Below are 228,014 nucleotides of genomic sequence, written 5' to 3'. Positions count from 1 at the left end.
ACCCGCGTCAGGCCCGGAGGATTGCGTTGGCGGTCAACCGCACCGATCTGCTAGACCGGCCGGATGGCCGGCCTGAGAAGCCGGTGCAGAGACGGCCAGGGATCGGCTTATGGACTTTCTCAACGCGATGGGCGGGACCGCCGGCGGCTTCTTCGGAGCCGTGATCCCGTTCCTGTTCGTGCTCACCGTGGTGGTCTTCGTCCACGAGATGGGCCATTTCCTGGTCGGCCGCTGGTGCGGGGTCGGCGTGCACGCCTTCTCCCTCGGCTTCGGACCGGAACTGGTCGGGTTCAACGACCGGCGTGGCACCCGCTGGAAGCTCTGCGCCATCCCGCTCGGCGGCTACGTCAAGTTCCACGGTGACGCCAACGGCGCCAGCATGCCGGATCCGGAGACGATCGCCCGGATGTCCCCGCACGAGCGGGCGATCAGCTTCCCGACCCAGCCCGTGGCCAAGCGCGCCGCGATCGTCGCCGCCGGACCCGTGGCGAATTTCATCTTGGCGATCCTGCTCTTTGCCGGCGCGATCTGGCTGGCCGGGCGCTACGAGCTGCCCGCCCGGGTCTCCTCCGTGGAACCCGGCAGCGTCGCAGCCCAGGCCGGCTTCCAGCCCGGCGACGTGATCACCGCCATCGACGGCGAGAAGATCGGCGACTTCAACGCCATGTACCGCACCGTGACCGGCAGTGCCGGCACACCGCTGACCTTCACGGTGGAGCGGGCCGAGCAACCGATCACCATCCAGGCGACGCCCGCCACCTACGAGGAGAAGACGCCCTTCGGCCGTCACCGGATCGGCCGGCTCGGCATCCGCTCGCCGGCCGGGTCGGAGGCGCGGCTGGTCCGGTACGGAGCGCTCGATTCCCTCGATCTCGGCGTGCGCGAGACCTACTTCGTGGTGGAGCGGACCTTCTCCTACCTGAGCAAGCTCGCAACCGGACGGGAATCGGCCGATCAGCTGTCGGGTCCGATCGGCATCGCCCGGGTCTCCGGCGAGGTCGCCAAGAACGGCGGCGTCGGAGGGCTTGTCGGCCTCATCGCGCTGCTCTCGGTCTCGATCGGCCTCTTGAACCTCTTTCCGGTGCCGCTTCTCGATGGCGGGCACCTGTTGTTCTACGCCTTCGAGGTCGTCCGCGGTCGTCCGCTCAGCGAGCGCGCCCAGGAGATCGGGTTCCGGATCGGCCTCGCGCTGGTCCTGATGCTGATGCTGTTCGCCGCGTGGAACGACATCCTCAACCTCGGCGCGTCCTGGCGGAACACCTGATCCGGGGATCCCGCGCGGGCACCGGTCCGGTCTCCACCGGAATCGGTGCCCTAATCCCGCCGCGATACCGCCCGGAGACTGCCCCGAAGGCGCCCCGGGCGGTGCCTAAAACAGCGTTAATGCCAGCATTGGCGGGTGCGAAAACAGGTGTGGCCTCAGAGATTTACGGGCCATTCACCATGATTGGGGCTTTGCCCGCGTGGTCCGCCCTCCGTTAAGTGGCGCGAAGGCCACGACCCCCCAAAATCCCCTGACGATGGCCTCCCGCGCGTTTGCTTGGCAGGGGAATCCCGCTAAGAGCTACGCTTGGACCTGAAGCCACGCTTGGACCAGGGTGACAGGACGACCGGTCAACGGTCGCCTGTGACGGGCTAACCCCCGCGACCAGAACAGAAACGGGCGATTGCATGATGTCGTTGACGGGGAAGCCCCGACGTAAGTCGGTGCGGAAGACCATCGTCCTAGTCGCCGCCGGTGCGGGCCTGGTCCTGAGCGGTGCCGCTCAGGCGCAGCAGATCGTCGTCCAGGGCAACCAGCGCGTCGATGCCGACACGATCCGGTCCTACGTGACCGGGACGGCGTCCGGCTCCGCCGAGGAGGCCCGGCGCAACCTGCTCGCCAGCGGCATGTTCTCGGACGTGAAGGTCGCCCAGTCCGGCGGTCGCACGGTGGTCACCGTCCGCGAGAACAACCTGATCAACCGGGTCGTGTTCGAGGGCAACAAGAAGGTCGAGAAGGCGACGCTCGAGGGCATCGTCGAGGCCAAGGCGCGGGGCCCCTACAGCGAGGCCATCGTCAACGCCGACCTCGCCCGCATCCGCGACGTCTACAAGCGCTTCGGCCGCGGCACCGCCAAGGTCACCTACCGGACCGTGGACCTGCCGAACGGCCGGGTCGACGTGATCTACCAGGTCGACGAGGGCGACAAGACCGGCATCATCTCGATCAACTTCGTCGGCAACAACGCCTACTCGGAGCGGACCCTGAAGGGGCTGATGAGCTCCTCCGAGATGAACTTCCTGTCGTTCATCAAGACCTCCGACGTCTACGATCCGGATCGCATCACCACCGACCTGGACCAGGTGCGCCGCTACTACCTGAAGAACGGCTACGCCGACTTCCAGGTGGTCAGCGCCGACGCCCGCTACGTCGAGGCCGACAGCTCGGGCTACGTCATCACCATCACGGTCAACGAGGGTGAGCAGTACAAGGTCGGCGCTGTGGCGGTGGATTCCCGCCTGCCCGGCATCGACACCGCCAAGCTCGACAGCAACATCACCGCCGCGGTGGGCGACGTCTACAACGCCGACGACGTGGAGCGGACGCTCAACAACGTCACCCGCGAGGTCAACCGCGCCGGCTATCCGTTCGCCCAGGTCCGCCCGACCGGCCAGCGCGATCCCGCGACCCACCAGGTCTCGCTGGGCTTCGTGGTCGAGGACGGCCCGCACGTCTACGTCGAGCGCATTAACATCCGCGGCAACACCCGCACCCGCGACTACGTCATCCGCCGCGAGCTGGATATCGCCGAGGGCGATGCCTACAACCGCGTGCTGACCGATCGGGCCGAGCGGCGCCTGAACGGCCTCGGCTTCTTCAAGAAGGTCCGGTTCTCCAACGAGCCCGGCTCCGCTGCCGACCGCGTGGTCATCAACATCGATGTCGAGGATCAGCCCACGGGTTCGTTCTCGGTGGCGGGCGGCTACTCCACCCAGGACGGCATCATCGGCGAGGTCTCGGTCTCCGAGTCCAACTTCCTCGGCCGCGGCCAGTATGTCCGCCTCGCCGGCACGGGCGGCCAGTACTCGCGCGGCGTCGATTTCTCGTTCACCGAGCCGTACTTCCTCGGCTACCGGCTCGCCGCCGGCTTCGACGCCTTCTACAAGTACTCCGACCTGACCCGGTACTCGCGCTACGAGACCACGGTGTATGGCGGCCAGCTGCGCCTCGGCCTGCCGATAACCGAGGAGTTCGGCATCACCCTGCGCTACTCGCTGTACAACACCGAGCTGAAGGTCCCGAATACCCTCAAGCGGCCGTACAACGACTGCTCGACGCCGATCCCGGGCTACACCGCCACCTACGCGGGCGGCACGATCGACCCGAACAGCGGCCGCAACATCGGCGGCCAGTCGGTCTACCCGAACTGCGCGTATGACGGCGAAGCGTCGATCGCCATCAAGGGCTCGCAGGGCAACACGCTGACCTCGCTGGCCGGCCTGACGCTCGCCTACTCGACCCTCGACGTGGTCGGCGCACCGCGCAACGGCCTCTACGCCGAGCTGAAGCCCGACGTGGCCGGCCTGGGCGGCGACTCGAAGTTCTTCCGCGTCACCGCGGATGCGCGCTACTACAAGGAGCTGTTCGAAGACGTGATCGGGTTCGTCCGGTTCCAGGGCGGTCACATCAACGCCATCGACGGCAAGCCGCTGCGCGTCACCGACGAGTTCTTCCTCGGCCCGTCGCTGGTCCGCGGCTTCGCGCCGAACGGCATCGGCCCGCGCGACGTCGGCATCGCCGACGCCCGCTCCAATGCCATCGGCGGTTCCACCTATATCGGCGGTACCCTCGAAGTGCAGTTCCCGCTGCCCCTCATCCCGCGGGATCTGGGCCTGAAGGGCGCGGTCTTCGCCGATGCCGGCACGCTGTTCGGCTATAGCGGACGGCGTAACTTCAACGTGAACGGCGACGGCTTCATCAACGGCATCTCGCCCCAGACCGGGAAGTGCAACTTCTCCGCATTCAACATCGGCGTCGAGCCGGAATGTGTGAACGTCCGCGACACGGCTGCGATCCGCTCCTCGATCGGCGCGTCCATCCTGTGGAACTCGCCGCTCGGCCCGATCCGGTTCGACTACGCCTACGCCCTGACGAAGGACGAGGGCCAATCGGTCTACGTGCCGCTGCTCGGCAAGGTCGGCCATATCGGCAAGGATCAGACCCAGGCGTTCCGCTTCTCCGGCGGCTCGCGGTTCTGATAAAAACCACACGCGCTGGCCGGATTTCTCCGGCCGGCGCGTTGCCCTGCATGTCAGATCCCGATTTCTTCGCCGCGACCGGCTTCCTCACCCTCGCCGATGTCGCCGCCGCCGCCGGTGCGTCCCTGCCCGAGGGTGCGGACCCGGAATACCGGCTTACCGCCGCGGCCCCGCTCGAGAGCGCTGGGCCGAACGACCTCGCCTACATGGACAATGCCCGCTACGGCGACGCGCTCACTGCGACCCGCGCCGGCGCCTGCCTGGTAAGCCCGCGCTTCGCGGCGCGCTGTCCGGCCGGGACCGTTGCGCTGGTCAGCCGCGACCCATACCGCGCCTACGCGGCCCTGCTCGGCCGCCTGCACCCGGACGCCCTGCGTCCCGGTTCTCAGTTCGGCGGCCGCAGCATCGCTCCAGGCGCCCATGTCCACCCGGAAGCGCGGCTGGAGGAGGGGGTCACGGTCGATCCCGGCGCCGTCGTCGGGCCGGGGGCGGAGATCGGGTCCGGGAGCGTCATCGGCCCGAACGCGGTGATCGGCCCCGGCGTCCGAATCGGGCGCGACTGCTCCATCGGCGCCGGCACGACCCTGAGCCACGCGTTCCTCGGCAACCGGGTGATCCTGCATCCCGGTGTCCGGCTCGGACAGGACGGTTTCGGCTTCGCCATGGGCGCCACGCACCTCAAGGTGCCGCAGATCGGCCGGGTGATCGTCCAGGACGATGTCGAGATCGGCGCCAACACCACGATCGACCGGGGCGCCTCGCGCGATACGGTGATCGGCGAGGGCACCAAGATCGATAACTTGGTCCAGATCGCCCACAACGTCGTCATCGGCCGCCATTGCGTGATCGTCTCCGGGGTCGGCATCTCGGGCTCGACCACGCTGGAGGATTACGTGGTGCTCGGCGGCCAGGTCGGCGTGGTCGGCCACCTGCGCATCGGCCGTGGCGCCCAGATCGCCGGCTCGTCCAACGTAAACCGCGACGTCCCGCCGGGCAGCCGCTGGGGCGGCACCCCGGCCAAGCCGGTGCGGGCGTGGTTCCGGGAGTTGACGACGCTGGCGCGCCTGGCCGAGCGCTCGGGCAAGGATGCGGAGAAGGATCCGCCTTCGGACGCCGTCTGATCGTAGCCCGGTGCCGGGAAACCCTTGCGCTTCCGCCGATTTCTTCCGAAGAGGGCGTCCGCCCGTCATGGCGGGCGGATATCGGTCCGCCCGATGGCGGTGACGCAAGGTACGGGATTCGATGAGCGAGGCGGCGCGCGACACCGACGAGGAGCTGGGCACAGCCGACATCCAGACGTTGCTGGAGCTGCTGCCGCACCGCTACCCGTTCCTGATGATTGACCGCATCGTCGAGATCGATCGCGATGAATCCTGCGTCGGCATCAAGAACGTCACCGCCAACGAGCCGCAATTCATGGGGCATTTCCCCGGAATGCCGGTTTTCCCCGGCGTCCTGCTGATCGAAGGCATGGCCCAGACCGCCGGCGCGATCTGCTGCCGCCACATCCGAACGGATGAGTTGCGGACCAAGCAGGTGTTCTTCATGACCATCGACAAGTGCAAGTTCCGCAAGCCGGTCACCCCCGGCGACCAGGTGCGCTTTCACATGAAGAAGATGAATCACCGCCGGACCATGTGGTGGTTCCGGGGTGAGGCCCGGGTCGACGGCGTGCTGGTGGCGGAGGCCGAGATCGGCGCCATGCTGGTGACGGAGTGAGCGACGCCTTCATCCACCCGAGCGCGGTGATCGAATCCGGCGCCGAGATCGGGGACGGCGTGCGGATCGGCCCGTTCTGCCACGTCGGCCCAGAGGTGGTGCTAGGGGAGGGGTGCGAGCTCCTCAGCCATGTGGTCCTTGCTGGCCGAACCGCGATCGGCCCCCGCACCCGGATCTTCCCGTTCGCCTCCATCGGTCACCAGCCGCAGGACCTGAAATATCGGGGCGAGGCCTCGACGCTGACGGTGGGCTCCGACTGCCTGATCCGCGAGGGCGTGACCATGAACCCCGGCACCAGCGGGGGCGGCCTCGAAACTTCGGTCGGGGATCACTGCACCTTCCTGGCCAATTCCCATGTCGGGCACGATTGCCGGGTGGGCGACCACGTCATCTTCTCCAACAACGTGATGCTGGCCGGCCATTGCAGCGTCGGCGATTACGCGATCCTGGGGGGCGGCGCCGCCGTGATCCAGTTCGCGCGGGTCGGGGCGCACGCCTTCGTGGGCGGCCTCTCCGGCCTGGAGAACGACTGCATCCCGTACGGCATGGTGCTCGGCAACCGCGCCTACCTGTCCGGGCTCAACATCATCGGCCTGCAGCGCCGGGGCTTCGCTCGGGAAGACATCCACGCGCTGCGCAGGGCTTACCGGCTGCTGTTCGCGCCGGAAGGTACGCTGATGGAGCGGGTCGAGGACGTCGCCGTGACCTTCGAGTCCCACGCCGCCGTGTCCGAGATCCTTGCCTTCATCCGGGCGGGCGGGAAGCGCTCGATCTGCACGCCCCGCGAGCTCCCGGTCCCGATCGGGGCGGCCTGAGCCCCCGTCATGGCCGATGCCGCGCCGCTGCCCGAGGGTACGCTCGTCCTGATCGCTGGCGCCGGCCGGCTGCCCGATCTGGTGGCTGAATCGCTGAACCGGGCAAACCGACCGTTCCGGCTGATCGCGCTACGCGGGTTTACCGAGCGGTCCCTGCGCGCCCGGGCCGACGCCACCGTCGACCTCCTCGATCTCGCGGCGATCCTCAAGCTGCTGCGCCGATGGGGGCCGGCCGTGATGGTCCCGGCCGGCGGCGTGTCTCGGCCGAGCCCGGCGGCGCTCCTCAATGCCGGTGCGGCCTTGCGAAATCGCGAGACCCTGCGCGCGATCGCCGGCGGCGGCGACGACCGGCTCCTGCGCGCCGCCCTGGCGCTGGTCGAGGAGGAGGGCCACCGGGTGCTCGGCGTCCACGAGGCCGCGCCGGACCTGCTCTGCCCGGTGGGCCGGCTCGGACGCCTGGGTCCCGATATGGATGCCGGCCTGTCGATCCGCACCGCGCGCAGGGTGCTCGACGCGCTCTCGCCCTACGATCTCGGGCAGGCGGTGGCGGTCTCCGGCGAGCGGGTGATCGCCGTCGAGGGGCCGGAGGGCACCGACCGCATGCTCGCCCGCGCCCGGGCGCTCGGGCGCAAGCCGTTCGGTCGGGGGCGGGCGCTGCCCGCGACCGTGCTGGTCAAGGCGCCGAAGCTCGGCCAGGACTTGCGCATCGATTTGCCGGCGATCGGCCCCCGGACCGTGCGCAACGCCGCCGCGGCCGGCTGCGTTGGCCTCGCGCTGGAAGCCGGCGGCACCCTCGTGATCGACCGGGCCGCCACTGCCGCGGAGGCCGACCGCCTCGGCCTGTTCCTGGTCGGCTACGGAACCGCGCCATGAGCGCCGCTCCCGTGTCCGCATCGAAGAAAATCTGGCTGGTGGCCGGCGAGGATTCCGGGGATCAACTCGGTGCCAAGCTGATGCGTGCGCTGCGCGCTGCGGCGCCCGGGACCGTGTTCGGCGGCGTCGGCGGCGAGGCCATGACCGAGGAGGGGTTCACCTCCCTGTTCCCCCTCGATGACGTCGCCGTCATGGGTTACCTGCCGGTGCTCGCCCGGGCTCGGACGCTGCTGCGGCGCATTCGCGAGACCGCGACCGCGGTGGTGCGGGCCCGGCCCGACGTCCTGGTGATCATCGACAGCCCGGGCTTCACCCACGCGGTCGCCCAGCGGGTCCGGAAGGCGGCGCCCGGCATCCCCATCGTCGATTACGTGTCGCCGAGTGTCTGGGCCTGGCGGCCATGGCGGGCCAAGGGCATGCGCGGCTTCATCGACCACGTGATGGCGTTGCTGCCGTTCGAGCCGGACGCGCATCTGCGCCTCGGAGGCCCGCCCTGCACCTATGTCGGCCACCCGTTGATCGAGCGGTTTCCGGACTTGCGCCCGTCCGCGACGGAGGTCCGGCGGCGGGCGGCGGTCCCCTACCGCCTCGTGGTCCTGCCGGGCTCCCGCCGGGCAGAGATCGACCGGCTGATGCCGGTGTTCGGGCGGGCGTTGGAGCTTGTCTCCCGCGTCCTCGAGGTGGAGGCTGTCCTGCCGGCCGTGACCCGCCACCGGGCCCTGATCGAGCGGCTGGCCCTGAACTGGCCGGTTCCCGTTCAGGTGCTGACCGGCGAGGCGCCGAAATATGCCGCGTTCCGAGGGGGCCGGGCGGCGCTCGCGGCCTCCGGCACCGTCACGCTGGAACTGGCGCTGGCGGGCGTCCCGATGGTTGTGGCCTACAAGGTCTCACGCGCGGAGGAGTTCATCGCCCGCCGCCTGATCCAGGTGCCCAGCATCGTGCTGCCGAACCTGATCCTGGCCGACAACGCCATGCCGGAATTCGTCCAGGCCGATTGCACGCCCGAGCACTTGGCCGAGGCCCTTCTGCCGCTGCTGGCGGGCGGCCCGGAGCGCGACGCGCAGAGCGACGCGCTCGCCCGGATCGACGGAATGATGCGGCTCTCCGGCGACGACACGCCGAGCCGGGCCGCAGCGCGGATCGTTCTGAACGCCGCCGGGGAACGGACGATCGGGCTGGCCTGACGGGTGAGTTGCTCGCTCGCTTCAGGAGCAAACCCAAGTCCTGACTTGGGGCGCATCAGCCGGAGCGGTCCGACTGCGATACGAAACGCGATAATCAGCCGCCGCGCCGCCCGCAGCGCACGTAGGCCGCTGTGCCGCGCCCGCTCGACCAGGTGAGGCGGTCGCCTTCGACCACGAGCCGCACCTGCGAGGACCAGTGCCGGCCGCGGTCGCTGCATTCGGCGGCGACCACCCAGGCGTTGCCGACGCGGTGGCCGTCGTGGAAATTGCAGATGGTGCGGCCGGCCCGGGCTCGCTCCGGCGTGATGGTGGCCGGGATGTAGCCCCTGCGTCGGGAGCGTGCCGAGCAGGCATCTGCAGTTGGCCCCCAGATGCCGGCATAGTCGGGATTGGCCGGGCTCGCTTGCCTCGGGAATACCGGTGCCGCCGGGGGAACGATCGCCGCCTGCGCGCCTGGATCCGCAGGGCTCCGAACACCGGGCGAGGCCACCGGGGGCGCGGCATCCAGGCCCTGCACCGCCGGTGCGGCCTCGTCGAGCGCGTCGAGCATCACGACCCGACGGCCCTGGGGCTTCGGGGCCGGAGCGGGCCGGGTTTCGGCCGGCTGCGTCCGGAACGGCATGTCCTCGGTGAGGTAGATCGCGCTGTAGGCGAAAAGCCCGGCCCAGCCGAGAACGAGGAACGCGGGCACGACGAAGCGGCGCTTGGAGCCGGTACGGGGTTCATCACCCAGATCGGCCAGCACGACCGCACCCATCCTCACCCCCTGATCCAGGCATCCGACGCCGATTCGGTCGCCAAGATGATGGGGAAAAGGATGCCCGAACAAAGGGCTATGGGGAACTGCCGTGTCGCTCAGCGTCCGAAGATCCCTTTCAGGAACTGGGCGGTGCGGTTGCGCTTGCGCTTGCGCTCCAGTTCCGCGGCGTCCTTGAGCCAGGCAACCTGCACCACCCGGCGCTCACCCTCGAACGGCTCGTGGCCGTGCCAGGAATTGTCGGCCCGCAGGAACGCGAACATCGTCCCCATGGTTGGGGGAACCTCCACGGCGAAGGGCGCGTAGTTGCGGCCGTCGTAGAGCACACGCAGGCGTCCGGCGGCCGGGGCGTCCCAGGCGTCGTTCATGTAGACGAGCAGCGTCAGCACCTTCGACGGGCCGTCGGTGTGGATCGAACCGTATTTCAGCTGGCTCTTCCGCATGATCGTGGTCAGCCGCGGACAGGAGACGAGATCGATGCCGAACTTCTCGCCGAGGATCTCCGAGAACGCGTCGCTCTCCAGTTCGTCGATCAGCGCCTTGAACCGGCCCTTGAGGGCGACTTCATCCACCGTGAGGTAGCCGGGCTTGGCGATGTCCGGGAAGTCGCGCCGGATTGCCTCGATGGCGTCCGGGTTCAGGACGTTGGTACCAAGCGTGTACGGGTAGGGCTCGCGGGTCACCGGGGCGGCACGCACCGCGGAAACGTCGAGGATCGAGAGGGCGGACATCTGCGGGTCCCTGGTCTCCGGCGCGCGACGGCCGGCACGCCGGCGCCAGGGGCGCGTGCCGGAGGATCATCGGGGGGGCCGGGCGCGCGCCTTGGGCGTCGGCGGTCACCAAATCTCGAGCGCTTTCCCTGATCCTCGAATCCCATAATCCGGTGATTGCGGCGGTCCAACGGCGAAAGCCGTGTGGTGGCGCATTCCGGTGACAGTCTCGGGCCGCCCGGCCGTGCAGGATGGCGCGATGCCCGAGGACTTTCTTCTCGGGTGCGTACCCGGAACCCGTCCGCGATGAGGCCGCTGGTCCTCGCCTTGCTGTGCGTTCACCTTGTCGCGATGGCGGCCGGGGTGAGCGCGTTCGCCCAATCGTCGCGGTCGTCGCGCCCCGCCGGGCCGGCGCGGATGAGCTGCGCCGAGGCGATGGCGCTCGTGAAGAGCGAGGGCGACGTGGTGATCGCCGGCGGTACCGTGCCGGAGCGTTTCGTCAGCGGCCCGGGCCAGTGCAGCGGCGGCGAGATCGCCGAACTGCGCTTCGTCCCCACCCGCGACAATCCGCAATGCCCGATCGGCTATCGCTGCCGCGAACCGGGCTTCGAGGAGTGGAACTGGTAGCGCGTGACCCGCCGTAGCGTGGCCTCGGCCGGATCGTGACGAAACTTTCACGTGACAGCGGCCGCGAAGTGCCACGTTCTCGCCATGACCCAGGGCCAAGGCCGCCGGGTTGCGTTCCCGAATGAACGCTCACGTTAGGCGGGAGACACGCGTGGCTTCACTCAGGACCGGGCTCGGGATCCAGGCCGTGCTCACGGCCGTGGCCGCGCTGATCCTGCTGGCGCTTCCGGGGATCCCCAGCCCACCGCTTTACGTCTCGCTCGCCGGCTTCGCGATGGCCGGTATCCTGATCGCCGCCAACGGCATCTCGGCCTACCTGAAGGTCTTCGTCTCGGTCTACGGGTTCGGCTACCTGCTGCTCGCCGGCCTGAAGACGAGCGCCGCCATGGGCCTGCTGCCCCCGGTGGTGGCCGCGCTGCTGCCGCCGGACTTCGCCGCCACCGGCGCGGTCGTGTTCGGCGCCATCGTGCTCGGCGTCTCGCATCTCGGTCCGATCCGCGCGATCACCGACATCGCCGACCCGTATTTCGCCAACCGCGACAAGCCGACCAAGGAGATCGGCCTGTTCCGCTGGTTCGGCAGCACCGAGGGCCGGATCGGCCGCAACCTGGTCGCGCTGTCGATCTTCGTGAACTTCGCCGACGTGGCGCTGACCCTGCGGTTCAACTTCTTTTACCGCGACATCTACAACGCGCTGCAGGAATACGACGCGACGGCGTTCTGGTACCAGTTGCTCTGGATCTTCGTCCCCCTGGCGACGCTCAACATCGCCATCGGCATGTTCGACCTATTCGTCGATTCCTCGCTGCACATCCGCTGGCGGACGTGGCTGACCCACAGCCTGTACGAGCGCTGGCTGGGCAACGGTACCCATTACCGCATCCCGTTCACCGACGAGGAAGCCGACAACCCGGATCAGCGGATCCAGGCCGACGTGAACCTGTTCATCCAGCAGACCGCGAGCCTGTCGATTCGGCTGCTGAGCCAGGCGGCGCAGCTCGTCTCGTTCATCGTGATCTTGTGGACCCTGTCGCGCGACTTCGTCGTGCCGTTCACCGATACGGTGATTCCAGGCTTCCTGGTCTGGCTGGTGATCGCCTACGCGGTGGTCGGCACCTGGCTCACCCACCTGATCGGCCGGCCCCTGATCGGGCTCAACTTCCGGCAGGAGCAGGTCGAGGCCGATTTCCGCTTCTCGCTGGCCCGCAACCGGATCTACTCGGAGCAGATTGCGCTGCTGCGCGGCGAGCGTGCGGAGGCGACGCGGCTCGGCTCGCTGTTCCATATGATCATCGACAACTACGTCGGCATCATCTTCCGGCGCATCAAGCTGATCGCCTTCACGTTCAGCTACCGGCAGGCCAGTGTGATCTTCCCGATGGTGCTGGCCGCGCCGTCGTTCTTTGCAAAGAAGATCACGCTCGGCGCTCTGCAGCAGACTTCGCAGGCGTTCTCGCAGGTGCAGAGCTCGCTGTCCTTCTTCGTGGACTCGTACACGACCCTCGCCTCGTACAAGGCCAACACCATCCGTCTCGGCTCCTTCCGCCGGGCGATGAGCAAGGCCGAGGCGCTGGAGACGGCGGGCTACGGTTTGATTCAGGGCAATGAGACCGCCAACGGCGTCACCGCCCGCGGGCTGGTACTCGCCCTGCCGGACGGCCGCGAGATCGTCTCGGCTCCGGAGCTGACCCTGCCGCAGGGCGGCGCCACCCTGGTCACCGGCCCCTCCGGCTCCGGCAAGTCGACGCTATTCCGGGCGATCGCGGGCATCTGGCCGTTCGGCAAGGGCCGGGTGGACGTGCCGGCCGGGCAATCGACGCTGCTGTTGCCGCAACGGCCCTACATCCCGCAGGGGACGCTGCGCGGCGCCGTGGTCTACCCGAACACCGTCGATCAGTTCTCGGACGACGCGATCCGCGATGCCCTGACTGCGGCCCAGCTGCCGCACTTGATCGACCGCCTCGACGAGACCGACACCTGGGAGCGGCGACTGTCCGGCGGCGAGCAGCAGCGCCTCGCCATCGCCCGGGCGATCCTGGCCAAGCCCGCCTGGCTGTTCCTCGACGAGTCGACCGCGTCGCTCGACGAGCCGTCCGAGGCCAAAATCTACCGGATGCTGCGCGAGCGGCTGCCCGATACCACCATCGTATCGATCGGCCACCGCTCGACCCTCGACGCGTTCCACGACAAGCGTATCGTGCTGGAGCCGCAGGGCAACCTGTTCACGCCCCGGGAACGCCGGGAGCCGCAGCCGGCAGAATAAGTGCCATTTATCCCGGAAGCCCGGGGAAAATGCCCCGCAGAAGTTGCGCCTTGGAAATATTAAGGAACCTGTGACTGCGGGGTCCGTTTGTCATGCGATAAATAAATCGGAGGAACGCATGACCATGATCAAGACCCTCGCGGGCGCCGGCGCTCTCATCTTGATGTCGACTGCTGCTTTCGCGGCGCCTTGCGCGACCGGGACCACCGTGACGCGCGACAAGGAAGCCAGCAAGGCCTCGACCGTGGATCCGAGCGTGAAGACCCCGACCACCCCCGGCGCCAAGGCCGAGTCGCCCGGCACCGTCGGCGCCATGACCAATGCCGGCACCGCGACCTCGCCGTCGGATGTGCAGGCCCAGTCGCAGGGCAAGCCGACCGCTGCGCAGGCCGGCAAGGGCGGCGACGACTGCTGATCTGCTGTTGATCTGACGTGACGACGAACGCCCGCCCGGCCCTGCCGCGGCGGGCGTTCTCTTGAACGAAGACGCTTACGCGGTCCGGCGTAGCTTGGAGGCTGTCCGGGCCGCGCGGGTGACGGCGTCGCGATCCAGGGCTCCGGGTTTCACGACCCAGCTGCCGCCGACGCACAACACCGACGGAACGGCCAGCCAATCCGGAGCGGTCGCCTCGGTGATGCCGCCGGTCGGGCAGAACTTCACCCGGCCGAACACGGAAGTCAGCGCCTTCAGCGCCTTGATCCCGCCCGCCGCCTCGGCCGGGAAGAACTTGAACCGGTCGAGACCGTGGTCCAGGCCGCGCATGATGTCGGCGGCGGTGGCGATGCCCGGCAGGTAGGGCACGCCGTTGGCCTTTGCGGCATCGGTCAGCGGGTTCGTAAGCCCCGGCGAGACGATGAACTCCGCCCCGGCCGCCAGGGCGCTGTCGAGATCGCCGGGGTTCAGGACCGTGCCGGCCCCGACCACCGCCCCCTCGACCTGGGCCATCTCGCGGATCACCTCCAGCGCCGCGGGCGTCCGTAGGGTGACCTCGAGGGCCGTCAGCCCGCCCGCCACCAGCGCCTCGGCGATCGGCCGGGCCTGTGCGACATCCTCGATGACGAGGACCGGGATGACGGGCACGGAGCGCATCAGAGCGTCGATGCTGGTCAGATCGTTCATGATCGGCTTCTCCGGTTCGACGTTCAGAGGCCGGCCGCGGCGAGCATGGCGGAGGCGCCCCGCTCGGCGGTGTCGGCCCCTTGGCGCATGAAAGCGAACAGCTCCCGGCCGGTTCCGGCCTCGGGAACCGGCTGAACGGCCTCCTCGCGGGCGGCCAACTCGGCGTCGTCGACGAGGACCTCCAGGAGGCCCTCGGCGGCGCTGAGGCGGACGATGTCGCCGTCGCGGATCCGCCCGATGGCCCCACCGCCGAGCGCTTCCGGGCTCAAATGGATGGCCGCCGGCACCTTGCCGGAGGCGCCGGACATGCGCCCGTCCGTCACAAGGGCGACCTTATGGCCGCGATCCTGGAGCACGCCGAGCGGTGGCGTCAGCTTGTGCAGCTCGGGCATGCCGTTCGCACGGGGGCCCTGGAATCGGACCACAACGACCACGTCGCGCTCCAATTCGCCGGCCTTGAACGCCTTAAGCACGTCGTCCTGGTCCGAGAACACCCGGGCCGGGGCCTCGATAGTCCGGCGGCTCTCTTCAACGGCGCTGGTCTTGAACGTCGCCCGGCCGAGGTTGCCGGTCACCAGCCGCATGCCGCCATCCGCCTGGAACGGGTTGCCCGGCCGGCGGATCATGGTGTCGTCCAGGCTCTCCGGCACGGCATCCTGGAAGGCGAGTTCGTCGCCGTCGAGCTTCGGGTCGCGGGCGTGGTCGCGCAGGGACTGGCCGGCCACCGTCAGGATGTCGTCGTGCAGCAGCCCGGCATCGAGCAGGGCCGCCATGACGAAGCTCATGCCGCCGGCGGCGTGGAAGTGGTTCACGTCGCCCGCGCCGTTCGGGTAGACCCGGGCGATCAGCGGCACGGCGTTGGACAGCCGGTCGATATCCTCCCAGTCGATTACGATGCCGGCGGCGCGCGCGATGGCCGGCAGGTGGATCGCGTGGTTGGTCGAGCCGCCGGTGGCGAGCAGGCCGACCGCGGCGTTCACGATCGCCTTCTCGTCCACGCACAGGCCGAGCGGCCGGTAATCGTTGCCGGCGGCGCCGATCTCGGTGAGCCGATGGATCGCCGCCCGGGTCACCGCCTGGCGCAGCTTCGTGCCCGGATTGATGAACGAGGCGCCCGGCATGTGCAGGCCCATCATGTCCATCATCATCTGGTTCGAGTTGGCGGTGCCGTAGAACGTGCAGGTGCCGGCGCCGTGATAGGAGGCGGATTCGGATTCGAGCAGCTCCGCCCGGCCGACCTTGCCCTCGGCGTAGAGCTGGCGGATCCGCTGCTTCTCCTTGTTGGCGAGCCCAGAGGGCATCGGCCCCGCCGGGATCAGGATCGTCGGCAGGTGGCCGAAACGCAGCGCCCCGATCAGCAGGCCGGGCACGATCTTGTCGCAGATGCCCAGCAGCGCGGCGCCGTCGAACATGCCGTGGCTCAGCCCCACCGCGGTGGAGAGCGCGATCGTGTCGCGCGAGAACAGCGACAGCTCCATCCCTCGCTGCCCCTGGGTGACCCCGTCGCACATCGCCGGTGTGCCGCCCGCGACCTGCGCGGTGGCGCCGCGCTCCCGGGCGAACACCTTGATCTGATCGGGATAGCGCCCGTAGGGCTGATGCGCCGACAGCATGTCGTTGTAGGCGGTGACGATGCCGATGTTCATCACCGTCCGGCCGTCGCGAAGCGCCGGCTTGTCCTCGCCGGAGGCGGCGAAGCCGTGGGCGAGGTTGCCGCAGGCGAGCGTCGGCCGGTGCACGCCCGAATCGCGCTCCCGGGCGATCAGATCGAGATAGGTCCGCCGGGACTCGCGGGAGCGCGCCACGACGCGCTCGGTGACCGCCGCGACCTCGGGATGAAGCTCGGTCATGCTCGTTCCTCCGTCAGGGTGCCGGCGGATCGCAGGGCCGGCACTGATCCCGGCCGCGACCGCGTCGCACCGGGCTATCTAGGCGGTGCCCGGGACGATGTAACCCGGTTGCGGCGCAGGGCGGCCGAGCGCGGCTGCCGACGATGGCCGTCCCAATCACACCCTCATCCAGAGGCGCGAGCGCAGCGAGCCTCGAAGGATGTCTCCAGGGAGCGCGTCTGACTGGAGGGCTTCTTCGAGGGCGACGCTATGCGCCGCGACCTCCCGATGAGGTCGCGGGTGGGAAGCTTGGGAATGACGGGTGTTCAATACTCCCAGAAGATGCGCTGCAGCTCCTTGGTGTCCTGCGTCTTGGTCAGTGCCACGGCGGCCAGGATCTTGGCCTTGGCCGGGTTGAGGTCGTGGGCGACCACCCAGTCGTATGTGTCGTCGGGCTGCTCGGCGTTGCGCAGGACCAGGCCGTCCGGCACCCGCGAGGAACGGATCACGATCGTGCCCTTGGAGCGGATGTCCTTCAGCTTGTCCACGAGGTAGCCCGCCACCGAGCCGTTGCCGGTCCCGGCGTTGACGATCGCCTTAGCGCCGGCCTGGACCTCCGCGTCGTAGACGCCCGGGATCATGTTGCCCGAGCCGTACACGATACCCACCAGCGGCAGGCTGTCGATCTGGTCGATGTCGAATTCCGAACTCTTGTTGTGGCGCTTCGACAGGGAGCGGAAGAAGTAGGTCTTGCCCTCGATGACCATGCCGAGCGGCCCCCACTGGCTGTAGAAGGCGCTGGGGACGACGTTGGTCCGCTTATTCACGTCGCGGCCGGACTGGATCGTGTCGTTCATCGTGACGGTGACGCCCTGGCCGATCGCCTCCTTGCTGGCCGCGACCGTGACTGCATCGAGGAGATTGAGGGCGCCGTCGGCCGAGATCGCCGTGCCCGGCCGCATCGAGCCGACGACGACGATCGGCTTGTCGCTCTTCACTACGAGGTCGAGGAAGAACGACGTCTCCTCGAGAGTGTCGGTGCCGTGGGTCACGACCACGCCATCGACGTCGTCCTGCTTCAGCAGGGCGGAGACCCACTTGGCGAGCTGGACGAGCTGCGCGTCGGTAAAGCTTTCCGACGCAATCTGGAAGACCTGCTCGCCGCGCACGTTGGCGATGGTGTTCACCTGCGGCACCGCGGCAATCAGCTTGTCCACCGGCACCTTGGCGGCCGTGTACGTGGCGCTGTTGGCCGCGTCCGCCCCGGCGCCCGCGATCGTGCCACCGGTGGCCAGGATGACCACGTTCGGCTTCTTGACGGCCGCAGCGGTGCTGGAGTCGGTCATCTCGCGGGCGCCGGACGGGGTGGCCCCGATCGTGCCGGCCAACAACAGAGCCAGGGTCGCTCCGCGCAGGGAACAGGCCGCGCCGCTTCGGCAGGAGATCATCGGGGATCCTTGACGTCTGAAGAAGAATCGCGAGTCGGGCTCGCGTCCGGGATCGTAGACCCCGCTCGCCGGGAGGCAAGTTTCATGCAGCGACGACGCTGGCCGATGGATCTATTTCGTAAGCTTGGGCGTTCCACTGCGACGCTGTTCGTTCGGAGGTAGACCCCAATGCTGCATCTCGCCGGACTGCTCGACGAACTCGAGCGGAGCGAGCCCGCGCGGGCCGCGATGGCGATCCTCGAATCGGCGCTGGCCCGGCGGTCGGTCGAGGAGCAGACAGCGTTCTGGCGGGCCGTCGATCTCTATTACGTCTCGCGCAAAGCACCGCCGGATCCCGTGGGGGGCGCCTTGGGGGTCGACCTGGGGACCGCGCCGCAGATGGCTATCGCCCTCTGAATTGACGCCGCGCGCTGCCCGGTTGGGCTCGATCGCCTCAAGGCGTCGCCAAGCGGTTCACGTCGCCAGCGCGCGGAACTGCCGACCTTCGGTCGAGCAGGCGGTTGAGATAGCGCCGCGCCGGCTGCTCGATCAGGAACAGACTCACGAGCCCCATGGCGATCGCGGGCAGGACCAGGGCCTTGCTGGCCGTCCCGCCGAGCCGATCGTGGAGCACGTAGAAGGGCTGCTGCCACAGGTAGATCGCGTACGACCACGCGCCGAACAGCAGCAGCGGTTTCGCACTCAGGCCCCGGCGCAGGAGGGCCGGTGCGCTCGGCAACGAGGCCACCGCCAAGGCCAGGAGCGCGGAGCCCAGACTGTACTTGATCGGATCGGGCACGGCCGCGACGTTCAGGGCGAGGCCGGCCAGCGCCAGGAATGCCGGCCGCCACGACGTCCGCGGCGCGCTCCGGCCGACCGTCAGGTAGGCGGCAGCCCCGAACAGTATCGACGCCACCCGAACATCGCTGCGCCAGTAGACCGCTGTGTAATCGCCGCCCAGCGCAGTCGAGACCGCGCCGTTGAGGCTGGCGAGGGCTGCCAGGGCGGCGAGAACCGGGGCCACGGGAAACGCGTGCCGGCGGCTGAGGAGCGCGATCATCCCGAGCAGGATGTAGCCGTGCTCCTCGATGCAGAGCGACCAGATGTGGTCGACATTCGGCACCTCCGGAAACCACAAGTGGTAATAGTTGTAGGTCAGCGTCAGGGCTGCGACGCAGCCGTAGAACTGCTGGTCGTGGCCCGTGGCGAGGACGAGCCCGGTCATCGCCAGCACGAAGCAGATCAGCGCCGGATAGATCCGGGCGGCCCGGCGGAGGAAGAACGTCTTCAACGGCGTGCCGCGTTCGAACAGGATCTCGGCCATCAGGCGGCCGCTGAGCACGAAGAAGAACTCCACCCCGAAACGGCCGAGATTGATGCCGCGGGTCGTGCCGAAGTGGCCGACGAGCACGAGCAGGATCGCGCAGCCGCGCCACCCGTCGAGGAAAGGCCAATGACGCGGGGGCATGGTGCGCCTCTCGAACCTCAGGTTCGACAGTCTGGCGGCGCGCTGCCTTGGCTTTGCGAGATGACCTTAGGGGGTAGGTTCTTGAGGCGCGTGCCACCGGCGGTTCGAAAGGCGTAGGGTCATTGCGAGGCCCGATCCTGGACCGGTGCCGGTCCCGACCCACGCGGGTGGGGCCGGGCTTCCGCTGGGCGACCTCGCAAGACGTTGAACGGTCATCGGTTCCGCGTTCGGCGTCGCGGCCCGGGAGGCCGTAGCGGCGGCCCGGGCCCCTGCGGAAGTCGAGCTTTCCGGCGCTCGGGTCAATCCGCGGCCGTTGCTCCGCGCGCGATCAAAACACCGAGATTAGCACGATGCCGGCTGCCATCAGCAAGCCGCCGATCAGCCGACCGATCCCGGCGCGGACGCGCTTCATGCCGAGCCAACCGAAATGGTCGATGGCGATGGAGGTGAACAGGTTGGCGGTGATCAGCAGACCGTTGAAGGCGCCGGCTCCGACCTTGTCAACGAACAGCAGGCCGGCGAACACCGCCACCGCCCCGGCGATGCCGCCCAGCGCGCCCCACCACGGCACCCGGGCTACGTCCGCCCGGGTCGGCAGCGGGGTCGGGCGGAGCAGGAACACGAACAGGAAGACCAACGCGACCGGGATGAACGACACGGTGGCGGCGAGCCAGGGATTCACCAGGGCGCCGCGCAGCTGCGCGTTGAGCACCACGCCGACGGCCTGGAGCGAGCCCGCGACCAGGATGAACGGGTAGAGCAACCGTGCCATCAGGCCGCCCTTGCCCGACTCGGCCTGCTCGTCGTCCGATTTCGGGCCGGTGCCGCGGGCGATGAACACGATGCCGACCACCATCAGCAGCCCGCCGAGCCACGGCATCGCCTTGAAGCCCCCGGCCTTCAGGCCGAACAGGCCGAGGCTGTCGAGCGCCAGGGAGGTCAGGATGTTGGCCGTGATGGTCAGGCCGTTGAACGGGCCGGCCCCGACCTTGTCGACGAAGGCGAGCCCGCCGAACACCGCCACCGCGCCGGCCACCCCGCCGAGCGGCGCGTACCAGGGCATCATGCCGAGGGTCTGCAGCGTCGGCAGCGGCGTCGGCATGGTGAAGAACAGGATCGTGAACACGATCACGATCGGCATGAACGAGTAGGTCGCCGCGAGCCACGGGTTAACGAGCGCGTCGCGCAGGCGCGCGTTCATGGAATTGCCGAGCGCCTGCAAGGCGCCGGCGACCAGGATGAAGGGATAGAGCAGGGCGGCGTTCAAGATCGGGGTCTCCGGTCGTGGGAGGGCGAGGCGGTTTGGTGCGGCGTCGTCCTCGGAACCGGAGACCGGTCTCTCAGACGAGCAGCAGGGCGGCGAGGGCCAGCACGAGGGCGGGCGGCATCACCAGCAGGCCGAGCTTCAGGAACTGCCAAGCCGACACGTCCTCGCCCTCGCGGCGGATCGCGGTGAGCCAGAGGATCGTGGCGAGCGAGCCGGTGACCGACAGGTTCGGCCCGAGATCGACGCCGATCAGGATCGCGCCCGCGACCTTGTGAGAAACCTCGGCGGCCTGGACCGCAGCCCCGGCGAGCAGCCCGGCCGGCAAATTGTTCACGAGGTTGGTGCCGAAGGCGACGAGGGCGCCGCCCGCCCAGGCGGTGGCGGTGGGATCGCCCTGGGCGTAGCTCTTCAGGGTGTCGGCCAGCAGGGTCAGCACACCGGTCTTCTCCAGCGCCTCCACCAGCACGAACAGGCCCGCCACCAACGGCAGGACCGCCCAGGACACGTCCTTCACCACCTCGACCAGACCGCCGCGGTTGAGCGCCACCACCAGCAGGGTCGTGGCGAGGCCGGCCACAAAGGTCGGCAGGCCGAGTTCGATGCCGGCGGCCGAGGCGCCGATCAGCGCGCCCGCGGTGGCGATAATGCCCAGGCCCGCGACCTTGCCGCCGAGGCCGAGCTGTACGGCCTCGACATCGGTCTTGATGGTCTGGCCCTTGAGCCGGCTGTTCTGGGTCAGCCGCAGCACCGCGTAGGTGGCGACGATCGCCAGCGCCGAGGGCAGTGCGAACGTGGCGAGCCACTGGCCGAGAGGCGGCATGTCGGTGGCGAACACCACCAGGTTGGCCGGGTTCGAGATCGGCAGCACAAAGCTCGCCGCGTTGGCGATGAAGGCGCAGATGAACAGGTAGGGCAGGGGCTCCGCGTCGGCGGCCTTGGCGGCGGCGTAGACCGCGGGCGTCAGCACCACCGCGCAGGCATCGTTGGACAGGAACACCGTCACCACGGTGCCGACGAGGTAGATCAACAGGAACAGCCGGGTCGGCGAGCCCTTGGCGGCCCGCACGGCGAGGCCGGCGAGCCAATCGAACAGCCCCTCCTTCCGGGCGATCTCGGCCAGCAGCATCATGCCGACCAGGAACAGGTAGACGTCGGTGCCCTTCAAGACGCCGTCGAGGGCGACATGCCAGGGCAGGAGGCCGAGCACGACCAGAAGGGCGGCGCCGAGCACCGCCCAGATCGCCTCCGGCCACGAGAACGGGCGCACGATCACGCCCAGGGTGGCGAGCGCGGCGATGCCCCAGGTCGCCAAATTCGGTGTCAGGCTTAATCCAGCGAACACGTCTAACGATCTCCCCCCGGAGGCGTGGCGAGGCTCACCACTTGGTCACGATCACCACTTGCGGCCGTAGCGGTTGGGTCCGAGCTGGTCGCCGCGGATACCCTTCCCGACCCAGCTCTGGATCCGGCCAGCGTCGCTACCCGGATTTTCCGGCATCGGCGGCGCGGCCGCATGGTCCGAAAAAGCGATTACCGGCTCGATCACGTCGGTGTCGACGTAGTCCGGGCCGTGCCCGGGCCAGCATTCATGCACCGCCTCGACCTGGATGCTGCGTCCGCCTCCGTCCCAGGACAGCGCCGCCGCATAGCAGCGCGCCCCCTCCGCCCGGTGCATCAGGATCCACGGGCCTGTATCGACCCGGCAATGGACGTAGCGCGGCGGTGCGTCCGAGAGCACGACGGCCCGGACGGCGATCCGCCCGTCGGCGTCGAGCGCCATGCCGCACGTCACATCCGTCGTCGGTAGCGTGGCGACGCGGCGGTCGGCCGGGCTTGTGATCAGCACGAACGGCGCGGTCCGGTCGAGGGCGCGGAACCGCCAGCTCGTCACCGGCCCATCGATCGCCGCGACCGCGTAACCGACCGAGCCGTCCTCGTTCTGCCCGACCGAGCGGGCGGCGGCGTAGAGGGTCCGGCCATCGGGTGCGAGCTCATTGTAGTGGGTGTGGCCCATCTCCACGAGGCGGACCCGGGTCGCCCAGACCAGACCTCCGATATCGAGACGGTCATCGGGCTCGCGCAGGTCGTCCGGATAGGCATGCATGAACACGGCACACGGTATTTTCTTGTCGGCCGCGTCGGTGAGCTGATCGCTCAGCCACTGGGTCTGGCAACCGCCGAGCCGAAAATCGAGGCCGATGCCTTTCCGGCTGAAACCGGGGCTGATCATGTCGACGAACAGGCAGCGCACGCCCTGGATATCGGCGCTGGCGCAGTAATGCGGGATCAGCAGGACCGGCCAGGTCTCGGGACAGCCGGACGGCGGCTGTTCCAGCTCCCAGGTGATCGGTTCCGGCAACCGGGCCCCCAGGCTCGCCGCGAAGGCGTGGAACGCGTCCATCCGCCCGTGCTGGCGGTCGTGGTCGCCCGGGATCAATCGCAGCGGCAGGTGCGGATGCCGGTCGAGCGCGTCCTTCAGGATGCGGTATTCCGCGGCATAGCCGTTCTCGGCCAAATCGCCTGGCAGGTAGACGAAGTCGAACAGGTCCTGGGGGGCGATCGTCGCGATCTGATCGAGGATCGCGGCGAGGTCGCGGGCATTCTGCGCATCGGGATCCTGCAGGTGCAGGTCGCCGACATGCAGGAAGACGAGCGGCTCGCGCGCAGGCGAGGACTGGTGGTCGGGGGCGGACATCGGAGGTTCCCGTCGGCGGTTCAGACGGCCGCCGGTACGGCCGGCGGAAGGCCGGAGCCGCTATCCGGTGTGCCGCTCGCGGCTTCCCCGCCCCGTGTCTCGGGCATCAGCGTCAGGTAGAGGACGAAGCCGAGCCCGGCGATCGCGGCCAGCGCCAGGAAGGCGGTGGAATAGCCGGCCGACACGATGATCAGTCCGGCCAGCGTCGCGCTCACCGAGGCGCCGACCCCCTGGGCCGTGGCCACCGCCCCCTGGGCTGCGTTGAACCGCCCGGCGCCCCGGGTCAGGTCGGCGACGACGATCGGGAACAGGGCGCCGTAGATGCCGGCCCCGACCCCGTCGAGGAGTTGGACGCCGACCAGCCAGAACGGGTTGTCCGAGAACGTGTAGAGCACGCCGCGCAACGCCAGCACGCCGAAGGCCGCCAGGAAGATCGGTTTGCGGCCGATGATGTCGGCCCGGGCGCCGACGAACACCGCCACCGGCACCATCACGCATTGCGCGGCGACGATGCACACGGCGATCAGCGACGTCGCGTGGTCCTTGCCGGAGAGATGGGTCAGCGGCTGCCCGACCGAGGTCAGCATCGCGGCGTTGGACAGGTGGAAGATCGCGCAGAGGACGGCGAACAGCATCAGCGGCTTGTTCTGCAGCAGCGTCTTCAGGCCGGAGGGCTGTTCGTCCGCCTTGGCCTCCCCCTCGGTCATGCCGCGGGCGAGGTCGTCGTCGATGGCATCGGCCGGGACCAGCAGCATGGCACCGATCGAGAGCGCGGCCAGCACGCCCATCAGCCAGAACACCACGATCGGACCGAAGAAGTAGGCCAAGCCGCCGGCGATGGCCGCGGAGGCGGCGTTACCGGCATGGTTGAAGCCTTCGTTGCGGCCGATCCGCTTGGCGAACATCTTCGGGCCGACGACGCCAAGCGTGATCGCGGCCAGCGCCGGCGGGAAGATGGTGCCGGCCACGTGAGCGATCGATTGCGTGGCGGTCACGAGGTAGAAGTTCGAGATGAACGGCAGGATCAGGCAGCTCGCCGTGACCGCGATGGCACCGCCGATCACGATCGCCCGCTTGTGGTTGGTGGCATCGATCAGCGCGCCGGCCGGCGTCTGCGCCACGAGGCCCAGGATGCCCGCGATGGTCATCACCAGCCCGGTGGTCGCCTCGTTCCAGCCCTGGTCCGGCCCTCGGACTGCGATCAGGTAGATCGCCAAATAGGGCCCGAGCCCGTCGCGCACGTCGGCAAGGAAGAAGTTGAGGGCGTCGAGGCCGCGCAGGGCCTTGGTGGAGGGAGTCCGGACGGTCGCGCCGCGCGCCGCCGCTCCGGTATCGGTCCTGTCCATCCTGATCCTGGCCCCCGCCCGAATACCGCCGCGGCCGGACCCTGTCTGGGACGGCAGGTGACGAGCTTGACGCCCGCTTAATCCATCTGTTCCCTGTAATTGTTCGAGAAGACCCGTCGCGGAACGATTCTCAGGCCTGTGAGTGGTTTACCCACCCTTGGCCTCGCCGGATGCGTCGGGATTCGCGACATCAACCGTCGCTTCTGCCGACAGGTCTGTTCCCGGAGCGGCGAGCCCGTAGCGCTCGATCTTGGCGTAGAGGAGCTGGCGCTGGATTCCGAGGCGGCGAGCGGCCCGGGCCCGGTTTCCGTCCGCTTCGCGAAGCGCCACGGCGATCATGGTCCGCTCCAGGCGGGCGACGGCGCCGGGCAGGTCGCCCGCGAGCCAGTCCGCCGGCCATCCCCCCGGGGCGCCCCCATCCCCGGAAAGCGGTGCGGCACGCGCCGTCGGGAGATCGATCGCGTCGGCCGCGATCACCCCGCAGCGCACCAGCACCGCGGCACGCTCGACGATATTGCGCAATTCGCGGACATTGCCCGGCCAGCCATAGGCCAGCAGCCGGGACGCGGCGCCCGCGCTCAGCCGCTTGCCCGAGGGACCGACAAAATGCTCGGCCAGCGGCACGATGTCGGCCAGGCGCTCGCGCAGGGGCGGCAGCAGGATCGGCACGACGTTGAGGCGGTAGTAGAGGTCGGCCCGGAACCGGCCCTGGTCCACCAGCACCGGCAGGTCGCGGTGGGTCGCGGCGATCAGGCGGACATCGACGCGCTCCGACCGGCCGCCGAGCGGCGTGACCATGCGGTCCTGGATCACCCGCAGGATCTTGGCCTGCATCGGCGGGGGCATGTCGCCGATCTCGTCGAGGAACAGCGTGCCGCCTTCAGCCTGATGGAAGGCGCCGGCCCGGTCGGCGACCGCGCCCGTGAAGGCGCCGCGGACATGGCCGAACAGCTCGCTCTCCAGCAGGTCGGGTGGGATCGCGGCACAGTTGACCGGCACGAACGGCCGTCCCCGGCGGGCGGAATAGGCGTGGAGCGCGCGTGCCACCTCCTCCTTGCCGGTCCCGGTCTCGCCCTGGATCAGCACCGTGGAGTCGGTGTCGGCGACGAGACCGATCGTCTTCTGGACCCGGCGCATGCCGACACTCGAGCCGATCAGGCCACCCTCGGGATTGCCGTCGTCCGGATCCGACCTGACGCTCGACAGCATCGCATCGAGGGCGGCGGCGAGCTCGGAGCGCCCGACCGGCTTGGTCAGGTGGTCGTGGGCGCCGAGGCGCATCGCCTCGATCGTATTGGCCGGGCTCGCGAAGGCGGTGAGCACCGTCACGGGCGGCCTGGCCTTCAGGGCGCAGATCCGCGCCAGGGTCGCCATGCCGTCGAGGTCGCCCGGCATCCGCAGGTCGAGCAGCACTGCCGAAACCGGCTCCGTCTTCATAAGCGCCAGGGCCTCCGCCCCGGAGGCGGCCGGCAGGGGCCGGTGGCCGAGATCGGCCACGGTCTCGGCCAGCCCCTCGCGCAAGGCGGAATCGTCGTCGACGATCAGGATGGTCGCCATGGCAGGTCCAGCACGAAGGTGGTCTCGGGCGCGCCATCGATCAGCCTGACGGCGCCGCGATGCGCTAGAGCGATCTCACGCACGATTGCGAGACCGAGGCCGGTCCCTTCCGGCCGTCCGGTCACGAACGGCTCGAACAGCCCGGGGCGGATCGCGGGATCGATGCCGGGGCCGGTGTCGCTCACCCGCAGGTGCAGGCGCACCGCGCCCTCGACCGCCACGCGTTCGGCAGTGAGGCGGACCCGGCCCCCCGGGGGCGTGTGCTGGAGCGCGTTGAGCAGCAGGTTGTCGAGGGCGCGGGCGATCTGGACCCCGTCGATCTGCGGCCGGTCCGCTCCGCGCAACGCGTCCCCCTCGATCGCGATCCTCACGGCCCCGGCGCTCGCCAGATCCTCGTGCAGGCGCGCGCAATCGGACAGCAGCGCCGCGATGTCGGTGGGGCTGCGGGTGAGCGTGCGGGCCTGGGTGAGGTTCAGGAGGTCGCGCAGCAGGTGATCGACCCGGGCGATCTGGCCGAGCACGCTCTCCAGGGCCACGGTGGCCCGCTCCGGGGTGCCGCTGGCCAGGGCGTTCTCGGCCTTGAGCCGCATCGCCGCGATCGGATTGCGGATCTCGTGGGCGATGCTGGCCGCGAGGCGCCCGACGGCCGCCAGGCGTTCCGCGGCCACGACCCGCGCCCGCGCCTCGCGGAGGCGCCCGCCCGCGGCGTTGAGGGCATCGACCAGCCGGTCGAGCTCGCGCTCGCCGGTCCGTTGCAACCGCGGCAGGTCCTCTCCGTCCGGCGGGGGCGCGGCCAGGGCAGCCTCCAACCGGGCGATCCGGCCCGAGAACCCGTACAGGAACCATCCGAGGAAGGCGGCCGAGCCCAGCACGGTCACGGCCAGGAAGCCGAGGCCCGCCAGGAAGCGTGTGTAGGCGGGCCCGTCGTTGACGTGAGCGCGGCCCATCGTCCAGGCGGTCAGCCCGGGTTCGGGTCCGTGCAGCGGGCAACCCTGAACCAGTAGAACCTGCGTGCGGCTCGGCCGGCGGAACGCCACGGCGTGGTCCACCCGCAGGGCCTGGGCGTTCACCCCCGCGATGCTGTCGCGCTCGGCCTCGGGGAGGTCGGTCTTCGGCCCGGTGCCCTCGTAGGTCGGGTACGCGTAGGCGACCGGGCCGTCCGCGGCACTCCAGACACCGCCCTCGATGCCCGGGAAGAGTTCGAGCGCCGCCCCGACGGTGCCGCCGAGCTCGCTTCGCGGGATGGTACCCTTGGTGCGGCGGGTGAGAGCGGCGTAGCGGTCGATGATCTCCCGGCAGGCCCGCCCGACCGCGACCTCCGCCTGCGCGACCTGGACGGCCGTGGATTGGCTGTAGAAGCCGAACATCAGGTAGGCGGTGGCCGCCGCCGAGGCCAGCAGCAGGATCCACAGGGCGAGCAGCCGGGCGCGCAGGCTATAGGCCGTCACGGCGCAGGGTCCTCCGGGGCGACCGTCGCCCCCGCTCAGCCGATATCCGGGTGGGCACGCTGTGGAAACGGTGGCACATACCGGTGTGATCGGAATCGGCCGCTGGACCTCGCGGCAATAGCGCGCTTTTGTCGAAGCGTTCCGCAAATCCGCTGCCGGAGACGGATGGTGTCACAGTCCCGCGTCGATCGGTCCGCGCTCGACGAACTCGAAGGTGTCATCGGCACCGAGAAGCTCGCGCGCCTGCTCGATCGCTTCGCCACCAGCCTCGCCACGGCGTTCGACGGCGCGGACCAGGGCGAGGCCGACTACGCCCGGGAAGCCCATACCCTGGTCTCGATGTCGGGGATGCTCGGCTGCTCGGACTTGTCCCAGGCTTGCCGCACCTTCGAACAGGCCGCGAAGCTCGGCGGCGGCGACCTCGCGGGGCAACTCGCACATCTCCGAAGCCTGCGCGACGAGACCATCGCGGCCCTGCGCGATCTGCGCGAAGCAACCCCCGCGGACCGCTGACCGTCAGCCGGCCGTCACGGCGGCCAGCGGCGCCTCGAAGGTCAGCACCGCGCCGGTCGGCGGGTAGCTCAACCGCGCCGTCCCCCCGAAGCTGTGGGCCAGGCTGCGGGCGATCAGCCGCGTCCCGAACCCTGTCCGGGTCGGCGGTTCGACCAGCGGGCCGCCGACCTCCTCCCAGCGGAACCGCAGGGTGGCGCCGTCACCCGAGCCTGCGATGTCCCAGGCGATCAGCACCTGCCCGGTGGGCACCGAGAGCGCGCCGTACTTGGCGGCGTTGGTGCCGAGTTCGTGCAACATCAGCGCCAGCACCATGCCGTGGCGCGGGCCCAGGGTGAGGTCGTCGCCCTCGACCCGGAACCGGCCGGCGACGCCGTCGCCGTGCAGGGACACCGCCCCCTCGACCAGGCCGACCAGGGAGGCCGCCGCGAAGGAGCCTTGCAGCAACACGTCGTGGGCCTGGGCCAACGCCAGCAGCCGCGCGGCCAGAGCTTCCCCGGCCGCCTCCAGCGAGCCGGCGTTGCGCAGGGTCTGCGCCGCCACCGCCTGGACCATGGCCAGGGTGTTCTTCATTCGATGGGACAGTTCCTGCATCAGCAGGGTCTGGCGCGCCTCGGTGAGCTTCAGCTCTGTGATGTCCCGGGACGCGGCCAGGATCCGCTCGGGATGGCCGCGCTGGCCGCCCACGGGCGTGACCGCGATGTCCCACCACGTCACGGAACGGCTGGCCTCCAGCTTGGCCTGGAAGCGGCTCGCGCCGCCGAGGCGCGCCTTGTCCAGGGCCACTGCCACGGCCTCGCGGTCTTCCTCGCGGGTCCAGATATCGATCCAGGGACGACCGATCGTGTCCGCTGGGGTCCGGACACACAGGCAGGCCGGGCCGTTCTCGCCCGCGGTGATCACGCGCCCGTCGCGGTCGAGCACCTCGAGGACATCCGCGGCGGCCTGGAGCATCCCGGGGGCGGTCAGCTCACCGGCCCAAGACGGCGCCGACCACGCGGCGGCATCCTCCAGGGCGTGGTGGTGCAGCGATTGGCCCCCGGAGGCGTGGCGCGGCTCACGGCCGAGGCGACCGGCCTCGACGCGGCTCGCGGCCTCGATGATGCGGCCGAGGCGCCGGCTGCGCTGCCGTTCCGAATCCGCCTGGCCGGTGGCCTGCATCAGCAGGGCCCTCAGGCGGATGTTCTCCGCTTCGAGCGCGACCAGGCGTCGATCCGACCCGTCCGCGCGCGCCAGCATGAGGCCCGCATCCATCGCTCGCCCCCCATCTCAGCGTCCACCCCCGCGGCGCGCGCGCCATGGGGGACCCACCGAAGACGAGGTGCGGCGACGCGATGTCGAGGCCCGGAGGCGCCGGCGGATCGAACCGCTTCTGGTGGCGCACCCCGCTCGCAACCTCGCGAATCGAAGGGTTCTCGACGCTAGCACGAGATTCCGGATAATCAAACGAACTGTGTATTCGGTTCGGTACGACAACTAGTTTCGCCGCCCACTAAGGCGGCGAAACCGATCACTTGTTCCGCATCAGCAGAACCAGCCAGCCGATGCCGAGGATGAAGATGACAAGGCCGATCGAGACGAAGACCGGCGTGCCGAGGTCGATCAGCCGGGGCGCCAACTGGGTGGCGAAGGCCGCCACCACCAACGCGACCGCGACCCGGGCGGCGGCCCGCTCGATGCCACGGGTGACCTTGTCCAGGCCCTTGATCTCGATCTCGACGGTGACGCGGCCCTGCTTCAGACGCACCAGCATCAGGTGGATCAGGGTCGGCAGCTCCGAGGCCGCGCCATAAAGGCCGACACCCAGGGCCTCGGCCTTCTGCTTAAGGGCGCCCAGCGAGAACTGCGTCTGCATGCTCGCCTTGACGGTCGGTCCGGCCGCCGCGAACAGGTCGAAATCCGGATCGAGGTGGCGCATCACGCCGTCGGCGGTGACCAGCCCCTTGAACAGGATCGCCAGGTCGGTGGGCATGGCGAGGTCGTTCTCGCGGGCCATGTTCATGAAGTCGGTGAGCACCAGCCCGAGGTTCAGCGGGATCGAGGAGTGGCTCTCGACGAAGGACGTGGCCGAGACCTGAAGCTTCGTGAGGTCCGGATTGCTGGTGCCGGTCCAGTCGAGCAGCACGGCCATCAGGCCGTCCGCGTCCTGCTTGAGCATCGCGCCGATCAGCACCAGCAGCTGCGAGCGCCGCCGCTGCGACAGCCGGCCGATGATGCCGAAATCGATGAAGCCGATCTTGTTGCCCGGCATCGCCAGCATGTTGCCGGGGTGCGGATCGGCGTGGAACACGCCCTCGATCAGCGCCATCTGCAGGAAGGCGTCGGTGCCCTTCTGGGCGAGCAGCTTCTTGTCGAGCCCCGCCGCGCGGAGCGCCGCATCGTCGTTGGGCGGGATGCCGTGGATGAAGTCCTGGACCAGCACCCGCTCGGAGCAATACTCCCAGTGGATCTTTGGGAAGACGATGTCGTCGCGGTCCTCGAAGATCTGCGCCAGCAGCTCGCAATTGCGCGCCTCGTTGAGCAGGTCGAGCTCGCCGTTCAGGCCGTCGGCGAGGTGGCGCATCTGCTCCCGCGGCTGGTAGCGGGCCATGTCCGGCCACTCGTTCTCGACGATCCGGGCGCCGTGGGCCATCAGGCGCAGGTCCGCCTCGATGATCTTGCGCAGGTTCGGACGCAGCACCTTGACGATCACGTCCTCGCCCGTGTGCAGGCGCGCCCGGTAGACCTGCGCGATCGACGCGGAGGCGATCGGGTTGGTGTCGAACTCGGCGAACACCTCGTTGGGCGGGGCGCCGATATCCTGCTCGAGCTGCGGGCCGATCTGCTCCCAAGACACCGGCACGACCTGGCTGTGGAGCTTCTGCAGCTCCTCGGTCCAGGTCGGCGACAGCAGGTCCGGGCGGCTCGCCAGCACCTGCCCGAACTTGATGAAGGTCGGGCCGAGCGCCTCGATCGCCCGGCGCAGGCGCTCGGGCTCGGACAGCCGGGTGACGTCGACCCGCGGCCGGCGGCGCGGCAGCAGCGGCAGGTAGCGCAGGCCGAGGCGGTCCACGACGCGCGTGACGCCGAAGCCGATCAGGATCGACGCGATCTCCGACAGCCTCTGACGGTCGCGGGCGGCAACGAAGGCTGTCTTCAGCATGAAGGGGGCGATCCGGTCGGACACGATTGGGCGTCCGGACAGCACGAGCATAAGGACTTTTTTGCGGTCGCGATGCCCGGGCGCCTCCTGAAGGCGACAATAGAGCCGCCTCTGGAAACATCCCACGGGCGTCAGCCCCGGGTAACGTCAAACGGCCGGTGATCGACCGCACGTCCGTTGGAGCGGACCCCGAGGGCCGACTTTAGATAAGGGCGCGCTCCCAATCCTGCCGGCCATGAAGCACGTGAACGATCCGGATTGCTGCGCCGTCCTCGATATCGGCGATCATTCGCGCCGCGTGGGGACGAAGCCGCATGGGCGGCTTCAACGCACGCCACTCCCGGGCCATACGGGGATCGGCGGCCAGCATCCGGAACGTGTCGAACAGGCCGTTCCGATCGCGCTCGGCTTGGGTCAAGCCGAGACGCAGTGCGTCGGTCGCGCCCGCCGTCAGGTCCGGGGCGCCGCGGCCGGGATGGGCGCGACACCGGGCGACCGGCGGGCGTCGCCGAAGCGGGCGTTGACTACCAGCAGCGTCACCACCACGGCGGAGAGGGCGAGCGCGGCCAGGAAGTACAGGCCGGCCTCGAAGCTGCCGGTGGTCTCGCGGATCCATCCGACCATCGACGGTGCGACGAAGCCGCCCAGATTGCCGATGCAGTTGATCAGCGCGATTCCGCCGGCCGCCGCGCTACCGCTCAGGAACACCGACGGGAGCGCCCAGAACGGCGCCTTGGCCCCGTAAAGCCCGGCGGCGGCGAGCGCCATGAACGCCACCGCCCAGAGCGAGCCGGTGGCGAAGCCGGCGAGCGCCAGTCCAGTCGCGGTAAGTCCGAGGGCTGTGGCGAGCGTCACCCGGCGGTCGTCGTACCGGTCCGAGATCCAGCCGACGGTGAGGCCGCCGACGACGCCGAAGATATAGGGAACGGCGGTCATCAGGCCGGTCTGCATGTCGGACAGGCCGGTGCTCTTGAGGATTTGCGGCAGGAAGAACGCCAGCCCGAGATTGGCGCCGGTGTTGGCGAAGTAGATGAAGGACAGCGCAATCAGCCGCGGATCCGAGAGGGCCGTGCGCAGGCTGGTCCCGTGGGTGCCGGCGACACTGCTCTGCTCGGAATCGATCAGGGTCTGCAGGGCCGTGCGGTCGGCCGGCGCGAGCCAATGCGCGTCCTTGGGCCGGTCCGGGATCAGGGCCAGGAACACGAAGCCGAACAGGGTGGTGGGAATGCCCTCCAACAGGAACAACCATTGCCAACCCTTGAGGCCCAGGGTGCCGTCGAGCTGCATGATCGTGGTGGAGAGCGGCGCGCCGATCGCGAGCGAGACGGGGATTCCCACCGCGAAGGCACCGAAGATGCGGGCGCGATACGCCTTCGGGAACCAGTAGGTGAGGTAGAGGATCACCCCCGGGTAGAACCCGGCCTCGGCCGCGCCGAGCAGGAAGCGCAGGACCAGGAAGCTGGTCGAGCCCTGAACGAACATCATCGCGGCCGAGAGCAGGCCCCAGGTGATCATGATCCGGGCGATCCAGCGCCGGGCGCCGACCTTCTCGAGGATCAGGTTGCTCGGCACCTCGAAGATGAAATAGCCGATGAAGAAGATCCCGGCACCCAACCCGAACACCGCCGGCCCGATGCCGAGATCGGCGTTCATCCGCAGGGCCGCGAAGCCGACGTTGATCCGGTCGATATAGGCCATGACGTAGCCGATGAAGAGGAGCGGCATCAGCCTGAAGAAAACCTGCCGGACGATCCGGTCCTGTTCGCTGGCGATCATGGTTTCCTCGTTTTTGTGCTATTTTGTATTTGCACCGTCATCGCGAGGGTTGGCGAAGCGACCCGGTGCAGCGCGCGATCTTCGAGCGATGCTCGTCCCCAGTCTGCTTGACTGCGCCCGCGATGACGCTGGGCTCGTTTCGAGCCTTCTCAGAATGCCGGCTCGAGGCCGCTGGCGCGGTAGGCGTCGGCGGCCTCCGGCGTGGTCAGCCCGGCCAGGAAGCGCAGGGCGCCGGCGCGGTCGGTGGCGCCGCGCAGGAGCGCTGCCGAGAAGGTCGTGACTTCCTGAACAGGCTCCGGGAACGGCCCGACCACCTCGATGCCCGGCACGACCATCAGTTCGCTGATCTGCTGGACCGCGATGTCGGCCTCGCCCGAAACGAGCTTTTCCGCCGTGAAACCCTGGGGGATGATCGTCGCCCGGGCGTTCACCGCCTCGGCGAGTCCGAGCCGCGGCAGCAGGCCAGCGAAGTAGATGCCGCTGGCACCGGTGCGCGAATAGGCGACGGAGCGCGCCTCCAGCAGTGTCCGCTTCAGCGCGTCGACACCGCCGATATCCGGATGCGCCGCCCCGGCCTTCACGGCGATGCCGTAGCGGGAGCGCACGGCATCGACCCGGGTGTCGGGCTCGACCTGTCCTGCGGCGATCAGCAGGTCCATCGCGTCGGACAGCACGAACACCGCGTCGGCGGTCTCGCCCGCCTCCAGCGCCTTAATGATCACCGCTGTCGGCGCCCAGTCGATCGCCGCCCGGCCGCCCGCCGCCTCGAAGGCGGGGACGACATGAGCGTCGAAGGCGCCTCGCACCACCAGGGCGCATTTCAGCCGGGTCGTTTCCTGGTCGTCCGCCATGCCGGCTCCGGTCGTCTCGAGGTCTGTCATCACCGGGCCGGCGGCGCGGTGCGGGAATAATCGAGGGCGGTGAAGCCGCCGCCCTGGTAGCGCTCGATCACAGGGTCGCCGCTGATCTTGCCCTCCAGGGCCGGGGCGTAGGAATCGGCACTGTCCTGAGGCGCCCAGCCGATGGTGTCGCGCCCGTCCCGGCGCCACCACGTCATGCGGCTGTTGTTCGAGGCGCCCCAGATCACCACCGATCCTTTCGGTCCGAGGGTCGGAGCCAGGGTGGCGCGGGTGATCAGCCGGGTCAGGTCGGCGTAGGACAGCCAGGTCGCCAGCATCCGCGCGTCGGTCGGCTCCGGGAAGCAGGAGCCGATGCGCAGGAAGACACTCTCGACCCCGTGCTTGTCCCGGTACAGGCCGCCCATCATCTCGCCGTAGGCTTTCGACAGGCCGTAATAGCCGTCCGGCGCCAACGCGCAGTCGTCGTCCAGCACCTCGGTTCGCTCATGGAACCCGATCGTGTGGTTGGAGGAGGCGAACACCATGCGGGCGCGCTCCCGCCGGGCCGCCTCGTACGCGTGGTAGAGCCCGCGGATGTTCGGGCCGATCACCGTCTCGAACGGGTGCTCCACCGAGATCCCACCGAAATGCAGGATCGTGCCGCAGCCCTCCGCCAGGCGCAGGATCGCCGGGCCGTCCTCCAGGTCGGCAACCTGGAAGCGCGCGCCCTCCGGCAGCGGATCGGGAAACGGCACCCGGTCTGTCAGGCGCAGCGTCCAGCCCTGCGCGCCGAGCGCCTTCGTCAGCACCCGGCCAAGCGCACCGGAGGCGCCGGTGAGGAGGATGGGCTTTTCGGGGATCGTGTCGGTGGGGGCGCTCATCGGTTCGCTCCGGGATCAGGCGGTTTTCACCGCGTTGAGAGGCGAGGCCGCCTGCGGGTCGTGCGGGCGCTTCACGAAGACCGCCATCGCGACGACGCCGGCAGCGGCAATCACGGCGGCGATCACGAAGGCGCTGGCGTAGCCGCCGAGATACTGCACCGCGAATCCCGTGGCGGTCGGCCCGATGATGCCCGAGATGTTGCTCAGCAGGTGGACGAATCCGCTCACGCCGCCGACCCGCGCCTCCGGCACCAACTCGTGGATCGTCGCCCAGCACGATTGCACCGAACTCGTCAGCATCAGCACCGCCAGCGCGATCAGCGCGACCGCCGTCGCGGCGTTCGGTGCGGCGTTGACGGTGATCAGCGCGATGCCCGCGATGGCGAGCGGCACGATCGTGGTGATCTTCCGCGCCGCCAGCTTGTCGTCCATGCGCTTGTACAGGAGGTCGGCGACGATGCCGCCGCCGACATAGCCCACGAACCCGCAGGCCCAGGGGATCGAGGCTACGAACGCCATCTGCTGCACCGGCATGTGCAGGGCGTCGGTGAGGTAGCTCGGGAGCCACGAGAGGAAGATGTAGAGGGTGTAGTTCACCGCGAACATGCCGAGACCCAGCGACAGGGTGCTCGGCAGGAACAGGTAGCCGCGCAGCGACCGCTCGTGGTCGGAGGCGGCGAGATGCGACACGGCCCGGCTGCGCTCGACCAGTTCGATCTCCTCCGCGGAGACCCGGGGGTTGTCCCGGGGCCGGTCGGTCATGAGGATCCGCCACGCCACCACCCAGAGCAGGCCGACGGCGCCGATGGCGACGAACGCCACCCGCCAGCCGTACTGGATCGCCAGCAGGCCGACGACGGGCGCCGCAATGGCACTGCCGACGGTCTGGCCCGAGAAGGTGACCCCGATGGTGCGCGCCGTCTCCTCTCGGGGAAACCACGTGGTGATGGTGCGGTTCGTGGTCGAGTTCATCGGCCCCTCGGCGAAACCGAACAGCGCGCGGACCACGAACATCTGGGCGAACCCGGTCACCGCGCCAGTGAGCATGCACAGGACCGACCAGGAGGTCGCCGCCCAGGTGTAGACGCTGCGCGGGCCGTAGCGGTCGGCGAGCTGGCCGCCCACGAAGGCGAACAGGGCGTAGCCGAAGAAGAAGGTGCTGAAGATCACCCCCAGCTCGGAGGGCGACAGGTTGAGGTCCTGCTTGACGAAGGGCGCGGCCACGCCAAGCGCGGCGCGGTCCATGTAGTTGATGATCCCGGCGATAAACAGCAGAGCTGCGATCAGGAACCTGTATCGTTTGGAAAACATCGGGCTTCCTCCGGATTGTCCATTTTTTGTTTTGTATTTTTTACAAGAACGCGATCGTGCAGGGGCTCGAACTCTGGCGTGAGCCCGTCTGGGTGAGATCCCCGGATCCGGGGTCGATGGTGAATTCGGCCAGGCTGTCGCCCTGCTCGTTGGCGACCAGGAGGCGGACCCCGTCCGGCGCCAGCGTCATGAAGCGCGGGTCCCGGCCGCCGGATGGCGTCCAGCCGGCCGGTTCGAGGTGGGAGTCGGCCACGCGGAAGCGCGCGATCCCGTCCTGGCCACGGTTCGAGGCGTAGACGAAGCGCCCGTCGGGCGTGACCACGATCGCCGCCGCCGTGCTCGCTCCGAAGAAATCCGGCGGCAGCGTCGGGACGCACTGAAGCGGCGTGAGCGTCCCGGACGGCGCATCCCACCGGCAGGTGGCGAGGGTGGAATCCAGTTCGTTGACCAGGAAGGCGAGGGCCCCGCCGGGATGGAACGCGATGTGGCGCGATCCGGCGCCTGGGCGCAGCACGGCTTCGGAGGCGATCTCCAGGCGGTCGCCGCCGATCCTGAGGATGAAGACCCGGTCGAGACCCTTGTCGGGCACCAGAACGTGGCGCCCGTCCGGCGACAGGACCACGTGGTGCGGGTGAGCGCTGGCCTGCTCGGTCCGGTGCGGGCCGGGCGCGCCGGGCATCGGGAGAACCTGCGCGGCCGGTTCCAGCCCGCCATCGGGCCGCACCGGCATCAGCGCGACCGAGCCGCTGGCGTAGTTCGCGACGATCAGGAACCGCCCGCTCGGGTCGAGCGCTTGGTGGACGCTGTTGGTGCCGCCGGTCTCCGCGCTGCCGAGGCTCCGCAGGGTGCCGTCCGGCGTGACCGTGAAGGCGGTGGCCGCCGCGCCGTCGCCCTGGACCGTGTAGAGCACACCGCGGGTGGGATCGGTGACCAGGAAGGACGGGTTGTCCAGCCCGTCGACCCGGCCGAGATGGGTCCAATCGTCGAGCCCGGCTCCAACACGGTAGACGTCGATGCCCTGGCCACGCGCCCGGCGCCGCGCGGTGGTGAAGCAGCCGACGAAGGCGAGGCCGAGGGGGGAGCGGGGCGCGTCGTCGGTCATGCCGGTCTCCGGATCAGCTCCGCCGCGGGACGCGGCGCAGGAAGTCCGGGTTCAGCTCGGACAGGCGGTTCACCCCGATCAGCGCCATGTCGCGGTTGAGCTCCTCCTTGAGGATCCGCATGGCGTGCTCGACGCCCGCCGCACCGCCGAGCGCCGCGCCGAACATGAACGGCCGGCCGAGCAGGACGAAATCGGCGCCGAGCGCCAGGGCCTTCATCACGTCGGTGCCGCGGCGGATGCCGCTGTCGACGATGATCTTCAGGTTGCCCTTCCGGGCGGCGATCTCGGGCAGCACGTCCAGGGGTGCGATGGCGTGGTCGAGCTGGCGGCCGCCATGGGTCGACAGGATCACGCCGTCTGCGCCGCAGTCCTTCGCGATTTCAACATCCTCGGGGGCCAGGAGCCCCTTCACGACGAGGTTGCCGGACCACCGCTTGCGGATCGCCTCCAGGTTCTTCCAGGAGAGCTGGTCTCGCGCGATGGTGTTGCGCACCGCGCCCTGCGACATCATCGGGGGGCCGCGCTCGGCCTCGGTGTTCTCGAAATGCGGGGCGCCGTGCTTCAGGAATGTCCGGGCGACGGTGCCCAGCAGCCAGCGCGGATGGGTCGCGCTCTGCCACGCGACCTTGGGCGTGACCTTGATCGGCATCGAGAAGCCGCTGCGGGTGTTGTGCTCGCGGTTGCCCAGCGTCGGGGTGTCGGCCGTCACCACGAAGGTGCGATAGCCGGTGGCCGCGACCCGGTCGAGCAGGCGGTCGATCCGGGTCTGGTCCCCCGGCAGGTAGCCCTGGAACCAGGCCTGCGGGTTCTGGGCGTACACGTCCTCCAGTTTGATCAGCGAGGAGGCGCTGAGGATCATCGGCAGGTTCATCCGCCGGGCCGCCTCGGCGAGAACGATGTCGCCGCGATAGGCGATGAACGCCGCCCCGCCGAGCGGCCCGACCCCGAAGGGGGCCGCGTAGGTGTGGCCGAACAGGTCTGTGACGGTGTCGCGGCCGGAGGTGTCGCGCATCAGCCGCGGCACGAGCGCATAATCGGCGTAGGCACCGCGGCTATGGGCGAGCGCCGCCCCGGTCTCGGCCCCGCCGGCCACGTACTGGAAGATCATGTGCGGCAGCAGCCGTCGGGCCTGGCGCTCGAAATCGTCGAGTGCCAGCAGGTCGCGGAACCGATAGGGCGTGACCGCGTCGCTGCGCTTGAGGCTGGTGACGAGGGCCTGCGGGCCGGCGATGCCGGGGGCCGCGGTATCGGCCTGCCCCACCGTGGGGGCCTCGCGCTCGGGAGCCCCTAGGCCGGAAGCCGGCTGGTCGAACGTCGCCATCCCCTCCTCCCTGGTTTTCAGCGGACCCGGATGTCTGCGGGCCGGCAGTCGAGTTGAAAGCGCTTTCAGATAGCCAGCAACGTTCGGGAGTGTCAATATACTGCCGGTCCAGGCAACGCTTGGGCGCGGACGCGTACCGGGGGAGAGTCGAATTTCCGTGTTGGATGGGCCGGGTGAGATCCTCGAACCGCCGTCGCGCAGCCCGGTGGCGCGGGACGTGGCCCATCGCGCCGGGGTCTCGACCGCGACGGTCTCCCGGGTGCTCAACGGCTCGGCCGGGGTCCGGGCCGACAAGCGGGACGCCGTGATGCGCGCCGCGCAGGATCTCGGCTTCGTTGCCAACGGCGCCGCGCGGGCCCTCTCGACCCGCCGGTTCATGGCCGTCGGGGCCGTGGTCCCCAACATCGAGAACGAAGCGTTCGTGCGCGTCCTGTCGAGCTTCCAAGAGCGGCTCCGACAGGCCGACTACACCCTGGTCGCCGCCAATGCCGGCTACGACCTCGAGGACGAGCTGCGCGAGGCGACCTTCTTGCTGGAACGCGGCGTCGACGGGCTGATGCTGGTCGGCGACATCCACCACCCGGATCTCCATGCCCGCATCGCCCGGCATGGCATCCCGATGGTGCAGACCTTCAGCCTGTCGCGGGAGCGTCCCTGCGTCGGCTTCGACAACGCCGCTTCCGCAGCCCGGGCGGCGAACTACCTGATCGATTTGGGCCATCGCCGGATCGGGGTGATCTCCGGCCTGCGCAAGGACAACGACCGCGGCGGCGCCCGCGTCACCGGCATCGCGCAGGCGCTGGCGGCGCGCGGCCTGACGCTCGCCCCCGAGCACGACATCGAGATCTCCTATGGCATCGGGGGCGGCCGCGACGGCTTCCGCCAGATGCTGGCGGGCGGGCGTCCGCCCACCGCGATCATCTGCGGCACCGACCAGATCGCCTTCGGGGCGATGATCGAGGCCCGGGCAAGGGGGCTCGACGTACCCGGCGACCTTTCGGTGATCGGCCACAACGATTCCGATTTCGCACCCTTCCTCGACCCGGCGCTGACCACCATCCGGATCCATTCCGCCGAGATCGGCCACGCTGCCGGGGACCACCTGATCGCCCGGATGCAGGGCCGCCCGATGGTGCGCCTGACCCAGATCGACGCCGAGCTGATCCTGCGCGCCAGCACGGCGCCGCCGCGCAAGCAGAACCTCGATTGAAGCGGATCAGCGATATCTTGCCACCGTTTTGAAATCGCTTACAACACCGTCATCGCCAAACGGACGCCCAACCGCGCCGCATCCCGGGAGACAACATGGCCCCGCGCATCGTCCTCCTGCACGCGACACCGGTCGCGATGGCTCCGATCCAGGCGGCCTTCACGGAGCGCTGGCCCGAGGCCGAGACGGTCAACCTGCTGGATGACGGCCTGTCCCTCGACCGGGCCAAGGAACCCGGCGAGATCTCGGAAGGGATGATCGACCGGTTCGTCCGGTTTGGGCGCTACGGTCACGACATGGGCGCCGACGGCATCCTGATCACCTGCTCGGCCTTCGGACCGGCCATCGACCGGCTGATCGAGTCCGTGCCGGTGCCGGTGCTCAAGCCGAACGAGGCGATGTTCCGGGCGGCGATCGCGCAAGGCGAGCGCATCGGCATGCTGGCGACCTTCGGCCCCTCGATCGGCACCATGACCGATGAGTTCGAGGAATTCGTCGGCCAGGCCGGCCGGCCGGCGAGCCTGCGGACGATCCTGGTGGACGACGCCATGGTGCGCCTGCGCGCCGGCGACGCCGAGACCCACAACCGGCTGATCGCGGCCCGCGCTTCGGAACTGTCCGACTGCGACGCGATCATGCTGGCGCATTTCTCGACCTCCCGGGCGGCCGAGGCCGTGCGCGCGGTGGTCGATGTCCCGGTCCTGACGGCGCCCCACGCGGCGGTGGACCGGATGCGCGCGATGATCGAGACGGCTGGGAGGGCCTGATCCATGAAGCTCGGTACCTTTTCCGACCGCCTCAGTGGCCATTGCGGGTTCCTGTTCACGGAGCGGCCGCTGGCGGAGCGGTTCGCCGCCGCGGCCCGAGCCGGGTTCCGGGCGGTGGAGCACCCCAACCTGTTCGCGACCCCGGCCCGGGACGTTGCGGCCTGGCTCGATCGGGCCGGCGTGCCGCTGGTTCAGACCGGCTTTCCGGCCGGCGACGCCTCCAAGGGGGAGAAGGGCTTCGCGGCCCTGCCGGACAAGGTCGCGTATTTCCGCTCCACCATCGAGCCGACCCTGGACTATGTCGCGCAGCTCGGCTGCCGGATGGTCCACCCGATGGCGGGCGTCCGGCCGGCCGGCGCCGAGCCCGCGCGGCTGTGGGACACCTATCTCGACAACCTCGCCTTCGCGGCCGACGCCGCCAAGGCCCGCGGCATGACGGTGATCGTCGAGCCGATCGGCCCGGGCTCCATCGCCGATTACGTGATCGACGACCCGCTCAAGGCCGTGGATGCGATCCGTGCCGTGGGCCGGGACAACGTCAAGCTGCTGTTCGACGCCTATCACTGCGTCTGCCTCGGCCATGACCCGGCGGCGCTGATCCGGGCACACGCACCGCTGATCGCCCATGTCCAGATCGCCGACAATCCCGGCCGGCACGAGCCCGGCACCGGTACCATCGCGTTCGACCCGATCCTCGAAGCGCTGGAAGCCGTTGGCTATGCCGGCTTCATCGGCTGCGAATATCACCCGGCCGCGGGCACAGAGGCGGGCCTCGGCTGGATGCGCGCAGCCTCGGCGTAGGGCCGGTGGCCGTCAGAACCGCGCTGCGACGCCGCCCATGATGGTGCGCGGCTGGCCCGGGGTGGCGTAGCGGTTCTGGAAGGCGCTGTCGTAGTAGATCGCGTCGAACAGGTTGTCGACGTTGAGGTAGACCCGGACATCCGGCGTGATCTGATAATACGATATCAAGTTCACCACCGTGTAGGCGGGCATCGTGAACGTCGACACGGCCGTCCCGGCGACGCGCTGGCCGACCACGTTGAGCCCGCCCCCGAAGCCGAGCCCCTTCAGGGCGCCGCCCTGGACCTCGTAGACCGCCTGCATGGCAAAGCTGTTGGCAGGAATGTTGGCCAGTCGGGTCCCGACCGGGATCGTGTTGTCCCGCGCCACCGCCGCATCGACATAGGTGTAGGTGCCGATCACGCGCAGGCCCGGCGCCAGCTCGCCTGCCAGGGTGAGATCGAAGCCGCGGCTCTGCACCACGCCGGCGGCGACGTTGAAAGCGGAATCGACCGGGTCCGTGGTCGGGACGTTGGTGCGCCGGATGTCGAACACGGCCGCGGTGGCGTTGAGCCGCCCTTCGAGCAGGCCGACCTTCACGCCGGCCTCGTAGCCCTCGCCGCCCTCGAAGGCGAGGGGCTGGGCGCGCCGGTCGAAGCCGGTGCTGGGCTTGAACGAGCGCGCGTAGTTTCCGTAGACCGCGACCGCGTCGGACAGATCGTAGACCAAGCCGAAGCGCGGCAGCGCCTCCGTGCCGCGCAGGTTCGTCGTGCGGTTATTCCGATAGGACGTCGAGTCCTGTCCGACATCCTCGACCCGGACCCCCACCAGGGCGTGCAGCTGAGGGGTGACGTCGATCTGGTCCTGGACGTAGCCCGCGTAGCTCTCCGTGTGCTGCAGGAAGTTGGTGATGGTGGGCAGGCTGCGCGGCAGCGCCTGGCCATAGCGCGGCGCCAGCAGGTCGAGCAGGAACGGATAGGTTGCGGCGTTCGAGCGGTCGAAGATCTCCCGGTAGCGGTAGCGGTCGTATTCGAGGCCGAGCAGCAGCGTGTGGTGCAGGAAGCCGGTGTCGAACTTGCCCGCCAAGTTGACCTGCACATCGGTGTCGGACCACGTCAGGTCGCGCCGTTCCAGGTTCCGGCGCAGGTTGCGGCCGTCCGGCAGGAAGCCGTTGGCGGCCGCGCCGACGCCCCAGCTCTTCAGGGACCCGCCGAGCACCTGCGCGCCGGCCGTGAGCACCCAGTCCTGGTCGAACCGGTGCTCGATCCGCAGCTGGCCCAGGGCGTCCTGGACCACGCTCTGCGGCAGGCCAGGCTCGCCGAGGAAGCGGGAGCGCGGGACGTTGCGCAGTCGGCCCTGGAGGGGGACGATGCCGCGATCGAAGGTCGTGCCGGTGCTGACGAAGGCGCCTTCCAGGGTGATCGTCGTGTCCGCGCTGGGCTTCCAGGCAAGGACGGGGGCGACGTGGTAGCGGTCTCCGCTCACGAAATCGCGAAAACTGCCGTTGTCCTCCACCGCGCCGGTGATGCGGGCGAGCACCTGGCCGTTTTCGTCGAGCGCCCCGGTGGCGTCGAAGGTGCTGCGCTTGGCGCCGTAGCTGCCGTACTGCGTGCCGATCGCCAGCGATCGCTCGGCCAAGGGCTGCTTGGTGACGATGTTGAAGGTGCCGCCGGGATCGCCGCGTCCGTACAGGAAGGCCGACGGACCCTTGAGCACTTCGATCCGCTCGATCGCGACGATGTCCGGCGCGTTCGGGTAGCCCCGACTGATCGGGAATCCGTTGCGATAATAGTCGAACACGGAGAAGCCGCGGATCGTGACTTCGGTCAGGCCGAGGCCGCCGAAACTGTTGGCGCGGCCGACGCCGGCCAGGTCGAGGGCGGTGTCGATCCGCGTAGCGGCCGCGTCCTCCAGCACCTGCCGGGTTACCGGCACGACCGTCTGCGGGACGTCGCGCAGGGGCGTATCGGTGCGGGTGGCGCTGATCGTGGTCGCGGGGGCGTAGCCCTCCGGGGCCCGGGACGGACCGCCCTGACCGGTGACCGAGAGTTCTTCGAGCTGGACCTCGTGATTCGCCTCGAATGCAGGTTCTGCCTGAGCCCGATCCGAGCTCATCACAGCAGAGCAGCCGATGATGAGCGCCGACGCAGCGAACTTTGCGCCCCGACAAGAAGTAATCGGTCCGGATTGTTTGAAGGTTTTCGCCACGTTCTCAAGCCAAGCTGCGTTCAGGCTGCCGGTATGGTTTCTGTGAACCAAAACGGTCAAGCTTGATCGCGGGCCTGTGCCCGGCGTAAAACTTGGAATGACTTTGAACTAGCCGTGGGATATCTTACGAGCGCTCAAAACTGCCCGCAGGCAGGGCCGGCGCGTTGCTGTCGCGCAACATCGCGGGCAGGCGGTTCGCGCGTGGCTTCGACGCCGCGGTCTGGCTACGGAGCCCCGAACAGCCGCGCCCGACGCTCCAGCACGGCCGGCCAGACTTCCGGGTTCACCAGGCGGGGCGGGGTCTCACCGCGCAGAAGGCCGATGATCTGCTCGGCGCCCCAGGAGGCCACGTTCCGGCGCGCCTCGTGGGTGACGCCGGCGGTGTGGTAGGTCGCCACCACGGTGTCGAGCTGCAGCAGGCCGGAATCACGGGGCGGGGGCTCCGGTGCCCACACGTCGAGGCCGGCCCCCGCGAGATGGCCGGCCGTGAGGGCATCGGCCAAAGCCGCCTCGTCGTGAACGCCGCCCCGGGCCGTGGTGATGAACAGCGCGCCGGACTTCATGGCCGCGAAGGTCGTGGCGTCGAAGCTGCCCCGGGTCGTGTCGTCGAGCGGGCAATGCAGGGACACGATGTCGGACTCGGCGAGCAGCCGCGCGCGATCCACCGGCTCTGCGCCGCGCGCTCGGATCTCGTCGGCCGCGAGCAGCGGGTCGTAGGCCAGGACCCGCATGTCGAACCCGCGGGCGAGCTTTGCGACCTCCCGACCAGTATGGCCGATGCCGACGAGCCCGAGGGTCGCGCCGCCGATCTCGTGGCCCATCAGCGATTCCCGCGAGAAGCCCCGTTCCGTCCGCAGCAGCCGGTCCGAGACGCAGATCTTGCGCGAGACGGCGAGCATCAGGCCGATGGCAAGTTCCGCCACCGAGCGGGCATTGCCGCCGACCTGGTTGACCACGGCGACGCCCGCCCGGGTACAGGCGGCCGCGTCCACCGTGTCGAAGCCCGCCCCGCCGGACGACACCGCCAGCAGGTTCGGGCAGCCGGCCAGAAGGCCGTCGGTGACGTGCCAGCGGCGGGGCAGCTCGTCCCGTGCCGGGGAGACGTGGAAGACATGCGCCTGCGCCAGCAGGGCCTCGAGCGTTTCCGCCGGGCCCTGCAGGTCGCCGACCTGGAGGTCGATATCGGGCTCGGCCCTCAGCCGCGCATCGAAGACCGGGTTGATCCAGAGATTGAACCGGCAGACGCGCTTGAGGGCCGCCATCGGGTCAGCCCTTCACAACGGCGTCGATCGCATCGACCACGTGGTCGATGTTGTGGGTGTTGACCGCCGCCACGCAGATCCGGCCCGTCTCCAGGGCATAGACCTCGTGCTCGGTGCGCAGGCGGGTCGCCTCCTCGGGGCTCAGCCCGGTGTAGGAGAACATGCCCTTCTGCGTCTTGATCGCGTCGAAACCGCGCTCGGGGTGGCGCTGCTGCAGGCTGTCGGCCATGCGCACCCGCATGGAACGGATCCGCTCACGCATCTCGGCCAGCTCCCGCTCCCAGTCGGCGCGCAGCTCCGGATCGGTCAGCACCATCTCGACGATGGCCGCGCCGTGGGTCACCGGGTTCGAGTAGCTCGCCCGCACAAGCCGCTTGGCCAGGGACTCGACCTTGGTCTTCAAAGCCGGGGTCTCGGCGACGATCGTCAGCGCGCCGACGCGCTCGCCGTAGAGCGAGAACGACTTCGAGAACGACGAGGCGACGAAGAACTCCTGACCCGACTCGGCGAACAGGCGCACCGGCGCGGCGTCCGCATCGAGGCCGTCGCCGAAGCCCTGGTAGGCGATGTCGAGGAACGGGATCAGGCCGCGCTCCGCGAGCAAGGGTGCGAGGTCGCGCCACTCGTCGGGCGTCAGGTCGGCGCCGGTCGGGTTGTGGCAGCAGGCGTGCAGCACCACGATCGAGCCCTTGGGCAGCGTCTCGAGGTAGGCGCGCATCGCCGGGTAGTCGACGCCGCCGGTCTCGGCCGAGAAATACGGGTAGTCGACGACGGTGAAGCCGGCCTGCGTGAACAGCGCCTTGTGGTTTTCCCAGCTCGGGTTGCTCACCGCCACGGTGGCGCCGGGATTGAGCACCGCGAGCACGTCGGCGCCGGTCTTGAGGGCGCCGGTGCCGCCGATGCTCTGGAGCGTCGCGGTGCGGTTCTGCGTCAGGATCGGGGCGCCCGCACCGAACAGCAGGGCCTGGACCGCGTCGCGGAACGGCTTGGTCCCCTCGATCGGCCGGTAGGTCTTCGGCAGACCCTTCTCGATCCAGCGCTTCTCGGCGGTCTGCACGGCGCGCAGGCGCGGCACCTTGCCCTCGGCATCCGTGTAGACCCCGACCACAAGGTTGAGCTTTTTCGTGCTCGTGTCGGCGTTGAAAGCCTCGAACAGGCGCATGATCGGGTCGAGCGGCGCGTCCTGGATGCCGGCGAACAGCGAGGTCATGATCGTCAATCGTCCCAGAGGGTCTTCGATGCGGCGCGAGCGGGCGGATCTGTCCGAAGTCGCGGGTCGGCCGACGCCCTTATTTCCCACATCGCGCCTGCCCGCCAGCGCTTCCGCGCGCAGCTGCATCCCGATCCGCTCAAGGATGAATGGATTTTGAAACCGCAGGCCGCGAACGCGTTTGGGTTCGCCTTCTCTGTTCGCGAAAGCCCGTGGCCAGCTTGTCGGACCGGTGCGCGGGCCCTGCGATGCACGCTTCCCGCCCGGCGCGACTGCCCATAACGTGTGGCGATGAAGCAGATCCTCGCCCCGATCGTCGCCGTTCTCCTGGCCGCGGCACCGGCCGCCGCTCAGGCCCCGGTGCGGATCGGCCTGTCGGCGCCGCTCACCGGGCCGGATGCCGCCTTCGGCCAGGGGCTGCGGCAGGGCGCCGAGCAGGCCGTCGCCGACCTGAACCGCGCCGGCGGCGGCCGGCCGAAATTCGCCCTGGTGCCGGCCGACGATGCCGGCGATCCCAGGCAAGCCCTCGCCGCCGCGAAGAAATTCGCTGCCGACGGCGTGCGCTTCGTGGTCGGGCCACTCGAATCCGGGGCGGTCGCGGCGGCGGCCCCGGTCTACGAGGAGGCCGGCGCCGTGATGGTCGCGCCCGGCGCCACCTATACGCCCCTGACCGGCCGCGGGTTGTGGAACCTGTTCCGGCTCGGCCCGAGCGACGCGCAGCAGGGCCGGGCCGCGGGGAGCTATCTCGTCAAGGCGTTCGCCGGCCGGCGGGTCGCCATCGTCAACGATCGCTCGACCTACGGGCGCGGCCTCGCCGAGGCGGTGGCGGCGCGCCTGAAGGAGGCCGGCACCCCGGAGGTGCTGTTCGACGGCTTTCCCCGCGGCACCCGCGACCTCTCCGATCTGGTCGGACGGCTGAAGGCGGCCCGGGTCGAGGCGGTGTATTTCGGGGGGCTCGCCCCGGAGGCCGCCACTCTGGTCCGCGCCCTGCGCGAGGCGTCCATCGGTGCCCCGCTGGTCGCGGGCGACGGCATCCTCGATCCCGCGTTCGCGGCTGTCGCCGGTGCGGCCGGGGAGGGGACCGTGATGACCCTGCCGCCCGATTCCCCGCGCCTGCCCGAGCCGAAGGGCAGCAAGGCGCCGGCGCGCAGCCCCGAGGCCGAGAGCGTCGCGGCGTCGGGCTACGCGGCGGTGGAGGTGCTGGCGCAAGGCTTGGAGCGCGCCCGTGCGGCGGACCCGAAGGCCGGACGCGTTCCGGACGGCCGCAAGGTCGCCGAGGCCCTGCACGGCACCCAGCCGGCGCGCACGATCCTCGGGCCGGTCGGCTTCGACGAACGCGGCGACCGGATCACCGGACCGGTCACCCTGCGGGTCTGGCGGCGGACACCGGACGGGCGCCTGGACTACGCCGGCAACGACGTCTCCGGTCCGTGAGGGCGGGCCACTCGGGAGCGCGATCCGGGGACGTGCCGGACGTGGCATTCTGGAGATGCCCTCCGGTATTTTCGAAAAGATGAGGCCAAATCAGCGTTTGCGCGCATCATCCGGGGCTCGATATCCAGTCCGAAGCGCACGGCGTGACTTGCCGCGGGATCGTACGACGACTAAATGCGGACAGCGTCGCTGAGCAGGCGCGGACCGTCCGTCGGATCGGATCCGCGCCCTGTGGCGTTTCCCGAGCTTGATGACAGCCGTAGAAGTTTTGCCGGAACGCCTGCTGCCGGACGGTCCGACTGGAGAAGGTGCATGGCGAAAGAAGAATTGATGCAGTTCGACGGTCTCGTGATCGAGATCTTGCCGGACGCGCGCTACCGCGTACAGCTCGACCAGGGCCACGAGATCGTCGCCTACACGGCCGGCAAGATGAAGAAGAACCGCATCAAGACGCTGGCGGGTGATCGGGTCACGGTCGAGATGTCGCCCTACGACCTCGAGAAGGGCCGCCTCGTGTTTCGTCATAAGGACGAGCGCTCCGCGGGTCCGCGTCCGCAGGTGCGGGGCGGTCAGTTCCGCCGCCGCTGATGGCTGAGCGCGCGACCCGGGGTTCCTCGGTCGCGCCGGCCTATCTGCTCCTCACGCTCACGGCGCTGCTCTGGGCCGGGAATGCGGTCGGCAGCCGCTGGGCCCCCGGCCACGTCTCGCCTCAGGTGATCACGACGCTGCGCTGGGCGGTGGCCTGCACGGCGCTCGCGCCGTTCGCGGCCCGCAGGCTCGTCGCGGAATGGCCGCTCCTGCGGCCCCACTGGCTGCGCATCCTGCTGATGGGCGGCCTCGGCTACACAGCCTTCAATTGCCTGTTCTACGCCGCCGGCGTCCATACCGGCGCGGTCAACCTGGCGCTGTTCCAGGGGGCGATCCCGGTCCTGGTGATCCTGCTCAACCGCGTGGCCTACCGGGTGCCGGTCACCGCCGGCCAGATGATCGGCGTGGTCCTGACGCTGATCGGCGCCGGCATCGCCGCGACCCACGGTGACTGGTCGGTCCTGACGCGCCTCGATTTCAACCGGGGCGATGTCCTCGTGTTCGGCGCCTGCCTGCTCTACGCGGGCTACACGATCTTCTTGCCGACGCGTCCGAAGGTTACGGCGCTGGCGTTCTTCGCCGCCATGGCGATCGCCGCCTTCGTGACCTCGCTGCCGCCCCTCGCCGTCGAGTGGGCTACGGGGCACGCGGTCTGGCCAGGGCTGGCGGGCTGGGCGATGGTCGCCTTCGTTGGCCTGGGCCCATCGCTGATGGCGCAGCTTTTCTTTATGCGCGGGGTCGAGCTGATCGGCCCGAACCGGGCCGGCCTGTTCGTCAACCTCGTGCCGATCTTCGGCGCGGGTCTCGCCGTCCTGCTGGTCGGCGAGCCGTTCGGGGCGACTCAAGCCGTCGCCCTGGCCCTGGTGCTCGGGGGGATCGCCTGTGCCGAGCGCCTGAAGCCGGCGCCGGCCGCAGGGGCGACCCACGAAGCCGCCTATTCGCAGACGCGGACGCGCCGGATGTAGACGTCGCCGTAGGGGTCGATCGTGCGGCGGCGCTCGAAGTGGCAGACCGGACCGTAATCCTCTTCCACATAGACAGGCGGCGGGGCGCGGTAGACCGGCCGGCCCGGATAGTAGCCATTGTTGGCCGACGACGCGATGGCGCCGCCGACTGCGAGGCCGCCGAGCACGCCGAGGGCCGCCGCGCCGCCGGCGCCGATCCCGTCACGGGCCTGGGCGGCCGGCGAGAGGGTGGCGAGGCTCCCGACGATGAGGCTCGTCGCGAGAAGGTACTTCATGACATTCCCCCTGATGGGTGCGATTCGATCAAGCGTAGGCTGAGTACCACATCTCAGCTTTGGGGCGTTTGTTCGGCCGCACATCCCGACTTGACGTGGGGTGTTCCGACGCACCAAACCCGAGTCGGACGCATCAAAACAACAACCGGGAGCGGTGGCCGGCATGGTGACACGGGGCTTCGTCGGGCGCAGGCAACCGCCCGAGACCGGCGCGCGGATCCCGCCCGGCCAATATCTCACCGAGGATTTCCCGATCCTGCAGATCGGCCCCAACCCGACCGTGGATCCGGCCACCTGGCGGTTCACGCTGCGTGAGGGCTCTCGGCCGATCAAGACGTGGAGCTGGGAGGACTTCGAGGCTCTGCCCCGCACCACCTGGCAGGGGGATATTCACTGCGTCACCAAGTGGTCGAAGTTCGACACCGCCTGGGAGGGCGTGAGCTTCGACGACCTGCTGGCCGATGCCGGCATCGCGGCGCCGACCGGGTATCTCCTGGCGGAATCCTACGACGACTACACCACCAACGTGCCGGTGGCCGACCTCGTGAACGGCCAAGCCATGGTGGCGACGCGCTATGCCGGCCAGCCGATCCACCCAGATCACGGCGGCCCGGCGCGGCTGCTCGTGCCGCACCTCTATTTCTGGAAGAGCGCCAAATGGGTGAAGGGCCTTCGCTTCACTCAGACCGATACCGCCGGCTTCTGGGAGTTGCGCGGGTATCACATGTACGGGGATCCCTGGCGTGAGCAGCGCTACACCGGTGACTGAGCCGATCGTCTTCCGCTGGCACCAGGCCGAGATCACCGCGATCGCGCCCGTCACCTCGCAGGTGAAGAGCTTTCGGCTGCGCTGTGACATCGCTCAGGCCTACCGGGCCGGCCAGCACGTGGATGTCCGCCTGACCGCCGAGGACGGCTACCAGGCCCAGCGCAGCTACTCGATCGCCTCGGCGCCCGACGGCAGCGGCACCCTCGAGCTGATGGTCGAGGCGCTGCCTGACGGCGAGGTCTCGGGCTGGTTCTCGGAGGCCGCCGAAGTCGGCGACCGGGTCGAGTTGCGCGGGCCGATCGGCGGCTCGTTCTCCTGGGACGGTCCGGACGGCGGCCCGCTGCTGCTGGGGGCCGGCGGATCCGGCGTGGTGCCACTGCTGGCGATGCTGCGCCAGCGTGCGCTGGTCGCTCCGCAGATCCCGGCGGCCCTGATCTACTCTGCCCACACCCGCGCGGGGGCGATCGCGCTGCCCGAGCTGGAGCGCCTTGCCGGCGACGGAACCGGATTCTCCCTGCACATCACCACCACCCGGGATGCCGGTGGCCGGCGGATCGACGCCGCCCTCGTGGCCGGCGCCCTGACGCGGCTCGGACGACCCGAAAAGGTCTTCCTCTGCGGTTCGAACCGATTCGTCGGCGCGGCCTCCGACTTGATCCTGGCGGCGGGCGTCCCTGCGGGCGTGATCCGGACCGAGCGGTTCGGGAGCTGATCAGGGGCTGAAGATCAGGACGAGGTAGACGAAGAACACAACGAGGTGCACGGCGCCCTCCAGGACCGTCGTTCGTAGGCCCGAGAAAGTCTGCGTGCTTAGGATCAGCGTGACCGCCAGCAGCGTCATCTCGGTCGGCTTGAGGCCGAGCACCACGGTCTGGCCAGTCAGCAGGCCGATCGTCAGGATCGCCGGCACCGTGAGGCCGACCGTCGAGGTCGCCGCGCCCAGGCACAGGTTGATCGCTCGCTGCAACTCGTTGCGGGCGATGGCCTTCAGCGCCGAGATCGCCTCCGGGGTGAACACGATGGCGGCGATCAGCACGCCGCCGAGCGCGGAGGGCGCACCGAGCGCCGCGATGCCGTGGTCGAGGATCACCGCGAGACTTTTGGCCAGCAGCACGATCGGAACGACGTTGGCGAGCAGCAGGACGACGTGCTTCGCCATCGCGCCGCGCGAGGTCGAGCCCGAGGCGGACCCGCTGTCCGCCTTCTCTTCCGCATCCTGGAAGAAATCGCTGTGCCGGCTGGTCTGGATCAGCAGGAACACCCCGTAGAGCGCCAGCGTGAACACCGAGAAGGTCACGGCCTGCAGGGTGGTCAGGGTGCCGTCGGCGGTCGAGCTGGTGAAGTTCGGGATGATCAGCGCGACAGTCGTCAGCGGGATGATCACCGACAGGAAGGCCGATGCTCCCTGCAGGTTGTAGCTCTGCTGGTGGTGGCGCAGGCCGCCCATCAGCAGCCCGAGGCCGACCACGCCGTTCAGCACGATCATCAGCACGGCGAACATCGTGTCGCGACCGAGCGTCGGCGCATCCTTGGCCGAGAGCATCACGGCGGAGATCAGCGCCACCTCGATGATCACGATCGACAGCGTCAGCACCAGGGTGCCGAGCGGCTCGCCGAGGCGATGCGCCAGCTCCTCGGCCTCGTGCACCACCCCGAAGGCCGCCCAGACGATGACCGCGAGCAGCCAGGCGAACAGGCCGCCCGCGAACCAGGGCTGCGACAGGTCCCCGAGCCAGGCCTTCCCGAACCACGCGAAGGCGAGAACCGTCGCCCACGCCACAGCCAGCCGCAGGGCTCCCGTCATGATCTTGGTGGTCCCCGGCCGGATCGTTTTGGTGGTGTCGCGCAAGGTGTTAGACTACCTCATAGGCGATTCCTGTGACGTGACCAGCGGTGGCGTCGAGATAGGGGAACGCGATGCGCATGTCCGTGACAGATGCCAACGCGCAGCTCACGGAACTCGTCCGGCGCGCGGAGACCGGCGACGCGGTGATCCTGACCTGCCATGGCCGGCCGGTCGTCCGCATGGTGGCCGTGGAGCCGAAGCCGGATCGGACGGTGCGCCGGGCGCTCATCGAAGCGATTCAGGTCGCCGCTTCCGCCAAGCTCACCCCTGGCCCGCGCGCCGCCCGCAGCCAGGATTTCCTTTACGACCCGGACGGCCTGCCCGGATGATCGCGAATGACACCTCCGCGCTCATGGCGATCCTCCAGAACGAGCCGGAGGCGGAGCGTTGCATCGCCCTCATCGAGCGCGAGAACAGGCTCGTGATGTCGGCGGCGACGGTCGCCGAAGCGTTGATCGTGTCGGAGCGCCGGAACGTCGGCGACGAGATGGGCCGCCTGATCGACGGGCTCGCCATCGAGATTGTGTCGGTCACCGCAGCCTCGGCCGGACGCGTCGCGGCATGCTATCGGCGCTGGGGCAAGGGCCTGCATCCGCCCGGTCTGATCTTCGGAGATTACTTCGCCTACGATGTCGCCAAGGAACACGGCTGCCCACCGCTGTATGTCGGTGCGGATTTCAGCCGGACCGACATCACCGCACCGGTCTGCTGACGCGCAACCGGCCCATGCCGTGGTGGGAGTGGTCATCGGGCCCCGTAGGCGCTACCTTGTCGGGACCCGAATAAAGTCCGGTGCCTGATTCCTCCGCCGCGCGATGGCGCGCTGCCGGGCGCGGCGCGGCCGTTGAGAGTTTCCGAAACTTGCCCTTCCCGACCCTGCCCGCCCCCCTCGCGCGGGCCCTGTCCGAGCGCGGCTACGCCGATCCCACCCCGGTCCAGGCCGCGGTGCTGGAAGCGGCGGCCGGCGCCCGCGACCTCCTCGTCTCCGCCCAGACCGGCTCCGGCAAGACCGTGGCCTACGGTCTCGCCATGGCCGACATGCTCTTCGGCCGAGGGGCGGATGAGGAGGCCGGCGCGTCCGAGATGCTGCCGCCCGCGGGCGCGCCGCTCGCCCTGGTGATCGCCCCGACGCGCGAATTGGCGCTCCAGGTCCAGCGCGAGCTGCTTTGGCTCTACGCCCCGGCCGGCGGTCGCGTCACCGCCTGCGTCGGCGGCATGGATCCCCGCCGTGAGGCCCGGATGATGGCCGACGGCACCCATATCGTGGTCGGCACCCCGGGCCGGCTGCGCGACCACCTCGAGCGCCGCAACCTCGACCCGACCAACCTGCGCGCCGTCGTGCTCGACGAGGCCGACGAGATGCTCGACCTCGGCTTCCGCGAGGATATCGAGTTCATCCTCTCGGCCACCCCGCCGGAGCGCGCGACCTACCTGTTCTCCGCGACCCTGCCGAAGGCGATCGAGGCCCTGGCCGAGCGCTACCAGCGCAATGCCCTGCGGCTGGCGATCAAGGGCGAGAGCAAGGGCCACGCCGACATCGCCTACCGGGCGGTGCGGATCATGCCGCGCGAGACCGAGCACGTGGTGCTCAACCTCCTGCGCGAGGCGGACGCGCCGACCGCGATCGTGTTCTGCAACACCCGCAACGCGGTGCGCCATCTCCAGGCGAGCCTCACCGAGCGCGGCTTCTCGGTGGTCGCGCTCTCGGGCGAACTCGGCCAGGGCGAGCGCAACGCCGCCCTCCAGGCCCTGCGCGACGGCCGCGCCCGGGTCTGCGTCGCCACCGACGTGGCGGCCCGCGGTATCGATCTGCCGTCGCTGAGCCTGGTGATCCACGCCGACCTGCCGCATGACGCCGAGGTGCTGCAGCACCGCAGCGGGCGCACCGGCCGGGCCGGGCGCAAGGGCACCTCGGTGCTGCTGATCCCGAACTCCCGCCGCCGCCGCGCCGAGCAGATGTTCGCCACCGCCAAGGTCAGCCCGGAATGGTCGGGGCCGCCCTCGGCCGACGACATTCGCAAGCTCGACGGCGAGCGCATGCTGTCCGACCCGCTCTTCTCCGAGCCGCCGGCCGAGGAGGATGTCGCGCTCGCCGGCGCCCTGCTCGCCGGCAAGACGCCAGAGGAACTCGCCGCCCTGCTGGCGCGGGTCTACCGCACCCGCCTGCCGGCGCCCGAAGAGGTCAGCGATCCCGGCGAGGGCCGTGCGCCGCGCGGCGTCAGCGAGCGCCCGCCCTACGACCCGATGAACCCCGAGCAGATCGCCGCCCTGGGTCCGGCGGTGTGGTTCCGGCTCAATCTCGGCCGGCGCGACAACGCCGACCCGCGCAGGCTGCTTCCGATGCTGACCCGCCGCGGCGGTATTGGCCGCCAGGAGATCGGCGCGATCCGGATCTTCGACCGGGAGACCAAGTTCGAGATCCGCGGCAACGCCGCCGCGCGCTTCGCGGAGGCGTTCGCCCGCAACGGCTCGCCGGAGATTCAGGTCGAGGCCTTGGCTGGGGATGCCGGCCCGGCCGAGCGCAAGACCAGCCCGAGTGGCCCGAAGGGGTTTGCCAGCCCGCGCGCCGGCAAGCACCAGCGCCAGGCCGAGCGGTCCGGTCCCCGGCCCGATCACAAGCCGGGCCGGAACACCGGCCGGAGCTGATCCGGTCGAAAACCTGAACGGGGGCGACGCTGCGCCCCCGGACGGCCTTGGAGCGCCGCCCCGAACGCCACCCGCCCCGCGATCCGCAAAGACGATGCGGATCGCGGGGCGGGCGTATCGATCCGGTCCGGTACCGGGCTTGAGGCGCTAGAACACCTTCTTCATCGCATCGCCGAGTGCGTCGACGCTCTCCTTCAGCTTCCGGCCGGCAGGCGCCAGGGACGGAAGCTTGATGCCGAGCACCTCGGTCTCCTCGTCGGCCGGCTCGGCCTGCGCGACGGTCGCGGCGCCGGGCTTGATCGCATCGGCGGTCTTCTTCGCCACGGGCGGCTTGCTCACGGCCACCGCCTTGCGGGCAGGCTTCTCGGGTGAGGCCGGGATTGGCGTCGCCGCAACCGGCTTCGGCGCGGGCGTCGCGGCGGGTACGACCGCATCGCGGGCCCGGACGGTCTCGGACGCCCGCGGCTGCTGCAGCGCGGCGGTGCGGGTCGGCGGCAGAGGCACGACCTGCCGGGCGGCGGTGATCGGCGCGATCGGCGTCGGCGTCGGGATCCGCTTGGTCGGCGCCTCAGGCGCGGCGACGCTTTTCACGGGCGGTGGGGCGCTCGGTGTGCTTCTGGCCGGCACGGACATGGGCGGGCTCGCGACGACCGGCGCGGGCGCCAAGGCCTCCGGCAGGACGGCCATGCGCAGAGCCGGCTTCTCGGGCTCAGCCGGCTTCGGGGCGTTGGGAGCGGTGGAAGCCATTCCGGCCACGGCCGGAAGACCGTCCTTCAATTCGGGCCAGTCCGCAGCCCGGCTCGGCGGTCCCAGCTTAACGGGTGTCGGGGCTGCGAGCCCTGCCATCAGGGTCGAGGCGGCGACCCCGAAGCCCGCCAGCGCGCTCACGCCGACCAGCCCGGCTAGGACCAGTCGCAGGCTGGGCTTGCGTCCGGGACGGAGCGCCGGCGACCGATGCGGCCGGGTGTCGGACGGGTCCAGGGCGAGGTCCATCATGGTCCGGGGTCTCTGACACGGTGCACGACGCGCGCGACCGGGCCCCCCACGACCGGCCGCCGTTCTCCATCAATTTGGAGATGGGTCGACTCTGCCGTCGATAGAGAAACCGCAATACGGCGCAAAGATGTCGCGCCGTATTGGGTGCCCGGCCAATCGAGGCTCGGCTATCCACAAGATAAGCTGAAGCCGCTTAAGAATCCGTAGTCGCTTCCATTGCCCCGGTTCGGCTTCGACGGCGGCGATGCGCCACCCATCCGCGGGGCCGGTCCGTCATCGTCCGATGCGACTCGCGGGTCCGGGCGGCAGAGGCTTCGCCGCCGGGTCAGCGCGAGCGCGGTTCCCGAAGGCGGCCGCTGACGTCAGGGGAAAAGACGAAGCGAATCAAAAAGCTAGCGCATCGTACCGGTTCCGGTCATCGGGACGATGCGCTATGCGTCTCGCCGTGGATACGACCCCGACCCAGCCTCTCATCTCGGCGGCACCGCCCGACAGGCGTCGTGCCGGCTTCTGGTCCTGGACCGACTGGTCGACCCGGGCCCGGCTGGTCGCGGTCGTTCTGTTCATCGACGCGCTGGCTGCCCTGATCTCCTGCGGGGTGATCGTGCTCAACGCGCGCAACGCGGTGCGGGTCGAGACCCGCGCCTCGCTGGCCACGGTCGAGTCCCTGGTCGCCGACACGATCCGCCTGTCCGACACCGCCTCTCCGGACACGCTGCTGCAAACCCTGGACCTCCGCTTCAAGGTCCTGCGCCACGTCCGGGTCGCGGTCCTGGAAGCGGACGGCGACCAGGTCGGCAAACCGATGCCGCCGCACCGGTCCGAGCGCGAGGCGCCCCGTTGGTTCGCCGACCTGATCATGCCGCCGATCGAGCGCCACACCCTGCCGATCGTGGCGAATGGACAGACCCTCGGAACCGCGCAGATCACCACCCAGCCGATGGACGAGATCGACGAGATCTGGGGTTATGCCCGGGCGCTCTCGATGACCACCTTGGCCATCAATGCCGCGATGCTGATCGCGCTCTACCTGGCCCTCGGGCGCATCCTGGCGCCGCTGCAGCGGCTGGGTGCCGGCCTGACGAAGCTGGAGCACCACGATTACACCGCGCGCTTGGAGCCCCCCGGCGCCCGGGAGCTGGCGGTGATCGCCGAGCGGTTCAACAAGGTCGCCGCCGCGCTGAGCGAGGTCCGCGCCGCCAACGGCCGGCTCAACCGGCAATTGCTCACCGCGCAGGACGACGAGCGCCGCCGCACCGCGCTCGAACTGCACGACGAGTTCGGCCCCTGCCTATTCGCCCTGGAGGCCAACGCCGCGTCGATCGCCCGGATCGCCTCGGGCGCGGCCGAGCCCAATCGTGAAAAGCTCGCCACCCGGGCGGCCGAGATCAGCGCCATCGTCGGGCAGGTCCAGACCGTCAACCGGGAATTGCTGAACCGCCTGCGCCCGCACGGGCTCGGGCAGGCGCCGCTCGCCACCTGCCTCGACCTGATGCTGCGCGGCTTCGGTCAGCGCCATCCCGCCACCGTCTTCGTCGGCCGGTTCGACAGCCTGGCCCGCGGCTATGGCGACCTCGTGGACCTCACGGTGTTCCGCTGCGTGCAGGAGAGTGCGACCAATGCCGTGCGGCACGGCGCCGCCACCCTGGTCGAGGCCGAGGCCGTGGAAGCGGACGGCCAATTGCGCGTCACGATCCGCGACGACGGGACGGGAATCCCGCTCGAACACCGCACCGGGCTCGGTCTGTCGGGGATGCGCGAGCGAGTCGAGGCGTTGGATGGTACCTTCGCCCTTGACAATGCCGGCCCCGGAGCAATCGTCAAGATCACGATCCCCGTTCCGCCGGAGCGGGTCGACGAGAACAACAACGCGCCGAGCGCATGAACGCCATCGCCTCCCAGATCGACGCCGCCGCCACACGCTTACCGGTCCTCGTGATCGACGATCATCCGATCGTCCTGCAGGGCTGTCGCCGGGTCCTCGAGGATTCCGGGGTCGAGACCATCGCGGAGGCGACCACGGTGGTCGGCGGCTACCGGATCTTCCACCGGCTGCGGCCGCCGGTGGTGATCTGCGACCTGACCTTCCAGGGCAGCGGCATGGCCGGGCTCGGCCTGATCCGCCGTATCCGCGCGGTCGCCCCGGAGACGCGCATCCTGGTGTTCAGCATGCACAACGATCCGGTGATCGTGGCGCGGGCGCTCGAGGCCGGCGCGTTGGGCTACGTGCTGAAGGACCACGCTTCGGCGGAGCTGTTCGAGGCGTTCGGCAAGGTCAGGGTCGGCGAGGTCTACCTCGACCGCCGGCTCGCCACCGAGGTCGCCATGCTGAGGGCCGACGCGCGCCGGACGCCGGAATCCCAGCTCACGCCCCGCGAGCAGCAGATCCTGGCGCGGCTGGCGCAGGGCCGGTCTTACGGCGCCATCGCGGCCGACCTGTCGGTGAGCTATAAGACCGTCACCAACGCCTGCTCGCAGATGCGCCAGAAGCTCGGCGTCCGGACGCTGGCCGAGCTGATCCACGTGGCCGTCACGCACGCCCAGCGGCAGGGCTGACGCCCAAACAGAAACCGGGCAGGAGTTGCCTGCAGGAGCTGCCTTTTGACCGACGGTGACACCGGCCCGAACGCGTTCTCCCGCGACGCGTGGGCGCGCAACGCGGCGGCCTACGAGACGATCCGTTCGATGCCGTTCAACGCCGAGCTCGCCGCCGGCACGCTGCGGCAGGATCGCTTCCGCCACTACATCGTGCAGGACGCGCATTACCTGATCGGCTTCGGCCGTGCGCTGAGCCTCGCCGCCGCGAAGGCGCCGGACCCGGACGGGATCGTGCAATTCTCGCGCGCCGCGCAGGACGCCATCGTAGTGGAGCGCGCGCTCCACGGCGGTTTCTTCCGGGATTACGCGATCGGCCCTGAGACCTTCGCGGCGACCGCGCTGACGCCGGCCTGCCACCACTACGTCTCGTACCTGCTCGCCGCGGCCTATGCCGAGCCGTTCGAGGTCCTCTGCGCGGCCCTGCTGCCGTGCTTCTGGATCTACAAGGCGGTGGGCGACGACATCCTCGCCCGCGCCGCCGCCGACAATCCGTACCAGGCCTGGATCGACACCTACGCGGGCGACGAGTTCGCCGCTTCCGTGGCCGGGATGATCGCCGCCACCGACCGGGCCGCCGAGCAGGCGTCGCCGGTGGTGCGCGTGCGGATGCACGAGGCCTTCACGCAGGCCACCCGGCTCGAATGGCTATTCTGGGACAGCGCCTATCGGGATGCGGCGTGGCCATTGTGACGATCCCGGGCCGGGCGTGACGCCACCGGACCTCAGTCGCCGGGCGATCCTGGCGGCGACGGCGGCCGCGGCCGCGTTCGGGCCCGTCCGGACCGGAGCCGCCGACGCGCCGGGTCCGATGGCCCAGGATCGCCCGGTCCGGATCGCCATGATCCTTTACCCGGGCATGACCGCCCTCGACGTGGTCGGCCCCCAGGCGCTGCTCGCCGGCCTCGCCCCCAACAGCCTGCACTGCGTGGCGCAATCCGCGGGGCCGGTCGCCAGCGACACGGGCTTGAGCCTGGTCGCGACCCACACGTTCGAGACCTGCCCGCCCGATCTCGACGTCCTGCTGGTCCCGGGCGGTGACGGCACCCCCGGGCAGATGTGCGACGCGGCCCTGCTGGGCTTCCTGCGGGCACGCGCCCCCGGCACGGCCTGGGTGACGAGCGTCTGTACCGGCTCGCTGATCCTCGGGGCGGCCGGCCTGCTCAGGGGCTACCGCGCCACCTCGCACTGGTGCGTACGCGACGCGGTGCTGCCGCTGCTCCGCGCCGTGCCGGTGGCCGAGCGGGTGGTGTTCGACCGCAACCGGGTCACCGCGTCCGGCGTCTCGGCCGGGCTCGATCTCGGGCTGGCACTCGCCGCCCGCCTGCGCGGACCCGACTATGCCCGCACTGCCCAGCTGGTCGCCGAATATGCCCCGGAGCCGCCGTTCCGGGCCGGGACGCCTGCTCAGGCCGGTCCTACGATCGTCCGGGCGGCGGACGCGATCCTCGCCCCGTTGGTGGCGGGGTCGATCCGGGCGGCCCGGGGGGACTGAACGCCCGAAAGCGATGCAGCCGCGCCACGCTTCGCGCCGACGTTGTGCGGCGTCCTTGACGGGGCGCCCTGCGAACCGAACTGTGCCGTCAGGAACCGCCGGAGCCGCCATGTCCCTGATCGCACGCCTGCGCGCCTACGCGACCGAGGCTCTCGGGGTCGGCGCCTCCGAGCCGGTGGACGACACGCATCTGGCCGCGACCGCGCTGCTCGTACATGTGGCCCGGGTCGACGGGATCCTGGCGCCCGCCGAGAGCGACCGCCTGTCCCGGATCGTGCAGGGCCGCTACGCCGACGGGCCGGACGCGGCCCGGGCGCTGATCGAGCGCGCCGCGGCGATCGATGCCGAGACGCGCGACGTGGCGAGCCTCGTCGAGATGATCCCGCACGAGGCCAACACCACGGAGCGCCAGGAATTGCTGACCATGGCGTGGTCGGTGGCCGCCGCGGACGGCATCGTGGACGAGTTCGAGGAGGCGCTGGTCGAGCGCCTCGGCCGGTTGCTCGGCTTCGACGAGGCGGCGGTCACCGCGGCCCGGCGGACCGGGCAGCAGGGCGTCGGCGCCGTCTGACCGCGCGGGCCGGCCGATGATCGCCAGCCTCGCGCTGATCCTCCTCGCCCAGCTCGTCGGCGAGGTCCTGGCCCGGGGCGCCGGGGTGCCGGTGCCGGGTCCGGTGATCGGCATGGGGCTGATGTTCGCTTTCCTGCTGCTGCGCGACAGCCGCCTCGGCCTGCCCCGGATCCTGCCGCAGCCGCTGACCGACGGCACCCTCGAATCGACGGCGCGGGGGCTCCTGATGAACCTGTCGCTGATGTTCGTTCCGGCCGGCGTCGGCGTGGTCGGGCGGCTCGACCTGCTGCGGGCCCAGGGGCTCAAGCTCGCGATCGTGCTGGTGATCTCGACCGCCCTGTCGCTGCTGGTGACCGTGCTGGTGTTCCGCGCGGTCGCGTCCCGGGTCGAGCGGCGGCGACCGGACGGCGAGGCCTGAGCGGTGGCCGGCGATTTCTCGCTCTGGGTCTACCTCGCCGGCACGCCGCTGTTGTGGCTGACCGTGACGCTGACCTCCTACGTCCTGGCCGACCGGCTCGCCGCCGCCACCGGGCGCCACCCGATCGCCAACCCCGTGCTGATCACGGTGGTGCTGGTCGGCAGCGTCCTGGCGGTGACCGGCACGCCCTATCCGACCTACTTCGAGGGCGCCCAGTTCGTGCACTTCCTGCTCGGACCCGCCACGGTGGTGCTGGCGATGCCGCTCTACGAGCGCCGTGCCACGGTCCTGCGCGCCCTCGTGCCGATGCTGGCCGCCTTGGTGGCCGGCGCCGCCACGACCCTCGCGGTCGTGATCGCGCTGGCGCGCCTGCTCGACATCCCGCAACCGATCCTGATCTCGCTGGCGCCGAAATCCGTGACCTCGGGGGTGGCCATGGGCATCGCCGAAGCGCTGGGCGGCGACCCGACGCTGACCGCGATCCTGGTGATCCTCACCGGCATCATCGGTGCGATCCTGGTGACGCCGCTGATGAACGTCCTGCGGATCCGGGACATGCGCGCCCGGGGCTTTGCGGCGGGACTCGCCGCCCACGGCATCGGCACCGCCCGGGCCTTCCAGGTGAGCGAGACGGCCGGCACTTTCGCGGGCATCGCCATGGGACTCAACGCGTTCCTGACCGCGATCCTCGCGCCCCTGGCGCTGCACCTGCTGTTCTGAGTGTCAGCCGTCGAGCTGCCCGACGACCGCCTCCGCGAGCGACAGGCTCGACGTCAGGCCCGGGCTCTCGATCCCGAACAGGTGTACGATCCCGGGCAGCCCGTGCTCGGCCGGCCCATCGATCCGGAAGTCGGCCGCGGGCTCGCCGGGGCCGGTGAGCTTCGGGCGCAGGCCGGCATAGTCCGGGTACAGCACCCCGTCCGGCAGGCCCGGCCAGTAACGGCGGATCGCACCATAGAAGCTGTCCGCCCGCCGCGGATCCACCCGATAGTCGACCGTGTCCACCCATTCCACGTCGGGACCGAACCGGGTGCGGCCGGCCAGATCGAGGGTGAGGTGGATGCCCAGCCCGCCGTCGATCCGCGGCGCCGGATAGATCAGTCGCGAGAACGCCGGCTTGCCGGTGCACCCGAAGTAATTGCCCCGCGCCAGGCGCAGCACCGGCACCCGGTCGGCCGGGTAGCCCTCCGTGCCCGAAGCGAGCACCGGAGCCCCGAAGCTTGCGGCATTGATGACCGCGTCGAAGGCCATCTCGCCCGGCTCGCTGCCCCCGAACGCCGCGTGCCACTGGCCGTCCCGCCGGGATAGGCGCTCCACCGGCGTACGCAGCGCGAGGACGCCGCCGTGATCCTCGATGACGCCGAGCAGTGCCAGCATCAGCGCGTGGCTGTCGACGATGCCGGTCCGGGGCGCATGCAGCGCCAGGGTGCAGGCGAGCGCCGGCTCCAGCCGCCTCGCGGCTGCGGCGTCGAGAAGCTCCAGACCGGGGACGCCGTTCTCCTCGCCCTGCTTGCGGATCGCCGCGATCGCCTCGGCCTCCGCGGCGTCGGCCGCGACGATCAACTTGCCGCAGGCGCGATGCGGCACTCCGTGACTCGCGCAGAAGTTGTACAACCGTTCGGCACCGTCGACGCAGTGGCGGGCGCGCGCGGAACCGGCAGGATAATACATGCCGCCATGGATCACCTCGGAACTACGGGCCGAGACTCCAGTCCCGAAGGCATCCTCCGCTTCCGCCAGGATGACGGAGTGCCCGCGGATCGCGAAGGCCTGCCCCACGGCAAGTCCGACGACGCCGGCGCCAACGACAAGAACCTGCATCCGCAACCCTCTCGGCTGTCGCCCCGACCAAGCCGGTGAGTCCTCAATACCGCACCCAAGCGCGGATGAGGGCCCGCATCTTGATTCGGCGTTGACCCTAATTATCAATTCTAAGTAGAAACAGCGCCGCAATAGACACGCGCAGTGGTTGTAAGCGCGGTGAGTGGGCGCATAATGCAATGACGCGCTGCCCCAGGGCAGACCGGATTTCGTCCCCGGCGGCCATCTCGGGCACCCGGCAGTACAGCACCTCTAGCGACCCGACAAAGCCGCATCTTCGGACAGGAAACCTTAGGAGATGACCATGCTGACGACCTCCCCGAGCGTCGAACTCGCTGCCAAGATCCTCAGCGCTTACGTGACCAAGAACAATGTGCCGGCCGGCGCTCTCCCAAGCCTCCTGTCCGAAGTCCATCGTTCGATCACTGCCCTCGACGTTCCGATGGAGCAGCCGGTCAAGCGGCCGACCGAGGCGCAGATCCGGGCCTCGATCCGGCCCGACACCATCATGAGCTTCGAGGACGGCAAGTCCTACAAGGCCCTGCGCCGGCACCTGACCCTGCGCGGCCTCACCCCCGAGGCCTACAAGGCGAAATGGGGCCTGCCGGTGGATTACCCGCTGGTCTCCGCGGCCTACAGCGCCCGGCGTTCAAAGATCTCGCGTGAGATCGGCCTCGGTCAGAAGCTGCGGATGCAGCAGGCGGCCGAGTAGTAGCGGCCCATCACCGAATGTCGGGGCCGGCCGTACGTGTCATGGCCGGCCTTCTGCCGCGGAGACCTCCTGGATCAGCAGGGCCACGAGACCGGACCAGCCGGTCTGGTGCGCCGCGCCGACGCCCCGGCCGGTATCGCCGTGGTAATACTCGTAGAACAGCACGAGATCGCGGAAATGCGGGTCGTCCTGTTCGATCCGGCTGTCCCCGTAGACCGGCCGATCGCCGCCCGGCGCGCGGGTCGAGAGACCGATGAGGCGGCGCGACAGCATCTCCGCGATCTCCCGGAGCGAGTAGGTCCGTCCCGAATGGGTCGGTGCCTCTACGCGGAAATCCGGTCCGTAATAGGCGTAGAACTGCTCCAGGCCGGCGATCAGCAAATAGTTCACCGGCATCCAGACCGGTCCGCGCCAGTTCGAGTTGCCCCCGAACAGGCGCGAGCGCGACTCCGCGGGCTCGTAGGCGAGCCCCATGTCGCGGCCGTTCCAGGGGAAGCAGAACGGCTGGTCCGCGTAGCTGCGCGAGACCGCCCGCAGGCCGTGCGCGGACAGGAACTCGGCTGGGTCGAGGGCGCGGTGCAGCAGCGCCTTCAATCGGTGGCCGCGCAGCAGGGACAGCAGCACGGTTTGGCCCTCGCCCGGCACGCTCCAGCGCGAGACCAGGGTCGCGAGGTCCGGCCGGTTCTCGAGGAAGAACCGCATCCGGTTCCGCAGCGAGGGCAGCTTCTCCAGGTCGCGCGTGCTGATCGTCGTGACGGCGAAGATCGGGATCAGCCCGACCATGGTGCGGACCCGGATCGGCAGGCGGCTTCCGTCCCGGGCCTCGATCACGTCGTAGAAGAACCCGTCCGCCTCGTCCCAGACTCCGTCGCCGGTCGCCCCCGCGATGAGCAGGAAATGCTCGAAGAACTTCTCCGCCATGTCCTCGTAGGTCGGGTCCCGGAGCGCCAGCTCGATGGCGATGCGCATCAGGTTGAGCGCGTAGGCCGCCATCCAGGCGGTCGCGTCCGACTGAGTGAGGGTCGCGCCGTTGCCGACCGGCTTCGAGCGGTCGAAGATGCCGATGTTGTCGAGGCCGAGGAAGCCACCCTGGAACAGGTTGCGGTCGTCGGAATCCTTCCGATTCACCCACCAGGTGAAGTTCAGCGTGAGCTTGTTGAAGATCCGCTTCAGGAAGACGTGGTCCGGAAGGCCCGTCAATTTCCGGTCCAGCTCGAACACCCGCCAGGCGGCGAGCGCGTGGATCGGCGGGTTGGCATCGCCGAAGCCCCATTCGTAGGCCGGCAACGCCGCGTTCGGATGGGTATAGGCCTCGTCCACCAGGAGCAGCAGCTGGTTCTTGGCGAAGTCGGGGTCGAACAGCGCGAACACGATCGCCTGGAGGGCGAGATCCCAGGAGGCGAACCAGGGATATTCCCACGCATCCGGCATCGAGATGATGTCGTTGGCGCGCAGATGCGCCCAGTCGGCGTTGCGCCGTGCCGGCGCTGGGGCGCGGGGCCGCTGGGCCGGGTCGCCAGCGAGCCACTCGCGCACGTCGTAATGGTAGAGCTGCTTGGACCAGAGCATCCCGGCCAGCGCCTGCCGCTGGACGAGCCGCATGTCGGGGTCGGTGATCGATGCTTGCAGGGCGGCGTAGAACGCGTCCGCTTCCGCCGCGCGGGTGGCGAACACCGCGTCGAAATCCGCGAACGGCTCGTCCGGGGCGGTCTCGGGTCGCAGGCGCAGCCGCAGCGTGCGGGTCTCGCCGGGGCCGAGATGCAGGTTGTAGCGCGCGGCGCATTTCGTGCCGGACAGGTGGTTGGCCGCCCCGGCCTCGCCCTGGACGACGCACCGGTCGATCCCGTCCTTGTAGAAACCCGCCTCCGGGCCGCTGCCGAACAGCCTATGGGTGTTGGTCTCGTTCTCGGTGAACAGCAGCGCGGCCGCGTCCTCGGCGAAGAAGCGCATCGGCGGCACGCCAGGATGACGCGCCCAGACCGACCCGTCCGAGCCCGCCTCCAGCTCCGGCTTGGCGGTCCCGGCCTTCCAGGACCACAGGTTCCGTGCCCAGAGCTGCGGCAGGAGGGTGAGGCCGGCAGCCTCCGGGCCGCGATTGGTCACGCTGACCCGCATCAGCAGGTCGTCGGGGGCCGCCTTGGCATAGGCGATCTCGACGTCGAAGTAGCGGCCCTCGTCGAACAGGCCGGTGTCGAGCAGCTCGAATTCTGGGTCGTCGAGGCCGCGGCGGCCGTTTTCCTCAACCAGGCGTTGATACGGGAACTCGGCCTGCGGATACTTGTACAGCATCCGCATGAAACTGTGGGTCGGGACGCCGTCGAGGTAGTAGTACAGCTCCTTCACGTCCTCGCCGTGGTTGCCCTCGGCGTTGGTGAGGCCGAACAGCCGCTCCTTCAGGATCGGATCGCGTCCGTTCCAAAGGGCCAGCGCGAGGCACCAGTTCAGGTGCCGGTCGCCGAAGCCCCCGATGCCGTCCTCGCCCCAGCGGTAGGCCCTGGACCGGGCGTGATCGTAGGGCAGGGACTCCCAGGCATCGCCGCCGGCGCTGTAATCCTCCCGGACCGTGCCCCATTGCCGGTCGCTGAGATACGGCCCCCAGCACCGCCAGGCCGGATCGGTCCGCGCCTGTACGAGGCGCTGTCCCTCGGCGGTGTCGAAGAGATCCGGGACGCGGTTCGGCTCGCTCATACGGACGATGCTCCCGGTTCGGTGGCTGACTTCGTGCGCGGATATTGCCGCGGTTCTACGGGGACAAGTGAATTCCGGCGCGCGACTTCTTCGGTCACGCTCATCCAACCTGCAAGCGGCGTTCTGGCGAACACAGGATAATCCATCCCGTCGTTCCGGGGCCGCAAAGCGGCGCCCCGGGATGACGGGTTGATGCTTCATGCGGCGACGTCAGACCTGAAATATCGGCGGATCGTATGTCCGTATGCGATTGCCCTGCTCGACCGCACCGAGCGTCCTCACCCGACGGACAGGATGCGCAACCCGTCCGGCCCGGCATCGACCGTCAGCGCCCGGTAATCCGGAATCGTCGCGTGCGTCGTCTCGATTGGCGCGTGGTGGGTCGCGGTGACCACCACGACGCTGGCGCCCGCCGCCTCGCCGGCCTGGATGCCGGCTGGCGCGTCCTCGAAGACGAGGCAATCCGAGGCCGCCACGCCCAGGCGCTCGGCACCCAGCAGGAAACAATCCGGCGCGGGCTTGCCCCGGGCGATATCTTCGGCGGCGATCAGCAGGGTCGGGACCGGCATGGTGGCGGCGTCCAGGCGGCGCAGGGCGAGCGCCCTCGGCGCCGAGGTCACGATCGCCCAGCGCTCCGGCGGCAGCGCGCGCAGGAACGCCCGGGCCCCCGGGATCTCGACGATGTCGCCGACATCGTCAATCTCGGCCCGGGTGATCGCCGCGGCCTCGGCCTCCGGGTCGACCCCGGGCAGGCCGAGCCGGCGGATCGTGTCCACCGAGCGGACCCCGTGAATGGTCGGCAGAAAGGTCGCCACGTCGAGGCCGTGGCCCTGCGCCCAACGCGTCCAGGCGCGCTCGGCGGAGGCGATCGAGCTGATGATCGTGCCGTCCATGTCGAACAGGAAGGCGGCGAAGCGGCGCGTCGGCGGGATTCGGGGCAGGATTTGAGATGTCATGCCCGGAGGGCTACGCGGACCCGGGCGGGCGGACAACCGCGCCGCACGCACGGCCGCCGTCCGTCCGTCCGGTCATCGCCAGCCGGCGTCAGGTGTCCGAGGTCTCGGAGCCGGGCGCCTGACGGTTGGCCGCGTGGTCCTGGTATTGGTCGGTCTGGACCGCCTTGCTGTCGAGTCCGCGCTCGTCGCTGTGGCGGGACTTGTCCCGGTTGCTCAGGACATCGTTCTCGCCCAGCACGCCGTCCGGAAGCTCGGTCATGCCGCCGGTGCCCGAGCTCTTGCCCTGACCGCCCGGTCCCATGTGGTGCTTGTCGGCCTTCGCCATGTCTCGCTCCTCATCATCCAGGTGGTGTGGACGCCGTGAGATGGAGTCCGGGATCGGCGCGACAAGGCGGCCGGGTGCAGACGCCGTGGCCGCAGGGGCGAGCGCTTCACGGGCCGACGCCGATGGTGTAGCGCGGATACAACCCTGGACCGGATCCGGTCCGTACGCGCGAAAACCGTATCAGAGCCATGCCGAGCCGCATCGACGCCACCTTCGCCCGGGCCCGCGCGGAGAACCGGGCCGTCCTCGTCACCTACGTGATGGCGGGCGATCCCGATCCGGAGACCTCCCTGGAGGTCCTGAAGGCGCTGCCCGGCGCCGGCGCCGACATCCTGGAGTTCGGCCTGCCGTTCACCGACCCGATGGCCGACGGCCCGGCGATCCAGGCCGCGGGCCTGCGCGCCCTCAAGGCCGGCCAGGGTGTCGCCGGCACGCTCGACCTCGTGCGCCGCTTCCGGGCGGAGAACGACGGCACGCCGATCGTGCTGATGGGCTACTTCAACCCGATCCACACCTACGGGGTCGAGCGGTTCCTCGACGACGCGGTGGCGGCCGGTGTCGACGGGCTGATCGTGGTCGACCTGCCGCCGGAGGAGGATACCGAGCTGTGCCTGCCGGCTTTGGCCAAGGGGCTCGCCTTCATCCGGCTCGCCACGCCGACCACCGACGAGCGCCGCCTGCCGGCCGTCCTCGCGAACACCGCGGGCTTCGTCTACTACGTGTCGATCACCGGGATCACCGGCACGGCGACGCCGGATTTCGGCAAGGTCTCGGAGGCGGTCGCCCGCATTCGCCGCCACACCGACCTGCCCGTGGTGGTGGGGTTCGGGGTGAAGACCGGCGCCCACGCGACGGCGATCGCCAAGGGTGCCGACGGCGTCGTGGTCGGCTCGGCGCTGGTGGACACCCTGGTCCGCGGGCTGGATTCCGAGGGCCGGCCGCAAGCCGGCACCGTCCCCGCGGTGGCGGCCCTGGTCCGCGAACTCGCGGCCGGCGTGCGCGCGGGCGGCGCGGACCGGGCGGCCTGAACCCCGGATCACCGCGCGCCCTGGCGGCGGCGAACACGGCACCTGATATCAGCGCGAGCTTGAAGCGAACGGACGCGAGTCGATGGTCGAACCGATGAACTGGATCTCGGAGGTCGTGCGCCCCCGGATCAAGACCCTGTTCAAGCGCGAGACGCCGGAGAACCTCTGGGTCAAGTGCCCGGATACCGGCCAGATGGTGTTCCACAAGGAGGTGGAGGCCAATCACTGGGTGATCCCCGGCTCCGAGCATCACCTCAAGATGAGCGCCGCCGCGCGCCTCAAGATGATGTTCGACGAGGGCACCTGGATCGACGTGGCGCTCCCCGAGGTCGCCGTCGACCCGCTCAAGTTCCGCGACGAGAAGCGCTACGTCGACCGCCTCAAGGAGGCTCGCGCAAAGACCGGCCTGCAGGACGCGTTCAAGATCGGCTTCGGCCGGGTCGGCGGCCTGCCCATGACGCTGGCGGCACAGGAATTCGGCTTCATGGCCGGCTCGCTGGGCATGGCAGCCGGCGAGGCCTTCGTCCGCGGCGCCGAGACCGCCCTGGAGAAGCGCACCCCCTACGTGCTGTTCTCGGCCTCCGGCGGGGCGCGCATGCAGGAGGGCATCCTGTCGCTGATGCAGATGCCCCGGACAACCGTGGCGGTGCGCCGGCTGAACGCCGCGCGCCTGCCCTACATCGTGGTGCTGACCAACCCGACCACCGGCGGCGTCACCGCCTCCTACGCCATGCTGGGCGACGTGCACCTGGCCGAGCCGGGCGCGCTGATCTGCTTCGCCGGCCCCCGGGTGATCGAGCAGACCATCCGGGAAAAGCTGCCGGACGGCTTCCAGCGGGCCGAGTACCTGCGCGAGCACGGCATGGTCGACCAAGTGGTCCACCGGCACGCCCTCAAGGAGACGATCGCACGGATCTGCGGCCTGCTGACCAACGCCGCGACGCCCGAGACGCCGGTCGTCCCCGCCCAGGCGGCGGCTTAGGCCACGCCATGGCCTCCTCCGATGCCCTCATGGCGCGATTCCTCGCGCTCCATCCGCGCACCATCGACCTGTCGCTGGGGCGGATCGAGCGCTTGCTGGCCCGGCTGAACCACCCGGAGCGGCGCCTGCCGCCGGTGATCCACGTCGCCGGGACCAACGGCAAGGGCTCGACCATCGCGTTCATGCGGGCGATCCTGGAGGCCGGGAGCCTGGCGGCCCACGTCTACACCTCGCCGCACCTCGTGCGGTTCCACGAGCGGATCCGGCTCGGCGGCATCGGCGGCGGCCAGTTCGTGGACGAGGATCGGCTGGCCGACGCGTTCTCGCGCTGCGAGGCCGCCAACGACGGCCAACCGATCACCATGTTCGAGATCACCACGGCGGCGGCCTTGCTGTTGTTCTCCGAGAGCCCGGCCGACGTGCTGCTGCTCGAGGTCGGGCTGGGCGGCCGGCTCGACGCCACCAACGTCATCGCCCAGCCGGCCTGCGCGGTCGTCACGCCGATCGGGCGTGACCATGCCGAGTATCTCGGCGACACGGTCGAATCGGTGGCGGCCGAGAAGGCCGGGATCTTCAAGCGCGGCTGCCCGGCGGTGATCGCGGCGCAGGATTATGCCGAGGCGGACGCCGTGCTCTGCCGGCACGCCGAAGCCGTGGGCGCGACCCCGATCCGGGTCGGCAACCAGGATTTCTCCGCGCACGACGAGCGCGGCCGCATGGTCTACCAGGACGAGACCGACCTGTTCGACCTGCCCCGGCCGCGGCTCGCCGGGCGCCACCAACTAGTGAACGCCGCCACCGCGATCACGGCTCTGCGGGCCGCTGGATTCGGCGATATCGGCAACGCCGCGCTGGAGCGGGGCCTCACGGAGGTCGATTGGCCCGGCCGGCTGCAGCGACTCGGCCGTGGCCGCCTCGCCGCACAGCTCGAGCCCGGCGCGGAGCTGTGGCTCGACGGCGGTCACAACATCGACGGCGGCCGGATCCTCGCCGCCGCCATGGCCGATCTCGGCGAACGCAGCGACGTGCCGCTGGTACTGATCGTCGGCTTGCTGAGCACTAAGGACGCCGACGGCTTCCTGCGCAACTTCGTCGGGCTGGCCCGGGCGCTCATCGCGGTCCCGATCACCACCTCGTTGGCGGCACGGCCGGCCGAGGAGGTGGCACGCATCGGCGAGGCGGTCGGTCTCTCGACCCGGACCGCCCCGAGCGTCGAGGCCGCCCTCGGTCAGGTGAAAGACATCGCCTTCGAGCAGCCGCCGCGGATCCTGATCTGCGGCTCGCTGTACTTGGCCGGACTTGTGCTCGCCGCCAACGACACGCCCCCCGTCTGATTCGGCGCGCGCCTTTGTCTTGAGCGCTGGCTTTTCTCGGCGTTTCGGTTAGTGGCCCGGCAAGCGCCGTCGATTCGCCGCATTCGGAGGCGCGAATTGCCTCCAACGGCTACGCTTTCACCCTGCTGTGGCAGCTTAGCTACATCCTCGTCAGGACCAATCGCCTAGCTTTGGCGTCGATCGGGCTTGTGCTGGGGATCACAGTAATGAAGACGCTTCTCACCTCTCTGGCGGCGTTCACCGCGCTGACCGCGGCGGCCACCGCCGCCGACCTGCCGCGCCGCGCTCCGCCGCCGGTGTTCACCCCCGTTCCGGTGTTCACCTGGACTGGCTTCTACTTCGGTATCAACGCCGGCTACGGCTTCGATGCCAGCAGCAGCGACAGCAACCGCGGCTTCGTCCAGACCGCTGGCAGCCCGGCCGTCCAGACCGCCGGTGGCCTTGTGCCGTACCGCGCCCTGGCGCCGCTCGGCTCCTCGCTGATCTACAACCGCAACAACCGCGAAGGTTTCTCGGGCGGTGGTCAGATCGGCTACAACTATCAGTTCACCCCGGGCTCGGGTATCGTGATCGGCTTCGAGGCCGACGCCCAGTACCTCGATTTCGGTGGCCGTCCGCGCTACGCCACGAACGCCGCCGCCATCAACCCGTCCTTCGTTCCGGTCAACGGCACGCTGAACACGCTGGACTTCTTCGGCACCGTGCGCGGCCGCCTCGGCTACGCCTTCGACAAGACCCTCGTGTACGCCACCGGCGGCTTCGCCTACGCCACCGGCACCGATGACGGCGCCCGCGTCGGCCTGCAGAACTTCGCCGGCCGTCGGGACGACTTCAAGACCGGCTACACCGTCGGCGGCGGCGCCGAGTTCGCGCTCCCCACCGATTCGTTCCTGAACTTCTTCCGGTCCTCGGCCGTGACGTTCAAGGTCGAAGGTCTGTACGTGAGCCTCGACCGCAACCGCACCGGCCTGCCGCTGGTCGGTGCTGCCGTCACCGGCGCTGGCGTCCTGCCGGTCTACTCCGTTGCCACGTCCAGCCGGAACACGAACGACTTCGCCGTCGTCCGCGCCGGTCTGAACTACAAGTTCGGCTCGTACTAAGACCGAGCGCATGGTCCCGGGCGCAAAGCCCGGGACTTGAAAAACGGGTCTCGAAACAGAGAAAGCCCGGCCTCTCGGCCGGGCTTTCTTATTGACGCGACACCCGAAAATGTCAGTCGCTTACGCGACCTGCGCGCCGATCCAGCGGGAAAGGTCGCCCTTCGGGGCAGCGCCGACCTTCTGGTCGACCCGCTCGCCGTTCTTGAACAGCAGTAGCGTCGGGATCGAGCGGATGCCGTACTGGGCGGCGATCTGCGGGTTCTCGTCGACGTTGACCTTGGCGATCTTTACCTTGCCCTGGAGATCGGTGGCGATCTCTTCGAGCGCCGGGCCGATCTGGCGGCAGGGGCCGCACCATTCCGCCCAGAAATCGACCACGACGGGCTCGGCGGACTTGAGAACGTCCTGCTCGAAGCTCGCGTCGGTTACCTTGACCGTCGCCATAACGTCACCTTTCAGAACCGGCCGCCGATCGGGCGGCCTCGGACGGGCAGGGGCCCGCGCGGTTCGATCAGACTTGGCGACGGGCCGCCGCGCGGTCAAGAAGCCGCGCAGGCCGCACGGCGCGGCGGCACGGGAGGCGCGTCACGATGTGCGCTGGCGCATGCGGGACCGGGGGGCTGAGAGAACGCCCTTTCGGAAAAGACCGTCGCGGTGCGGTTTTTTTCCCGAGCGGACGCTTTTCGCGGTCCCCCAAAAACATCGTTTCGAACGTCGGCCGCTGGAAGTCCGAAAACGACGATGCGCGATCGCGGACAAGCAACTCAGTCAACCACACCCGACTGAGATCGCGCGCCGCCCTGGCTTGCCGCGCTGCGTCTCCAATCACGGCGTGCGCCGGGAGACCGGATTGATTCGATCGGGAGCCATCGGTCCCGGGCGCAGCCGTCCCGACTCGGACATGCGGAAGTCAGCCCTCGATTCCGGCTTGGTCCAGCGCCGACCGGATATCGGCTGCGCTCAGCGTCCGGATCACCGGACCCGACGTCCAGATCAGCATCGGCCGAATCGTCCGGTCCGGATAAATCTCGTCGAGCAGGTGCGCGTAGAGCGCGATCTGTCCGGCTTCCGTAGGCGGTAGCGGTGCGTCCTCGGGCGGTGGGCGGCCGGTCTTGAAGTCGGCGATCCGGATCGTGTCGGCCGCGACGGAGAGGCGGTCGACGCGGCCCCGCACCACCCGTTCGCAGCCGCCGGCCCTGACACGGCCGGACAGGTTCACCTCCGCTCGGGCGTCGGCTGCGAACAGGGGGGCCAGGTCCGGATCGTCGATGATCCGCATCACCGATCGGACGATGCCCGAGGTTGCAGGCCGCGGCAGGCCGGGGGCGCGGGCTCGCACGAAGGCGAGGCCGGCCGCCTCCCGGCGTCCGGGCTCGACCCGGGGCAGGTGCTGCAGCAGGGAATGGATCAGGATGCCCCGACGCCGCGCCTGGGCGTCCGCGAGGCGCGGCGGGGGCACCCGGGTGCCGTCGGCCGCCTGCAGGGCGCCGGACGGGTTGAGGACCGGGATCTCTGGTTCCGGCGGCACGGGGCTGCGCAGCCAATCCGGCTCCGGCTTCGTCAACGCGATCGGCGACGGCGTCTCCGGCGGACGGTGCTGCGTCTCGACGCCGTCCTGCCAGAGCGTTGCGGGTCCGTAGGGCAGCTCCAGGGCCTGCCCGGTGCCGAGGGCGGCTTCCAGCCCGGCCCGGACCATCCGGCACCAGGCGGCCTCGCTCTCGCGCTCGTGGCCCCGGAACGGCGCTACGATCAGCCGGTCGGCGGCCCGGGTCATCGCCACGTAGAGCAGGCGGTTGTGCTCCTGCCGCGCCCGGGCGAGCAGGGCCGCGCGGGCCTCGCCGGTGGCGGCGCAATCCTGCGTCTTCCCGCTGGACCAGACCGGCGGCAGCATCGCGCGGCCGGCCGGCAGCGGCAGAAGCGGCGGGTCGTTGCGCCCGAGCGGCTCGCAGCCGTCGATCACCACGACGACCGGCGCCTCCAAGCCCTTGGCTCCGTGCACGGTCATCACCCGGACCTCGTCGCGGCCCGATTCCATGTCGCGCTTGACCGTGTGGCCGGCCTCGGCACCCACGTAGCGGGCCAGGAAGCCGCCGAGCGAGGGCGCGTCCTCGCCGGTCTCGGCCTGGGCGGCGGCGGCCAGGAAGACGTCGATGGCGTCGCCGGCCTCGCCCCCGAGCCGGGCGACCAGCTTGGCCCGCCCGCCCTGCGGCCCGAGCAGCCGCGCGTAGAAGCCGAACGGGCCGTGCAGACCCGCCAGGGCGATCCAGTCCGAGAGCGCGGCGAGCCCGCGGATCGCCGCGGCATCCCCAGCCTCGGCGTGCCGGTGCAGGGAATCCTCCAGGGTCTCGGACAGGTCCCGGCGTGCGGCGAGCCGGACCAGATCCTCGTCGGTGAGGCCGACCAGCGGCGTCTTGAGCGCGGTGGCGAGCGTCAAATCGTCGGCCGGCAGCAAGCCGGCCCGTCCGGCGGCCACGAGGTCGGCCACCGCGATATGGGCCGAGACCTCCAGCCGGTCCTGGCCGGCGACAGGGACGCCGAGGCCCTTCAGGGACCGGATCACCTCCTCGAAGGCCGGGCCGCGCTTGCGGACCAGGACCAGCACGTCGCCGGGCCGCCAGACCCGGCCGGTGGCGTCGCCCTGGATCGTCCAGGTGCGCACCGCCTGCGCGACACGCCGTGCGGTGACGATCGCCGGGGCGCTGGTCTCGGGCGCGTCCACGGGCGCCGTCCACGCATCCGGCTCCGGGGCGGGCTCGGGCTCGGCGATCGGCCACAACTCGACCGCCCCGGGGGCGCCCGGCCGGGCGCTGGCATGAACGGTCCGACGGGCGACGTCTTCGAACGACAGGCCCTCGTTGTGCGCGTCGAGGGCGAATACCGCATCGACCGCCTGGAGCACCATCCCGGTCGAGCGGAACGACAGGGTCAGCGGCACGTCCTCGAACGTCAGGCCGGCCGCCCGCGATTCCTGGATCCAGGCCGCCCGGGTGAGCGCGAATTCCCGTGGCTCGGCACCCTGGAAGCCGTAGATCGACTGTTTCGGGTCGCCCACCGCGAACCGGGTCCGGGTCCCGGCCCGGGCGCCCTCGCCGGCGGCGAATTCCTGGGTGATCGCCCGCAGGATCTCCCACTGCTCCGGGTTGGTATCCTGCGCCTCGTCGACCAGCACGTGGTCGATGCCGCGGTCGAGCTTGTACAGCACCCAGCCGGCCCCGACCCGGGCCAGCAGGTCCAGGGCCTTGTGGATCAGGTCATCGAAATCGAGCGCGCCGAGCCGGGCCTTCTGGGCCTCGACCCGGCGGTGGATCTCGGCGGCGAGCTGGAACAGGGCCTGGGTGCGGGCATGCGCCCGCGCGGCGCGCAAGTGATCGAACAGCGGTTCCAGCCGGTCGCGCTCGGCGATCAGGCTCGCCTTCACGTCGGGTGGGACACCCTTGGTGCCGAGGCTGGTGTCGGCCTTGGGCTCGTCCTTCTGGGTGAAGAACACCCCACGGTAGAGAGCGAGCGCCTCGGACCGGTCCGGCAGATCCTCGGATCGCGCCCGCTCGGCCTCGGCCCCCGCCAGGGCGTCGGCGAGCTTCTCGTCGTTGGCCTTGCCGGTGCGCAATCCCGTGATCAGCGCCGGCCGGTCCTCGGGTCTGCAGCCCGGGCCGCCGTCCAGGATCGTGGCCTCGACAGCCTCCGCGTTCTCTTCGTCGGCTAGCCCGAGTGCCCCGTGCAGGTCTGCGAAGGAACGGTCCATAAGGGCGCGGTCGCCGATCAGACTTCGCGCACGCAACGCCGAGCGGATCGCCGCCCGCAGGGTGTCGCCCGTCGCCTCCGGGGTGACCCGCGCCAGCGCCTCACTGAGCGGCGTGTCGCCATTCGACACCGCGTCGGCCAGCACGTTGGCCATCTCGATGTCGAAGATTTCCCGGGCCTTGGTCTCGTCGAGCACCACGAACCGCGCCGGAACGTTCGCCTCGAACGGGAACATGTGCAGCAGCCGTTCGCACAGGGCGTGCAACGTCTCGATCTTCAGGCCCCCCGGCGTCTCCACCGCCCGGGCGAACAGCCGCCGCGCCATGCGCAGGCGCTCGGCGTCGGCGCGCTCGCCGGTCAGCGCCACGAGCTCCGCCGCCAGCGCGGCATCGTCGAGCGTCACCCAGCGGCCGAGCAGGCGGAACACCCGGATCGCCATGTTGGCGGCCGCCGCCTTGGTGAAGGTCAGACACAGGATCCGGCCCGGGGGCGCCCCATCGAGGAGCAGCCGCACGACGCGGTCGGTGAGCACCTTGGTCTTGCCCGCACCGGCATTGGCCGACACCCAGGCCGAGGCGCGGGGATCGGCCGCCCGGCGCTGGTTGGCCTGGGTCAGGTCGTCGACGACGAAGGGTCTGGACGCGGGTACGCTGCTCAAGGTCTCGTCCGGGTCGGCTGGCGGACCTCTCTACAACAGAAACGCCGCCGCGGGCCGAGCAAGGCGTCACACCGGGCGTTGCGGGATTGCCCCCGGCGCAGCCGCGCCGCATGGATGCAGCCACCCGCCACGCGACACCGAAAACGCCCGTGACCCAGCCGACATCCGAGCCGGCGCGCCCGCCGATCCGCTTCCGCGGCCGCTCCTTCATGGCCACCGTGCTCGCCCCCGTGCCGCCCGTGGCCGAGTGGCTCGGCGACCTCGACGCCCTGAACCGCCGCGCGCCCAACTTCTTCGCCGGCCGGCCGGTGATCCTCGACCTCGCCGGTCTGCGACTCACCCGCGAGGATCTCGACGGCCTGATCGCCGAACTCGCCGTCCGCCGGATCGCGATCCTGGGCATCGAGGGCGCGCCGCCCGCGATCCTCACCCCCGAACTGCCGCCGGCGCTCTCGGGCGGCCGCCCGGCCGGCGAGGTCGCCACCCCGGGTGAGGATGCGCCCCCTGAGCCGGCCGCCAAGGAGATCGCCCGGTCGCTGATCCTGGATGTGCCGGTGCGCTCGGGCCAGACCGTGCTGCATCTCGAAGGCGACGTGACTGTGCTCGGCGCCGTGGCCTCGGGGGCCGAGGTAATCGCGGGCGGGTCGATCCACGTCTACGGTGCCCTGCGCGGCCGCGCGGTCGCGGGCGCCGCCGGCAATCCCGGCGCTCGGATCTGGTGCCGTCGATTCGAGCCGGAACTGGTGGCGATCGACGGCCTCTACCGCGCCGCCGACGACCTCGACCCGACCTTCCAGGGGCAGGCCGTGGAGGTGCGGCTCGTGGAGGACGCGATCAAGCTCAGTCTTTTCGAGCGAGGGTAAGGAAGCGGCCTACCGTCCTCCCGGGCGCCCGCCCGACGAACGGTCGGAATCCATTTCCCCGCCGGATGGTCTGACGCCGGACTATGCGAAAATTTTACGGTTCGATCGCAAACGCGAGGCCTGAAACAGCGCCGCGAGAAATACGTTTTCTTGTCGATGTTTAAGACGAATCAGCCGACCCTTCAGGCGCTCGCGTGCCGACGGGCGGGACGCAAACGCTGAGGTGCGGATTGTCCCCGATGACGGGGTCCGAGGACCGCACAGATCCGCCGATACCAGGATCCCGGCAGAATTTGCCGACCGGATCCAAAACTTAACCCTTCGGTAACCATGCCAGCCGTCAATGGTCCGGTAAGGACTCTTAACGGGCCGACATGAGCGAAACCCTCCCCGAGCCGATCGACGACCCGCAGACCGCCCCCGGGGCGGCTCCTGCGCCCCGGCCGCTCAGCCTTCGCGGGCGGGCGTTCAAGGGCCTCGCCCTCACCCCCGAGCCGCCGCTTCCCGAGTGGCTTGCGGGCCTCGACGCGGCGCTGAAGCGCTCGCCGACCCTGCTGAAAGGCCGGGCCGTCATCCTGGATTGCGCCCAGTTCAAGCCTGAGCCGGACGCGCTCGAAACGTTAATGAACGAACTCAAGGCCCGTGGCATCACGGTTCTGGGGATCGAGGGGATCGACGCCGTCGCTGCTGGATTCCCACCGCTGCTGGTGCAGGGGCGTCCGTCGGACACGGTCGAGATGCCGGCGGCGCCCGCCGAGCCGGAGCCGCAGGTGGTCACCTCGATCACCGTCGAAGGCTCGGTCCGCTCCGGTCAGAGCGTGATCAACCCGACCGGCGACGTAACCGTGATGGGGTCGGTCTCCTCGGGGGCCGAGATCCTCGCCGGCGGGTCGATCCACGTCTACGGCGCTCTGCGCGGTCGCGCGATCGCCGGTGCCGCGCGCAACCCGCGCGCACGAATCTACTGCCGCAAATTCGAGCCCGAGTTGCTGGGGATCGACCGCCTTGTGCGGACGGCGGAGGACATGGGCACGGCCCTGCGCGGCAAGGCCGCTCAGGTCTGGCTCGATGGCGGCAACATCCGAATGGCAAGCCTGGATTAATCCAGTTCTGGATCAAGGGAGATCGACGCGTGGCAAAGGTTCTCGTCGTCACATCGGGCAAGGGCGGCGTCGGCAAGACGACGACGACCGCGGCCCTCGGAGCGGCCCTGGCACAGGGTGGACAGAGCGTGTGCGTCGTCGATTTCGACGTCGGCCTGCGCAACCTCGACCTGGTCATGGGTGCCGAGCGCCGGGTGGTCTATGACCTCATCAACGTCGTCAACGGCGACGCAAAGCTGCCGCAGGCCCTGATCAAGGACAAGCGGCTCGACACCCTGCACCTGCTGCCGGCCTCGCAGACCCGCGACAAGGACGCGCTCACCGATGCGGGCGTCGCCCGGGTGATGGAAGAGCTGCGTGACCGGTTCGACTGGGTGGTGTGCGACTCGCCCGCCGGCATCGAGCGCGGCGCCCAGCTCGCCATGCACCACGCCGACGTGGCCGTGGTGGTGACCAATCCCGAGGTCTCCTCGGTGCGCGACTCCGATCGGATCATCGGGCTGCTCGATTCCAAGACCGCCAAGGCGGAGAAGGGCGAGGAGATGGAGAAGCACCTCATCCTCACCCGCTACGACCCAATGCGGGCCGACCGCGGCGACATGCTCAAGACCGAGGACGTGCTCGACATCCTGTCGATCCCGCTGCTCGCGATCATCCCCGAGAGCCAGGAAGTGCTGCGCGCTTCGAACCTCGGCTGCCCGGTCACCCTCAACAACCCCCTCTGTGCCCCGGCGCGGGCCTACGCCGATGCGGCGCGCCGGCTGAAGGGCGAGGACGTGCCGATGAGCATGCCGACCGAGCGGAAGTCGTTCCTCGACAAGCTGTTCATGCGGAGGGCGGCATGAGCATCCTCGGCATCTTCCAGAAGCGCAATTCCGGCGCGGTCGCCCGCGACCGCCTGCAACTGATCCTCGCCCACGAGCGCGCCGAGTCGGGTCGCCCCGACCTGGTGATCCAGCTCCGCGAGGAGATCTTGGCGGTGATCGCCAACCACGTCTCGGTCGAGCCGGACAAGGTGAAGGTCACCCTGGAGCGCGGAGAGGGCGTCTCGACGCTGGGCCTCGACATCGAGCTTCCGCTCGGTGCCTCGGCCAAGCTCGATGCGAAGCTGGCGGCCAAGCTCGCCGAGGTCGCGGCCAACAAAGTCGGGCGTAAACCCGCCGCCAAGAAGGCCGCTTGAGCCGGGCCGGGATCGTTACCGCCTGCACGAACCTGCGCAAGCCGCGCCCGCGAAGCCGGGCGCGGCTTCGTCATGTCGATCTCGACCACGCGTGGTTGCGCCCCATCTCGCTTCGGCGGCGATAGGCCGTCGATCGCGTCGGGAGAATGGACCGTGCCGAGCGCCACCACGGATGACGGGATCCGCCTCCATTACGAGGAGAGCGGACGCGGTACGCCGCTGATCTTCGTGCACGAGTTCGCGGGGGACCACCGCAGCTACGAGGCGCAGCTTCGCCATTTTAGCCGACGCTATCGCGCCATCGCGTTCAACGCCCGGGGTTACCCGCCGTCCGACGTTCCGAACGCCGTCTCGGCCTATTCTCAGGCCCGCGCCGCCGACGACATCCTGGCGATCCTCGATCATATCGGCGCTGCGCGCGCCCACGTGGCCGGAATCTCGATGGGCGCCTTCGCGACCCTGCACTTCGGGCTGCGCCATCCCCACCGCGCCCTGTCCCTGTGCCTCGGCGGCTGCGGCTACGGCGCGGAACCCGACCGGCAGGACCTGTTTCGCGCCGAGGCCGAGGCAACCGCGACGATCCTGCGGCGGGACGGCATGGAGGCTTTCGCCGAGCGCTATGCCTACGGGCCGACCCGGGTCCAGTTCGAGACCAAGGATCCCCGCGGGCACGCCGAATTCAAGCGCATGCTGGCCGAGCATTCGGCGACCGGATCGGCCAACACCCAGGCGGGTGTGCAGAAGGGACGACCGTCATTGTACGACCTGCAGAATGCGCTGGCGCAGATCGCCGTGCCGACCCTGATCGTTTCCGGCGATGAGGACTGGCCCTGCCTCGCTCCGAGCCTGATGCTGAAACAGGTCATCCCGTCGGCCGCGCTGGCGATCCTGCCCAATACCGGCCACGCGCTCAGCGTCGAGGAGCCCGACGCCTACAACCGCCTGCTGGGTGAGTTCCTGGCGCAGGTCGAGGCCGGGCGCTGGCCGCTGCGGGATCCGCGGGCGATCTCGACCACCATCACGGGTATCAAGGGCTGACCGGCTCCCGCGGGATGAGCCGGAACTTCGCGAAGCGCTGAGGCTGCGTGGTGACCACGGCGTGGGGCAGGATCGGTTCCCGGTCCTCCAGTTCGAGCCGGAACCGGGCCAGCAGCCGTGCCAGTGACAGCACCGTCTCGATCAGCGCGAATTGGGCGCCGATGCAGACGCGCGGGCCGGCCCCGAAGGGCAGGTAGGAGAACCGCGCCGGCGGCTTCGCGTCGGGCAGGAAGCGTCCGGGGTCGAACGCTTCCGGGTCCGACCAGAGCAACCGGTGCCGGTGAAGCACCCAAGGGCTCACCATCACGATGTCGCTCTTCCTGACGGGATGGCCGGCGAGGGTGTCCGGGCCGAGCGCCCGCCGCACGATCACGAACGCCGCCGGGTACAGGCGCAGGGTCTCGTCCACCGTCGCCCGGATCAGTGGCAGGCGCCCGTCGCTCTGGCAGCCGGTCAGATTGCTGAGGTCGGCGGCCCGCGCCTCGGCGGCAAGCCGCTCCTGCAGTTCGGGGGCGAGCGCCAGCATGTAGGCGGCCCAGAACAGGGTGCCGGCCGTGGTCTCGTGGCCGGCCAGGATCATGGTTGCGACCTGGTCCCGCAATTCGGCCGCACTGAACGGCGCGCCGGTATCGGGGTTGCGGGCGGTGGCGAGCAGGTCGAGCAGGTCTCCGGAATGGCCCTCGTCCCGTGCCGCAGCCTGGCGGGCCGCGATGATACGGTCGAGGAACGGGATCCACCGTCGCCGGAACCGCCCCCGGGCCCAATCGAGCGGCACCGGCCAGCCGGGCGGGATCACGATGTCGAGGAGGTGCGGGCGGCCGATCTTGACGCTGTACTCGGCGATGAAGTCGCGCAGCTCCGGACCGTACCGGTCCATCCCGACCGAGAACATGCTCCGCCCGGCGATCTCGAGCGCCAGCCGATGGAAGGCTGCGAACAGGTCGATCGGACCCTCGGCCGCCTCGGAGACGATGCGATCCATCCCGTCGTTCACGGCAGCGGCGATGTGCGGCACGAGGCCATCGATCGCCCGGGGCGTGAATGCCGGCGCCAGTGTGCGGCGCTGGTGGCGCCAGGCCGAGCCTTCGCTGATCAGCAGGCCGTCGCCCAGGATCGGCCGCAGGATCCGCATCGTCCCGGTGGTGCGGGCATAATTGGCCTGGTTCTCCACCAGGAAGTGCCGGATCGCCTCGGGGTCGTTCAGGACGTAGCTCGACCGCCCGAGCAGGCCGCGCCGTGTGATCGGCTCCTCGAACGCGCGCCGGGGGAAGCCCGCCAGGCCGTTGTCGCGGATGGAGCGTAGATAGTCCGGAAGCGGAAGCTCGCGCTCCGCCAGGGCCGGGTGCGGCGGCACCAGGCGCGGAAGGCCGGCGAGGCTCGGATCCGTCCGGTCCGAAGTCGCGATCGCGTCCGATGATGGGGGCATGTCGGCCCATTCTGTGACGGAGTCGCGCCGGACTGTAAACTGTCGGATCGCCCCGGTCGTGCGCCCCGGCACCGTCAAGCGCGACTCACTCGGCGGCGTTGCGCAGGCGGGACTCGTTCGGCCGAAGCTGCAATCGTGCTGGAAAGCGGGCCGCCTCGGCCTCGCTCGACAGGCTCGCCACGAGACTGCCATGGGGTAGCACCGCGCCCGTCACGTCGAGCAGCGTATCGACCCCACGCTCCAACTGCTCGCTCACCCGGTCCACCACCAGGATCTCCGGATCGCGCAGCAGCGCCCGTGCCAGGCCGATCCGGACACGCACCCGCTCGGTGAGCAGCTGGCCGCGATTGCCGACCTGCTTGTCGAGGCCGCGCCGCTGGACCGGGCGCTCCAAGTCGAACTCGCGGAACACCGCCCGGGCCTCGCGCTGGATGATCGCCTCGCCGTGCATGCGCGCCGTGTCGATACGGCCGAACAGCAGGTTGTCGAGGACGGTGCTGCGCGGATTGATACGGTTCGGGTCGTACGATTCGATGTCGCAGCCGTCGTGCCCGTGCATGAACGCCTGGACCACGCCCCGCGCCCCGACGATCCGGAGCAGGAGCGGCTGGTCGAGCAGACCGAAGCGCATCCGCGGCTCGACGTAGGCGAGGGCGAGCGCCATGAACGCCACGCTGTCCGCCTCGTCCAGCCGGCCCTCCGCGGGCAAGCGGGCGAGCCGGCGCAGGTAATCGGGCAGGGCGTCCGGGGTGATCAGCGAGAAGCGCCGGAACAGCGGGTGACCGGGCGGCACGTCGGCGAAGATGTCCTTGAGGTTCTGGGCGATCGCCACGCCCATGCGGTCGAGTTCGTCCAGCAGCTTCACCCGCTCCAGCGCTTCGCGGAACAGGCGCACCCCCGCGAGCCGTCGCGGATCCGTCAGCGTTGGGTCGCGCGGAACCCCGAACATCAGGTTCTCGGCGACGGTCGCCTGCGCGTTGAAGCTGCCCCGCGAGAACGGAATCACGAGGTCCGCGAGCCCACTCTTGGCGAAATGCTCGCGCAGATGCTCCCGGGCGGCAATCATGCGGCGGCCTGCCGGCGTGTCGTGGACGACTGTGCTCAGGGCTCCGAGGCCGAATCGATAGAGGTCGTCCCCGAGATCCAGTCGGAACATCAGGTCGAGCAGGCGTTCGTCGAGTTCGCGGGCATCGCGGACGCCGAACCGGGCGTAGTCAATCCAGGGATCGTCGATGCTGTCCGCCGGATTGCCGGTCTTCACCGCCTCGTTGATCCGCGTCTTGCTGAGATCGATGCCGCGGGTCCGCAGCGGCTGGATTCGCAGCCCGTACAGCAGGTTGTCGCGCACCGTCCCGGGGAACAGGACGGGTTCGAGATCCGCGAAGGCGATACGGCGGGAGCGGACGGCCCGCGGCAGGGTCGACAGGTCGTGATCGCCGACCCGAACCGTGCCGCCGGGCGGGACGCGCAGCCCAGCGAGCACCCGAGCGAATTCCTGTGCGATCGGCCCCGGCGGCACCAGCGCGAGCCGAGACGGCAGATCGGCCTCGACGTCCGTGGTCTCGATCGGCAGCCCCCCCTGGGGATCCCGCAGCGCCAGCGCCTCCACGCGCAGCGGTCCGCCGAGGCGTGGCAGTGTCGCCCGCGAGTCCCGTTCCGCCGGCTGGAGGCGCTGCGGCCCGAAATGCGCCGCCACGGTCTCGTACTTCACCTCGACGTCGAGGCGCTGCTGATCCCAGTCGATCAGCTCCTTCAGGGGAGGTGGGAGATCGCGATAGGCGGCGAGCACCGCCACGAGCTGGCCGATATCGAGCTCGCCCTTGAGCGCGAACACGCCGCCGATGGCGTAGAACAGGAACGGCGTCACCTGCGCGAGCAGGTTGTTCAGGTACTTGACCGCGAATTTTCGCCGATAGATGCGCAGGCGCAGGTCGTAGAGGCTGTACAGCCGGCCGCCGATCTCGGCCCGTTCCCAACGTCCGGTGTCGTTGAGCGTCACCGCCGGCAGGCCGTCGAGCACTTCGGCGACCCGGCCCGCGAGGTTGCGCGAGGCGATCTGGCGCTGGCGGCTCAGCAGGATGATCTGGCGCCGGAGGCGCGGGATCACGGTCATCTGCACCGCCACCATCCCGCCGGCCGCGAGGCCGAGCCAGATGTTCTGCATCATGATGAACGCCAGGGCGGTGGCTGCCTGGGTTCCCAGGAAGACCGGCACCACGATCGCGTCGCCGATGAACGAGCCGATCGGCTCGACCTCGTCCCGGATGATCGTCGCCGTCTCTGAGGATTTCACCTCCCGCTGCGCCTCGGGGGTAAAGCGCAGCATCAGGGAGAACAGCTGATAGCGCAGCCGGCGCAGCATCCGCTCGCCCAGAATACCCTTCTGCAGGTTGATCCAGAACTTGAAGGCGCCGTTGATCAGGACGAGCGTGAGGAACAGGGTCGAGAGGCCCAGCAGCAGCTCGAACCGGTCGAACTGGAAGCCCTCGAACAGCCGCGTCGTCCCGCCGCCCAGCAGGTCCGGCCAATCGATCGTGATCTCCAGGAAGGGTGCGGTCGCCTCGCCGTGCGCGAAGGCCTTGCCGGTGATGGCATCGTTGACGATGCGCTTGGGCAGATCGAGGGAGGCGAAGTAGAACGGCAGCGAGGCCAGGACCACCGCGCAGATCTTGAGCTGGTCGGCCTTCGAGTAGCGCCAGATATACGGGAAGAGCCGCGGCTCAAGCTCGCGCATCGGATCCGTCCGGTGAAAGCCCGTCCTGGCGAAATCGATGCGAGCCGGGTGTGCGCGCACGCACAGATCTGAGCGAAAACTCCATCGAACGACGCGGTTCCATCCCTCGGGCCCGACGCCGCGCGCGATCGTCAGCGCGGCGGCACGATGACGTCACTGCCCTGAGGCCGGACGGCAGCGTCATCGCGGCGTCATATAGGGCATGCTGGCCACCCGGCGGCACCCTTCGATCACGGAACGGCTACCAGCGAAGACTGCGCGTCCGTACGGCGCTGCGGATCGGAGCGATCGCTTCAGGTCGCCTTGAACGCACCAGCTCCGGCCGGCGCATCTCGGCCGCACCACCGGAGGCGCGCAACACGATCGACGCGGCGCCGAATCGAGGCGCGCGGCCGACGCGTCCATGCCGCTGCTGATCGCCGTCTCGCGTGCTGTTCTTCTATGCTTGGTCATCGGATCCGCCCGTTCGGGCCCATGTCCCGCTGCCGGTCTCGGACGGGGAGGGGCGGCGAATCGCCACCGCCAGCCGGCCCGCGCGGGCGACGGTCGATCGCCAATGGAACGACGCCCGACAATCACCGTAGCTGGCGTCCGCGAAGATACACGTGTGCGAGCGCGCGAATTTCGATTTCTTCCGCCAGTGAATTCTCTGTCGCGACCTGTGGTTTATTGGGGTATGGGCGTTCCGTAATACACCGGCATGCGTGCGGCGGCCTTGCCGCGGAGCGCGCGGGCTTATATTGCGACGCAACCATCACGACTCCGTACCTCACCCGGCGCGGACGGCCGCGCCGCGCGGCCGCCAGGGAGCCGGCACAACCCGTTTCGGGCCACCATGAATCTGCGCAACATCGCCATCATTGCCCACGTCGACCACGGCAAGACGACGCTCGTCGACAAGCTGCTGGCCCAGTCCGGCACCTTCCGCGAGAATCAGCGGGTCGAGGAGCGGGCGATGGACTCCAACGACTTGGAGAAGGAGCGTGGCATCACGATCCTGGCCAAGGCGACTTCGGTCGTGTGGGAGGACACCCGCGTCAACATCGTCGACACCCCCGGCCACGCCGATTTCGGCGGTGAGGTCGAGCGCATCCTGTCGATGGTCGATGGCGTGATCGTGCTGGTGGATGCCGCCGAGGGGCCGATGCCCCAGACCAAGTTCGTGGTCGGCAAGGCCCTCAAGATCGGTCTCCGCCCGATCGTGGCGATCAACAAGGTCGATCGTCCGGATGCGCGCATCAACGAGGTCGTGAACGAGGTGTTCGACCTGTTCGCGGCGCTCGACGCCACCGACGAGCAGCTCGATTTCCCGATCTTGTACGGGTCAGGCCGCAACGGCTGGATGGCCGACACCCCCGAGGCGGATCCGTCGGTGGGCCTCAAGCCGCTGTTCGAACTCGTGCTCAAGCACGTGCCGCCGGCCAAGGTCGAGGAAGGTCCGTTCCGGATGCTCGGCACCCTGCTGGAGGCCAACCCGTTCCTCGGTCGCATCATCACCGGCCGCATCGCCTCCGGTACCGTCAAGCCGAACCAGCAGATCAAGGTACTGTCGCGGGACTGCAAGGTTGTTGAGACCGGCCGCGTCTCCAAGATCCTGGCCTTCCGGGGCCTGGAGCGCGCGCCGATCGATATCGGCGAGGCGGGCGACATCGTCTCGATCGCCGGCCTGATCAAGGGTACGGTGGCGGACACGTTCTGCGATCCCCAGGTGGACACCCCGATCCAGGCTCAGCCGATCGATCCGCCGACCGTGACGATGTCGTTCATCGTCAACGATTCGCCGCTCGCCGGCACCGAGGGTGACAAGGTCACCAGCCGCATGATCCGCGATCGCCTGTTCAAGGAGGGCGAGGGTAACGTCACGCTCAAGATCGAGGAAGCGTCCGACAAGGACTCGTTCTACGTGTCCGGCCGTGGTGAGCTTCAGCTCGCCATCCTGATCGAGACCATGCGGCGCGAGGGCTTCGAGATCGCTGTCTCCCGTCCCCGCGTCGTCTACGAGAAGGACGAGAGCGGCGAGCTCCTCGAGCCGATCGAGGAGGTCGTGATCGACGTCGACGAGGAGCATTCCGGCGTCGTCGTCCAGAAGATGTCGGAGCGGAAGGCCGAGATGCTGGAGATGCGCCCTTCGGGCGGCGATCGCCTGCGCCTCGTGTTCCACGCCCCGACCCGCGGCCTGATCGGCTACCAGGGCGAGTTGCTCACCGACACCCGCGGCACGGCGATCATGAACCGCCTGTTCAAGGCCTACGAGCCTTTCAAGGGCGAGATCGCGGGCCGGCGCAACGGCGTGCTGATCTCCAACGACAAGGGCGAGGCCGTGGCCTACGCCATGTGGAACCTCGAGGATCGCGGCCCGATGATGATCGAGCCCGGCTGGAAGGTTTATCAGGGCATGATCATCGGCGAGCATAACCGCGAGAACGATCTCGAGGTGAACGTGCTCAAGGGCAAGAAGCTCACCAACATTCGCACCACCTCGAAGGACGAGGCCGTTCGCCTGACGCCGCCGATCCGCATGACCCTCGAGCGTTCGCTCGCCTGGATCCAGGACGACGAACTGGTCGAGGTGACGCCGAAGTCGATCCGGTTGCGCAAGACGGTGCTGGACCCGAACGACCGCAAGCGCGTCGAGCGGTCGTCTAAGGACACTGCCGCCTGAGCTGAATGCGCGGCAACCGGGCACTCAGCTCCCGTTGCCGACGGGACTATAGGCTGGTCCCTTGTTGACCCACAGGACAGCGTTGCCAGGGCAGATTGCCTTGGCGGCCCGTCCCGGGTGGGCCGCGTGAACCCAGTGATCTCGATGCCCATCGACCCGCATTCCAGCCAGCAGGCTCGCCCGGCTGCACCTTTTCGGGTCGGTCAGGACGGAGACGGCCGCTGGATCGCCGTTGAGACTGGCGGCAGGGCAGGGGGATTGTTCCGGACCCAGCGGGACGCCATCCGCTACGCCTGTGCCGTAACTGGCTGCCGCCCGGACGAGGTCGCGCTGGCCGTCGAGCCGCTCAACTTCCGCGTGTCGTAAAAACCAAGGACGCCCTGGTTTCGGGCCATTGGGCGAGGGCCCGCTTCGCTGTGTCCGCGCGGGCAACGGCGTTTTTCGCCAGATCCCAAAACGTTCGCCGTCGGACTACCATTCTGCTTCGTGTGATGTCAGGCCGTCGCACTTTGGCGCCGAAAAGGCCGTGAACGCGTAGCCGCAGCCTGCCGCTGACGATGAGGCACAACCCCATCGCCATCGTTTCTTGAACGGGCTCTCAACTGCTGCCCGGGTCGGTTTCGTCGTTTTGGCTGTCTCCGCCCTGGGGGCCCATCCCAGGTTTACCGTCGGTCTTCTCGTTTGGGTCCTTTACCGCGTCGGGGGCGACGTTGGCCGGCTTCTTCGGCTTCGGATCTTCGCGCTCGCTCACGGTTTATGCTCCTGCTCGACGCGGTAATGGCCGTCGGCGACTTTCTCATCGGCGGCTGGGCCGCGGGATGCCTTCTGGTCCGAATGACCGCCCGAGGAACCGCCGACCGCTGGTGGTGCCCGTCCGGGCTCGCCGGATTGACCCCAACCTTCCTTGGGCTCGGCCTTCGGCGCGCCGGCTCCCCCCATATCGGTGATCGCCGCCTGTTCGGAGGTCTGATGACCGCCACCCGCAGGGTGTTCACCCGGCGTGCCCACCGTGTCGTCGGGCTTGCGGGTGACCGTGCCGGAATCGCTGGTGAGCCGGGCCATCAGCGCTTCCCGTCGTCTTGGCCGACCGCCGCGGTTGCACGATCGATGGCCTCGTTCATGTTCGCGCCCTTGCCGAAATCGCCCTGAAGCTTCTTCAGGTTCTCCGGGGGTGTCTCGGCCTCGGTTGCGTCCGTAGCATCCGATCCGGGCGTTCCGGACGCGATTCGGGCCGCCTCTGCGTCGCCGGCCGGATTGCGCTTCAGGTCGGCCTGGGTGTTGGCCGGCAATCCCACGTCGAGGGGCGAGTCCTGGCCGAGATCCTGGCCGTTGCGGTCGGCATTGGCGTCGAAGTCCTTCAACGACGGCCGTTTCGTCTGATCTGCCATGGCTGCTGCCTCTCGTTCGTCGCGCTGTGGCGGGACAACGGGGGCGGGTGGTCAGGGTTGCGTCGGGCCAGCCGGTCCAGCTCGGGTTGATCGTGCGACTGAGGCCTCAAGGGCCCACGATCTTCGGCACGACGTTCTGCGTCAGCGCCAACACCGCATCCTCGGCGTGTCCGGGACTGTCCGCCCGGGCCTGGATCGTCAGCAGGTCGCCGTCACGCAGGATCACTGCGGTCGATCCCCCGCCATTCCCCAGCGCATAGACGGTGATCCACCCGACCGCCGGACTGACCGGCAGGGCTGAGAGGCGGCAATCGGGGTTCTGCTTGATGCAGAGCGATTCGAGTTTCGCCAGTGATGTCTCGCCGGTCCGTACGCGCTTCTCGGTCCCGTCGGTCAGGCGTCCGAGTTGAACCTCGACGTTCGGCGATCCCTTGCACGGGGAGCAGGTCAGGTTGAGGTCCAACGGAGTCGCCTGGACGGTTGCCATGCTGCCGATCGCGACGCGGACCGGGTCCAAGAGGCCCGTGAGGTCGTGGCTGACGAAGCCTTGCGCCCGCGCGGCCGGGGCAACGAGGCAGCCGAGAAGTATGAGGAGGTAACGCATAGGGGCCAATCCATCCGGTCACGGGTTCGCCGGCGTCGGGCGGTATCCCTGAAATCAGATGACCGATGCGCAAAGGATTTCCAAGGTACTCCTGGGAATGCGTTGTCCCGCGACGCGAAGATCGCGAGTGACGCCAGAAGGCAATGTTGCTTATTTGTTAAGTAACTGAAATTACTGCAACATTGAACGCCGCATAACAGCACTAGCAAGCCGATTATTAGCTAAAATTTACAATAACTAAGTCGTCTTTATTGTAAAAATTTTCGAAAGATTGCGCCAAGTGCCGCGAGGCAATTTCGTTGCCCGGCTTTGTGACCGTCCACTTCCGGAGCGAATCGAATTTCGCATTGAAAGATTACAGTTAAAGCCGCGCTGGCTGCTTGAGAGCCGGCGCGGCTTGAAACGGTATCTGCGTCGGATCGGGCTAGCCGATTCCGTCGAACAGAGCTGACGAGATGTAGCGCTCGGCGAACGAGCAGGCGATCGTGACGATTCGCTTGCCCTGGAACTCCGGCCGCTTGGCCAGCTCGAGCGCTGCGGCGACGTTGCCGCCGGTGGAGATGCCGCCCGGGATACCCTCGAGGCGGGCCAGCGCCCGTGAGGTCTCGAAGGCGGTGTCGTTGGAGACCTTGAGGACGCCGTCGAGGATGTCCGTGTGCAGGTTACCAGGGATGAAGCCCGCGCCGATGCCCTGGATCTTGTGCGGACCGGGCTGGCCTCCGGAGATGACCGGCGAATCCACCGGCTCGACGGCGAAGACTTGCAGCCCCGGCAGGCGCGGCTTCAAGACCTCGCCGACACCGGTCACCGTCCCGCCCGTGCCGACGCCAGCCACGAACGCGTCGAGCTTGCCGCCCGTGTCGGTCCAGATCTCCTCGGCGGTGGTCTTCCGATGGATCTCGGGGTTGGCCGGGTTCGAGAATTGCTGAGGCATCACCGAGCCGGGGATCTCCTTCAGCAGTTCCTCCGCCTTGGCGATAGCGCCCTTCATGCCCTGTGCACCCGGGGTCAGCGCCAGTTCGGCGCCGAGAAACGCCAGCATCTTGCGCCGCTCGATGGACATCGTCTCGGGCATCACCAGGATCAGCCGGTAGCCGCGGGCCGCGGCCACGAAGGCCAACGCGATTCCGGTATTGCCGGATGTCGGCTCGACCAGCGTACCGCCCGGCTGCAGCTTGCCCGAGGCTTCGAGGGCGTCGATCATGTTGACGCCGATCCGATCCTTCACGCTGGAGATCGGGTTGAAGAACTCGAGCTTCAGCAGGATCTCGGCATCGACGCCGTGCTCCTTGGGCAGGCGGTTGAGGCGCACCAACGGAGTGTTGCCGATGGTCTCTGTGATCGAGCCGTAGACACGGCCGTGGCCGACCTTCGCCGGCGCGTTGAGGGAATCGGCCATCGCGGAACTCCTGCAGGTGACGGGTCGAACAGATGTCGGGTCGGCGCGGTCCGGGCCAAGGGGGGCCGCGGCAGGCCGGCAGACGGGAGGCTGCGATATCGCGTCGCCGAACCCGGTGCAATTAGGCTAAGTGGCCTGTACGAAAGTTCTTTTTGCCAATTCCGTGGATTAAAGGCGAATATGGGAGACCGTCGCTGACGCGCAGGGCTTTTGTGGAATATTGTTCTCCCGAAGCGATCGCGGTAAGCCGTCCGATAGAGGTGTCACATGGAACGCGATGGTGCCGCAGCGACTCGCCGCGTGGCTCTCACGGCGGCTCTCGGCCTTCTGGTTGCCCGAACCGCGCGGGCCGCCGAGACGGCGCACGTCGTGCTCGCCACCGCGACGGCCGGCGGCGGCTTCCCGGCTTTCGGGGACGCCTTCGCGATGGCGATCAAGGCGGCGGATCCCGATCTGACTATCGAGACGCGCGCGAGCGGCGGATCGGCGGAGAATGTCGCGCTCCTGCGGGCCGGCCGGGTCGATCTGGCGCTGATCCAGGGGGAATACGCCTATCCCGCACTGGCCGAGCCTGGCGGCCTCACGGTCCTGGCTCCGATGTATCCCACGCCGGGCTTGTTCGCCGTCCCGGCAGCGAGCCCGATCCACTCCGTCGAGGATCTGCGCGGGCGGACGGTGGTGCTGGGCACGCACAAGTCCGGATTGACCGTCATGGGCGGCAGTGTCCTCGAAGCGTCGGGCCTCGACCCGGCGCACGACATCCGCCCGATCCTGCTCGACCGGGCGGGCGACGGCCCGCCCATGGTTCAGGATGGCCGTGCTGACGCGCTCTGGGGCGGCGGTCTCGGATGGCCCGGTTTCATCGCGATGGCGAATGCGCCGGGCGGCGCACGCTTCTTCGGCCCATCCGAAGCCGGCATCGCGCGCCTCGCACGACCCGGCGCGGCTCTCAAGCGCCTGACCGTGCCGGCCGGCAGCTTCGCCGGGCAGCCCGTCGCAATCGAGACGGTGGGCTCTTGGAGCCTCGTCCTGGTGCGACCGGGCTTCGATCCGGAGACGGCTTTCCGAATCGTCCGCGCGCTGGCCCGGGCCGACATGGCTGCGCGGCATCCGCAAGGTGCGGACACCCATCCCAAAAATCTCGCCGGGGTCGTGCCGGCATCCCAGCTCAACCCCGGCACCCTGCGCTATCTCGGCGAGACCGGCGTTTCGGTTCGCTGACGCCCGGTCTCTACCGGAACGAGGCGACGCGGCGGTCGCGCTTGCGCTCTGCAGCGGGCTGGTAGGCAATTTCGGCGTGGTGGGTGCAGTACGGCAATCCTGTGATCGAGCGCGCGCCGCAGAACCGGAACTCCGGCGTGGTCGGATCGCCCAGTGGCCACCGGCACATGGATTCCCGCAGGTCCATGATCGTGACCCGCTTCGACACCGCCAGGGCCACCGGCTCGGGGGCGGGGGCCGGCGTCGGGAAGACCGGTGCCGGCCGATGCGCCAGGATCGCCACCGGCTCAGGAGCCTGCGTCTCGACCACCGCGATGGCGGTCTCGATCTCGACGGCCTTGGGGGTTGGCGTTGAAGCGGGAGCCTCTTCGGCGCCCCGGGCGCGACCGCCCAGGCCGAGGCGATGCACTTTGCCGATCACCGCGTTGCGGGTGACGCCGCCGAGCTGCGCCGCAATCTTGCTCGCGCTTTGCCCGTCTTCCCACAGCCGGCGCAGGAGCGCCACGCGATCATCTGTCCAGCTCAGGCCCGCTTCCATAGTCCCCCTCCGCCCCCTGCGGCCCGCGCGCTCAGCCGAGGTGACGCAAGGCGTTCCGGGCCGATCAAGACCCTCGCAGCTCATCAAGAGCCGTGCGAACCGCACCCGTGCGCGTCACCCATGCGCGTCGGCTGCCGCACCACGTGCGACACCCTGTCTCGTCAGGCCACGACCGGACCCTAGCGCGGCGCTCGCGCCGCTTGCAAGGGCGGCTCATTGCCCGAGTCGCCCCCTGTCCACCGGCAATGCCCGGTCGGCCTTGGAAGGTGGTTACCCGTCGCCGGAGGGCGTCGTGAGCCCGACGTGACGTGTCGCCGGCGTCACAGCCCGACGTAATCGCATCACAATCGTACCGAATGCTAAGCTTGACCGGAACGAGGTCACGGCCGAGCTGCTTCCTTGTGGCAGAAGGGGCGAGCGTTGCTGTTTTCCGAGGTGAGGACGATGGGTTACCGTCAGGGGGGTCTGCGCGCGTTACTCGCGCTCGGGCTGGCCGGCCAGGTCGCGGCCTGCGGCAGCGTCCCACGCACGGCCTACACCGCCGAGCAGGCGGCGCTCGCCAGCGTGCCCGGGATACCGGGCGCACGCGTCTACGCCGACGCATCGGTCGATACGATCGCGGAACTCGCCGGCAATCCGCTGCGCCGTTCGGCGGGCTTCAACTACCTGGCGCTGTCGGGCGGCGGTGGCGACGGCGCCTACGGGGCCGGCGTCCTGAACGGTTGGACGGCATCGGGCACGCGCCCGGAATTCACTCTGGTCTCCGGCGTGTCGACCGGGGCGTTGATCGCCCCCTTCGCGTTCCTGGGACCGGCCTACGACGCGTACCTTACCGAGTTCTACACCAGCGGCGTCGCCGGCGAACTCGTGACGTCGCCCAGCATCTCCAACATCCTGTTCGGCTCCGGCCTGTTCGGCGACGGGCGCCTGCGCAACCTGATCGCCCGCTACGTCACCCCGGAACTGCTCACCGCCATCGCCGAGGAGCACGCCAAGGGCCGCCGCCTGATGGTGGTGACGACCAACCTCGATTCGCAGCGCTCGGTGATCTGGAACATGGGCGCCATCGCGTCGAGCGGTGCGCCGAACGCCCTGGATCTGTTCCGCGACGTGCTGGCTGCGTCCGCCAGCGTCCCGGCGGTGTTCCCGCCGCAGATGATCGACGTGAACGCGGCCGATGCCCGGTTCCAGGAGATGCATGTCGACGGGTCCGTGGTCACCCCGGTCTTCACGCTGCCGCAGACGCTGCTGCTGCGCGACGGGAAGATCCGCACCGGTGGCAAGGCCAACATCTACGTGGTGATCAACGGCCGGCTGGAGCCCGACTTCGAGGTGACGAAAAACAACACCCTGTCCATCGTCGAGCGTTCGTTCACGACGGCGAGCCGCGCCCGCTCCCGTGCAACCTTGACCGCGACCTACGCGCTGGCCCGCAGCAACGGGATGAGCTTCAACCTCACATACATCGACGAGGACGGCCCGAAGGCCTCGGCCGCGAAGGGCTTCGACACCGCCTACATGCGGGCGCTCTATCAGGAGGGTCTCGGGAAGGGCCGCACCGGCACCTTCTGGCAACACACCGTCCCGGCCTCGCCGACGCTCAAGCAGACCGCGGCGGCGGTCGCGAACTGACGGTCGCAAACAGCGACGCCGCGCATCCGACCGGGCGCGCGGCGCTGCGACTGTGGTTACTTGCCCAGGATCTTGGTGACCAGGCGGCCGATCGGCGTCGCGGTGCTGGCGTTCCGGTCATCGCGGTCGATGGGGCGATTCTCGTTGCCGAGAAGCTTGGTGACGATGCGTCCGATCAGGCTCATGGATCTCTCCCGGCGTTCGCGCCAAAACGGCGCAGCTTGCCCATTAACGGGTGATGCGTGCGGGGCGTTCCCGGCGGAACGCCGTCAGACCTGCATCAGCCGGATGTTGTTGGTGTTCCCCACGGTGTGGAACGGGATTCCGGCCGTCACGACGATGATGTCGTTCGGCTTCGCGAAGCCCTCCGCCCGCGCGTACTGGCCGGCCTTGGCGGTCATCTCCTCGTAGGAATCGACGTCGTCGGTGTGGACGCTATGCGCGCCCCAGAGCAGGCACAGACGCCGCGAGGTGGCGAGACTCGGGGTCAGCGCCAGGATCGACGACGCGGGGCGCTTGCGCGCGACCCTGGCGGCCGTCGTCCCGCTCGTGGTGTAGGTTACGATCGCGGCGGCGCGCACCGCCTCGGCCAAGTCCGCTGTGGCGGTGGCCACCGCGTGGGGTGGGGTCTCCTCCTCGCTGGGCTCGGAGGCCGCCACGATCGAGTGGTAGAGCTTGTGCCCCTCCACGCTGCGGATGATCCGATCCATCATCGACACGGCTTCGACCGGGTACTTCCCGGTGGCCGATTCCGCCGACAGCATCACCGCGTCGGCACCGTCGTAGATCGCCGTCGCGACATCCGATGCCTCGGCCCGGGTCGGGGCCGGGGCCTGGACCATCGAGTCGAGCATCTGGGTCGCCACGATCACGGGCTTCACGGCGAGCCGACAGGCGCGGATCAGCTCCTTCTGCCGCCCGGGCACGTCCTCGTGCGGGATCTCGACGCCGAGATCGCCCCGGGCGACCATCACGGCATCCGAGAGCCGGATGATGTCGTCGATCCGCTCCAGCGCCTGCGGTTTCTCGATCTTCGACATGATGCCGGCGCGATCACCGATGATGCCGCGCGCCTCGATCAGGTCTGATGGTTTCTGGACGAAGGACAGCGCGATCCAGTCGACGCCGAGGTCGAGCCCGAAGGCGAGGTCCCCACGGTCCTTCTCGGTGAGGGGCGACAGGTCCAGGAGCGTACCCGGCAGGTTGACGCCCTTGCGGTTCGAGATGACGCCGCCCGTGATCACCTCGGCGGTGATCGCGTCCCGCTCCGGCCCGAGGACGCGGACCCGCACCCGCCCGTCGTCGATCAGGAGTTCCTGTCCGGGCACCACCGCGGTGAAGATTTCCGGGTGGTGGAGCGGGATCGCCTGCTTGTCGCCGTCGGCTCCTTCGAGGACGAAGCGGATCGTCTCCCCGGCGACCAGATCCTGGCGTCCGCCCTGCAGCGTGCCGATGCGGATCTTCGGTCCCTGCAGATCCTGCAGGATGCCGATCGGGCGACCGACCTCCCGCTCGAGGGCGCGGATCGCCGCGTGGACCTTGGCGTGGTCTTCCTGCACGCCGTGGCTGAAGTTGAGCCGGAAGGTGTCGACGCCGGCGAGGAACAGGTCGCGCAACCGGTTTGGTGCCGAGCTGGCCGGGCCGACTGTAGCGACGATCTTGGCGTGGCGGTGACGGCGCATGCGGGCCTCTGCCATGAAGACGATCTCCGGGAATCGGCCGGGCGATCGGGCCCGCCGACGGCCCCCACATTGGTAAGAATGGGCGCGGAGGCGAGCTTTTTCTGGCGGTCCGGAGACATTCGCCGTTCGGACCGCGCCCTATTTGGCGACCTCCCGGGCGATGCCGGCGAGCCCATCGTCGTAGATTCCGGTGATGTCTTTGAGGGCGTCGGCGTCGCTCATGCCCTCGGCGTCGAAGGTCGCGGTCCAGACCACCGTGGAGCCCGCGCCGTTCGGGCGGACCGCCAGGGTAGCGTTGTAGGCGCGCACCGGCAGCGGGCCCTGGATGAAGCTGTAGCTGTAGCTCATGGCCGCCTCGTCGCGGGCGGTCTCGACCTCGACGATCGTGCCCAGGCCGCCCTTCGCCACCAGACCGCGGATCTGTGCGCGGATGCCGTCGTCGTCGTCCTCGCGCGACAGGATGCAGCGCTCGACCTGCGGGTGCCACAGCCCGATCGCGCAGAAATCGCCGATCAGCGCCCAGATTGCGGCGGGCGGTGCCGGGATGTCGCGGCTGCGGGTGACTTCGAGGGCGCAGGCCGGGCCTTCCGCCAGCAGGCCTGCGGCGCAGATCACCCACAGGGCGGGTCGTTTCACGATGGGGCCTCCGCAGAATGTCGTCGATGGAAAGTAGGGCGCCTGCCGAGCGAAGCCCATCGGGCTACCGGGGCCGACGATGCCTGGATACCAATGGGTCAGGCCGGTAAGACGACGCTGCCGATCGGTCGCCACGACGGTGCGCTTCGATGGGTACCCCCTGACAGGCTTTGAGTCGGAGACGCCGATGGACGATCGCCCCTGGCCGGCCTTAATCGCAGAGCGTGGCTGGCGGGCCCTGTCTCGCCGCTGGCGACCCGCTTGTGCGCTCAGAATCGCGGCTCTTGCCTCCGCGCCGGGGCTGGCCATGGCCGCGCCCGGGGATAGCCCGCCAGCCGTGTCTTTCGAATCCTGCCGCGGCGATTTGATCGCCTGGGCGACAACGCACGACGTCCCACATTCCGTCGCGCAGGCGCAGTTGGGTGACTTGCAGCCGGACGCGGAGGTGCTGGCGGCGACGCAGAATCAGGGAGAGTTCGTCCGGCCGATCTGGGACTACATCGAGGCCAGCGTAACGCCGGCGCGGATCGAGACCGGTCAGCGCAAGCTGGCGGAGCTGGCGACACCGCTGGCGGCCATCGAGGCGCAGTACGGCGTCGACCGCTACACGCTTGTGGCCTTCTGGGGCGTCGAGTCGAGCTACGGTGCCGTGCTCGACAATAGCGCCGTGGTGCGGCCCGTGGTGCGCGCGCTCGCGACGCTGAGCTGCGGCGATCCCAGCCGGTCGTCCTACTGGCGCGACGAGTTGACCGCCGCGCTGCAGATCATCGCCCGTGGAGAGGCGCCCCTCGACCGCATGCCGGGCGGCCTGACCGGGTCCTGGGCCGGCGCGATGGGCCATACCCAGTTCATGCCCAGCGTCTACCAGCGCTACGCGGTGGATTTCGACGGGGATGGAAAGCGGGACATCTGGACGTCGGCCCCGGACGCACTCGCCTCTACGGCGAATTATCTGCGCGATCACGGCTGGCGGTCCGGCGAAGGCTGGGGCTACGAAGTGGTGCTGCCGGACGGGTTCGAAGCTGCGCTGGCCGACGAGACCACGCCGCGCAGCCTCGCGGCGTGGCGGGACCTCGGCATGAGGCTCACCCGGGATCGCCCCATTCCGGACGAGGCCGCGACGGCGACCCTGATCCTGCCTGCGGGAATTCGCGGGCCCGCCTTCCTGCTCCGGCCCAATTTTTCCGCGATCCTGCGCTACAACACGGCTCTGGCGTATGCCTTGACCGTGGCGCTGCTCTCGGACCGCCTGCGCGGCGATCCGGGCCTGTCGCGCGACTGGCCCCGGGGTGACCGGCCGCTCACCGGGGACGAGCGCCGCGACCTTCAGACCCGGCTGAGCGAGCGCGGCTACGCCACCGGCGGCGTCGACGGGAAGATCGGCCCGAAGACCCGGGCGGCCCTGCGCGCCTATCAGGGTTCGCAGGGGCTGCCGGCGGATGGCTACGCCGACGCGGCGCTGCTGGACCGCATCCGCGCGGCGCCATGAGAGGCGCCGCAGGCCAGATGGGCGCTCAGGCCAGGAAGGCCGGCTCGTCCCGGGCCAGGACCCGCTTGACGCTTTCGAGGTGCAGGCGCGCGCTCTCGGCGCGGCCGGCGGCTTCCTGAGCGGCCACGCGCTTCACGATCTCCTCGGGGACGGTTTTGATTGTGCGGCCCGTGCTCATGGCGAGCACCTGTGCCTGGGCGGCGCGCTCCAGGTAGTAGAGGTCGTCCCAAGCTTCCGCGATGGTCTCGCCCAGCACCATGACGCCGTGGTTCTTCAGGAACACCACGTCGGCCACGCCGGCACTTCGGGCGATCCGTTCGCCCTCGCTCGCGTCGAGCGCCAGCCCGTTGTAATCCTCATCCACGGCGATACGGCCGTAGAATCGCAGGGCGGTCTGCCCGGCCCAGAGCAGCGGCTGCCCCTCCAGCATGGCCAGCGCCGTCGCGTAGGGCATGTGGGTGTGGAAGGCGGCCCGGGCGTTCGGCTTCAGCCGGTGCAACTCGGCATGGATGTGGAAGGCCGTCGCCTCGGGCTGGCCGTCGCCCTCGACCACGTTGCCGTGGAAATCGCACAGCAGCAGGCTCGACGCCGTCACCTCGGCGAAAGCCAGGCCGTAGGGGTTGACCAGGAACAGGTCCGGACGCTCCGGCAGCACAGCCGAGAAGTGGTTGCAGATCCCCTCTTCGAGGTCGTTGCGCGCGGCCCAGCGCAGGCAGGCCGCCAAATCGATGCGGGCGCGGCGGACGCTGTCCGCGTTCAGGGGCTCGTTGGCGCGCACGGGGGGCGTTCCAGAGGCTGTGACGGCGTGCGCCATGCGGGAAGGCTCTCTCTATCTCGGTTCGGATCCGGGCCGCCGGAATCAGGCAGACCGGTATGATACGCTGTCGCGCGGCCCTGCGGACCATTGTTGCGTGGCTACCATCAGGCTTGCCCGTCGGTGACGCCGCCGACGAGGTTGAGCCCGAGCAGGAAATCGGAGGCGAAATCCGTGCGCACCACCGGATCACGCCCCACCGTCTCCCGCAACGCTTCGCGTTCGGCCCGGCGGGCCGCCACCGCCTCGGCCACGGTGACGCTGCGGAACGACAGCGTGGTCCCGCCCTGCGCCTGGGCGAGGCGCCCGAGATCCGGCCCGATCACGGTGGCGATCTTCGGATAGCCGCCGGTTGATTGCCGGTCCGCCATCAGGATGATCGGCAGGCCGTTGCCGGGCACCTGGATCGCCCCCATCGCCACCCCGTCCGAGACGATGTCGTAGCCCTTGGCGTGCTTGAGCGGCGTTCCGTCGAGGAAGCAGGCCATGCGGTCGCCGCGCGGCGAGACGGTCCAGGGGCCGGCCAGGAAGGCATCGATCTGGTCGGAGGCGAAATAGTCGTCCTGCGGGCCGAGCACGACCCGGATTTCCATCGGATCGCGGTCGAGCCAGGGCGCGATCAGCCGGTAGAGCGCGGCTTCGCCGGGCCGGGCCTCGGCCACGGGAAGGCGGTCGCCTGCGGCCAGCCCGCGACCGTCCAAGCCGCCGAGGCCGGACCGGGTGTGGGTCGCGGTCGATCCGAGCACCGGCGCCACGTCGAGGCGCCCCTGCACGGCAAGGTAGCCCCAGGCGCCGGACGAGCCGGCGCGCACCGTCAGCGTCCGGCCCGGCTCCAGGGTCAGCGCGACCGCGTCGGGAAGGGGAACGCCGTCGAGGGTGATCCGGAAACTCCGGGAGACCATGGCGATGCCGAGCGGCCCGCCGTCGGCCGTGACGGTGAGGCCGCCGGTGGAGACCTCGATGGCGGTGGCGTCCAGGGGATTGCCCGCCGCGCGGTTGGCGGTGGCGTGCATCAGCGGGTCCATCGGGCCCGCGGCCGTGATGCCGTAGCGCAGGTAGCCGTGCCGGCCGCCATCCTGCAGCGTCACGCCGGGCCCGGCGGCCTCGATGACGAGGGCGGTCATCGATCGGCCTCCCCACGGCGGGCGACCGGCTCGCCCGCCGCCTCCCGGGCGGTCAGGGCATCGAAGGTCGCGACGTCCACGGCCTCGAACCGGATCAGGTCGCCGGCACCGACGAAGAAGCTCTCGCTGCGCTCCGGGGCGTAGAGCCGGGCCGGAGTGGCGCCGATCACGTACCAGCCCGTGGGCATCGGCACGGTGGCCACTGCGGCCAGGCCTCCGCCGACCACCACGGCGTTTTTCGGATGCGGGGGCCGCGGGCTCGCGCGCCTGGGTACCGCGAGGGTCTTGGGCAGGCCGCCGAGATAGGCGAAGCCCGGTGCGAATCCGTACATGTAGACCCGGTAGGTGGCTCCGGCATGGGTCGCCACCACGGCGTCGGCGGAGAGCCCGGTGCGTTCGGCGACCTGCGCGATGTCCTCACCGTGGGGCGCGTCGTAGCAGCAGGGCAGCGTCCAGAGGGTCGGCGTGCCGACACGGGCGACGGCGCCGGCGACCAGCGCCCGCACTCGCTCCGCCAGCGTCTCACGGTCGAGCACCAGCGGATCGTAGTGGAGCATCAGGGAGCGGTAGGTCGGCACGCGCTCGCGCAATCCCTCCGGCGGATCGGCGCCGAGGGCGTCGTCGAGCGCCAGGACCCGGTCGCTGATCGTGGGATCGACGGTGCTGCCGAATTCGACCACCAGCGCTGCCTCACCGGAATCCAGCAGCCGCGGTTCGCTCACCGCGTCGCTCATGGGCGGAACGGCGCCAGGGTCACGCCGGCGCCTTCCAGGCGGGCGCGCACCGCCCGGGCCGTGGCGACCGCGTGCGCGGAATCCCCGTGGACGCAGATCGAGCGGATCGGCGTCGGCAGGGACTTGCCCGAGGCGGTGAGGATCGCCCCGCCCTCGACCATGCGGAAGACCCGGTCTGCGGCCGCATCGGCCTCGGTGATCAGCGCGCCGGGCCGGTCGCGCGGGATGAGCAGGCCAGCCTCGGTGTACCCGCGATCGGCGAAGATTTCCTGGTGGACCTCGAGCCCGCATGCCTCGCCCGCCGCGACCTGGGCGGTGAGTGCGATGGCCAGCAGTGCCAGGTCCCGATCGACCGCCCGGACTGCCCTGGCGATCGCGTCGGCGACGGCCCGGTCCTCGGCGGCCAGGTTGGCCAGCGCGCCGTGCGCCTTCACGTAGGTGACCCGGTGGCCGGCATAGGCGCCGAGCGCCTGCGCGGCGCCGACCTGGTAGGCGACGAGCCGTTCGATCTCGGGCGGGGTGAACGGCATGCGCCGCCGTCCGAAGCCCCAGAGGTCCGGAAAGCCCGGATGGGCGCCGACCGCCACGCCGCGCGCCTTGGCCAGCGCGAAGGTGCTGGCCATGATCTCGGGATCGCCCGCGTGCAGGCCGCAGGCGACGTTGGCGGAAGTGACGATGCCGAGGATCGCCGCATCGTCACCGCAGGCGTAGGTGCCGTAGCCCTCGCCGAGATCGGAATTCAGGTCCACGCTGGCCAACGGACTCGTCCCTTCCTGCTGCGTACCGCTCCGGGCAGGCAGGCCTGGAGGGCGGCCCGCATCGCGACCGGATCACGCTCCTTCCACACCGCCGACGCTCAGAAGTCGAGAGCGCTAGGCCGGCTGGAAGCGCGAGAGCACGAGCAAGGCCGATGCCGCGTGGTCATTTCCAGCGTGCCGGAAGCCTTTCGCGCGCAGCACAGATCTCGGGGGCAGATCTCGGTGGCGCAGGTTCAAGGGTGCCGGCCGGATGCGGGCTGCGCGATGAGGCGTCGGCCCAGCAAAGCAAGGGTCGCGCGTCGACCGAGCTTCATCATCGGATAGAGCAGGCGCGCGCGGGACGGGCTGCGTAGCAGCCACGATAGGGCGCGGCCGATCCGGCCCCGATCCTCGCTAAGGGTCGAGAGCAGGACCAAGGCGTCCGGGCCGTAATACAGGGTCCGGCCGTGGCGGACGACCATGCCGTTGTCGAGGTCGTAACCGCGCCGGGTCAGGTCCTCGACCACCGGGCCGCCCTCCCGGGCATCGACTAGTGCCACGGTGCCGACCGACCGGCGCAGGGCCATCAGGCGCACGTAGTTGCTGCAGAACGGGCATTCGCCGTCGTAGACGACCGTGAGAGCTGCGTCGGTCATGGCTTCAGATCGATCCGATGCTCGGCTTCCGAGACCAGCCTGCGGACCGGCACGCCATCCTGCAGGCTGAGGCAGACCGATTCACGCCGATAGATGTAGGCGACGATGTCGTGCAGGCCCACGCCGTCGAAGCTCGCTCCGTGCTGGAGCGGGACGAAGAAGTGATGCGGGTAGAATGCATGGGGGAACGACCCCAGCCTGTCGGCAATTCCAGTGACCAGTCGGTGATAGCCGCCGATGTAGGCATCGACCGCGGGCCGATCGATCTCGATCTTGGCGAGGTCTTGCCCGGCGCCGTCCCGGGCGGTGAGGACCGGCACGTCGCAGGACAGCGACGCGACGACTTTCCGGTAGACCTGGGTTCCGCCATTCGGGTTGTCGAGGGCGAAGGCGGTCTCCGCATCCGGCGATCCGTAGGCCATGTGGGCGAAGGGATACGAGTAGAAGGTGAAGAAGTTCGTCGGGACGTAGTGGCGCCCGCCGTCCTTATCGACCGCCTGGAAGTACAACTTATTATTCGCTGCGGTGTCGTACCAGCCGAGCCGCGCCTGAGTCATGAAGCTGTTGTCGCTCAGGATGAACAGCACCGAGAGCACCCCGACCATCAGCGGCGGCCGCTGGTAATGCCGGCTGATCACCACGGCGCCGATCGCCAGGTTCAGCAGGATCCACGGGGCGAAATTGGCGCCCATGACGACCACGATGGACAGGTGCATCGCGTCGAAGCCGAGCAGCAGGATAACGAGCCAGCGCCGCGGCATCAGGATGCCGACCAGGGCCGCCCCTTGTCCGACCAGGATGAGCGTGTTCGTGAGGGGCCCGGCATGACTCAGGATCGCCCGCATGCCTTCCACCAGCCAGGCCCAGCTCGCGTAGAAGACGTGGTTGTTGTCGAGGCCGACGCTGAACAGTTTTCCTGGGTCGTTCGCGAGCAGCCAGGATGTCGGGCCGGCATCCAGCGTCACCTTGGCCAGGAAGGATGAGTAGTAGTTCCCGAGGTGGATGCTGATCGCGGCGGCGATGAGAACCTTCGAGAACAGCGCACCGGCGGTGGCAATGTCGGTCCTGGCGGCAGCGGGCATGCCCGGCGATGCGCTCACGCGGGCCGTGAGGGCGATGACGCCGAGACCGGCCAGCAGGCAGAAGCTGACCTCCGCCAGGGGCACGACGTCGATGATGTGTCCGTGCCAGAGCCCCGTCACCCGGCTGACGGCGAGCTTGCTCCAAACCAGGTAGGCCGCGCCCACCACGCCGAGCGACGGCCAGCGCAGGCACAGGATCCCGCAGGCCACGGCGGCGATCCAGAGGCCCACGAGGGCGCCCAGCGTCGCCATCGCCTTGAAGCCCTGCTCGACCACCGGGAACAGCGGGTAATGCACGAGGGCGTAGGCCCCGGAGATCACGCCGATCAATTGGAGCAGCCGGACGGCGGCGGTGTCGGAGGCGGCGTAGGTCTGCCGCAGCATCGCGGCCGCCAGCAACAGCGGCAGCACGATAATGTAGTAGTTGTTCCGCTCGTCGACGATCCGCGACAGCTTGATCACCATCAGGAGCGCGGTGATCTGCGCGAGCAGGATCAAATACGGCCGGGCCTGCGCCAGCGAGAACGGTCCGGCCAGCCAGGATTCTCGGACCGTGAAGGTCTTGGTCGGATCCGAACTCGAGAGAGATCTGCCCATCGTCACGCTTCGCTGCCGGAGTGTGATGGCGGCCGCAGCGGCAGTGCGGCGACCGGGTTGCGTTCGATGGCGCGGTGGTGGCCCTCGACGCTTCGGCAATCAGAGTGTCATGGTTCGGGCGCGGGCCAAGGGTACGGTCGGCGCCGTATGCCTACGTCTTTCGTTTGTATTGCTGGCTTCGTCGCCGAGCCCCGGCACTGGAAGAGGGCGGCCACGGCATCCTCGCCGCGCGGCGGCCTGTTCTTCGCTCATCCGAATGGATCGTCGGCGCTCTGCGTCCTTCGAAAACGCTGAACGGAGTGAGCGCCGGGCAGCGCAGGCCGAATCCGGAGGCTGCACCGCAGCGAGCGACGTGCCGTGGCCGAGGATCCCGCACGCGAGGACGCGAAGTGGGCGACCGGATGCCCTGAAGACCGTTGTCGAGAACGGCGCTGCAGCCGCCTCTATTGCGGGGACATCGTGGAGTAGGGCGAGACTTCGTCGACGAACACCGTCTGGCCCGTCATGCGCGCCGTCAAAAAACGGCGCCGGGCCGCCAGCAGCGGCTGGAACAGGCGATTGCTCTTCAGGACGCCGCCGAACCGGGACCCGGATGTGAAGACCGTCGATTCGAACGGTTTTATCGAGACCGGGTTCGGCGACATCACCCGGGCCCGGGCGATAGCCTGGCGCTCGAAGAAGTATTCCCAGTTGTCGGCAGCCGCCACGACCGGCCGGTTCACCTTCAGGATGCCTTCTGCCGCCTGCCGCGTGATCACGTAGGCGGCCGTCGTTCCGAGCCCTGCCATGTTCATGGGCAGGCACAGCCGGTAGTCGCCGATCGAATCGGCGTTCACGGTGCTGAAGGCGGCGCGATGCTGCGGCCGATTGTAGAGGAGGACGACATCGCCCCGGCGCAGGGTCGCCTCGACCCGGACCAAGATGTCGTGGATGTCCGGCGGCAACACCGCGTCGTCTTCGACGATGAGGGCCCAGGGTAACCTGCGATCGATCATGGATTCGTAGGCGGCCAGGTGCGAGAGGGCGCAGCCCACCTGTCCCGGGCTCAGATCGGATCCCGGCGACGCGTCACGGCCGGCCACCGACCCGTCGATACCCAGAATTTCGAAATCCGCCCCCCAGACCGTATGGAGATGCCGGGTAATATAGGCATGTCTCTCGCGAAACCGCGGGATCGATATTGCAATGCAGCACATTGTACCAGCCTTTGATTTAGAATCATGCGCTGAATTTAACAAACTTGCAAACACATTTTGCGGTCGAATTCAGTAATCATTGTTTAAAAGTTTCGCCCTGCGCTGACGTTTCCGCACGCGGACTCTGCTGGGATGAACGCCTCGTCGAATTAGCCGGAGCGGAAAAGCGGGAAAATGATTTTCTAGTCAAGATCCGGGGATCGCAAGATTTATGAAACGTCATCCACGTGTATCTTCGAGAAATATTCGCGTGATCCGGAATTAGATTGCATACGAAGTGCGGACGATACGCTGCGCATCCTGCTTCCGCCTATGCGGCAGCTTCGGACTGGTAGGGGTAGGCCCCTGCTTCCAGCCGGACTGATCGTCGATCAGGCCGTCGGCCGTTGCCGCAGGACCGGAAGGATCGCCGCCAGCAGGAACTGATGCATCCCGTGATTCATGAACAACGGGCACTCGAAGCAAATGAAGACCACGAGCTGCGCGAGGAACAGGATCGGCCAGGCTTCGACATAGCCCGGAGACCGGGTGAAGTGCGCGATGACGCGACGTGCCGTATCGAGCAAGACGCCCGTGAAAATGATCAGGCCGACGACGCCGAATGCCACCGCAACGTCGATGAAGTTGTTGTGGAAGAACCAGAGCTTCTGCTTCGTGGTGAAGTGGAGGTAGGGCGCCGTGGTGATCGGGCTTTCCCAGTAGGCTTTGTAGCCGATCCCGACGAGGGGCTCCCGCCAGAACTGATCGATGCCGAACTGCCAGAGGATGGTGCGGCCGGTCAGGGTCGTGTCCTTGCCGAGGTCCGAGAGCAGGCTGGCGGAGAGGTCCGCTCCGTAGGTCGGGGCGACCAGGATGCCGATTCCCGCGAGCGCGATGGCAAGCCCGAGGCAGAAGCCCGTCACCAGGTTACCCTGTCGCCACGCCATGACCACGCAGAGTGGGGAGAGCCCCACTGCGCCGGCCACCAGGGCGGTGGCGGAATGGGACGAGACCAGCAGCATCACGGCGCCCAGGAAGGCCGCCCCGGTCAGGAGTCGGTGCCAGCCCTGGAGGAACAGGCAGGCGGCACAGAGGAGCTGGAGACTCATCAGGCTCCCGAGCACGTTCTTGTGCGAGTAGACCCCGGACCATTCCCCGCTGAGGCCGCGGGTCATGCCGGGGGCGGCAACGCCCAGCACCAGCGACAGGATCTGCCCGCCCAGCAGCCCGAGGAAGACGATCCTGACGACGCCCGATAGCCCCATCGTGGCGCGCAACGCGATCCCCGCCACGACCGTGGCGAGCAGCTGGAGGCCGTGATAGGCCGAGATGTCCGGGGTCAGCGACCATGCCGCCGACATCACGGCGAGCGCCGGCCAAAACAGGATGACGGGCCGGCTGCCGAACAGCGTGCTGGCAAGATCGCGCCGTAAGACCAGGAAGGCGAGAGCCGCCAGGTCGGCGCCCAGCCAGACCGCCTTATCCAGACCCGGGAGCTTGACCTGCTCGCCGCTGATCGGCGCGAGCAGGATTAGCAGGACCCAGAGTATCGCAGCGGGCTCGAGCCGCGGCAGACCGTGGGCGCCGAGCCGGCGGCGCGACGGGCGGGCGACATGCCAAGCACCACGCTCATCGAGCCCGCCGGTTGGAAGCCAGGCCGATCCGGTCTCGTCCGGTCCGAAACCCGCCATGTCTCGACGAAACGCCATCGCCCTCAGCCTTCGACGTCCCGAGCGCTCCGCGCCGACGCATGGCCGAGGCTCCCGACGGCTTCGCTTGGAGGCGAACCGTCAGCCGGTCCAATTCCGCCAAACGAGGTAGGCCGGTCCAGCCGGCCCCGCGCTGAACGCCGACGACAGGGAGGCGCCCCGGATTTGGGACGGACGGATGCACGCCGCTGTGGTCGGCGTGGACCGACTCCACCCTGCTCGCCAGCGTCGGTGCGATCGGCGGGTGGGAGCGACCAGTGAATCAAACCGAGCCCCGGCCAGGATCCCGGTTCCGCCATTGACGAAAGCACGCCCGCACAATAGATGATGAACATCATTTTTGCGAAGGATCGGATCGATGTGGAGGCGGGCCATGGACGTGAGATGGATGCTCGCGCTTTCCGCATCGGCGCTGGTGGGCTGCTCGCCGGCCGAGACTGCCGTGCCTCAGGAACCTCCGCTGGTGCAGACCGTCGAGGTCGTCCCGGGAACGAAGGGGGTCGCGCGCTACACCGGCGTCGTCCGGGCCCGCACGGAGAGCAATCTCGGGTTCCGGGTCGGCGGGAAGATCTTCGAACGCCTCGTCGATCCGGGGGATCATGTCCGGATCGGGCAGCCCCTGATGCGTCTGGACCGGACCGACTTCACCCTGGCGCTCAACGCAGCGCGCGCCTCCGTCGAGGCCGCGCGCGCCCAGATGATCAAGGCCAAGGCCGACGAGGAGCGTAGTCGCAAGCTGGTCGGCGACGGATGGACCTCGAAGCAGACCTACGACCAGAACAAGGCGGCGGCAGATGCCGCCATCGCCCAGTTCGCCAACGCCGAGGCCCAGGCGAGCCAGGTTTCCAACCAGGCCGGCTATTCCGAACTCCAGGCGGATGCCGATGGCGTCGTGATGGAGGTCCCGACCGAACCCGGTCAGGTGGTCGCCGCCGGCCAGACCGTCGTCAAGCTGGCGCGCGATGGTGCCCGCGAGGCGGAGGTCTTCCTGCCGGAGGCGAGCCGCCACTTGGCGCGGGGCACCGCCTCGGCGACGCTCTACGCAGAGGGCGAGGCGACCTATCCGGCACGGCTGCGCGAACTGTCGGCTACCGCCGACGCGGCCACCCGGACCTACCGGGCGCGCTACATCCTGTCCGGCGGCGGCGAGGACGCGCCGCTGGGCGCGACCGTGACGCTCCGGCTCAAGCCGGCGGAAACCGGACGTTCCGCATCGGTCGAGGTGCCGCTCGGGGCCCTGTTCGACCAGGGGCAGGGCTCGGCGGTCTGGAAGTTCGATGCCGGCACGAAGACGGTCTCCGCCCAACCGGTCTCGGTCGCGCGCATGTCCGAGGAAGAGGCCGAGGTCGTGTCCGGCCTCAACCCCGGCGACCGCATCGTGTCGCTCGGCGCGCATCTCCTGAAGGCGGGAGAGAGCGTGCGCCAAGCGCCCCCGACCCTGACGGGAGTCGCCCGATGACCGGCTTCAACCTCTCCGCCCTGGCGGTCCGCGAGCGGGCCGTCACGCTCTTCCTTATCATCGCGGTGACGGCCGCCGGCTTCTTCGCCTTCCAGAAGCTCGGCCGCGCCGAGGATCCGGCCTTCACGGTCAAGACGATGTCCGTCTCGGCCGCCTGGCCCGGCGCCACCACCGACGAGATGCAGCGGCAGGTGGCCGACCCCCTGGAAAAGCGCCTGCAGGAACTCGTCTACTACGACCGCGTCGAGACCACGGTTCGGCCGGGCCTCATGCTGATGAAGGTCTACTTCAAGGACAGCATGCCGCCGGCCAAGCTCCAGTCGGAGTTCTACCAGGCCCGCAAGAAGCTGTCCGATCAGGCGTCCACCCTGCCGCGCGGCGTGATGGGCCCGCTGTTCAACGACGAGTTCTCGGACGTCTACTTCGCGCTCTATGCCCTCCAGGCCCAGGGTCTGCCGCACCGGCACCTCGTGCTGAAGGCTGAGGATCTGCGCCAGCGTCTGCTGCGGGTGCCGGGGATCGAGAAGATCAACATCCTGGGTGAGCAGACGCAGAAGATCTTCGTCGAGATCTCCTATCAGCGTCTCGCCACGCTCGGCATCACCGGCCAGCAGCTCCTGTCCGCGCTGGCCAACCAGAACGACGTGACCCCGGCAGGCTTCGTCGAGACCGCCGGGCCCCGGGTCTACCTGCGGCTCGACGGTGCCATCGACAGCTTGGACGTCCTGCGGAACCTGCCGGTGAGCGCGGGCGACCGCAGCCTCAAGCTCGGCGACATCGCCGAGGTAAAGCGCGGCTACGAGGATCCGAAGGTCTTCGCGATCCGCAATGACGGCGAGCCGGCTCTGATGCTCGGCCTCGTGATGAAGCCCGGCTTTAACGGGTTGCAGCTCGGCGAAGCGTTGAACGCCGAGGAGGTCGCGATCCATCACGCGTTGCCGACCGGCATCACGTTCACGAAGATCACCGACCAGGCCAAGGTTATCGACGACGCCATCCACGAGTTCATGGTGAAGTTCTTCACGGCGCTGTCCGTGGTGATCGTGGTCAGTCTCGTCGCCCTCGGGTTCAGGGTCGGCATCGTCGTGGCGCTCGCCGTTCCTATCACCCTCGCCGCCGTGTTCGTGGTGATGATGGTCACCGGGCGGGATTTCGACCGCATCACCCTCGGGGCGCTGATCATCTCGCTCGGCCTGCTCGTGGACGACGCCATCATCGCCATCGAGATGATGGTGGTGCGCATGGAGGAGGGGGCCGACCGCATCGAGGCGGCCACCCATGCCTGGAGCGCCACCGCCGCGCCGATGCTCACCGGCACGCTCGTCACCATCGCGGGGTTCCTACCCGTGGGCTTCGCCGCTTCCACGGCGGGCGAATACGCCGGCAACATCTTCTGGGTGGTCGGCTTCTCGCTGATCATCTCCTGGATCGTGGCCGTGACCTTCACGCCCTATCTCGGCGTCAAGCTCCTGCCCAATATCAAGACGGTGGAAGGCGGCCACGAGGCGATCTACGCGACGCGGAACTACCAGCGCCTGCGTCGGATCGTGCGGGCCTCCGTCGACCACAAGTGGATGGCGGCCGGCATCACCGTGGCGCTGTTTGCGGTGGCAGTGGTCGGCATGGGCAAGGTCGAGAAGCAGTTCTTCCCGAACTCGGAGCGCCCGGAACTCATCGTCGAGGTGACCCTGCCGACGGGCACAGCCTTCGCGACCACGGAGGCCAGCGTGAAGAAGGTCGAGGCGGCCGTGCGTCAGCTGCCCGAGGCGCGCGAGATCACCAGCTACATCGGCCAGGGCATGCCCCGCTTCGTGCTCTCCTTCGACCCGGAGCTGCCCGACCCCGCCTTCGCGCAGATCGTTGTGCAGACCGCTGACGCCGCAGCCCGTGACGCGCTTCGGCTCAAGGTCCGCAAGCTTGTGAGCGACGGCCTCTTCCCCGAGGCGCGCGTGCGCGTGCTGCAGATCGTGTTCGGGCCGCCCATCCGCTTTCCGGTCGCCTTCCGCGTGGTCGGGCCCGATCTCGACGTCATCCGCGGTATCGCGGCCGAGGTCGCCGACGCCATGGCCTCCAACCCGAACATGCGGCTGGTGCACCTGGATTGGGGTGACAAGACTCCGAGCCTGCACCTTGTCCTCGACCAGGAGCGCCTGCGCCTGATCGGCCTGACCCCTAAGGAGGCCGGCCAGCAACTGCAGAGCTACCTCAACGGGACGCCCGCGACCCAGGTCCGCGAGAACCTGCGCTCCGTCGACGTGCTCCTGCGCAGCCCCGGACCGGAGCGCCGCTCGCTCGGCGAGATCGGCGACCTCACGCTGGCCACCCATGACGGACGCCAGGTCCCACTGTCCCAGGTGGCGCATCTGGAGAGCCGCAACGAGGATGCGGTGCTCAAGCGCTACAATCGCGAGACCTACATCCGGGTGCAGGGCGACGTGCTCGACGGCAAGCAGCCGCCGGACATCCACGCGCAGGTGCTGCCGCTCCTCGACCCGATCAAGGCGAAGCTGCCGCCGGGCTACCGGATCGACACCGCCGGTGCCGTGGAGGAGAGCGCCAAGGCGATGAACGCGCTGGTGGCGGTCTTCCCCCTGATGCTGATCGTGACGCTGACGGTCATCATGCTGCAGGTGCGGTCGTTCTCGACCATGTTCATGGTGTTCGCGACCGCACCGCTGGGCCTCGTCGGGGCGGTCCCCACGCTGTTGATCTTCCAGCAGCCGTTTGGATTCAACGCGATCCTGGGATTGATCGCGCTGTCGGGCATCCTCATGCGCAACACGCTGATCCTGGTGGATCAAATCCACCACGACCGCGCCTCCGGCCTGTCGGATTACGAGGCCATCGTGGAATCCACCGTGCGGCGGGCGCGGCCCGTAATCCTCACGGCGGCTGCCGCGATGCTGGCCTTCATCCCGCTGACGCACTCGGTGTTCTGGGGGGCGCTCGCCTACGTCCTGATCGGCGGCGTCGGCGTGGGCACGCTCCTCACGCTGCTGTTCCTGCCGGCGCTCTATGCCTTGTGGTTCCGGGTGGCGCGGGAACCCCGCACGGGCCGCGCCGCCGGCTCCGGCGCGGTGCTGGTTCGGTCCGGGGGGTAGCCCGGACTTTCAGGATCGCGCGTTCGGCAGCGAACGTGCGGTCGGCCGGCCGGCCTGCATTGATGCCCCCCTCCGCAGGCCGGTCGATCGAAATCGTCAATCCCTGTCGCCGAGCTCGCGGCTCAGTGGCCGGACCCCATCGAAAGCCAGCCTGTCCCGCCCTTCTTTAGATGATGAAACGCATTTATATCGGTCTCAGGAACGCCGAAGGATCAGGTCATGCCCAGAGTTTCCCAAGAGCAGGCCAAGCTCAACCGCCGCCGCGTCGTCGAGGTCGCTGCGTCGCTGTTCCGGGAACGCGGCCTCCATGGCGTCGGGGTCGCCGACATCATGGCGTCGGCCGGCCTCACCCATGGCGGGTTCTACGGTCAGTTCTCCAACAAGGAGGCCCTTGCCGCGGAGGCGTTCGACAGCGCGCTCGACGAGGAATACCGCGGGAGCCTCGACACCCTCATCGCCAACTACCTGTCCCTCACGCATGTCCGTTCACCCGGTATGGGATGCCCTCTCGCGGCCCTGGCGAACGACGTGGCCCGGGAGCCGCGGGGCGGTCCTGTCCGGGCGCGGTTCACCCAGGGCGTCGAGCGCATGGCCACCATCCTCGCAGGCCTTACGCCCAGGGGAGCCAAGGAGCGCCGCAGGCAACGGTCTCTGGCGACGCTGTCGACGATCGTCGGTGCCGTCGTGTTGGCGCGAGCAGTCGACGACGAGGCTCTCGCGAGCGAACTGATCCGGGCAGCGCAGGCTGCCGTCACCGGATAACGTCGGCCAGGCCGGGACGGCCCGCATTTTTTTGCGAGTGCGTCCTCATCGCCTGAACGCGCGACCGTGCCGATCCTGGCCGGACCCGCAGGTGCCGCGCGACGTCCGCGGCGTACCCAGGACTCCGCCAGAGGATAACGATGCGCGAACGAATCGTGGTCACGGGAATGGGCGTCGTCTCCCCGCTCGGCTGCAGCGTCGAAGGGATGTGGCGCCGGCTCGTCGGATCCGAATCCGGTGTTCGGCGCTTGCCGGACGACCTCGTCCCCGACATCGACGCGAAGGTCGCCGGGCTCGTGCCGTCCCGGGACGAGGATCCGGACGGGTTCGATCCGGGCGCCCTCATCCCGGTCAAGGACCTCCGCAAGATGGACCGGTTCATCCAGTTCACGTTGACGGCGGCGGAACAGGCCCTTCGGCAGTCGGGCTGGAAACCCTCCAGCGAGTGGGAGCGCGTCCGCACCGCGACCATCGTGGCCTCCGGCATCGGAGGCTTCCAGACCATCACGGACGCTGTGGAGACCGTGCGCACCCGCGGCGCGCAGCGCCTGTCGCCGTTCACGGTGCCGGCCTTCCTGGTCAACCTGGCCGCCGGCCATGTCTCCATCCGCTACGGCTTCAAGGGACCGCTCGGGGCTCCCGTCACCGCCTGCGCGGCGAGCGTCCAAGCCATCGGGGATGCGGTGCGCCTGATTCGCGCCGGCGACGCCGATGTCGTCGTCTGTGGCGGTGCCGAGGCCTGCGTCACACGCGTCGCGCTCGGCGGCTTCGCCGCGGCGCGCAGCCTCTCGACGGCGTTCAACGACACGCCAGCCGCCGCGTCGCGGCCCTTCGACCGAAGCCGCGACGGCTTCGTCATGGGTGAGGGCGCCGGCATCCTCGTGCTGGAAACTCTGACGCACGCGCAGGCGCGTGGCGCCGTCCCGCTGGCCGAACTGGTCGGGTACGGCACAAGCGCCGACGCCTACCACCTCACCGCCGGTCCCGCGGATGGCAGCGGCGCCCGCCAGGCGATCACCACGGCCCTGGCCATGGCAGGGCTGGAACCCGCCGCCATCGGCTACGTCAACGCGCACGCGACCGCGACGTCGGTCGGCGATTCGGGGGAGCTGGCGGCGCTCAAGTCCGTCTTCGGCGAGGACGGTCCGGCCATTTCCTCGACGAAGTCCGCAACCGGCCACCTCCTCGGCGCCGCCGGCGGTCTGGAGGCGATCATCACGGTGCAGGCATTGCGCGAGGGCGTCTTGCCGCCCACCCTCAATCTGACCGATCCCGACGCGGGCGCGTCAGGCCTGGACCTCATCGGACCGGAGGCTCGGCGGGCCTCTGTGGACTACGCGCTTTCGAACGGTTTCGGGTTCGGGGGTGTCAACGCCAGTATCATCCTCAAGCGGATGAACTCTTTTTGAAAGTCGACTTACAGATACTAATAAACTAAGAGGCCATACACGGGTGTTCGGAGCTTATTCCAATCTCGCATGAATCCAGACGAAGTCTACGGGTTGTACGGTGCTGTCGCCGGGGAGAGAGGCTCCATCAATAAGGACTTCGTGTTTCATCCGTATCGCGCGCAAATCAGCCTGCGTTGCGCTGCAGGCCTTGGCAAACCCGCACATCGTGTCGAACCGGTTGCTGAGCGCATTCAGGCAACGAAAAACCCGCCAAGTCACTGACCGGGCGGGCTGAATTCGATGGCTGGGGGACCTGGATTCGAACCAGGACTAGAGGAGTCAGAGTCCACCGTTCTACCGTTAAACTATCCCCCATCGCGTCGGTAGGCCCAAGGTCGGCACGACCGAACAACGTCCGCGCCGACATGGCGGCTCGGGCGTGGGCGGTGAGATAGGCGGAATGCGGTGGCAGGTCAACCGCTCGTTCTGCGGTTGACGCGGCGCCCGGGGCAGCCATAACCGGGGGGCCGCAGGCGCGGCCGGGAAGGGTGGCCGAGTGGTTTAAGGCAGCGGTCTTGAAAACCGCCGTGGGGGCAACTCTACCGTGGGTTCGAATCCCACCCCTTCCGCCGCCGCGCCTTCCTGCGAAGCGGTTTCGCCGCTCTGGACATACGGTGCGTCGGCTCGCGCGACGGATCCAAAGTGGTCCGATGCGCATGATAACGAAGTCCAGCCTCGGATTTACGCGCCCTTAAGGATGCATTCGCAATCTCCGCGCGACGGGAGGGCGCGGAATGCTCGATCAGTATGGCGGGCGGGCACGCGGTGCTGCGTCGGGGGCGGCTGCCATGCGCAGCCTCACGAAGGCTCGGGACCATCGCGCGTCAGGGCGCTTCGATCGGGCCGAATCGAGCCTGCGCCGTTTGCTCGATGCCGAGCCGAACCATCCCGAAGCGCATTACGAACTCGGCCAGATCGCCGCCAGCCGCACGCCCGAGAAGGCTGTGGCCCATTTCGTCACGGCGCTGCGGGGCGCCCCGGAGCGACCGGGCTACTGGCTGGCGCTCGCCACCGCGCTGCTGGCCGTCGAACGGCAGCCCGATGCGCGCGCGATCCTTGAGCGCTACAAGGCGCAAGGCTTCGGGCCCGAGGCGCAGCCGCTCATCGCGGCGTTCCTGGAGCGTACCTTCGCGGCGGCGCAGATCCGCTACGATCACGGCGAGTTCCTGCCGGCGGAGGCCCTGCTCGACCTGGTTCTGCTCCTCGACGACAGCCACGCGCACGCAACCTATCTCGCCGGCGCCATCGCGGCCCGGACGAACCGGCCCGAACTGGCCTACGACCTGATCAGCATCGCGCTCTACCGCGAGCCGGAGAACCCGCTGTTCTTCAGCGGGCTCAGCTCCGTGCTGACCAACCGCGGCGACCATGACGGCGCCATCTCGGCGCTCGAGAAGGCCCTCGAGCTCGATCCCGATCTCGCGATCGCGCATGCCAACATCGCCGGCGTCTACCAGCGGCGCTTCCGCTACGGCGAAGCCCTGCGGCATGCCGAGCGGGCGATCGTGCTGGAGCCCGAGAATGCCGGCGCGCACAGCAACCGCGGCAGTGCTCTGCTAGCCCTCGGGCGCCTGGGCGAGGCCGTGGAGGCGTTCGACCGCGCCCTCGATCTCGACCCGTCCAAGCTGTTCGTCGCCTCCAACCGCCTGTTCGCCAAGCTCTACGCGGCGGATATCCCGCACACGGAATACGCCGACGATGCGCTGGCCTATGGCCGCCGCTACGCGGATCCGTTGCTGCGCCGCCGCCCCTTCGCCAACGATCGCGACCCGGAGCGCCGGCTGCGCATCGGCTTCGTCTCTGGCGATCTCTGCAACCACGCCCTGGTCCGCTTCTTCGAGCCCTACCTGCGCGCCGTCGACCGGGAGGCCTTCTCGATACAGGCCTACATGACCCACGCGAGCGAGGACGCGATTTCCGAGCGACTCAAGCCGCTGTTCGACGGCTGGACCAACCTCGCCTGCCTGGACGACGACGCTGCGGCCGACCGGATCGAGGCCGACGCCATCGACATCCTGGTCGATCTCTCCGGGCACAGCGCCGGCAACCGTCTGCTCGTGTTCGCGCGCAAGCCCGCGCCGGTCCAGGCGACCTGGATCGGGCATCCCGGCACCACCGGGCTGGCGGCCATCGACTACCGCATGACCGACCCGATCACGGACCCGCCCGGCCTAGCCGAGCCCCTGCACGCGGAGCGGCTCTGGCGCCTGCCGCGGGTCACGGCGACCTACAGGGGCGTCGACGACCTGCCGCCCGTCCGCGAGCGCGCGCCTTTCGAGGATGCGGGATACATCACCTTCGGCTGCTTCAACCGCCTGACCAAGGTGTGCGACGCGGCCCTGAAGACCTGGGCCGACATCCTGCTGGCGGTGCCTGACGCGCGTCTGTTCATGGTGGTGGGCGATATCGGAACCGCGGAAGTCCGCGAGGCGGTCGATACGCGCCTCGCCGCGGCGGGGATGCCCCTCGATCGGGTGGTCTTCCAGCCTCGGGTCAACACCGGTTACCACGAACTCTACCACCGGGTGGATATCGCCCTGGATCCGTACCCTTACAACGGCGGCACGACGAGCTACGACACCCTGTCGATGGGGGTGCCGTTCGTGACCCTGCGTGGCGCACACGCGGCGGCACGCACGGGCGTTTCGGTACTCACGGCGATGGACCTTCCCGATCTGATCGCCGACACTGAGGACGCCTACGTCGCGATCGCCCGGGATCTGGCCACGGATCCGGAGCGCCTTCGCGGGATCCGGAGCGGGCTTCGCGAGCGTCTGCACGGCAGCGCGCTCATGGACCACGCCAGCTTGGCCGAGGATGTCGCGGTGGCGTTCCGGGGCATGTGGCGCTGCTGGCTTTCCGGCGCGCAGGTCTGATCGTACACTCGGGACCGGGCTTCGCCGATAGCCCGCTGACGATCCGGGTCTCCGGGCCCCGCGTGATGGCTGCGCTGCGACGTGGCGCCCTCCCGTCCTGCGTTGTTGCGATGGGCGCAATGGATCGGTTCCCCTATGCGAGGCTGAGTGCCTCCGCGCGCGGCTCCAAGTCCTGGATTCGATGCGCTGGCTGACGCCGAACCGGTATCCACCTGAGCGGCGAGCGCTCGGAGATCGAACTGTTGGAAGCGCAGGCCTTGCACCGCCGGTTGTTTGGACGAGCCGGCAATGGCTCACGACCGTGACGCCCAGAGCACCAGGAGCCGACGTTTGGATTTTCGATGCTCTGGGAATGGTATCCAGAACAAGGACGGAATTGGGCTGCGCCGTATCGATTTGGGAAAACAAATACTACTATGAAAATAACTGCTAGAAAGAGTGCGTTTCACCGTAACGATTTCGGTATTTGGTTCTGTAGGCCAAAGTATTCGACCTGTTGGTCCGAAAACAGTGCGTTTGATCAGTGTCGGATCAATATTTTTAACCATGCCGCACGGAAACATTTTTTCAGAGATCGAATTAATTGCTCGGCAAGCGGTTGGACGATACATCGCAGGAGCCGCCAATAAGACGGCTTCTCGATCAAAAGGATCGTCCCGATGTCTTCCAACGTCACCCTCACCGCCGCCACCCGCCAGAACCTGCTCTCGCTGCAGGATACGGCCTCGCTGACCGCGACCACCCAGAACCGGCTCTCCACCGGCCTGAAGGTTTCCTCGGCGCTCGACAACCCGGTGAGCTTCTTTACTTCGCAGTCCCTCAGCCAGCGCTCGGGTGACCTCGGCAACCTGCTCGACGGTATCTCGAACGGGATCCAGTCGATCCAGGCCGCCAACCAGGGCATCACCTCGATCCAGAAGCTGGTCGATCAGGCCAAGTCGGTCGCCAACCAGGCGCTGTCCACCCAGATCACCACCACCGGTACCGCCTCGACCGCCTACTCGGCCCCGGCCGCCGCCACCACCTTGAACCTCTACGTCAACGGCTCCGCGACCACCGTCGCGCTGGCCTCGACCGACACCCTCGACCAGGCCCTGACCAAGCTCAACACCGCGGTCGGCGCCGGCAGCTTCTCGAAGAGCACGGACGGCACCAAGATCGTGATGAACGCGTCCTCGGACGTGGAATTCAAGACCTCGGCCGACCAGACCGCACTCGGCTTCTCGGGCGGCACGGCGTCCTCCGGCCCGACCTACGGCACCACCGCCGCAGCCGGCCAGAGCTCGGACCTCAGCGTGTCGGGTGTGACGGCCCGGGCGACGCTCGCCTCGCAGTACAACAGCCTGCTGACCCAGATCGATCAGCTGGCCGGCGATTCGAGCTTCAACGGCACGAACCTAATCAACGGCAAGGGCGACAACAACAACCTGACGATCAACTTCAACCCGAAGGGCAACTCGAACCTCACGGTCAGCGCGACCGACGAGACCTCGAGCGGTCTGGGGTTGACCTCGATCACCAGCAGCTCGGCGAAGACGTCGACGATCGGGCAGGGCAACTTCCTCCTCAATTCCGACATCAACACGACGCTGGGCAAGCTGACGACCGCCTCCAGCCAGCTGCGTACCGACGCCTCGACCTTCGGTTCGAACCTGTCGGTGGTGCAGAACCGTCAGGACTTCAGCAAGAACCTGATCAACGTGCTCGATACCGGCGCGTCGAACCTGACCTCGGCTGATCTGAACCAGGAGGCTGCGAACTCGCAGGCCCTGTCCACCCGTCAGTCGCTGGGCATCTCGGCCCTGTCGCTGGCGAACCAGGCGCAGCAGGGTATCCTGCAGCTCCTGCGGTAAGCCTCGGCTCACGCATGGTCGGAACGGCCGGGGCCTCGCCCCGGCCGTTTCCGTTTGTACCGCGTCCGGTTCTGTCCGGATGCGGACGCCGTCAGGTTCGCCTGCCGGGTGTCGCCCCCGCCCGGCGGAGCGCGTCCGCGAGGGCGCCGCCCGTCTCCGCGGGCGGACCGGAGCCCATCCGCTTCGGGTCCGGCGACGGATCGCTGGGGCGCCGCACCGGCGGGCCGGGCTCGATCGGATCATCGAGCCGCATCGACAGGGCGATGCGCTTGCGCGGAACGTCGACGCTGAGCACCAGCACCCGGACTACCTCGCCGGTCCGGACCACCTCGGTAGGAGAGGCGATGCGACGGCGCGCCATCGCGGAGATGTGGACGAGACCGTCCTGGTGGACGCCGATATCCACGAAGGCGCCGAAGGCCGCGACGTTCGTAACGACGCCTTCGAGCTGCATGCCGGGGCGGAGGTCGCCGATGCTCTCGACGCCCTCCTCGAAGCTCGCCGTCCGGAAGGCCGGACGCGGATCGCGGCCGGGCTTCTCCAGCTCGCTGATGATGTCGCGCACGGTGGGGGTGCCGAAGCGCGCATCCGCGAAGGTTTCGGGGGAAAGCTGGCTCAGGGTCGCGGCATTGCCCAGCAGCACCCGGATGTCGCTCTTGGTCGCCTGCAAAATCCGCCGCACCACGGGGTAGGATTCCGGGTGGACGCCCGAGGCATCGAGGGGATCGTCTCCGCCCTGGATGCGCAGGAAGCCGGCAGCCAGCTCGAACGTCTTGGGTCCGAGGCCCTGGACTGCCTTGAGCGCCGTGCGCGTCCGGAACGCGCCGTTCGCGTCGCGATGCGCCACGATCCTGTCGGCCATCGACGTACCGAGGCCGGAGACCTGCGCGAGCAGGGCCGGGGAGGCGGTATTCACATCGACGCCCACCGCGTTCACCGCGTCCTCGACCACCGCCGAGAGTTGCCGCGACAGCTTCGTCTCGCTGATGTCGTGCTGGTACTGCCCGACTCCGATCGATTTCGGGTCGATCTTCACCAGTTCGGCGAGGGGATCCTGCAGTCGGCGGGCGATCGACGCGGCGCCGCGATGGGACACGTCGAGGTCGGGCAGTTCCCGTGAGGCGATCTCCGAGGCCGAGTAGACCGAGGCGCCGGCCTCCGACACCGTGACCTTGGCGAGCGTCAGGTCAGGATTGGCCGCCACGATCTCGGAGGCGAGCCGCTCGGTCTCCCGGGAAGCTGTGCCGTTGCCGATGGCGATCAACTCGACCTTGTGCGTGCGGCAGAGGCGTCCGAGGCTCGCGACCGCCTCCTTCCAGCGCCGCTGCGGCTCGTGCGGATAGGTGGTCTCCACCGCCACGATCCGCCCGGTCCGGTCCGCGACCGCGACCTTCACGCCGTTCCGGTAGCCCGGATCGAGCCCCAACGTCGCCCGGCCGCCCGCGGGGGCTGCGAGCAGCAGATCCTTCAGGTTGCCGGCGAAGACCTTCACGGCCTCGTCCTCGGCGCGCTCGAACAGTCGGGTCCGCAGATCCTGCTTGATCCCGGTGCGAATCTTGGTGCGCCAGGCGACCCGCACGACGTCCAGCAGCCAGGCATCGGACGGCCGGCCCCGCGCGGCGATGCGGTGCCGGCTGCAGATCGCGGTCTCGAACGGGCCGGGGCGGCCGGGCTCACATTCCTCACCGTCGGCGGTGAGGGCGACGTCCAGGATGCCCTCACGTTCTCCGCGAAAGATCGCCAGGATCCTGTGCGAAGGCATCCGCTCGAGGCGCTCGCTCCATTCGAAGTAATCCGAGAACTTCGCGCCTTCCGCGGCCTTACCCTTGCGGATCTTCGACGTTAGCTGGCCGCTCCGCCAGAAATCCGCGCGTAAGCGGCCGACCAGATCGGCATCCTCCGCGAGGTGCTCGATCAGGATCGCCCTGGCGCCCTCCAGGGCGGCTTCGGTGTCGGCGATGCCCGTCTCGGCGGACACGAACGCCGCAGCTGCGCGCTCGGGGGCGGTGTCGGGCTTGGTCAGCAGGGTCTGGGCCAGAGGCTCGAGCCCGGCCTCCCGGGCCGTCTGCGCCTTGGAGCGGCGCTTCGGCTTGAACGGCAGGTAGAGGTCTTCGAGGCGCGCCTTGGTGTCGGCAGCGTCGAGGGCGGCGGCGAGCGCCGGGGTCAGCTTCCCCTGGGCGCGCACGCTCGCCACGATGGCGGCCCGGCGGTCGTTGAGGTCGCGCAGGTAGACCAGCCGCTCGTCGAGCTTGCGCAACTGCGTGTCGTCGAGCCCCCCGGTATTTTCCTTACGGTAGCGTGCGATGAACGGAACCGTCGCACCGCCGTCGAGGAGCGCCACGGCTGCGGCGACCTGCGCCTCCCCGACCCCGAGTTCCTGGGCGATCAGCGCGTTCACGGATGTCATGCGGGCTCCGGCGGGCGAAGGGCGGGGCCCTGCCATAGCCGCCGCGCGGTCGGATGCAAGGCGCCGGGCAGGCGCCCGCCTTCATCGGCCGCGGCTCTGACGGTCTTTAAGGGCGTGCCCCGCCATCGGGGCACGCCCGCGCCCAAGGGGGGGATCAAGTTCGGGACGCGTGATTACGACGATGGTCTTGCGATCGAACGGCAGAGTGGCAGCGGCTCTACGGTATCCCGAAACATGTCCAGCGCCGTCGCCGCGAAAACATCTCCGATGGCGCTGCGGATGACCCGAGGTATGAGGCTGACCCGGTCGTCCATTGATCCGCCGCAACCCGTCATCACCCCGTCGTCGATTGGTGCCGGAATCGGGTCCGCTTGTTCTGGACTGGCGAGCAGCCCGTGCGCTTCGAGATTCGCGCCACCGACCGGACGCAGTGGACCTGGGTTCTCATGGACGAGACCGAGGAGCCCGTGGCCGAGTCGCGGCGGGACTTCCCGTCTCAGGCGCAGGCCACGGCGGCCGCGATGGCGTTCGCCCAGCTCGTGGCCCGGGCCGGGCGGCATCTCGCCGGCGCTCCCCGGGCCGGCGGCTTCCTGTAGCGCGCCGGGCGTCAGGCGCGGTGACGCAGCAATCCCATCACGCTCCAGCAGGCGATGAAGCAGCCGACGCCCATGGCGCCGAGGCAGCTGATGGTGCGCACCGGCTCTCCCCGGGCCAGCACGATGGCGAGGGCCAGGGGCAGCAGGAGGATCGCGAACACCAGGGTCATGGACAGCTCCGTTTGGGCTGAGCCGACCCTGGTCCTGAATGGTTAATCAGCCCTCACGCGGGCCATTCCGAATGTGCCGCCGCGGATGTGGGGCGCGGTCCTGCGTCGGCGAGCGGGTCGGAGTGGGCGCTCCACTGCAAGTGCCTCCGACCGTTATGCGGGCTACCGCGTCACGAGCCGTGAAACGCGTCGTCGCTCACCTGTTCCAGCCACGTCACGGCCTGACCGTCCAGCCGCTCCTGGATGGCGATATGGGTCATCGCCGTCGTCGCCGTGGCACCGTGCCAGTGCCTCTCACCGGGCTCGAACCAGACGACGTCGCCCGGCGCGACCTCCGCGATGGGACCGCCCTCGCGCTGGACCCAACCGCGCCCGAAAGTCACGATCAGCGTCTGGCCGAGAGGGTGCGTGTGCCACGCGGTCCGCGCACCCGGCTCGAAGGTCACGCTCGCCATGGCGACGCGTGCGGGATCGGGCGCATTGTGGAGCGGGTCGATCCGTACCGTCCCGGTGAACCACTCGGACGGTCCCGGGCCCGACGGCTGGCTTCCGCTGCGCTTGATGTCCATTCGATCGATCCTCCGTCGCCTCGAAACCGTTCCTCAGAGCGACCAACCGCCATCGACGGAAATCGACGCACCGGTCACGAACGCGCCGAGGTCGGAGCACATCCACAGGACGGCTTCCGCGATCTCCTCAGGCTTGCCGAGCCGCCCGACCGGCTCGAGGTCGATTGCCTTCTGGATATCGCCACCGGTGAAACGGTCCATCATCGGCGTCTCGATGTTCCCAGGCAGGACGGCGTTCACCCGGATGTTCGATTTCGCGTAATCGAGGGCGGCCGACTTGGTCAGCCCGATCAGGGCATGCTTGGACGCGGCGTAGCTCGCCCCACCCGCGACGCCCCGGATGCCCGCGCCGGACGCGGTGTTGACCACCACGCCGCCGCCCTGGCGCAGCATCTGCGCGATCTCGTGCTTCATGCACATGAACGTGCCGCGCAGGTTGATGGCGAGGATCCGGTCCCACGCGTCGAGGTCGATCCGGTGGACCGGAGCGGCCGTGTTCTCGACGCCCGCGTTGTTGAAGGCGCAGTCGAGCCGGCCGAACCGCTCGACCGTGCCGGCCACCGCGTTTTCCACGTCCTCCGGCACTGACACGTCGCAGCGGATCGCCAGCACTTCGCCGCCGCCCGCTTCGATTGCGCCGCGAACCTGTTCCAGCGGAGCCTCCGTGCGGTCGGTGATCGCGACGCGCGCGCCCTCCTGCGCAAAGGCGAGCGCGGCGGCGCGGCCGATGCCGCTGGCAGCACCCGTGATGAAGGCGACCTTTCCGGTGAAACGGCGCATGTCTCTATCTTTCCGCTGACCTCGATGAGGTGCCTGACCTAGACCCCGCGCGGGTCGCCGGTCAGCCGTCCCTTCCTCATCGGAACGATGAGTCGAACTCATCGCCGGGCGGCGCGGCCTCTACAGGCCGAGCGGTTTCACTGCGCGGATCAGGTCCAGGAGGAGCCGCAATCCGGTCGGGAGCTGGCGGCGTCCGGGATAGTAGAGGTGGAAGCCCGCGCCCGTCGGGACCCAGTCCGCCAGCACGATCCGCAGCTCGCCTCGGGCCACGGCGGGTCCGACGCAGGGCTCTGGAAGATACGCGAGGCCGCCACCTGCCACCGCGAGCGTGAGGGCGAAGTGCGTGTTGTCGATCGTCACCGCGCCCGGAACGTCGATCGCGAACCCCTCGGACCCCTTCTCGAACTCCCACCGGTAGAGGCTCTCGTCGCCGAGGCGAATGCGCAGGCACCGGTGTGCCAAGAGGTCGGACGGATGATCGGGCGTCCCATGCCGGTCGAGATAGCCAGGAGCGCCGACCACCACCCAGCGCAGATCGGCCGACAGGCGTTGCGCGACCATGTCCTGGGGCACCGTTCCGCCATAGCGGATGCCCGCATCGGCCCCGGTCTCCACGACGTCGAGCAGCTCGTTGGACACCCGGACGTCGATCTCCACCTGCGGATGACGCGCGTGGAACAGGGGTAGAACCGGGGCAAGCAGGAGCGTGCTCGCATGTTCGAGCACGTTGAGGCGGATCCGCCCCGTGGCCTCGGTCGGCTCACGGTGCCGGTTGAGCACGTCGAGGGCGCTTCCGATCGCCGCGAACGGTGCGTCCAGCGAAGCGAGCAGATCCTCGCCAGCCGCGGTCAGAGTCACGCTCCGGCTGGTGCGGTTGACGAGGCGCACGCCGAGGCGTGCCTCCATCGCCTTGAGTGCGTGACTCAAGGCAGACGCGCTGACGCCAAGCGCGAGGCCCGCCCGTCTGAAGCTACGGTGGCGCGCGATGGCGACGAAGGTTCCAAGGTCGGCGAGATCGGTCCGATTGATCCGCATCGTCTTGTCCCGAAGGCCTGCGGCCACCATTCGAGAACGGTTCTATCCGGGCGCGATCCGCAGGGCGCACACCTCCGCACCGCTCTCGTCCGTGACCCAGAACCGCCAATTCGGGCTGTCCCAGAATGTCCCGCCGAGATCCTTCAGCATTTCGGCGGCGGCGACCACCGCCTGGACGCGAGCTGCGTGCTGGTCCGCAAGCTCCAGACCGTCCTCATCGAGGCTGGTCACGTGATCCTGGTAGTGAAAGTAGTAGCGCGGCATCGGCAAACCCCCGTGCAGTTCGAGCGGGAGTCCAGACGAGTCTCTCAGCCACCGGCGCTCGTGCAGTCAGCCGGCGATACTCGACGGTACCAGTAACGCAGCGCGTTGTCGCCGCCTGTGCGGCGATAGGTATCTGTGGGCGGGTACTTCAGGACTTCAAGCCCGAAGCATCCGCCTTCCAGAGCCCCATCGGTCACTCCCCGGTGCTGGCCTGATCCAGACGTACCAGACGGTCGAGGAGGGCGCGGTCGTGAAGCAGTGCCATGCGTTCCTTCGGAGACAGCCAGGCCCGAGCCTCCGCCACGGTTGCGGCCTCGCAGATCTTGGCGGTGGCCAGGGTCTGGTCGGGGTCGATGGCCCCTCGGGGCCGTGACAGGCCGACGGGGAGCATGCGGGCATGGGCCTCGGCCAGTACCGGATCGGCGTGGAGCGCGCTCAGCGCGTCGGCCTCGTCGAGGCCCTGTGCGGCGTTGCGGGCCGCCAGGATGCCGGCCCGGACGGCGATCTCCGGCGGGGTCGCCTCCTCGGGGGTCGCGAGCAGACGACGGCTCTTGAGTGCCAGCCCGAGGCCGAGCTGGCCGCTGGCCCAGGAGATCGGGATCGCCAAGACCAAGCCCAGGATCGTCGGGCTCATCCAGAGGAACAGCGAGGTCGCGAGCGCGAAGGCTGCGATGCCGGCGACCAGGCCGAGCGCCGTATGCCAGCGATGGCGGGCGACGATGTCGCGCATCGGAATCGAGCCGTCGTCACGGCGCTGCGGGTTCCAGCCGGTGTCGCGCCCGAGCAGGATGCCCATCACCGAGCCGGACTGGATTACCATGGCCACCGGCGCCACCAGGGCCGACAGCAGGACCTCCACCAGGCTCGACAGGATCAGCCGGCCGGCGCCGCCGCAGGCCCGGCGCACCGGCCCATCGAGGAGGGCCACGATCAGGCCCAGGAGCTTCGGGGCCAGCAGGACCGCCATGGTCAAGCCGAACAGCTGGAGTGCGCGAACGGGGTCGAATCGCGGGAAGACCGGCGAGAACCCGGCGCCGCCGAAATAGTCCGGCCGCTCCGTGGCGGTCTGCAGGACTAGGAGGATACCAACCACGAGCTGGCACAGCCAGAGCGGGGAGGCGAGGTAGCCGGCGATACCGGTGGCGAAGTGCTGGCGCGTGGCCGGGTGCAGGCCGGCCGCCCCGATCACCCGGGCATGCTGCAGGTTGCCCTGTGCCCAGCGGCGATCGCGGACCGCCACGTCGATCAATGAAGGCGGGCTCTCCTCGTAGGAGCCGGGCAGTTGCGGCAGCATGTAGACCGCCCAGCCGGCGCGGCGGATCAGAGCGGCCTCGACGAAGTCGTGGGACAGGATGTGGCCGCCGAAGGGCGGCTTGCCCGGCAGGTCCGGCAGCCCGCAGGCCTGGGCGAACGCCCGCGTGCGGATGATCGCGTTGTGGCCCCAGTAATTGCCGTCGCGACCCGACCAAGCAGACAGCCCGGCGGCGATCACCGGCCCGTAGATCCGGGCGGCGAATTGCTGGAGGCGGGCGAACAGGGTGTTGCGGTTGAGGATCAGCGGCAGCGTCTGGACGATGCCCGAATCCGGGTCGGCCTCCATGGCGGCCGCGAGTGCCACCACGGCCGGACCGCTCATCAGGCTGTCGGCGTCGAGAACCAGCATGTGGTCGTAGTGGCCGCCCCAGCGGGTGACGAAGTCGCCGATATTGCCGGCCTTGCGGTGATGGTTCTTCGGCCGATGCCGGTAGTACAGCCGGGCATCCGGGCCGAGGCGGTGGCGCAGGTCGAGGAAGGCGCGCTCCTCGGCGATCCAGGCGTCGGCTTGCGTCGAATCGGAGAGCACGAACCAGTCGAAATGGCCGCCCAGGCCAGTGGCCTCCACGGCTTCGCGCATGGCCTCGACGCCGGCAAAGGTTCGGGCCGTGGCCTCGTTGTAGACCGGCATCAGCACGGCGGTGCGGGTGTGCAGCGCAGTCGGGACCGGGGCCGGACGCGGCTGGCGCAGGAGCGTCGCGAAGCCGAGCAGCCCGTTGGTGAAGGCCAGCGCGATCCACGAGAAGGTCAGGCAGAACAGCACGACCAGGACGAGCTGCAGGGCGGTCGGGCTGCCCGAAACCGACACGGTCTCGACCATCTGCCATCCGCCGAAACCGGTCAGCGCCAGCGCGCCGCCGAACACGAATAGCCGGGCCGCCCACGGCCTTTTCTGCGGCCGCGTCGGCCGGTGGCCGGCCGCGCGGTCCCAGCTGGAGAGGTCCTGCACCGGCATCGCCAGGGGCGCCTCGGGCGGCATCGCAGCAATCTTGTCGGGGCGCGCGGTCCCGGCATCCGGGCTGGATGCGGGCGGCGTCAACGTGGTGGTCTCGTCCAGGCGCACGGTCGGGTGTGATCCTCGGGATGATGGGCGACGAAAAATTACGGCGTCCAGCGGAACAGCCAGGTCTCGCTGGCCCGCTCCTGGCCGCGCCGGAGTCCGAGACGCAATTCGCTCGCCCGCTCGCTGCCGGGATCGAGCTCGAACAGCACCCGCAGGGTCCGGCGCTCGGGATAGGAGAACCGGTCCTGCCGGGCGATCGTCCCGGCGGAGGCGCTGAGCGCCACCTCGATCTCCTCGGGCCGGGTCATTCCATCACCCTCGAAATCGACCGCGAACAGGCGCCGGTTGCCGGTGCTGCCGTGGCCGCACCGGCTATCCTTCACCCGGGCGAGTTCGGGGGGCAGCGGATCGGGCCATCCCCTGGACCAGTGCTGGCGGCAGAGGAAGCGCATCTCGCCGCCCTTGGCGAGCTTTGCCTTCGGGCGCCAGTAGGCGAACACGTTCTCGTTCAGCTCGGAATCGCTCGGGATTTCGAGAAGCGTCACGGCCCCCTCGCTCCAATCGTCCTGCGGCTCGATCCACAGGGACGGGCGCCGCTCCCAGCGCCGGCGGTCGTCCTCGAAGTCGTCGTACGAGCGGGCGCGCTGCATCAGGCCGAAACCCTTCGGCCCCCGGTCCAGGAAGGCCGAGACCTGCAGCGCCTCGGGATTGTGCACCGGGCGCCAGATCGGCTCGCCGTAGCCGTTGCGGATCGCCAGCCCCTCCACCGAGAAGGCGGCGGCGCGCAGGTCGTCGACCTTCTGCCGGTCGAGCGACCCGAACAGGTAGCTGCCCTGCATGCCGCCGAGGCCGATATGGTCGAGCTCGGCCCGGGCGAACACGGTACCGTCGATCCCGGCCACGGAGGCCTCGCGGCCCGGCATCAACGTGAGCTTGAACGCGGCGGCGGCCGATTCCGACTCGACCAGCGCGTGGACGACGATCGGCCGCCCGGGCGCTGGTACCTCGATGAACAGGGCGCGGAACAGCGGGAATTCCTCGCCGCGGGAATCGGCCGGTCGCAGGGCGAGCGCCCGGGCGTTAATGCCGAAATCCTGGCCCTCGGCCACCAGGCGGAAGAACGAGGCGCCCTGGAACAGCGCGAAGTTCGACAACTCGGTCCCGTCGCCGAAGCGGGCGCGCAGGCGGAACCCCGAGAAGGCGGTGTCGGCGTTCAGCTCCGGCAGGGCGATGTTGGCGGCGATCAGGCTGTCCCTGTCGTAGGCGATCGGCTGCACCAGCCCGTTCTCGACGACGAAGAGGGACACCGGCGTGTCGAAGATCGACCCGCGCAGCAGCGGCTCGATCTCGTAGCCGAAGTCCCGGCCGGCCCAGACCGCGCGGCCGGGCACCGGGTGGATCGCCTCGTAGGCGTCCCGGGACAACCCCTTCAGCACCGCCGGCACCTCGTCGGTCTTCGGCGCCGCGTAGGGCGCGGAGGCCCGGGCCCGGGCGATGTCGGCGAGGGTCCGGCCTCGAACGGCGCGCCGGCGCCCGGCAGGGTCGTCGCCGGGTTGGCGCCGGCCGGATCGGCCGCGCGCGCGATCGCCGGCAGGGGATCCCGCGGCGATACCCACGGCTCCGGCCAACAGGGCACGGCGGGTGGGGGCGGCGGCGAATCCGTCGGCGGTGGTCATGCGGGCCTGCATCTCAGGTGTCGGAACGGTGCCTGTATACCGGGAGGCCGGCTGAACCCAGGGTTAAGCCGCGACCCCGACGGAACGGGCGCGAGTCCGTTGACTTAGAGCAAGCCGGCTCTCTAATTCTTGGGACTGAATCGCACGGGGGAGGAAGCATGGGATCGTTGCGGGTCACAGGCCACGGCGTGGATCTCGGAGAGAGTCTGCGCGGCCGTGTCGATGAGCGGATGTCCGCGACTTTGACGAAGTATCTCGACTCGCACATGAGCGATTCCTGCACCGGCCACGTCACGCTCCGGCGCGACGGAACGGCCTACCGCACGGATTGCGTCCTGCACCTCGTGTCGGGGCTGACCATCGAGGCGGTCGGCGTCGCCCACGACGCGCGGTCGAGCTTCGAGCAGACCGCCGACAAGCTCGAGACGCGCCTGCGCCGCTACAAGCATCGGTTGAAGCAGCACGCCACCGGCCCCAACGATCCCGCGGCGATCGAGGCTGCCTACGCTGTGTTCGCCCCGCCGGACGAGGTGGACGAGGATGAGCCGGAGGACGGCGATGCCCACCCGCCGATCGTTGCCGAGAGCACCAAAACCCTGCAGCGCCGGACCATCGGCGAGGCGGTGACCGCGCTCGACATGACGGGATCCCCAGTGGTTGTGTTCGTCCACGCTGGCACCGGGCGCGTCAACGTCGTATACCGGCGCAGCGATGGTGCGATCGGCTGGGTGGACCCGCCGGGCGCCGTCGACTGACGCGTGTGGACCGGGAGGAACGGAGCCGGAACCGGCCCGTTCTCCGGCCCATTGATAGTCAGGGGCGTCATCCGATACGCCTCTGCGACGAGGCCCGTTCCGACGTGGATGGGTGACGGGGCAACGGTCGATCGATGCCAATTCTGGAATTCCTCGACCCCGAATCGGTCGTGCAGTCGCTGCGCGCGCGGGCCAAGAAGCAGGTGCTTCAGGAGCTCGCGGCGCAAGCCGTGCGCCGGCTGCCGGCGCTCGACGAGCGACCTGTGTTCGATACGCTGCTCCAGCGCGAGCGCCTCGGCTCGACCGGAATCGGCGACGGCGTGGCGATCCCGCATGGCAAGCTGCCGGGGCTCGACCGGTTGTTCGGCCTGTTCGCCCGGTTCGACCGCCCGGTGGATTTCGAGGCCCTGGACGGACAGCCGGTGGACATCGCGTTCCTGCTGCTCGCCCCCGAAGGCGCGGGTGCCGATCACCTGAAGGCGCTGGCCCAGGTCGCCCGGGTTCTTCGCGAGCCCGGCATGCTCAACCATATCCGCGCCGCCCGCGATGCCAGCGCGCTCTATGCTTTGCTCACCCGCTCGACGGCGCCGCAGGCCGCCTGATGCCGATGTTCCGTGTCGCCGCGATCCTGGTGATCCTCGGGGTGCTGCCCAGCGTCGCGCAGGCGCAGGGTGAAGCCACCTGCGGCCGGGATGTCCTGGTGGCCCAGTCGATGCAGCGTCAGGCCCTGGAGCAACTCGAACAGGCGGATGGCGACGATGCCAAGAACTGCCGCATCTGGCGCCGCCACGTCGACACGATGCGCCGGGTCGCGAGCGTTTACGGACGCTGCCTCTCGGGTTCCGAGCGTGCCCGGAGCCTCGCCCAGGTGCAAGGCTCGGACCGAGAGTTCTCGGCGGCGATCAAAGCGCGCTGCGGCGCGCATTGAGGTCTGGCCTCGCGATTAAGCGCCCGGTTTATCGTCGCCGCTTCTACTCTCGCTCGACCATCGACCCTGTCAGTCCGGGTCCGCGCAGCGGAGCCACGGATCCTTGGTCACAATAAATCCAGGTCTTGCCCTGTCGGCGGCTCCCGATTCGGGGGCTCGCCTGCGGGGCCGCGCTAGGACACGGCCGGCTCGGTAGATCGGACGACGGATCGTCATCCGAAAATCTCAATCGAGTCCGCGCATCATCAGCGGCTCGGCCACCATCTTCACCGGTTTGCCGCGGCCGATCAGGATCGCCGCCCGGGAGCGCTCCGGATCGTCCTCGAAGCGGGTGCGGACCCAGCTCGCCAGGAACTTCACGTATTCGGAGGCGAGGAGCCTGGCCGTGGGCGGGCTCCGCCACCAGCGGTCGGCATCCAGACCCTCGGTTACGACCGGATGCGGCAGGACGCGGTCGCTGTCCTGGAGCGCGTGGTCGAGCTCGATGAGCGTGCGCGGCATGTGGTAGTTCGAGGTCACCACCGCGACGGTGTTGAAGCGGTGCGCCCGCATCCAGCGACGGGTCTCAATAGCATTGCCGATGGTGTTGCGGGCCCTGTAGTCGAGATCGACGCAGCAGGCGATCAGGGCGCGCTGGGTCGGGTTCAGCCGGGTGATCTCGTCGCGGCTCGTGCGCTCGTTGACACCGGTGATGAGAAGGCGTCGCCCGTAGCCGCCGGCCAGCAAATCGATTGCGTCGCCGATCCGCTGCGCCCCACCGGTTAACGCAACGATCCCGTCGGCCCGATCGGCCGGGCTCCGCTCGTGCCGGGCCAGCGCGCTGACGAAGACCAGGAAGCCGACGAAGAGGGCCAGGCTGCCGGCGCAGGCGGCAAGTCCGCAAACCCAGACGGCGAGCCGGTGCCGGGGATGCGACCGCGCCGGTGCGGGACCGCGGCGCGGGAGAACCCGCTCGTTCCAGGCCCAACCGAGGGCGTCGGTCGGGTAGGGGGCCGGTGCGCGTTGCATCCGCGTGGTCATCCTCCGGAGGATCGGCGCCGAATGCGGCGGCCCGGAGGCGGCCCGATCGACCCCATCCACACCGCCGCGATAACCTTTCCCAACCCTTAACGGTTTGCCGCGACCCCCTGTTTCCCCTGCATGGCCATGTTGTTACGCGGTCAGGACAGGAAGCGCCGGACGGTGATCCGCGAGACGATCCCCGTGACCAGCGAGGCAATCACGCCAATCAGGATCACGCTGGCATAACCGCGCAGCCCGACCTGGACGGCGCCGAACAGGGCTTCGACCTCCTGTCCGGCCGGGCCGGACCGGGCCGCCCGGGCCAGCAGTCCGGCGATCGCGAAAGCCAGGATCGCCAGGCCGGCACCGATCGCACCCCCGCGTAGACCCAGCCCGAAGAACCGGCGCTGGAACGCGCGGGCGATGTAGTCGTCGTCGGCACCGACGAAGTGAAGCACCTCCACCACCTCGCGGTTGCCCGCCATGGCACCCCGCGTCGCGAAGGTGACGGCTAGACCGGTGGCGACCAGCACCAGCACCACCATCCCGATGCCGATGCCCACGAACGCGTTGGCCGCCGTCGAGAGCCGTTGGAGCCAGAGCGCGTGGTCGTCGAGGCTCGCCACCCCGGGCAGCGCCTCGGTCAGACGGGTACGCAAGCGCTTCAGGTCCGCGCTCCGGTTGTCGGCGAGCTTGAGTGCGATCAGGCGCGGGACAGGCAGGTCCGACAGATCGAGCCCGCTGCCGAGCCAGGGTTCCAGAAGCCGCTCGGCCTCCGCCTTGGAGAACACCCGCGCTTCGGCGATCCCGGGTTCGGACTTGGCGATGGTCTCGGCCCGGGCGACGTCGGCGTCGACTTCCCGGCCGGGGCCGGGCCGTACCTGGATCGTGACTTCCTGGGCGACGTCGCCCTGCCATTGCCCGGCATTCGTGGCGACGATTTCGGCGGCGCCCGCACAGAGGCCCGCCAGGAAGGTCAGGATCGCGATGACGGCCGCCAGCGACCGCCCGGCCGCGGTGTCGGTGGGGACCAGGGCGGCGTTGCGGCGCAGGCCCGTGGGCAGGACCGGATCCGCCGGGCCGGACGCGGAAGCTGGTTTGGGCCGGGCCGTCGCGGGGGCGCTCATTCCTCGATCCGCAGCCCGCCTTCGCCCAGCACCATGCGGCGGGCGTCGACGGCGTCCATGATGCCGAAATCGTGGGTCGCGATGATCACCGAGGTCCCGAGCTTGTTTAATTCAAGGAACAGTCGCAGCAGGCGGCGCCCCAGCCCGGGATCGACGTTGCCGGTGGGTTCGTCCGCGAGCAGCAGGTCCGGCCGGGCGATCAGCGCCCGGGCGATGGCCGCGCGCTGCTTCTCCCCGCCCGACAGGAGGGGCGGCAGGGCGTGCATGCGCTCCCCGAGGCCGACCCAGCGCAGCAACTCCACCACCTCTGCGCGATAGCTGGTCTCCGACCGGCCCTGGACGCGGAGCGGCAGCGCCACGTTCTCGTAGGTGGTGAGGTGATCGAGCAGGCGGAAATCCTGGAACACAACCCCCATACGCCGCCGCAGTCCGGTAAGCGCCTTCGCGGAGATGCCGCTGACCTCCTCGCCGAAGATCGAGACGAGGCCGCGGGTCGGGCGCACCGACAGCAGGATCAGGCGCAGCAGCGTCGTCTTGCCGGCGCCCGACGGCCCGGTGAGGAACTGGAACGAACGCGGCGCGATCCGGAAACTCACGTCCGACAGCACCTCCGGCCCGAGGCCGTAGCGCATGCCGACGTTCTCGAACTGCACCACCGGCCGCTCCGCGCCGGGCAGCAGGCTCTTCATGCTCGCCTGTACGTTCAAAGCCGTGCCGGGTTTCGCCGATCCAAGGTGCCGAAATCGCCGGATGGGCGGGCGTTTTCAAGGCCGGTCAGCTTTCACTGACGCTTAACCCTCTTCGGCCACGCTTTCTCAACTGATTTTGCCGTCCGGCTCCAACTTGGACGATCGGACGGGGGATGCGATCCCGAACGGTACCTGCCCGCCGGACCGGAGGCGAGCGCCCTGAGCGAATGGCCCGCGTATGCTGATCGTCTGCCCGAGCTGCGCCAGCGAATACCGGCTCGATGCCGGCAAGGTCGGCATGGAGGGCCGCTCGGTCCGCTGCGCCGCCTGCCGCGAAACCTGGTTCATCACCCCCGCCGACGTACTGGCCGGTCACGAGGCCGAGTTGGCCGAGCGGGCTGAGGCGGAGCCCGATCCGGTCGCCGACGCAGCCTGGCAAGAAGCCTCCGCCACGGTCCGGGCGGCCACCGACGTGCCTGAGCCACCACGAGCCCGCCGGCGCGCATCGCCGCGAGCCGACCGCGCCAAGGGCTGGCGCAGCGTTCAGGGCCTGTCGCCATCCCTCGCCGTCGGGCTGACCTTGCTGGCGGCCGTGCCTCTGATCTGCCTTGCCCGTGCCAGCGTGGTCCGGGCGGTCCCGCAGGCCGCCGCCCTGTTCGCCCGGGTCGGCTTGCCGGTGAACCTCCGCGGCATCGAGATCCGGGATGTCGTGGCCTTCAGGAATCCGGCCGAGGATGGCCGTCCGGCGGAACTTGTGATCGAGGGTGACCTCGTCGGAGTCGCCCGGACCGACGTACCGGTGGCGGCGCTGAGCGCCGAGATCCGCGACGCCGCCGGACGCGTGATCCGATCCTTCCCGGTCGCGCCGCCGCGGGCCGTGCTCGGGATGGCCGAGACCGCGCGGTTCCGCGGCACCCTGACGAGCCCGCCCGCATCGGGCCGGGCCGTGATCCTCCGCTTCGCCGATGCCGAGACCGCACGCGATGACGCCCAAGCTCCGCCCGGCGGCCACTGAAGCGAATCGAAGCCGGCTCCGGTCGGCCGGAAGTGGGATCGATCGACATCGCGCGTCGGGATGCCGCCGTGGAATTCTCTATGCGGCAATTGACCTGCGGTCTCGGCAGGACGGCAGGTCAAATCCATCCGCATGGCTTTCTCGGTCGTCAGCCGGGATCGATCCGCACATCGCACAGCCTGCGGCGGCGCTAGATCGATCTCCGATGCCGCGTCGACGGACAGGATCGGGCGGCGGCCAGGGACCACTGTTCTTGATCTCGTCGTCCGGGCGACGCGCACGAGGGATGCCATGTGATGAGATTTGGGCGGCAACGGTGACCTGTAACGGTCGGCGATTTTCGGAAATCGTCGAGGGTTTTGCGTCTACTTTTAACTGACGCGACAAGGAGTTTCAGGTCCGGAAAGGGTTTCCTTCCGCCGTGATCTGCGGCGCAGTGACGATTTTGCTCGCCTATTGCCTCTTGAGAACGGATCTGAAACTCTAGGTCAGCAGACGCACGGCGAGCGATCGCCAATACTCGAATTTAAGGTTGTGGGGCGGGTCCGCCGTGGTTGCCAAGAAAACCGTCCCGATCTTCTTTGGAACGACGGATGCCGTCGAGCCGAAACAGGCGTTCGACTATTGGCGCAGTACCGTCATGGCTGGCACCGACCTGGAGCGACTCGACCCGGAGGTCCCGTTCGCGGCCTCGCGCATGATCGCGGCATCCCGGCACGGATCGATCTTCCGGACGATCAGCCAACCCTTCAGCCTGGAGCGCAAGCCGCACCACGTCCGCAGCGACGGTCGGGACGAGATGGGCATCATGCTGGTCATTCGCGGCCGCGGCTACATCGAACAAGGCAACAACGGCGCGCTGCTGAATGCCGGCGACATCACCTTCCAGACCTGGGGACGGCCGGGCGGCGGCGGGAGTCTGTCCGACTACGAGGAAATCCGTCTCGCCGTGCCGCGCGCGACCTTCTTGGCGCATATCGGCAACGTCGACGACTTCGCAGCGAGGAAGTTCGCCGCCGGCCCGCTGAACGAACTCTTCGCGGCCTATCTGCGCGCGTTCGCGGGGTCGGTGGAAGCGATGTCGGATGCGGAGACCGGGATCGCGGTCGAAGGTGCGCTCCACCTGCTCCGGGGTGTCATCAACGGCCAGAATGCCCGGGCGGACAACGAATTGTCGGCGAACGCCCTCCGGTCCCTGGCGCTGGCGCGGATCGAACACCGCCTGCATGATCCGACGTTCGGCCCGGATGCTCTGGCGGCCGACCTTCGCATCTCCCGCAGCCGCCTCTACGCGGCCTTCTCCGGGGGGGAGGGGATCGCAGCGACAATCCGCGACGCGCGGCTCGACCGGGCCCACGACCGGATCATCCTGATGCGCAGGGCCGGGGTCCGGGTCTCGTCGATCATGGCGACCTGCGGCTTCACCGACCCGGCCGCCTTCAGCCGCGCCTTTCGACAACGCTTCGGCTTCTCGCCGCGGGACCTCCTGGCCCAGACTGTCGTCTGACCGGGTCCGGGCCGCCGTGACGCTGACTGCGAGGGTGCGGGCGAGCACCGTGGCGGGCAACGGCCCGGCTCATAACCGAAGCGTGGCTCGAGGTGGCACGACGTGCCGCCTCCTGCGTCGGCGGGGCTGATAGCGGACCGCCGAGTAGGCTTGCCGCCGGGCGCGCGTCACGCGGCTGGCTTTGGGCGGGTTCGGGCGTTGCAAGGCGAGGGCACCGTGAGTGTCGAGGCGAAGGTCCCCATCTTCTTTCAGACGACGGATGCCGTCGGGCCGAGGCATGCGTTCGCGTACTGGCGGGACGCGGTGCTCAGTGCCGCGACCATCACGCCGTTCGATCCGGACGTTCCCTTCTCGGCCAGCCGCATGGTCGCGCCCTCCGCGCGGGGAACGCTGCTGCGCACCGTCAGCGCACCGGTGGGCGTGGATCGCACCGCGCGTCATATCGGCCGCGACGGACACGACGACATCGCAATCATGCTGGTAGCGGGCGGGCGGGGCTTCATCGAGCAGGGCAGCAACGACGCGCTCCTGGGCGCCGGCGACGTGGCCTTCCACGCCACGGGCAAGCCCGGCACTGCCGGCAGCAGCATCGGCTACGATGAGATCCGCCTCTCGGTGCCCCGCGCCATCTTTGCGGCGCAGATCGGAAACCCGCAGGATCTCATCGGCACGAAGCTGAGCGCCACGCCGTTGCGCGGGCTGCTGAGCGCGCATCTCGACGCCTTCGCGACCTCGGTCTCCGCCATGTCGGAAGCCCAGGCCGGTATCGCGATCGAAGGCGCCCTCCACATCCTCCGCGGCATCGTCCAAGGCCGGCGGCCGACGGAGGACGGGGAATTGTCCGTCGACGCGGTGCGCTCCCTGGCCCTCGCCCACATCCAGCGCTGCCTGCACGAGCCAGGGTTCGGCCCGCTGCCGCTGGCCGCATCCCTGCAGATCTCCCGAAGCCGCCTCTACGCCGCCTTTTCGGGCGGGGAGGGGATCGCGGCGACGATCCGCGACGCGCGGCTGGACCGCGCCCATGACCGCATCGTCATGATGCGGTCGGCGGGCGCCCGGATCGCATCGATCATGGCGAGTTGCGGCTTCACCGACGCGGCTGCGTTCAGCCGGGCCTTCCGGCAGCGCTTCGGTCTGTCGCCCCGGGATCTCCTCGCCCAAGGGAACGGATGATCAGATCCGCGTAGCGCGCGGATCAGCGGCTGGCCGCCCAGGCGCCGCCGCCTCGCCGGCAACCGATCGCACCCGGTGCGCGAGGCGCTGCGCCAGGCGGATCCCGACGATGCCGACCCGCGCGAGCCGGATCTGGCCCGGCAGCTGACGGGGACCGATCGGCCGATACGCCAGACGCGGGCTGGCGCGCTCGGCCTCCGCGATGGCCTGACCGAGGGGGAGCGCAGCGATCCGGCCGGCCTCCGCCGGGTCGATTCCGATGGCCTGCGCCCAAGCGAGACTCCTCCGCAGGCTGCCGGTGCCGTGCAAACGCCGGAACCGCCGCCGCCAGAGATGACGCCGCACCACCCGCGAAAAAACCTCCATCCGGGCGTCACAGAGGGCGTCCGGTTCCTCGCAGCGGGAGCGGATCGTGTCGGCTACGCCCCCGGGAGCCCGGCCGGTGAGCCGCGCCGAGATCGTCACGCAGACATCGGTGGCGTGCCGGACCCGCAGGCCGTGCTCGATCAGCCGGGCGATGAACGCGCCGTCCTCGCCGAGCGGGATCTCCGGCATGCCCCCGACCGCACGGTAGGCCGTCCGGGTCACCGCCAGGGTCGCGCCGATCGCGGTCCGGTGGCAGGGCCACGGGTCGTTCGGGTCCGGATCGATCCGCGCTTCGGCCTCGGTGATCAGGGCATCGTAGATGTCCTCGAGGTTCCCGCGGGCAGGGAGGGACGGCGGCAGGAGCGCGGCTTCCGCGGCGTCGAGTTCGACCCGGCCGGCGACCGCGTCGGCGCCGGCCTCGATGGCGGCGCGATTGCGGACGACCCAGTTCGGCGGAACGCGGCTATCCGCATCGGTTGACAGGATTATCCCCATATTCCCCGCATCCCCGAGCCAGGCGGCGGCGAGATCCATTGCCTTGCGCCGCGCCCAGCCGGCATGCGCGCCGGAGAACTCCTCGCTCGCGACCCGCACCGGGATCGATAGGGCCGGCGCCAGCCGTGCGACGAGGGCGTCGGTGCCGTCGGTGCAGTTGTTCAGGAACAGGACGAGCCCGAGGCTTCCTGGGGCGAGCCCGACCTGCGCGTCGATGGCCTGGAGACAGGCCTCGATCCGCTCGACCTCGTTGCGCACCGGGATCGCGATGATCGCGGTGGGCGTAGCATCGGCTGGCTTGGTGGTGCGCGTCACCGGGTCGGTCTCCGTCTGAGCCCGCACGGACGGGACCGGACGCGGGCCGCCCGGCTATGCCCGACGCTGCCTGAACGAAACCGGAAGGGGCCGCTCTGGCGGGATCGATCCGTCAGAGCGTCTTTTCCAGCAGGCCCTCGATCCACTCCGGCTGGGTCTCGCCCACCGAGCGGCCAATCTCGGTCTCGCCCTTGTAGGCGATCAGCGTGCTCTGCATCCGCACATTGAGACGCCGCAGCAGGTCCTTCTGACTGTCGAAATCGATATCGAAGATCTGGAGATCCTTGAAGCGCGGCTCTGCGGCGAGCTTGGCCAGGATCGGTTTCTGCGTCTTGCAGATCGGGCACCAGGGGGCGCTGACTTCGATCAAGATCGGCTTGCCGCTCTTCTGCGCCGCCTCGAACGACGCGGCTGAGAACGGCATCGCCTCACCGGCAAGAGCCGGCGACAGGCTGGCCGCGAGGGCGAGACAGGCGAGCGCAAGCGCGGCGCGTCGGCTCTTCATGATGCGTTTCCTTCGGCGCCAGGGCCTTGATGGTCTTTCGGCGTCCTCGGTGTCGTTACACGATGGGGTCCGGAACGCGGCGCCGAAGGTCGGATCTGGCGCTGCCGCCCCGTCACATCATCGAGAGGCGTCGCCGAGCCGGTCCTGTTCGATCAGATCCGCGATGTCCTGCGCGTCCACGGCGTCCATCGGCCGCCAGATCCGCAATGCCCGCGTGGGGGCACCGGCCCGCATCACAAGCACGATGGTCTCCATGTCCGGGCAGCCGGGATCCGCGCAGGCGATCTCGTTCACCGCAAGCGCGTCGGCCTCGGTCAGGCCGAGCGCAACGATCAGCTCCTGCTTCAGACGCGCTGCGATCCCGGCACGCTCCGCCGAGCGCGTGCGCCACGCTTTCAGACTCACGAAAGCCATGCCGAATGGTTTTCCCTGTGGCGAAGGCGGCGGTGCTATGCCCGTCGTTTAGAGGGTGCGACGCGATTCGACCGATGTCGATCCGATCGTGTTGCGCCTTTTAGGACGGGTCAAGCAGTCGACCCCCGTTCGTGACCGAAACAAACGTCGTGCTCGACCGTAATGCCTGCGCGCGCGCAGAGGACATGAAAATTTGCGACCCTGGCGAGACGGACCGGGTGACCGGCGAAGCTATCACCACGGGAACCTCAAGGAGGCCCTGATCGAGGCCGCGCGCCGGTTCATCGCCGAGCGCGGGATCGGCGGATTCGCGTTGGTCGATGCCGCTCGCCTGGTCGGGGTGACGCCGGCCGCCCTCTATCGGCACTTCCGCGGCCGCGATGCGCTGCTCGAAGAGCTGGCCGGGCGCGGCTTCGCGGAACTCGCGGCCCGCCTGGCACGGGCGCTGACCTCCCGGGGTACGCCCCTCGAGCGCTTCACCCGGATGGGCGAAGCCTACCTCGCCTTCGCCGAAGAGGAGCCGGCTTATTACGCGGCGATCTTCGAGACCCGCGGCACCGTCGCCGAGCCGTCCGACACGGAGGCGGGTGCGCCTGGACGCCCGTCCCCGTTCGACCTGCTGGTCGAGGCGCTGCAGGCGACCTTCGCGGATGGGTTCGGGGGCGTCGCGCCCCGGTTCATCGCCCTCGAGGTCTGGGCGCTGGCACACGGCATCGCGACCCTGTCGGCTGCCGGGCATCTGCCGCGGGGGCCGGGCTTTCCGGACAAGTACGAGCTTCTGCGCGCCGGCGTGCTGGCGCTGGTCCATGGTGTTGCGCAGCCGGGTGAACGCGCCCGGTCTTGAAAGCGTGCCCCGGCACCCGCATGTTAACTCCGTTCACATGAGCAGCGGAGCCAAGCCGTGACCACGCAATCCTCTTCCCCCTGGGCGACCGGCAAGCTCTGCCGCTCCGGCCCATTCCCCCGCCGGTCTCTCGAAATCGGCGCGCTCGTCGTCGGGTTCATCTATTGGTGGCCGGTCGGCCTCGCCCTCGTTGCGTGGAAGATCGCCGGCTACCCGGCCTTCTCGGAACTGCGCGACGCCGCACGCCGGGGTGTCGCCGGCTTTGAGGGCAGCGGGCGCTCGGCCTCGCGCTTCGCCCGGGCCTTCGAGGCCGCCAACCGCGGCGGCACCGGCAATGCGGCGTTCGACGCTTACCGCCGGGCCGAGCTCGATCGGCTCGAAGCGCAGCGGAAGGCTCTGGAAGACGAGAGCCGCGCCTTCACCGACTTCGTCGAGGAGCTGAAGCGGGCCAAGGATCGCGAGCAGTTCGACGCCTTCATGGCCAAGCGCCGCGGCGAGGGCGGCCAGGACCGCTCCTACACTGCCTGAAGACATGGCAGAGGCGGGGCCCGGCGGGATAGCCGGGCCCCGTTCATATGGATTCTTAGGCCGCCCGCACCGTATTGAGGAAGCGGGACACTTCCACCGTGAGGCGCTCGGATTGCCGCGACAGCTCTGAGGCCGCGCCAAGCACCTGCGCCGCCGACTGTCCGGTCGCCTCTGCTGCCTCCGCGACGCCCGCGATGTTGCTGGTGACCTCGCCGGTGCCGATCGCGGCCTGCCCGACGTTGCGGACGATCTCCTGCGTCGCCGCGCCCTGTTCCTCGACCGCTGCCGCGATCGAGGTGGCGACGGTGCTGATGTCCTGGATCCGACCGGTGATCGATCCGATCGCGGTCACAGCCTGTCCCGTCGATCCCTGGACGCGGGCGATCTGGCCGGCGATCTCGTCGGTCGCCTTGGCGGTCTGCTCGGCCAGCGCCTTCACCTCGCTCGCCACCACAGCGAAGCCCCGTCCCGCATCTCCGGCGCGGGCCGCCTCGATGGTGGCGTTGAGCGCCAGCAGGTTGGTCTGGCCGGCGATCGACGAGATCAGTCCGACCACGTCGCCGATCCGGGCGACGGCAGCGCTCAGCTCGTGTACCAGCGCGCTCGTCTGCCCGGCCTCGTCCACGGCGCTCTGGGCCAGCTTGGCGGACCCGTCCATCTGCCGGCCGATCTCCTGGACCGACGAGCCAAGCTCCTCGGCGGCCGCCGCCACGGTGTTGACGTTGCTGGCGGCCTCCTCCGCCGCGGACGCCACCGCGCCGGACTGCGCCGAGGTCTGCCCAGCCATGGCCGACAGCGCGCTCGCAGTGGTATGCAGTTCCGTCGCAGAGGACGAGACCCGACCGATGATGCCACCGACCGCCTTCTCGAAGCTGTCGGCTATCTCGCGCATGCCGGCCTTGCGCTGCTCCTCGGCGGCGGCGCGCGCCTGCTCAGCCTCGACCTCGAGCGCGCGAGTGCGGATCATGTTGTCCTTGAACACCTCCACGGCCGCCGCCATGGCGCCGATCTCGTCGTGCCGGTCCCGGGCTGGCACCGTCACGCCGGTATCGCCGCCCGCAAGCCGCGACATGATTTCGGTCATCCGCTGGATGGGGCGCGAAATCCGGAACACGGAAAAAGCCGCCGCCACGAGTGCCGCGATCACCGACAGGATGACGTTGCCCCAGGCCGCCGCGGACGCTGTCTTGGCCCGATCCACCGCCTCGTCGACCTCCTGGGTTGCGTTCCGCTCGTTCAGGGCGACCAGGCGCGAGAGCGCGGCGCGCGTCTCGTCGTAGAGCCTCACCGTGTCGACCCCGCCGAGCTGCGCGAGCGCCTCGGCCTGCTTGCCGGAGGCGATCAGCCGTCGCATCGCGCCGTCGACCTGCTCGTAGCGGCTCCACAGGGCGACGAATGCATCGTAAAGCCCCCGCTCCTCGGGGGTGGAGATCAGGCGCTCGTAGGTATTGCACCGCTCGGCAAGCCGCGTGAGCGTCGTCGCGAGCTGCGCCTCGCCGATCCTGAGGCTGTCGGGATCCTTGGAGAGGGTGATCAGGCGGAACTGCTTGATCCGCACCTCCGAGGCCGCGACCTCGACTGCGTTGATCCGCGATACCGACGGAAGCCAGTTGCTCGCGACCTCCGTCATCGCATGCCGAATGTCGGCAAGCTCGATGATCGATAGACTTCCCTGACCTGCCGCGAGCAGGGCGAACAATCCAAATATGGCTGCAAGCGTGGTCTTGAGTGAAACGGTGAGGCGCATGGCTTTGAACCGATACCCGGATGATAGCGTCAGCTAGCAGATGGGGTGTGTCTTTGAAAAGTCGGCGGGTAATGTTTGGCGTCAATTTCTGTTTCAGACGATCAACGATTTGATTGACGCAGAATTGAGCGTCTTCGCTATTTAATCTGTTTATTTAGATTTCAAATCTGACGACATATGCTTCGGATACGTATGTTTGATAGATTCAAAAGAGCATCACGTCAAAATGAGTTTGGGTCTTTATCAGAATGAGGTCGGTTTTTTAAGGGTCAGGCGCGCAGACGCGTCGTCACCCGACCGCTGCGCCACGCCAACGTCATTCCGGGTTCCAGTCAACGCGCGGCCTCGATCGGGCCTGAATAGGTGTATTCGCGGCGTGTCACGTTGCGCCCGGGCGTCCGCTCCTGCATTCCTGCCCCTCTGGGGTGGAGGGATGTGCGATGCCGGCGAGTCGGGTCACGGTGGTCGATCACCCCCTGGTGCAGCACAAGCTCACCTATCTGCGGGACAAGAACCGCTCGACAAAGGGGTTTCGCCAGCTGCTGAACGAGATCGGCATGCTGCTCGCCTACGAGGTGACGCGGGACCTGCCGCTGGAACCCGTCACGATCGAGACGCCGATCCAGCCGATGGAGGGCCGCCAGATCCAGGGCAAGAAATTGGTTTTCGCGCCCATCCTGCGGGCGGGTGTCGGTTTCCTCGACGGGATGCTGTCGCTGGTGCCCTCGGCCCGGGTCGCCCATGTCGGGCTGTACCGCGATCCCGAGACGCTGGAGGCGGTCGAGTATTACTTCAAGGCCCCGTCCGATCTCGCCGACCGAACCGTGCTGGTGCTCGACCCGATGCTCGCCACCGCGAATTCCGCCATCGCGGCGCTCGACCGGTTGAAGGCCCGCGGAGCTTCGGACCTACGCTTCGTCTGCCTGTTGGCCGCCCCGGAGGGTCTGGCGAAGTTCCAGGCCGCGCATCCCGACGTCCCGATCTGGACGGCTGCGATCGACAGCCATCTGAACGACCATGGCTACATCGTGCCGGGCCTGGGCGATGCAGGGGACCGGATGTACGGCACCCGCTGACCGAACAGCCCCCCGGCTGGGCCAATTCTATCGATCAGTCCGCCGGTGTTTCGCACATTGGTCGGATGCACATTGTATTCATCACGCCGAATGCTACAAAAATCGTCCGATCCCCGATGCGGCGCCAAAAGCCGCACGGCCCGGAGGAGGAATCAGCATGGCGATGGATCGCAGCGTGACGAGCCGGGCGGTGGCCCTGCTGGCGGCAGCCGGGTTGTTGGCCGCGGGTGAGGCCCGGGCGGCGGACCCGATCAAGATCGGGGTGATCGCGGAGGCGCAATCGGTGGTCGGGGCCTCGATCCCCCAGGCCGTCCAGCTCGCCGCCGACGAGATCAACGCGAAGGGCGGCATCGACGGGCGCCAGATCCAGGTGGTCTCCTACGACGACAAGAGTTCGGCCTCCGACGCCGTCCGGGCGTTCCAGCGGGCGGTCTCCGAGGACAAGGCCCACGTCGTTATCGCCAGCTACATCTCCGAAGTCGTGCTGGCGTTGATGCCCTGGGCGGCCCGGCTCAAGACCCCGATGATCACCCCGGGCGCCGCCTCCAACGAGATCAGCCTGGCGGTCCACAAGGATTACGCCCGCAACAAGTACACCTTCCACGGTTATCTCACCTCGGCGGCTCTCGCCCAGTCGATCTGCGATTCGACCAAGGACATGCTCCTCGACCTGATGAAGGTGAAGACCGCCGCGATCATGAGCGAGGACGCGGCCTGGACCCGTCCGCTCGACGCGGGCTACGAGAAATGCCTGCCCGAGATCGGCGTGAAGGTGGTCGATCACATCCGGTTCTCGCCGGATACCGGCGATTTCACGCCGATCTACAACAAGATCGAGGCCGGCAAGCCGGACCTGATCGTCACCGGCATCTCGCATGTCGGCGTGCAGCCGACCGTGCAGTGGCGCAACCAGCAGGTGCCGTTGGCCATGACCGGCATGAATTCGCAGGCGACCTCCTCGACCTTCTGGGCCAACACCAACGGGGCGACCCAGGGCGTGATCTTCCAGAGCATCGCGGTGCCGGGCGCCGCGATCACCGACAAGTCGCTGGCCTTTAGCGAGGCCTTCAAGAAGCGCTTCGGAAGCGATCCGTCCTATGCCGGCTACATGGCCTACGATCAGGTCTATTACACCGCCGACGCGGTGAAGCGGGCCGGCTCCACCGAGGCCGACAAGCTGGTCGAAGCCCTGGAGAAGACCGACTGGGTCGGCACGGTGGGCCGGACGCAGTTCTACGGCAAGGACGACCCCTTCACGCACTCGATCAAGTACGGGCCGGGCTTCGTCACCGGGCTGATGGCGCAGTGGCAGGACGGCAAGCAGGTCGCGATCTGGCCGACGAGCCTCGCGCAGGGCAAGATCGTTCTGCCCCCGGCCGTGAAGGCGGCGGCGCGATAGTCTGCCGGCTCCACAAGGGGCGGCTTGCCAAGCGCGCCCGTTGCCGCAAGTACAGCCTGACCGCGTCTCCCGGGGCGCGGCCGGGAATACGTACGCGTTGAGGATGCTTCGATGGCTAGCACCGCCCTGCCCGAGACCATGCGCCGGATCCATTTCACGGGACCGGGCGGGCCGGAGGTGCTCGCCGTGGAGACTGCGCCGCTGCCGCGCCCCGGGCCGGGCCAAGTCCTGATCGAGGTGGTGGCCGCCGGCGTGAATCGCCCGGACGTCATGCAGCGGGCCGGCCTGTATCCGCCGCCGCCCGGCGCCACCGAGATTCCGGGCCTCGAAGTCGCCGGCCGTGTCGTGGCTTTGGGTGAGGGGGTCGACGGTCTCGCCATCGGCGACGAGGTCTGCGCCCTCGTGATCAGCGGCGGCTACGCGGAGTTCGCGGTCGCCGAGGCCGCCCATTGCCTGCCTCGCCCCAAGGCTCTCTCGCTCGTCGACGCGGCCGGGCTGCCGGAGACCTTCTTCACGGTCTATTCGAACGTGGTCCAACGCGGCCGACTCGCCAAGGGCGAGAGCTTCCTGGTGCATGGCGGGTCGAGCGGCATCGGCGCCACGGCGATCCAGATGGCCAAGCATCTCGGTGCCCGGGTGTTTGCCACCGCGGGCTCGGCCGAGAAATGCCGCTTCTGCGAGGATCTCGGAGCCGATGCCGCCATCGACTACAAGCAGGCCGACTTCGCCGAGGAGATCAAGCGCCTTACCGATGGGCGCGGCGTCGACGTCATCCTCGACATGATCGGCGCGAGCTACCTCGCTCGCAACATCAAGTCACTGGCCCCTGACGGCCGCCTGGTGATGATCGCCCTCATGGGCGGCTACAAGGTGGACGGCCTGAACATCACCCCGATCATGCGCAACCGGCTGACCTTCACGGGCTCGACCCTGCGGCCGCGCCCGAAGGCCGACAAGGCAGCGATCGCCGAGGGCCTGCGCAAGGATGTCTGGCCGGAGCTCGAGGCGGGGCGGATCCGTTCGGTCACGCACGCCTCCTTCCCGCTGGAACAGGCCCAGAGAGCCCACGCGCTGATGGAATCGAGCGCGCATCTCGGCAAGATCCTGCTCACCACCGGTCGCTAACCGGCGCGCCCGACAGGAACCCGCCTCGACGGCGCCGCGTTGGCGGCCGGTAACGAGATCGTGTCGCGCGCGTCGCGTCCGGGTGGGGAGGGTGTGAAAATGGTGGAGAAACTGAACCAGCAGGAAAGCCGGCAGGGCCAGCGCGGCAAGCCCGTCCTGTGGGTCCTGGTCGGCAGCCTCGTTCTTCTGGCGATCGCGACGGTCGGCCTGCTGACCTGGAACGGCGCCAACTCCCCGAAGGATTATGCCAGCCAGAGCCAGGATGCGTCCCGGCGTGAGGTGACCGGCTCGGTCAACGGTCAGTCCGGCAGCGCCACGCCGTCGAACAGCACCGCGGTCCCGGGCGGCAACCCATCCTACCCGCAGCCGGCCCAGCCGAACGCAAACGGCGGCACGGCGAAGTAAGGTTCTTGATTCGGGGCGGCGCCGGGCGCCGTCCCGTGTGGCGTTCGCTGCGACACGACGTTCAGCGCGTCGGGATCGGGGTCGGCCCACGATAGTCGTAGAAACCGCGCTTGGCCTTGCGACCCAGCCAACCGGCCTCGACATACTTCACCAGAAGCGGGCAGGGCCGATACTTGGAGTCGGCCAGGCCTTCATAGAGCACCTGCATCACGGACAGACAGGTATCCAGCCCGATGAAGTCGGCCAGCTGCAGCGGCCCCATCGGGTGGTTCGCGCCGAGCTTCATGGCGGTGTCGATCGACTCGACCGACCCAACGCCTTCGTAGAGCGTGTAGATCGCCTCGTTGATCATCGGCAGCAGGATGCGGTTGACGATGAAGGCCGGGAAATCCTCCGACATCGTCGAGATCTTGCCGAGCTTGGCGATGAACGCCTTGGCCGACTCGTAGGTGGAATCCTCCGTGGCGATGCCGCGGATCAGCTCGACGAGCTGCATCACCGGCACCGGGTTCATGAAGTGGATGCCGATGAACCGCTCCGGGCGGTCGGTCGCCGCGGCCAGCCGGGTGATCGAGATCGACGACGTGTTGGTCGCCACGATCGCATCCGGGCGCAGGGACGCGCAGAGGGTCGAGAAGATCTCTCGCTTGGTCGCCTCGTTCTCCGTGGCGGCCTCGATCACGAGGTCGGCAGGGCCGAGGTCGGCGAAGCCGGGCGCCGGCTTGATGCGCGACCGGATCTCCCGGCTTTCAAACTCTTCGATCGTGCCCTTGGACACGAGCCGCGACAGACCCGCGTCGATCGACGACAGGCCGTTCTCGAGACGGTTCGGGTCGCGGTCGTTCAGCAGGACATCGAGACCGGCGGTAGCGCAGACCTGCGCGATGCCGCTGCCCATCTGGCCCGCGCCGATGATGCCGACCCGCTTGATCTCCATGTCCATCTGTCGACCTGTGCCCCCGTACGGACGTTGCTGCGCGCCTGCCCGAGGGGGTGGACCGCGCCAACGCCGCGGCCCGTGCGAATACGGGCCGTCCCTGACTTCTAGACCATTCTCGTTCGCAGAAGGAACCCGTCGACAGGCGCGTTGCGACAATGCTCGCCCGGTGAACCTCGCCGGGCGAGCGCGACCGTTACTGCCCCTTTGCCTTGCCGATCTCCGCCTGGAAGTCCGGTACAACCTGGAATAGGTCACCGACCAATCCGTAATCCGCCACTTGGAAGATCGGCGCATCTTCGTCCTTGTTGATCGCGACGATGACCTTCGAATCCTTCATGCCGGCAAGGTGCTGGATCGCCCCTGAGATGCCGACAGCGACGTAGAGATCCGGCGCCACGACCTTGCCGGTCTGGCCGACCTGCCAGTCGTTCGGCGCGTAGCCGGCATCGACCGCCGCGCGCGAGGCGCCGACAGCGGCGCCCAGGGCATCCGCCAGGGGCTCGATCAACGCGTGGAATTTCTCGGACGATCCGAGCGAGCGGCCGCCCGACACGATGATCCGGGCCGAGGCCAGTTCCGGCCGGTCGGACTTGGCGATCTCCTCGCCCTTGAAGGTGGAGCCACCGGACGCGGGCGCCGCCGCGGAAACGGCTTCGACGGTGGCGGCCGCGCCGCCCTGTTCCGCCGCCTTGAACGCCGCGGTGCGCACCGTGATCACAGTCTTGCCGGCGGGGATCTGGACGGTCTGGATAGCGTTGCCCGCGTAGATCGGGCGCTCGAACGTATCGGGCGAGATCACCTTGATGATGTCCGAGACCTGCGCGACATCGAGCAGGGCGGCCACCCGCGGCAGCACGTTCTTACCCGTCGTCGAAGCCGACGCGATGATGATGTCGTAGGGTCCCGCAATCGATGCGATCAGCGCGCCGAGCGGCTCGGCGAGGTCGTGGTCGTAGATGCCGTCCTCGGCGTTCAGCACCTTCTCGACGCCGTCGAGCTTGGCTGCCGCCTCCGCGACCGCCTTCGAGCCGGCGCCCAGCACGAGGGCGTGGACCGGCGCACCGATATCCTTGGCGGCGGTCAGCGCCTTCAGGGTGCCGTCCTTGATCTGGCCGTTGCCGTGCTCGACGAAGAGGAGTGCCGTCATGGTCGTCTGGTGCCCTTGGAGGTGATGGCGCGCCGCTCGACCGGGACGGGAGCGGCGCGAGCGAGTTAGATCACGCCGGCTTCGACCTTGAGCTTCTGGACGAGCTCGGCGGCCGAGCCGACCTTGACGCCGGCGGAGCGCCCCGGCGGCTCGGCGGTCTTGAGCACCTTGAGCCGCGGGGTCACATCGACGCCGAGCGCTTCGGGGCTCAGCTCCTCGAGCGGCTTCTTCTTGGCCTTCATGATGTTCGGCAGCGACGCGTAGCGCGGCTCGTTGAGGCGCAGATCGGTGGTGACGATCGCCGGGAGCTTGAGCGTCACGGTCTGCAGGCCGCCATCGACCTCGCGGGTCACGTCGAGGCTGCCCTCAGAAGCCTCGATCTTGTACGCGAAGGTGCCCTGCGGCCAGCCGAGCAGCGCGCCGAGCATCTGGCCGGTCTGGTTCGAATCGTCGTCGATCGCCTGCTTGCCCAGGATCACGAGCTGCGGCGTCTCTGTCTCGACCACGGCCTTCAGGAGCTTGGCCACCGCCAGCGGCTCGCAGTTCACGTCGGTCTTGACCAGGATGGCCCGGTCGGCGCCCATCGCGAGTGCGGTGCGCAGGGTCTCTTGCGCCTGCTGCGGGCCGATCGACACAGCCACGATCTCGGTGACGGTGCCCTTCTCCTTCAAGCGGATCGCCTCTTCGACGGCGATCTCGTCGAAGGGGTTCATCGACATCTTGACGTTGGCGAGTTCGACCCCGGAGCCATCGGCTTTCACGCGGATCTTGACGTTGTAGTCCACCACCCTCTTGACGGGCACCAGCACCTTCATGGCGGTCTCGATCCTTCCCCGTGGATTCTTGTTGCCGGACCCGCCAGGCCTTCAAGCGTTCGACGCACGGGGACGGCGGGTCCGCAAAGCGGGCGGACCGTAACGGCCACATTTCGGCCTTGTCAACGCGAGGCGGTAAAAGCTCCTGCCTGGCTGGACTGGTCTTCGCGGCCGCGACGACCCGTTCCGATTCGCCTCAGCGATTGGCGCCCGGCACCCAGAGCACGTCGTCGACCCCATCCGCGTTCGCGGTACGGCTCGCCACGAACAGGAAGTCCGAAAGGCGATTGAGATACTGAACCGCCTCGGGCGAGACGATCTCGCCGTCGCGGTCGGCGAGGCTCACTGCCAGGCGCTCGGCACGCCGGCACACGGTGCGGGCGAGATGAAGCGCCGCCGAGGCCGGCGACCCGCCAGGGAGCACGAAGGATTTCAGCGGTGCGATCGACGCGTTGAGGGCGTCGATGTCGCGCTCCAGCCGCTCGACCTGGCTGGCGACGATTCGCAGTGGCTCGTAGGGCAGGGGCTCCGGGCTGGGCGGGGTCGCAAGGTCGGCGCCCAGATCGAACAGGTCGTTCTGGATCGCCCCGAGCATCCCGTCGAGGGCGCCCTGCGTGTGCAGACGGACCATCCCGATGCAGGCATTGGTCTCGTCGACCGTGCCGTAGGTCTCGACCCTCAGGTTCGCTTTAGATCGGCGCTGCCCATCGGCCAGGGCGGTGGTGCCCTTGTCGCCGGTGCGTGTGTAGATCCGGTTGAGCTTGACCAAGGGACCTGCGCCTCACAACGGATTGCGAACCCGGCGAGTTCGCGACTCGTAGGGCCTAGAGCCCTTCAGGCGGTCGCGCAATTGGTGCCGTTATCAGAACGTGTAGCCGATCTTGCCGCCGAAATTGGTCAGGCCGCGGTTGTTCGCGCACAGGCCGGCGTTCGACATGTGCTCGACCGTCGCCATGACGCTCCAATGCTCGGTCAGGCGATAGCCCAGAGCCGCCGCCTCGCGGAACATCGGCGAGCAGCCGAGCGTGTTGAAGCCGTAGGGCGTCTGCGCCTTCGGCCCAGTATAGCCGTTATGGGCGACGCCGCCGAAGAAGCCGTCGAGGAAGACGCGTCGACCCAGGGTCTCGGGGAAGATGTCGACGGTCCAGGTCGCACCGAGATACGCGTAGCTGGTCCGGCCGCCCGTGTTGTAGCTGCCGCCCACCGTCGGACGCGGCACGAAGGCCTGCCAGAACGGGTCGGCGCTCACCTGCGGCTTGGCGAACAGGATCTCGCCGTTGACGTTGGCCTTGCTGAACCCTGGAAGCTTGCCCTCGGCGCTGCCCGGATCCTGCACGGCGCCGCCGATGCGCACCTCCGAGACGATGCTCAGCGGCTGGGCCGGGGCCGCATAGGCCGCAGGCAAGGGCGGCGCGTCAGCCGCGGAGGCTGGCAGGATGGCCGCACCGATGATGAGGCTGACGACGCAGGTGCGGAGGGCGGCAATCATGGGGCTCGGCCGGTTGGGCAAGGCGGTCTGTCTCTACCGAGCGTAGCACGGCGCCTTGGGACGCCGGCGGCCAATTCATCCTGGACCCCCGCGAAAGGTGCGCGGTGCGGCGACATGGACACAGTGAGACGGCGGCCCGGACGGCGGCTGCCGGATCCGGAGACGGCGTTCAGGCCGAGCGCCACCAGACGACACCCATGATGACCAGGATCGCCACGAACTGCAGCAGAACGCGCAAGCGCATCAGCTTCTGAGAGACATTGGCGCTGCCGCCCCGCATCATGTTGGCAAGGCCGAACAGCAGGACCACGGCAACCGCCGCGCAGGCGACGAAGACGAGCAGATTGGACGACATGACGGGATGAATCCGAACCCGACGGGCGCCGGGATCCGGCGCGCCGCCGCTTGACGAGAGGCATTCGGCTCGCTCGGCCGACAAGAAGCCGGTCCGGCGAGCCGATCACGAGACTGCAGCGAAGGCCGGCTAACCGCGGGAAGCCGGACTTCGCTGTCAATTACGCCGGAGCAGGCGCTCGAAATAGTCGAGCTCCTCCCGCGGCCTAGTGGGATCGCCGAGCTTGCGCCGCAGCTCTTCCATGATGCGGCGCGTCCGCTGGACAGCCGATTCGTCGGCGGTCGGCACGCGAACCCGGCCGTCGCTCATGTCGCGACCTTTGGTCGGCCGGCCGAGCGGGTCGTCGTCGCGAGCGCCGGCCTGGCCCTGCTGACCAGGCTGCTGGCCGCCTTCCTGCTGACCTTCGCCCTGGCCCTCGGCCATTTCCTGCATCTGCTGCGCCATGCCTTCCGCGCCCTTCTTCAGGCCTTCTAGCGCGCGACTCTGAGCATCCACGGCTTCGTCGGCATCGCCCTGCTTGAGAGCGTTCTCGGCCTCACGCATGGCGTCCTCCGCATCAGAGAGGCCCTGCTCGCCGCGCATGCCGTTCTCCTTCATGCGCTGCTCGAGATCCTCCAGGCGCTGCCGCAACGCCTGCTGCCGATCGCCGACATTGCCCTGATCGCCCTGGCCCTGCTTCTGACCCTGTTTTCCCTGTCCCTGCTGGCCTTGCTGACCCTGCTGCCCTGGACTCTGCTTACCCTGGCCCTGTTGCGGCTGCCCGCGGTTCGACGGCCGCTGCTGGCCGTTGCCCGGCTCCTGGCCATCTTTGAAGGTCTCGTCGCGCAGGCCCTGCTGCTCGCGTGCCATCGCGTCGAGGTCGCGCATCTGCTTCTGCATCTCGCGGCTGGCCTGATCGGATTGACCGCCCTTTTCCGCGGTCTGTAGGTTCTCGAGGATGTTGCGCAGCTGCTCCATCAGGCGTTGCGCCTCGGCGGTGTCGCCGCGCTTCATCGCCTCGGCCATGTCCTGGATCATCTTGTCGAGATCCTCGGGCGTGACCGTCTTCGATTGCTGGTTGTTCTGGCTCTTCTCGCCCGGATCGCGCGGCTGGCGGCTCTGCTTCTGCGCCATCTGCGAGAGGAACTTGTCGAGGGCCTGCTTGAGGTCCTGCGTGAGGCGCTTGATCTCATCGTCGGGGGCGTTGCGCTCGATCGCCTCCTTCAGCCGGTCCTGGGCCTGGCGCAGCTGCTTCTCGGCATCCGACAGGTCGCCGTCCTCGATCTTCAACGCCATCTCCCACAGGAGATCGGCGACCTCGATCAGGTCCGCATCGGACTTCGCCCGGCGCAGGCGCTCTGTCGCAGTCCGAAGGCCGAGGAAGACCGGCGGCTGCGGCGTGAACATGTCGGGGGCGACCAGGAGCGCGTCGAGGGCGCCCTGCACCCATAGACGGTCCGCATCCGGCGCGGTGACGAGGCGGAGGCGGTCCTCGGCAAGCGCCCGCGCCAAAGGATCGCGGAACTGCCGCGCCGGGAGCGTGATCTCGGCGGATGCCGTACGCCCCTCCTGGCCAGCCTCGTCCTTGACGACGATCTGATAGCGCACCCGGGCGCCGGACCATGGGCTATCTGTGAGATCGACCAGGGTCTTGGTGTCAGTCTCCCCGGAAGCATCGGCCGGCAACGCCAGGTTGATCCGTGGGACCGGGGCCAGCGAGCGGCCCGCCCTCAGCGGTTCGATCACGCCTTCCGCTGAGCTGATCCCGTAATCGTCCTTGGCGCGGTAGGTGAGGTTGAAGGTGCCGCGGCCGTTCACCTCCGGGCCGCCGACGGCCGTCACCTCGGGCGGCCGGTCCGGGATCGCGTCCACGGTCAGCTTCTGGCGACCGGCGGGCGTCACAATGACAAGTTCAGCCCCACCGACGATGCGGTAGCGCTCCTCGCGCAGGTCCGGCCGTTCCTCCTGACTGGGGATTGGCGTGAGCCCGGCATTCGGCGTCAGCGTGGTGTTCGTTGCGGCCTTTCCCTGACCGGCGATGCGCACGATCAATTGCGCGTTGATCGGTGCCCGCAGGTGTTGGTCGCTGCCGTCCATCGCGATCAGGAGCGGCGGCAGCCGGGTATAGAGCGGCGGATCGATCCAGCCGTCGACCCGGAAATTCGGCCCTTGAGCCACCGGCTCGTGCCAGTCGAACGCGGCTGCGACGCGCGCCCGCCATTCGGGTCCGGCCACGAACAGGCTGGCCACCGCGGCCACCACGATTCCAGCCCGCAGGGCATAGGGATCGCGTCGCGTCATGCCGGGGCGCGGCAAGCCGACCCGCAGGGCCGCGACCGCTTGTGCGGCCCTGCGCTGATGCAGTGCCCAAAGGGTCCGGCTGCCAGGATCCGCGGCGCCGACTGCCAGCGTATCCTGCGCAGCCGAGGCCGGTCCATGACGCAGGGCCGGATCGCGCGTGGCCGCCTCCCGGTCGAGCCGGGCCAGGGCCACCCGGCGATCGGGCCGCGCGAGATGCGCCAGCGGCAGCAGCGCGACGATCAGCAGGAGAGCCAGAATGGCGAGCCCGATCTGCCGCCAGAGCGGGTCGAGATCGAGCCAAAGACCGGCCCAGGACAGGGCGAGGAACAGCAATCCGACGCCGAGTCCGCGCCATAGCACCGGCCAAGCTTGCTCCCAGAGGGATGCCGCCCGGGCCTGGGCGACGAGCCGGTCGAGCCGCGCGGCGGCCGCTTGTCCCGTCCCGGTGCCGGTCGTGCTGTCGAAGCCGTCCCTGTCGTTCACGCCGACCGTTCCGCCTCAATCGCGAGGATATATCGGAGGTGCCCGAGAGGATCTGGGTTCCGACACCAAGAGGCTAGCATGGTGGGCCGGGTCAGTCGGCGGGTCAAATCGGCGCGATGGTCTCAGAGCGTGGGCTACGTGGTCGCCTTGGTCGCCACCAGCATGTTGCCGCATGCCAGCTCTGAGAAGGCGTCCGGCGGAAGCGCATTCAGGAATTTCCACCACACGGGATCCTGCTGATCCATCGAGACCATGTCACTGACCGTCAGGCGCGAGAAATCGTGGCGGAGCTGCGGATCGATGAGGTGATGGGCGAAACGCCCGAGGATCCACTGGATCGTGTAGGCCGCCGTCTGGTGGGCGCCAGTATAGGCCATGTCCGTCTTGAACCCGTTGTCCTCGAACAGGCTGATCAATCCTTCGCGGGTCGCATTAAAATAATGAGACGGATAGCCGTGGACTGGCTGCAGAAACGGCCAATCGATGAAAACTTGACCGCCCGGCTTGAGCATCCGTGCGATCTCTTCGATCACGAGCCACGGCTTGCGCGTGTGCTCAAGAACCGCGAAACATCCGACTCCCGATAAAGTCCCCGATCGTATCGGATAAAGACAGTTCGGCTCGACGATCAAATCGGCAGAACGGGATGGATAGACCTCCAGGTAGAGGCAATTTTCGAAGGTGCGTTCGCGGTAGCCGCAGCCCAGATCGAGAAATAGCTCGTCGGGGCAAGCCCGAACCAAGTTCACGAACATTTCAACTTCGTGATTGGCGCTCTCACTCTCGTAATCACGTAAATCGAAATGTCGATCTGTCGTAAAAATCGGAAATGTCCTGTTCGGCTCCTGATCAAATGGCGCTTGTAGAGCGGACCTGAACCGCTCGTATTTTGCTGTGCGCAGGTCGCGCATGACCACACGTCCTTCTCTGAACGAGCCCCGCTGAGGCTCGAAGGACGTGGCTAATGAACAAAGGCTGCTTCAAGCTTGCGCTTAGATCAGCCTATCAGCCAACTTCAACGATTTCCGATTAAATTTGGCCTGCCGGGACGACGCCCGTCCGGCAGCTGCCGATCTTCAATTGTGCGCCTGGATGAAGTTGCGCACCTGCGGGTAGATCTGCGTTTCCCAGCGCTTTCCGGCAAAGACGCCATAATGGCCGACGCCGGCTTGAAGGTGGTGCGTCCGCATGTAGGGGGCGAGCCCGGTACAGAGGTCGTGCGCCGCCATGGTCTGACCCGGGGCGCAGATGTCGTCCCGCTCGCCTTCGACGGTCATCAGCGCGGTGCGCTTGATCGATCCCAAGTCGATCGGCTCGCCCCGGTATGTCAGCTCGTTCTTGGCGAGCGTATAGTCCTGGAACACAGTCTTGACCGTTTCCAGGTAAAACTCGGCCGCGAGGTCGAGGACGGCGAAATACTCGTCGTAGAAGGTCTCGATCGCCTCGGCCTTGGACTCCTCGCCGTTGGCCATGTGCCAGAACAGGTCGTTGTGGCCCTGCACGTGGCGCTTGGCGTTCATCGACATGAACGCCGAGACCTGCACGAAGCCCGGATAAACCTTTCGGCCGGCGCCCTTGTGACGCGACGGGACCGTGGCGATCAGGTTCTTCTCGAACCATGCGATCGGTTTCGAGGTCGCGAGTTCGTTCACCCCGGTCGGGTTGATCCGGCAATCCACCGGGCCGGCCATCAGCGTCATGCTGCGCGGGGCGGCCGCATCCTTCGCCTGCGCCATCGCGGCGGCGGCGACCAGCGCCTGCACAGTCGGCTGGCAGACCGCCACCACGTGCGATCCCTCGCCCATGACTTGGAGGAACTGGATCAGGTGCGCGACATACTCGTCGAAGCCGAACCGGCCAGCCGAGAGGGGGATGTCCCGGGCGTTGTGCCAGTCGGTGATGTAGACGTCGTGATCGGGCAGCATCACGCGCACGGTGGCGCGCAGCAGCGTCGCGAAGTGGCCCGACAGCGGCGCGACCAGCAGCACCTTGGGCTGCTCGGTGTGGATGTCCTTCTTGAAGTGCAGCAGCGTGCCGAACGGCGTGACCGTGACGGCTTCCTCGCTGACCGGCACGCTCCGGTTGCCGACGGTGACCGAATCGATCCCGTAGGCGGGCCGCGCGAAGGTCAGGCCCATCCGCATCATCATGCGCGCGTTGGCCGACATCCAACGGGCCGGCTCGCTCCATCGGATCCAGGGCGACCAGGCGTCGTTCAGCATCCGTCCCCAGGCCCGCGTCTGGGCGGCGAGGTCGGTCTGCAGGTCGAACGCGTCGTACATCATCGGGCGGGCACTCGCGGGCGCCCGGCCCGACACGCGGGCGATCGGGACGGCAAACTCGGGCGGATGCCGGGATGTGGACTGCATCAGCATGGCCGGAGAGCATCTGCCGGCGGCACGGAGGCTGCAACCGCCCAGAGGGTGCATACCAACAGGAAAGCGGAGGCCGTGGCTTTGATGTACCAGCTCTAAACTGGACACCCGCCGCACGGCCGTAGCACCGCGCGGTGGATCAAAACAGGTGCCGGCCAGCGCAGATTGTCTGGTTGTAGGCGCCGATTTGGGTATTCTCCCGCAGGATCGCATTCACGGCCTCGAACATGGCGGCAGGCGCTCTTCGGAAGCCGGGCTTTCGATCACCACGACCAGCTCCGGCTTGTTGGACGACGCGCGCACGAGGCCCCAGGTACTGTCCTCGGTGGTGATGCGTACGCCGTTGACGGTGACGAGATCGACGGTCTTCGAACCGGCGATCGGCTCGCGCGTCCCTCATGGCGCGCAACCGCGGTGACGGTCTCCACGACCCGGTACGTCACGTCGTCGGGACGATGGGGTGACATGGTCGGCAAGCCCCAGGACTTCGACAACGCCCGGTAGAAGAATCCGGCAGTCGCCGGTAGAGGTCGGCCATCGACGTCCCGGGGTTGCGGTCGAGCATCTCCAGCACCGCGATGGCGGTGATCAGGCCGTCGTCGCAGGTGCGCCTGATCGGCTCGTTGAAGACGAAGTGGCCGGACTTCTCGATGCCCGCCAGCGCTCCGAGCTCGTTCACCTTCCGTCTGATGGACCTGGGGCCGGCCTTTTGGTGATCGGTCTCGATCGCCGGAGCCTGCAGCTCTGGGCGATGTGGAAGAGCCCGGCCGATTTCAAGACGACCACGAAGGTCGAGCCGGGATCGTGCTTGCCGAGGTCGCGCGCCAGCATCACGCCGATCGTGTCGGCAGAGAGCTCCTCGCCCTCGTTATCCACGACCCCGCAGCGGGCGGCGTCGAAGCCGAGGTCGACATCGACGCCGTGCTCCTGTGACCGCGTGCGCGATGGCGTGGAGCATCACCATGCCATCGGAGTTCTGATTGTAGCGCGGGAACGAGCCGTCCGGGTCCACGTCCAGCGGCACGACCTCGATGCCCGGCGCCCCCAGCAGGCGCGGTGCGAAAGCACCCGCGGTGCCGTTGCCGCAGGTGGCCACAACCTCGCGCTTGCAGGTCAGCGGCTTCGCCCGCGACTTGAGGTCCTGTCCGCTTCAGGTCAGCAAAACTTCGTGTGACTTGGCTCGACCACCGATCTGCGGCGGAGCTTACCAAACATCTCGTCTCGCTGAAGGTCAGTCCGTCCTACGAGGCGCGGCGGACGACCCGGAAGGGCTCGGCTTCGGTGCGGCGATGCTCGCAGGCGATCTTGAGGTAGCGGTCGCCGCCACCGGGCAAGCCGGCCTGAGCCGCCATGGTCTGGGCATGCATCAGGCATTCCATCGGTGAGTGTGCCGGCGCGATGATGATGTCGAGGGCGGTGTCGCGGGAGCAATCCTGCGCCAGCAGGGTGCCGGCACAGACCAGGGCGACGGACAACAGTTCGGACATGACGGACCTCAGCTTCGTGGATCGAAGGGTCCGCGGGGTGCTCTGGCGTCCGAGCCGCCGCGTTGTCGTTGCCTGGGTGTTTCCTTGCCTTGATCGGCTATCTCAAAGCACGCGGCGTGCCAGCCGCGCTCGTCTGTCGTGAAGAATCGGATTTAATCGGGCTCAGTCCCGAGACGAAAGCCACTGGGTCTCGGGTTCGGCCGCCGGGAGCAGGGCTGCGACGTCGTCCAGATCCACCACGTAATGGTCCGTCAGCACCCGCCACATCTCGGCCGAGGACCTGACCTGTGGCCTCAGCCCATCCAGAGTGTGGGCGAGCAGCGTCGCATTCACGAGCTTCGGACGTGCCAGAAGCGGATCAGCGTTCAGCATCGGTTCGACCCCGTTTCGGTGCCCGCACACTCCGCCGGGTTTAGTTAACGCGTGGTTACGTCGTCGCCTTAAACCTTCACTTTGTCTTGAGCTGTTCGAATTATGTCTTGGCCGGCGGGCGATATCCGCATCGGACCAGACCATGCACATGCCCCGGCGCGGTGAGTCCTGATTTCGGCACTGGGCAACGTGTTGGAGAGCATTATCCCGAATGCCGGCGGCCGGTTTTCGCAGGGCGTCGATGCGGATCGAGATCCCCGCGCGCCGGGACGCCTCCGATCACCGGCGCACGACGAAGGCCGTCTCGTCACCGGTTCCGATCGGTCCGGTTCACAAGCCCGACCCCATCCCTTATCAGGCGTGAGAGATCGAGACGGTCCCGGCGGAATGGGGACGCGCCACCCTTTCGCGCGATCATCCGCGCTGCGGCGCGGCCTCGACCCACCCGTACCGCTCTCGGACCATGCCCTTGTCGTGATGCGCCTGCCACCGACCGGTCTCCCCGGCGGCAGGCGCTCCAGGCCGAATGTACGAGCGGAACACCATGGACGCCACACCTGAAGTGATCGGCGCGCCGCAGGGGCCGGCCACCCGGTTCGTGCTCGCCTCCGGGTCGCCGCGCCGCCTCGCGCTGCTGCAGCAGATCGGTATCGAGCCGGATTCGCTCCTGCCCGCCGACATCGACGAGACGCCGCGCAAGGCCGAGCCGCCGCGCGAACTGGCCCGACGCCTCGCCCGCACCAAGCTCGCCGCCGCGGAAGCCGCCCTGCACCATCAGGACCAGAAGGTCCCGACCTGGTTGCTCGCGGCCGACACGGTCGTCGCGGTCGGGCGACGCGTCCTGCCGAAGGCGGAGAGTCCGGACGAGGCTGCCGATTGCTTGCGCCTGCTGTCCGGGCGTCCGCACCGGGTCTTTACGGCGATCTGCCTGCTGTCGCCGAACGGCCGGCGGGAGCGGATCGTCGAGACCCGCGTGCGCTTCAAGCGCCTCTCCGGCCGCGACATCCAGGGCTATCTCGCCTCGGGCGAGTGGCGCGGCAAAGCGGGCGGCTACGCGATCCAGGGCTTGGCCGGCGCCTTCGTGGTGAAGCTCGTCGGCTCCTATAGCGCCGTGGTCGGCCTGCCGCTCTACGAGACGATGAGCTTGCTCGACGGCGAGGGCTATCCGGTCCGCGCCGCCTGGGGGAGCCTGGCATGAGCGCGTGGCCGATGAACCCGGAGCGCTGCCCGATCTGCCGGCGCCCCTCCACCGAGCCGTTCCGGCCGTTCTGCTCGCAGCGCTGCGCCGATGTCGATCTCGGCCGCTGGCTGAACGAGCGCTACACGATCCCGGTGGAACTCGATCCCGATGCTCCACCGCCGGAGCCGGAAGACGAGGGCTGAGGACGCGGGCTAAATTTTCCGACGCCCACGTCACGTCGATGTCACGGCAAGGCTGGACAGGCCTCGAACTCCTCACTATACCCCGCGGCGTCCGAGACCCACAGCGGCCCGGACGACGCCCAGGTAGCTCAGTTGGTAGAGCATGCGACTGAAAATCGCAGTGTCGGTGGTTCGATCCCGCCCCTGGGCACCATCCTTCCGCTAAGCGGTTGATGGTGTCGACGTAATCATTCTCTGATATTATAAGTCCTCGTGGCCCCGAACGCCGTCTGCGTAGGGCGCGACGTCTTTGAGTGACTGGCCAGCTCCCGGGTTGCCGGGACGAGTGTCGGCGTTCGATTTCGCATCGTTGGCGTATTTGGCCGCGCGGTGCGCTCGCCGCTCGCGCGCGTGTTCGAGCCCGTATGCAACGTCGGATCGCCCGCCTCCGCAATCCTGCCGATCAAGCACAACGCGATTCGATCCTTTAGGGAAGCCGCAAGCGCGCTCGCCCACCGAAAATGTTTCGTGCATCGCACTGAAAATTATTTGGTATACCAGTGGAGTGGCATCTCCAGACAAGCTTCGCTACGCTGCTCCCCACACGGCTCGAGCCGATCCGTAGACCACTTCAACCCGTACGCCAGCGGGCCGGTCGCGCGATAAGACGAAGCCGAACGTTGGGAGTGGAAGCATGCCGCGCAACATCCTGATCCTGGGCGCCTCATACGGCTCCCTGCTGGGCACCAAGCTCCTGATGGCCGGTCACAACGTGACCCTGGTGTGCCGCCGCAAGACCGCGGACCTGATCAACCAGGAGGGGACAGAAGTCCGCATCAAGCTGCGCGACGAGCCGAACCACCGCGCAATCCTGTCGCGCGACCTGCCCGGCACCCTCGACGCCGCGCCGCCGGAAGACATCGATCCGTCGCGCTACGACCTCGTCGGCCTTGCCATGCAGGAGCCGCAGTACAACAACCACACGATCCGGGTGTTGATGATCAAGATCGCGGCGGCCAAGCTGCCGTGCCTGTCGATCATGAACATGCCGCCGCTGCCGTATCTCAAGCGGATCCCGACCCTAGCCGCCATGGACCTCGACAACGCCTTCACGAATGCCGGCGTCTGGGATCGCTTCGAGCCGGGGCTTGTGTCCCTCTGCTCGCCCGATCCCCAGGCGTTCCGTCCGCCGGACGAGGGTGCGAACGTGCTCCATGTCGGCCTGCCCACCAACTTCAAGGCAGCGACCTTCGCCGACGAGGCCCACAACCGGCTGCTGCGCGAGCTGGAGGCGGATATCGACGCCGTCCGCCTCGACGGCCACGATGTGCCGGTGAAGCTCAAGGTGTTCGATTCGCTGTTCGTTCCGCTGGCGAAGTGGTCGATGCTGCTCACCGGCAACTACCGCTGCATCACCCCGAAGGAGCCGCAATCGATCCGCGACGCCGTGCACGGTGACCTGGCCAAATCCCGCGCCATTTACGAGCATGTCGACGCCATCGCGCGCAAGCTCGGCGCGGATCCGCAGGACCAGGTCCCGTTCGAGAAATACGCCAAGGCCGCGGAGAGCCTGCTCAAGCCGTCCTCCGCGGCGCGGGCGGTGGCGAACGGCACGCCGTTCATCGAGCGCGTCGACCTGCTGGTGAAGCTGATCTCACACCAGCTGGACATGCCCGATGCAGAGATCGACCGCACGGTCCAGATCGTCGACCGGAAGCTCGACGAGCGGGTGATCGAGGGCTGACCGGGCGCGGCGTCGGCAACACCGCTGGATGGTTTGCCGGATACGGTTGTAGCCGATCGCGCTCCAGGGTAGATCCGCCCGCTCTGGCGCGCGGCGAGGGGCATGAATGGGTGATGACGTGGCCGCTCTCCTTCTGGCGCTGGCCACCGAGAACGCCGAGTTGCGGGCTCAGCTCGCTGCCGCCCAGGACATGTTGATGGAGACGGCGATCGACGCGGGCCATCTGCATGCCCGGATCGAGACGGTTCAGGACGAGCGTGATGCCTGGCGGGCCGAGTCCGAACGGCTGGCGCGGCGGAACATCGGAACCGGGTGACGGCGGCAGTATCGAGGGCGCGGAGCATTCCGGCGGCAGCCGGCCGGACCAGCGATCCGTCGTCTCCGATGCGAAAATCAAACCTTGCATCGGGGATTAAATCGTTCTGTGTTCTAGCGGTGACAAACACGCAAAAGTTGAGGTTTTGCGAATTCTGGCTCATTGAAGTTGCGGCCCGTTCCACTAAACCAGGTTAAATTCCGGTTCGGAACCAGATACTGCGATGCCCAAATTCAAGCCGCTCGAATGCCAGACTTGTTCGACACCTTTCCGGGGGACGCTCGACGCGCTGGACGTGACCGGCAACTGGTCCTGGGATGGCGCCTCAAATCGCGTCCGTGCGGACATGTTCGTGGCGCTACTGTTCAATGTCGATCCGGAGTCGGCTGAGGCGGGGCTTCCGGCAGCGGCGTTTTCGGCGGGTATTCATCCGGAAGATCGGGATAGGGTGCTAGCCCTTCTCCGTCGGCGCGTCCGTGACGGTGATCTCTATGTCATCGAATACCGGGTCCGTTCGGCGGACGGCGCCACCCGGTGGGTGCTCGGCCGTGGCAGATTCCTAGCCGATCACCGGGGAAGGCCTATCAGCGGCCACGGGATCATCGTCGACATCACCGATGTGCGGAGCGGAGAGCGTGCCGTTGGGGCACTTAGCGCGCTTGATCACCATGAGGCGGAGACGCCACTGGAACGCGCGGCGGACTTCGCCATGGCGGCGCATCGCGCGATCTGCGAGCTGCAGGATCCGGCCCTGCGGGCGCGGGCCGACGCGCTCCTGCTCGATCTCGGCCGCAGGCTGGCCGATCAGGAGCGGCAGGCTCGCCGCGCGCAGCTGAACTGAGGCGTGCGGACGCGTCAGGCCGGCTCCGGATCGGTGATGTGAAGGTAAGTCGGGTCGAACTCCGCAGCGGCCCGCAAACCGTCCCAATCGTGAACCGTAAGGCGCCGGCTGCGCAACGTGATCAATCCGGCGGCCTTCAGGTCGCGGATGGTGCGGTTCACATGGACCGGCGTGATCCCCAGGGCGTCCGCCAATTCCGGCTGCGTCATCGGCAGGTCGCAGGTGAGATCGGGGGCGAGGCCGACGACGCCCAGACGGGTGATCAATTCGCAGAACAGGTGGGCCATGCGCGCGAACGCCTCCCGGCGTCCGGTATTGAGCATCCACTCACGGACGAGGGCGGCGTCGATCAGTGTCGCCCGCCACAGCGCGTCGCCGAGGCGCGGGAACGCTCGCAGCAGCGCGCGAACCGCCTCGTGCTGGACGAAGCCGACCTTGCTCGGGCCGACGGCGGCGATGCTGATGTCGAGGACCTTCAGGTGCAAGCTCTGCATGTCGGGGATGTCACCCGCGACATGATAGGCCATCACCTGACGCTTGCCGCCCTGCGTGGATTTGTAGGTGCAGGCGATACCCTCGAGCAGGGCGAAGCAGCGCCCCGGCTCGTCACCCTCCCGCACGATATCCTGATAGGCCTCGAACTGCGCAATCTGCATGGGCACGGCGTTCAGCGCGGCCCGCTCGTCATCCGTCAAGGTGAAGAGGGCGATGCTCTCGATACGACGGATGAAGGGATGGCGATTGGTCTGGTCGAGAGCTCCCGTCATCATACCCCCACCGGCTGGCGAGCGTATCCAGTCTCGCAGCCCTCAGCGCTCGCGTTCGAGGGCTGATCCGGGGACGGCATAGCAGCAGCCTATGGCCTCGACCATAGGCGGGTGACTGGTGTTCACCGGTGGACAACACGCCATGTCGTCGAAATGCGCCGTGCGCTCCGAGGTCGCTGGCGACCAACGGACGAGCAGCCGGATTCTATGCGCGACGTCTCGACCCAGGGATCATGCGGATGTGCATCCATGTTGGATCGGGATTAGGCGCTCAGGAGCGTTTCTGGCGGACCACCTCGGATGCCGGTGCGGTGTCGCGGAGGCGGTCAGCCTCTTTCCCCACACCGGCCGATACCGAGACGAAAAAGGAGATCGGCGCGATGTCGGCCATGGCCGCGCAGACCTCCGTCCAGTCCGCGGCCAAACAGGCCGCATCCAACGTCAACGAGACGTGGCGGCTGCATCCGAGGTCTTGGGCTCATCGGTACAGGAGATCGGCCAGCAGGTCGACGGCTCGGCCAAGCTCGCGCTGGGTGCCGTCACGGAGGCTGTGCAGACCGCAATCTCCGTTCAGGAACTGAGCGCCACGGTAGCCTGGATCGGCGACGTGGTCGGGCTGATCTCGTCGATCGCCGGGCAGACTAACCTGCTTGCGCTCAATGCCACTATCGAAGCGGCTCGTGCCGGTGCGGCCGGCCGCGGCTTCTCGGTCGTAGCCTCCGAGGTGAAGGCCTTGGCCGAGCAGACCGCCAAGGCAACGGAAGAGATCGCCGGCCAGATCGCCAGGGTCCAGGCTCCGACTGGCCAGGCGGCGTCGGCCTTCGGGTCGATCACCGCGCGCATCCAAGAAATCAACGGCGTGGCGATCAGCATCGCCACGGCAGTCGAGCATCAAGGTGCGTCGACCGGGGGATCGTTCGCAACGTCGGTCAAGCGGCGACGGGCACGGGTGAGGTCACCCCCAACATCGCCGGTGTCGCCAACGCCGTCGAGGACACAGGCGCCGCGGCAATCCAGGCCCTGAATGCGGCCTCGGAACTGTCGCGGCAATCCGAGCACCTCGCCGCCGAAGTCGCGCGCTTCCTCGACACGGTACGGGTCGCCTGATCGCTCGCTCGGGGCAGGCCGGCCCACTGCGAAGGGCCCCGGGGGGCTGGAAATCTCGCGGCTGTCCGCGCACACACGCGATGCGGCGCCGTCGCCGTGCAGCCTGAGGGAACGGTCCGATGAACACGGCAGATCTCGCCCCGCATGCCCACCAGGTCCTGCGCGAGGCGACGCTGCCCGAATTGCCGAACCATTACCGCGGCAAGGTGCGGGACAATTACGACCTCCCTGACGGACGGCGCATCCTGATCACCTCGGACCGGATCAGCGCTTTCGACCGGGCGCTCGCCGCGATCCCGTTCAAGGGTCAGGTGCTGACCCAGACCGCGCGCTACTGGTTCGAGCGCACGGCCGACCTCTGCCCGAACCACGTCCTGGCCTACCCGGACCCGAACGTCGTGGTCGGCCGCCGCCTGGAGATCCTGCCGGTCGAGGTGGTGGTGCGCGGCTATCTCGCGGGCACGACCTCGACCTCTGTGCTCACGCGTTACAGGGCCGGCGAGCGGGAGATGTACGGGCATCGCTTCCAGGACGGCATGCGGCCGAACGAGCGCCTGGGGAAGCCCATTATCACGCCGACCACCAAGGCGTTCGACGGGGGCCACGACGAGCCGCTGACGGAAGCCGAGATCCTGGAGCGCAACCTGCTCACCCCGGAGCAATGGCGGACCGTCTCCGAAGCGGCCCTGGCGCTGTTCGCCCGCGGCCAGGAACTGGCGGCCGAGCGCGGGCTGATCCTGGCCGACACGAAGTACGAGTTCGGCACCGATCCGGAGGGGCGCATCGTGCTCGCCGACGAGATCCACACCCCGGACAGCAGCCGCTACTGGTTCGCGCAGAGCTACCCCGAGCGCTTCGAAGCGGGGACCGCCCCGGAGAGCTTCGACAAGGATTTCGTGCGCAACTGGGTCGTGGCCCGATGCGACCCGTATCAGGACCCGATCCCCGAGATCCCGGCCGAGATCGTGCTGGAAACCGCTGCGGTCTACATCCGGGCCTACGAGACGATCACCGGCGCGCGCTTTACGCTCCCCGAGTCGGACGACGTGCCGCTCGACCGCGTCCGGCGCAACATCGCCGCCTATCTCGCAGCCGAGCCGGTCGTCTGAGGACGGGACGGCGCCCGAGCGCCGCCCCATTTGGTCGCGTCAGGCGGCCGCCTTGATCGGGGCCGGGGCCGGCGCGTCCATGGCGCGCAGGTAGACGTCGAGCAGCGTCTCGTGCTCGTCGCGCTCGTCCTTGTCCTGCTTGCGGATCTTCAGGATCTCCTTGAGGATCTTAACGTCCAGGCCTTCGCCCTTGGCCTCGGCGAAGATCTCCTTCTTCGCCTCCATCAAGTCCTTGATCTCCTCCTCCAGCCGTTCCACGCGCTCGATGATCGAGCGGATGCGGTCGCCCGCGACGCCCACGGTGTCGGTCATGTCGGTCATGCAAAGCCTCGTCGTATGACGGGCCGTACCCTCGCGGCAGAGGGTAAGCAGGGCGTTAAGGCCGGGGATCGCCGTCGCCGATCCGGCCCTCGATCCACCCGACGATCGCGTCCGCCACCTGATCGCTGTTCGATTCCAGCATCATCATGTGGCCGTTGCCGTGGATCCCGTGCTCGGCCAGCGCCAGCCGGTCCGGCTTGGCGCCCGCCTGCGTGAGGAAGGCCGCCGTGCAATCGTCCATGGTCGCCCGGAACGAGGCCTCCGCGGTGACGATTACCGCGGGCACCTTGGCGAGGTTCGGCAGGGCGCGGGCGGGCTCCGCCTGCAACCAGCAGCGGATCTTGTCCGGCCCGGCCGCGCGCTCGGCCTGGACCACGGTCAGGTCCGTCGGGCCACTCACCGGCGGCTCGAAATGCAGCGGCACGCGGGTGATGCCGTAGGGGCGGGCCCGGGCGTCCCCGACCCGCTCGTACCAGTCGGTGCCGCCTTTGAACCGGACGTCGAAGAAGGTCGGTCCGTTCGGCTCGACGGCGACATGGGCCTTGACGAGGTCGGGCCGCTGGTCGGCGACCGCCCAGCCGAAAACGCCGGCCTGCGAATGGGTCAGCACGATAGCCGGCCCGATCTTTTCGAGGAGCGCGATCAGCGCCGGATCGACCAGTTCCTCGCTCTTCAGGGCGCTCGCGATGTAGGGCACCTGAGAGCGGTAGAACGCATCGAAAGCCGCGTTGCCGCGCAGGCCCGGCCCGCCCGGCCATTGGGTATGCAGCTTCGCCTGCGGGTAGAGCCCGGAGCGTTCCTGGCCGGTGAACACGGTCTCGAGGTCCTCGGCGGGCAGACGGGCGTAGGGTCCGTACGTCTCCGCATCGCCGCCCGAGCGTCCCCGCCCGACCTGATCGACAACGTAGACCGCAAACCCCTTGGCGGCGAAGCGGTCGGCCCAGCCGGACCGTCCGTCGGGCGTCCCGAGGAAGTTGGTCCCGGTCTGCGCCGTGCCGTGAACCATCACCACCGGATAGGGCTGCGTGACCCGCTCCGGTGCGCGATACGCGACGAACATCTGCCCGTGGGCGGTCGTCCGGTTGTTCGCGGTCTCGTAGCGGCCACCGACGAAGAAGTAGCCGGCGGGTCGGGTCGGCTTGAAGGGCCCGGCTTCCTCGGACCGAGCGCCCTGAGCGGCCCCGAAACAGAGCAGAGCCAGGGCGCCCGTGACGGCGATTTTCAGCATCGTGTCCTCCCGCTTTCGTGTCACGCGATCGGCGGGAGGCCAGTCATCGGGCGTACGGGCCGGCCGCCTCGTCGTTGTCGTCGGCCCGCCGGGTTCAGGCGTGGGCGAACCGGCGCTTCTTGCCGAGCGCCTCTTCCACGGTGCCGGCACCGTCGAGATAGCCGTGCACCTTGGGGTTCGGCATGATCAGCGAACCCACGAACGCCACCGCCATCAGCACGGTCACGTACCAGAAGAACGTGCTCTCCATGCCGGCGTCCTTGAACCACAGGGCGACGAACTCGGCGGTGCCGCCGAACATGGCGTTGGCCAGCGCGTAGGACAGGCCGACGCCAAGGGCGCGCACGTTAGTGGGGAACAGCTCGGCTTTCACGATGCCGCTGATGCCGGTGTAGAACGACACCACCGACAGGCCGAGGGTGATCAGGGCGAAGGCCAGGTAGGGATCCTTGTTGGTCCCGAGAGCGGTCATCAGCGGCACCACCATGAGCGTGCCGAGGCCGCTATAGAGCAGCATGTTCGCCTTGCGACCGATCCTGTCGGACAACGCGCCGAACAGCGGCTGGATCGCCATGTACACGAACAGCACGCAGGTCATCACCTGCGACGCGGAGGTCTTCGGCATGCCGGCGGTGTTGACCAGGTACTTCTGCATGTAAGTGGTGAACGTGTAGAAGCTCAGGGAGCCGCCGGCCGTGTAGGCCAGGACGACGCAGAACGCCCGCCAGTGCTTGAACAGCTCGGCGAAGGTACCGGCGGTCTCCTTGTCGCCGGCTTCCTTGGTCTCGGCGAGCGAGCGGCGGAGGTACAGCGCCACCACGGCCAACCCGGCGCCGATGAAGAACGGGATGCGCCAGCCCCAGGCGGTCAGCTCCGGGGCGGTCATCACCGTCTGGAGCAGCACCAAGACCAGCGACGCGAGCAGCTGGCCGCCGATCAGCGTGACGTACTGGAACGAGGCGAAGAACCCGCGCTTCCCCTTGATCGCGACCTCGCTCATGTAGGTCGCCGAGGTGCCGTATTCGCCGCCCACCGACAGGCCCTGAAGCATGCGTGCAAGCAGCAGCAGGACGGGGGCCAGCGTGCCGACATGTTCGTAGGTCGGCAATATGCCGATCAGCAGCGAGCCGAAGCACATCATCAGCACCGAGACGACCATCGAGGTCCGCCGCCCGACCCGGTCGGCGATGCGCCCGAACAGCCAGCCGCCCACGGGGCGCATGAAGAAGCCCACCGCGAAAATGCCGGCGGTCTGGAGGAGCTGGCTTGTCGAATCGCCCTTGGGGAAGAAAGCCGGCGCGAAGTAGAGCGCGAAGAACGCGTAGCAATAGAAGTCGTACCACTCGACCAGATTACCTGAGGACGAACCGACGATCGCCCAGATCCGACGCTTGCGGTCGGCGGCGTCGTCGGCGGCACTCGGTGCGATACCGATCGTATCGTCCCTCAGGGCGGACATGGCGTCTCCATCGCGTGATTCATCGGCCGGTAACAGCCGGCCTATTCTTCGATGGCGGCGACGTTACAGGCGACGACCGTGATCGCAAGTCCGTGATCGGACTTTGGCCGGGACAGCGGCCGACAGTGTCATTTGTCTTCGCCCTGGATCGCTGACCGGCACGGAACGGTTTTGCGCGGGACCCCGTTGCGGCCCGGCACGGGTGCCGAAGGCACCACAACCACAACGGGACGACAGGCCATGGCGCGGATCTTCAGGGACACGGTGGCGGCCGCCATCCTCATCGCCGGCGCGGCGACGGCGTTTGCGCAGGGAGGCCCCGGCGGCCCGGGCGGCACTCCCGACGCTGCAGAAAGGGGTGGCCGCGACGGCGGCCCGGTCGAACAGCGCGGCGGTCGTGACGAGACCGGCCCAGGCCAGCGCGGTGACCGCGGCGGCCGCGATGAGACAGGCCCCAACCAGCGCGGCGATCGAGGGGCTGCAGGTGAGCGCGGCGATCGTGGCGTGCGCGACGGCGTGCGGGGCGGTCGCGGCGGCGGTTCGGCCCGCGGTGCGGTCGGCCGTCTCGACACCCGTCAGCGCACCGAGTTCCGCGGCTCGATCACCCGGCTCGGTGTCTCGCCGCTGCGGGACGTCGCGTTCGGCCTCGCGGTCGGAACCGCGATCCCGCGCTCCGTCAGGCTCCACCGGCTTCCGCCCGCGATCATCGAGATCGTGCCGGAATACGAGGGATATGACTTCATCCTGGTGCGCGACGACATCGTGATCATCGATCCCGATACTTATGAGATCGTCGACGTGATCCCTGCATGATGTGCGGGATGGTCGCTTCGCCCCGAGCGCAATCATGACCGACAAACACCTGCTCCGCCGGGGGCACGGATCCCGGCGGGCAGCATTTTGATGAGAGATTCAAGAAAGCCCTGACACTCACCTTGATGCGCAGCAAGAGATTGCAAGATGACCGAAAGCTGTGAAGAATAGCGAAGCGGTCGGCACGGTTGATGCTTCTGAACCAGCAGCTGAGACGCTTCGATGAAGATCGAGCGTTCAGTGTCCGCGGACAGCATTCCAGTTATCGACAACAAGTATCGGTGTCGATTTACGGATGCAGGTCCTGCGGGGGTGATCGATCGATTAGCGGCTGACGAGGGCAGGGCATGTCGGGACAGGAATTCAACGCGGTCGGACCTGCGCGCGGCTGGCGACCGCGCCTTGGAGTCTCCGGCCGCGCTATGCTCCTGATCCTGAGCGTGGTCTGTGCCGCCTTCGGCGCAAGTTCTGCCTATCTCTACGCCACGCAATCCTCCGCCCTACGGGCTAACCTCAACGCAAACATGGCGAGCCTGAGCGTCGCATCGGCGCGGAGTGTCGGAAACTGGTTGCGCGGCAAGCTCGACGTGACACAGCTCATGGCGCAGCAGATCGCGCTTGCCGGAATCGGGCCGGAGGCGAACGACGTCCTCGGTCTGCCGATGGCGCGCAACCTCTTCTTCAGTGCGTATATCGGCCGTCCGGACGGCTTTTACACAATGGTGCCCAAGTCCGAGCTGCCCTCCGGCTACGACCCGCGTGAGCGTCCCTGGTACAAGGATGCCTTGGCGGCGGGGCAAGCTGTCTTGACCGAGCCCTATATCGACGCCGGAACCAACGCCGTCACGATAACTGCGGCGGGGCCTGTCTTCGGCAAGAACCGGGCGGTCCTCGGCGTGATCGGAGGCGACTTCGACAGCGCCGCCCTGACCCGGATGATCGCCGAGGTCGGCGCGGGCGGCAAAAGCTACGCCTATTTGGTGTCGCGCGGTGGAACGGTGCTGGCCCATCCGCGCGCGGAGCTGATCGGCAAACCGCTGTCGGACTTGATCGCGGGGCCGCCGCCGAAGATCGGCGGCGACCTTGCCGCGACCCAGGAGGGCGGCCGGCCGACCTTCACCGCCTTCGCCCGCGTCCCGAACCTGCCGCCATCGCTCGAGTGGTACATCGCGCTCTCGGTCGACAGCGCCGAGGCGCTGGCTTCGACCACGCTGTTGGCGAAGGAGCTGGCGGTGGCCACCCTTCTGGTCCTGCTCGTGCTCGGCCTCGTCGTCGGCCGGCTGATGACGCTCACCGTCTCGCGTCCGCTCAATCGCTTGGTTGGCGTCCTGCAGCGCATGAGCCAGGGCGCGCTCGATACCGAGATCGCCGAGGCTCGGCGCGGCGACGAGATCGGCCTGGTCGGCCAAGCGGTCGAGGGCATCAAGGCGCTGGTGGCGCAGCGGGCGCGCGACCAGGCCGAGGCGAAGCGCGGGGCGGACGAGGCCGCCGAATCCGAGCGCAGGCGCGCGATGAATGCGCTGGCCGATGGCTTCGAGCAGGCCGTCGGGGCGATCGTCGGCATGGTCTCGTCCTCGGCCACCGAGCTTGAGGCCACGGCCCAGACCCTGACGGCGAGCGCGACCCAGGCTGCGGCGCAATCGACCAGCGTCGCGGCCGCCGCCGAGGAGGCGGCCACCAACGTCCGCACGGTCGCGGCCGCAGCGGAGCAACTCGGCACCAGCGTCCGGGAGATTGCCGGGCAGGTGGAGGGCTCGACCACCCTGGCGCAAGCGGCGGTCGGCGAGGCGGACCAGACCGGCCATCTGGTGCAGGACCTGGCCCAGGCGGTCTCGAAGATCGGCGACGCGGTCGGGCTGATCTCCAGCATCGCGGCCCAGACCAATCTCCTCGCCCTGAACGCGACGATCGAGGCCGCGCGCGCGGGCGAGGCCGGACGGGGCTTCGCCGTCGTTGCGTCCGAGGTGAAGGAACTGGCTGCCCAGACCGGACGCGTCACCGAAGAGATCACCGGCCTGATCGGTCGGATCCAAGGATCGACCGACCACGCCACGCAGGCGATCGGCGGGATCATGACGCGCATCCGCGACATCAACCGCGTCACAGGCGCGGTAGCGGCCGCGGTGGAGCAGCAGGGCACGGCGACCCAGGAGATCGTGCGCAACGTCAGCCAGGCGGCGAGCGGGACAGACGAGGTCACCACGAACATCACCGGCGTCGCCGCGGCCTCGGAGCAGACCGGCACGGCCGCCCATCAGGTGCTCGACGCGGCCTCCGCGCTCTCGCGGCAATCGGCGCAGCTGTCTCGCGAGGTTGCAGACTTCCTGCACACCGTCCGGGCCGCTTGAGCGCGGCCCGACGGGCGGCTGTCAGCGGCTGCCGTCGAGCAGCTTCGATACCACCCGGGCGGTGTAATCGACCATCGGGACGATACGGGCGTAGTTCAGCCGCGTGGGCCCGATCACGCCGACGACGCCGACGATCTTCTGCGACCCGTCGCGGAACGGCGCGGCGATCAGCGACGAGCCCGAGAGCGAGAACAGCTTGTTCTCCGAGCCGATGAAGATCCGCACGCCCTCGCCGCCCTCGGCGCGGGCCAGGAGGTCGATGACGTCCTTCTGGGTCTCGAGATCGTTGAACAGCAGGCGGATGCGCTCAAGGTCCTCGACGGCGCGCAGGTCGTCGAGCAGGTTCGCTTGACCGCGCACGATCAGTTGCCGGGCTTCGCTCGGGCCCACCGGCGTCGCGAGGCCTGCATCGACCAAGCGCTCGGTCAGCGCGTCCAACTCGCGCTTCATCGCCTTGCGGCCAGCCTCGATCTCGGCGCGCAGCGTGCCGAGGGTGCGGCCCTGCAGCCGGGCATTGAGGAAGTTCGTGGCCTCCTGGAGCGCGCCGGCTGGCAGACCCGGCGGCAGGTCGACCAGCCGGTTCTCCACCGAGCCGTCGTCGGAGACCAGCACCACGAGGGCGCGGGCCGGATCGAGGCGGACGAACTCGATGTGCTTGAGGTGGACGTTCGCCTTCGTGGTCAGAACCACGCCAGCGCCGCGCGAGATGCCCGACAGCATGGTCGAGGCTGCGGCCAGCGCCGAATCGAAGGTGTGGCCAGAGGCGGCGGCGCGCATCTCCGCCTCGATCCGGGTCTGCTCCTCCTGGCCGACATCGCCGAGTTCGAGCATGGCATCCACGAAGAACCGCAGCCCGAGCTCGGTCGGCAGCCGGCCGGCCGAGGTGTGCGGCGCGAAGATCAGGCCGGAATGCTCCAGGTCCGCCATGACGTTGCGGATCGAGGCCGGCGACAGCGCCATCGGGAGGATGCGCGCCAGGTTGCGCGACCCCACCGGCTCGCCGGTCGTGAGATAGCTCTCGACGATCTGCCGGAAGATCTCGCGGGCGCGCTCGTTGAGGGCGGCGAGCGCCTGCATCGAGGGGTCTTGCGGAAAGAGGCTGTTGGAATCGGTCACGCGGTCATCCTGTCGTGCGATCATGTCCGCCCGGTGTCCAGGGATCAATCCGTACGGCGATGCTTGCCCGCGCAGGCTCCGCGGCCTAAGAGCCCGGCCCTCACTCTCTCATCAGAAAGGGCCCGCGATGAGGCCTTCGAAGCGCGCCGCCGACGAGCTGCGGCCGGTCACCCTGGAGCGCGCGGTCTCGCGCTACGCCGAGGGCTCCTGCCTGGTCAGCTTCGGCAACACCCGCGTGCTCTGCACCGCCTCCCTCGAAGAGCGCGGTCCCCCGTGGCTGCGCGGCTCCGGCAAGGGCTGGGTCACCGCCGAGTATGCGATGCTGCCGCGCGCGACGCATGACCGGACCCGGCGCGAGATCAATTCGGGCAAGCCGTCGGGCCGCACGCAGGAGATCCAGCGGCTCATCGGCCGGTCACTCCGCGCGGTCACCAACCTGCCCGCAATGGGAGAGCGCCAGATCACCGTCGATTGCGACGTGATCCAGGCCGATGGCGGCACCCGGACCGCGGCGATAACCGGTGCCTGGGTGGCGCTCTACGATTGCTTCGCCTGGATGCGCACCCGCTCGATCATCTCGGTGGACCCGCTGCGCGACCACGTCGCGGCCGTGTCTTGCGGCCTGTACAAGGGCACACCGGTGCTCGACCTCGACTACGCCGAGGATTCGGCGGCCGAGACCGACGCGAACTTCGTGCTGACCGGCAAGGGCGGCATCGTCGAGGTGCAGGGCACCGCCGAGATGGAGCCGTTCTCCGAGGCCCAGCTCCTCGAATTGCTGCGGCTGGCCCGCGCCGGCACCGACCGGCTGGTGGCGCTCCAGAAGGAGACGATCGCGTGAGCCGCAGGCTGACCGGCAAGGTGGTGATCGCAACCCACAACGCGGGCAAGCTCACCGAGATGCGCGAGCTGCTGGCACCGTTCGGGATCGAGGCGGTCTCGGCCGGCGAGCTGGGGCTGCCCGAGCCTGACGAGACCGGCACGATGTTCTCCGAGAACGCCGCCATCAAGGCGCATGCCGCCGCCAAGGCGACCGGACTGCCCGCCTTCGCGGACGATTCCGGCCTCTGCGTCGATGCACTGGACGGCGCGCCGGGCATCTTCTCCGCGCGCTGGGCCGGTCCGACCAAGGACTTTTCCGGCGCGATGGCACGCATCGTCTCGGAGCTGGAACAGCGCGACGCGAGCGACCGGACGGCGCATTTCGTCTCCGCGCTCGTGCTCGCCTGGCCGGACGGCCATACCGAGCTTTTCGAGGGCCGTGTGTTCGGCACGCTCGTTCCGCCGCGGGGCGATGCCGGCTTCGGCTACGATCCGATCTTCCAGCCGGACGGCCATGCCCGGACCTTCGGCGAGATGAGCGCCGAGGAGAAGCACGGTGTCGATTGGCAGAAGGGGGAGGGGCTGTCGCACCGCGCCCGGGCCTTCGTGTTGTTGAGCCGCGCCTGCCTGGCGCCGGCGGCCTGATTGCCAAACCGCGCTGGCACGCGCACATCCCGGCGATCATGACTTCGACCGGCCCGGACCATCCGACCCGCGACGCGGGCTTCGGCATCTACCTGCACTGGCCCTTCTGCGCCGCGAAGTGCCCATATTGCGACTTCAACAGCCACGTCCGGCATGCGGGCGTGGATCAGGCGCGCTACCTCGACGCATTCCGGGCGGAGATCGCCCACAGCGCCGCCCGTACCCCGGGCCGCACCGTCACCAGCATCTTCCTCGGCGGCGGTACGCCGTCGCTGATGGATCCCGCGACGGTGGCGGGCCTGCTCGACGCGGTGGCGGCGCACTGGGCGATGGCCTCGGATATCGAAATCACCCTGGAGGCCAACCCGTCGAGCGTCGAGGCCAGCCGCTTCCGCGGCTACCGGACCGCCGGGGTGAACCGGGTGTCGCTCGGCGTGCAGGCGCTGGACGACGCGTCGTTGAAGAAGCTCGGGCGGCTGCACAACGCCGAGGACGCCTTCGCGGCGATCGGCATCGCGCAGGCGGTGTTCGACCGGACCTCGTTCGATCTGATCTACGCACGCCCCGACCAGACCCCCGCCCTGTGGCGGGCCGAGCTGAACGAGGCGCTCACCCGCGCCGCCGAACACCTGTCGCTCTACCAGCTCACCATCGAGCCGGGCACGCCGTTCCACGGCCTCGCCTCCGCCGGCAAGCTGGTGACGCCCGACGACGAGGTGGGCCGGATCCTCTACGACGTGACCCAGGAGGTCTGCGGGCAGGCGGGCCTGCCGTCCTACGAGATCTCCAACCATGCCCGGCCGGGCGCGGAATCCCGCCACAACCTGCTCTACTGGCGCTACGGCGAATATGCCGGCATCGGGCCGGGGGCCCATGGGCGCCTTGTCACGCCGGCCGGGCGGATCGGCACCGTCACCGAACGCAACCCGGAAGCGTGGCTCGCCCGCGTCGAGCGCGACGGCCACGGGATCGTCGAGACCGAGACCCTGGCGGCGGCAGACCAGGCCGACGAGTTCCTTGTAATGGGCCTGCGGCTGACTGAGGGGATCGATCCCGAGCGCTACGCCGCCCTGAAGGGCCGGCCGCTCAACAGCAACCGGATCGGCATGCTGGTCGGCGACGGCCTGCTCCATCGCCTGCCGGGCGGCCGAATCGCTGCCACGCCCCGCGGTGCGCCGGTGCTCAACGCCCTGGTGGCCGAACTCGCGGCCTGACGGGCTCGATCATCAAGTCCCGGGCTTGGCCAGGACGCGCGGTGCCGGGCTTACCACGGTCGCGGCGTTGTTGCGGATCTCGTAGACCGCCAGCGCTCGATCGCTGAGCCCCTCTGGCCGAAACCGGAAGGTGCCGTCCGTTCCAGAGAAGCCAGAGGCGTTGGTCAGCGTCGTCTCGGCGAATCGTTGCGATCCGTATTGCCGGTTCAGCGCCGCCGACAGCATCACGGCGTCGTACGCGAGGGAGGCGACCCGCGGCGGCACGGCACCGAACCGGGCCTGGTAGCGACCGCTGAAACTGGAGAAGCCGCTTCGGTCGGGCGAGGCGAACCGCCCGCCCTGGAGCGCGGGCAGCGCGTAGAGCGACGGCTCGTTCCAGAGTGCCGTGCCGACCGGCCTGACCCGGGCCGGGTTGTAGCCGGCCTTGGTCAGCGCCGCCGCCACCGCCGGCATCGCCTCTGCGGTATCCGGGATGAACAGCGTATCGGCCGTCGCGCCGGCCCCCGTGATGACGCGCGCCAGCCGCTCCACCGCCGGCCCGGGGGCCCCCGACGGATAGCGTTCGACCGCCGCGACCCGGGCCCCCTTGCGGGCGACCGCCTCACGGAACTCGGCCTCGACGGCGTTGCCGTAGGCGGTCTCCGGGATCAAAGCCGCGAAGGAGCGCCGGCCGTCGGCGACCGACTCGTCGACGATCCGGTCGACCTCGGGCTGCGGCAGGAAGCTGAGAAGATAGATCCCCCGGGCGGCCACGGAGGCATCCGTCGAGAACCCGATCACCGGTTTGCCGGCGGCCCGGGCGGGTACGGCGGCGGCCTGGACGTTGGCGGCGAAAACGGGACCGAGCACGATGTCGGCGCCCTCCTTCAGGGCCTCCTGAGTCGCCTCCCTGGCGCCGTCCGAACTGCCGCGGTCGTCCTCGATCAGGATCGTCAGGTCCGGTTGCTGGGCCTCGTCGAAGGCGAGCTGCGCGGCGTTGCGCATGGCCGTCCCGACGGCCATTCCGGTGCCGGTCAAAGGCAGGACCAGCGCGACCTTCACGGTGCCCGAGCCGATGCGGTTGCCGCCGGCCGCCGCCGGAGTGAGGGGGGCAGCGTTCCGGTCCGCCGCGACCGATGGGGCACCGCCTGCGGCACGTCGGCCGGCGGCGACAGTTCGGCCGGGGCTGCCCGCCGCGCCGGGCCGCGCGTCCGTCCCCGAATCCGCCGACGCAGCCACCCAGCGCCAAGGCACTGAGTGCAACGGTCAGGGCGGTGACCCGCACGAGACGGTTCCGCCCACACTTCGGACGCGCCATGGCGGTCTCCTTCGGGCAGGTTCGAACAACCTGACCGGGCATTTTTCAAATGTAAACGCGCCGACACCGACTTGCCCCCGGACTCGACGTGCAGCCGCGACGCGGGGCCGGCACTGTGGCAAGATCACCCGCGATGAACCGTCGATTCGATGCCCCGGGGCCAGCGATCTCAACCAAACCCACTTCCACACCCCCGTCCCAGAGGCCCGGTGCGGACCGCCCGCGGAACACCACGTTCACGGCCTTCGGCCTCGCCAGCGAGACGGAGCCGTTGGCGCCGGGTCTGCACATTGTGGCGACGCCGATCGGCAACCTGCGCGACATCACCATCCGGGCGCTCGCGACCCTGGCGGCGGCCGACGCCGTGCTGGCCGAGGATACGAGGGTGACCCGGACGCTCTTGGCGCATTACGGGATCACGACCCCGTTGCTCGCCTATCACGAGCACTCGAACGAGGCCGTGCGCGACCGGATGGTGGCCCGGCTCCGGGCCGGCGAGGCCCTGGCCCTGGTCTCGGATGCCGGGACGCCGCTCGTGTCGGATCCCGGATACAAGCTCGTACAGGCGGCGATCGAGGCCGAGGTCGCGATCACGCCCGTGCCCGGGCCCTCCGCGGTCATGACTGCGCTGGTGGCCGCGGGCCTGCCCACCGACCGGTTCTTCTTCGAAGGGTTCCTGCCCCAGAAGGCCGGGGCCCGGCGCAACCGCCTCGAAGCCCTGATCCAGGTCCCGGGCACGCTGGTCCTGTTCGAGTCGCCGCATCGCCTGCCGGAGATGCTGGCCGACGCCGCATCCGTGCTCGGCGCCGACCGTCCTGCCGCGGTGACCCGGGAACTGACCAAGTTCTACGAGACGATCCGCCGGGACACGCTGGGCTCGTTGAGCGAGCGGTTCGGCCAGGAGGGCGCGCCGAAGGGCGAGATCGTCGTGATCATCGGCGCGGCGACGGCGCCGGAGCGCACGGCCGAGGGTGACGCCGCCCTGGACGAGCTGATCCGCACCGCCCTTGAGCGGCACTCGATCAAGGACGCAGCGAGCCTCGTCGCGGACGAGACCGGGCAACCACGCCGCGCCATCTATACCCGGGCGCTGGCGCTGGCCCGGGACAGCCAGGACTGAGACGAGCTGTGCCGGATCGCATCCTGCAGCGCCGCGCCGCCTATCTGCGCGGGCACCGGGCCGAGTGGCTGGCGATGGCGGCGTTGCTGGCCAAAGGCTACTGGCCGATCGGCCGACGGGTGAGCTTCGCCGGGGGCGAGATCGACCTGATCGTCCGGCGTCCACGCACCATCGTGTTCGTGGAGGTCAAAGCTCGGTCCCGGCTGGACGATGCCCGAACGGCGATCGACGCCGCGAAGCGTCGGCGCTTCTCCCGCGCGGTGCGGGCGTGGGTCGGCCGCAATCCCTGGTGCGCTGGGATGACGCTTCGGGCCGACGCCGTGTTCATCGGCGACGGCGCGTGGCCAGTGCACGTGCCGAGCGTCTTCACCATCGAAGGGTTGTGAGGCAGTCGGCTTTTCGGGTCCAATCATCGGGCGCCGAAACGCGGCAGGCCAATGACCGGACGATTCGACCGGTCAGCCGCGGGCGGCCCGGATCGCGCTGATCAGCGTCCGCTTGAGGTCGGCCTGACTGAAGGGCTTCTGCACCACGGGCCTGTCGCGGAATGGCTCGCGGATGCCGGCACCACCGTAGCCCGTGGAGAACACCAGGGGCAGGTCGCGCTGCACGATCGCTTCGGCCACCGGGTAAATCGGTTCGCCGGCCACGTTCACGTCGAGAATCGCGATCTCGAACGTTTCCTGAGCGGCCATTTCGAGGGCGGTCGACAGGCGTGCGGCAGGGCCGACCACGGCGCAGCCGAAGTCGAGCAGCATGTCCTCGAGCAGCATCGAGATCGCAGCCTCGTCTTCGACGACGAGGACGCGGACGCCGTTCAGGACGTCATCGTTGGGGTCAGCAGTCACGCCGGGCCGTCTTCCCTTCGATCGCCCCCGTCGCCGGGGATCTTGCCGTGCGGTTGGTATCGCCTCGCGAGCCGCAGGAGCAGCGCTTGGAAGCGCCGAGGCAGCGCGCCGGACGGTCCGCGAGACCACCCGTGGCGTCGCCTGGAATACCGGACGTGTCAAGCGTTCGCGGGTCGTTCCGGCATCAATGGTGGCCGCGATGTTAACTCACGATACATTTTTGTCGCCCTCCGGCACGGCCGGCCTTGGAGGGCAATTCGCAAGTCGCATCAATCGTCCTTGAACACGACCTTCGCGCCCCGGGAGACGTGCGCCGCGAGGTCGCGGGCGTTCCAGTTGGTGAGTCGGATGCACCCGTGGGACTCGGTCTTCCCGACCTTCTCGGGCTCGGGCGTCCCGTGGATGCCGTAGCTCGGGATCGCGAGGTCAATCCAGACGAGGCCGACCGGATTGTTCGGTCCCGGCTTGATCGAGAACTTACGGTTCGTCTTGACGCCCTTGAACGCGTATTTCGGATTGTAAGTGTAGTCCGGGTCGAACGCGACGCCCTTGACCTTGGTCTCGCCGCTGGGCGCAGGCTTCTCGGAACTCCCGATGGAAGCCGGGTAGAAGGCCAAAAGCTTGCCGTCCGCCCCGAAGGCGCGCACGTCGCGGCTCGTCTTGTCCACCTCGATCCGGTCGACCTTCGGCTCGTGCGGCAAGTCTTTCGCCTTCGGCTTGTCGGTACCCATCGGCTCGACAGCCGCCACCGTGAGCGATGTGCCGGCCTTGTCGAGCGGCTTGTCCGGATTGAGCGCGCTGACGAGGTCGCGGCTCATATGGAAGCGCTCGGCCAGCATCTCCCGCGGATTGGTGTAGCCCAGTTCCTCGAGGTCAGCCTGCGCCTCCATCTTCGGCGGGATTTTCTCGACGTAGGGCCCCGAGGCATCCGCATCGGTGACCGCGTAGTCGGACACCACCGGCTTGTCGCTCGTGGCCTGAAGCTTGTCCCAGAGTTCCCGCGTCATGTCCTGGGTCGCGGGTAGGCCCTGCGCCGCCGCGAAGGCCGAAAGGGCATGCTGGTAGTTCTCGCCCTTCAAGCCGTCGATGGCGCCTGGATAGAACCGGGCCCGATCCAGAAGCACTTGCGCCTTGACGATCAGCGGGTCGGGCTTGGCATCGGATGTCTTTCCGGCGCGCGCCTTCTTGTTGGCCGTCCTGGATTTGTCCGACTTCTCGTCCGGCTTGTCGGCATTGGGCGACTTGAAGGTGGCGCCGTTGATCGCCTCCGCTGTCAGCGCGGGCGCCTTGTCGGACGGGGCAGCGTGACCCGGCGCGGCGACGCCGATTGCCAGCAGAGCCGCGCAAACCGGCAGCGAAGGTCTCCGCATCATCGACGTCATATTCCCCGGGAGCGGACACGCTCCGGTCGCACAAGCTTCGAGGGTGCGGGAACGTTCCGCGCCGAACCGACACCACTCCATTACTCGCACAGCCGGTGGCCGGCATTGCGCTCGCGCTCGTCGAAGTGGAAGTGGTTGGCGTGGGCCGCGTTGGTGCCGGGGCCCAGAACGGTGCGGAAGAACCCGCAGGCTTTCCCGCGGACGGAGGCCAGGAAGTCCGCCTCCTCGGACCCCGCCGGCATCGCCTTGACCGGGATGCTCGCGCGACCCGCGAAGGCGAAGCCCATCACGTCCACGGCGGCCGCGAAGGCGTGATCGCTGAGTTTGGCGTCGACATCGTGGTTCTGTCCCCGGCAGACATAGGTGCCGCCGAGTTCGAGCCCGGTGAGCGGATGCTTGAGCGTGCGGTCGGCCGCGACCTGAACTTCCGTCGCCCAGCGCGCGAAGGATTCCGCGACCTGGCATGTCAGCGTCGCCCCCCCCGGCAGCGCGATGCCATCGGCGAGCTTGGTCACCTTCAAGGGTAGCGGTGCGGTGCACTGGCCCTCGGCGATGGGCGGCAGCGGTTCGAACTCCACGCCGAGGCGCTTGAGCCGCACCCGGCAGGCGGTGTCGTCCGGCGGCGCGACCTTGAGGGCCAGCGCCGCCTCGCCGGACAGTTCCGGCGGTCGCTCCGGCGGTGTCGGCGGCGGTGTCGGGATCTCGGGCTTCTGAGGCTCCGCGGCGGCGTCCTTCGGCGGCGTCAGCTCGGCAGGACGGGCCGGTGGCGTCGGCTTTGCGGCCTCGGGTGTCGACGCGGATTTCTGCTCCGCCGGCTGTGCGGGCTTCAGCGCGTCCGGCCGTTCCGGCGGGAGCGGCGGCGGAACTGGGAGTGTGGCGGGCGCCTCGGCCGCCGCACCGGGGAGGGCAGCGGGCGCCCACAAGCCCAGCGCGAGGACGCCGCGCGCCAGAAGAGTCGTCGGTCGGAGGAGCGGCATGGGACCTCGAAGCGTGGGCGTGGGACGGGAGGAAACGAACGGAACCGCATTCGGATCGATCCGACCCTGTTGACGGGGCCGCCTATCGGGCCTCTGTCTTCCGGGACGCGGCCGCGAACCCCATCTTGCGGCCTGACGGGGCGGACCGAAGGCATGGTCCGTCCGACGCACCACCGAGGACCGAATGGCGGACGTAGCTGATGCCGGGCTTCCGAGCCTGCCGCAGGACAATCCCTTCCGCGACGCGCAGTGGAGCACGCCCTATGGGTTGCCGCCGTTCGAGCGCATCCAGGCTGCGCATTACATGCCGGCCTTCGATGCCGCGCTCGCCGCCCACGATGCCGAGATCCAGGGCATCGCGGCCGACACGGCGCCCGCCACCTTCGCCAACACCGTCGCGGCGATGGAGCGGGCCGGCCAGGCCCTCGAGCGGGTCGCCGGCGTCTTCTACAACCTGACCGGCAGCCACACGAACACGGACCTGCAGGCGATCGAGCGGGCGATCGGCCCGAAGCTCGCCCGGCACGGCAGCGCCATCTATCTCAACCCGCAGCTCTGGGCCCGCATCTCGGCGGTCGACGCCGAGGCGGAGGGGCTCGGGCCGGAGGAGCGCCGGGTGCTCGAGCGCTACCGTATCCGCTTCCGTCGCGCCGGCGCCGAACTCGGACCGGACGATAAGGCACGCATCGCCGAGATCGCCGCCCGGATGTCGGAACTCGGCACCCAGTTCAGCCAGAACCTGCTCGCCGACGAGAGCAGCTTCACCCTGCCGCTCTCCAGCGAGGACGACCTGGCCGGCCTGCCGCCGTTCCTGCGCGCCGCCGCCGAAAGCGCGGCCCGGGAGCGCGGGCTGGATGGTCACGTCATCACCCTCTCGCGCTCGCTGATAGAGCCGTTCCTGGTGTTCTCCACCCGTCGCGACCTACGCGAAAAGGCCTACGCGGCCTGGACCCGGCGCGGCGAGAATGGCGGCGCCACCGACAACCGCGCCATCATCGTGGAGATGGTGGGCTTGCGCGCCGAGCACGCCCGACTGCTCGGCTTCGACAGCTTCGCGCATTTCAAGCTCGACGACACGATGGCGGCGAGCCCCGACGCCGCCATGGAGCTGCTGCGCGATGTCTGGGCGCCGGCCCGGGCGCGGGCGGGCGACGAGCGCGAGCGGCTTCAGGCGATCGTCCGGCAGGAGGGCCACAATTTTGCGCTCCAGGCGCACGATTGGCGCCACTACACCGAGAAGCTGAGGCGGGCCGAGCACGACCTCGATGAGAGCGAGGTGAAGGCCTACCTGCCCCTCGACCGGATGATCCAGGCAGCCTTCGATACGGCGTCGCGGTTGTTCGGGTTGACCTTCGAGGCGTTGTCCGACGTGCCGCGCTATCATCCGGATGTGCGGGTCTGGCGGGTCGGCAACCCGGACGGGTCCGAGGTCGGGCTGTTCCTGGGCGATTACTTCGCCCGGTCCTCCAAGCGCTCCGGCGCCTGGATGAGTGCGTTCCGCTCTCAGGAGCGCCTGACCGGTACCGTCACGCCGGTGATCGTCAACGTGATGAACTTCGCCAAGGCGCCCGCCGGCGAGAGCGCGCTCCTGTCCTTCGACGACGCCCGCACGCTGTTCCACGAGTTCGGCCACGCCCTGCACGGGCTCCTGTCGGATGTGACCTACCCGCTGCTCTCCGGGACGTCTGTGTCGCGCGACTTCGTTGAATTGCCGTCGCAGCTCTACGAGCATTGGCTGGAGCAGCCCGAGGTGCTCAAGGCCCATGCCCGGCACCACCGCACCGGCGAGCCGATGCCCGACGCACTGTTGCGCAAGCTCCTGGCGGCACGCACCTTCAACCAGGGTTTCGCGACCATCGAGTATACCGCCTCGGCGATCGTCGACATGACGCTCCACCTCTCGGCGGGGGGCGAATCCGGCCTCGACGTGCCGGCCTTCGAAGCGGATGCCCTGCAGCGGATCGGCATGCCGGCCGAGATCAGCATGCGGCATCGGACGCCGCACTTCGCCCACATCTTCTCGGGGGATGGCTACGCGGCCGGGTACTACAGCTATCTCTGGTCCGAGGTGCTAGATGCCGACGCCTTCGATGCCTTCAAGGAGGCCGGCGACATCTTCGACCCGGAGACGGCAAAGCGGTTGCGGACCTTCGTGTACGGCGCCGGCAACCTGCGCGACCCGCGCGACGCTTACACAGCCTTCCGCGGCCGGATGCCGAGCATCGCTCCGCTCCTGAAAAAGCGCGGGCTCGCGGCCTGACGCGGAGGCGGCCGGTAAGGGTTTCGTAAACAAACGTCCTTAACGAACGCTTGCAGGCGGACCTTGAAGACGGAGTTGGGGGCAATGACGAAGATCGAAGCCAAGCCGGCCCTCTCTCCCGACGAACTGCTGAAGGCCGTCGTGGCGGGCAAAGCGAATCCGAAGCCGGAGCCCGTCTCCGCACCTGCGGCGGTGCGATTCGCGATGCCGGCCCTGGCTGGTCCAGAGGTCCGGCGCTACGCGATCGCGGGCACTGCCCTGGCGCTCGGGCTGATCCTCGGCTTCGCCGCGCGCCCCGGCGCCGGCGGCGCGCCGAGCGACGCCGTCCTGGCGCTGAGCACGACCGTCGATGCTGGTCGGACCGAAACCGCTCGACTCGGCGCCGACATCGCCCAGCTCCATCAGGTGCTCGCCGACCTGCGCGCCGCCACCGACACGGCCCGCAAGGAAGCCGGCAGCCGCAGCAGCGCCCTGGGCGAGCGCTTGGCGCAGCTCGATAAGAATCTGAACACCAAGTCCGCAGCGCTGAGCGAGCGTATCGAGCAGGGGGAGCGCGAACAGAGCGTACGGATGACCAATCTCGCCGCGCAACTGGAGCGCCGCGCGTCCGTCGCAGCGTCGGCCGTCAAGTCCGAGCCGACACAGACCGGGAGCCTCGCTGAGACCCGCGCGGCCGACGCGAAGGTCGCCGAGGTGAAGGCCATCGATGCCAAGAACGCGGAGGCCAAAGGCTCGGAGACCAAGGGTTCGGAGGCCAAGGGTTCGGAGGCCAAGTCGAAATCCGTCGCGGCCGAAAAACCCGCGGTGATCGACGGCTGGGCTGTGCGCGACGTCTTCGACGGGGCGGCGATCCTGGAAAACAAGCGCCGCCGCATCGTCGAAGTCGGGCCTGGAGACATGCTGCCGGGGATCGGTCGGGTCGAGGGTGTCGAGCGCCGCGGTCGGGAGTGGGTCGTGGTGACCCGTCAGGGTCTCGTTACGCCCCAGCCCTGGTAATCCCTCTGCACACCAAGATTCGTCAGCGCCCCTGGAAGCTCGCCGAGGCGAGTTCGTCGCTGGTGCCGGGGAAGCGTGGCTCGATCGTCAACGGATCGGCGAGGGCGGAGGCACGCTCGACCCGGCGGCGTCCATGGCGCAGGGCGCGGGTCTGAGCGGCGCGGGTCGGATGCAGGATCGCCGCGAGCAGCGCATGGCCCTCGAAGGCGGCATCCAGATTCTTGGCGTCGAAGACGGGCATGGCCGGCCTACCTGAGTGCGATCCGGTCACGCGCCGAAGGCGATGGTCCGAATTGCATCCCGAATAACGGGGATCGCGTGAACGGGTTCCGCCAAGCTCTGACGGCGAAACCACTTTTTTACGATCGTTCAGGACTGGCGCGAAAACGGTGCGGCGGCGCACGTGCCGCGGCCGAAAAACGGGTCCCGGAGGGTTTGGGCCGCCCCGGGACCGAGGACGTCAGACGAACTGGTTGAGGCCCGGGATCGAACCGATGATCGGTCCCATGGCGTCCTCGCCGACCTTCTCACGGCCGAAAGCGAACAGCTCCTGGCCGAGCGGCTGCATCTGGCCCATGGGCACACCGGCGCCCATCAACTTCTGGCCGAGCGCCATGACGCCGCCGCCACCCATCATGCCGCCGAGCATGCCCATCAGGCCGCCACCGCCGCTCTCGCCGGCATTCGACTCGGCCACGAGAGCTTCGGAACCGGGGAGCGCGGCCATGAGCTGGCCCACCTCGGATTCCGGCCCTTCCTTCTGCAGGAAGGCCAGGATGTGCCCGATGGCCGTCTGCGCGGTCGCGGCGTCGAGCCCGGTGCGGGCGGTAACGCGGGCGAGCAATTCTTCCATGACGCTGATCTCTTCGACGCTGATCTCTTAGGAACGTTTCCAGACGTCCTTCGACTCTGAAGCGGCGGAAATCAAGCGCGGCTCCCTACTTCGCTGGGAAACACCGGCCCGGACGACGCCTGGAACATCCGGACGCCCCGAAGAGTCAGCGCAGGCGCCGACGCGGCCTTGCGACTCAGGGCGAGGCGTGGCCTCGTCGACGGCGAAACAAGTGGGATCAGCGTTGATCCACGGAAGGTCCGCCGCCGCACCAGCCGTTGCCCGATTGGGTTCACACCGGCGGATCGATCACGGGCGCATCGGGAGACACGGGTGAGCGATCTCAAGACCCTACGCGGCCTCTCCGGCCTGAGCCCCGAGCCGGCCAGCCTGAAGAGGGCCGCACTCGTCCTCATCGACATCCAGAATACGTACCGCGAGGGCGTGATGCGCCTGTCCGGCGTCGAGCCGGCGGTCGCGGAGGCCGCGATCCTTCTCAAACGAGCCCGGGAATCCGGCGTGCCGGTCTTCCACATCCAGCACAATGCCGGCCCCGGCTCGCCTTACGACATCACCGCGGAGATCGGGCAGATCTCGCAGGAGGTCGCGCCGCAGGACGGGGAGGCCGTGATCACCAAGGCCTTTCCGAGTTCGTTCGTAGGCACGGATCTCGAGGATCGGCTCAAGCGGGCAGGCGTCACCGACCTCATCCTGGCCGGCTTCATGACCCACATGTGCGTGAACTCGACGGCGCGCTCGGCCTTCAACCTCGGCTTCCATCCCACCGTAGTCGCCTCGGCGACCGCGACGCGCGATTTGCCGGCGCCCGACGGCTCGGTGGTGCCGGCGGCCCAGCTACAGGCCGCGAGCCTCGCGGGCCTCGGCGACCTGTTCGCCGTGATCGCCCGCGACGTGGACGCAGTCCGCCCCTGATCGTTCGACGGGGACAGTAATTTCTGCGAAACCCGGGCGCGAACATTCGGGGTTAGACTCCGAAATCTCCGGTTCTGCCGTCTTGACTGCTGCATCGGACATGTGTGCGATGCAGCATCGGGCCGAGAGCGGCGGAACATCACCGCTGGCCGCACAGTTCGGCTCCGAAAATGCGGAGCTTGAACCATGCGCATCGAGAACGTCGCCGATCTGATCGCCGAGACCCTTCAGGAGGCCGGAGTCGCGCGTATCTACGGCGTTGTGGGCGACAGCTTGAACGGGATCACGGAGGCGCTGCGCGCGCGCGGAAAGATCGACTGGATCCACACCCGCCACGAGGAGGCGGCGGCCTTTGCGGCAAGCGCGGAGGCGCAGGTCACCGGCAAGCTCGCCGTATGCGCGGGCTCGTGCGGCCCCGGCAACCTGCACCTGATCAACGGGCTCTACGACGCGCACCGGAGCCGGACTCCGGTCCTGGCGATCGCCGCGCAGATCCCGTCCGCTGAGATCGGCTCGGGGTACTTTCAGGAGACCCGCCCGACCGCGCTGTTCCGCGAATGCAGCCATTACTGCGAGTTGGTGTCCGACCCGTCGCAGATGCCGTTCGTGCTCGAGAACGCGATCCGCGCCGCCGTGGGAGAGGGGGGCGTCGCCGTCATCGTCATCCCGGGCGACGTCGCGCTGCGCGATGCGCCCAAGCGCGCGTTGGCCACTCGGGCCGGGCTGATCCCGGCAAAGCCTGTTGTCCGTCCGGCCGATGCCGAACTCGATACGCTGGCGGCCATGCTCAACGCCGGCAAGCGCGTGACGCTGCTGTGCGGACGCGGCTGCGCCGGCGCCCATTCCGATCTGCTTCAGCTTGCCGAGGCGCTCAAGAGTCCAATCGTGCACGCGCTCGGCGGCAAGGAGTTCGTCGCGTTCGACAACCCCTACGATGTCGGCATGACCGGATTGATCGGGTTCTCGTCCGGCTACGCCGCCATGATGGCGTGCGACACCCTGCTGATGCTGGGCACGGGGTTCCCCTACAAGCAATTCTACCCGCAGGACGCGAAGGTCGCCCAGGTCGATCTGCGCCCCGCCGAACTCGGCCGCCGCTGCCGCATCGAGCACGGCCTCGTCGGCGATGTCGGCGCGACGATCCGGGCGCTGCTGCCGCGCCTGAAGCCGAAGGCCGACCGGTCGTTCCTGGATTCCAGCCTGACGCACTACGCCAAGGCCCGCGCGGGCCTCGACGATCTCGCCACCGGGAAGCCGGGCGGCCCGCTCCATCCGCAATATCTCGCGAAGACGATCAGCGAGGCGGCCGCGGACGACGCGATCTTCACCGCCGATGTCGGCACCCCGACGATCTGGGCGGCACGCTACCTGGAGATGAACGGCAAACGGCGCCTGCTCGGCTCCTGGGTTCACGGCTCGATGGCCAACGCCCTGTCCCAGGGGATCGGCGCACAAGCCGCGGAGCCGAACCGGCAGGTGATCGCGCTTTGCGGCGACGGCGGTTTCGCCATGCTGATGGGCGACTTCCTAACCCTGCGTCAGCACCGCCTGCCCCTGAAGGTCGTGGTGTTCAACAACGGCACCCTCGGCTTCGTGGAGCTGGAGATGAAGGCGGCGGGCTATCTCGAGACCGGCGTCGCGCTCGACAATCCGGACTTCGCCGCGATGTCGCGGGCCGCCGGCATCTTCGCCCTGCGGGTCGAGGACCCAGCCGAGCTGCCCGGCGCCATGCGCGAGTTCCTGGCCTTCGACGGCCCCTCGTTGCTCGATGTGCGCACCGCCCGCAACGAGCTCTCGATGCCGCCCAAGATCGACGGGCAGCAGATGAAGGGCTTCAGCCTCTACGTGCTGCGGGCCGTGATGGATGGGCGCGGTGACGCAGTTCTCGACCTCGCCAAAACCAACCTCATCCGATAGACCTCTCTCTGAATTCTAGACCCGTTCCAGTCCAGTGGAGCGGGCGATCCAGGGAGAATCCGGACCATGCGGGTCGGCCTGTTCGTGCCGTGCTACGTCGACGCTTTCGAGCCGGAAGTCGGGATCGCCACGCTGGAATTGCTGGAGCGGGTCGGTTGCACGGTGGAATACCCGTTCGACCAGACCTGTTGCGGCCAGCCGATGGCCAACACCGGCTGCCACGCGGAGGCCGCCGCCACCGAGGCCCTGTTCGTCAAGAACTTCTCGGATTTCGACTACGTGGTGGCGCCCTCGGGCTCCTGCGTGCACCAGGTCCGCGAGCACCTGACCGCGATCCCGCAGACGGACGAGGTCAAGAAGGTCCGGGCCAGCACCTACGAGCTCGTCGAGTTTCTGCACGACGTGCTGAAGATCGAGGCTCTGCCCTGGGCGGAGTTCCCGCACAAGGTCGCCTATCACGGCAATTGCAATGCGCTACGCGGCATCCACCATGCCCGACCGTCCGAGATCGTGAAACCGTACTTCTCGAAGCCCCTCGACCTGCTTCGCCTCGTCAAGGGCGTCGAGCTGGTCGATCTCGCCCGGCCGGACGAGTGCTGCGGCTTCGGCGGCACCTTCTCGGTGTTCGAGCCGGCCGTCTCGGCCAAGATGGGCTACGACAAGGTCGCCGACCAGAATCGGGCCGGGGCCGCATATGTTGTCTCGGCCGATTCCTCGTGCCTGATGCATCAGAAGGGCTGTGCCGAACGCCTCGGCCTGCCGCTCCGCTACATCCACATCGCGCAAGTGCTGAACGGAGCCGCCGCATGAGCGTCGAGGATCTGAACCCGCGCGCCCACGATGGTCTCATCCACCCGGAAGTCCGCGCTGCCGACGACGAGAGCGAGCGCGGCCAGGATGGCGGCCGCCTCCAGCACGCCGAGGCCGCGACGAAGCCGATCCGCGCGCCGCAGACCCGCGAGCCGCAGCCCCGCGGCGCGAAAATCCGCGGCGACCGCCCGATCGATCAGGGCGAGGCCGCCGAGCGCTTCCTCGCCGCGCCGCTCCACCAGGCCGCCCACGACGAGCGCCTGTGGGACCTGCGCAAGAAACGCGATACCTCGGCGCACGGCATCCCGGAATGGGAGGAGCTGCGGGAGCTCGCCTCCGCCATCAAGGCGCACACGCTCACCCATCTCGACCAGTATCTCGAGCAGTTCGAGGCCGCCGCGAAAGCCAACGGCGTGCAGGTCCACTGGGCTGCGGACGGCGCCGACCACAACCGCATCGTCCTTGAGATCCTGCGCAGCCGCGGCGCCAAGACCCTCGTGAAGTCCAAGTCGATGCTCACCGAGGAATGCGGCTTCCGCCACCACATGGCCGCCAACGGCATCGAAATCATCGAGACCGATCTCGGCGAGCGCATCCAGCAGCTTGACAACGAGGAGCCGAGCCACATCGTGGCGCCCGCGGTCCACAAGACCCGGATGGACGTGGCCGAAGTCTTCGCCAAGACGCTGGGCACGGATCCGGACAACGACGACGCCCATTACCTCGCCGAAAGCCAGCGCGAGACGACCCGGCCCTACATTCTGAAGGCCGATGCCGGCATGACCGGCTGCAACTTCGCCATCGCGGAGACCGGCACCGTCGTCACCTGCACCAACGAGGGCAATGCCGACTTGTCCGGCAACGTCCCGCCGCTGCAGATCCACTCGATCGGCATCGAGAAGATCATCCCCAAGGTCGAGCATCTCGGGGTGTTCATCCGGCTGCTGTCGCGCTCGGCGCTCGGCTCGCCGATCACCCAGTACACTTCGCATTTCCGCGGACCCCGCAAGGGCACCGAGATGCACATGGTGCTGGTCGATAACGGCCGCTCGGCCCGGCTCGGGCTGGAGGAGTTCTGGACCTCGCTGAAGTGCATCCGCTGCGGTGCCTGCATGAATACCTGTCCGGTCTACCGGCGTTCGGGCGGCCTCTCCTACGGGGCGACCTATTCGGGCCCGATCGGGTTGATCATCGACCCGACCTTCAACAAGCGGAAATACTCGACCCTGCCGTTCTCCTCGACGATGAACGGCTCCTGCACCAACGTCTGCCCGGTCAAGATCAACATCCACGAGCAGATCTTCGCCTGGCGCAAGGTCCTGGTCGAGGAGCATCACATCCCGGCGCTCAAGCAGGGAATGATGAAGGCCGCGGGTGCGGTCCTGTCTCGGCCCGCCGCCTATCGGGCGGCGATCGGCGCCGCGGATTCGGCGCTGAAGGTGCTGCCGCGCTTCGCCGTCTACAACCCGCTCAACACCTGGGGGAAGAAGCGCGAGATGCCGGATGCGCCGCGCCAGACCTTCCACGCCTGGTACAAGCAGAACCGGATGCAGAAGGCGGTCAAAAACACCGCTACCAAGGAGACCGCTGCGAAGGACACGGCCCGATGAGCGCGCGCGCGGACATCCTGGCGGCGCTTAAGACGAACCGTCCGGCGGGCGATTATCCGCTGCCGAACGTGCCGACCTTCGCGCCGCTGGTCGGGGACGACCTGATCGAGGAGTTCGGCGAGCGGCTGAAGCGCATGGGCGGCCGGATCGAGGACGGCCGCACCGGCGACCCACTGATGGGCGTGCGCGAGCGGTTGGCGGATTCGAAGGTGATCGCCTCCGCGGTCCCGGAGATCGACGGCAACCGCGACCTACGGGCGGTACGCTACCCACAGGAGGTCGAGGACGTCGATGTGGCGGTGGTGCGCGCCGTGTTCGGCATCGCCGAGACTGGCTCGGTGCTGTTCACAGAGGGCGAGCTGATCGTGAACGCCGTCGCCTACCTGGCCCAGCACCTGATCGTGCTGCTCGATCCCGCCGACATCCTCCCCAACGTTCAGGCGGCCTACAAGCGACCGGAATTCGGTCGTTCTGCCTACGCAGTGCTGCATACCGGGCCGTCGGCCACCGCCGACATCGAGGGCGTGCTGATCCATGGCGCGCAGGGCGTGCGCTCGCTCACCGTCCTGTTGCTGCCGCGCGCCGCAGAAAGATCGGACTCCTGAGCCGGAACCGCCGATAAGGCGCGCACCTTGCTTGGACAGCGATCATCTCGTCGCCCGGCAAGGAGATCCGATGCGCTATACCCTCGGCTGCAGCCTGTCCTATAATATTCTCTCGGACACGACTTTCATCTTCAATTTGGAGGTGGCCAAGCTGAGGAGCGTCGAGATCCTCAGCGAGAGCCTCGTGCTGACGCCGAACCTGAAGCGCGACCTCTACACCACCCCCGACCTGCTGAACCGCTATCTCGGCGTCAACGTGCCCATGGGCCAGTTCGCGCTGGAGTATAATGCGGAGGTGGACCTGACCGTCCACCGGGCCGACCCGGCAACCATCAACGAGACACCGATCGGCGAACTGCCGCTCGACATCCTACCGTTCCTACTGCCGAGCCGGTTCGTCTCCTCCGATCGGCTGACGCCCTACGCGCAGGCCGAGTTCGGCGCGCTGCCCAAGGGCCACAGCCGGGTCAACGAGATCTGCAACTGGATCCACGACCACATCACCTACCAGCCCGGCACGAGCGACGGCGAGACCACGGCGGACGAGTCGCTCCTGAAGAGGGCCGGCGTCTGCCGCGACTTCGCGCATATCGGAACGGCGTTCTGCCGGGCACTCGGGATCCCGGCCCGGTTCGTGAGCTGCTACGCGCACGGCCTCGTGCCGAGCGACTTCCACGCGGTGTTCGAAGCCTATCTCGACGGGCGCTGGTGGCTGTTCGACGCGACCCGTCAGGCGGATCTCGATGGGCTGGTGCGCATCGGCGTCGGGCGTGACGCCGCCGAGATCGCCTTCTCGACGCCGTTCGGCAACATGCAGCCGGTCAACCAACAGGTCCGAATCCAGCGCACGGACGGGCAGGGCAGCCCGATGCCGCGCACGGTCGATGCCATCTCCACCGAGGTCCCCGCACCGAATGCCGGTGCGGCCTGACCGGACAGCCGTATCGGATCACGCTATCCTGGGATCCTCGGAAAGCAAGGACGGGGGAAAACCGCATGGCCTACCGCCACGTCGTCGGCCCGCGCACCCACGTCTTCGCCGACCTCGCCACACTGATGGCCAAGGCGACGCCGGTCCGCTCCGGCGACCGGCTCGCCGGGGTCGCGGCCGAATCGGCCGAGGAGAACGCGGCGGCGCGCTGGTGCCTCGCGGAGGTGCCGCTGGCCGAGATCCTGGCCCGCCCGCTGATCCCGTACGAGAAGGACGACGTCACCCGGCTGATCCTGGATACGCACGATGCCGCCGCCTTCCGGGAGATCGCCCACCTCACGGTCGGCGATTTCCGCGAGTTCCTCCTGACCGCCACCCCGGAGGTGCTGACCCGGATCGCACCGGGCGTAACGCCCGAGATCGCCGCTGCAGTCTCGAAGATCATGCGCAACCAGGACCTGATCTCGGTGGCGCGCAAGGCCCGGGTGGTCACCCGGTTCCGCAACACGATCGGGCTGCCAGGCACGCTGGCGGTGCGGCTGCAGCCCAATCATCCCACAGACGATCCGAAGGGGATCACCGCGGCGATCCTCGACGGGCTCACCCTCGGCTGCGGCGACGCCGTGATCGGCATCAACCCAGCCTCGGATTCAGTCCAGGCGCTCGGTGACCTGCTCCACCTCCTCGACGGGGTGATCCAGAAGCATGCCATCCCGACCCAGGCCTGCGTCCTCACCCATGTCACCACGACGCTCGCCGCCATGGAGCGCGGCTTGCCGGTCGACCTCGTGTTCCAGTCGATCGCCGGGACCGAGAAGGCCAATGCCGGCTTCGGAGTGACGCTAGCCCTGCTGAAGGAGGCTCATGAGGCCGCGCTCGCGCTCAAGCGCGGCCCGCTCGGCGACAACTGCATGTATTTCGAGACCGGGCAGGGCTCCGCGCTCTCGGCCGATGCCCATCACGGCATCGACCAGCAGACCCTGGAGGCCCGGGCCTACGCGGTCGCCCGGCCGTTCCGGCCGCTCCTGGTGAACACCGTCGTGGGCTTCATCGGGCCGGAATACCTTTACGACGGAAAGGAGATCATCCGGGCGGGGCTGGAGGATCATTTCTGCGGCAAGCTGATGGGCGTGCCGCTGGGCGTGGACGTCTGCTACACCAATCACGCCGAGGCCGATCAGGACGACATGGACACGCTGCTGACGCTGCTCGGCGCGGCCGGCTGCACCTACATCATGGGCGTCCCGGGGGCCGACGACGTGATGCTCAACTATCAATCCACGTCGTTCCACGATTCCCTCTATCTGCGCGAGGTGCTGGGCCTGAAGCGCGCCCCCGAATTCGAGGCCTGGCTGCACGGCATCGGGCTGACCGACGGGGCCGGCGCCCTGCTGCCGGGATCGGGCGCGCCCCTCCTCACCGCCGCGCCGGACCTCGCCGCGTGAGCGACCTGCGGGAGATCTGGTCCAGACTCGCCGGCCTGACGCCGGCCCGGATCGGGCTCGGACGCGCAGGCAGCGGCCTGCCGACCCGGGAGGTGCTGCGCTTCGGCCTCGATCATGCCCAGGCCCGGGATGCCGTCCACGCGCCGATGGATGCTGAGGCCCTGGCCGCATCCATCACGGAACTCGGCCTCTCGACCATCCCGGTCTCGTCCCAGGCCCCTGACCGGGCGACCTACCTGCGCCGCCCGGATCTCGGGCGGCGGCTAGACCCGAACGACTTGCCGAAGCTCGAGGCCGTGGCCGATGCCGCCGATCTCGCCGTGGTGGTGGCCGATGGGCTCTCGGCCCGGGCCGTGCACGAGAATGCGGCGCCGTTGCTGATGGCGTTCACGCCCCTTGCGAAGAATGCCGGGTGGCGCCTCGCGCCCGTGGTGATCGCCCGGCAAGCGCGCGTGGCGCTCGGCGACGCTGTCGGCCAAGCCCTGAAGGCTCGGGCGGTGGTGATGCTGATCGGCGAGCGGCCAGGCCTATCCTCCCCCGACAGTCTCGGCATCTACCTGACGCTCGATCCCAAAATCGGCCGCTCGGACGCGGAGCGCAACTGCATTTCGAATGTGCGGGCCGCCGGCCTCACCCATGAGCGCGCCGCGTTCAAGCTGCACTGGCTGCTCGCGCGTGCGCTGACCCTCGGCCTCAGCGGCGTGAACCTGAAGGACGAGAGCAAACAGGCTTTGGAATCCGGTCCCGCGACCGCCGCCCTGCCGGAGCCTGGCCGCGGCTGAACGGAAGCGCGTGTTTCGTGCCCTGCGCCGAACGAGTGTCGGATCAGTCACGCGGAGAGCAGTTCAGGGCGCACGCCTGCGGTCCGTCGATTGTCATCGGCACCCGATCCATCACACCCGTCAACCCGGGGCCGCGAATCGGAGCCCGGGATCCAGAAATGCAATCACTTGAGTGTCTTGCGCGATCGGCGTCTCTGAATCCCCGGCTCGCCTGCGGCGCCCCGGAATGACGGCGGCGTGTTCTGAGCGGCAAGGCTCCGACGATACCGCTCGTCTATGAGCTTCAGAACCCGTGTCGATTGAGCCTAATCTGCCGGGTCGGGTGGCCGAAGAATTATCCTTAACCTTATCTCGTGCCGGCAATCGACCCCAAGCGTGGCTGTGGCGGGGTCGCAACACCGTAAAACGAACCCGGGTCCGCCCAGAGACCTGCCCGCAAACGCCGCGATCCCGCCATAGTCCGGGCCCACCTCACCCTCCGCGGTAAACGGCAAGTTCGACAACGATTTACCGTTTCGAAACGAGGTTTTCCCGAGCACGCGGACGGCCCATCCGGCGCATCGCGAACGGCGACGCGCCGCGGCTTCCTGCACCCTCGGGACTGGCGGCGCGAAGGCTTGGTTCGGGTTGATGGACACGCGGTTGAACGACAAGTCGAAGCTGCCCAGCCGTCACGTCACGGAGGGGCCGGATCGGGCCCCGCATCGCTCCTATCTCTATGCGATGGGACTGACCCGGGAGCAGATCCACCAGCCGCTGGTGGGTGTCGCCTCCTGCTGGAACGAGGCAGCCCCCTGTAACATCTCGCTGATGCGCCAGGCGCAGGCAGTGAAGAAGGGCGTCGCGGCGGCTCACGGCACCCCGCGTGAATTCTGCACCATCACGGTCACGGACGGCATCGCCATGGGCCATGGCGGCATGCGCGCCTCGCTGCCGTCCCGCGAGGTCATCGCCGACTCGGTCGAGCTGACCATGCGCGGCCACGCCTACGATGCCCTGGTCGGCCTCGCCGGCTGCGACAAGTCGCTGCCCGGCATGATGATGGCGATGGTCCGCCTCAACGTGCCGTCGATCTTCATCTACGGCGGGTCGATCCTGCCCGGCTCGTTCCGTGGCAAGCCCGTCACCGTGCAGGACCTGTTCGAGGCTGTGGGCAAGGTCGCGGTCGGCGACATGAGCCTGGAGGACCTCGACGAGCTGGAGCAGGTCGCCTGCCCGTCGGCCGGCGCCTGCGGCGCGCAGTTCACCGCCAACACCATGGCGACCGTCTCCGAGGCAATCGGCCTGGCGCTGCCCTATTCGGCCGGCGCCCCGGCGCCCTACGAGATCCGGGACAAGTTCTGCGCCACCGCCGGCGAGAAGGTGATGGAGCTGCTGGCCAAGCAGATCCGCCCGCGCGACATCGTTACCCGCAAGGCGCTCGAGAACGCCGCCACCGTGGTCGCCGCCTCCGGTGGATCGACCAACGCGGCCCTGCACCTGCCGGCGATCGCGCATGAATGCGGCATCGAATTCACGCTGTTCGACGTCGCCGAGATCTTCCGGCGCACGCCCTACATCGCCGACCTCAAGCCCGGCGGGCGCTACGTCGCCAAGGATATGTTCGAGGTCGGCGGCATCCCGCTGCTGATGAAGACCCTGCTCGACCACGGCTTCATGCACGGCGACTGCCTGACGGTCACCGGCCGCACCATCGCGGAGAACATGGACCGGGTGACCTGGAACCCCGACCAGGACGTGGTCTATCCGGCCAACCGCCCGATCACCCCGACCGGCGGCGTCGTCGGCCTCAAGGGCAACCTCGCCCCCGAGGGCGCGATCGTGAAGGTCGCCGGCATGCCGGCCGAGAAACAGGTCTTCACCGGCCCGGCACGGGTGTTCGACGGCGAGGAGGCCTGTTTCGAGGCGGTGCAGTCGCGCACCTACAAGGAAGGCGATGTCCTCGTCATCCGCTACGAGGGTCCGCGTGGCGGCCCCGGCATGCGCGAGATGCTGTCCACCACGGCGGCCCTCTACGGCCAGGGCATGGGCGACAAGGTCGCGCTGATCACGGACGGGCGCTTCTCCGGCGCGACCCGCGGCTTCTGCGTCGGCCATGTCGGCCCCGAGGCGGCGGTCGGTGGGCCGATCGGCCTGATCCGCGACGGCGACATCATCACCCTCGACGCGATCCAGGGCACGCTCAACGTCGCGTTGTCGGACGCGGAGTTCGCCGAGCGCCGCAAGGCCTGGGCGCCGCGGACCAACTCGGCGACCTCCGGGTATCTGTGGAAATACGCGCAGGGCGTCGGCCCGGCGCTGTACGGCGCCGTCACCCATCCGGGCGGCGCCAAGGAGCTGGAGAGCTATGCGGACGTCTAGGACTGACCTCAGCCGGCGCAGGGCGCCGGCCGGGGCCGATCCCGGTCGGTCCCGCCTGATCGCCAGGATCGCGGCGTCGGCCGGCGTCCTGATCCTGCTCGCCCTGCCCACGGATGCGCCGCGCGCGCTCGATGCCAGCGTCCGCGCGCCGGTCCAGGTGCCCGTGGCGGACAAGAGCTACCGGTCGGCCAAGGACGCGCTGCGGGCCGGGGTGCGCGAGTACAATGCCGGCGACAAGCAGGGCGCCGCCCGCGCCCTCGAATACGCCGCCGGGCAGGGCCATGCACTGGCCCTTTGGAAGCTCGGCCGGATGTACGCCGAGGGCGACGGCGTGCCCCATGACGACCTGAAGGCGTTCGAGTTCTTCTCCCGGATCGCCGACGCCAGCACCGACGACGGTCCCGATCCGCAGAACTCGGCGGTCACCGGCAGTGCGTTCACGGCGCTCGGCACCTACTTCCTCGAGGGGATCAAGGGCACCTACGTGCGTCCGAACCCCGAGCGCGCCTACGACATGTTCAACTACGCGGCGTCGTATTACGGCGAGCCGAACGCGCAGTACAACCTGGCCCGGCTCTACCTCGACGGCACCGGGGTCGAGGCCGATCCCCGGCAGGCCGCTCGCTGGTTCAACCTCGCGGCCGAGAAGGGGCACCACCCGGCGCAGGCTCTGCTCGGCGACATGCTGATGAACGGGTTGGGCGGCGTGCCGGTCCAGCGCGTGAAAGGCCTGATGTGGCTATCGCTCGCCCGCGAGGGCGCGGAGGGCCGCAAGGACGCTTGGATCGTCGCGCTCTACGACAAGAACTGGGCTGCCGCCAACGAGGACGACCGAGCCGAGGCGCAGAGCCAGCTCCAGACCGTCGGCTCGATCCGACGGCGGCATTAGAGCCCTGCTCTGACGCCGCCGCCGACTTGCCTCAGCCCTTCTTGGCGTCCTGCGCGGTCTTGAACGACGGACGTGCGAGGGTCTCGGCGATATAGGCCGCAAGCTTGGGCCAGCGGCCGGCATCGATCTGCGCATCGGCCACGTGGAAATTGTAGAAACCTGTGGCGATCGAGATGTCGGCGATGCTGAAGGCGTCACCCACGAGGTAGGGGCCCGAGATCTGCCGCTCCAGATAATCGAACAGCGGCGGCAGATCCGCGTCGAGCGCCTTCGTGACGGCGGCCTCGTCGGTGGGCTTGCCCATCATGTTGGGCTTCAGGATCCGCTCGACGAACGGCACGATCAGCTTTCCGAACAGCTCGGTATCGCCGAACTTGTCGAACCAGACCGCGCGGCCGAGGGCCTGTGGGTCGGAGGGCACCAGGGCCGGGGTCGGGTGCTTGCGCTCGAGATACCAGAGGATCGCAGAGGAATCCGCGAGCTTGAACCCGCCATCCTCGATCGCCGGGATCTTCCCCAGCGGGCTCGCCGCCCGGAAATCCGAATCGGGCGCGTGGAACATCACCGGCCTGTGCTCGTAGGGCACGTTCTTCTCGGTGAGCGAGACCAGGACCTTGCGGACGTAGGGCGAGTAGCCGGTACCGTAGACGATCATTACAACTCCATCGGGGACGCGACGGCCGGATATCGATCCGCCTGCCCCTGCATGGCAGATAGGGCCGATCGCCGGTGCGCCGACCGCGTCACGGTCACCGCTCCGTGATCGCGGCCCTTTCGCCTCACCAAGCCGGCGCGGTAATCGCCGTCACGAAGGACGGCCGGTCGAGCGTCAGCGCGACCCAGCCGGCGAGCTTCGGCCAGCGCCTGGAATCCACCTGAACCTTGGCGAGCCGGAGATTGTGGAACGGCGCCGCGACCGCGATGTCGGCAATCCCGAAGCTGCCGCCCACCAGGAACGGCCCAGTGATCTGCGGTTCGAGGTCGTCGAACAGGGGCGGCAGATCCGTGTCGAGCGCCTGCTGCGCCAGCGCGTCGTCACCCGGGATTTCGAGCACCCGGGGCTTCAGGAAGCGCTCCGCGAACACGACAGAGAGTTTCCGATCCAGCTCGACTTCGCCGAACTTGTCGAACCAGCGGGCGCGGGCAGCCCCTTGCGCATCGGCCGGGATCAGCGCGGGCTGCGGGGTGAGGCGCTCGAGATAATCGAGGATCGCGCTCGAATCGGCCAGCCGAAAGCCGTCATGCTCGATCGCCCGGATCTTGCCGATCGGGCTCGCCACCCGGAATGCGGCATCGTCCGATTGCGGCGCCACCGGCCGGTGCTGATAGCGGATACCCTTCTCGACCAATGCCACCAGGACTTTTCGCACGAAGGGCGAGAGGCTGCTGCCGTAGACGATCATGGTCGAATCCCCCGATGAACCGGCATCGCTCTTGAGCCGTTGCCGGCAGCGATGCAATCGGTGGCGATGTCATCGTTTCACGTCGACCAATTCGTCGTGTTCCACTCACGATCATCTTGATCTCGAGGCGTTCGACTTCTCAAACCGTTTGATGAGACGATCCCGTTTCAAACGAGACAGGCGGTCGATCCAGAATATACCGTCGAGTTGATCGATCTCATGCTGGATCACGGCGGCCGAAAAGCCGTCCGTCTCCTCCTCGTGGGCGGCGCCGTCGAGGTCGCGGTAGCTGAAGCGGATCCGGCTCGGCCTTGTGATGCGCTCGCGCACGCCGGGCATGCTGACGCTGCCCTCTTCATGCGGCGCGGTCTCCGGGGAGGCCCAGAGGATCACCGGGTTGACGTAGATGCGCAGATCCTCGTCCGGCGACATACGGACCACCACGATCCGCGCGAGGATGCCGATATGCGGTGCCGTCAGGCCCATGGCGCTCACGGCGGAAAGCGTGTCCGCCACGTCGTCGGCCACGGCTTTCGTTTCGGGTCCGAACGCATCGATCGGTTGTGCCGGCAGCGAGAGTTTCGGGTCGGGGAACAGGACGAGAGGGCGGGCCGGCATGGTCGGTTGGTTCACCTGAAGCGATGCGAAATGCGTGCGGCTTGCATGGAAGGCGGGCGGCGCGGGTGGTCGTCGAGGGGGCGATTAGGACCCGATCAGCCACGGATGCAAATGCGCTGGCGTGAAACCGAACCGCTCGCGCGCGCTTTGGACCTACCGATCCGTCGAGGCCGCCATGCTGTACGAACTTGCCACGCTCTCCTGCCCGTTGCTGGCGCTCGGCGAGGCTGGCGACGGCGTCCGGGCCTGGGTTGAGGACGGTGACGCGAAGGGACAGGTGATCGGCTGCTGGCGCACGGAGTTCGGCACGCTGGGGCGGATCATCGTGTTGCGCGGGTTCGAGGCGCCGGAAGACATGACGGCCGAGCGTCGGCGCGCCCTTCTTTGCGCCAACCCGTTTCATGCGGGACGCGTGGTGACCGCACTGGAGATGGACAGCTACGCGCCGCTCCCCTTCCTACCGCCGATCCGCACCAGATATCGGGGTGGGGTCTATGAAGTCCGGACCTACCGCCTCAAGCCCGGCGGCCTGCCGGCAACGCTCGCGGGCTGGGAGGCGGCGATCGAGCCGGCCCGTCCGTATACCGAGCATCTCGTCGTGAACCTCTACGCCCTCGATGGCGCTCCGCGCATCACGCATATCTGGGCCTTCGCCAGCCTGGAGGAGCGGGCCGCATTGCGCGCCAACGCCTACGGCGCGGGTGTCTGGCCGCCGAAGGGCGGTCCCGGTCAGATCGCCGAAGCGACCTCGACGATCGCGCTGCCGCAGGGAGTCTCGCCGTTGAGCTGAGCCCGCAGTCTCGCAGGTTTGCGGCGCCATCGCGACCGGATGGCACGAAGGCCCGTCCCTGCGGGGGGCTTTCAGCCAGCCGTCAGCTCCACCGTCACCGGTACGTGATCGGACGGCTTGTCCAGGCCGCGCAGGTGCTTCTGCACGGCGGCCGAGACCAGACGGTCGGCGGCCTGCGGCGACAGCAGGAGGTGGTCGATGCGGATGCCGGCGTTCCGCTGCCAGCAGCCCGCCTGGTAGTCCCAGAAGGTGAAGAGCCCGTCGCGCGGATCGCAGGCGCGCAGGCCGTCGGTGTAGCCCTCGGCCAGGACGGCGCGGAACGCCGCCCGCGTTGCGGGGAGGAACAGCGCGTCGGAGCGCCACGCTTCCGGGTCGGCCGCGTCGGCGGGTTCCGGGATAACGTTGTAGTCGCCCGCGAGCACCACGGCGGTCTCGTCCTCCATGAGGGCGCGTGCGTGGATCCGCAGCCGTTCCATGAAGCCGAGCTTGTAGGGGTATTTCGGGCTGTCGACCGGATTGCCGTTCGGCAGGTAGATCGAGGCGACCCGCACCGGTCTGGTCTCGGCGCCGGAGATCAGCGCCTCGATGTAGCGCGATTGCTCATCGGATTCGTCGCCCGGAAGTCCGCGCCGGATCTCGCTTATCTCGAGCGGCGCCCGAACCAGCAGCGCCACGCCGTTATAGGCCTTCTGGCCCAGCGTCTCGACCGCGTACCCGGCACCCTCGACCTCGGCACGCGGGAACGCCTCGTCCTGGCATTTCAGCTCCTGCAGGCAGACCACGTCGGGCTTCGCCTCGTCGAGGAAGCCGAGCAGATGCGGCAGCCTCTGCTTGATCGAGTTGACGTTCCAGGTCGTGATCCGCATCGCCTCGCTTCCCGGTCGCCGTCTGGAGCGCTCGCCGCCAAAGTTGGTCCCGGAGCGGCTGAAGCGTCATCCGCGCTTCGCGCCGCGCTGACAAGGCCATGGCGGCGCAAGATCGGGGCGATATAGACGCCAGGATGACGATGGGGTGGTTCGAGCCGGTCATGGCTTACTGCGAGCGGACCGGGCCGGAGATCTGGGCCGAGCCGGTCAACGCGGCGTCGAACGCCGCCTTCCTGCTGGCCGCCGCGGCCGCGGCGCGCCGGGCCTGCGCCGCGAGGACGCCGAACCGCGCGTGCCTGGGACTGGCCGGGCTGATCGCCGTCGTCGGATGCGGATCGTTCCTGTTCCACACCCTGGCGGTGACCTGGGCGATGTATGCCGACATCATCCCGATCACGCTGTTCATCGTCGCCTACCTGGCGCTGGCGCTCCATCGCATCCTGCGGCTGCCGCGCATCCGGGTGGAGGCGGCGACTGCGGGCTTCGTCCTGTTCAGCTTCACCCTTGTCCCCACCCTCGACGGGCTGAGCGGGTCCGATATCTCCGCCCTGACCAACGGATCGATCGACTATGTGCCCGCAACGCTCGCCCTGTTCACCGTGGCGGCGCTCGATCGGCCGGAGCACCGCTTCGTCGGCACCGGCCGGCGGCTCACGGAGATCGGCGTGCTGTTCCTGGTCTCGCTGACCGCCCGCACCCTCGACCGATCCGTCTGCGCGGCGCTGCCGACCGGCACGCACGCGCTCTGGCACGTACTCAATGCCGTCGTCCTCTACGCCCTGGTCGTCACGGCGGTCCGGCACCGCGACGCGGTCGAATGAGGGCGCGGGCGGTTTTGTTGCGGGCCGGACGGAATTCTTGCACAGATGCGCCGCATCGGTGACCCGGCTCATCGCGAGTCCCGTGCACGGAAGGAATCATGACAGTGAGCTACCGCATCGGCGTCGCCGGGCTCGGCACCGTCGGCGCGTCCGTCGTCCGGATGATCGCCCGCCGCCATGACACCTTGACCGCCTCCGGCCTCGACATCCGCGTCGCCGCGGTGTCGTCCCGTGACCGGACCCGCGACCGTGGCCTCGACCTGGCCGGCGTGACCTGGTTCGACGATCCGGTGGCGCTCGCCCGCTCCGGCGAGATCGACTGCGTGGTCGAGTTGATCGGTGGCGCCGAGGGGCCTGCCAAGGCCGTGGTCGAGGCGGCGTTGCAGGCCGGCAAGACCGTGGTCACCGCCAACAAGGCCCTGCTCGCCCGACACGGCGCGGCGCTGGCGGCGCTCGCCGAGACGAACGGCGTCGCGCTCGCCTACGAAGCCGCGGTAGCCGGCGGTATCCCGGTGATCAAGACCCTCCGCGAGGGCCTGCCCGGCAACGCCGTGGCGCGCGTCTACGGGATCCTCAACGGCACCTGCAACTACATCCTCAGCCGCATGGAGCGCGAGGGCCTGACTTTCGAGGCTTGTCTCAAGGACGCGCAGGCGCTGGGCTACGCCGAGGCGGACCCGACCTTCGACGTCGAGGGCTTCGATACCGCCCACAAGCTCGCGATCCTGACGAGCCTCGCCTACGGCACCGTCATCGACGCGGACGGCGTGTCGGTGGAGGGCATCTCTCGGGTGCAGCCCCTCGACCTGCGCATGGCCGACGAGCTCGGCTACCGGATCAAGTTGCTCGGCGTCGCCCAGGCCTCCGAGGCCGGGATCGAGCAGCGCGTCCACCCGACCATGGTCCCCAAATCCTCCGCGATCGCCCAGGTGATGGGCGTGACCAACGCGGTCACGATCGACGCCGACGCGGTCGGTGAACTGACGCTGATCGGCCCGGGCGCCGGCGGCGAGGCGACGGCCTCCGCAGTGGTCGCCGACATCGCCGACGTGGCGCGCGGCATCGTCCGCCCGACCTTCGGGGTGCCGGCGGCGTCGATGCGCGCCAGCGAGCGGGTCGAGATGCAGCGGCACGAGGGCGGCTATTACATCCGGCTGACCGTACACGATCGCCCCGGCGTCGCCGCCGGCGTGGCCCAGCGGATGGCCGAGCGGGAGATCTCCCTGGAGAGCATCCTGCAGCGCCGCACCGAGAGCGCCGGGACGGATCCCCGCGGGCGTTCGGGCCGGCCGGTGCCGCTGGTGCTGATCACCTACGCGGCCACCGAGGGCAACATCCGCGATGCACTCGACGCGATCGGCGCCGACGGCCTGCTGGCCGAGCCGCCGCAGGTCATCCGCATCGAGCGTGAATAAGAGTGCACAAAGTCTCGGCATATGCCGCAATGTTGATGCAAGATAGGTGATACTTTCGCGGCGTGCGTAGGCTGACAGGCGTTGGTCGACGACAATCAAACCGGGATCCGACTTCAAGATCGGACCCGGACAGAGGCAGGAAGCGATGGCCGTGGCCCCCAAGTCCGAACCGCGTGGCGTTCCACGCACGCTCGCCCTCGAACTCGCCCGCGTCACGGAGCGTGCCGCCATCGCTGCGGCCCGGCTGCGGGGCAAGGGCGACGAGAAGGCCGCCGATCAAGCCGCTGTCGACGCGATGCGGGCGGAGCTCAACAGCCTGCCGATCCGCGGGACGGTGGTGATCGGTGAAGGCGAGCGTGACCAGGCTCCGATGCTGTTCATCGGCGAGCAGCTCGGCCAGGGGGAGGGGCCCGAGGTCGACATCGCGGTCGATCCCCTCGAGGGCACGACCCTCTGCGCCAAGGACATGCCGGGTGCGATCGCCGTGATGGCCATGGCCGAGCGCGGCTCGCTGCTGGCCGCCCCCGACGTCTACATGCAGAAGATCGCCATCGGCCCCGGATACCGGCCCGGTCTGGTCGATCTCGACGCCAGCCCCGCCGACAACATCGCGGCGCTGGCCCGGGCCAAGGGCGTCGATCCCGATCAGATCACCGCGCTGATCCTCGACCGCCCCCGGCATGCGGGCTTGATCGCGGAAGTCCGCGCCGCGGGCGCCGCGGTGCGGCTGATCTCGGATGGCGACATCGCCGGCATCATCTTCACGGCGAGCCCGGGCGAGACCGGCATCGACATCTATCTCGGCACCGGTGCCGCCCCCGAGGGGGTGCTGGCGGCTGCAGCCATGCGGTGCATCGGCGGCCAGATGCAGGGACGGCTGATCCTGGACACGGCCGAGCGCCGCCGCCGCGCTGCCGAGATGGGCATCGACGACCTCAACCGGAAATACGATCTGGTGGATCTCGCCAGCGGCGACGTGATCGTGGCCGCCACAGGCGTGACCGACGGCGCGCTGCTCCGCGGCGTCCGCTTCCGGCCCGACCGGATCCAGACCGAGACGGTGGTCTACCGCTCGGAGGCCGGCACGGTCCGGCGGATCCTGGGGGAGCACCGCCGCACCCTGGCCTGACGCTGCCCCCCAAATCCGAAAAAATCAGTTCAGGACGACGACCTTCGAGCCGACGTTGACCCGGCTGAACAGGTCGATCGCGTCCTGGTTGATCATCCGGATGCAGCCCGAGGACACGCTCTTGCCGATCGAGAACGGCTCGAGGGTGCCGTGGATGCGGAACAGCGTGTCTTTGTTGCCCTGCCAGAGATACATGGCGCGCGCGCCCAGCGGGTTGCGCAGGCCGCCCGCGACGCCGAGGCCGCTCTGCAGCTTGTCGACCTCGCTGGCGAGCTTCGGGCTGCGGGCGATCATCTCCTTGGGCGGGTACCAATCCGGCCAGGCCTGCTTGGAATTGACCGTGGCGGTGCCGGACCACGAGAAGCCCTGCTTGCCGACGCCGACGCCGTAGCGGCGGGCGCGGCCGCCCTGCTCGACCAGGGTAAGTTGGTGGGCCCGCGGGTCCACGATGATCGTGCCCGGCTCGTAGGGGCCGTTATAGGCGATCTCCTGCCGGAGGTAGGCCGGGTTCATCTTCTTGTAGTTGAAGGCCTGGACCGGGAATACGTCGTCCGGGATCGGCCCATACGCCTTGGCGTAGTCGATCGGACCGTCGTCGGGCGCGCGCAGCACGGCCTTCGCCTTGGCCGCCTCGATCGGGGAGAGACCCTCGGCCGGTGGCGTTCCGGCGGCGCGCCGGGGCGGCGCGGTCGGATCGTCGAAATCCGGAGCGTAGACCGGGGCTGCCTGCGGCGCCGGGGCGGCCTGAGGAGCCGGGCGGACCACCGGCGGGCGGCCGGTATAGGGCAGGTAGCGGTCGCCGCGGCGGACGTAGAACGCGCCGTTCTGGTCCTGATAGAGCTGTCCGTCATCGCCGAACCCATCGATCCCGGATTCGGCGACCGGGCCGCGACCTTGGGCTTGGGCAGTCGAGGCGAGCGCGAGGACGGTGAAGCCGGCCAGGAACAGGCGGCGGAACGGGGCGGACATGGCGCGGTTTTCCCTGGATGGCGCGGCGTCACCGGGAGCGTGCGGCGGCGCGCGATCGAGCAGGCCAGCACGAATACAAAGCCAAGCTCATTCCAGGCCTTAGCAAAGATCCTGCGGCATCGCCAAGTTGCATGCGTCCTCACCGGGTGAAGTCTGCTGTCGCCGCGTGTACTTCTCCGCACTTGTGTTGCGTTCCTGCCTCAACCGCCTACCCCTCCGTTCACCCTGATGCAGGAACGGGCGGGACGAATCCGGTTCCGAGCGGCACCGGCCTTGCGCCGGTCAGCAACCTCCGGTTGATGCCAGCCACCGGCATTTTCGTCGGGCGAAGGGTCTTGGTCGTGCACGCGCGTGTTTTGGTGAGCGCTACAATTCTGGTTGCGGCCCTGGTTGTCGGACCGAGCGCGCAGGCCCGCCGGGCCGCGACGGCGGAGCCGACCAAGGTCGCCGAGCCGGCCGGGACCTGGACGTCGGGGACCCAGCCCGAGCGCGAGTGCGGCCGCGCCCGTCGCAAGTTCTGGGTGCCCCAGGAGGGTTGGATCGTCCGTACCGTCGTTTCGTGCCGTTGAGGGGGCACCGCTGAGGCGCGCGGTTTCGCGGATCGCCCGATTCCGGGGCAGGGTTGCCCGGATCGACGCCAATGCTGCCGCCGGCCGAGATCGGGTTTTTTTAGGTCGGATGCGTTGCCGGACGGTCGTGACAGCACGCAAAGTCTCGTTCGCGCATAGCGCCCCACGCCACCTCATCCCGGGTGGCGTGGGGCCAGCTGCGTCTCGCCTGTCAGTGCAAGCGCGGCGAAGTAACCGAGGAAAACACCCCGGTCCGGGATCGCGCTGGTGAGCTTCGCTGCGGTTTGAACGACGGCGTGGGCCGATTGAAGGCCGTACTGGCAGAGCGATCTCAAAAACCCTATGGCGCCCCCTAAAAATTTGGCACGCATGCTGCATTGCCGAAGCGCCGCGCCCTGCTGCGGCGGCGGAGCAACGACGCTCCAAACAGCGGACGGTGTGAGTCCGGATCCCCGGCATGAGCGACCGCGTAGCGGTTCGCCTCACTTAGACGAGCACCAGCTATGGCCAGCTTCAAGACGGCGATGAAGTCGGGTCACCCCCCGACACTGTTTGCGGCGTTCCTCTACTTCGATTTCTGCTTCGCCATCTGGGTCCTGAACGGCGCCATGGGCCCGTTCATCACCGAGACCTACAAGCTGACGCCGGCCCAGACCGGGTTCATGATCTCGCTCCCGATCTTGGCCGGCGCGCTGATGCGCTTCCCGCTCGGAATCCTCGCCCAGTATATCGGCCGGAAGAACGCTGCGATCACGGAGATGACCGTGATCATGATGGCGATGGCCTACGGCTTCTTCGCAGTCTCCTCGTACAACGATGTGCTCGCCATGGGCGTGCTGCTCGGCATCGCGGGCGCCTCCTTCGGCGTGGCTCTGTCCCTCGGCTCGGGCTGGTTCCCGCCTGAGCACAAGGGCTTGGCGATGGGCATCGCGGGGGCCGGCAATTCCGGAACCGTGCTGGCCGTGCTGTTCGCCCCGCCGCTGGCGCAGGCCTACGGCTGGCAGACCACTTACGCCTTCGCGGGCGTGGTGATGCTGATCCCGCTCGCGGTCATGATCGTGTTCGCCAAGGAGCCGCCGGATACCGCGCACCAGTCGTTCAAGGAGCACGTCTCCTGCTTGTTCACCAAGGACGGCTGGGCGTTCTCGCTGATCTACGTGATCACCTTCGGGGGCTTCGTCGGCCTGTCGAACTTCCTGCCGACCTTCTTCTACGAGCAGTTCTCGGTGACTAAGGTGGAGGCCGGCCGCCTGACCATGCTGGCGGCCTTCATGGGCTCGGGCATCCGGATCGTCGGCGGGTATTACGCCGACCGGATGGGCGGGATCGCGGTCCTGTCGGTGGTGCTGCTCGCGGCGATCGCGACCTTCCTGTCGCTGATGGCGACGCCCTCGCTCGCCGTGACCACGCTGCTGTTCATGCTCTGCTTCGCGGCGCTCGGTGCCGGCAACGGCGCCCTGTTCCAGCTCGTGCCCCTGCGCTGGCCGGCCAACACCGCCGTCGCAGGCTCGATGATCGGCGAGGTCGGGGCGCTCGGCGGCGCGATCCTGCCGAACGTCATGGGCCTCTCGAAGCAGTACACCGGCTCATTCTCGCTCGGCTTCGTCGGCTACGCGGTGTTCACGACCGCGGTGCTCGGATGCCTGATGCTGTGGCAGCGCAAGTGGGTCGGTAGCTGGGTCGGTCCGCGCGGCAAGGCGCTGGGCGGCGAGGCGGAGACCGGTCAGCTCCAGCCAGCGACGGTTTGACGGAACCGACACGATCCAGACCCGCAAACGTCCAACGGGAGCCGCAAGGCTCCCGTTTTTCGTTCGAGGCGCTCAAATTGAATTCGTGCTGGGTCCCCTCGACGCATGGTTGCCTTCCGGTGCAAGAGGCGTTTGAATAACGAATACCAAAATGCGCACGTCCCTCCGGACGGGGCGCGAGGCGACCGCGAAACGCGGCGTTTCCGAGGGAGGAATGGTCGATGTTGAAGCGCGTCAGCGCCACCAACGCCGTGCTCGGCCTGCTCTGCGTGATGTATTTCATCACGTATCTGGACCGCGTGAACATCGCGACCGCCGGCGCCGAGATCATCCGCGAATTCGGCATGTCGAAGACCGACTTCGGTCTGATCCTGTCGGCCTTCGCCTACCCGTACGCGATCTTCCAGGTGATCGGCGGCTCCGTCGGCGATAAGTTCGGGGCGCGGCGCACGCTGCTGGTCTGCGGTCTGGTCTGGGCCTCGGCCACGATCCTGACCGGTTTGGTCGGCGGCATCGTCAGCCTGTTCCTGGCCCGCGTACTGCTCGGCTTCGGTGAGGGCGCGACCTTCCCGACCGCAACCCGGGCCATGCAGAACTGGACCGCTCCGGGCCGGCGCGGCTTCGCGCAGGGCATCACCCACGCCTTCGCCCGGCTCGGCAACGCCGTGGCGCCGCCGATCGTGGCGTTCCTGATGTACCATTTCGGATGGCGCACCAGCTTCGTGATCCTGGGCGGGATCAGCTTCGTATGGGTGGTAATCTGGTACCTGTATTTCCGAGACGATCCGTCCGATCACCCGAAGATCACCGCCGATGAACTCGACGCGCTGCCGCCGCCGCGCAAGGTCGGCGCGAAGCAATCGGTGCCGTGGGGACCGCTTGCCCGGCGCATGCTGCCGGTGACGATCACGTATTTCTGCTACGGCTGGACCCTGTGGCTGTTCCTCGGCTGGCTTCCGAGCTTCTTCAAGGAGAATTACGGCCTCGACCTGAAGAACTCGGCCCTGTTCGCGTCGGGGGTCTTCTTCGCCGGCGTCGTCGGCGATACGGTCGGCGGCATGCTGAGCGACTCGATCCTCCATCGCACCGGCAACGTGAAGCTCGCGCGCCTGTCGGTGATCGTGGTCGGCTTCCTCGGCGCGGCCGCGAGTCTGGCGGGCGTGTTCCTCACCCGCGACCTGACCCTGGTGGCGCTGCTGCTGTCCTCCGGCTTCTTCTTCGCCGAGCTGGTGATCGGCCCGATCTGGTCGGTGCCGATGGACATCGCGCCGAAATATGCCGGCACCGCCAGCGGGCTGATGAACACCGGTTCGGCCATTGCTGCGATCGTCTCACCGATCGTGTTCGGGCTCATCGTCGACCTGACCGGGAGCTGGACGTTGCCGTTCGTCGGCTCGGTCGGCCTATGCCTGCTCGGGGCGGCCCTCGCCTTCACGATGCATCCCGAGCGCGAGTTCGTGGACCCCGTCACCGGGCCGGTGGGTCCCGTGGCGCCCGCGCCGGCCGGGGAGTAGCGCCGCGATGGTGGAGACGACCGGACGGTCCGGGCCGCTCGCCGGCATGCGGGTGATCGAGCTGGCTCACATCATGGCCGGCCCGGTCTGCGGCCTGATGCTCGCCGACATGGGCGCGGAGGTCATCAAGGTCGAGAAGATGGACGGCGACGACACCCGCCGCACCGTCCCCCCGGCGCTCGAGGGCGAGAGCGCCGCCTACATGATGATGAACCGCGGCAAGCGCGGGCTGAGCCTCGACCTCAAGAACCCGGACGGCTTGGCGGTGCTGCGCCGGCTGCTCGGGACGGCCGACGCGCTGATCGAGAATTACCGCGGCGGCACCATGGAGCGCCTCGGCATTGGCTACGACAGCCTGCGGCAGGAGTTTCCCGCACTGGTCTACTGCTCGCTCTCGGGCTTCGGCCGCACTGGACCCTATGCCGACCGCGCCGGGTTCGACCTGGTCGCGCAAGGGATGAGTGGTCTGATGTCGGTGACCGGGGAGGGCCCCGGCCGGCCGCCGATGAAGTGCGGACCGCCGGTGACCGACATCACCGCCGGGATCCTGGCCGCCATGGGCGTGCTCGCGGCCTATGTGCACCGGCTGAAGACCGGACGGGGCCAAGCGGTCGACACCTCGCTGTTCGAGGCCGGGATCACCCACACTTACTGGCAGTCGGCCATCGCCATGGCCACCGGGATCGCCCCGGGGCCGATGGGCTCGGCCCATCCGCTGAACGCCCCCTACGAGGCGTTCGAGACCGCCGACGGCTGGATCACTATCGGGGCGGCCAACCAGACCAACTGGCTGCGGATGCTCAAGGCGATCGACGCCGAGGCCCTGGCCGAGGATCCGCGCTTCGCCCTCAACCGCGACCGCATGGCCAACCGCCACGAACTCGCCGCCACCCTGGCGCCGATCTTCTCCGCGGAGACGTCGGAGGTCTGGCTCGGACGCCTCGAAGCCGGGGGCGTCCCGGCGGGGCCGGTGCTCGACGTCAACGCCATGCACCGGGACCCGCAGACGCTCGCTCGCGAGATGGTGGTGGAGGTCGAGCACAGCCGGGTCGGCCGCATGAAGACGCTCGGTCTGCCGGTGAAGTTTTCCGACACGCCCGGTCGGGTCCACGGACCTGCGCCGTTGCTCGGCGAGCATTCCCGAGCGATCCTGGGCGAGGCGGGCTACACCGCCGCCGAGATCGACGGCCTGATCGACAGGGGCGTGGTCCGCGAGACCGCGGCCTGAATCCTCCCCGACCCGGAGACGCAGCGATGAGTGCCACGCCCGCCACCGACGAGCTGCTGTTCACCACCGACGCGGCCGGGATCGCCCGGATCGTCCTCAATCGGCCGCAGGCGCGAAACGCGCTGACCTTCGCGATGTACCAGGGGCTGATCACCTGTTGCGAGGCGATCGCCGCCGATCCGGCCGTGAAGGCGCTGATCATCACCGGTGCCGGCGACAAGGCCTTCGCGGCCGGCACCGACATCGCCCAGTTCCGCAGCTTCGAGACCGCCGAGGACGCGCTGGGCTACGAGCGCTTCATGGACCGGGTGCTCGGCGCCCTGGAACGGCTGCGGGTGCCGACCATCGCGGCGATCGCCGGCGCCTGCACGGGTGGTGGCGCCGCCATAGCGGCGGCCTGCGACCTGCGGATCGCCACACGCGACGCCCGATTCGGCTTCCCCATCGCCCGAACCCTCGGCAACTGCCTCAGCCAGGGTAATCTCAAGCGGCTCTCGGGGCTGATCGGTCCGGCGCGGGTGAAGGACATCATCTTCACCGCACGCCTCGTGGGCGCCGAGGAGGCGCTGTCCATCGGCCTCGTCGGCGAGGTGGTGGACGACCGCGCGGCGCTGACCGACCGCGTCGACGCCCTGGCACAGCTGCTCGCCGGCCACGCGCCGCTCACCATGCAGGCCACCAAGGAAGGCCTGCGCCGCCTCGCCGAGGAGGAGCCGACCGCCGATGGCGCGCCGCATCCCGGCGATGACCTGACCCTGCTGTGCTACATGAGCCAGGATTTTCGGGAGGGCATGGAGGCGTTCCTGGGCAAGCGCACGCCGGAATGGAGTGGCCGTTGAGCCCTTCGCTCACCCGGGCTCCTGGCAGACATCGACCCAGACGGCCCCGGTCAATTCGGCCATGCGGCCGGGGGTGATGCGCACGGAGCTGTTCGTGCTGCCGGCCGCCGGGACGACCTCGTCGAAGGCCCGGAGCGAGACGTCGCAATAGACCGGCAGCGGCGCGGCCAGCCCGAACGGGCAGACCCCGCCGACCGGGTGGCCCGTGAGCGCTTCGACCTCGCCGAGATCGAGCATCCGGACCTTGCCACCGAACACGGCCTTCGCCTTCCTGTTGTCGAGGCGCGCGTCGCCGCGGGTCACCACCAAGGCGACCTGATCGCCGATGCGGATCGAGAGCGTCTTGGCGATCTGAGCCGGGGCGACCCCGTGGCCGGCGGCGGCTTCCACCACGGTCGCAGTGCGGGTGGACAGCTCGATGACCGCGATGTCGGGCGCCTTGTCGGCGAAGAACGCGCGGACCGTCTCAAGACTCATGAAGGTGTCCTTCGGGTAACGCAGGCCGTGGCGAGGGCGGCCGATAGATCAGCGAAGCATCCGGAAAACCCGCGTCGCCGTTCATAGAGGATGCGGGCGTGGCGGGGAAAGCGCTGCAGTTTGACCTGCAGCCAACTCCGCGCTGAATCGGGATGCGCCGCCGCGAAGCGACTATCTTTTGCGGCGGTTTGGGCGCAGGCTCATTGCATTACCGGAAGAGCGGCAACAGGCTCCGGTGACTGAGGACGGCATGTCCCCGCCTGTGATCGGCGGACGAAGACATGGCAAACTTCCTCGTATTCCCGGCCACCCCGTCCGGCGCGCCGACGACCTACCAGGCCTACCGGTTCTCCCCGAATGGCAGCGTCCGTTCGACCGTCCCGGTGGACGCCCTGGATGACGACGCGGCCGAGCGCCACGCCACCACCCTGCTAGACGGTCACCGCATCGAGCTCTGGGCCCGCGGGCGCTTCATCGCGCATGTCAAACCGTAGGCCATCGCTGCCGCGACCGCGCCGTCACGTCACCCGCCTCGAACCGAAGGATCGACAGCATGGCCTCCGAGAAGCAGCGTAGCAATCGTGAGACGAAGAAGCCCAAGAAGGCGGTGCCGAAGATGAATGCGGCGGCACCGTCGCAGAAGAACCCCGTCTCGGCGGCCGTTAAGAAGTCCGAGGGACGCTGAATTCAGGCGGATCGGTTCGCGCGTGTCGGCATTGTACAACGCGCGATGCCGGCAGCGTTGCCAGAGTTCAAAACCACGTCTGGCGAGATCGGATTTCGAGGGTTTTTAACCGACCGTGCACCGCGTTTCGGTGCGGTCGCCCACGGGCTTGCGCACCGGAAACCGGTGCGGGATCCCTCATCCCGAACAACGCGACGTCCTAAAACTGGCCTCTTTGGGCCGCCACGCGCGGCCTTCTCCGTGCGGGCGAGGGGACCCACGTTCCATCCCGCCCCCGTATTGCCCGGCCCGAGCGGCGGATCCGCCTGCGCGCACGGGAGAAGAGCCCCACCACGCTCTTTGGCTCATCCCCCCGAATCTTACGCGCTCTTAGCGGGAAGTCCTTCAGGATGACCTGAGCGGGCCGGCACAGCCTCCTCGAACACGCTCGGAACCCGCCGCCCCGCCTTCACCCCTTCAACGGTCGTGCCTGCAGGATCGCCGCCCGCACGAAGGGCCGCTTCAACTGCGTGCCGACATTGGCGCGCCCGACGAATTCCTGGGCACCGGGATGGCTGCGCACCGCCTTGACGAGGTTCAGCCGGTGGCCGCTGCGGAACCGGTAGGGCTCGCCCACCGCCCCGGCGAGGAACGCCTCGACGCTGGCGTCGATCTCGTCCTCGGCGATCACGTTCGCCGTGTGCAGCATCTGGATGGTCTGAAGGTCGGTCATCTCGAATATATAGGGCAGCGGCGCCGGTCACACAGCGAAGGTTACCGGCACCGCCGTTTGTTGGGAAGTCCGGCGCTACCGCGTCGTCGCGAGGAGCAGGTCCGGCAGCCACATGGCGATCCCCGGCACCAGGCACAGGATCAGGATCGCCACCGCCATCAGGATCACGAAGGGCAGGGTGCCCCAGATGATGTCCGAGAGCGGGATGTCGGGGGCGATGTTCTTGATGACGAAGATGTTGAGGCCCACCGGCGGGTGGATCAGCCCCATCTCCATGGTGATGGTCATCACCACTCCGAACCACACCAGGTCGAAGCCCGCGGCCTTGAGGGGCGGCAGGATGATCGGGGCGGTCATCAGGATGATCGAGACCGGCGGCAGGAAGAAGCCGAGCACGATCACCAGGCCGAGGATCGTCACCAGCAGCACCCAGGGCGAGAGCTGCATCGCCACGATCGCGGCCGCGGCCGATTGCGACAGATGCAGGTAGCTCATCACGTAGGCGTAGAGCAGCGACATGCCGATGATCAGCATCAGCATGGTCGATTCCCGCAACGTCGCGATCAGGATCGGGCTGACGTCCCGGAACCGCCACACGCCGTAGATCGCGGCGATCAGGCCGAGCGCCAGCAGGCCGCCGAGACCGGCCGTCTCCGAGGGCGTGGCGTAGCCGCCGTAGAGCGCCACCATCACGCCGGTGAGCAGGACCACGAACGGCAGCACCCGCGGCAACGTCGAGAAGCGCTGGGCCATGCTGTATTGTTCGTCGGCCAGGATCGGCGAGGCCGGTCCGCCGCGCTCCAGCACCGCCTTGGCGGCGGTGAATTCCGACCGGAACCGGTACATCGCCCAAGTGGCGAACAGGGCGACCAGCAACAGCCCCGGTCCGATCCCGGCCAGGAACAGGCGCCCAAGGGATTGCTCCGAGGCGACCGCGTACAGGATCATGGTGATCGAGGGCGGCAGCAGGATCCCGAGGGTCCCGCCGGCCGCGATGATCCCGGCGGCGAAGCCCGGCGAGTACCCGCGCTTGCGCATCTCCGGAATGCCGGCCGAGCCGATCGCCGAGCAGGTCGCCGGGCTCGAGCCCGCCATGGCGGCGAACAACGCGCAGGCGAAGACGTTTGCGATGCCGAGGCCGCCGGGGATGCGATGCATCCAGGCATGCATCGCCGAATAGAGGTCCTGGCCCGCCCGGGACCGCCCGATCGCCGCGCCCTTCAGGATGAACAGCGGGATCGACAGCAGGGTGATCGAGGCCATCTCCTCGTAGACGTTCTGCGCGACCGTATCGAGGGAGGCGCTCGGCATGAACGCGACCATGAAGGCCAGCGCCACCGCGCCGAGCGCGAACGCGATGGGGATGCCCGACAGCATCGCCCCGAGGGTGGCTCCCGCATACAGGAAGCCGATCGCCGCCGTGCTCATCACTTGACCCTCGCGTCGACCGTCCGGCCCATCGGATCGGGCCCCTGCGGGGTGACCGCGGGCGCGTCGCGCATATCCTTGTTGACGTCGGCGCCGATGCCGATCTTCGGCTTGGCCCAGCCCGCCGCCCGCGGCCCGTAGAGCAGAGCCTCGGCGATCTGCAGGACGAATTGCAGGCACAGCAGGCTCATGCCGGCGGCCATCAGCGTGTAGGGGATCCAGAGCGGGGGCCCCCAGGTCGATTGCGAGGTCTGGCCGTCGACCCAGGCCTCGTGGTCGAGGGACCAGCTCTTCCAGGCGAAGAACAGGCAGAACATCAGGCTGATCACGTCTACCAGCAGCAGCCGGACCCGGTTGACCGCCGGCGGCAGCAGCCCGGTCAGCGCCTCGATCGCGACGTGACCGCGCTTGGCCTGGACCCCGGCGGCGGAGAAGAAGGTCGCCCCGACGATCAGGAAGACCGCCATCTCGTCCTGCCAGTCGGTGGGCTCCTTCAGGAGGTAGCGGACAACGACGCTGTGGCTCAGCACTAGGCAGGCGCCGACGAGGCAGAGGCCGCCGAGGCCGAGGATCACGCGGTTGATGCCGCGCAGCGCCCGGTCGAACAGGCCGAGCAGGCCGGGAAGGCGCGGCTCCTCTGCGCCCTTCGCGTCCGGGATCGCGGTGGCGGCGTCGAAGCCGTGGCTCACGCGACCTGCTCCGCCAGCTTCAGCAACTCCGCGCAGCTCGCGTTGCGGCCGGCATAGTCCTTCCAGGCGGTCTCCCGGGCGAGTTCGCGCCACTGGCTCAGCGACTGCTCGTCGAGCTGCGAGACCTTGGCGCCGGCCTTGGAGAAGATCGCCTCCACCCGAGTGTCATCCTCCTTCGCGCCCGCCTGCCCGAAGGCTTCCAGTTCGGCGCCCACCGCCATGATCAGGTCCTGCTGGTCCTTCGGCAGGCCGGAGAACACCGTCTTGGACATCATGATCGGCTCGAGCATGAACCAGTAGGAGCGCTCACGGCCCGAGGTCAGCGCCTTCGCGAGCTCCTCCAGGCGGAACGAGATCAGGCTGGTGGACGAGGTGATCACCGCGTCACAGGCCCCGGTCTGCATCGCAGCGTAGGATTCGTTCGACGGGATCGACAGGGTGGCGGCACCGGCCTGCTTCATCATCAGGTCCATCTCGCGGGAGCCGCCGCGGACCTTCATGCCCTTGGCGTCGGCCGGCGCGATCAGCCCCCGCTCGCGGCTGGCGACACCGCCGGCCTGCCAGACCCAGGAGACCAGCACGATCCCCTTGGACTCCAAAAGCTCTGTGAGCTTGCGGCCCACCGGCGCCGACTTCCATGCCAGAGCCTGCGCGTAGGAGGTCACGAGCGCCGGCATCAGGCCGATGTTCAGCTCCGCGATCTCGCCGCCCGCGTAGGGGCTCGGGTAGAGCGACATGTCGAGCGCGCCCTTGCGCATGGCGCCGAACTGGGCGTTCGTCTTCATCAGCGAGGAGCCCGGATAGACCTGAACCTCCAGCGCGCCCTTCGAGCGCTCGCCGACCGCCTGGGCGAATTTCCGGCACATCCGGTCCCGGAAATCGCCCTCGTCGATGGTCCCGCCCGGGAACTGGTGGGACAGCTTCAGGACGGTCGCGGCTTGCGCGGCGCCGAGGCCGAATCTCAGGATGGCGGGCGCCGCGAGGGCGGCTGCAACCAGCGAACGACGTGTTGGCGTCATGGCGTTCTCCCGCACCGCACACTTGGCGGCACCAATTTTGTGCGTCGCAATACTAATATGCTGCGCTTGTATGCACGAAAGACGCTCTTGTATATTTTGTCAACACTGAAGCATATGTGACTGGCGGAACGTCGGCCGGTGTTTCAGGAAGCCGAGGCAGGCAGCGTCCATGGTCGGCGCAGAGGGACCGGAGGGATGAGTCACGCCCAGCGCCTGAGGCAGCGGATCGAGGACGAGATCGTCTCGGGCGATCTTGCGCTCGGGTCGCGCCTCGATGAGAACCAGCTGGCTTTGCGCTTCGGCGTCTCGCGCACGCCGATCCGGGAGGCGTTGCTGCAACTGGCGGCGACCGGCCTGGTCCAGGCCAAGCCGCGGCGGGGCGCCATCGTGAGCGCGCCGGAGCCATATCTCCTGCTTGCGATGTTCGAGGCCATGGCGGAGATCGAGGCGGCCTGCGGCCGTCTCGCCGCCCGGCGCCTGGTCCCCGAGGATTCGGAGGCCCTGCAGGCGGCGCTCGCCGGCTGCAAGGCGGCGATGGCCCAGGAAGATACCGAGAGCTACTACGCCGAGAATTACGTGTTCCATACGGTGGTCTACCGGGCGAGCCGCAACGCCTTCCTGGCCGAGCAGGCCCTATCGCTGCACCGTCGGCTTGCGCCCTACCGCAGGTTGCAACTACGGGTCCGGCAGCGGCTTCCGCAATCGTTGGCCGAGCATGAGGGGATCGTGGCCGCGATCATGGCCGGCGACGAAGTCGCGGCGGCCGAAGCCCTGCGCAGCCACGTCATCGTCCAGGGCGACCGCTTCACAGATCTGTTGGCCGGACTCCGGACGCCGAGCGCCGCCTGAGCGTGCCAGGTGGACAGCTTAACCGTAAACCCCGGCGAGGATTGCTTAGCTTGCCGATCCGACTCGACTAGAAGTTGAGCTATCGGCATGTTCGTCCCGAGAAATCGGGGAAGGTCATGCTGAAGGACATCGTGAGAAGCGCCGGGCGCCGGGCCGGACTAGACATCTTCCGGGCGAGCACCGAGCCGTTCCGCTGGAGCCATACGGTCCACGATTACCACCCGGTGGTGCCGTCCTCCCGCTGGACGCCCGGAAGCGCGCCACACGGCCAACTCCGATCGGTCCTGGCCCGGGAGAGCGCAGCCTACGACGCGTTCCTGACGGCATTGGAAGCGCAGGCCGACCTGCTCCACAGCGTCCCCCACGATCCCGCCATCGGCGATCCGGCGACGCCGCACTGGAACAACACCTGGTTCACGGCCCTCGACGCGGCCGCCCTGATGACGATGCTCGCCTGGAAGCGTCCGGCCCGCTACCTCGAGATCGGGTCCGGCTGCTCCACGTGCTTTGCCCGCTACACGATCGATGCGCTGACATTGCCGACCGCGATCACCTCGATCGACCCGATGCCCCGCCGCGAGATCGATGCGCTCTGCGACACGACGCTTCGCACGCCCCTCGAAGGCTGCGACCTCCGGATCTTCGAAGAGTTGCGCGCCGGGGACATCGTTTTCTTCGACGGATCACACAGATCCTTCGCCAATTCCGACGTGACGGTGTTCTTCTTCGAAGTCATGCCCCGGCTCGCCCCGGGCGTGATCGTGCAGATCCACGACATCTTCATCCCGGACGACTACCCGGCCGCGTGGAACTGCCGACTGTACAACGAGCAGTACCTGCTCGCCGCCATGCTGATGTGCGGGGCGCCGCCGTTCCGGGTGACCGCCCCGGTGATGTATCTCTGCCAGGATCCGGCGACGAGCGCCCGGGTGGAGGCGGTCTTCGCCGCCCGCGGGCCGGGGCCCGGCATCCCGTTCCTCTACCCCAACGATTCCCGCACCCCGGGCGCTTCGTTCTGGTTCGAGATGACGGCTCAGTCGACCTCTACAACCCCGTAATTGGCTGCGATCACGGACTTTTTCCCGCGGATGTGCTCGCGCATCAGGGTCGCGAGGACGGTGCCGTCCCGGGCGCGCAGCAACGCGATCATGCGCTCGTGCTCCGAGACGGCCCGGGCCCACTGATCCGGGGTCTGCCGGGCGGAGTAGCGCGACCGCTGGATTCGGCCGGACAGGCTCTCGTAGATGTTGGCGAGAACGGTGTTGCGGCTCGCCGCCATGATGCCTTCGTGGATCTGCCGGTTGCGGCTGAAATATCCAGCCTCGTCACCCGCCTTCCAGGCCGCCACCATCGCTTCGTGGTCGGCCTCGATCGCGTCGATCTCGGAATCCGAGATCGTCCGGCAGGCGAGATCGCCCGCAGTGGCTTCGAGCCCGGCGATCACCTCCATCATCTCCTCGAGTTCGGTCTCTGAGATGCTGGCGACGCGCGCCCCGCGGTTGGGGAGGAGTTCGAGCAAGCCCTCGGTCGCGAGGATCTTGATCGCCTCTCGCAGGGGCGTGCGCGAGATCCCGAAACGCTCCGTCAGTTCGCCTTCGTTGATCCGCGCCTTCGGCTCCATCTCTCCGGAGCGGATCAGTTCGCGCATCCGGTCCGCCACCTCGTCGTGAAGATAGCGGCGGCTGATCCCGATGCCGGGGTCGATCTTGTTCATGGGCCCACGGTGCACGCACGGTCAAAGCAACCTATGTGCATGTGTAGGTGCCCGGCAATTCAGTGTCGAGGCGGCGGGGCATGCACGAGCGCGTCATCGAGGAGGCGGGCCACGTGTTCCGCGCGCAGGCCGAGGCCGTCGTGGATCTGGTGACGGCAGCTCGTTCCATCGGCCACCACGATGTCGCCGGGCCCGGCCGCGCGCAGGGCGGGGAAGAGGGACAGCTCGGCCATCGCGAAGGAGGTGTCGATCGTCTCGGCGCCGTAGCCGAACGCCCCGGCCATGCCGCAGCAACTGGATTCGATGACCCGCACATCGAGGCCGGGCACGCTCCGCAGCACCGTTTCCACCGAGCCCATCACGCCGAAAGATTTCTGGTGACAATGCCCGTGCAGGTGCGCGATGCGGCCCCCCTGGTCGGCGAGCGGCAGCGTGATCCGCCCGGCCGCCAGATCGCCGGCCAACAGCTCCTCGAACAGGAGCGATTGCCGGGCCAACAGAGCGGTCTCGTCGCCCGGCAGCAATGCGGAAAACTCGTCCCGGAAGGTCAGCAGGCAGGACGGCTCCAGGCCGACCACGCGGGCGCCGGCCCGGATGTACGGCAGGAGCGTATCGAGGGTCCGGCGTGCCTCGGCGCGGGCGCGGTCGGTCTGGCCGGAGGCGAGCCAGGTCCGACCGCAGCAGAGCGGGCGCCGCCCCCGGGTCGGATAGACCCGGTGGAGCCGGTATCCCGCCACCCGGAGCACCCGCTCGGCCGCCTCCAGGTTCTCCCGCTCGAAGGCGCGGTTGAAGGTGTCGCCGAACAGGATGATGTCGCGGAAATCGCCCGTCACGTCGCCGGGATGCGCCGCCTCGCCCTGCTCGCTCCAGGGGCGCCGCCAGCGCGGCAGCGACCGCTTGGCCGAGAGACCGACCATCCGCTCCGAGAGGGCCGCCAGCGCCGGGTGCCGGTCGCGCAGGTTGAGGAGCGGGGCGAGCTTGGCGGCGATCCCGGCGTAATGCGGCATCAGGCCGATCAGCCGGTCGCGCAGGGGCAGCCCGTGGCGGGCGTGGTAGTGGTGCAGGAACTCCACCTTCATCTTGGCCATGTCGACCCCGGTCGGGCATTCCCGCCGGCAGGCCTTGCAGGAGACGCACAGGTCGAGGGTGCGCTTCATCGCCTTGCTGGTGAAGGCGTCGGGCCCGAGCTGACCCGAGATGGCGAGGCGCAGCGAATTGGCCCGGCCGCGGGTGAGGTGCTCCTCCTCGCGGGTCGCCCGGTAGGACGGGCACATCGCCCCGCCGGCGAGCTTCCGACAGGTGCCGTTGTTGTTGCACATCTCGACCGCCGAGCCGAAGCCGCCCCAGTCCGACCAGTCGAGGGCGGGCTTCACGGGCTCGGTCATCGCGTAGTCGGGCTTGAACCGGAACAGGCTCCGGTCGTCCATGCTCAGCGGCCGGACGATCTTGCCGGGATTGAGCCGGTTCTCGGGGTCGAACGCGTCCTTCACCGTCTCGAACGCGCCGGTCAGGACCGGTCCGAACAGCGGCGCGATGTATTCCGAGCGTGAGATGCCGTCGCCGTGCTCGCCGGAATAGGAACCCTTGTACCGGCGCACCAGTTCGGAGGTCTCCTCCGCGATGGCGCGCATGCGCGTCACGTCGCCCCCGTCCTTCATGTCCAGGATCGGTCGGACATGGAGGCAGCCTACGGAGGCGTGGGCATACCAGGTGCCGCGGGTACCGTGCTTGGTGAACACCGCGGTGACCGCATCGGTGTAGTCGGCGAGGTGCTCCAGCGGCACCGCGCAATCCTCGATGAACGAGACCGGCTTCGCGTCGCCCTTCATCGACATCATGATGTTGAGGCAGGCCTCGCGCACCTCCCACACGGAGCGCTGGCGCGCCGGCTCCAGGATCTCCACGACCGCGTCGGCATGGCCGCGGTCGGCCATGCAGGCGTCCAGGCGCTTCAGGTCGCGCTTCAGGGCAGCGAGGTCGTCCCCGGCGAACTCCGCGAGCAGCAGGCAGTTCGGCTTGCCGCGGGTGATGTCTGCCAGCGTCGCGCGGAACAGCGGGATGTCGGCGCCGAGCACCAGCACGTTGTTGTCGACCAACTCGACCGCCACCGGATCGAGCGCCACGATGTGCTGGGTCGTCTCCATGGCGGCCCGGAACGACGGAAAGTGGCAGACGCCCATCACCCGGTGCGCGGGCAGGCGCGACAGCTTGAGGGTGACCGAGGTCGTCGCGGCGAGCGTTCCTTCCGAGCCGACCAGCAGATGCGCGAGGTTCGGGCGCGGCTCGATCAGCGCGTCGAGGTTGTATCCCCCCACACGCCGCTGGACCTTCGGATAACGGGCTTCAATCTCGTCGCGATGGCTCTCGGCCAGCGCGCGCATGCGGCCCGCCAAGGCTTCCGCGTGGCTGGCGCCCGTGACACCAGTGACCGCGTTGCCGGTGAGGCCGAAGCCGAACGCCTCGCCGCCGGGAAGCAGGGCGTCGATCGCCAGGACGTTGTCGCTCATCTTGCCGTAGCGCAGCGAGCGGGCGCCGCAGGAATTGTTGCCGGCCATGCCGCCGATGGTGCAGCGGGTCGCCGTCGAGGGCTCCACCGGGAAGAACCAGCCGTCCGCCTTCACGCGGGTGTTGAGCCGCTCCAGCACCATGCCGGGTTCGACGGTGATCGTGCCGGCCTCGGGGTCGTAGGCGCGGACGCCGTTGAAGTGGCGCGAGCAATCGACGACGAGGCCGGAGCCGATCGGCTGCCCGTTCTGAGAGGTGCCGCCGCCCCGCAGGATCACCGGGGCGCCGTGATCGGCGGCGATCCGCAGCGTCGCAGCGATATCCGCGGCCGAGCGCGGCAGCACCACGCCGGCGGGCATGATCTGGTAGATCGACGCGTCGGTGCTGTAGCGGCCGCGGGTGAACGCATCGAACCGCGCTTCGCCCTGAAGTTGCTCGGCGAGTTTGCGCGCCATTCCGCCATCCAGGCGTGCCGCCGCCCGCGGCGATGCCGCAGTTCGAGCCTTGGCTTGCGTCACGGCCGATCCCTCCCGAAGGCGCGTCCCCGCCCATGGAGCGATCGTATTCAAAATTCACGAGAGAGGGAACGGCTGGTTGAGGGAGAGGCCTTTAGGCACACCCTGCCAATATCGTTGTCTACGGATCGATTGGACGCCCCGCATCCACCGCGTCACCCCGGGGCCGCTTGGCGGAGCCCTGGGTCCATAACCACCAACGGCGCAGCAACTTGCACGGTTGGTGTTTCTGGATTCCGGGCTCGCCTGCGGCGCCCCGGAATGACATTGTGAATATTCGTTTCGACGGAGCGGAAAAGATCTACGAGAACACAGATTTAATTAAACGCCTCGTCCCGCGTACCGCCGCCCCTTTTTGCGTATCAAGCCGTCATCGCTCGATCTTGGCGGCAAGTCCCGTCAATGGTTATCCCGCGGGACGCCCGACGCCTGCGCTACCTTCTGGAACTTCACGGCACCCTTCAGCACCATGCCTTCGTCGAGCTGCGCCACCTGGTCGCGGTAGATCTCTTGCCAGGGCGTTTGCGTGGCCGGGAATGGGAAACCGCCCCGGGACGCCAGGTCCGCGCGGCGGCGGGCGAGTTCCTCGGCCGGGAGCAGGATGTCGGCCCGGCGCGTATTAAGGTCGATGCGGACCCGGTCGCCGGATTGCAGCAGCGCCAGGCCGCCGCCCACCGCCGCCTCGGGCGAGGCGTTGAGGATCGCGGGCGTTCCCGAGGTTCCGGATTGGCGGCCGTCGCCGATACAGGGGAGGGAGGTCACGCCGCGGCGGATCAGTTCCCCCGGCGGCTGCATGTTCACCACCTCGGCGGCGCCGGGATATCCCACCGGACCGGCGCCGCGCATGATCAGGACGGTGTTCTCGTCGATCCCGAGCGACGGGTCGTCGATGCGGTGGTGATAATCCTCCGGCCCGTCGAACACGACGACGGGGCCCTCGAACGCCATCGGGTCCTCGGGGTTGCGCAGGTAGCGGGCGGCGAATTCCTCCGAGATCACGCAGGTCTTCATGATCGCGGAATCGAACAGGCTGCCCTTGAGGTTGAGGAAGCCCGCCCGCTCCATCAGCGGTGTCGCGTAGGCCCGGATCACGTCGCGGTTCCAGCTGTGCCGCCCGCGATAATTCTCGCCGACGGTGAAGCCGTTGCAGGTCGGGGCCTCGGTGTGGACCTTCCCGGCGTCGATCAGCTCGGCGAACACGGCGGGCAGGCCGCCCGCCCGGAAATACTCCTCGCCGAGCCAGCGGCCGGCGGGCTGCATGTCGACCAGCAGCGGGATCTCGAAGCCGACCCGCTCCCAGTCGTCGCAGGAGAGCGGCACGCCGATATGCTTGGCGATGGCGTTGATGTGGATCGGCGCATTGGTCGAGCCGCCGATGGCGGCGTTGGCCACGATGGCGTTCTCGAACGCCTCCCGGGTCAGGATGTCGGACGGCTTGAGGTCCTCCCAGACCATGTCGACGATGCGCAACCCGGTGGCGTAGGCGGCCTGCCCGCGCTCGCGATAGGGGGCGGGGATCGCCGACGAGCCGGGCAGGGCGAGGCCCAGTGCCTCGGCCAGCGCGTTCATGGTCGAGGCGGTGCCCATGGTGTTGCAATGGCCCGTGGACGGGGCCGACGAGCCGACGATGTCCATGAACTGCTGGAAGTCGATATCGCCGGCGGCATGCCGCTCGCGGGTCTTCCAGACGATCGTGCCCGAGCCGGTCAGCTCCTTCTGGAAGTAGCCGTTGAGCATCGGCCCGACATTGAGTGAGATCGCCGGGATGTTCACGGTGGCGGCGGCCATCAGGCAGGCCGGCATGGTTTTGTCGCAACCGGTCAGCAGCACGACGCCGTCCAGCGGATAGCCGTACAGGACTTCGACCAGCGACAGGTAGGCGAGATTCCGGTCGAGGGAGGCGGTCGGCCGCTTGCCGGTTTCTTGGATCGGGTGACACGGAAATTCGAAGGCGACGCCCCCGGCCGCCGTGATGCCGTCGCGCACGCGCTTGGCCAGTTCCAGATGGTGCCGGTTGCATGGCGACAGGTCGGAGCCCGTCTGGGCGATCCCGATCAGCGGCTTGCCCGAGCGCAGCTCCGCGGGCGTGAGCCCGAAATTCAGGTAGCGCTCCAGGTACAGCGCGGTCATGCCCGGATTGTGCGGATTGTCGAACCACGCCTTCGAGCGCAGGTCGGCGGGAGATACGCGGCGCTTCTCGCTCATGGTCGAATCCTCAGATCGTCATGCCACCGTCGATGGAATAGCTCTGGCCGGTCACGAAGGCGGCCTCGTCGCTCGCCAAGAACACCACCAGCGGGGCGATCTCCTCGGCCGTCGCCAGCCGACCCATGGGCTGGCGGGCGATGAAGGCCTTGCGGGCCTCCACGGGATCGTCGAACGCGTTGATCCGGTCCGCAAGCGAGGGCGTGTCGACGGTGCCGGGGCAGATGCAGTTGCAGCGGATGCCGCGGCCCACGTAATCCGCCGCCACCGACTTGGTCAGGCCGATCACCGCGGCCTTCGTCAGCCCGTAGACGAAGCGGTTCGGCAGCCCACGCAGGGAGCCGGCGACGCTCGCCATGTTGACGATACTCCCGGCGCCAGCCTCGAGCATCCGTGGCAGGACCGCGCGGATCGTCCAGAACTGCGACCGGACGTTGAGATTCACCGCGAAGTCGAAATCCGCGTCGCTGGCATCGAGCACCGTGCCGGCATGGACGTAGCCCGCGCAGTTGAACAGCACGTCGATCCGGTCCAGCCCGCCGGCCAAGGCCTCGATCTGCGCCCGGTCGAGCACGTCGAGGGGCGCGGTGGTGACGTTGGCTACGCCCTCGAAGGTTCCGAGTGCGTCGGCCCGGACGTCGGTGGCCAGCACCTGCGCGCCCTCGCGCGCCAGCGCCAGGACGCTCGCCTGGCCGATGCCCTGGCCGGCGGCCGTGACCAATGCTGTCTTGCCCGCGAGACGCATGCGCCCGTTCCTCCCGATCGCGCGGTCGTGGTGCCGCCTGTTCGCCAATCTGCCGTGATCCGATCCGCGGCGTAACCCGTGCCGCAGGGGTTCAGGACAACATCCGCGTGTCGCCGTCGATGGCGATCGCCTGCCCGGAGATCGTCTGGCCCCGCGGCGAGCACAGCAGCAGGATCTGGTCGGCGAGCTGCCGGGCCGTGACGTAGTCCTTCACCGACACGAACGAGAAGGCGCGCGCCTCCATCTCGGCAAAGCTCGTGCCCTGCTGCTGCGCCTTGGCCTCGAGGACCCGGCGCTGCCGGTCGCCGGCCACCAGCCCGGGTAGGATCGCGTTCACCCGGATGCCCGCCTCGCCCAGCTCGATCGCGAGGGACTTGGTGAAGCCGATCACGCCCCATTTCGCCGCCGCGTAGGGGCTGCGCAGGCCGAAGCCGAACTTTCCGGCCGCCGATGACAGGTTGACGATCGAGCCGTTGCTGCTCGCGCGCAGGTGGGGCACCGCAAGGCGCGCGCAGTTGAACTGGCTGGTCAGGCAGACCGTCAGGCAGCGGTCCCATTCCTCCGGGGCGATCTCCTCGACACGCCCGGTCGGCCCGGCGATGCCGGCGTTGTTGACGAGCACGTCGAGGCCGCCGAGATGCTCGACCGCTGCCGCCATCATGGTGCCGACCGCGTCCCGGTCGGCGACGTCGGTCCGGCAGCGCCCGACCGCCCCGGGAAGGGCGGCCAGGGCCTCCTGGTCGATGTCGCAGGCGAAGACCCGCGCGCCTTCCTCGAGGAAGGCGTCGACGATGCCGCGTCCGATTCCAGCGGCGCCCGCGGTCACGAGCACGCGCAGGCCGGCGATTCCGAGATCCATGGTCGTTCCTCCCGTCCAGGCATCGCTTCAGAGGCGTTCGTCGCCTTTTGGATGAAGCCGATGCGCACCAAAACTATGCGTCCCGCAGCCCTCCGCGGGATAGGATGAAGTCGGCCGCCTCGCGAATGTCCGCGGCCAGGGCGGCGGCGGCAGCGGCACCGTCCCGCGCCTCGATCGCCGCCAGCGCCTCGGCATGCCGGCGCAGGGCGAACCCCTGGAGCAGCCGTTCCGGATGTGCGCGCAGGTCCAGGTTGATGACCGGGCCGGCCTTCAGCCACAGCCGGGCGATGATCGCGTGCAGAGGCTCCAGTCCGCAGGCCGCGTAGATCGCGAAGTGCAGGTCGCGGTTGAGCCGGACGGCCAGGGTGCTGTCCGGCTGCGCGGATGCGGCCTCCCGGCGGAACGCCGCCTCGGCCCGTCGGATCGCGCCGAGTTCCGGTTCGCTCCGGCGCTCCGCGGCGCGCGCCGCGGCCATGCCCTCGACGGCCATGCGGGTCTCGGCCAGCGCCTGGAAATCCTGCGCCGTCATGATCGGCACCCGGATCGCCCGGGTCGGGGCCACCTCCAGGACGCCGTCGGCGACGAGGCGGCTCACCGCCTCGCGCACCGGCATCACGGAGACGCCGAGCGCCGCCGCGCTCTGGCGCAGGGACAACCGGTCGCCGGGAGCGAGTCGGCCGGACGCAAGCAGGTCCGATAGGGCCTCGTACGCGGTGTCGGCGAGGGTGCGCCGCTCGAGCTGGGGTAATTCGGCCAGGGCCGACATGGAACTCATGTGCCGACACTAGACGGATCTGGCACTATCGCGCTAGTGATCTGTGATCACAGTTTGGGTGAGGGCCGTCAGAGCCCATCAAGAATGCCCGGCTGGAGGAAACGCACGGGAGCGGAACGATGACGGATCGGTTCGGGGATTCTCTCTCTCGCCGCGGCCTGCTGCGAGCCGGCGGCGCGGCTCTCATCGCACCGGCGCTCGCCAGCCCGGCCTTGTCCCAGGGGCAGGCGGACGTGGTCCGGATCGGCCACCTGACCCCCCGTACCGGCTTCCTCGGGCCCCTGGGCGAGTTCGCCGTTCAGGCCGCGCAGCTCGCCGTCGAGGAGATCAACGCCGCCGGCGGCATCGCCGGCCGGAAGGTCGAGCTGCTGGCCGAAGACAGCGTCAATCCGCAGACCGCGTCGGCCAAGGCCGAGCGCATGGTCCAGCGCGACCGCGTCGCCTGCCTGGTCGGCGAGATCAACTCCGCCTCGGCTCTGGCGATCAGCCAGGTGGCGCAGCGCGAGAAGGTGCTTTTCATCAACACCGGCGCGAACTCGGACGCGCTGCGCGGTTCCGACTGCAAGCGCTACCTGTTCCACGTGGAGGCGCAGAACACCATGATGGTCCGCGCGGCGGGCCGGGCGCTGGTGGAGAAGGGCCTGATCAAGGGCAAGAAGGTCTACGCGCTGACCGCCGACTACGCGTTCGGTCACGACCTCCTCAAGCAGGCCAAGAAGTTCTTCACCGCGAACGAGGCGACGCTTGCGGGCGAGGACCTGATCCCCACCGAACTCACCGACTTCTCGCCGTTCCTGCTCAAGCTGCGCCAGAGCCGGCCGGACCTCGTGATTTGCAACCTCGCGGGCGCGCAGATCACCAATTTCCTCAAGCAGTACAGCGAGTTCGGATTGCCATTTCCGGTCGCCGGCTTCGGCTTCGATACGGCGTTGGCCTGGGGCGCCGGCCCCGGCAACTTCCTCGGCACCTGGCCGGTGGTGTGGCACCACCGGATCGACTCGCCCTCGGCCCAGAAATTCGTGGCGGCGTTCCGGGCGAAGTACAAGAAGCCGCCGGAGAACCAGGGTTGGGGCGACTACACGGCGATGAAGATCGTCGCCCAATCCATGAACGCGCTGAAGTCGACCGATTCCACCAAGATCGTGGAATACCTGGAGAAGGGTGCGACCTTCGACATCGCCAAGACCCGGGAGGGCTATTTCCGTCCCTGGGACCACGAGCTGATGCAGGAGATGTACGCGATCACCGCGCTTCCGGCGGACCAGGTGAAGAACCCCTACGACATCTTCACGGCGACCGGGCCGCTGCCCGGTTCCGGCGAAAGCCTGGAGGTGCTCGCCACCACCCGCGACGAGAACGCCTGCACCTTCCCGGCGTGAGGCGGCCATGCAGCTCGTCTTCATCCTCGAGCAGGTGCTCAACGGCCTGCTGATCGGCGTCCAGTACCTGCTGATCGCGCTGGGCCTGTCGCTGATCTTCAGCCTCGGCGGGATCGTCAACCTCGCACACGGCGCATTCTACGCCATCGGCGCCTACCTGACCGTGGTGCTGACCCCGACGATCGGCTTCGGCGGAGCGCTCGTCGCCTCGCCGCTGCTGGTGGCCGTTCTCGGCCTCGTGATCGAGCGGTTCCTGCTCCGGCGCTTCTACAGGGGCGACCCGACCCTCGGCCTGCTCTTGACCTTCGGCCTCGCCATGGTGGCCGAGCAGGCCCTGCGCATGGCCTTCGGGGCGGCCCCGCTGCCCTACGGAATCCCGGGTTGGCTGCGGGGCCAGGTGTTCATCGGCGACCTGATCTACTCGCGCTACCGGCTCTCCATCCTGGTGGTGGCGCTCGCCTGCGTCGGCGGCCTGTGGCTGCTCCTGACCCGCACCAGCTTCGGCCGCGTGGTCCGGGCCGGCGTCCAGAACCCCGACATGGTCGCGGCACTCGGCATCTCGCTTCGGCCGTACATGAGCGCGGTGGTGACGATCGCCGTCGGGCTGGCGGCGCTCGCCGGGACCATGATGGCGCCGGTGACCGGGGTTCACCCCGCGATGGGCGCCGAGATCCTCACCTTCGCGTTCGTGGTGGTGGTGATCGGCGGGCTCGGCTCGTTCTGGGGTGTGGTGCTGGCCGCCCTGATCGTCGGCGTGGTCCGGGGGCTCACCGCCTATGCCTACCCGCCCGCGACCGAGGCAGCCGTCTACGGTCTCATGGTGCTCGTCCTGCTGCTGCGCCCGCGCGGCCTGTTCGGCGAGCAGATCGCCCGATTCGAGTGAGCGGGAACAGCCCCATGTCCGGAACCGCCGAACCGCTGCCGCTCGCCATCCCTCAGCGCGGCCTGATCCTGCGCGAGAGCCGCCAGCTCTGGGCGGCGCTCGCCGCCCTGATCGTCCTGCCGTTTGCCCTCGACGCGATCGGCCTGACACTGATCACCGCCACCGACGTGGTGATCTTTGCCCTCGCCGTGCTCGGCCTCAACATCTTGGTCGGCTGGACCGGCCTCGTCTCCTTCGGCCACGGGGCGTGGTTCGGGCTCGGCGCCTATGCGGTGGCGATCCTGCAGACCCGCCTAGCGCCGGGCGACATGGCCCTGCCGCTGTTCGGAGCGCTGGCGATCACCGGTGTCGCGGCGCTCGCCGGCGGCGCCCTGATCCTGCGGCGGCGCGGTGTCTACTTCTCCCTGCTGACGCTCGCGTTCACCGCGATGCTGTACGCCATCGCGTTCCGCTGGACGGACCTCACCGGCGGCGAGAATGGCATCGGCAACCTGCACCGCTGGGCGGTGCTGCAGCAGCCCGGCGCCTACTACGCCGCGGTCTCCGGCATCGCCTTCCTGGTTCTCGTCGCGCTCTGGCGCTTCCGGCGCTCGCCGATGGGAACGGTGCTGGTGGCGATCCGCGAGAACGAGCAGCGCGCCGGCTTCCTCGGCTACGCCACCAACCGTTACAAGCTCGCGGCCTTCGTGATCTCGGCGTCGATCACCGGGCTGGCGGGCGCGCTGTCCGCCTACAGCCACCGCTTCACTTCGGCCGACCCGATCTCCATCGCGTTCTCGGGCGAACTGCTCGCCATGGTGGTAATCGGCGGGATGCGCTCGTTCCTGGGGCCTGCCCTCGGGGCCCTGTTCTACATCCTGTTCCGAGAGTTCCTGTCGATCTACACCAGCGACTGGCTGCTGTATTTCGGGCTGCTGTTCGTCGCCTTCATCGTGTTTTCGCCGGATGGGCTCGTGGGGATCGCGGCCCGGCTGATGCGCCCGTTCCGTCGCGTGCCGGGGGAGGGCGCCGCGATGTCGGCCCGCCGCGCCGGTGCCTCGGGCCGCGTCCCCGCCCGGTTCATCGCCGAGGGGCGTTCCGACGGGGCGGTCCTGGTCGCGGAGGATATCCGCAAGAGCTTCGGACCGGTCGCCGCCGTGCGCGGCGTGTCCTT

Annotated in this window: 207 protein-coding genes, 3 tRNA genes and 4 pseudogenes (1 of these 214 only partly in view); 107 read left to right on the top strand and 107 right to left on the bottom strand. The window is 68.8% G+C overall.

From position 1 onward, the window contains the following. Positions 1-109: 109 nt before the first annotated feature. The 7 genes from FVA80_RS16325 to lpxB all read left to right on the top strand — a co-directional run bounded on the left by FVA80_RS16325 (position 110) and on the right by lpxB (position 8,833). Positions 110-1,264, top strand: coding sequence for an RIP metalloprotease (locus tag FVA80_RS16325; RefSeq protein ID WP_147909820.1), 1,155 nt, complete (start codon positions 110-112; stop codon positions 1,262-1,264). Positions 1,265-1,671: 407 nt separating this feature from the next. Then, positions 1,672-4,242, top strand: a complete 2,571-nt coding sequence (bamA, locus tag FVA80_RS16320) for an outer membrane protein assembly factor BamA (protein WP_147909821.1) — start codon at positions 1,672-1,674, stop codon at positions 4,240-4,242. Between the two features lie 50 nt (positions 4,243-4,292). Next, a complete protein-coding gene (lpxD, locus tag FVA80_RS16315; protein WP_147909822.1) occupies positions 4,293-5,363 on the top strand; it encodes a UDP-3-O-(3-hydroxymyristoyl)glucosamine N-acyltransferase in 1,071 nt (356 codons plus the stop codon). Positions 5,364-5,484: 121 nt separating this feature from the next. Beyond that, positions 5,485-5,961 carry a 3-hydroxyacyl-ACP dehydratase FabZ gene (gene fabZ, locus FVA80_RS16310; protein WP_147909823.1) on the top strand — a complete coding sequence of 159 codons (477 nt, stop codon included), beginning with the start codon at positions 5,485-5,487 and terminating at the stop codon, positions 5,959-5,961. After that, on the top strand, positions 5,958-6,776 hold the full coding sequence (lpxA, locus tag FVA80_RS16305; protein WP_147909824.1) for an acyl-ACP--UDP-N-acetylglucosamine O-acyltransferase: 819 nt from the start codon (positions 5,958-5,960) through the stop codon (positions 6,774-6,776). The genes fabZ and lpxA overlap by 4 nt, the downstream gene beginning before the upstream one ends. Positions 6,777-6,785: 9 nt before the next feature. After that, on the top strand, positions 6,786-7,649 hold the full coding sequence (gene lpxI, locus FVA80_RS16300; RefSeq protein WP_147909825.1) for a UDP-2,3-diacylglucosamine diphosphatase LpxI: 864 nt from the start codon (positions 6,786-6,788) through the stop codon (positions 7,647-7,649). Then, positions 7,646-8,833 carry a lipid-A-disaccharide synthase gene (lpxB, locus tag FVA80_RS16295; RefSeq protein WP_147909826.1) on the top strand — a complete coding sequence of 396 codons (1,188 nt, stop codon included), beginning with the start codon at positions 7,646-7,648 and terminating at the stop codon, positions 8,831-8,833. The genes lpxI and lpxB overlap by 4 nt, the downstream gene beginning before the upstream one ends. A gap of 94 nt (positions 8,834-8,927) precedes the next feature. Here lpxB and FVA80_RS16290 read toward each other — a convergent pair whose 3' ends face one another. Together FVA80_RS16290 and FVA80_RS16285 are read right to left on the bottom strand one after the other, a co-directional pair. Beyond that, positions 8,928-9,590, bottom strand: coding sequence for a peptidase inhibitor family I36 protein (locus FVA80_RS16290; protein WP_147909829.1), 663 nt, complete (start codon positions 9,588-9,590; stop codon positions 8,928-8,930). A 98-nt stretch (positions 9,591-9,688) separates the two neighbouring features. Further along, entirely contained in the window at positions 9,689-10,321 is a 633-nt protein-coding gene (locus FVA80_RS16285; RefSeq protein WP_147909827.1) for a 2OG-Fe(II) oxygenase, read from the bottom strand. A 285-nt stretch (positions 10,322-10,606) separates the two neighbouring features. Here FVA80_RS16285 and FVA80_RS16280 point away from each other — a divergent pair, with 285 nt between their 5' ends. From FVA80_RS16280 to FVA80_RS16270, 3 genes are all read left to right on the top strand, one after another. Next, positions 10,607-10,927, top strand: coding sequence for a hypothetical protein (locus tag FVA80_RS16280; protein WP_147908755.1), 321 nt, complete (start codon positions 10,607-10,609; stop codon positions 10,925-10,927). 151 nt (positions 10,928-11,078) lie between these two features. Beyond that, positions 11,079-13,190, top strand: coding sequence for an ABC transporter ATP-binding protein/permease (locus FVA80_RS16275; protein WP_147908754.1), 2,112 nt, complete (start codon positions 11,079-11,081; stop codon positions 13,188-13,190). A gap of 118 nt (positions 13,191-13,308) precedes the next feature. Continuing rightward, entirely contained in the window at positions 13,309-13,605 is a 297-nt protein-coding gene (locus FVA80_RS16270; RefSeq protein ID WP_147908753.1) for a hypothetical protein, read from the top strand. Between the two features lie 75 nt (positions 13,606-13,680). Here the strand turns inward: FVA80_RS16270 and eda are convergent, their stop codons facing one another. The 3 genes from eda to FVA80_RS16255 form a co-directional block, all read right to left on the bottom strand. After that, positions 13,681-14,301, bottom strand: a complete 621-nt coding sequence (gene eda, locus FVA80_RS16265) for a bifunctional 4-hydroxy-2-oxoglutarate aldolase/2-dehydro-3-deoxy-phosphogluconate aldolase (RefSeq protein WP_147908758.1) — start codon at positions 14,299-14,301, stop codon at positions 13,681-13,683. Positions 14,302-14,333: 32 nt separating this feature from the next. After that, entirely contained in the window at positions 14,334-16,160 is a 1,827-nt protein-coding gene (gene edd, locus FVA80_RS16260) for a phosphogluconate dehydratase (protein WP_147908752.1), read from the bottom strand. Positions 16,161-16,465: 305 nt separating this feature from the next. Next, entirely contained in the window at positions 16,466-17,587 is a 1,122-nt protein-coding gene (locus tag FVA80_RS16255; RefSeq protein ID WP_147908751.1) for an asparaginase, read from the bottom strand. Between the two features lie 168 nt (positions 17,588-17,755). On the opposite strand from FVA80_RS16255, the gene FVA80_RS16250 reads away from it, so the two are divergent. Beyond that, on the top strand, positions 17,756-17,983 hold the full coding sequence (locus FVA80_RS16250) for a hypothetical protein (protein ID WP_147908750.1): 228 nt from the start codon (positions 17,756-17,758) through the stop codon (positions 17,981-17,983). Between the two features lie 37 nt (positions 17,984-18,020). Here the strand turns inward: FVA80_RS16250 and FVA80_RS16245 are convergent, their stop codons facing one another. The 7 genes from FVA80_RS16245 to FVA80_RS16215 all read right to left on the bottom strand — a co-directional run bounded on the left by FVA80_RS16245 (position 18,021) and on the right by FVA80_RS16215 (position 27,347). Next, positions 18,021-19,034, bottom strand: a complete 1,014-nt coding sequence (locus FVA80_RS16245) for an acyltransferase (protein ID WP_147908749.1) — start codon at positions 19,032-19,034, stop codon at positions 18,021-18,023. Positions 19,035-19,362: 328 nt separating this feature from the next. After that, positions 19,363-20,301 carry a DMT family transporter gene (locus FVA80_RS16240; RefSeq protein ID WP_147908748.1) on the bottom strand — a complete coding sequence of 313 codons (939 nt, stop codon included), beginning with the start codon at positions 20,299-20,301 and terminating at the stop codon, positions 19,363-19,365. Positions 20,302-20,374: 73 nt separating this feature from the next. Then, positions 20,375-21,643, bottom strand: a complete 1,269-nt coding sequence (locus FVA80_RS16235) for an arsenic transporter (RefSeq protein ID WP_147908747.1) — start codon at positions 21,641-21,643, stop codon at positions 20,375-20,377. 51 nt (positions 21,644-21,694) lie between these two features. Continuing rightward, a complete protein-coding gene (locus FVA80_RS16230; RefSeq protein WP_147908746.1) occupies positions 21,695-22,996 on the bottom strand; it encodes a metallophosphoesterase in 1,302 nt (433 codons plus the stop codon). 20 nt (positions 22,997-23,016) lie between these two features. Beyond that, positions 23,017-24,342, bottom strand: coding sequence for an MFS transporter (locus tag FVA80_RS16225; RefSeq protein ID WP_147908745.1), 1,326 nt, complete (start codon positions 24,340-24,342; stop codon positions 23,017-23,019). Between the two features lie 147 nt (positions 24,343-24,489). Further along, positions 24,490-25,899: a sigma-54 dependent transcriptional regulator gene (locus FVA80_RS16220; RefSeq protein WP_147908744.1), complete on the bottom strand. Its 1,410-nt coding sequence runs from the start codon at positions 25,897-25,899 to the stop codon at positions 24,490-24,492. Then, complete coding sequence (locus FVA80_RS16215) at positions 25,884-27,347, bottom strand: HAMP domain-containing sensor histidine kinase (protein WP_147908743.1); 1,464 nt, start codon at positions 27,345-27,347, stop codon at positions 25,884-25,886. Before FVA80_RS16215 ends, FVA80_RS16220 begins: the two co-directional genes overlap by 16 nt. Positions 27,348-27,512: 165 nt before the next feature. Here FVA80_RS16215 and FVA80_RS16210 point away from each other — a divergent pair, with 165 nt between their 5' ends. Further along, positions 27,513-27,860 (top strand): Hpt domain-containing protein, encoded by a 348-nt coding sequence (locus tag FVA80_RS16210; RefSeq protein WP_246691979.1) that lies wholly within the window; start codon positions 27,513-27,515, stop codon positions 27,858-27,860. A gap of 3 nt (positions 27,861-27,863) precedes the next feature. Here the strand turns inward: FVA80_RS16210 and FVA80_RS16205 are convergent, their stop codons facing one another. The 9 genes from FVA80_RS16205 to FVA80_RS16165 all read right to left on the bottom strand — a co-directional run bounded on the left by FVA80_RS16205 (position 27,864) and on the right by FVA80_RS16165 (position 38,229). Next, positions 27,864-29,096, bottom strand: a complete 1,233-nt coding sequence (locus FVA80_RS16205) for a PAS domain-containing sensor histidine kinase (protein ID WP_246691978.1) — start codon at positions 29,094-29,096, stop codon at positions 27,864-27,866. Between the two features lie 271 nt (positions 29,097-29,367). Next, positions 29,368-30,999: an AarF/UbiB family protein gene (locus FVA80_RS16200; RefSeq protein ID WP_147908740.1), complete on the bottom strand. Its 1,632-nt coding sequence runs from the start codon at positions 30,997-30,999 to the stop codon at positions 29,368-29,370. A gap of 202 nt (positions 31,000-31,201) precedes the next feature. Beyond that, positions 31,202-31,417, bottom strand: a complete 216-nt coding sequence (locus tag FVA80_RS30585) for a type II toxin-antitoxin system RelE/ParE family toxin (RefSeq protein WP_187193380.1) — start codon at positions 31,415-31,417, stop codon at positions 31,202-31,204. Between the two features lie 32 nt (positions 31,418-31,449). Beyond that, positions 31,450-32,775, bottom strand: a complete 1,326-nt coding sequence (locus FVA80_RS16190; RefSeq protein ID WP_147908738.1) for an MFS transporter — start codon at positions 32,773-32,775, stop codon at positions 31,450-31,452. Positions 32,776-32,924: 149 nt separating this feature from the next. Continuing rightward, positions 32,925-33,626, bottom strand: a complete 702-nt coding sequence (locus FVA80_RS16185) for a substrate-binding domain-containing protein (protein WP_147908737.1) — start codon at positions 33,624-33,626, stop codon at positions 32,925-32,927. A 29-nt stretch (positions 33,627-33,655) separates the two neighbouring features. Further along, the gene (locus FVA80_RS16180; protein ID WP_147908736.1) at positions 33,656-34,495 is read right to left on the bottom strand and encodes an NAD(P)-dependent oxidoreductase; all 840 of its coding nucleotides are present in this window, start codon (positions 34,493-34,495) and stop codon (positions 33,656-33,658) included. Positions 34,496-34,510: 15 nt separating this feature from the next. Continuing rightward, positions 34,511-35,806 carry an MFS transporter gene (locus FVA80_RS16175; RefSeq protein ID WP_147908735.1) on the bottom strand — a complete coding sequence of 432 codons (1,296 nt, stop codon included), beginning with the start codon at positions 35,804-35,806 and terminating at the stop codon, positions 34,511-34,513. Positions 35,807-35,846: 40 nt separating this feature from the next. Then, positions 35,847-36,908, bottom strand: coding sequence for a lactonase family protein (locus FVA80_RS16170; protein WP_147908734.1), 1,062 nt, complete (start codon positions 36,906-36,908; stop codon positions 35,847-35,849). A 13-nt stretch (positions 36,909-36,921) separates the two neighbouring features. Next, entirely contained in the window at positions 36,922-38,229 is a 1,308-nt protein-coding gene (locus FVA80_RS16165) for an alpha-hydroxy acid oxidase (RefSeq protein WP_147908733.1), read from the bottom strand. Positions 38,230-38,386: 157 nt separating this feature from the next. On the opposite strand from FVA80_RS16165, the gene FVA80_RS16160 reads away from it, so the two are divergent. From FVA80_RS16160 to FVA80_RS16150, 3 genes are all read left to right on the top strand, one after another. Further along, complete coding sequence (locus tag FVA80_RS16160) at positions 38,387-39,439, top strand: LacI family DNA-binding transcriptional regulator (protein ID WP_147908732.1); 1,053 nt, start codon at positions 38,387-38,389, stop codon at positions 39,437-39,439. A gap of 95 nt (positions 39,440-39,534) precedes the next feature. After that, a complete protein-coding gene (locus FVA80_RS16155; protein ID WP_147908731.1) occupies positions 39,535-40,206 on the top strand; it encodes an aspartate/glutamate racemase family protein in 672 nt (223 codons plus the stop codon). A gap of 3 nt (positions 40,207-40,209) precedes the next feature. Beyond that, complete coding sequence (locus FVA80_RS16150) at positions 40,210-41,007, top strand: TIM barrel protein (RefSeq protein ID WP_147908730.1); 798 nt, start codon at positions 40,210-40,212, stop codon at positions 41,005-41,007. A 12-nt stretch (positions 41,008-41,019) separates the two neighbouring features. Here the strand turns inward: FVA80_RS16150 and FVA80_RS16145 are convergent, their stop codons facing one another. The 3 genes from FVA80_RS16145 to FVA80_RS16135 form a co-directional block, all read right to left on the bottom strand. Continuing rightward, entirely contained in the window at positions 41,020-43,101 is a 2,082-nt protein-coding gene (locus tag FVA80_RS16145) for a TonB-dependent receptor (protein WP_246691976.1), read from the bottom strand. A 317-nt stretch (positions 43,102-43,418) separates the two neighbouring features. Then, positions 43,419-44,456: a hydroxyacid dehydrogenase gene (locus FVA80_RS16140; RefSeq protein ID WP_147908729.1), complete on the bottom strand. Its 1,038-nt coding sequence runs from the start codon at positions 44,454-44,456 to the stop codon at positions 43,419-43,421. A 4-nt stretch (positions 44,457-44,460) separates the two neighbouring features. Further along, a complete protein-coding gene (locus tag FVA80_RS16135) occupies positions 44,461-45,666 on the bottom strand; it encodes an amino acid aminotransferase (protein ID WP_147908728.1) in 1,206 nt (401 codons plus the stop codon). Positions 45,667-45,957: 291 nt separating this feature from the next. Between FVA80_RS16135 and FVA80_RS16130 the strand changes: the two genes are divergently transcribed. From FVA80_RS16130 to FVA80_RS16120, 3 genes are all read left to right on the top strand, one after another. Beyond that, positions 45,958-47,100: a branched-chain amino acid ABC transporter substrate-binding protein gene (locus FVA80_RS16130; protein ID WP_147908727.1), complete on the top strand. Its 1,143-nt coding sequence runs from the start codon at positions 45,958-45,960 to the stop codon at positions 47,098-47,100. Positions 47,101-47,412: 312 nt separating this feature from the next. Then, positions 47,413-47,688 carry a translation initiation factor IF-1 gene (gene infA / locus FVA80_RS16125; protein WP_007561169.1) on the top strand — a complete coding sequence of 92 codons (276 nt, stop codon included), beginning with the start codon at positions 47,413-47,415 and terminating at the stop codon, positions 47,686-47,688. Then, the gene (locus tag FVA80_RS16120) at positions 47,688-48,653 is read left to right on the top strand and encodes a DMT family transporter (protein WP_147908726.1); all 966 of its coding nucleotides are present in this window, start codon (positions 47,688-47,690) and stop codon (positions 48,651-48,653) included. Before infA ends, FVA80_RS16120 begins: the two co-directional genes overlap by 1 nt. On the opposite strand, the gene FVA80_RS16115 is transcribed toward FVA80_RS16120, so the two are convergent. Further along, on the bottom strand, positions 48,623-48,928 hold the full coding sequence (locus FVA80_RS16115; protein ID WP_147896884.1) for a hypothetical protein: 306 nt from the start codon (positions 48,926-48,928) through the stop codon (positions 48,623-48,625). The two genes, FVA80_RS16120 and FVA80_RS16115, sit on opposite strands and share 31 nt — an antisense overlap. A gap of 163 nt (positions 48,929-49,091) precedes the next feature. On the opposite strand from FVA80_RS16115, the gene FVA80_RS16110 reads away from it, so the two are divergent. Together FVA80_RS16110 and FVA80_RS16105 are read left to right on the top strand one after the other, a co-directional pair. Next, the gene (locus FVA80_RS16110) at positions 49,092-49,697 is read left to right on the top strand and encodes a sulfite oxidase-like oxidoreductase (RefSeq protein ID WP_147908725.1); all 606 of its coding nucleotides are present in this window, start codon (positions 49,092-49,094) and stop codon (positions 49,695-49,697) included. Further along, positions 49,672-50,409 carry an FAD-binding oxidoreductase gene (locus tag FVA80_RS16105; protein ID WP_246691975.1) on the top strand — a complete coding sequence of 246 codons (738 nt, stop codon included), beginning with the start codon at positions 49,672-49,674 and terminating at the stop codon, positions 50,407-50,409. Before FVA80_RS16110 ends, FVA80_RS16105 begins: the two co-directional genes overlap by 26 nt. Here the strand turns inward: FVA80_RS16105 and FVA80_RS16100 are convergent, their stop codons facing one another. After that, positions 50,410-51,501, bottom strand: a complete 1,092-nt coding sequence (locus tag FVA80_RS16100) for a calcium:proton antiporter (RefSeq protein WP_147908724.1) — start codon at positions 51,499-51,501, stop codon at positions 50,410-50,412. Positions 51,502-51,614: 113 nt separating this feature from the next. Between FVA80_RS16100 and FVA80_RS16095 the strand changes: the two genes are divergently transcribed. From FVA80_RS16095 to FVA80_RS16085, 3 genes are all read left to right on the top strand, one after another. Continuing rightward, a complete protein-coding gene (locus tag FVA80_RS16095) occupies positions 51,615-51,872 on the top strand; it encodes a type II toxin-antitoxin system prevent-host-death family antitoxin (protein WP_147908723.1) in 258 nt (85 codons plus the stop codon). Further along, positions 51,869-52,255, top strand: coding sequence for a type II toxin-antitoxin system VapC family toxin (locus tag FVA80_RS16090; protein ID WP_147908722.1), 387 nt, complete (start codon positions 51,869-51,871; stop codon positions 52,253-52,255). Before FVA80_RS16095 ends, FVA80_RS16090 begins: the two co-directional genes overlap by 4 nt. 149 nt (positions 52,256-52,404) lie before the next feature. Beyond that, positions 52,405-54,189 (top strand): DEAD/DEAH box helicase, encoded by a 1,785-nt coding sequence (locus FVA80_RS16085; RefSeq protein WP_147957844.1) that lies wholly within the window; start codon positions 52,405-52,407, stop codon positions 54,187-54,189. 147 nt (positions 54,190-54,336) lie between these two features. Here FVA80_RS16085 and FVA80_RS16080 read toward each other — a convergent pair whose 3' ends face one another. Next, positions 54,337-55,185, bottom strand: a complete 849-nt coding sequence (locus FVA80_RS16080) for a hypothetical protein (RefSeq protein ID WP_147906774.1) — start codon at positions 55,183-55,185, stop codon at positions 54,337-54,339. A 433-nt stretch (positions 55,186-55,618) separates the two neighbouring features. On the opposite strand from FVA80_RS16080, the gene FVA80_RS16075 reads away from it, so the two are divergent. The 7 genes from FVA80_RS16075 (at position 55,619) to FVA80_RS16045 (ending at position 60,984) form a co-directional block, all read left to right on the top strand. After that, a complete protein-coding gene (locus FVA80_RS16075; protein WP_147906775.1) occupies positions 55,619-57,070 on the top strand; it encodes an ATP-binding protein in 1,452 nt (483 codons plus the stop codon). Then, a complete protein-coding gene (locus tag FVA80_RS16070; RefSeq protein ID WP_007561188.1) occupies positions 57,067-57,741 on the top strand; it encodes a response regulator transcription factor in 675 nt (224 codons plus the stop codon). The genes FVA80_RS16075 and FVA80_RS16070 overlap by 4 nt, the downstream gene beginning before the upstream one ends. A gap of 45 nt (positions 57,742-57,786) precedes the next feature. Next, positions 57,787-58,473 carry a thiaminase II gene (tenA, locus tag FVA80_RS16065; protein WP_246691974.1) on the top strand — a complete coding sequence of 229 codons (687 nt, stop codon included), beginning with the start codon at positions 57,787-57,789 and terminating at the stop codon, positions 58,471-58,473. Positions 58,474-58,489: 16 nt separating this feature from the next. Continuing rightward, positions 58,490-59,275, top strand: coding sequence for a DJ-1/PfpI family protein (locus tag FVA80_RS16060; protein WP_246691973.1), 786 nt, complete (start codon positions 58,490-58,492; stop codon positions 59,273-59,275). A 109-nt stretch (positions 59,276-59,384) separates the two neighbouring features. Then, positions 59,385-59,846 (top strand): TerB family tellurite resistance protein, encoded by a 462-nt coding sequence (locus tag FVA80_RS16055; protein ID WP_147906776.1) that lies wholly within the window; start codon positions 59,385-59,387, stop codon positions 59,844-59,846. Between the two features lie 16 nt (positions 59,847-59,862). After that, positions 59,863-60,264, top strand: coding sequence for a CidA/LrgA family protein (locus FVA80_RS16050; RefSeq protein WP_147906777.1), 402 nt, complete (start codon positions 59,863-59,865; stop codon positions 60,262-60,264). A gap of 3 nt (positions 60,265-60,267) precedes the next feature. Next, positions 60,268-60,984, top strand: coding sequence for an LrgB family protein (locus tag FVA80_RS16045; RefSeq protein WP_147906778.1), 717 nt, complete (start codon positions 60,268-60,270; stop codon positions 60,982-60,984). Positions 60,985-60,987: 3 nt separating this feature from the next. On the opposite strand, the gene FVA80_RS16040 is transcribed toward FVA80_RS16045, so the two are convergent. Further along, complete coding sequence (locus FVA80_RS16040; protein ID WP_147906779.1) at positions 60,988-62,085, bottom strand: NAD(P)/FAD-dependent oxidoreductase; 1,098 nt, start codon at positions 62,083-62,085, stop codon at positions 60,988-60,990. A gap of 304 nt (positions 62,086-62,389) precedes the next feature. Between FVA80_RS16040 and FVA80_RS16035 the strand changes: the two genes are divergently transcribed. Next, a complete protein-coding gene (locus tag FVA80_RS16035; protein WP_147906780.1) occupies positions 62,390-62,797 on the top strand; it encodes a MucR family transcriptional regulator in 408 nt (135 codons plus the stop codon). A gap of 39 nt (positions 62,798-62,836) precedes the next feature. Here FVA80_RS16035 and FVA80_RS16030 read toward each other — a convergent pair whose 3' ends face one another. The 3 genes and pseudogenes from FVA80_RS16030 to FVA80_RS16020 form a co-directional block, all read right to left on the bottom strand. Continuing rightward, on the bottom strand, positions 62,837-65,485 hold the full coding sequence (locus tag FVA80_RS16030) for a glucosidase (RefSeq protein WP_147957843.1): 2,649 nt from the start codon (positions 65,483-65,485) through the stop codon (positions 62,837-62,839). 278 nt (positions 65,486-65,763) lie between these two features. Continuing rightward, positions 65,764-66,441: an HAD family hydrolase gene (locus FVA80_RS16025; protein ID WP_147906782.1), complete on the bottom strand. Its 678-nt coding sequence runs from the start codon at positions 66,439-66,441 to the stop codon at positions 65,764-65,766. A 121-nt stretch (positions 66,442-66,562) separates the two neighbouring features. Next, positions 66,563-66,766 (bottom strand): annotated as a pseudogene (locus FVA80_RS16020) (hypothetical protein); the annotation flags it as partial. Between the two features lie 188 nt (positions 66,767-66,954). On the opposite strand from FVA80_RS16020, the gene trpA reads away from it, so the two are divergent. From trpA to FVA80_RS16000, 4 genes are all read left to right on the top strand, one after another. Continuing rightward, positions 66,955-67,794, top strand: coding sequence for a tryptophan synthase subunit alpha (gene trpA / locus FVA80_RS16015; protein ID WP_147906784.1), 840 nt, complete (start codon positions 66,955-66,957; stop codon positions 67,792-67,794). An 82-nt stretch (positions 67,795-67,876) separates the two neighbouring features. Beyond that, positions 67,877-68,776, top strand: a complete 900-nt coding sequence (gene accD / locus FVA80_RS16010; RefSeq protein ID WP_147906785.1) for an acetyl-CoA carboxylase, carboxyltransferase subunit beta — start codon at positions 67,877-67,879, stop codon at positions 68,774-68,776. An 8-nt stretch (positions 68,777-68,784) separates the two neighbouring features. Continuing rightward, on the top strand, positions 68,785-70,110 hold the full coding sequence (locus FVA80_RS16005) for a folylpolyglutamate synthase/dihydrofolate synthase family protein (protein ID WP_147906786.1): 1,326 nt from the start codon (positions 68,785-68,787) through the stop codon (positions 70,108-70,110). Positions 70,111-70,316: 206 nt separating this feature from the next. Beyond that, positions 70,317-71,210: a porin family protein gene (locus tag FVA80_RS16000; protein ID WP_147906787.1), complete on the top strand. Its 894-nt coding sequence runs from the start codon at positions 70,317-70,319 to the stop codon at positions 71,208-71,210. 120 nt (positions 71,211-71,330) lie between these two features. On the opposite strand, the gene trxA is transcribed toward FVA80_RS16000, so the two are convergent. Both trxA and addA read right to left on the bottom strand, forming a co-directional pair. Then, on the bottom strand, positions 71,331-71,654 hold the full coding sequence (trxA, locus tag FVA80_RS15995; protein WP_007561219.1) for a thioredoxin: 324 nt from the start codon (positions 71,652-71,654) through the stop codon (positions 71,331-71,333). Positions 71,655-72,120: 466 nt separating this feature from the next. Further along, on the bottom strand, positions 72,121-75,609 hold the full coding sequence (addA, locus tag FVA80_RS15990) for a double-strand break repair helicase AddA (RefSeq protein ID WP_147906788.1): 3,489 nt from the start codon (positions 75,607-75,609) through the stop codon (positions 72,121-72,123). A 209-nt stretch (positions 75,610-75,818) separates the two neighbouring features. Between addA and minC (FVA80_RS15985) the strand changes: the two genes are divergently transcribed. From minC (FVA80_RS15985) to FVA80_RS15965, 5 genes are all read left to right on the top strand, one after another. Then, a complete protein-coding gene (minC, locus tag FVA80_RS15985) occupies positions 75,819-76,472 on the top strand; it encodes a septum site-determining protein MinC (RefSeq protein WP_246692425.1) in 654 nt (217 codons plus the stop codon). Between the two features lie 374 nt (positions 76,473-76,846). Beyond that, positions 76,847-77,575, top strand: coding sequence for a septum site-determining protein MinC (gene minC / locus FVA80_RS15980; protein ID WP_147906790.1), 729 nt, complete (start codon positions 76,847-76,849; stop codon positions 77,573-77,575). Positions 77,576-77,604: 29 nt separating this feature from the next. Further along, entirely contained in the window at positions 77,605-78,420 is an 816-nt protein-coding gene (gene minD / locus FVA80_RS15975) for a septum site-determining protein MinD (protein ID WP_147906791.1), read from the top strand. Continuing rightward, the gene (minE, locus tag FVA80_RS15970) at positions 78,417-78,755 is read left to right on the top strand and encodes a cell division topological specificity factor MinE (RefSeq protein ID WP_007561229.1); all 339 of its coding nucleotides are present in this window, start codon (positions 78,417-78,419) and stop codon (positions 78,753-78,755) included. The genes minD and minE overlap by 4 nt, the downstream gene beginning before the upstream one ends. 153 nt (positions 78,756-78,908) lie before the next feature. Further along, entirely contained in the window at positions 78,909-79,793 is an 885-nt protein-coding gene (locus FVA80_RS15965; RefSeq protein ID WP_147906792.1) for an alpha/beta hydrolase, read from the top strand. On the opposite strand, the gene FVA80_RS15960 is transcribed toward FVA80_RS15965, so the two are convergent. Continuing rightward, positions 79,783-81,219 carry a cytochrome P450 gene (locus FVA80_RS15960; protein ID WP_187193376.1) on the bottom strand — a complete coding sequence of 479 codons (1,437 nt, stop codon included), beginning with the start codon at positions 81,217-81,219 and terminating at the stop codon, positions 79,783-79,785. The genes FVA80_RS15965 and FVA80_RS15960 overlap by 11 nt on opposite strands. An 85-nt stretch (positions 81,220-81,304) precedes the next feature. After that, positions 81,305-83,953, bottom strand: coding sequence for an ABC transporter ATP-binding protein (locus tag FVA80_RS15955; RefSeq protein WP_147906793.1), 2,649 nt, complete (start codon positions 83,951-83,953; stop codon positions 81,305-81,307). A gap of 835 nt (positions 83,954-84,788) precedes the next feature. On the opposite strand from FVA80_RS15955, the gene typA reads away from it, so the two are divergent. Continuing rightward, positions 84,789-86,615 (top strand): translational GTPase TypA, encoded by a 1,827-nt coding sequence (gene typA / locus FVA80_RS15950; RefSeq protein ID WP_147906794.1) that lies wholly within the window; start codon positions 84,789-84,791, stop codon positions 86,613-86,615. A gap of 598 nt (positions 86,616-87,213) precedes the next feature. Here the strand turns inward: typA and FVA80_RS30580 are convergent. The 5 genes from FVA80_RS30580 to cysK all read right to left on the bottom strand — a co-directional run bounded on the left by FVA80_RS30580 (position 87,214) and on the right by cysK (position 90,006). Continuing rightward, positions 87,214-87,366, bottom strand: coding sequence for a hypothetical protein (locus FVA80_RS30580; protein WP_187193374.1), 153 nt, complete (start codon positions 87,364-87,366; stop codon positions 87,214-87,216). Further along, positions 87,363-87,677 (bottom strand): hypothetical protein, encoded by a 315-nt coding sequence (locus FVA80_RS15940; RefSeq protein WP_147906795.1) that lies wholly within the window; start codon positions 87,675-87,677, stop codon positions 87,363-87,365. The genes FVA80_RS30580 and FVA80_RS15940 overlap by 4 nt, the downstream gene beginning before the upstream one ends. After that, positions 87,677-88,003 (bottom strand): hypothetical protein, encoded by a 327-nt coding sequence (locus tag FVA80_RS15935; protein ID WP_147906796.1) that lies wholly within the window; start codon positions 88,001-88,003, stop codon positions 87,677-87,679. Before FVA80_RS15935 ends, FVA80_RS15940 begins: the two co-directional genes overlap by 1 nt. Before the next feature lie 106 nt (positions 88,004-88,109). Next, positions 88,110-88,607, bottom strand: coding sequence for a hypothetical protein (locus FVA80_RS15930; protein WP_147906797.1), 498 nt, complete (start codon positions 88,605-88,607; stop codon positions 88,110-88,112). Positions 88,608-89,031: 424 nt separating this feature from the next. Then, positions 89,032-90,006, bottom strand: coding sequence for a cysteine synthase A (cysK, locus tag FVA80_RS15925; protein ID WP_147906798.1), 975 nt, complete (start codon positions 90,004-90,006; stop codon positions 89,032-89,034). A gap of 300 nt (positions 90,007-90,306) precedes the next feature. On the opposite strand from cysK, the gene FVA80_RS15920 reads away from it, so the two are divergent. Continuing rightward, complete coding sequence (locus FVA80_RS15920; RefSeq protein ID WP_246691972.1) at positions 90,307-91,227, top strand: TAXI family TRAP transporter solute-binding subunit; 921 nt, start codon at positions 90,307-90,309, stop codon at positions 91,225-91,227. A gap of 10 nt (positions 91,228-91,237) precedes the next feature. Here the strand turns inward: FVA80_RS15920 and FVA80_RS15915 are convergent, their stop codons facing one another. Further along, positions 91,238-91,765, bottom strand: coding sequence for a GcrA family cell cycle regulator (locus FVA80_RS15915; protein WP_147906800.1), 528 nt, complete (start codon positions 91,763-91,765; stop codon positions 91,238-91,240). Positions 91,766-92,209: 444 nt separating this feature from the next. Between FVA80_RS15915 and FVA80_RS15910 the strand changes: the two genes are divergently transcribed. Then, positions 92,210-93,397, top strand: coding sequence for a patatin-like phospholipase family protein (locus FVA80_RS15910; RefSeq protein WP_147906801.1), 1,188 nt, complete (start codon positions 92,210-92,212; stop codon positions 93,395-93,397). Between the two features lie 56 nt (positions 93,398-93,453). Here FVA80_RS15910 and FVA80_RS15905 read toward each other — a convergent pair whose 3' ends face one another. From FVA80_RS15905 to FVA80_RS15895, 3 genes are all read right to left on the bottom strand, one after another. After that, positions 93,454-93,582 (bottom strand): hypothetical protein, encoded by a 129-nt coding sequence (locus FVA80_RS15905; protein ID WP_007561257.1) that lies wholly within the window; start codon positions 93,580-93,582, stop codon positions 93,454-93,456. A gap of 84 nt (positions 93,583-93,666) precedes the next feature. Continuing rightward, the gene (gene pyk / locus FVA80_RS15900; RefSeq protein WP_147906863.1) at positions 93,667-95,079 is read right to left on the bottom strand and encodes a pyruvate kinase; all 1,413 of its coding nucleotides are present in this window, start codon (positions 95,077-95,079) and stop codon (positions 93,667-93,669) included. A 138-nt stretch (positions 95,080-95,217) separates the two neighbouring features. Next, positions 95,218-95,715 (bottom strand): SRPBCC family protein, encoded by a 498-nt coding sequence (locus FVA80_RS15895; protein ID WP_246691971.1) that lies wholly within the window; start codon positions 95,713-95,715, stop codon positions 95,218-95,220. A 307-nt stretch (positions 95,716-96,022) separates the two neighbouring features. Between FVA80_RS15895 and FVA80_RS15890 the strand changes: the two genes are divergently transcribed. Then, the gene (locus FVA80_RS15890) at positions 96,023-97,204 is read left to right on the top strand and encodes a lytic murein transglycosylase (protein WP_147906802.1); all 1,182 of its coding nucleotides are present in this window, start codon (positions 96,023-96,025) and stop codon (positions 97,202-97,204) included. 25 nt (positions 97,205-97,229) lie between these two features. Here the strand turns inward: FVA80_RS15890 and FVA80_RS15885 are convergent, their stop codons facing one another. From FVA80_RS15885 to FVA80_RS15850, 8 genes are all read right to left on the bottom strand, one after another. Beyond that, the gene (locus tag FVA80_RS15885) at positions 97,230-98,018 is read right to left on the bottom strand and encodes an aldolase (RefSeq protein WP_147906803.1); all 789 of its coding nucleotides are present in this window, start codon (positions 98,016-98,018) and stop codon (positions 97,230-97,232) included. A 107-nt stretch (positions 98,019-98,125) separates the two neighbouring features. Next, a complete protein-coding gene (locus FVA80_RS15880) occupies positions 98,126-99,142 on the bottom strand; it encodes a biotin-dependent carboxyltransferase family protein (RefSeq protein ID WP_147906804.1) in 1,017 nt (338 codons plus the stop codon). Next, entirely contained in the window at positions 99,139-99,876 is a 738-nt protein-coding gene (locus FVA80_RS15875) for an allophanate hydrolase subunit 1 (RefSeq protein ID WP_147906805.1), read from the bottom strand. The genes FVA80_RS15880 and FVA80_RS15875 overlap by 4 nt, the downstream gene beginning before the upstream one ends. Next, the gene (locus FVA80_RS15870) at positions 99,873-100,634 is read right to left on the bottom strand and encodes a 5-oxoprolinase subunit PxpA (protein WP_147906806.1); all 762 of its coding nucleotides are present in this window, start codon (positions 100,632-100,634) and stop codon (positions 99,873-99,875) included. Before FVA80_RS15870 ends, FVA80_RS15875 begins: the two co-directional genes overlap by 4 nt. A 233-nt stretch (positions 100,635-100,867) precedes the next feature. Next, positions 100,868-101,269, bottom strand: a complete 402-nt coding sequence (locus tag FVA80_RS15865; protein ID WP_147906807.1) for a DCC1-like thiol-disulfide oxidoreductase family protein — start codon at positions 101,267-101,269, stop codon at positions 100,868-100,870. Then, a complete protein-coding gene (locus FVA80_RS15860; RefSeq protein WP_147906808.1) occupies positions 101,266-102,948 on the bottom strand; it encodes a hypothetical protein in 1,683 nt (560 codons plus the stop codon). Before FVA80_RS15860 ends, FVA80_RS15865 begins: the two co-directional genes overlap by 4 nt. 443 nt (positions 102,949-103,391) lie before the next feature. Beyond that, positions 103,392-104,030, bottom strand: coding sequence for a glycosyltransferase family 25 protein (locus FVA80_RS15855; protein ID WP_246691970.1), 639 nt, complete (start codon positions 104,028-104,030; stop codon positions 103,392-103,394). Between the two features lie 485 nt (positions 104,031-104,515). Next, complete coding sequence (locus tag FVA80_RS15850) at positions 104,516-105,832, bottom strand: O-antigen ligase family protein (RefSeq protein WP_147906810.1); 1,317 nt, start codon at positions 105,830-105,832, stop codon at positions 104,516-104,518. Between the two features lie 373 nt (positions 105,833-106,205). On the opposite strand from FVA80_RS15850, the gene FVA80_RS15845 reads away from it, so the two are divergent. The 4 genes from FVA80_RS15845 (at position 106,206) to fabF (ending at position 112,563) form a co-directional block, all read left to right on the top strand. Beyond that, positions 106,206-107,291, top strand: coding sequence for an efflux RND transporter periplasmic adaptor subunit (locus FVA80_RS15845; protein WP_147906811.1), 1,086 nt, complete (start codon positions 106,206-106,208; stop codon positions 107,289-107,291). Continuing rightward, positions 107,288-110,392: an efflux RND transporter permease subunit gene (locus FVA80_RS15840; RefSeq protein WP_147906812.1), complete on the top strand. Its 3,105-nt coding sequence runs from the start codon at positions 107,288-107,290 to the stop codon at positions 110,390-110,392. Before FVA80_RS15845 ends, FVA80_RS15840 begins: the two co-directional genes overlap by 4 nt. Before the next feature lie 219 nt (positions 110,393-110,611). After that, positions 110,612-111,154 (top strand): TetR/AcrR family transcriptional regulator, encoded by a 543-nt coding sequence (locus FVA80_RS15835; RefSeq protein ID WP_147906813.1) that lies wholly within the window; start codon positions 110,612-110,614, stop codon positions 111,152-111,154. Positions 111,155-111,294: 140 nt separating this feature from the next. Next, complete coding sequence (gene fabF, locus FVA80_RS15830) at positions 111,295-112,563, top strand: beta-ketoacyl-ACP synthase II (RefSeq protein ID WP_147906814.1); 1,269 nt, start codon at positions 111,295-111,297, stop codon at positions 112,561-112,563. Positions 112,564-112,846: 283 nt separating this feature from the next. Here fabF and FVA80_RS15825 read toward each other — a convergent pair. Continuing rightward, positions 112,847-112,920: transfer RNA gene (locus tag FVA80_RS15825), tRNA-Gln, on the bottom strand. Positions 112,921-113,087: 167 nt separating this feature from the next. Between FVA80_RS15825 and FVA80_RS15820 the strand changes: the two genes are divergently transcribed. The 3 genes from FVA80_RS15820 to FVA80_RS15810 all read left to right on the top strand — a co-directional run bounded on the left by FVA80_RS15820 (position 113,088) and on the right by FVA80_RS15810 (position 117,334). Beyond that, positions 113,088-113,174: transfer RNA gene (locus FVA80_RS15820), tRNA-Ser, on the top strand. 219 nt (positions 113,175-113,393) lie between these two features. After that, the gene (locus FVA80_RS15815; protein ID WP_246691969.1) at positions 113,394-115,481 is read left to right on the top strand and encodes a tetratricopeptide repeat protein; all 2,088 of its coding nucleotides are present in this window, start codon (positions 113,394-113,396) and stop codon (positions 115,479-115,481) included. Between the two features lie 659 nt (positions 115,482-116,140). Beyond that, positions 116,141-117,334 (top strand): flagellin, encoded by a 1,194-nt coding sequence (locus tag FVA80_RS15810; protein ID WP_147906816.1) that lies wholly within the window; start codon positions 116,141-116,143, stop codon positions 117,332-117,334. Positions 117,335-117,425: 91 nt separating this feature from the next. On the opposite strand, the gene FVA80_RS15805 is transcribed toward FVA80_RS15810, so the two are convergent. Continuing rightward, on the bottom strand, positions 117,426-119,741 hold the full coding sequence (locus FVA80_RS15805; protein WP_147906817.1) for a Tex family protein: 2,316 nt from the start codon (positions 119,739-119,741) through the stop codon (positions 117,426-117,428). A 395-nt stretch (positions 119,742-120,136) separates the two neighbouring features. On the opposite strand from FVA80_RS15805, the gene FVA80_RS15800 reads away from it, so the two are divergent. Next, positions 120,137-120,337, top strand: a complete 201-nt coding sequence (locus FVA80_RS15800) for a hypothetical protein (RefSeq protein WP_147906818.1) — start codon at positions 120,137-120,139, stop codon at positions 120,335-120,337. Positions 120,338-120,348: 11 nt separating this feature from the next. Here the strand turns inward: FVA80_RS15800 and FVA80_RS30575 are convergent, their stop codons facing one another. From FVA80_RS30575 to FVA80_RS15770, 7 genes are all read right to left on the bottom strand, one after another. Further along, a complete protein-coding gene (locus tag FVA80_RS30575) occupies positions 120,349-120,507 on the bottom strand; it encodes a hypothetical protein (RefSeq protein ID WP_187193372.1) in 159 nt (52 codons plus the stop codon). 170 nt (positions 120,508-120,677) lie between these two features. Next, positions 120,678-121,076 carry a cupin domain-containing protein gene (locus FVA80_RS15795; RefSeq protein ID WP_147906819.1) on the bottom strand — a complete coding sequence of 133 codons (399 nt, stop codon included), beginning with the start codon at positions 121,074-121,076 and terminating at the stop codon, positions 120,678-120,680. A 33-nt stretch (positions 121,077-121,109) separates the two neighbouring features. Continuing rightward, positions 121,110-121,856: a glucose 1-dehydrogenase gene (locus tag FVA80_RS15790; RefSeq protein WP_147906820.1), complete on the bottom strand. Its 747-nt coding sequence runs from the start codon at positions 121,854-121,856 to the stop codon at positions 121,110-121,112. Positions 121,857-121,976: 120 nt separating this feature from the next. Next, positions 121,977-122,891 carry a LysR family transcriptional regulator gene (locus FVA80_RS15785; protein ID WP_147906821.1) on the bottom strand — a complete coding sequence of 305 codons (915 nt, stop codon included), beginning with the start codon at positions 122,889-122,891 and terminating at the stop codon, positions 121,977-121,979. 42 nt (positions 122,892-122,933) lie between these two features. Then, positions 122,934-123,155 (bottom strand): hypothetical protein, encoded by a 222-nt coding sequence (locus FVA80_RS15780; protein WP_147906822.1) that lies wholly within the window; start codon positions 123,153-123,155, stop codon positions 122,934-122,936. A 193-nt stretch (positions 123,156-123,348) separates the two neighbouring features. Next, positions 123,349-125,448, bottom strand: a complete 2,100-nt coding sequence (gene mdoH / locus FVA80_RS15775) for a glucans biosynthesis glucosyltransferase MdoH (RefSeq protein ID WP_246692424.1) — start codon at positions 125,446-125,448, stop codon at positions 123,349-123,351. A gap of 122 nt (positions 125,449-125,570) precedes the next feature. Beyond that, the gene (locus FVA80_RS15770; protein WP_246691968.1) at positions 125,571-127,148 is read right to left on the bottom strand and encodes a glucan biosynthesis protein; all 1,578 of its coding nucleotides are present in this window, start codon (positions 127,146-127,148) and stop codon (positions 125,571-125,573) included. Between the two features lie 158 nt (positions 127,149-127,306). Here FVA80_RS15770 and FVA80_RS15765 point away from each other — a divergent pair, with 158 nt between their 5' ends. The 3 genes from FVA80_RS15765 (at position 127,307) to FVA80_RS15755 (ending at position 128,831) form a co-directional block, all read left to right on the top strand. Continuing rightward, complete coding sequence (locus tag FVA80_RS15765; protein WP_147853104.1) at positions 127,307-127,903, top strand: HPF/RaiA family ribosome-associated protein; 597 nt, start codon at positions 127,307-127,309, stop codon at positions 127,901-127,903. A 134-nt stretch (positions 127,904-128,037) separates the two neighbouring features. Continuing rightward, positions 128,038-128,505, top strand: a complete 468-nt coding sequence (gene ptsN, locus FVA80_RS15760) for a PTS IIA-like nitrogen regulatory protein PtsN (RefSeq protein ID WP_147906825.1) — start codon at positions 128,038-128,040, stop codon at positions 128,503-128,505. Beyond that, the gene (locus FVA80_RS15755) at positions 128,505-128,831 is read left to right on the top strand and encodes a hypothetical protein (RefSeq protein WP_147906826.1); all 327 of its coding nucleotides are present in this window, start codon (positions 128,505-128,507) and stop codon (positions 128,829-128,831) included. Before ptsN ends, FVA80_RS15755 begins: the two co-directional genes overlap by 1 nt. A 225-nt stretch (positions 128,832-129,056) precedes the next feature. Here the strand turns inward: FVA80_RS15755 and FVA80_RS15750 are convergent, their stop codons facing one another. The 3 genes from FVA80_RS15750 to ftsE all read right to left on the bottom strand — a co-directional run bounded on the left by FVA80_RS15750 (position 129,057) and on the right by ftsE (position 131,649). Then, positions 129,057-129,839, bottom strand: a complete 783-nt coding sequence (locus tag FVA80_RS15750) for a YdcF family protein (RefSeq protein WP_147906827.1) — start codon at positions 129,837-129,839, stop codon at positions 129,057-129,059. A gap of 152 nt (positions 129,840-129,991) precedes the next feature. Then, a complete protein-coding gene (locus FVA80_RS15745) occupies positions 129,992-130,960 on the bottom strand; it encodes an ABC transporter permease (RefSeq protein WP_147906828.1) in 969 nt (322 codons plus the stop codon). Continuing rightward, entirely contained in the window at positions 130,957-131,649 is a 693-nt protein-coding gene (gene ftsE, locus FVA80_RS15740; protein ID WP_147906829.1) for a cell division ATP-binding protein FtsE, read from the bottom strand. Before ftsE ends, FVA80_RS15745 begins: the two co-directional genes overlap by 4 nt. A 238-nt stretch (positions 131,650-131,887) precedes the next feature. Here ftsE and FVA80_RS15735 point away from each other — a divergent pair, with 238 nt between their 5' ends. The 3 genes from FVA80_RS15735 to FVA80_RS15725 all read left to right on the top strand — a co-directional run bounded on the left by FVA80_RS15735 (position 131,888) and on the right by FVA80_RS15725 (position 135,344). Beyond that, positions 131,888-132,664, top strand: coding sequence for a zinc-ribbon domain-containing protein (locus FVA80_RS15735; RefSeq protein ID WP_147906830.1), 777 nt, complete (start codon positions 131,888-131,890; stop codon positions 132,662-132,664). Positions 132,665-133,304: 640 nt separating this feature from the next. Then, complete coding sequence (locus FVA80_RS15730) at positions 133,305-134,171, top strand: helix-turn-helix domain-containing protein (protein WP_246691967.1); 867 nt, start codon at positions 133,305-133,307, stop codon at positions 134,169-134,171. A 216-nt stretch (positions 134,172-134,387) separates the two neighbouring features. Then, a complete protein-coding gene (locus FVA80_RS15725) occupies positions 134,388-135,344 on the top strand; it encodes a helix-turn-helix domain-containing protein (protein WP_147906832.1) in 957 nt (318 codons plus the stop codon). On the opposite strand, the gene FVA80_RS15720 is transcribed toward FVA80_RS15725, so the two are convergent. From FVA80_RS15720 to FVA80_RS15710, 3 genes are all read right to left on the bottom strand, one after another. Next, positions 135,345-136,520 (bottom strand): glycosyltransferase, encoded by a 1,176-nt coding sequence (locus FVA80_RS15720; RefSeq protein WP_147906833.1) that lies wholly within the window; start codon positions 136,518-136,520, stop codon positions 135,345-135,347. It abuts the gene before it with no gap. Between the two features lie 112 nt (positions 136,521-136,632). Continuing rightward, the gene (locus FVA80_RS15715; RefSeq protein ID WP_147906834.1) at positions 136,633-137,025 is read right to left on the bottom strand and encodes a thioredoxin family protein; all 393 of its coding nucleotides are present in this window, start codon (positions 137,023-137,025) and stop codon (positions 136,633-136,635) included. 117 nt (positions 137,026-137,142) lie between these two features. Continuing rightward, positions 137,143-137,439: a hypothetical protein gene (locus tag FVA80_RS15710; protein WP_147906835.1), complete on the bottom strand. Its 297-nt coding sequence runs from the start codon at positions 137,437-137,439 to the stop codon at positions 137,143-137,145. Between the two features lie 193 nt (positions 137,440-137,632). Between FVA80_RS15710 and FVA80_RS15705 the strand changes: the two genes are divergently transcribed. Continuing rightward, entirely contained in the window at positions 137,633-138,283 is a 651-nt protein-coding gene (locus FVA80_RS15705) for a TetR/AcrR family transcriptional regulator (RefSeq protein ID WP_147906836.1), read from the top strand. 57 nt (positions 138,284-138,340) lie between these two features. Then, the gene (locus FVA80_RS15700) at positions 138,341-138,811 is read left to right on the top strand and encodes a DUF2852 domain-containing protein (RefSeq protein WP_147906837.1); all 471 of its coding nucleotides are present in this window, start codon (positions 138,341-138,343) and stop codon (positions 138,809-138,811) included. Between the two features lie 55 nt (positions 138,812-138,866). Here FVA80_RS15700 and FVA80_RS15695 read toward each other — a convergent pair whose 3' ends face one another. Further along, the gene (locus tag FVA80_RS15695) at positions 138,867-140,558 is read right to left on the bottom strand and encodes a methyl-accepting chemotaxis protein (RefSeq protein WP_147906838.1); all 1,692 of its coding nucleotides are present in this window, start codon (positions 140,556-140,558) and stop codon (positions 138,867-138,869) included. A 440-nt stretch (positions 140,559-140,998) separates the two neighbouring features. Here FVA80_RS15695 and upp point away from each other — a divergent pair, with 440 nt between their 5' ends. The 4 genes from upp (at position 140,999) to FVA80_RS15675 (ending at position 144,563) form a co-directional block, all read left to right on the top strand. After that, entirely contained in the window at positions 140,999-141,634 is a 636-nt protein-coding gene (gene upp / locus FVA80_RS15690) for a uracil phosphoribosyltransferase (protein WP_147853118.1), read from the top strand. A gap of 157 nt (positions 141,635-141,791) precedes the next feature. Further along, complete coding sequence (locus FVA80_RS15685; protein ID WP_147906839.1) at positions 141,792-143,033, top strand: ABC transporter substrate-binding protein; 1,242 nt, start codon at positions 141,792-141,794, stop codon at positions 143,031-143,033. A gap of 111 nt (positions 143,034-143,144) precedes the next feature. After that, positions 143,145-144,158 carry an NAD(P)H-quinone oxidoreductase gene (locus FVA80_RS15680; protein WP_147906840.1) on the top strand — a complete coding sequence of 338 codons (1,014 nt, stop codon included), beginning with the start codon at positions 143,145-143,147 and terminating at the stop codon, positions 144,156-144,158. 99 nt (positions 144,159-144,257) lie between these two features. Then, positions 144,258-144,563 carry a hypothetical protein gene (locus FVA80_RS15675; RefSeq protein ID WP_147906841.1) on the top strand — a complete coding sequence of 102 codons (306 nt, stop codon included), beginning with the start codon at positions 144,258-144,260 and terminating at the stop codon, positions 144,561-144,563. 61 nt (positions 144,564-144,624) lie between these two features. Here FVA80_RS15675 and FVA80_RS15670 read toward each other — a convergent pair whose 3' ends face one another. From FVA80_RS15670 to FVA80_RS15615, 12 genes and pseudogenes are all read right to left on the bottom strand, one after another. Beyond that, positions 144,625-145,506: a 3-hydroxybutyryl-CoA dehydrogenase gene (locus FVA80_RS15670; RefSeq protein ID WP_147906842.1), complete on the bottom strand. Its 882-nt coding sequence runs from the start codon at positions 145,504-145,506 to the stop codon at positions 144,625-144,627. Positions 145,507-145,696: 190 nt separating this feature from the next. Continuing rightward, complete coding sequence (locus tag FVA80_RS15665; RefSeq protein ID WP_147906843.1) at positions 145,697-146,650, bottom strand: FAD-binding protein; 954 nt, start codon at positions 146,648-146,650, stop codon at positions 145,697-145,699. A 65-nt stretch (positions 146,651-146,715) separates the two neighbouring features. After that, complete coding sequence (locus FVA80_RS15660; protein WP_147906844.1) at positions 146,716-147,465, bottom strand: electron transfer flavoprotein subunit beta/FixA family protein; 750 nt, start codon at positions 147,463-147,465, stop codon at positions 146,716-146,718. Between the two features lie 196 nt (positions 147,466-147,661). Next, positions 147,662-148,234, bottom strand: coding sequence for a cob(I)yrinic acid a,c-diamide adenosyltransferase (locus tag FVA80_RS15655; protein ID WP_147906845.1), 573 nt, complete (start codon positions 148,232-148,234; stop codon positions 147,662-147,664). Positions 148,235-148,327: 93 nt separating this feature from the next. Next, positions 148,328-148,954, bottom strand: coding sequence for an acyloxyacyl hydrolase (locus FVA80_RS15650; RefSeq protein WP_147906846.1), 627 nt, complete (start codon positions 148,952-148,954; stop codon positions 148,328-148,330). 169 nt (positions 148,955-149,123) lie between these two features. Continuing rightward, positions 149,124-149,309, bottom strand: coding sequence for a twin transmembrane helix small protein (locus FVA80_RS15645; protein WP_147906847.1), 186 nt, complete (start codon positions 149,307-149,309; stop codon positions 149,124-149,126). Between the two features lie 156 nt (positions 149,310-149,465). Then, complete coding sequence (locus FVA80_RS15640) at positions 149,466-152,072, bottom strand: TIGR02302 family protein (RefSeq protein ID WP_147906848.1); 2,607 nt, start codon at positions 152,070-152,072, stop codon at positions 149,466-149,468. A gap of 134 nt (positions 152,073-152,206) precedes the next feature. Next, on the bottom strand, positions 152,207-152,983 hold the full coding sequence (locus tag FVA80_RS15635) for a methyltransferase domain-containing protein (protein WP_147906849.1): 777 nt from the start codon (positions 152,981-152,983) through the stop codon (positions 152,207-152,209). A 165-nt stretch (positions 152,984-153,148) separates the two neighbouring features. Beyond that, complete coding sequence (phaZ, locus tag FVA80_RS15630) at positions 153,149-154,357, bottom strand: polyhydroxyalkanoate depolymerase (protein WP_147906865.1); 1,209 nt, start codon at positions 154,355-154,357, stop codon at positions 153,149-153,151. Positions 154,358-154,586: 229 nt separating this feature from the next. Beyond that, positions 154,587-155,588: pseudogene (locus FVA80_RS15625) on the bottom strand (phosphomannomutase/phosphoglucomutase); the annotation flags it as partial. Positions 155,589-155,688: 100 nt separating this feature from the next. After that, positions 155,689-155,934: a hypothetical protein gene (locus tag FVA80_RS15620; protein WP_147906850.1), complete on the bottom strand. Its 246-nt coding sequence runs from the start codon at positions 155,932-155,934 to the stop codon at positions 155,689-155,691. A gap of 162 nt (positions 155,935-156,096) precedes the next feature. Then, positions 156,097-156,306 carry a hypothetical protein gene (locus FVA80_RS15615; RefSeq protein ID WP_147906851.1) on the bottom strand — a complete coding sequence of 70 codons (210 nt, stop codon included), beginning with the start codon at positions 156,304-156,306 and terminating at the stop codon, positions 156,097-156,099. A 544-nt stretch (positions 156,307-156,850) separates the two neighbouring features. On the opposite strand from FVA80_RS15615, the gene FVA80_RS15610 reads away from it, so the two are divergent. The 6 genes from FVA80_RS15610 (at position 156,851) to FVA80_RS15585 (ending at position 160,569) form a co-directional block, all read left to right on the top strand. Then, entirely contained in the window at positions 156,851-157,504 is a 654-nt protein-coding gene (locus tag FVA80_RS15610; RefSeq protein ID WP_147906852.1) for a Maf-like protein, read from the top strand. 11 nt (positions 157,505-157,515) lie between these two features. Beyond that, a complete protein-coding gene (gene yacG / locus FVA80_RS15605) occupies positions 157,516-157,689 on the top strand; it encodes a DNA gyrase inhibitor YacG (RefSeq protein ID WP_147906866.1) in 174 nt (57 codons plus the stop codon). A 117-nt stretch (positions 157,690-157,806) separates the two neighbouring features. Next, positions 157,807-157,882, top strand: a tRNA-Phe gene (locus tag FVA80_RS15600). A 480-nt stretch (positions 157,883-158,362) separates the two neighbouring features. Continuing rightward, positions 158,363-159,412: a 2-dehydropantoate 2-reductase N-terminal domain-containing protein gene (locus tag FVA80_RS15595; protein WP_147906853.1), complete on the top strand. Its 1,050-nt coding sequence runs from the start codon at positions 158,363-158,365 to the stop codon at positions 159,410-159,412. A 106-nt stretch (positions 159,413-159,518) separates the two neighbouring features. Continuing rightward, complete coding sequence (locus tag FVA80_RS15590) at positions 159,519-159,728, top strand: hypothetical protein (RefSeq protein ID WP_147906854.1); 210 nt, start codon at positions 159,519-159,521, stop codon at positions 159,726-159,728. A gap of 223 nt (positions 159,729-159,951) precedes the next feature. Further along, positions 159,952-160,569 carry a PAS domain-containing protein gene (locus FVA80_RS15585; RefSeq protein WP_147906855.1) on the top strand — a complete coding sequence of 206 codons (618 nt, stop codon included), beginning with the start codon at positions 159,952-159,954 and terminating at the stop codon, positions 160,567-160,569. Between the two features lie 14 nt (positions 160,570-160,583). Here FVA80_RS15585 and FVA80_RS15580 read toward each other — a convergent pair whose 3' ends face one another. Further along, entirely contained in the window at positions 160,584-161,336 is a 753-nt protein-coding gene (locus FVA80_RS15580) for a Crp/Fnr family transcriptional regulator (protein ID WP_147906867.1), read from the bottom strand. A gap of 380 nt (positions 161,337-161,716) precedes the next feature. On the opposite strand from FVA80_RS15580, the pseudogene FVA80_RS31295 reads away from it, so the two are divergent. Both FVA80_RS31295 and FVA80_RS15570 read left to right on the top strand, forming a co-directional pair. Then, a pseudogene (locus FVA80_RS31295) lies at positions 161,717-162,443 on the top strand (methyl-accepting chemotaxis protein); the annotation flags it as partial. Positions 162,444-162,562: 119 nt separating this feature from the next. Further along, positions 162,563-163,552 carry a phosphoribosylaminoimidazolesuccinocarboxamide synthase gene (locus FVA80_RS15570; RefSeq protein WP_147906856.1) on the top strand — a complete coding sequence of 330 codons (990 nt, stop codon included), beginning with the start codon at positions 162,563-162,565 and terminating at the stop codon, positions 163,550-163,552. Positions 163,553-163,591: 39 nt separating this feature from the next. Here the strand turns inward: FVA80_RS15570 and FVA80_RS15565 are convergent, their stop codons facing one another. From FVA80_RS15565 to FVA80_RS15555, 3 genes are all read right to left on the bottom strand, one after another. After that, complete coding sequence (locus FVA80_RS15565) at positions 163,592-163,873, bottom strand: DUF2312 domain-containing protein (protein WP_050734557.1); 282 nt, start codon at positions 163,871-163,873, stop codon at positions 163,592-163,594. A 55-nt stretch (positions 163,874-163,928) separates the two neighbouring features. After that, on the bottom strand, positions 163,929-165,101 hold the full coding sequence (locus FVA80_RS15560) for an alpha/beta hydrolase (protein ID WP_147906857.1): 1,173 nt from the start codon (positions 165,099-165,101) through the stop codon (positions 163,929-163,931). Between the two features lie 94 nt (positions 165,102-165,195). Further along, positions 165,196-166,560 carry an MFS family transporter gene (locus tag FVA80_RS15555; protein ID WP_147906858.1) on the bottom strand — a complete coding sequence of 455 codons (1,365 nt, stop codon included), beginning with the start codon at positions 166,558-166,560 and terminating at the stop codon, positions 165,196-165,198. 240 nt (positions 166,561-166,800) lie between these two features. On the opposite strand from FVA80_RS15555, the gene FVA80_RS15550 reads away from it, so the two are divergent. Next, positions 166,801-167,373, top strand: a complete 573-nt coding sequence (locus tag FVA80_RS15550) for a DUF1236 domain-containing protein (protein WP_147957842.1) — start codon at positions 166,801-166,803, stop codon at positions 167,371-167,373. Positions 167,374-167,795: 422 nt separating this feature from the next. Further along, the gene (locus tag FVA80_RS15545) at positions 167,796-169,721 is read left to right on the top strand and encodes a methyl-accepting chemotaxis protein (RefSeq protein ID WP_147906956.1); all 1,926 of its coding nucleotides are present in this window, start codon (positions 167,796-167,798) and stop codon (positions 169,719-169,721) included. 21 nt (positions 169,722-169,742) lie between these two features. Here FVA80_RS15545 and hrcA read toward each other — a convergent pair whose 3' ends face one another. After that, positions 169,743-170,798, bottom strand: a complete 1,056-nt coding sequence (hrcA, locus tag FVA80_RS15540) for a heat-inducible transcriptional repressor HrcA (RefSeq protein ID WP_147906967.1) — start codon at positions 170,796-170,798, stop codon at positions 169,743-169,745. A gap of 166 nt (positions 170,799-170,964) precedes the next feature. On the opposite strand from hrcA, the gene rph reads away from it, so the two are divergent. From rph to hemW, 3 genes are read left to right on the top strand one after another with little or no spacing between them, the layout of a single operon-like run. After that, positions 170,965-171,678, top strand: a complete 714-nt coding sequence (gene rph, locus FVA80_RS15535) for a ribonuclease PH (protein ID WP_147906955.1) — start codon at positions 170,965-170,967, stop codon at positions 171,676-171,678. Next, on the top strand, positions 171,675-172,304 hold the full coding sequence (gene rdgB, locus FVA80_RS15530; RefSeq protein WP_147906954.1) for an RdgB/HAM1 family non-canonical purine NTP pyrophosphatase: 630 nt from the start codon (positions 171,675-171,677) through the stop codon (positions 172,302-172,304). Before rph ends, rdgB begins: the two co-directional genes overlap by 4 nt. 38 nt (positions 172,305-172,342) lie before the next feature. After that, the gene (hemW, locus tag FVA80_RS15525) at positions 172,343-173,518 is read left to right on the top strand and encodes a radical SAM family heme chaperone HemW (RefSeq protein ID WP_187193370.1); all 1,176 of its coding nucleotides are present in this window, start codon (positions 172,343-172,345) and stop codon (positions 173,516-173,518) included. A 12-nt stretch (positions 173,519-173,530) separates the two neighbouring features. On the opposite strand, the pseudogene FVA80_RS15520 reads toward hemW, so the two are convergent. Beyond that, positions 173,531-174,815, bottom strand: a pseudogene (locus tag FVA80_RS15520) (penicillin-binding protein activator). A 133-nt stretch (positions 174,816-174,948) separates the two neighbouring features. Between FVA80_RS15520 and rsmI the strand changes: the two are divergent. Together rsmI and FVA80_RS15510 are read left to right on the top strand one after the other, a co-directional pair. Continuing rightward, a complete protein-coding gene (gene rsmI, locus FVA80_RS15515; RefSeq protein WP_147906953.1) occupies positions 174,949-175,935 on the top strand; it encodes a 16S rRNA (cytidine(1402)-2'-O)-methyltransferase in 987 nt (328 codons plus the stop codon). Then, positions 175,932-176,321, top strand: coding sequence for a YraN family protein (locus tag FVA80_RS15510; protein WP_147906952.1), 390 nt, complete (start codon positions 175,932-175,934; stop codon positions 176,319-176,321). Before rsmI ends, FVA80_RS15510 begins: the two co-directional genes overlap by 4 nt. 72 nt (positions 176,322-176,393) lie before the next feature. Here FVA80_RS15510 and FVA80_RS15505 read toward each other — a convergent pair whose 3' ends face one another. The 3 genes from FVA80_RS15505 to FVA80_RS15495 form a co-directional block, all read right to left on the bottom strand. Then, positions 176,394-176,783 carry a response regulator gene (locus FVA80_RS15505; RefSeq protein ID WP_147906951.1) on the bottom strand — a complete coding sequence of 130 codons (390 nt, stop codon included), beginning with the start codon at positions 176,781-176,783 and terminating at the stop codon, positions 176,394-176,396. A 269-nt stretch (positions 176,784-177,052) separates the two neighbouring features. Beyond that, positions 177,053-178,156 (bottom strand): L,D-transpeptidase, encoded by a 1,104-nt coding sequence (locus tag FVA80_RS15500; protein WP_187193368.1) that lies wholly within the window; start codon positions 178,154-178,156, stop codon positions 177,053-177,055. Between the two features lie 89 nt (positions 178,157-178,245). Further along, the gene (locus FVA80_RS15495; protein ID WP_147906950.1) at positions 178,246-179,142 is read right to left on the bottom strand and encodes an extensin family protein; all 897 of its coding nucleotides are present in this window, start codon (positions 179,140-179,142) and stop codon (positions 178,246-178,248) included. Between the two features lie 184 nt (positions 179,143-179,326). Here FVA80_RS15495 and FVA80_RS15490 point away from each other — a divergent pair, with 184 nt between their 5' ends. Together FVA80_RS15490 and FVA80_RS15485 are read left to right on the top strand one after the other, a co-directional pair. After that, on the top strand, positions 179,327-181,402 hold the full coding sequence (locus FVA80_RS15490) for a M3 family metallopeptidase (RefSeq protein ID WP_147906949.1): 2,076 nt from the start codon (positions 179,327-179,329) through the stop codon (positions 181,400-181,402). An 84-nt stretch (positions 181,403-181,486) separates the two neighbouring features. Then, complete coding sequence (locus tag FVA80_RS15485; protein WP_147906948.1) at positions 181,487-182,398, top strand: hypothetical protein; 912 nt, start codon at positions 181,487-181,489, stop codon at positions 182,396-182,398. Between the two features lie 22 nt (positions 182,399-182,420). Here FVA80_RS15485 and FVA80_RS15480 read toward each other — a convergent pair whose 3' ends face one another. Continuing rightward, complete coding sequence (locus FVA80_RS15480; RefSeq protein ID WP_147906947.1) at positions 182,421-182,639, bottom strand: hypothetical protein; 219 nt, start codon at positions 182,637-182,639, stop codon at positions 182,421-182,423. A gap of 219 nt (positions 182,640-182,858) precedes the next feature. Beyond that, complete coding sequence (locus tag FVA80_RS15475; RefSeq protein WP_147854372.1) at positions 182,859-183,251, bottom strand: DUF2267 domain-containing protein; 393 nt, start codon at positions 183,249-183,251, stop codon at positions 182,859-182,861. 312 nt (positions 183,252-183,563) lie between these two features. On the opposite strand from FVA80_RS15475, the gene FVA80_RS15470 reads away from it, so the two are divergent. The 10 genes from FVA80_RS15470 (at position 183,564) to FVA80_RS15425 (ending at position 195,513) form a co-directional block, all read left to right on the top strand. Next, positions 183,564-184,163, top strand: coding sequence for a cysteine hydrolase family protein (locus FVA80_RS15470; protein ID WP_147906946.1), 600 nt, complete (start codon positions 183,564-183,566; stop codon positions 184,161-184,163). Between the two features lie 186 nt (positions 184,164-184,349). Continuing rightward, positions 184,350-186,080 carry a ubiquinone-dependent pyruvate dehydrogenase gene (gene poxB / locus FVA80_RS15465; protein WP_147906945.1) on the top strand — a complete coding sequence of 577 codons (1,731 nt, stop codon included), beginning with the start codon at positions 184,350-184,352 and terminating at the stop codon, positions 186,078-186,080. A gap of 66 nt (positions 186,081-186,146) precedes the next feature. Continuing rightward, on the top strand, positions 186,147-186,890 hold the full coding sequence (locus tag FVA80_RS15460; RefSeq protein ID WP_147906944.1) for a (Fe-S)-binding protein: 744 nt from the start codon (positions 186,147-186,149) through the stop codon (positions 186,888-186,890). Then, positions 186,887-188,500, top strand: a complete 1,614-nt coding sequence (locus FVA80_RS15455; protein WP_147906943.1) for a lactate utilization protein B — start codon at positions 186,887-186,889, stop codon at positions 188,498-188,500. Before FVA80_RS15460 ends, FVA80_RS15455 begins: the two co-directional genes overlap by 4 nt. Further along, positions 188,497-189,105, top strand: coding sequence for an LUD domain-containing protein (locus FVA80_RS15450; protein WP_147906942.1), 609 nt, complete (start codon positions 188,497-188,499; stop codon positions 189,103-189,105). The genes FVA80_RS15455 and FVA80_RS15450 overlap by 4 nt, the downstream gene beginning before the upstream one ends. 70 nt (positions 189,106-189,175) lie before the next feature. After that, a complete protein-coding gene (locus FVA80_RS15445; protein ID WP_147906941.1) occupies positions 189,176-190,036 on the top strand; it encodes a transglutaminase family protein in 861 nt (286 codons plus the stop codon). 65 nt (positions 190,037-190,101) lie between these two features. After that, positions 190,102-191,481: an ethanolamine ammonia-lyase subunit EutB gene (locus FVA80_RS15440; protein WP_147906940.1), complete on the top strand. Its 1,380-nt coding sequence runs from the start codon at positions 190,102-190,104 to the stop codon at positions 191,479-191,481. Beyond that, positions 191,478-192,263 carry an ethanolamine ammonia-lyase subunit EutC gene (gene eutC, locus FVA80_RS15435; protein ID WP_147906939.1) on the top strand — a complete coding sequence of 262 codons (786 nt, stop codon included), beginning with the start codon at positions 191,478-191,480 and terminating at the stop codon, positions 192,261-192,263. Before FVA80_RS15440 ends, eutC begins: the two co-directional genes overlap by 4 nt. A 630-nt stretch (positions 192,264-192,893) precedes the next feature. Continuing rightward, complete coding sequence (ilvD, locus tag FVA80_RS15430) at positions 192,894-194,624, top strand: dihydroxy-acid dehydratase (RefSeq protein ID WP_147906938.1); 1,731 nt, start codon at positions 192,894-192,896, stop codon at positions 194,622-194,624. After that, the gene (locus FVA80_RS15425) at positions 194,611-195,513 is read left to right on the top strand and encodes a tetratricopeptide repeat protein (RefSeq protein ID WP_147906937.1); all 903 of its coding nucleotides are present in this window, start codon (positions 194,611-194,613) and stop codon (positions 195,511-195,513) included. Before ilvD ends, FVA80_RS15425 begins: the two co-directional genes overlap by 14 nt. Positions 195,514-195,544: 31 nt before the next feature. Here FVA80_RS15425 and FVA80_RS15420 read toward each other — a convergent pair whose 3' ends face one another. The 3 genes from FVA80_RS15420 to FVA80_RS15410 all read right to left on the bottom strand — a co-directional run bounded on the left by FVA80_RS15420 (position 195,545) and on the right by FVA80_RS15410 (position 197,534). Beyond that, positions 195,545-196,168 (bottom strand): glutathione S-transferase family protein, encoded by a 624-nt coding sequence (locus tag FVA80_RS15420; protein WP_147906936.1) that lies wholly within the window; start codon positions 196,166-196,168, stop codon positions 195,545-195,547. 124 nt (positions 196,169-196,292) lie between these two features. Further along, entirely contained in the window at positions 196,293-196,916 is a 624-nt protein-coding gene (locus FVA80_RS15415) for a glutathione S-transferase family protein (protein ID WP_147906935.1), read from the bottom strand. 111 nt (positions 196,917-197,027) lie between these two features. Further along, positions 197,028-197,534 carry a peptide deformylase gene (locus FVA80_RS15410; RefSeq protein WP_147906934.1) on the bottom strand — a complete coding sequence of 169 codons (507 nt, stop codon included), beginning with the start codon at positions 197,532-197,534 and terminating at the stop codon, positions 197,028-197,030. 175 nt (positions 197,535-197,709) lie between these two features. Between FVA80_RS15410 and FVA80_RS15405 the strand changes: the two genes are divergently transcribed. Then, on the top strand, positions 197,710-198,324 hold the full coding sequence (locus tag FVA80_RS15405) for an NIPSNAP family protein (protein ID WP_147906933.1): 615 nt from the start codon (positions 197,710-197,712) through the stop codon (positions 198,322-198,324). 71 nt (positions 198,325-198,395) lie between these two features. Here the strand turns inward: FVA80_RS15405 and xth are convergent, their stop codons facing one another. Beyond that, positions 198,396-199,190, bottom strand: a complete 795-nt coding sequence (gene xth, locus FVA80_RS15400) for an exodeoxyribonuclease III (protein ID WP_147906932.1) — start codon at positions 199,188-199,190, stop codon at positions 198,396-198,398. 134 nt (positions 199,191-199,324) lie between these two features. On the opposite strand from xth, the gene FVA80_RS15395 reads away from it, so the two are divergent. The 3 genes from FVA80_RS15395 to glpX all read left to right on the top strand — a co-directional run bounded on the left by FVA80_RS15395 (position 199,325) and on the right by glpX (position 202,555). Next, complete coding sequence (locus tag FVA80_RS15395; RefSeq protein WP_147957840.1) at positions 199,325-200,011, top strand: ceramidase domain-containing protein; 687 nt, start codon at positions 199,325-199,327, stop codon at positions 200,009-200,011. A gap of 98 nt (positions 200,012-200,109) precedes the next feature. Then, positions 200,110-201,426: a homoserine dehydrogenase gene (locus FVA80_RS15390; RefSeq protein ID WP_147906930.1), complete on the top strand. Its 1,317-nt coding sequence runs from the start codon at positions 200,110-200,112 to the stop codon at positions 201,424-201,426. A gap of 145 nt (positions 201,427-201,571) precedes the next feature. After that, complete coding sequence (gene glpX / locus FVA80_RS15385) at positions 201,572-202,555, top strand: class II fructose-bisphosphatase (RefSeq protein ID WP_147906929.1); 984 nt, start codon at positions 201,572-201,574, stop codon at positions 202,553-202,555. A gap of 24 nt (positions 202,556-202,579) precedes the next feature. Here the strand turns inward: glpX and FVA80_RS15380 are convergent, their stop codons facing one another. Then, entirely contained in the window at positions 202,580-203,524 is a 945-nt protein-coding gene (locus FVA80_RS15380) for a L,D-transpeptidase (RefSeq protein WP_147906928.1), read from the bottom strand. Between the two features lie 359 nt (positions 203,525-203,883). Between FVA80_RS15380 and FVA80_RS15375 the strand changes: the two genes are divergently transcribed. From FVA80_RS15375 to FVA80_RS15355, 5 genes are all read left to right on the top strand, one after another. Then, positions 203,884-204,093 (top strand): hypothetical protein, encoded by a 210-nt coding sequence (locus FVA80_RS15375; protein ID WP_246691966.1) that lies wholly within the window; start codon positions 203,884-203,886, stop codon positions 204,091-204,093. Positions 204,094-204,596: 503 nt separating this feature from the next. Next, positions 204,597-205,841, top strand: a complete 1,245-nt coding sequence (locus tag FVA80_RS15370; protein WP_147906926.1) for an MFS transporter — start codon at positions 204,597-204,599, stop codon at positions 205,839-205,841. 221 nt (positions 205,842-206,062) lie between these two features. Beyond that, positions 206,063-207,355, top strand: a complete 1,293-nt coding sequence (locus FVA80_RS15365; RefSeq protein ID WP_147906925.1) for an MFS transporter — start codon at positions 206,063-206,065, stop codon at positions 207,353-207,355. A gap of 7 nt (positions 207,356-207,362) precedes the next feature. Continuing rightward, positions 207,363-208,583, top strand: a complete 1,221-nt coding sequence (locus tag FVA80_RS15360; protein ID WP_147906924.1) for a CoA transferase — start codon at positions 207,363-207,365, stop codon at positions 208,581-208,583. 26 nt (positions 208,584-208,609) lie between these two features. Further along, positions 208,610-209,422, top strand: coding sequence for an enoyl-CoA hydratase/isomerase family protein (locus FVA80_RS15355; protein WP_147906923.1), 813 nt, complete (start codon positions 208,610-208,612; stop codon positions 209,420-209,422). A gap of 9 nt (positions 209,423-209,431) precedes the next feature. Here FVA80_RS15355 and FVA80_RS15350 read toward each other — a convergent pair whose 3' ends face one another. Further along, positions 209,432-209,899 (bottom strand): YbaK/EbsC family protein, encoded by a 468-nt coding sequence (locus FVA80_RS15350; RefSeq protein ID WP_147906922.1) that lies wholly within the window; start codon positions 209,897-209,899, stop codon positions 209,432-209,434. A gap of 281 nt (positions 209,900-210,180) precedes the next feature. On the opposite strand from FVA80_RS15350, the gene FVA80_RS15345 reads away from it, so the two are divergent. Next, complete coding sequence (locus FVA80_RS15345; protein ID WP_147906921.1) at positions 210,181-210,393, top strand: hypothetical protein; 213 nt, start codon at positions 210,181-210,183, stop codon at positions 210,391-210,393. A 59-nt stretch (positions 210,394-210,452) separates the two neighbouring features. Beyond that, entirely contained in the window at positions 210,453-210,584 is a 132-nt protein-coding gene (locus tag FVA80_RS31955; protein WP_281406478.1) for a hypothetical protein, read from the top strand. Between the two features lie 448 nt (positions 210,585-211,032). On the opposite strand, the gene FVA80_RS15340 is transcribed toward FVA80_RS31955, so the two are convergent. The 4 genes from FVA80_RS15340 to dctP form a co-directional block, all read right to left on the bottom strand. Further along, the gene (locus tag FVA80_RS15340; protein WP_147906920.1) at positions 211,033-211,296 is read right to left on the bottom strand and encodes a hypothetical protein; all 264 of its coding nucleotides are present in this window, start codon (positions 211,294-211,296) and stop codon (positions 211,033-211,035) included. 75 nt (positions 211,297-211,371) lie between these two features. Further along, the gene (locus tag FVA80_RS15335) at positions 211,372-212,724 is read right to left on the bottom strand and encodes a TRAP transporter large permease (RefSeq protein WP_147906919.1); all 1,353 of its coding nucleotides are present in this window, start codon (positions 212,722-212,724) and stop codon (positions 211,372-211,374) included. Further along, a complete protein-coding gene (locus tag FVA80_RS15330) occupies positions 212,724-213,413 on the bottom strand; it encodes a TRAP transporter small permease (protein ID WP_147906918.1) in 690 nt (229 codons plus the stop codon). The genes FVA80_RS15335 and FVA80_RS15330 overlap by 1 nt, the downstream gene beginning before the upstream one ends. Further along, complete coding sequence (dctP, locus tag FVA80_RS15325; RefSeq protein ID WP_147906917.1) at positions 213,410-214,432, bottom strand: TRAP transporter substrate-binding protein DctP; 1,023 nt, start codon at positions 214,430-214,432, stop codon at positions 213,410-213,412. The genes FVA80_RS15330 and dctP overlap by 4 nt, the downstream gene beginning before the upstream one ends. Positions 214,433-214,627: 195 nt before the next feature. Between dctP and FVA80_RS15320 the strand changes: the two genes are divergently transcribed. Together FVA80_RS15320 and FVA80_RS15315 are read left to right on the top strand one after the other, a co-directional pair. After that, on the top strand, positions 214,628-215,281 hold the full coding sequence (locus tag FVA80_RS15320) for a GntR family transcriptional regulator (RefSeq protein ID WP_147906916.1): 654 nt from the start codon (positions 214,628-214,630) through the stop codon (positions 215,279-215,281). 116 nt (positions 215,282-215,397) lie between these two features. Then, positions 215,398-216,339, top strand: coding sequence for a class I SAM-dependent methyltransferase (locus FVA80_RS15315; RefSeq protein ID WP_147906915.1), 942 nt, complete (start codon positions 215,398-215,400; stop codon positions 216,337-216,339). Here FVA80_RS15315 and FVA80_RS15310 read toward each other — a convergent pair. The 6 genes from FVA80_RS15310 to FVA80_RS15285 form a co-directional block, all read right to left on the bottom strand. Beyond that, positions 216,315-216,995: a GntR family transcriptional regulator gene (locus tag FVA80_RS15310; protein ID WP_147906914.1), complete on the bottom strand. Its 681-nt coding sequence runs from the start codon at positions 216,993-216,995 to the stop codon at positions 216,315-216,317. The two genes, FVA80_RS15315 and FVA80_RS15310, sit on opposite strands and share 25 nt — an antisense overlap. A 59-nt stretch (positions 216,996-217,054) precedes the next feature. Next, a complete protein-coding gene (locus tag FVA80_RS15305; RefSeq protein WP_246691965.1) occupies positions 217,055-219,955 on the bottom strand; it encodes an FAD-binding and (Fe-S)-binding domain-containing protein in 2,901 nt (966 codons plus the stop codon). A 459-nt stretch (positions 219,956-220,414) separates the two neighbouring features. Then, entirely contained in the window at positions 220,415-222,220 is a 1,806-nt protein-coding gene (locus tag FVA80_RS15300) for an IlvD/Edd family dehydratase (RefSeq protein ID WP_147906912.1), read from the bottom strand. Positions 222,221-222,230: 10 nt separating this feature from the next. Beyond that, positions 222,231-222,965: an SDR family oxidoreductase gene (locus FVA80_RS15295; protein WP_147906911.1), complete on the bottom strand. Its 735-nt coding sequence runs from the start codon at positions 222,963-222,965 to the stop codon at positions 222,231-222,233. A 91-nt stretch (positions 222,966-223,056) separates the two neighbouring features. Continuing rightward, the gene (locus FVA80_RS15290) at positions 223,057-223,824 is read right to left on the bottom strand and encodes an SDR family oxidoreductase (RefSeq protein WP_147906910.1); all 768 of its coding nucleotides are present in this window, start codon (positions 223,822-223,824) and stop codon (positions 223,057-223,059) included. A 73-nt stretch (positions 223,825-223,897) separates the two neighbouring features. Further along, positions 223,898-224,599 (bottom strand): GntR family transcriptional regulator, encoded by a 702-nt coding sequence (locus FVA80_RS15285; protein ID WP_147906909.1) that lies wholly within the window; start codon positions 224,597-224,599, stop codon positions 223,898-223,900. 119 nt (positions 224,600-224,718) lie between these two features. Between FVA80_RS15285 and FVA80_RS15280 the strand changes: the two genes are divergently transcribed. The 3 genes in view from FVA80_RS15280 to FVA80_RS15270 are tightly spaced (at most 14 nt apart) and all read left to right on the top strand, a layout consistent with a single transcriptional unit that may run on beyond the window. After that, positions 224,719-225,978, top strand: coding sequence for an ABC transporter substrate-binding protein (locus tag FVA80_RS15280; protein WP_147906908.1), 1,260 nt, complete (start codon positions 224,719-224,721; stop codon positions 225,976-225,978). A 7-nt stretch (positions 225,979-225,985) separates the two neighbouring features. Beyond that, the gene (locus FVA80_RS15275; RefSeq protein ID WP_147853605.1) at positions 225,986-226,861 is read left to right on the top strand and encodes a branched-chain amino acid ABC transporter permease; all 876 of its coding nucleotides are present in this window, start codon (positions 225,986-225,988) and stop codon (positions 226,859-226,861) included. Positions 226,862-226,875: 14 nt separating this feature from the next. Beyond that, on the top strand, positions 226,876-228,014 hold the start of the coding sequence (locus FVA80_RS15270; protein ID WP_147906907.1) for a branched-chain amino acid ABC transporter ATP-binding protein/permease. 1,420 nt of this gene lie beyond the right edge of the window; 1,139 of the gene's 2,559 nt are visible here — the first part of the coding sequence; its start codon is at positions 226,876-226,878; the stop codon falls past the right edge of the window.

The sequence above is a fragment of the Methylobacterium sp. WL1 genome (assembly GCF_008000895.1).
In the GTDB taxonomy this organism is placed as follows: Bacteria; Pseudomonadota; Alphaproteobacteria; order Rhizobiales; family Beijerinckiaceae; genus Methylobacterium.
The sequence above is the reverse complement of the archived record's forward strand: the minus strand, read 5'-3'. Positions and strand labels throughout refer to the sequence as shown.

Coding starts and splice junctions, on each gene's coding strand:
- FVA80_RS16325 (WP_147909820.1), top strand. CDS start 110: ATGGACTTTCTCAACGCGATGGGCGGGACCGCCGGCGGCTTCTTCGGA.
- bamA (WP_147909821.1), top strand. CDS start 1,672: ATGATGTCGTTGACGGGGAAGCCCCGACGTAAGTCGGTGCGGAAGACC.
- lpxD (WP_147909822.1), top strand. CDS start 4,293: ATGTCAGATCCCGATTTCTTCGCCGCGACCGGCTTCCTCACCCTCGCC.
- fabZ (WP_147909823.1), top strand. CDS start 5,485: ATGAGCGAGGCGGCGCGCGACACCGACGAGGAGCTGGGCACAGCCGAC.
- lpxI (WP_147909825.1), top strand. CDS start 6,786: ATGGCCGATGCCGCGCCGCTGCCCGAGGGTACGCTCGTCCTGATCGCT.
- lpxB (WP_147909826.1), top strand. CDS start 7,646: ATGAGCGCCGCTCCCGTGTCCGCATCGAAGAAAATCTGGCTGGTGGCC.
- FVA80_RS16290 (WP_147909829.1), bottom strand. CDS start 9,590: ATGGGTGCGGTCGTGCTGGCCGATCTGGGTGATGAACCCCGTACCGGC.
- FVA80_RS16285 (WP_147909827.1), bottom strand. CDS start 10,321: ATGTCCGCCCTCTCGATCCTCGACGTTTCCGCGGTGCGTGCCGCCCCG.
- FVA80_RS16280 (WP_147908755.1), top strand. CDS start 10,607: ATGAGGCCGCTGGTCCTCGCCTTGCTGTGCGTTCACCTTGTCGCGATG.
- FVA80_RS16270 (WP_147908753.1), top strand. CDS start 13,309: ATGACCATGATCAAGACCCTCGCGGGCGCCGGCGCTCTCATCTTGATG.
- edd (WP_147908752.1), bottom strand. CDS start 16,160: ATGACCGAGCTTCATCCCGAGGTCGCGGCGGTCACCGAGCGCGTCGTG.
- FVA80_RS16255 (WP_147908751.1), bottom strand. CDS start 17,587: ATGATCTCCTGCCGAAGCGGCGCGGCCTGTTCCCTGCGCGGAGCGACC.
- FVA80_RS16250 (WP_147908750.1), top strand. CDS start 17,756: ATGCTGCATCTCGCCGGACTGCTCGACGAACTCGAGCGGAGCGAGCCC.
- FVA80_RS16245 (WP_147908749.1), bottom strand. CDS start 19,034: ATGCCCCCGCGTCATTGGCCTTTCCTCGACGGGTGGCGCGGCTGCGCG.
- FVA80_RS16230 (WP_147908746.1), bottom strand. CDS start 22,996: ATGTCCGCCCCCGACCACCAGTCCTCGCCTGCGCGCGAGCCGCTCGTC.
- FVA80_RS16225 (WP_147908745.1), bottom strand. CDS start 24,342: ATGGACAGGACCGATACCGGAGCGGCGGCGCGCGGCGCGACCGTCCGG.
- FVA80_RS16220 (WP_147908744.1), bottom strand. CDS start 25,899: ATGGCGACCATCCTGATCGTCGACGACGATTCCGCCTTGCGCGAGGGG.
- FVA80_RS16210 (WP_246691979.1), top strand. CDS start 27,513: ATGGTGTCACAGTCCCGCGTCGATCGGTCCGCGCTCGACGAACTCGAA.
- FVA80_RS16205 (WP_246691978.1), bottom strand. CDS start 29,096: ATGCTGGCGCGCGCGGACGGGTCGGATCGACGCCTGGTCGCGCTCGAA.
- FVA80_RS16200 (WP_147908740.1), bottom strand. CDS start 30,999: ATGCTGAAGACAGCCTTCGTTGCCGCCCGCGACCGTCAGAGGCTGTCG.
- FVA80_RS16190 (WP_147908738.1), bottom strand. CDS start 32,775: ATGATCGCCAGCGAACAGGACCGGATCGTCCGGCAGGTTTTCTTCAGG.
- FVA80_RS16185 (WP_147908737.1), bottom strand. CDS start 33,626: ATGGCGGACGACCAGGAAACGACCCGGCTGAAATGCGCCCTGGTGGTG.
- FVA80_RS16180 (WP_147908736.1), bottom strand. CDS start 34,495: ATGAGCGCCCCCACCGACACGATCCCCGAAAAGCCCATCCTCCTCACC.
- FVA80_RS16175 (WP_147908735.1), bottom strand. CDS start 35,806: ATGTTTTCCAAACGATACAGGTTCCTGATCGCAGCTCTGCTGTTTATC.
- FVA80_RS16170 (WP_147908734.1), bottom strand. CDS start 36,908: ATGACCGACGACGCGCCCCGCTCCCCCCTCGGCCTCGCCTTCGTCGGC.
- FVA80_RS16165 (WP_147908733.1), bottom strand. CDS start 38,229: ATGGCGACGTTCGACCAGCCGGCTTCCGGCCTAGGGGCTCCCGAGCGC.
- FVA80_RS16155 (WP_147908731.1), top strand. CDS start 39,535: ATGGCCCCGCGCATCGTCCTCCTGCACGCGACACCGGTCGCGATGGCT.
- FVA80_RS16150 (WP_147908730.1), top strand. CDS start 40,210: ATGAAGCTCGGTACCTTTTCCGACCGCCTCAGTGGCCATTGCGGGTTC.
- FVA80_RS16145 (WP_246691976.1), bottom strand. CDS start 43,101: ATGAGCTCGGATCGGGCTCAGGCAGAACCTGCATTCGAGGCGAATCAC.
- FVA80_RS16140 (WP_147908729.1), bottom strand. CDS start 44,456: ATGGCGGCCCTCAAGCGCGTCTGCCGGTTCAATCTCTGGATCAACCCG.
- FVA80_RS16135 (WP_147908728.1), bottom strand. CDS start 45,666: ATGACCTCGCTGTTCGCCGGCATCCAGGACGCGCCGCTCGACCCGATC.
- FVA80_RS16130 (WP_147908727.1), top strand. CDS start 45,958: ATGAAGCAGATCCTCGCCCCGATCGTCGCCGTTCTCCTGGCCGCGGCA.
- infA (WP_007561169.1), top strand. CDS start 47,413: ATGGCGAAAGAAGAATTGATGCAGTTCGACGGTCTCGTGATCGAGATC.
- FVA80_RS16120 (WP_147908726.1), top strand. CDS start 47,688: ATGGCTGAGCGCGCGACCCGGGGTTCCTCGGTCGCGCCGGCCTATCTG.
- FVA80_RS16115 (WP_147896884.1), bottom strand. CDS start 48,928: ATGAAGTACCTTCTCGCGACGAGCCTCATCGTCGGGAGCCTCGCCACC.
- FVA80_RS16110 (WP_147908725.1), top strand. CDS start 49,092: ATGGTGACACGGGGCTTCGTCGGGCGCAGGCAACCGCCCGAGACCGGC.
- FVA80_RS16100 (WP_147908724.1), bottom strand. CDS start 51,501: ATGACGGGAGCCCTGCGGCTGGCTGTGGCGTGGGCGACGGTTCTCGCC.
- FVA80_RS16095 (WP_147908723.1), top strand. CDS start 51,615: ATGCGCATGTCCGTGACAGATGCCAACGCGCAGCTCACGGAACTCGTC.
- FVA80_RS16090 (WP_147908722.1), top strand. CDS start 51,869: ATGATCGCGAATGACACCTCCGCGCTCATGGCGATCCTCCAGAACGAG.
- FVA80_RS16080 (WP_147906774.1), bottom strand. CDS start 55,185: ATGATGGACCTCGCCCTGGACCCGTCCGACACCCGGCCGCATCGGTCG.
- FVA80_RS16075 (WP_147906775.1), top strand. CDS start 55,619: ATGCGTCTCGCCGTGGATACGACCCCGACCCAGCCTCTCATCTCGGCG.
- FVA80_RS16070 (WP_007561188.1), top strand. CDS start 57,067: ATGAACGCCATCGCCTCCCAGATCGACGCCGCCGCCACACGCTTACCG.
- FVA80_RS16055 (WP_147906776.1), top strand. CDS start 59,385: ATGTCCCTGATCGCACGCCTGCGCGCCTACGCGACCGAGGCTCTCGGG.
- FVA80_RS16050 (WP_147906777.1), top strand. CDS start 59,863: ATGATCGCCAGCCTCGCGCTGATCCTCCTCGCCCAGCTCGTCGGCGAG.
- FVA80_RS16040 (WP_147906779.1), bottom strand. CDS start 62,085: ATGCAGGTTCTTGTCGTTGGCGCCGGCGTCGTCGGACTTGCCGTGGGG.
- FVA80_RS16035 (WP_147906780.1), top strand. CDS start 62,390: ATGCTGACGACCTCCCCGAGCGTCGAACTCGCTGCCAAGATCCTCAGC.
- FVA80_RS16030 (WP_147957843.1), bottom strand. CDS start 65,485: ATGAGCGAGCCGAACCGCGTCCCGGATCTCTTCGACACCGCCGAGGGA.
- FVA80_RS16025 (WP_147906782.1), bottom strand. CDS start 66,441: ATGACATCTCAAATCCTGCCCCGAATCCCGCCGACGCGCCGCTTCGCC.
- trpA (WP_147906784.1), top strand. CDS start 66,955: ATGCCGAGCCGCATCGACGCCACCTTCGCCCGGGCCCGCGCGGAGAAC.
- accD (WP_147906785.1), top strand. CDS start 67,877: ATGGTCGAACCGATGAACTGGATCTCGGAGGTCGTGCGCCCCCGGATC.
- FVA80_RS16005 (WP_147906786.1), top strand. CDS start 68,785: ATGGCCTCCTCCGATGCCCTCATGGCGCGATTCCTCGCGCTCCATCCG.
- FVA80_RS16000 (WP_147906787.1), top strand. CDS start 70,317: ATGAAGACGCTTCTCACCTCTCTGGCGGCGTTCACCGCGCTGACCGCG.
- trxA (WP_007561219.1), bottom strand. CDS start 71,654: ATGGCGACGGTCAAGGTAACCGACGCGAGCTTCGAGCAGGACGTTCTC.
- minC (WP_246692425.1), top strand. CDS start 75,819: ATGGCCACCGTGCTCGCCCCCGTGCCGCCCGTGGCCGAGTGGCTCGGC.
- minC (WP_147906790.1), top strand. CDS start 76,847: ATGAGCGAAACCCTCCCCGAGCCGATCGACGACCCGCAGACCGCCCCC.
- minE (WP_007561229.1), top strand. CDS start 78,417: ATGAGCATCCTCGGCATCTTCCAGAAGCGCAATTCCGGCGCGGTCGCC.
- FVA80_RS15960 (WP_187193376.1), bottom strand. CDS start 81,219: ATGCCCCCATCATCGGACGCGATCGCGACTTCGGACCGGACGGATCCG.
- FVA80_RS15955 (WP_147906793.1), bottom strand. CDS start 83,953: ATGCGCGAGCTTGAGCCGCGGCTCTTCCCGTATATCTGGCGCTACTCG.
- typA (WP_147906794.1), top strand. CDS start 84,789: ATGAATCTGCGCAACATCGCCATCATTGCCCACGTCGACCACGGCAAG.
- FVA80_RS15940 (WP_147906795.1), bottom strand. CDS start 87,677: ATGGCCCGGCTCACCAGCGATTCCGGCACGGTCACCCGCAAGCCCGAC.
- FVA80_RS15935 (WP_147906796.1), bottom strand. CDS start 88,003: ATGGCAGATCAGACGAAACGGCCGTCGTTGAAGGACTTCGACGCCAAT.
- FVA80_RS15930 (WP_147906797.1), bottom strand. CDS start 88,607: ATGCGTTACCTCCTCATACTTCTCGGCTGCCTCGTTGCCCCGGCCGCG.
- cysK (WP_147906798.1), bottom strand. CDS start 90,006: ATGGCCGATTCCCTCAACGCGCCGGCGAAGGTCGGCCACGGCCGTGTC.
- FVA80_RS15915 (WP_147906800.1), bottom strand. CDS start 91,765: ATGGAAGCGGGCCTGAGCTGGACAGATGATCGCGTGGCGCTCCTGCGC.
- FVA80_RS15910 (WP_147906801.1), top strand. CDS start 92,210: ATGGGTTACCGTCAGGGGGGTCTGCGCGCGTTACTCGCGCTCGGGCTG.
- FVA80_RS15905 (WP_007561257.1), bottom strand. CDS start 93,582: ATGAGCCTGATCGGACGCATCGTCACCAAGCTTCTCGGCAACGAGAAT.
- pyk (WP_147906863.1), bottom strand. CDS start 95,079: ATGCGCCGTCACCGCCACGCCAAGATCGTCGCTACAGTCGGCCCGGCC.
- FVA80_RS15890 (WP_147906802.1), top strand. CDS start 96,023: ATGGCCGCGCCCGGGGATAGCCCGCCAGCCGTGTCTTTCGAATCCTGC.
- FVA80_RS15885 (WP_147906803.1), bottom strand. CDS start 98,018: ATGGCGCACGCCGTCACAGCCTCTGGAACGCCCCCCGTGCGCGCCAAC.
- FVA80_RS15880 (WP_147906804.1), bottom strand. CDS start 99,142: ATGACCGCCCTCGTCATCGAGGCCGCCGGGCCCGGCGTGACGCTGCAG.
- FVA80_RS15875 (WP_147906805.1), bottom strand. CDS start 99,876: ATGAGCGACGCGGTGAGCGAACCGCGGCTGCTGGATTCCGGTGAGGCA.
- FVA80_RS15865 (WP_147906807.1), bottom strand. CDS start 101,269: ATGACCGACGCAGCTCTCACGGTCGTCTACGACGGCGAATGCCCGTTC.
- FVA80_RS15860 (WP_147906808.1), bottom strand. CDS start 102,948: ATGGGCAGATCTCTCTCGAGTTCGGATCCGACCAAGACCTTCACGGTC.
- FVA80_RS15850 (WP_147906810.1), bottom strand. CDS start 105,832: ATGGCGTTTCGTCGAGACATGGCGGGTTTCGGACCGGACGAGACCGGA.
- FVA80_RS15845 (WP_147906811.1), top strand. CDS start 106,206: ATGGACGTGAGATGGATGCTCGCGCTTTCCGCATCGGCGCTGGTGGGC.
- FVA80_RS15840 (WP_147906812.1), top strand. CDS start 107,288: ATGACCGGCTTCAACCTCTCCGCCCTGGCGGTCCGCGAGCGGGCCGTC.
- FVA80_RS15835 (WP_147906813.1), top strand. CDS start 110,612: ATGCCCAGAGTTTCCCAAGAGCAGGCCAAGCTCAACCGCCGCCGCGTC.
- fabF (WP_147906814.1), top strand. CDS start 111,295: ATGCGCGAACGAATCGTGGTCACGGGAATGGGCGTCGTCTCCCCGCTC.
- FVA80_RS15815 (WP_246691969.1), top strand. CDS start 113,394: ATGCGCAGCCTCACGAAGGCTCGGGACCATCGCGCGTCAGGGCGCTTC.
- FVA80_RS15810 (WP_147906816.1), top strand. CDS start 116,141: ATGTCTTCCAACGTCACCCTCACCGCCGCCACCCGCCAGAACCTGCTC.
- FVA80_RS15805 (WP_147906817.1), bottom strand. CDS start 119,741: ATGACATCCGTGAACGCGCTGATCGCCCAGGAACTCGGGGTCGGGGAG.
- FVA80_RS30575 (WP_187193372.1), bottom strand. CDS start 120,507: ATGACCCTGGTGTTCGCGATCCTCCTGCTGCCCCTGGCCCTCGCCATC.
- FVA80_RS15795 (WP_147906819.1), bottom strand. CDS start 121,076: ATGGACATCAAGCGCAGCGGAAGCCAGCCGTCGGGCCCGGGACCGTCC.
- FVA80_RS15790 (WP_147906820.1), bottom strand. CDS start 121,856: ATGCGCCGTTTCACCGGAAAGGTCGCCTTCATCACGGGTGCTGCCAGC.
- FVA80_RS15785 (WP_147906821.1), bottom strand. CDS start 122,891: ATGCGGATCAATCGGACCGATCTCGCCGACCTTGGAACCTTCGTCGCC.
- FVA80_RS15780 (WP_147906822.1), bottom strand. CDS start 123,155: ATGCCGCGCTACTACTTTCACTACCAGGATCACGTGACCAGCCTCGAT.
- mdoH (WP_246692424.1), bottom strand. CDS start 125,448: ATGCCGCCCGAGGCGCCCCTGGCGATGCCGGTGCAGGACCTCTCCAGC.
- FVA80_RS15770 (WP_246691968.1), bottom strand. CDS start 127,148: ATGACCACCGCCGACGGATTCGCCGCCGCCCCCACCCGCCGTGCCCTG.
- FVA80_RS15765 (WP_147853104.1), top strand. CDS start 127,307: ATGGGATCGTTGCGGGTCACAGGCCACGGCGTGGATCTCGGAGAGAGT.
- ptsN (WP_147906825.1), top strand. CDS start 128,038: ATGCCAATTCTGGAATTCCTCGACCCCGAATCGGTCGTGCAGTCGCTG.
- FVA80_RS15755 (WP_147906826.1), top strand. CDS start 128,505: ATGCCGATGTTCCGTGTCGCCGCGATCCTGGTGATCCTCGGGGTGCTG.
- FVA80_RS15750 (WP_147906827.1), bottom strand. CDS start 129,839: ATGCAACGCGCACCGGCCCCCTACCCGACCGACGCCCTCGGTTGGGCC.
- FVA80_RS15745 (WP_147906828.1), bottom strand. CDS start 130,960: ATGAGCGCCCCCGCGACGGCCCGGCCCAAACCAGCTTCCGCGTCCGGC.
- ftsE (WP_147906829.1), bottom strand. CDS start 131,649: ATGAAGAGCCTGCTGCCCGGCGCGGAGCGGCCGGTGGTGCAGTTCGAG.
- FVA80_RS15735 (WP_147906830.1), top strand. CDS start 131,888: ATGCTGATCGTCTGCCCGAGCTGCGCCAGCGAATACCGGCTCGATGCC.
- FVA80_RS15730 (WP_246691967.1), top strand. CDS start 133,305: ATGGCTGGCACCGACCTGGAGCGACTCGACCCGGAGGTCCCGTTCGCG.
- FVA80_RS15715 (WP_147906834.1), bottom strand. CDS start 137,025: ATGAAGAGCCGACGCGCCGCGCTTGCGCTCGCCTGTCTCGCCCTCGCG.
- FVA80_RS15710 (WP_147906835.1), bottom strand. CDS start 137,439: ATGGCTTTCGTGAGTCTGAAAGCGTGGCGCACGCGCTCGGCGGAGCGT.
- FVA80_RS15695 (WP_147906838.1), bottom strand. CDS start 140,558: ATGCGCCTCACCGTTTCACTCAAGACCACGCTTGCAGCCATATTTGGA.
- upp (WP_147853118.1), top strand. CDS start 140,999: ATGCCGGCGAGTCGGGTCACGGTGGTCGATCACCCCCTGGTGCAGCAC.
- FVA80_RS15685 (WP_147906839.1), top strand. CDS start 141,792: ATGGCGATGGATCGCAGCGTGACGAGCCGGGCGGTGGCCCTGCTGGCG.
- FVA80_RS15680 (WP_147906840.1), top strand. CDS start 143,145: ATGGCTAGCACCGCCCTGCCCGAGACCATGCGCCGGATCCATTTCACG.
- FVA80_RS15675 (WP_147906841.1), top strand. CDS start 144,258: ATGGTGGAGAAACTGAACCAGCAGGAAAGCCGGCAGGGCCAGCGCGGC.
- FVA80_RS15670 (WP_147906842.1), bottom strand. CDS start 145,506: ATGGACATGGAGATCAAGCGGGTCGGCATCATCGGCGCGGGCCAGATG.
- FVA80_RS15665 (WP_147906843.1), bottom strand. CDS start 146,650: ATGACGGCACTCCTCTTCGTCGAGCACGGCAACGGCCAGATCAAGGAC.
- FVA80_RS15660 (WP_147906844.1), bottom strand. CDS start 147,465: ATGAAGGTGCTGGTGCCCGTCAAGAGGGTGGTGGACTACAACGTCAAG.
- FVA80_RS15650 (WP_147906846.1), bottom strand. CDS start 148,954: ATGATTGCCGCCCTCCGCACCTGCGTCGTCAGCCTCATCATCGGTGCG.
- FVA80_RS15645 (WP_147906847.1), bottom strand. CDS start 149,309: ATGTCGTCCAATCTGCTCGTCTTCGTCGCCTGCGCGGCGGTTGCCGTG.
- FVA80_RS15635 (WP_147906849.1), bottom strand. CDS start 152,983: ATGCGCGACCTGCGCACAGCAAAATACGAGCGGTTCAGGTCCGCTCTA.
- phaZ (WP_147906865.1), bottom strand. CDS start 154,357: ATGATGTACGACGCGTTCGACCTGCAGACCGACCTCGCCGCCCAGACG.
- FVA80_RS15620 (WP_147906850.1), bottom strand. CDS start 155,934: ATGTCCGAACTGTTGTCCGTCGCCCTGGTCTGTGCCGGCACCCTGCTG.
- FVA80_RS15615 (WP_147906851.1), bottom strand. CDS start 156,306: ATGCTGAACGCTGATCCGCTTCTGGCACGTCCGAAGCTCGTGAATGCG.
- FVA80_RS15610 (WP_147906852.1), top strand. CDS start 156,851: ATGGACGCCACACCTGAAGTGATCGGCGCGCCGCAGGGGCCGGCCACC.
- yacG (WP_147906866.1), top strand. CDS start 157,516: ATGAACCCGGAGCGCTGCCCGATCTGCCGGCGCCCCTCCACCGAGCCG.
- FVA80_RS15595 (WP_147906853.1), top strand. CDS start 158,363: ATGCCGCGCAACATCCTGATCCTGGGCGCCTCATACGGCTCCCTGCTG.
- FVA80_RS15590 (WP_147906854.1), top strand. CDS start 159,519: ATGGGTGATGACGTGGCCGCTCTCCTTCTGGCGCTGGCCACCGAGAAC.
- FVA80_RS15585 (WP_147906855.1), top strand. CDS start 159,952: ATGCCCAAATTCAAGCCGCTCGAATGCCAGACTTGTTCGACACCTTTC.
- FVA80_RS15580 (WP_147906867.1), bottom strand. CDS start 161,336: ATGACGGGAGCTCTCGACCAGACCAATCGCCATCCCTTCATCCGTCGT.
- FVA80_RS15570 (WP_147906856.1), top strand. CDS start 162,563: ATGAACACGGCAGATCTCGCCCCGCATGCCCACCAGGTCCTGCGCGAG.
- FVA80_RS15565 (WP_050734557.1), bottom strand. CDS start 163,873: ATGACCGACATGACCGACACCGTGGGCGTCGCGGGCGACCGCATCCGC.
- FVA80_RS15560 (WP_147906857.1), bottom strand. CDS start 165,101: ATGCTGAAAATCGCCGTCACGGGCGCCCTGGCTCTGCTCTGTTTCGGG.
- FVA80_RS15555 (WP_147906858.1), bottom strand. CDS start 166,560: ATGTCCGCCCTGAGGGACGATACGATCGGTATCGCACCGAGTGCCGCC.
- FVA80_RS15550 (WP_147957842.1), top strand. CDS start 166,801: ATGGCGCGGATCTTCAGGGACACGGTGGCGGCCGCCATCCTCATCGCC.
- FVA80_RS15545 (WP_147906956.1), top strand. CDS start 167,796: ATGCTCCTGATCCTGAGCGTGGTCTGTGCCGCCTTCGGCGCAAGTTCT.
- hrcA (WP_147906967.1), bottom strand. CDS start 170,798: ATGCAGGCGCTCGCCGCCCTCAACGAGCGCGCCCGCGAGATCTTCCGG.
- rph (WP_147906955.1), top strand. CDS start 170,965: ATGAGGCCTTCGAAGCGCGCCGCCGACGAGCTGCGGCCGGTCACCCTG.
- hemW (WP_187193370.1), top strand. CDS start 172,343: ATGACTTCGACCGGCCCGGACCATCCGACCCGCGACGCGGGCTTCGGC.
- rsmI (WP_147906953.1), top strand. CDS start 174,949: ATGAACCGTCGATTCGATGCCCCGGGGCCAGCGATCTCAACCAAACCC.
- FVA80_RS15500 (WP_187193368.1), bottom strand. CDS start 178,156: ATGATGCGGAGACCTTCGCTGCCGGTTTGCGCGGCTCTGCTGGCAATC.
- FVA80_RS15495 (WP_147906950.1), bottom strand. CDS start 179,142: ATGCCGCTCCTCCGACCGACGACTCTTCTGGCGCGCGGCGTCCTCGCG.
- FVA80_RS15490 (WP_147906949.1), top strand. CDS start 179,327: ATGGCGGACGTAGCTGATGCCGGGCTTCCGAGCCTGCCGCAGGACAAT.
- FVA80_RS15485 (WP_147906948.1), top strand. CDS start 181,487: ATGACGAAGATCGAAGCCAAGCCGGCCCTCTCTCCCGACGAACTGCTG.
- FVA80_RS15480 (WP_147906947.1), bottom strand. CDS start 182,639: ATGCCCGTCTTCGACGCCAAGAATCTGGATGCCGCCTTCGAGGGCCAT.
- FVA80_RS15475 (WP_147854372.1), bottom strand. CDS start 183,251: ATGGAAGAATTGCTCGCCCGCGTTACCGCCCGCACCGGGCTCGACGCC.
- poxB (WP_147906945.1), top strand. CDS start 184,350: ATGCGCATCGAGAACGTCGCCGATCTGATCGCCGAGACCCTTCAGGAG.
- FVA80_RS15460 (WP_147906944.1), top strand. CDS start 186,147: ATGCGGGTCGGCCTGTTCGTGCCGTGCTACGTCGACGCTTTCGAGCCG.
- FVA80_RS15455 (WP_147906943.1), top strand. CDS start 186,887: ATGAGCGTCGAGGATCTGAACCCGCGCGCCCACGATGGTCTCATCCAC.
- FVA80_RS15450 (WP_147906942.1), top strand. CDS start 188,497: ATGAGCGCGCGCGCGGACATCCTGGCGGCGCTTAAGACGAACCGTCCG.
- FVA80_RS15445 (WP_147906941.1), top strand. CDS start 189,176: ATGCGCTATACCCTCGGCTGCAGCCTGTCCTATAATATTCTCTCGGAC.
- FVA80_RS15440 (WP_147906940.1), top strand. CDS start 190,102: ATGGCCTACCGCCACGTCGTCGGCCCGCGCACCCACGTCTTCGCCGAC.
- ilvD (WP_147906938.1), top strand. CDS start 192,894: ATGGACACGCGGTTGAACGACAAGTCGAAGCTGCCCAGCCGTCACGTC.
- FVA80_RS15425 (WP_147906937.1), top strand. CDS start 194,611: ATGCGGACGTCTAGGACTGACCTCAGCCGGCGCAGGGCGCCGGCCGGG.
- FVA80_RS15420 (WP_147906936.1), bottom strand. CDS start 196,168: ATGATCGTCTACGGTACCGGCTACTCGCCCTACGTCCGCAAGGTCCTG.
- FVA80_RS15415 (WP_147906935.1), bottom strand. CDS start 196,916: ATGATCGTCTACGGCAGCAGCCTCTCGCCCTTCGTGCGAAAAGTCCTG.
- FVA80_RS15410 (WP_147906934.1), bottom strand. CDS start 197,534: ATGCCGGCCCGCCCTCTCGTCCTGTTCCCCGACCCGAAACTCTCGCTG.
- FVA80_RS15405 (WP_147906933.1), top strand. CDS start 197,710: ATGCTGTACGAACTTGCCACGCTCTCCTGCCCGTTGCTGGCGCTCGGC.
- xth (WP_147906932.1), bottom strand. CDS start 199,190: ATGCGGATCACGACCTGGAACGTCAACTCGATCAAGCAGAGGCTGCCG.
- FVA80_RS15395 (WP_147957840.1), top strand. CDS start 199,325: ATGACGATGGGGTGGTTCGAGCCGGTCATGGCTTACTGCGAGCGGACC.
- FVA80_RS15390 (WP_147906930.1), top strand. CDS start 200,110: ATGACAGTGAGCTACCGCATCGGCGTCGCCGGGCTCGGCACCGTCGGC.
- glpX (WP_147906929.1), top strand. CDS start 201,572: ATGGCCGTGGCCCCCAAGTCCGAACCGCGTGGCGTTCCACGCACGCTC.
- FVA80_RS15380 (WP_147906928.1), bottom strand. CDS start 203,524: ATGTCCGCCCCGTTCCGCCGCCTGTTCCTGGCCGGCTTCACCGTCCTC.
- FVA80_RS15370 (WP_147906926.1), top strand. CDS start 204,597: ATGGCCAGCTTCAAGACGGCGATGAAGTCGGGTCACCCCCCGACACTG.
- FVA80_RS15365 (WP_147906925.1), top strand. CDS start 206,063: ATGTTGAAGCGCGTCAGCGCCACCAACGCCGTGCTCGGCCTGCTCTGC.
- FVA80_RS15360 (WP_147906924.1), top strand. CDS start 207,363: ATGGTGGAGACGACCGGACGGTCCGGGCCGCTCGCCGGCATGCGGGTG.
- FVA80_RS15355 (WP_147906923.1), top strand. CDS start 208,610: ATGAGTGCCACGCCCGCCACCGACGAGCTGCTGTTCACCACCGACGCG.
- FVA80_RS15350 (WP_147906922.1), bottom strand. CDS start 209,899: ATGAGTCTTGAGACGGTCCGCGCGTTCTTCGCCGACAAGGCGCCCGAC.
- FVA80_RS15345 (WP_147906921.1), top strand. CDS start 210,181: ATGGCAAACTTCCTCGTATTCCCGGCCACCCCGTCCGGCGCGCCGACG.
- FVA80_RS31955 (WP_281406478.1), top strand. CDS start 210,453: ATGGCCTCCGAGAAGCAGCGTAGCAATCGTGAGACGAAGAAGCCCAAG.
- FVA80_RS15340 (WP_147906920.1), bottom strand. CDS start 211,296: ATGACCGACCTTCAGACCATCCAGATGCTGCACACGGCGAACGTGATC.
- FVA80_RS15335 (WP_147906919.1), bottom strand. CDS start 212,724: ATGAGCACGGCGGCGATCGGCTTCCTGTATGCGGGAGCCACCCTCGGG.
- dctP (WP_147906917.1), bottom strand. CDS start 214,432: ATGACGCCAACACGTCGTTCGCTGGTTGCAGCCGCCCTCGCGGCGCCC.
- FVA80_RS15320 (WP_147906916.1), top strand. CDS start 214,628: ATGAGTCACGCCCAGCGCCTGAGGCAGCGGATCGAGGACGAGATCGTC.
- FVA80_RS15315 (WP_147906915.1), top strand. CDS start 215,398: ATGCTGAAGGACATCGTGAGAAGCGCCGGGCGCCGGGCCGGACTAGAC.
- FVA80_RS15310 (WP_147906914.1), bottom strand. CDS start 216,995: ATGAACAAGATCGACCCCGGCATCGGGATCAGCCGCCGCTATCTTCAC.
- FVA80_RS15305 (WP_246691965.1), bottom strand. CDS start 219,955: ATGGCGCGCAAACTCGCCGAGCAACTTCAGGGCGAAGCGCGGTTCGAT.
- FVA80_RS15300 (WP_147906912.1), bottom strand. CDS start 222,220: ATGAGCGAGAAGCGCCGCGTATCTCCCGCCGACCTGCGCTCGAAGGCG.
- FVA80_RS15295 (WP_147906911.1), bottom strand. CDS start 222,965: ATGCGTCTCGCGGGCAAGACAGCATTGGTCACGGCCGCCGGCCAGGGC.
- FVA80_RS15290 (WP_147906910.1), bottom strand. CDS start 223,824: ATGGATCTCGGAATCGCCGGCCTGCGCGTGCTCGTGACCGCGGGCGCC.
- FVA80_RS15285 (WP_147906909.1), bottom strand. CDS start 224,599: ATGAGTTCCATGTCGGCCCTGGCCGAATTACCCCAGCTCGAGCGGCGC.
- FVA80_RS15280 (WP_147906908.1), top strand. CDS start 224,719: ATGACGGATCGGTTCGGGGATTCTCTCTCTCGCCGCGGCCTGCTGCGA.
- FVA80_RS15275 (WP_147853605.1), top strand. CDS start 225,986: ATGCAGCTCGTCTTCATCCTCGAGCAGGTGCTCAACGGCCTGCTGATC.